The organism is Shewanella putrefaciens (genome assembly GCF_016406305.1).
GTDB classification, from domain to species: Bacteria; Pseudomonadota; Gammaproteobacteria; order Enterobacterales; family Shewanellaceae; genus Shewanella; species Shewanella putrefaciens_C.
Genome location: NZ_CP066369.1, coordinates 4,374,004 through 4,575,397, shown reverse-complemented (window position 1 = coordinate 4,575,397; position 201,394 = coordinate 4,374,004). Strand labels below are relative to the sequence as shown.

The 201,394-nt window shown below is 47.4% G+C and carries 163 protein-coding genes, 3 tRNA genes, 3 rRNA genes, 2 pseudogenes and 1 riboswitch (1 of these 172 cut by a window edge); of the genes and pseudogenes, 109 read left to right on the top strand and 62 right to left on the bottom strand.

What is annotated here, in order from left to right; translation table 11 throughout:
* The first annotated feature begins 446 nt into the window (after positions 1–446).
* From rpmH to mnmE, 5 genes are all read left to right on the top strand, one after another.
* Entirely contained in the window at positions 447–584 is a 138-nt protein-coding gene (rpmH, locus tag JFT56_RS19845) for a 50S ribosomal protein L34 (protein ID WP_006083827.1), read from the top strand.
* A gap of 15 nt (positions 585–599) precedes the next feature.
* Entirely contained in the window at positions 600–956 is a 357-nt protein-coding gene (rnpA, locus tag JFT56_RS19840) for a ribonuclease P protein component (RefSeq protein ID WP_198781716.1), read from the top strand.
* Positions 923–1,177 carry a membrane protein insertion efficiency factor YidD gene (gene yidD, locus JFT56_RS19835; protein WP_011070421.1) on the top strand — a complete coding sequence of 85 codons (255 nt, stop codon included), beginning with the start codon at positions 923–925 and terminating at the stop codon, positions 1,175–1,177. Before rnpA ends, yidD begins: the two co-directional genes overlap by 34 nt.
* 3 nt (positions 1,178–1,180) lie before the next feature.
* Positions 1,181–2,806, top strand: a complete 1,626-nt coding sequence (gene yidC, locus JFT56_RS19830) for a membrane protein insertase YidC (RefSeq protein WP_198781714.1) — start codon at positions 1,181–1,183, stop codon at positions 2,804–2,806.
* Between the two features lie 106 nt (positions 2,807–2,912).
* Entirely contained in the window at positions 2,913–4,274 is a 1,362-nt protein-coding gene (mnmE, locus tag JFT56_RS19825; RefSeq protein WP_198781712.1) for a tRNA uridine-5-carboxymethylaminomethyl(34) synthesis GTPase MnmE, read from the top strand.
* An 86-nt stretch (positions 4,275–4,360) separates the two neighbouring features.
* Here mnmE and JFT56_RS19820 read toward each other — a convergent pair whose 3' ends face one another.
* A complete protein-coding gene (locus JFT56_RS19820; protein WP_198781710.1) occupies positions 4,361–5,908 on the bottom strand; it encodes an oligopeptide:H+ symporter in 1,548 nt (515 codons plus the stop codon).
* 181 nt (positions 5,909–6,089) lie between these two features.
* On the opposite strand from JFT56_RS19820, the gene mioC reads away from it, so the two are divergent.
* From mioC to glmS, 18 genes are all read left to right on the top strand, one after another.
* Positions 6,090–6,530, top strand: coding sequence for an FMN-binding protein MioC (mioC, locus tag JFT56_RS19815; protein ID WP_198781708.1), 441 nt, complete (start codon positions 6,090–6,092; stop codon positions 6,528–6,530).
* Positions 6,531–6,970: 440 nt separating this feature from the next.
* Positions 6,971–8,860: a tRNA uridine-5-carboxymethylaminomethyl(34) synthesis enzyme MnmG gene (gene mnmG / locus JFT56_RS19810; protein WP_198781706.1), complete on the top strand. Its 1,890-nt coding sequence runs from the start codon at positions 6,971–6,973 to the stop codon at positions 8,858–8,860.
* A 117-nt stretch (positions 8,861–8,977) separates the two neighbouring features.
* A complete protein-coding gene (gene rsmG / locus JFT56_RS19805; RefSeq protein WP_198781705.1) occupies positions 8,978–9,598 on the top strand; it encodes a 16S rRNA (guanine(527)-N(7))-methyltransferase RsmG in 621 nt (206 codons plus the stop codon).
* A 74-nt stretch (positions 9,599–9,672) separates the two neighbouring features.
* A complete protein-coding gene (locus JFT56_RS19800) occupies positions 9,673–10,461 on the top strand; it encodes a ParA family protein (RefSeq protein WP_198781703.1) in 789 nt (262 codons plus the stop codon).
* Between the two features lie 9 nt (positions 10,462–10,470).
* Positions 10,471–11,349 (top strand): ParB/RepB/Spo0J family partition protein, encoded by an 879-nt coding sequence (locus tag JFT56_RS19795; protein ID WP_198781701.1) that lies wholly within the window; start codon positions 10,471–10,473, stop codon positions 11,347–11,349.
* 225 nt (positions 11,350–11,574) lie between these two features.
* Entirely contained in the window at positions 11,575–11,958 is a 384-nt protein-coding gene (locus JFT56_RS19790; RefSeq protein WP_198781700.1) for an ATP synthase subunit I, read from the top strand.
* Between the two features lie 12 nt (positions 11,959–11,970).
* Entirely contained in the window at positions 11,971–12,765 is a 795-nt protein-coding gene (gene atpB / locus JFT56_RS19785) for a F0F1 ATP synthase subunit A (protein ID WP_198781698.1), read from the top strand.
* Between the two features lie 63 nt (positions 12,766–12,828).
* Positions 12,829–13,080 (top strand): F0F1 ATP synthase subunit C, encoded by a 252-nt coding sequence (gene atpE, locus JFT56_RS19780; RefSeq protein ID WP_006083840.1) that lies wholly within the window; start codon positions 12,829–12,831, stop codon positions 13,078–13,080.
* Between the two features lie 37 nt (positions 13,081–13,117).
* Entirely contained in the window at positions 13,118–13,588 is a 471-nt protein-coding gene (gene atpF, locus JFT56_RS19775; protein ID WP_006083841.1) for a F0F1 ATP synthase subunit B, read from the top strand.
* A 15-nt stretch (positions 13,589–13,603) separates the two neighbouring features.
* The gene (atpH, locus tag JFT56_RS19770; RefSeq protein ID WP_198781696.1) at positions 13,604–14,137 is read left to right on the top strand and encodes a F0F1 ATP synthase subunit delta; all 534 of its coding nucleotides are present in this window, start codon (positions 13,604–13,606) and stop codon (positions 14,135–14,137) included.
* Positions 14,138–14,151: 14 nt separating this feature from the next.
* Positions 14,152–15,693: a F0F1 ATP synthase subunit alpha gene (atpA, locus tag JFT56_RS19765; protein ID WP_198781694.1), complete on the top strand. Its 1,542-nt coding sequence runs from the start codon at positions 14,152–14,154 to the stop codon at positions 15,691–15,693.
* Positions 15,694–15,743: 50 nt separating this feature from the next.
* The gene (gene atpG / locus JFT56_RS19760; RefSeq protein WP_198781692.1) at positions 15,744–16,604 is read left to right on the top strand and encodes a F0F1 ATP synthase subunit gamma; all 861 of its coding nucleotides are present in this window, start codon (positions 15,744–15,746) and stop codon (positions 16,602–16,604) included.
* Between the two features lie 35 nt (positions 16,605–16,639).
* Positions 16,640–18,031, top strand: coding sequence for a F0F1 ATP synthase subunit beta (gene atpD / locus JFT56_RS19755; RefSeq protein ID WP_198781690.1), 1,392 nt, complete (start codon positions 16,640–16,642; stop codon positions 18,029–18,031).
* Positions 18,032–18,067: 36 nt separating this feature from the next.
* The gene (locus tag JFT56_RS19750; RefSeq protein ID WP_198781688.1) at positions 18,068–18,496 is read left to right on the top strand and encodes a F0F1 ATP synthase subunit epsilon; all 429 of its coding nucleotides are present in this window, start codon (positions 18,068–18,070) and stop codon (positions 18,494–18,496) included.
* 196 nt (positions 18,497–18,692) lie between these two features.
* On the top strand, positions 18,693–20,075 hold the full coding sequence (gene glmU, locus JFT56_RS19745) for a bifunctional UDP-N-acetylglucosamine diphosphorylase/glucosamine-1-phosphate N-acetyltransferase GlmU (protein ID WP_198781686.1): 1,383 nt from the start codon (positions 18,693–18,695) through the stop codon (positions 20,073–20,075).
* 224 nt (positions 20,076–20,299) lie between these two features.
* The gene (locus tag JFT56_RS19740; RefSeq protein ID WP_198781685.1) at positions 20,300–22,408 is read left to right on the top strand and encodes a TonB-dependent receptor; all 2,109 of its coding nucleotides are present in this window, start codon (positions 20,300–20,302) and stop codon (positions 22,406–22,408) included.
* Positions 22,409–22,609: 201 nt separating this feature from the next.
* Complete coding sequence (locus JFT56_RS19735) at positions 22,610–23,380, top strand: DeoR/GlpR family DNA-binding transcription regulator (RefSeq protein WP_007652285.1); 771 nt, start codon at positions 22,610–22,612, stop codon at positions 23,378–23,380.
* 44 nt (positions 23,381–23,424) lie between these two features.
* Positions 23,425–25,254: a glutamine--fructose-6-phosphate transaminase (isomerizing) gene (gene glmS / locus JFT56_RS19730; RefSeq protein ID WP_198781683.1), complete on the top strand. Its 1,830-nt coding sequence runs from the start codon at positions 23,425–23,427 to the stop codon at positions 25,252–25,254.
* 109 nt (positions 25,255–25,363) lie between these two features.
* Here glmS and JFT56_RS19725 read toward each other — a convergent pair whose 3' ends face one another.
* From JFT56_RS19725 to JFT56_RS19715, 3 genes are all read right to left on the bottom strand, one after another.
* Entirely contained in the window at positions 25,364–25,567 is a 204-nt protein-coding gene (locus JFT56_RS19725; RefSeq protein WP_198781682.1) for a DUF2061 domain-containing protein, read from the bottom strand.
* A gap of 183 nt (positions 25,568–25,750) precedes the next feature.
* Entirely contained in the window at positions 25,751–26,653 is a 903-nt protein-coding gene (locus tag JFT56_RS19720; RefSeq protein ID WP_007652282.1) for a 1,4-dihydroxy-2-naphthoyl-CoA synthase, read from the bottom strand.
* A gap of 120 nt (positions 26,654–26,773) precedes the next feature.
* Entirely contained in the window at positions 26,774–27,124 is a 351-nt protein-coding gene (locus JFT56_RS19715) for a hypothetical protein (RefSeq protein ID WP_198781680.1), read from the bottom strand.
* A 91-nt stretch (positions 27,125–27,215) separates the two neighbouring features.
* Between JFT56_RS19715 and ccoG the strand changes: the two genes are divergently transcribed.
* From ccoG to JFT56_RS19675, 8 genes are all read left to right on the top strand, one after another.
* Complete coding sequence (gene ccoG, locus JFT56_RS19710; RefSeq protein WP_198781678.1) at positions 27,216–28,643, top strand: cytochrome c oxidase accessory protein CcoG; 1,428 nt, start codon at positions 27,216–27,218, stop codon at positions 28,641–28,643.
* Positions 28,644–29,254: 611 nt separating this feature from the next.
* Positions 29,255–30,797, top strand: a 16S ribosomal RNA gene (locus tag JFT56_RS19705).
* Positions 30,798–31,166: 369 nt separating this feature from the next.
* Positions 31,167–34,060 (top strand): 23S ribosomal RNA (locus JFT56_RS19700).
* Between the two features lie 173 nt (positions 34,061–34,233).
* Positions 34,234–34,349, top strand: a 5S ribosomal RNA gene (gene rrf / locus JFT56_RS19695).
* The 16S, 23S and 5S rRNA genes sit together here with 2 tRNA genes alongside, the layout of an rRNA operon.
* Before the next feature lie 36 nt (positions 34,350–34,385).
* Positions 34,386–34,462: transfer RNA gene (locus tag JFT56_RS19690), tRNA-Asp, on the top strand.
* Between the two features lie 69 nt (positions 34,463–34,531).
* Positions 34,532–34,617 (top strand) — tRNA-OTHER (locus JFT56_RS19685).
* Between the two features lie 313 nt (positions 34,618–34,930).
* Complete coding sequence (locus JFT56_RS19680) at positions 34,931–35,185, top strand: YkgJ family cysteine cluster protein (protein ID WP_198781676.1); 255 nt, start codon at positions 34,931–34,933, stop codon at positions 35,183–35,185.
* 22 nt (positions 35,186–35,207) lie between these two features.
* Positions 35,208–35,663: an Rrf2 family transcriptional regulator gene (locus JFT56_RS19675; protein WP_198781674.1), complete on the top strand. Its 456-nt coding sequence runs from the start codon at positions 35,208–35,210 to the stop codon at positions 35,661–35,663.
* Here the strand turns inward: JFT56_RS19675 and JFT56_RS19670 are convergent.
* Genes JFT56_RS19670 through gpmM form a run of 4 tightly spaced genes read right to left on the bottom strand, consistent with a single transcriptional unit; the run spans position 35,638 to position 40,348 of the window.
* Complete coding sequence (locus JFT56_RS19670) at positions 35,638–36,393, bottom strand: divergent polysaccharide deacetylase family protein (RefSeq protein ID WP_198781672.1); 756 nt, start codon at positions 36,391–36,393, stop codon at positions 35,638–35,640. The genes JFT56_RS19675 and JFT56_RS19670 overlap by 26 nt on opposite strands.
* 12 nt (positions 36,394–36,405) lie before the next feature.
* Positions 36,406–37,611: a S41 family peptidase gene (locus tag JFT56_RS19665; RefSeq protein ID WP_198781670.1), complete on the bottom strand. Its 1,206-nt coding sequence runs from the start codon at positions 37,609–37,611 to the stop codon at positions 36,406–36,408.
* A 48-nt stretch (positions 37,612–37,659) separates the two neighbouring features.
* Complete coding sequence (locus JFT56_RS19660) at positions 37,660–38,793, bottom strand: murein hydrolase activator EnvC family protein (protein ID WP_198781668.1); 1,134 nt, start codon at positions 38,791–38,793, stop codon at positions 37,660–37,662.
* Positions 38,794–38,803: 10 nt separating this feature from the next.
* Entirely contained in the window at positions 38,804–40,348 is a 1,545-nt protein-coding gene (gpmM, locus tag JFT56_RS19655) for a 2,3-bisphosphoglycerate-independent phosphoglycerate mutase (RefSeq protein WP_198781666.1), read from the bottom strand.
* Positions 40,349–40,612: 264 nt separating this feature from the next.
* Between gpmM and JFT56_RS19650 the strand changes: the two genes are divergently transcribed.
* The 6 genes from JFT56_RS19650 (at position 40,613) to JFT56_RS19625 (ending at position 46,105) form a co-directional block, all read left to right on the top strand.
* Complete coding sequence (locus tag JFT56_RS19650; RefSeq protein ID WP_198783656.1) at positions 40,613–41,047, top strand: rhodanese-like domain-containing protein; 435 nt, start codon at positions 40,613–40,615, stop codon at positions 41,045–41,047.
* Between the two features lie 266 nt (positions 41,048–41,313).
* Positions 41,314–41,799 (top strand): protein-export chaperone SecB, encoded by a 486-nt coding sequence (gene secB, locus JFT56_RS19645; RefSeq protein WP_198781664.1) that lies wholly within the window; start codon positions 41,314–41,316, stop codon positions 41,797–41,799.
* Positions 41,800–41,803: 4 nt separating this feature from the next.
* Positions 41,804–42,820: an NAD(P)H-dependent glycerol-3-phosphate dehydrogenase gene (gene gpsA, locus JFT56_RS19640; RefSeq protein ID WP_007644009.1), complete on the top strand. Its 1,017-nt coding sequence runs from the start codon at positions 41,804–41,806 to the stop codon at positions 42,818–42,820.
* Between the two features lie 183 nt (positions 42,821–43,003).
* Positions 43,004–44,188, top strand: a complete 1,185-nt coding sequence (locus tag JFT56_RS19635; RefSeq protein WP_198781662.1) for an NAD(P)/FAD-dependent oxidoreductase — start codon at positions 43,004–43,006, stop codon at positions 44,186–44,188.
* 201 nt (positions 44,189–44,389) lie between these two features.
* Positions 44,390–45,325 (top strand): HipA domain-containing protein, encoded by a 936-nt coding sequence (locus JFT56_RS19630; RefSeq protein WP_198781660.1) that lies wholly within the window; start codon positions 44,390–44,392, stop codon positions 45,323–45,325.
* Between the two features lie 30 nt (positions 45,326–45,355).
* A complete protein-coding gene (locus tag JFT56_RS19625) occupies positions 45,356–46,105 on the top strand; it encodes an HIRAN domain-containing protein (protein WP_168826829.1) in 750 nt (249 codons plus the stop codon).
* Positions 46,106–46,335: 230 nt separating this feature from the next.
* Here JFT56_RS19625 and JFT56_RS19620 read toward each other — a convergent pair whose 3' ends face one another.
* From JFT56_RS19620 to JFT56_RS19600, 5 genes are all read right to left on the bottom strand, one after another.
* The gene (locus tag JFT56_RS19620; RefSeq protein WP_198783655.1) at positions 46,336–47,700 is read right to left on the bottom strand and encodes a TrkH family potassium uptake protein; all 1,365 of its coding nucleotides are present in this window, start codon (positions 47,698–47,700) and stop codon (positions 46,336–46,338) included.
* 1 nt (position 47,701) lies between these two features.
* Positions 47,702–48,400: a potassium channel family protein gene (locus JFT56_RS19615; RefSeq protein WP_198781658.1), complete on the bottom strand. Its 699-nt coding sequence runs from the start codon at positions 48,398–48,400 to the stop codon at positions 47,702–47,704.
* Positions 48,401–48,439: 39 nt separating this feature from the next.
* On the bottom strand, positions 48,440–49,129 hold the full coding sequence (locus tag JFT56_RS19610) for a response regulator transcription factor (protein WP_198781657.1): 690 nt from the start codon (positions 49,127–49,129) through the stop codon (positions 48,440–48,442).
* Positions 49,130–50,152: a sensor histidine kinase gene (locus JFT56_RS19605; protein WP_420136007.1), complete on the bottom strand. Its 1,023-nt coding sequence runs from the start codon at positions 50,150–50,152 to the stop codon at positions 49,130–49,132.
* A gap of 106 nt (positions 50,153–50,258) precedes the next feature.
* Positions 50,259–51,182 (bottom strand): pirin family protein, encoded by a 924-nt coding sequence (locus JFT56_RS19600; RefSeq protein WP_198781653.1) that lies wholly within the window; start codon positions 51,180–51,182, stop codon positions 50,259–50,261.
* Positions 51,183–51,562: 380 nt separating this feature from the next.
* Here JFT56_RS19600 and JFT56_RS19595 point away from each other — a divergent pair, with 380 nt between their 5' ends.
* The 5 genes from JFT56_RS19595 to JFT56_RS19575 all read left to right on the top strand — a co-directional run bounded on the left by JFT56_RS19595 (position 51,563) and on the right by JFT56_RS19575 (position 57,199).
* Complete coding sequence (locus JFT56_RS19595) at positions 51,563–53,236, top strand: sensor histidine kinase (RefSeq protein ID WP_269819996.1); 1,674 nt, start codon at positions 51,563–51,565, stop codon at positions 53,234–53,236.
* On the top strand, positions 53,230–53,961 hold the full coding sequence (locus tag JFT56_RS19590) for a LytR/AlgR family response regulator transcription factor (RefSeq protein WP_198781652.1): 732 nt from the start codon (positions 53,230–53,232) through the stop codon (positions 53,959–53,961). Before JFT56_RS19595 ends, JFT56_RS19590 begins: the two co-directional genes overlap by 7 nt.
* Positions 53,962–54,068: 107 nt before the next feature.
* Positions 54,069–55,313, top strand: coding sequence for an MFS transporter (locus JFT56_RS19585; protein ID WP_198781650.1), 1,245 nt, complete (start codon positions 54,069–54,071; stop codon positions 55,311–55,313).
* A 328-nt stretch (positions 55,314–55,641) separates the two neighbouring features.
* Positions 55,642–56,106, top strand: coding sequence for an NlpC/P60 family protein (locus JFT56_RS19580; protein ID WP_198781648.1), 465 nt, complete (start codon positions 55,642–55,644; stop codon positions 56,104–56,106).
* Positions 56,107–56,167: 61 nt separating this feature from the next.
* Positions 56,168–57,199 (top strand): LacI family DNA-binding transcriptional regulator, encoded by a 1,032-nt coding sequence (locus JFT56_RS19575; protein WP_198781646.1) that lies wholly within the window; start codon positions 56,168–56,170, stop codon positions 57,197–57,199.
* Positions 57,200–57,307: 108 nt separating this feature from the next.
* Here JFT56_RS19575 and gtfA read toward each other — a convergent pair whose 3' ends face one another.
* The gene (gene gtfA / locus JFT56_RS19570; protein ID WP_198781644.1) at positions 57,308–58,789 is read right to left on the bottom strand and encodes a sucrose phosphorylase; all 1,482 of its coding nucleotides are present in this window, start codon (positions 58,787–58,789) and stop codon (positions 57,308–57,310) included.
* 261 nt (positions 58,790–59,050) lie between these two features.
* Here gtfA and JFT56_RS19565 point away from each other — a divergent pair, with 261 nt between their 5' ends.
* The 6 genes from JFT56_RS19565 (at position 59,051) to mog (ending at position 66,761) form a co-directional block, all read left to right on the top strand.
* On the top strand, positions 59,051–60,271 hold the full coding sequence (locus JFT56_RS19565) for an MFS transporter (protein WP_198781642.1): 1,221 nt from the start codon (positions 59,051–59,053) through the stop codon (positions 60,269–60,271).
* 277 nt (positions 60,272–60,548) lie between these two features.
* Positions 60,549–62,960: a TonB-dependent siderophore receptor gene (locus tag JFT56_RS19560; protein WP_198781640.1), complete on the top strand. Its 2,412-nt coding sequence runs from the start codon at positions 60,549–60,551 to the stop codon at positions 62,958–62,960.
* A 112-nt stretch (positions 62,961–63,072) separates the two neighbouring features.
* Positions 63,073–64,056 carry a carbohydrate kinase family protein gene (locus JFT56_RS19555; RefSeq protein ID WP_198781638.1) on the top strand — a complete coding sequence of 328 codons (984 nt, stop codon included), beginning with the start codon at positions 63,073–63,075 and terminating at the stop codon, positions 64,054–64,056.
* 239 nt (positions 64,057–64,295) lie between these two features.
* Positions 64,296–64,682: a hypothetical protein gene (locus JFT56_RS19550; protein ID WP_198781636.1), complete on the top strand. Its 387-nt coding sequence runs from the start codon at positions 64,296–64,298 to the stop codon at positions 64,680–64,682.
* A complete protein-coding gene (locus JFT56_RS19545) occupies positions 64,679–65,983 on the top strand; it encodes a type II toxin-antitoxin system HipA family toxin (protein WP_198781635.1) in 1,305 nt (434 codons plus the stop codon). Before JFT56_RS19550 ends, JFT56_RS19545 begins: the two co-directional genes overlap by 4 nt.
* 244 nt (positions 65,984–66,227) lie before the next feature.
* A complete protein-coding gene (mog, locus tag JFT56_RS19540; RefSeq protein ID WP_006083754.1) occupies positions 66,228–66,761 on the top strand; it encodes a molybdopterin adenylyltransferase in 534 nt (177 codons plus the stop codon).
* Positions 66,762–66,811: 50 nt separating this feature from the next.
* Here the strand turns inward: mog and JFT56_RS19535 are convergent, their stop codons facing one another.
* Positions 66,812–67,024: a hypothetical protein gene (locus JFT56_RS19535; RefSeq protein ID WP_233095554.1), complete on the bottom strand. Its 213-nt coding sequence runs from the start codon at positions 67,022–67,024 to the stop codon at positions 66,812–66,814.
* Positions 67,025–67,216: 192 nt separating this feature from the next.
* Here JFT56_RS19535 and JFT56_RS19530 point away from each other — a divergent pair, with 192 nt between their 5' ends.
* Entirely contained in the window at positions 67,217–68,251 is a 1,035-nt protein-coding gene (locus tag JFT56_RS19530) for a GlxA family transcriptional regulator (RefSeq protein WP_198781633.1), read from the top strand.
* Between the two features lie 13 nt (positions 68,252–68,264).
* Here the strand turns inward: JFT56_RS19530 and JFT56_RS19525 are convergent, their stop codons facing one another.
* The 4 genes from JFT56_RS19525 to JFT56_RS19510 form a co-directional block, all read right to left on the bottom strand.
* On the bottom strand, positions 68,265–68,531 hold the full coding sequence (locus tag JFT56_RS19525; RefSeq protein ID WP_198783652.1) for a hypothetical protein: 267 nt from the start codon (positions 68,529–68,531) through the stop codon (positions 68,265–68,267).
* Positions 68,532–68,636: 105 nt separating this feature from the next.
* Complete coding sequence (locus tag JFT56_RS19520) at positions 68,637–69,776, bottom strand: ABC transporter permease (protein ID WP_198781631.1); 1,140 nt, start codon at positions 69,774–69,776, stop codon at positions 68,637–68,639.
* 94 nt (positions 69,777–69,870) lie between these two features.
* Positions 69,871–70,605 carry an ATP-binding cassette domain-containing protein gene (locus tag JFT56_RS19515; protein ID WP_198781630.1) on the bottom strand — a complete coding sequence of 245 codons (735 nt, stop codon included), beginning with the start codon at positions 70,603–70,605 and terminating at the stop codon, positions 69,871–69,873.
* A 3-nt stretch (positions 70,606–70,608) separates the two neighbouring features.
* Positions 70,609–72,249, bottom strand: a complete 1,641-nt coding sequence (locus tag JFT56_RS19510) for an alpha/beta hydrolase (protein WP_198781629.1) — start codon at positions 72,247–72,249, stop codon at positions 70,609–70,611.
* A 93-nt stretch (positions 72,250–72,342) separates the two neighbouring features.
* On the opposite strand from JFT56_RS19510, the gene JFT56_RS19505 reads away from it, so the two are divergent.
* From JFT56_RS19505 to JFT56_RS19475, 7 genes are all read left to right on the top strand, one after another.
* Positions 72,343–72,714 (top strand): GntR family transcriptional regulator, encoded by a 372-nt coding sequence (locus JFT56_RS19505; RefSeq protein WP_198781627.1) that lies wholly within the window; start codon positions 72,343–72,345, stop codon positions 72,712–72,714.
* A 52-nt stretch (positions 72,715–72,766) separates the two neighbouring features.
* Complete coding sequence (locus tag JFT56_RS19500; RefSeq protein WP_198781626.1) at positions 72,767–73,630, top strand: ABC transporter ATP-binding protein; 864 nt, start codon at positions 72,767–72,769, stop codon at positions 73,628–73,630.
* On the top strand, positions 73,627–74,940 hold the full coding sequence (locus JFT56_RS19495; protein ID WP_198781624.1) for an ABC transporter permease: 1,314 nt from the start codon (positions 73,627–73,629) through the stop codon (positions 74,938–74,940). The genes JFT56_RS19500 and JFT56_RS19495 overlap by 4 nt, the downstream gene beginning before the upstream one ends.
* Positions 74,941–75,068: 128 nt before the next feature.
* On the top strand, positions 75,069–76,874 hold the full coding sequence (locus tag JFT56_RS19490) for an AMP-dependent synthetase/ligase (protein ID WP_198781623.1): 1,806 nt from the start codon (positions 75,069–75,071) through the stop codon (positions 76,872–76,874).
* A 140-nt stretch (positions 76,875–77,014) separates the two neighbouring features.
* Positions 77,015–79,510, top strand: coding sequence for a hypothetical protein (locus JFT56_RS19485; protein WP_198781621.1), 2,496 nt, complete (start codon positions 77,015–77,017; stop codon positions 79,508–79,510).
* Between the two features lie 173 nt (positions 79,511–79,683).
* Positions 79,684–80,094, top strand: a complete 411-nt coding sequence (locus JFT56_RS19480; protein WP_198781620.1) for an acyl-CoA thioesterase — start codon at positions 79,684–79,686, stop codon at positions 80,092–80,094.
* 122 nt (positions 80,095–80,216) lie between these two features.
* Positions 80,217–80,765, top strand: a complete 549-nt coding sequence (locus tag JFT56_RS19475) for an HPP family protein (protein WP_198781618.1) — start codon at positions 80,217–80,219, stop codon at positions 80,763–80,765.
* Here the strand turns inward: JFT56_RS19475 and JFT56_RS19470 are convergent.
* Positions 80,762–81,028 carry a GNAT family N-acetyltransferase gene (locus JFT56_RS19470; RefSeq protein WP_198781617.1) on the bottom strand — a complete coding sequence of 89 codons (267 nt, stop codon included), beginning with the start codon at positions 81,026–81,028 and terminating at the stop codon, positions 80,762–80,764. The genes JFT56_RS19475 and JFT56_RS19470 overlap by 4 nt on opposite strands.
* A 66-nt stretch (positions 81,029–81,094) precedes the next feature.
* A complete protein-coding gene (locus JFT56_RS19465) occupies positions 81,095–81,523 on the bottom strand; it encodes an acyl-CoA thioesterase (protein WP_198781616.1) in 429 nt (142 codons plus the stop codon).
* Between the two features lie 226 nt (positions 81,524–81,749).
* On the opposite strand from JFT56_RS19465, the gene JFT56_RS19460 reads away from it, so the two are divergent.
* The gene (locus tag JFT56_RS19460) at positions 81,750–82,838 is read left to right on the top strand and encodes a hypothetical protein (RefSeq protein ID WP_198781614.1); all 1,089 of its coding nucleotides are present in this window, start codon (positions 81,750–81,752) and stop codon (positions 82,836–82,838) included.
* A 67-nt stretch (positions 82,839–82,905) separates the two neighbouring features.
* Here the strand turns inward: JFT56_RS19460 and mtnC are convergent, their stop codons facing one another.
* Positions 82,906–83,586, bottom strand: coding sequence for an acireductone synthase (gene mtnC / locus JFT56_RS19455; protein WP_198781612.1), 681 nt, complete (start codon positions 83,584–83,586; stop codon positions 82,906–82,908).
* A 242-nt stretch (positions 83,587–83,828) separates the two neighbouring features.
* Here mtnC and JFT56_RS19450 point away from each other — a divergent pair, with 242 nt between their 5' ends.
* Both JFT56_RS19450 and JFT56_RS19445 read left to right on the top strand, forming a co-directional pair.
* Positions 83,829–84,986 carry an alpha/beta hydrolase-fold protein gene (locus JFT56_RS19450; RefSeq protein WP_198781610.1) on the top strand — a complete coding sequence of 386 codons (1,158 nt, stop codon included), beginning with the start codon at positions 83,829–83,831 and terminating at the stop codon, positions 84,984–84,986.
* Between the two features lie 201 nt (positions 84,987–85,187).
* Positions 85,188–85,613, top strand: coding sequence for a hypothetical protein (locus tag JFT56_RS19445; protein WP_233095553.1), 426 nt, complete (start codon positions 85,188–85,190; stop codon positions 85,611–85,613).
* A gap of 175 nt (positions 85,614–85,788) precedes the next feature.
* On the opposite strand, the gene JFT56_RS19440 is transcribed toward JFT56_RS19445, so the two are convergent.
* On the bottom strand, positions 85,789–87,672 hold the full coding sequence (locus tag JFT56_RS19440) for a DUF885 domain-containing protein (RefSeq protein ID WP_233095552.1): 1,884 nt from the start codon (positions 87,670–87,672) through the stop codon (positions 85,789–85,791).
* 321 nt (positions 87,673–87,993) lie between these two features.
* On the opposite strand from JFT56_RS19440, the gene JFT56_RS19435 reads away from it, so the two are divergent.
* Positions 87,994–88,575 carry a hypothetical protein gene (locus JFT56_RS19435; RefSeq protein ID WP_198781607.1) on the top strand — a complete coding sequence of 194 codons (582 nt, stop codon included), beginning with the start codon at positions 87,994–87,996 and terminating at the stop codon, positions 88,573–88,575.
* A gap of 290 nt (positions 88,576–88,865) precedes the next feature.
* Here JFT56_RS19435 and JFT56_RS19430 read toward each other — a convergent pair whose 3' ends face one another.
* The 5 genes from JFT56_RS19430 to hutI form a co-directional block, all read right to left on the bottom strand.
* Positions 88,866–89,492 carry an FMN-binding negative transcriptional regulator gene (locus tag JFT56_RS19430; protein WP_198781605.1) on the bottom strand — a complete coding sequence of 209 codons (627 nt, stop codon included), beginning with the start codon at positions 89,490–89,492 and terminating at the stop codon, positions 88,866–88,868.
* 1,544 nt (positions 89,493–91,036) lie between these two features.
* On the bottom strand, positions 91,037–92,698 hold the full coding sequence (locus JFT56_RS19425) for an endonuclease (RefSeq protein ID WP_198781603.1): 1,662 nt from the start codon (positions 92,696–92,698) through the stop codon (positions 91,037–91,039).
* A 712-nt stretch (positions 92,699–93,410) separates the two neighbouring features.
* Positions 93,411–96,284, bottom strand: a complete 2,874-nt coding sequence (locus tag JFT56_RS19420) for a prolyl oligopeptidase family serine peptidase (protein ID WP_198781601.1) — start codon at positions 96,282–96,284, stop codon at positions 93,411–93,413.
* Positions 96,281–96,832: a hypothetical protein gene (locus tag JFT56_RS19415; protein WP_198781599.1), complete on the bottom strand. Its 552-nt coding sequence runs from the start codon at positions 96,830–96,832 to the stop codon at positions 96,281–96,283. Before JFT56_RS19415 ends, JFT56_RS19420 begins: the two co-directional genes overlap by 4 nt.
* 349 nt (positions 96,833–97,181) lie before the next feature.
* Positions 97,182–98,408, bottom strand: a complete 1,227-nt coding sequence (gene hutI / locus JFT56_RS19410; protein WP_198781597.1) for an imidazolonepropionase — start codon at positions 98,406–98,408, stop codon at positions 97,182–97,184.
* Positions 98,409–98,573: 165 nt separating this feature from the next.
* Here hutI and hutC point away from each other — a divergent pair, with 165 nt between their 5' ends.
* From hutC to selB, 9 genes and pseudogenes are all read left to right on the top strand, one after another.
* Positions 98,574–99,281, top strand: a complete 708-nt coding sequence (gene hutC, locus JFT56_RS19405) for a histidine utilization repressor (protein ID WP_198781595.1) — start codon at positions 98,574–98,576, stop codon at positions 99,279–99,281.
* A 116-nt stretch (positions 99,282–99,397) separates the two neighbouring features.
* On the top strand, positions 99,398–101,068 hold the full coding sequence (gene hutU / locus JFT56_RS19400) for a urocanate hydratase (protein ID WP_198781593.1): 1,671 nt from the start codon (positions 99,398–99,400) through the stop codon (positions 101,066–101,068).
* 62 nt (positions 101,069–101,130) lie between these two features.
* Complete coding sequence (gene hutH / locus JFT56_RS19395; protein WP_198781591.1) at positions 101,131–102,672, top strand: histidine ammonia-lyase; 1,542 nt, start codon at positions 101,131–101,133, stop codon at positions 102,670–102,672.
* A gap of 645 nt (positions 102,673–103,317) precedes the next feature.
* Complete coding sequence (fdnG, locus tag JFT56_RS19390) at positions 103,318–106,332, top strand: formate dehydrogenase-N subunit alpha (protein WP_198781590.1); 3,015 nt, start codon at positions 103,318–103,320, stop codon at positions 106,330–106,332.
* A 2-nt stretch (positions 106,333–106,334) separates the two neighbouring features.
* Positions 106,335–107,249 (top strand): formate dehydrogenase subunit beta, encoded by a 915-nt coding sequence (fdxH, locus tag JFT56_RS19385; RefSeq protein ID WP_269819995.1) that lies wholly within the window; start codon positions 106,335–106,337, stop codon positions 107,247–107,249.
* Positions 107,246–107,887, top strand: coding sequence for a formate dehydrogenase subunit gamma (locus JFT56_RS19380; protein ID WP_198781588.1), 642 nt, complete (start codon positions 107,246–107,248; stop codon positions 107,885–107,887). The genes fdxH and JFT56_RS19380 overlap by 4 nt, the downstream gene beginning before the upstream one ends.
* Complete coding sequence (fdhE, locus tag JFT56_RS19375; protein ID WP_198781587.1) at positions 107,887–108,795, top strand: formate dehydrogenase accessory protein FdhE; 909 nt, start codon at positions 107,887–107,889, stop codon at positions 108,793–108,795. Before JFT56_RS19380 ends, fdhE begins: the two co-directional genes overlap by 1 nt.
* A gap of 57 nt (positions 108,796–108,852) precedes the next feature.
* Positions 108,853–110,274, top strand: coding sequence for an L-seryl-tRNA(Sec) selenium transferase (gene selA / locus JFT56_RS19370; protein WP_198781586.1), 1,422 nt, complete (start codon positions 108,853–108,855; stop codon positions 110,272–110,274).
* A pseudogene (gene selB, locus JFT56_RS20130) lies at positions 110,271–112,070 on the top strand (selenocysteine-specific translation elongation factor); the annotation flags it as partial. The gene selA and the pseudogene selB, both read left to right, overlap by 4 nt.
* A gap of 93 nt (positions 112,071–112,163) precedes the next feature.
* On the opposite strand, the gene JFT56_RS19360 reads toward selB, so the two are convergent.
* Positions 112,164–112,258 (bottom strand) — tRNA-Sec (locus JFT56_RS19360).
* A 141-nt stretch (positions 112,259–112,399) separates the two neighbouring features.
* Here JFT56_RS19360 and fdhD point away from each other — a divergent pair.
* The 3 genes from fdhD (at position 112,400) to yedF (ending at position 114,809) form a co-directional block, all read left to right on the top strand.
* Complete coding sequence (gene fdhD, locus JFT56_RS19355; RefSeq protein WP_198781585.1) at positions 112,400–113,236, top strand: formate dehydrogenase accessory sulfurtransferase FdhD; 837 nt, start codon at positions 112,400–112,402, stop codon at positions 113,234–113,236.
* 125 nt (positions 113,237–113,361) lie between these two features.
* Positions 113,362–114,576 (top strand): selenium metabolism membrane protein YedE/FdhT, encoded by a 1,215-nt coding sequence (gene yedE / locus JFT56_RS19350; protein WP_198781584.1) that lies wholly within the window; start codon positions 113,362–113,364, stop codon positions 114,574–114,576.
* Positions 114,576–114,809 (top strand): sulfurtransferase-like selenium metabolism protein YedF, encoded by a 234-nt coding sequence (gene yedF / locus JFT56_RS19345; RefSeq protein ID WP_198781583.1) that lies wholly within the window; start codon positions 114,576–114,578, stop codon positions 114,807–114,809. Before yedE ends, yedF begins: the two co-directional genes overlap by 1 nt.
* A 66-nt stretch (positions 114,810–114,875) precedes the next feature.
* Here the strand turns inward: yedF and JFT56_RS19340 are convergent, their stop codons facing one another.
* Together JFT56_RS19340 and JFT56_RS19335 are read right to left on the bottom strand one after the other, a co-directional pair.
* The gene (locus JFT56_RS19340) at positions 114,876–116,201 is read right to left on the bottom strand and encodes a M48 family metallopeptidase (RefSeq protein ID WP_198781582.1); all 1,326 of its coding nucleotides are present in this window, start codon (positions 116,199–116,201) and stop codon (positions 114,876–114,878) included.
* 116 nt (positions 116,202–116,317) lie between these two features.
* Positions 116,318–116,932, bottom strand: a complete 615-nt coding sequence (locus tag JFT56_RS19335; protein ID WP_198781581.1) for a hypothetical protein — start codon at positions 116,930–116,932, stop codon at positions 116,318–116,320.
* A gap of 443 nt (positions 116,933–117,375) precedes the next feature.
* Here JFT56_RS19335 and JFT56_RS19330 point away from each other — a divergent pair, with 443 nt between their 5' ends.
* Positions 117,376–117,939: an MliC family protein gene (locus tag JFT56_RS19330; protein ID WP_420136033.1), complete on the top strand. Its 564-nt coding sequence runs from the start codon at positions 117,376–117,378 to the stop codon at positions 117,937–117,939.
* Between the two features lie 13 nt (positions 117,940–117,952).
* Here JFT56_RS19330 and JFT56_RS19325 read toward each other — a convergent pair whose 3' ends face one another.
* The 3 genes from JFT56_RS19325 to JFT56_RS19315 form a co-directional block, all read right to left on the bottom strand.
* Positions 117,953–118,834 carry a DUF481 domain-containing protein gene (locus tag JFT56_RS19325; RefSeq protein WP_233095550.1) on the bottom strand — a complete coding sequence of 294 codons (882 nt, stop codon included), beginning with the start codon at positions 118,832–118,834 and terminating at the stop codon, positions 117,953–117,955.
* Positions 118,835–119,081: 247 nt separating this feature from the next.
* Positions 119,082–119,729 carry a DUF3157 family protein gene (locus JFT56_RS19320; RefSeq protein WP_198781578.1) on the bottom strand — a complete coding sequence of 216 codons (648 nt, stop codon included), beginning with the start codon at positions 119,727–119,729 and terminating at the stop codon, positions 119,082–119,084.
* Positions 119,730–119,843: 114 nt separating this feature from the next.
* Positions 119,844–120,770, bottom strand: coding sequence for a LysR family transcriptional regulator (locus JFT56_RS19315; protein ID WP_198781577.1), 927 nt, complete (start codon positions 120,768–120,770; stop codon positions 119,844–119,846).
* 184 nt (positions 120,771–120,954) lie between these two features.
* On the opposite strand from JFT56_RS19315, the gene JFT56_RS19310 reads away from it, so the two are divergent.
* Positions 120,955–121,704, top strand: coding sequence for a 3-oxoacyl-ACP reductase family protein (locus JFT56_RS19310; protein ID WP_198783649.1), 750 nt, complete (start codon positions 120,955–120,957; stop codon positions 121,702–121,704).
* 230 nt (positions 121,705–121,934) lie between these two features.
* Here JFT56_RS19310 and JFT56_RS20125 read toward each other — a convergent pair whose 3' ends face one another.
* A complete protein-coding gene (locus JFT56_RS20125) occupies positions 121,935–122,102 on the bottom strand; it encodes a hypothetical protein (RefSeq protein WP_198781576.1) in 168 nt (55 codons plus the stop codon).
* Between the two features lie 485 nt (positions 122,103–122,587).
* On the opposite strand from JFT56_RS20125, the gene JFT56_RS19300 reads away from it, so the two are divergent.
* The 4 genes from JFT56_RS19300 (at position 122,588) to JFT56_RS19285 (ending at position 126,784) form a co-directional block, all read left to right on the top strand.
* On the top strand, positions 122,588–124,699 hold the full coding sequence (locus tag JFT56_RS19300; protein WP_198781575.1) for a protein-disulfide reductase DsbD family protein: 2,112 nt from the start codon (positions 122,588–122,590) through the stop codon (positions 124,697–124,699).
* Between the two features lie 97 nt (positions 124,700–124,796).
* Positions 124,797–125,693, top strand: coding sequence for a thioredoxin domain-containing protein (locus tag JFT56_RS19295; RefSeq protein ID WP_198781574.1), 897 nt, complete (start codon positions 124,797–124,799; stop codon positions 125,691–125,693).
* Between the two features lie 25 nt (positions 125,694–125,718).
* Positions 125,719–126,243, top strand: a complete 525-nt coding sequence (locus JFT56_RS19290; RefSeq protein WP_198783648.1) for a protein disulfide oxidoreductase — start codon at positions 125,719–125,721, stop codon at positions 126,241–126,243.
* A 148-nt stretch (positions 126,244–126,391) separates the two neighbouring features.
* Positions 126,392–126,784 carry a DUF1090 domain-containing protein gene (locus JFT56_RS19285; RefSeq protein ID WP_198781573.1) on the top strand — a complete coding sequence of 131 codons (393 nt, stop codon included), beginning with the start codon at positions 126,392–126,394 and terminating at the stop codon, positions 126,782–126,784.
* A 15-nt stretch (positions 126,785–126,799) separates the two neighbouring features.
* Here the strand turns inward: JFT56_RS19285 and JFT56_RS19280 are convergent, their stop codons facing one another.
* Entirely contained in the window at positions 126,800–127,369 is a 570-nt protein-coding gene (locus JFT56_RS19280) for a TonB-dependent receptor (protein WP_198781572.1), read from the bottom strand.
* Positions 127,370–127,579: 210 nt separating this feature from the next.
* Between JFT56_RS19280 and JFT56_RS19275 the strand changes: the two genes are divergently transcribed.
* Positions 127,580–128,854, top strand: coding sequence for a mechanosensitive ion channel family protein (locus JFT56_RS19275; protein ID WP_198781571.1), 1,275 nt, complete (start codon positions 127,580–127,582; stop codon positions 128,852–128,854).
* Positions 128,855–128,928: 74 nt separating this feature from the next.
* Here the strand turns inward: JFT56_RS19275 and JFT56_RS19270 are convergent, their stop codons facing one another.
* Complete coding sequence (locus JFT56_RS19270; RefSeq protein ID WP_198781570.1) at positions 128,929–129,492, bottom strand: lysophospholipid acyltransferase family protein; 564 nt, start codon at positions 129,490–129,492, stop codon at positions 128,929–128,931.
* Between the two features lie 147 nt (positions 129,493–129,639).
* On the opposite strand from JFT56_RS19270, the gene JFT56_RS19265 reads away from it, so the two are divergent.
* Entirely contained in the window at positions 129,640–130,089 is a 450-nt protein-coding gene (locus JFT56_RS19265; protein WP_198781569.1) for a YybH family protein, read from the top strand.
* A gap of 24 nt (positions 130,090–130,113) precedes the next feature.
* Here JFT56_RS19265 and JFT56_RS19260 read toward each other — a convergent pair whose 3' ends face one another.
* Together JFT56_RS19260 and JFT56_RS19255 are read right to left on the bottom strand one after the other, a co-directional pair.
* Complete coding sequence (locus tag JFT56_RS19260; protein WP_198781568.1) at positions 130,114–130,893, bottom strand: NRDE family protein; 780 nt, start codon at positions 130,891–130,893, stop codon at positions 130,114–130,116.
* A gap of 62 nt (positions 130,894–130,955) precedes the next feature.
* Positions 130,956–132,587 (bottom strand): metal transporter, encoded by a 1,632-nt coding sequence (locus JFT56_RS19255; protein ID WP_198783647.1) that lies wholly within the window; start codon positions 132,585–132,587, stop codon positions 130,956–130,958.
* A gap of 218 nt (positions 132,588–132,805) precedes the next feature.
* On the opposite strand from JFT56_RS19255, the gene JFT56_RS19250 reads away from it, so the two are divergent.
* Entirely contained in the window at positions 132,806–133,399 is a 594-nt protein-coding gene (locus tag JFT56_RS19250; protein WP_198781567.1) for a YhgN family NAAT transporter, read from the top strand.
* 305 nt (positions 133,400–133,704) lie between these two features.
* Entirely contained in the window at positions 133,705–136,509 is a 2,805-nt protein-coding gene (locus JFT56_RS19245) for an immune inhibitor A domain-containing protein (RefSeq protein WP_198781566.1), read from the top strand.
* 60 nt (positions 136,510–136,569) lie between these two features.
* On the opposite strand, the gene JFT56_RS19240 is transcribed toward JFT56_RS19245, so the two are convergent.
* Entirely contained in the window at positions 136,570–137,142 is a 573-nt protein-coding gene (locus JFT56_RS19240) for a chorismate--pyruvate lyase family protein (RefSeq protein WP_198781565.1), read from the bottom strand.
* A 101-nt stretch (positions 137,143–137,243) separates the two neighbouring features.
* On the opposite strand from JFT56_RS19240, the gene JFT56_RS19235 reads away from it, so the two are divergent.
* Both JFT56_RS19235 and rlmF read left to right on the top strand, forming a co-directional pair.
* Positions 137,244–137,660 (top strand): flagellar basal body-associated protein FliL, encoded by a 417-nt coding sequence (locus JFT56_RS19235; protein WP_198781564.1) that lies wholly within the window; start codon positions 137,244–137,246, stop codon positions 137,658–137,660.
* Positions 137,661–137,839: 179 nt separating this feature from the next.
* On the top strand, positions 137,840–138,946 hold the full coding sequence (rlmF, locus tag JFT56_RS19230; RefSeq protein WP_198781563.1) for a 23S rRNA (adenine(1618)-N(6))-methyltransferase RlmF: 1,107 nt from the start codon (positions 137,840–137,842) through the stop codon (positions 138,944–138,946).
* A 42-nt stretch (positions 138,947–138,988) separates the two neighbouring features.
* On the opposite strand, the gene JFT56_RS19225 is transcribed toward rlmF, so the two are convergent.
* Genes JFT56_RS19225 through glp form a run of 3 tightly spaced genes read right to left on the bottom strand, consistent with a single transcriptional unit; the run spans position 138,989 to position 141,325 of the window.
* Positions 138,989–139,264 carry a DUF333 domain-containing protein gene (locus JFT56_RS19225; protein ID WP_198781562.1) on the bottom strand — a complete coding sequence of 92 codons (276 nt, stop codon included), beginning with the start codon at positions 139,262–139,264 and terminating at the stop codon, positions 138,989–138,991.
* A gap of 36 nt (positions 139,265–139,300) precedes the next feature.
* Positions 139,301–140,062: a molybdopterin-synthase adenylyltransferase MoeB gene (gene moeB / locus JFT56_RS19220; protein WP_198781561.1), complete on the bottom strand. Its 762-nt coding sequence runs from the start codon at positions 140,060–140,062 to the stop codon at positions 139,301–139,303.
* 9 nt (positions 140,063–140,071) lie between these two features.
* Entirely contained in the window at positions 140,072–141,325 is a 1,254-nt protein-coding gene (glp, locus tag JFT56_RS19215) for a gephyrin-like molybdotransferase Glp (RefSeq protein WP_198781560.1), read from the bottom strand.
* Between the two features lie 326 nt (positions 141,326–141,651).
* On the opposite strand from glp, the gene ftnA reads away from it, so the two are divergent.
* Positions 141,652–142,188 (top strand): non-heme ferritin, encoded by a 537-nt coding sequence (gene ftnA / locus JFT56_RS19210; protein WP_007652174.1) that lies wholly within the window; start codon positions 141,652–141,654, stop codon positions 142,186–142,188.
* Between the two features lie 69 nt (positions 142,189–142,257).
* Here the strand turns inward: ftnA and JFT56_RS19205 are convergent, their stop codons facing one another.
* Both JFT56_RS19205 and ribB read right to left on the bottom strand, forming a co-directional pair.
* Complete coding sequence (locus tag JFT56_RS19205) at positions 142,258–145,482, bottom strand: EAL domain-containing protein (RefSeq protein ID WP_198781559.1); 3,225 nt, start codon at positions 145,480–145,482, stop codon at positions 142,258–142,260.
* Between the two features lie 494 nt (positions 145,483–145,976).
* Entirely contained in the window at positions 145,977–146,630 is a 654-nt protein-coding gene (ribB, locus tag JFT56_RS19200; RefSeq protein ID WP_198781558.1) for a 3,4-dihydroxy-2-butanone-4-phosphate synthase, read from the bottom strand.
* A 204-nt stretch (positions 146,631–146,834) separates the two neighbouring features.
* Positions 146,835–147,061, bottom strand: a riboswitch (FMN riboswitch).
* 244 nt (positions 147,062–147,305) lie between these two features.
* On the opposite strand from ribB, the gene JFT56_RS19195 reads away from it, so the two are divergent.
* From JFT56_RS19195 to JFT56_RS19165, 7 genes and pseudogenes are all read left to right on the top strand, one after another.
* Positions 147,306–149,441 carry a S9 family peptidase gene (locus tag JFT56_RS19195; RefSeq protein WP_198781557.1) on the top strand — a complete coding sequence of 712 codons (2,136 nt, stop codon included), beginning with the start codon at positions 147,306–147,308 and terminating at the stop codon, positions 149,439–149,441.
* Positions 149,442–149,451: 10 nt separating this feature from the next.
* On the top strand, positions 149,452–149,907 hold the full coding sequence (locus tag JFT56_RS19190) for a GIY-YIG nuclease family protein (RefSeq protein WP_198781556.1): 456 nt from the start codon (positions 149,452–149,454) through the stop codon (positions 149,905–149,907).
* A gap of 146 nt (positions 149,908–150,053) precedes the next feature.
* Positions 150,054–150,134, top strand: a pseudogene (locus JFT56_RS19185) (mannose-1-phosphate guanylyltransferase); the annotation flags it as partial.
* 363 nt (positions 150,135–150,497) lie between these two features.
* Positions 150,498–155,771 carry an Ig-like domain-containing protein gene (locus tag JFT56_RS19180; RefSeq protein ID WP_198781555.1) on the top strand — a complete coding sequence of 1,758 codons (5,274 nt, stop codon included), beginning with the start codon at positions 150,498–150,500 and terminating at the stop codon, positions 155,769–155,771.
* Positions 155,772–156,253: 482 nt separating this feature from the next.
* A complete protein-coding gene (locus tag JFT56_RS19175) occupies positions 156,254–156,523 on the top strand; it encodes a DUF1778 domain-containing protein (protein WP_198781554.1) in 270 nt (89 codons plus the stop codon).
* Positions 156,520–157,050 (top strand): GNAT family N-acetyltransferase, encoded by a 531-nt coding sequence (locus JFT56_RS19170; protein ID WP_198781553.1) that lies wholly within the window; start codon positions 156,520–156,522, stop codon positions 157,048–157,050. Before JFT56_RS19175 ends, JFT56_RS19170 begins: the two co-directional genes overlap by 4 nt.
* Before the next feature lie 213 nt (positions 157,051–157,263).
* On the top strand, positions 157,264–158,469 hold the full coding sequence (locus tag JFT56_RS19165; protein WP_198781552.1) for a HEPN domain-containing protein: 1,206 nt from the start codon (positions 157,264–157,266) through the stop codon (positions 158,467–158,469).
* An 865-nt stretch (positions 158,470–159,334) separates the two neighbouring features.
* Here JFT56_RS19165 and JFT56_RS19160 read toward each other — a convergent pair.
* A complete protein-coding gene (locus tag JFT56_RS19160) occupies positions 159,335–160,120 on the bottom strand; it encodes a hypothetical protein (protein WP_198781551.1) in 786 nt (261 codons plus the stop codon).
* 269 nt (positions 160,121–160,389) lie between these two features.
* On the opposite strand from JFT56_RS19160, the gene JFT56_RS19155 reads away from it, so the two are divergent.
* A complete protein-coding gene (locus JFT56_RS19155) occupies positions 160,390–161,157 on the top strand; it encodes a class I SAM-dependent methyltransferase (RefSeq protein ID WP_198781550.1) in 768 nt (255 codons plus the stop codon).
* A 25-nt stretch (positions 161,158–161,182) separates the two neighbouring features.
* Here JFT56_RS19155 and JFT56_RS19150 read toward each other — a convergent pair whose 3' ends face one another.
* The 3 genes from JFT56_RS19150 to JFT56_RS19140 all read right to left on the bottom strand — a co-directional run bounded on the left by JFT56_RS19150 (position 161,183) and on the right by JFT56_RS19140 (position 165,938).
* Positions 161,183–163,204 (bottom strand): M14 family metallopeptidase, encoded by a 2,022-nt coding sequence (locus JFT56_RS19150; RefSeq protein WP_198781549.1) that lies wholly within the window; start codon positions 163,202–163,204, stop codon positions 161,183–161,185.
* A gap of 133 nt (positions 163,205–163,337) precedes the next feature.
* Positions 163,338–164,456, bottom strand: coding sequence for an FUSC family protein (locus JFT56_RS19145; protein ID WP_198781548.1), 1,119 nt, complete (start codon positions 164,454–164,456; stop codon positions 163,338–163,340).
* A gap of 252 nt (positions 164,457–164,708) precedes the next feature.
* Positions 164,709–165,938, bottom strand: coding sequence for a dicarboxylate/amino acid:cation symporter (locus JFT56_RS19140; protein ID WP_198781547.1), 1,230 nt, complete (start codon positions 165,936–165,938; stop codon positions 164,709–164,711).
* Positions 165,939–166,353: 415 nt separating this feature from the next.
* Here JFT56_RS19140 and JFT56_RS19135 point away from each other — a divergent pair, with 415 nt between their 5' ends.
* The 3 genes from JFT56_RS19135 (at position 166,354) to JFT56_RS19125 (ending at position 169,048) form a co-directional block, all read left to right on the top strand.
* Positions 166,354–167,535, top strand: coding sequence for a porin (locus JFT56_RS19135; RefSeq protein ID WP_198781546.1), 1,182 nt, complete (start codon positions 166,354–166,356; stop codon positions 167,533–167,535).
* Positions 167,536–167,608: 73 nt separating this feature from the next.
* A complete protein-coding gene (locus tag JFT56_RS19130; RefSeq protein ID WP_198781545.1) occupies positions 167,609–168,214 on the top strand; it encodes an FMN-binding protein in 606 nt (201 codons plus the stop codon).
* A gap of 30 nt (positions 168,215–168,244) precedes the next feature.
* A complete protein-coding gene (locus tag JFT56_RS19125; RefSeq protein ID WP_198781544.1) occupies positions 168,245–169,048 on the top strand; it encodes a PepSY-associated TM helix domain-containing protein in 804 nt (267 codons plus the stop codon).
* Positions 169,049–169,608: 560 nt separating this feature from the next.
* On the opposite strand, the gene JFT56_RS19120 is transcribed toward JFT56_RS19125, so the two are convergent.
* Positions 169,609–170,481 (bottom strand): LysR family transcriptional regulator, encoded by an 873-nt coding sequence (locus JFT56_RS19120; protein WP_198781543.1) that lies wholly within the window; start codon positions 170,479–170,481, stop codon positions 169,609–169,611.
* Between the two features lie 99 nt (positions 170,482–170,580).
* Here JFT56_RS19120 and JFT56_RS19115 point away from each other — a divergent pair, with 99 nt between their 5' ends.
* Positions 170,581–171,192 (top strand): LysE family translocator, encoded by a 612-nt coding sequence (locus tag JFT56_RS19115; protein WP_198781542.1) that lies wholly within the window; start codon positions 170,581–170,583, stop codon positions 171,190–171,192.
* Positions 171,193–172,231: 1,039 nt separating this feature from the next.
* Here JFT56_RS19115 and gorA read toward each other — a convergent pair.
* The 3 genes from gorA to JFT56_RS19100 form a co-directional block, all read right to left on the bottom strand.
* Positions 172,232–173,590: a glutathione-disulfide reductase gene (gorA, locus tag JFT56_RS19110; RefSeq protein ID WP_198781541.1), complete on the bottom strand. Its 1,359-nt coding sequence runs from the start codon at positions 173,588–173,590 to the stop codon at positions 172,232–172,234.
* A gap of 114 nt (positions 173,591–173,704) precedes the next feature.
* A complete protein-coding gene (locus JFT56_RS19105; RefSeq protein ID WP_198781540.1) occupies positions 173,705–174,250 on the bottom strand; it encodes a hypothetical protein in 546 nt (181 codons plus the stop codon).
* A 126-nt stretch (positions 174,251–174,376) separates the two neighbouring features.
* Positions 174,377–175,168: a hypothetical protein gene (locus JFT56_RS19100; RefSeq protein WP_198781539.1), complete on the bottom strand. Its 792-nt coding sequence runs from the start codon at positions 175,166–175,168 to the stop codon at positions 174,377–174,379.
* Between the two features lie 268 nt (positions 175,169–175,436).
* Here JFT56_RS19100 and prlC point away from each other — a divergent pair, with 268 nt between their 5' ends.
* Together prlC and JFT56_RS19090 are read left to right on the top strand one after the other, a co-directional pair.
* Complete coding sequence (gene prlC, locus JFT56_RS19095; RefSeq protein ID WP_198781538.1) at positions 175,437–177,476, top strand: oligopeptidase A; 2,040 nt, start codon at positions 175,437–175,439, stop codon at positions 177,474–177,476.
* A gap of 188 nt (positions 177,477–177,664) precedes the next feature.
* Positions 177,665–178,195, top strand: a complete 531-nt coding sequence (locus JFT56_RS19090) for a thioesterase family protein (protein ID WP_198781537.1) — start codon at positions 177,665–177,667, stop codon at positions 178,193–178,195.
* A 22-nt stretch (positions 178,196–178,217) separates the two neighbouring features.
* Here JFT56_RS19090 and JFT56_RS19085 read toward each other — a convergent pair whose 3' ends face one another.
* The gene (locus JFT56_RS19085) at positions 178,218–178,865 is read right to left on the bottom strand and encodes a glutathione S-transferase family protein (protein WP_198781536.1); all 648 of its coding nucleotides are present in this window, start codon (positions 178,863–178,865) and stop codon (positions 178,218–178,220) included.
* 207 nt (positions 178,866–179,072) lie between these two features.
* On the opposite strand from JFT56_RS19085, the gene JFT56_RS19080 reads away from it, so the two are divergent.
* From JFT56_RS19080 to JFT56_RS19050, 7 genes are all read left to right on the top strand, one after another.
* Positions 179,073–179,762 (top strand): DNA-3-methyladenine glycosylase I, encoded by a 690-nt coding sequence (locus tag JFT56_RS19080; protein WP_198781535.1) that lies wholly within the window; start codon positions 179,073–179,075, stop codon positions 179,760–179,762.
* Positions 179,763–180,613: 851 nt separating this feature from the next.
* Complete coding sequence (locus JFT56_RS19075) at positions 180,614–181,759, top strand: efflux RND transporter periplasmic adaptor subunit (RefSeq protein ID WP_198781534.1); 1,146 nt, start codon at positions 180,614–180,616, stop codon at positions 181,757–181,759.
* Positions 181,760–181,768: 9 nt separating this feature from the next.
* A complete protein-coding gene (locus tag JFT56_RS19070) occupies positions 181,769–184,903 on the top strand; it encodes an efflux RND transporter permease subunit (protein WP_198781533.1) in 3,135 nt (1,044 codons plus the stop codon).
* A 216-nt stretch (positions 184,904–185,119) separates the two neighbouring features.
* The gene (locus tag JFT56_RS19065; protein ID WP_198781532.1) at positions 185,120–185,443 is read left to right on the top strand and encodes a hypothetical protein; all 324 of its coding nucleotides are present in this window, start codon (positions 185,120–185,122) and stop codon (positions 185,441–185,443) included.
* Positions 185,444–185,739: 296 nt separating this feature from the next.
* Positions 185,740–186,306: a LemA family protein gene (locus tag JFT56_RS19060; RefSeq protein ID WP_198781531.1), complete on the top strand. Its 567-nt coding sequence runs from the start codon at positions 185,740–185,742 to the stop codon at positions 186,304–186,306.
* A 49-nt stretch (positions 186,307–186,355) separates the two neighbouring features.
* Positions 186,356–187,390: a DUF3137 domain-containing protein gene (locus tag JFT56_RS19055; RefSeq protein ID WP_198781530.1), complete on the top strand. Its 1,035-nt coding sequence runs from the start codon at positions 186,356–186,358 to the stop codon at positions 187,388–187,390.
* The gene (locus JFT56_RS19050) at positions 187,390–188,127 is read left to right on the top strand and encodes a lytic transglycosylase domain-containing protein (RefSeq protein ID WP_198781529.1); all 738 of its coding nucleotides are present in this window, start codon (positions 187,390–187,392) and stop codon (positions 188,125–188,127) included. The genes JFT56_RS19055 and JFT56_RS19050 overlap by 1 nt, the downstream gene beginning before the upstream one ends.
* Positions 188,128–188,229: 102 nt before the next feature.
* Here JFT56_RS19050 and JFT56_RS19045 read toward each other — a convergent pair whose 3' ends face one another.
* A complete protein-coding gene (locus JFT56_RS19045) occupies positions 188,230–189,075 on the bottom strand; it encodes a 23S rRNA (adenine(2030)-N(6))-methyltransferase RlmJ (protein WP_198781528.1) in 846 nt (281 codons plus the stop codon).
* 92 nt (positions 189,076–189,167) lie between these two features.
* Positions 189,168–191,432, bottom strand: a complete 2,265-nt coding sequence (locus tag JFT56_RS19040) for an EAL domain-containing protein (protein WP_198781527.1) — start codon at positions 191,430–191,432, stop codon at positions 189,168–189,170.
* Between the two features lie 260 nt (positions 191,433–191,692).
* Here JFT56_RS19040 and JFT56_RS19035 point away from each other — a divergent pair, with 260 nt between their 5' ends.
* Complete coding sequence (locus JFT56_RS19035) at positions 191,693–192,451, top strand: class I SAM-dependent methyltransferase (protein ID WP_198781526.1); 759 nt, start codon at positions 191,693–191,695, stop codon at positions 192,449–192,451.
* A 119-nt stretch (positions 192,452–192,570) separates the two neighbouring features.
* The gene (locus JFT56_RS19030; RefSeq protein WP_198781525.1) at positions 192,571–193,143 is read left to right on the top strand and encodes a hypothetical protein; all 573 of its coding nucleotides are present in this window, start codon (positions 192,571–192,573) and stop codon (positions 193,141–193,143) included.
* 150 nt (positions 193,144–193,293) lie between these two features.
* Here the strand turns inward: JFT56_RS19030 and cyoE are convergent, their stop codons facing one another.
* The 6 genes from cyoE to JFT56_RS19000 all read right to left on the bottom strand — a co-directional run bounded on the left by cyoE (position 193,294) and on the right by JFT56_RS19000 (position 198,757).
* Positions 193,294–194,226: a heme o synthase gene (gene cyoE, locus JFT56_RS19025; protein WP_198781524.1), complete on the bottom strand. Its 933-nt coding sequence runs from the start codon at positions 194,224–194,226 to the stop codon at positions 193,294–193,296.
* A 13-nt stretch (positions 194,227–194,239) separates the two neighbouring features.
* Positions 194,240–194,581, bottom strand: a complete 342-nt coding sequence (cyoD, locus tag JFT56_RS19020) for a cytochrome o ubiquinol oxidase subunit IV (RefSeq protein ID WP_198781523.1) — start codon at positions 194,579–194,581, stop codon at positions 194,240–194,242.
* Positions 194,581–195,201 carry a cytochrome o ubiquinol oxidase subunit III gene (gene cyoC / locus JFT56_RS19015; protein WP_198781522.1) on the bottom strand — a complete coding sequence of 207 codons (621 nt, stop codon included), beginning with the start codon at positions 195,199–195,201 and terminating at the stop codon, positions 194,581–194,583. The genes cyoD and cyoC overlap by 1 nt, the downstream gene beginning before the upstream one ends.
* A gap of 1 nt (position 195,202) precedes the next feature.
* A complete protein-coding gene (cyoB, locus tag JFT56_RS19010; protein ID WP_198781521.1) occupies positions 195,203–197,182 on the bottom strand; it encodes a cytochrome o ubiquinol oxidase subunit I in 1,980 nt (659 codons plus the stop codon).
* Between the two features lie 2 nt (positions 197,183–197,184).
* A complete protein-coding gene (gene cyoA, locus JFT56_RS19005) occupies positions 197,185–198,249 on the bottom strand; it encodes a ubiquinol oxidase subunit II (protein WP_198781520.1) in 1,065 nt (354 codons plus the stop codon).
* Between the two features lie 187 nt (positions 198,250–198,436).
* Entirely contained in the window at positions 198,437–198,757 is a 321-nt protein-coding gene (locus tag JFT56_RS19000) for a hypothetical protein (RefSeq protein ID WP_198783646.1), read from the bottom strand.
* Between the two features lie 437 nt (positions 198,758–199,194).
* On the opposite strand from JFT56_RS19000, the gene JFT56_RS18995 reads away from it, so the two are divergent.
* On the top strand, positions 199,195–201,394 hold the 5' portion of the coding sequence (locus JFT56_RS18995) for an EAL domain-containing protein (RefSeq protein WP_198781519.1). 1,469 nt of this gene lie beyond the right edge of the window; only the first 2,200 of its 3,669 coding nucleotides appear in the window; it begins with the start codon at positions 199,195–199,197; the stop codon falls past the right edge of the window.

Below are 201,394 nucleotides of genomic sequence, written 5' to 3'. Positions count from 1 at the left end.
TAAGTTATCCCCAAAAGATCATCAAAAAAGAGGTGTATTCTATAGCGAGATCTCAATGATCGCTATCCTTAAAAAATATTTATCCCCAGCGGGATCATTCTATGTGGATATCCTCGATCATCAAAGATCAAAATCGATCCTTTTATTAAACAATTAGCGCAAATCCCGCTTTATTAAGCGATCCACATTGATCTATAATGGCGGCCCTTTGATCGAGTCAAAGATCCCCTTTACTACTAGATGTAGTAGCCGTACACAGAGTTATCCACATCTTATGGTGTATTGCGGGGATGGATCTTAGGACACGCTGGCAGAAATAAACCACTTACCGACTTTCGTTGTTGACGGGAACAAGTAAAGTGATTACAATTCGGCCTCTTTTTTGCCCTTACCTCTAATAACTAGAGATAAGGAATGTTCACTAATAACAAAGACGGATTGCCATCATGAGTAAACGTACTTTTCAACCTAGCAACCTGAAGCGCAAGCGTTCTCACGGCTTCCGCGCTCGTATGGCTACTGTAGGCGGCCGTAAGGTGCTTGCACGTCGTCGTGCGAAAGGTCGCGCTCGTTTATCTGCTTAATAAGTGGATAACTAGTTGACTAGCTATACCTTTACGCGGGAGTTACGTTTGCTAACTCCCGCGCAATTTAAATCTGTATTCTCCAATCCCATCAAAGCATCTTCTGCTGAAATTACCTTGCTCGCTATTCCTAACTCGGAACAACATCCGCGTCTGGGCCTTACTGTTGCTAAACGCTATGTAAAACGCGCCAATCAACGTAATCGCATTAAGCGCGTCATCAGAGATAGTTTTCGTTTAAATCAACACGACATCCCTCACCTCGATATCGTTGTGCTGGTCAGAAATGGCGTGATGGAAATGGAAAACACAGAAATCAACAAATTGATAGAAAAGCTATGGCGCAAACTCAGTCGCCGCTACAATGGCTAGCGACCACGTTAATTCGTGGCTATCAAATCTTCATTAGCCCTATACTGGGCCCTCGTTGTCGTTTCAATCCCACTTGCTCTCATTACGCCATTGAAGCAATAAAAGTGCACGGAACCGCGAAAGGTTGTTGGTTTGCATTGAAACGCATATTAAAATGTCACCCTTTACATCCCGGCGGTAGCGATCCCGTCCCCCCTAAAAATGACAGGTGTAATAAATAGGCTATGGAATCTCAACGCAATATATTGCTCATAGGACTACTGTTTGTCAGCTTTTTGCTGTGGCAACAGTGGCAGGCAGACAAAGCTCCTAAACCCGTTGCAACCGAATCGTCCCTAGTGGCGAATGCGGCTAGCACTCACAGCGCCGATGTTCCAGAAGCAGATACAGGTGTGCCAGCAGCCGTCGCTGCAACTCAAAATATTATTACGGTAAAAACCGATCAACTCGATGTACAGATCAACCCAGTGGGTGGCGACATCGTTTTTGCAGCGCTAGTTTCACACAAGATGGAACAGGGTAAAGACCAACCTTTCGTATTGCTTGAGCAAACAAAGGATTACACTTATATTGCCCAGAGTGGCCTTATTGGCCGTGATGGTATCGATAGCAGTGCCAAAGGTCGTGCAGCATTCACCACCTCGGCAACTGAATTTACCTTAGCCGAAGGTCAAGATACCTTAGAAGTGCCATTAACCTATGTGGCAGATAACGGTGTAACTTACACTAAAGTCTTCGTATTCCACCGCGGCAAGTTTAACGTCGATATCGATTACAAGATCAACAACACCTCGGCAACACCACTGCAAGTTCAGATGTACGGTCAGATTAAACAAACGATTAAACCATCTGAAAGCAGCATGATGATGCCAACCTACCGCGGTGGCGCATTCTCAACACAAGATGTGCGTTATGAGAAGTACAACTTCGAAGACATGGCCAAAGGCAACCTGAACCAAGCCACGTTAGGCGGTTGGGCTGCAATGCTACAGCATTACTTTGTTTCAGCTTGGATCCCACCGGCAACCGATAGCAACACCATTTTCTCGAGTGTGAGCGCAGGCGGTTTAGCTAATATTGGTTTCCGCGGCGCGGTATACGATATAGCACCTAGTGCGACTCAAGAAATTAGCTCGCAATTCTATGTTGGTCCTAAGGATCAAGCGGCATTATCAGCGATTTCAGAAACCTTAAACCTAGTGGTTGATTACGGTTTCCTCTGGTGGTTAGCTGTGCCTATTCACTGGCTATTGATGTTCTATCAATCATTCGTCGGTAACTGGGGCGTGGCAATTATCCTGATCACCTTAACCGTTCGTGGTTTACTGTTCCCGCTGACTAAAGCGCAGTACACCTCAATGGCTAAGATGCGTAACCTACAGCCAAAACTGCAGGATTTGAAAGAACGCTTCGGCGATGACCGTCAAAAGATGGGTCAAGCCATGATGGAACTGTATAAGAAGGAAAAAGTTAACCCCATGGGTGGCTGTTTGCCGATCATTTTACAGATGCCAATCTTCATTGCCTTGTACTGGGTATTGTTAGAAAGCTTCGAACTGCGCCATGCGCCATTTATGTTATGGATCCACGACTTATCGGTACAAGATCCTTACTACATTCTGCCGCTGCTGATGGGCGCGTCGATGTTTGTGATGCAAAAAATGCAACCTATCGCACCGACTATGGATCCAATGCAAGTCAAGATGATGCAGTGGATGCCAATGATCTTTACCGTATTCTTCCTATGGTTCCCATCGGGTCTAGTGCTGTACTGGTTAGTGGGTAACATAGTTGCCATCATCCAGCAGAAGATTATTTATGCAGGTCTAGAGAAAAAAGGCTTAAAATAAGCCCTAGCTTTAGCAACGCATAAAGTGAAAACAACACTAAAGGCGGCTTAATTAGCCGCCTTTTCCTTTACATCATTTGGTAGATATTAGTTTGGTGGGTATTTCCGTGACAACTGACACTATCGTGGCTCAAGCCACCGCGCCCGGACGTGGCGGCGTTGGCATAATTCGAATTTCAGGTGACAAAGCAACGGATGTTGCCATGGCAGTTTTAGGTCATCTACCTAAGACCCGCTACGCCGACTATTGCGATTTTAAAAGTGCCTCAGGCCAAGTGATAGACCAAGGCATAGCGTTGTTTTTTAAAGGTCCTAATTCCTTTACCGGTGAAGATGTATTAGAACTTCAAGGCCACGGCGGGCAAATCGTTCTCGATATGCTGATCAAACGTGTATTGGAAGTCGAGGGCATTCGTATCGCTAAACCGGGTGAATTTAGCGAACAAGCCTTTATGAATGACAAGCTGGACTTGACCCAAGCCGAAGCCATTGCCGATCTTATCGATGCAACCAGTGAACAAGCTGCCAAAAGCGCGCTGCAATCGCTGCAGGGTGAGTTTTCAAAGGAAGTCCACGAGCTGGTGGACCAAGTCACTAACCTGCGTTTATACGTTGAAGCCGCGATTGATTTCCCCGATGAAGAAGTCGACTTTTTAAGCGATGGCAAAATTGCCAACGCTCTCTATAAAATCATCGACAAACTTGACCTAGTACAAGCCAGTGCTAAACAAGGTTCTATCATCCGCGAAGGCATGAAAGTCGTAATTGCTGGCCGCCCGAATGCCGGAAAATCCAGTCTATTAAATGCCTTAGCAGGTAAAGAATCGGCGATTGTCACCGAAATAGCTGGTACCACCCGGGATGTGTTACGCGAACATATCCATTTAGATGGCATGCCGCTGCATATTATCGACACCGCTGGTTTGCGAGATACTACAGATACGGTCGAACAAATTGGTATCGAGCGCGCCTGGAACGAAATTAATAGCGCCGATCGCGTGCTATTTATGGTCGATGGCACTACTACAGCCGCTGTCGATCCCCATGATATTTGGCCGGATTTTATCGATCGCCTGCCCGCCAATTTGGGCGTGACCGTCATTCGCAATAAAGCCGATCTCACCGGTGAAGACTTAATGATGACCGAAGAGCAAGGTTATAGCGTCTATCGGATTTCAGCCAAAACAGGACTAGGTGTTGAAGATCTAAAACAGCATTTAAAGTCACTCATGGGCTATCAAAGTAATCTCGAAGGCGGCTTTATCGCCCGTCGCCGTCATCTCGAAGCACTCGAGATAGCCGCAAGTCATTTGCAACTAGGCAAAGAACAATTAGAAATTTACCTCGCTGGTGAACTTTTAGCGGAAGAACTCAGAATGGCGCAGCTCGCCCTATCTGAAGTTACCGGCCGTTTTACCTCAGACGATCTACTCGGCAAAATTTTCAGCTCATTCTGTATCGGTAAATAATATTGTTTTAAAAGTGAGATAACCCGATAAAAAATCAGCCCGTTTAGGGCTGATTTTTTTTATATCTTTACTCTTTATCTAAAGCATCATACCTGTCGATAATGATCCTGCATTTGATATGAGCGGGCGTAAAGTGCAAATATCAGTGCCGCAAAGATGGCAAAACCCGCAAAGAAAAACATTTGGAACGCCGTAACGCTCATACCGGTTTGCACTATTTGTTCGGTAACCGCAGGGCTCTTGACGCTCACATTGGCGAGTAATACCCAAAGGTTGCCCACTGTCACCGAAAGAGTCCAAAAACTCATAATTGTGCCTTTCATCGCTTTAGGTGCTTGGCTATAAGCAAATTCTAGCCCAGTAGCCGAAACCAATACTTCACCAAATGTCAGCAAGGCATAGGGTAAAATCTGCCAAAAGATAGAAAGGGCCGAACCACCATCCATCATCAATTGGATACTGCCGACCACAATCCAACTTAAACCTGTGATAGCAATCCCCGCCCCCATTTTACGTAGCGCTGTTAGCTTTATCCCCATGCGTTCAATCGCAGGATATAAAACAAAATTATTAAATGGGATCAATAGCATGACTAATAATGGATTCAAGGCCTGCATCATTGCAGGCTCAAACCATTCAGGCTTAGTCATATCGTTAGCCTGTAAAATCCAGGTCGATGCCTTTTGATCGAATAAAGACCAAAACGGGGTAACTAAGGCAAATAACACTAAAATACGCAATACAGATCGAACACCATCTACAGCGTGATCAGGGTGGATCCCTCTAGCCCTTTCAAGCTGCAATGAAGCCCCTACACCGATAAAGCCCATAATGAGTACCAGTGCACAGCATAAACCCGCCACAATACCTAAAGTAGGAATATTCACTAAGGCATAGGCTGCTGACACTAAGCCAATTAAAGCGAGTACCAAACCCACGTTGGCTTGGCCAGCGACTTTAGTCAGTAAAGCTGTTCGGATCACAGGTAAAAAACCATGGGGATCTTTAGGTTCGGGTGGCATATGTACATAACGCTTGCGGCCTAACCAAAAAAATACGGTTGCAATAAACATCAGTACGCCAGGGATCCCAAATGCGACCGCAGCGCCAAAATTCTTCAACAACAATGGCATAGATAAAGAAGCGAAGAAAGAACCAAAATTGATCGTAAAATAAAACATATCAAAGGCCTTCTGGGCCAAAGATTTGTTTGTTTGATCAAATTGATCTCCCATAAAGGAAGAAACCAAGGGCTTAATGCCACCGGAGCCAAGGGCGATCAAAAATAGTCCAGTATAGAAGCCTTGAATACTGTGCTCAAAAATGGCGAGAAAAGCATGACCAACACAATAAATTAAGCTAAGCCACAGAATTGTATTGTATTTTCCAAAGAAACGGTCAGCAATCCAACCACCTAGTAATGGGAAAAAATACACCCCAATGACAAAGGAATGGAACACATCCTTTGCCATAGCACCACGGAGATGTTCAGGCACAGATAGCAAGAGTGCCGTCATCAAGAAGGGCGTTAAAATGTTGCGCATTCCATAAAAGCTAAAACGCTCACAAGCTTCACTGGCAATGATATAAGGGATTTGGCGTGGCCACTTTGGCGACTGAACAGGAGCTGTCATCGATTATCCTATTATAATTTTTATAAAAACCTTCCGGTCATGATGTATAAAGCACATATGGGCGCCAAAGACACTAACAGACTGCGGAGCATATTTGCCTAAATTTATACAAAAAACGTGGCAAATCCGATGTAAACACCACCAAATAGCAAAAATTTAACGACCACAGAGAGCAGTAATAATGACAAAAATCGCTATTTTAGTAGGAACAACCTTAGGCAGTAGTGAATATATAGCCGATGAAATGATGGGTCAATTAAAGGCCTTAGGCCATGAAGTCAGTAGTTATCTTAGTCCTACCGTAAGCGAATTAACCTCGTACACATATTGGATTGTTGTTTGTTCAACCCACGGAGCAGGCGATCTACCCGACAATATTCAACCCTTCTGCAATGAAATCACCCTAAAAAACCCCGATCTCTCCCATGTAAATTTAGCCCTGTGTGCCATTGGAGATTCCAGTTACGACACTTTCTGCCAAGGTCCAGAAAAGTTAATTGATGCCCTAAAATACTGCGGTGCAAAAGTGTTTGTGGATAAGATCCAGATCGATGTACAACAGGATCCAGTGCCAGAAGACCCAGCCCTCGCATGGTTAGCGCAATGGCAAGATCGTATTTGAGATCACAATCAGGCTTAATCAAGGAACAACCCACAGTTTAGATCCTATTTATCCACAATTTACTTATTTTCGGTATAAATATGTGGATAAACTATTATTTAGATCTGATCAACCTCTGTGCTATTCACACTCAGATCCGCTCAATGATCCACCTTGTGGATAAGTAGCGGATCTATCCCCACCTTATATCCCATTAGATCGCGATCAGATCACAGGATCAAAAACGCGTTATCTATTGATTTAAATGAGTAAATAACCTTATACACAGAAAACAGCGATCCTAATAGTAAACATAATAAGAAGATCTATATAAAGATCTTAAGATCTATTAGTCCGGATCAACCCGATCGAACAAGGTAAAATGATCATTCACCTAGCTCAAAGCAAATGCTAAAATGATCGGCTCGTGTTGAGTCTCTTAAGTTATTAAAGGTAGTGTCATGCATTTTCATGAACGGTTTGATGTTATTGTTGTTGGTGGTGGTCATGCCGGAACTGAAGCCGCATTGGCAGCTGCAAGAATGGGTTCTAAAACATTATTACTAACGCACAATATCGATACGTTAGGACAAATGTCATGCAACCCAGCAATTGGGGGTATTGGTAAAGGCCATTTAGTCAAAGAAATTGACGCCCTAGGCGGTGCTATGGCGATTGCAACCGATTATGCAGGGATCCAATTTCGTACTTTAAACTCGAGTAAAGGCCCAGCCGTTCGTGCAACACGTGCTCAAGCTGACCGCGCTTTATACCGCCACAAAATCCAAAATATGCTGCAAAATCAGGCTAATTTGCGGATATTCCAACAAGCTGTAGACGATCTTATTGTTGAAAACGATCGAGTGATCGGCGTAGTGACTCAAATGGGATTAGCCTTTGAATCGCCAGCGATCGTATTAACGACAGGCACATTTTTAAGCGGAAAGATCCACATAGGCTTAGAAAACTACAGCGGTGGCCGTGCAGGTGATCCACCAGCCATTGCACTTGCACATCGTTTACGCGAGTTACCCATACGTGTTGGCCGTTTGAAAACGGGTACACCACCGCGTATCGATGCAAACACAATCGATTTTTCTCAAATGGCTGAACAAAAAGGCGATTCTCCATTGCCTGTCATGTCATTTATGGGGGATGTAAGCCATCACCCTAAACAAATTTCCTGTTGGATCACCCACACCAATGAAAAAACCCATGACATTATTCGTGGTGGTTTAGACAGAAGTCCTATGTATTCAGGGGTGATTGAAGGGATTGGTCCACGTTACTGCCCTTCTATCGAAGACAAGATCCATCGTTTTTCAGACAAATCCTCGCACCAGATCTTTATCGAACCCGAGGGATTAAATACCACTGAAATTTATCCAAACGGGATATCCACTAGCTTGCCATTCGATGTGCAGTTAAATCTCGTACGTTCGATCAAAGGTATGGAACACGCGGAAATAGTTCGTCCAGGTTATGCGATCGAATACGATTACTTTGATCCACGGGATCTTAAAAATTCATTAGAGACCAAAACGATCAATGGTTTATTCTTCGCAGGCCAAATCAATGGCACTACCGGTTATGAAGAAGCGGCTGCCCAAGGTTTACTCGCAGGCATGAATGCTTCACTGCAAGTTCAAGGTAAAGAGGCCTGGTGTCCACGTCGCGACGAAGCTTACTTAGGCGTATTGGTTGACGATCTATCGACCCTAGGGACAAAAGAACCCTACCGCATGTTCACTAGCCGCGCTGAATACCGTTTGTTATTGCGCGAAGACAATGCCGATTTACGTTTAACCGCTAAGGGTCGTGAACTCGGATTAGTGGATGATGCTCGTTGGGCAGCATTCAGTCAGAAATTAGAATCCATTGAACTTGAGTTACAACGCTTACGTGCTCAATGGGTGCATCCAAATTCACCTTTAATCCATGCGTTAAACCCGCACTTAAATACGCCGATCTCCCGCGAGGCCTCCTTTGAGGAATTGTTGCGCCGTCCGGAAATGGATTACAGCAAGTTGATGCAGATCGATGGTTTTGGGCCCGGACTTGAAGATCCACAAGCCGCCGAGCAAGTGCAGATCCAAGTTAAATACTCTGGCTATATTCAACGTCAGCAAGAAGAGATCAACAAAGCTGTTCGTAATGAAAACACAGGGTTACCCTTAAATCTCGATTATAAAGAGGTTCCAGGTTTATCAAATGAGGTGATCGCAAAACTGAATAACCACAAGCCGGAAACCATAGGTCAAGCATCACGGATCTCTGGTATTACCCCTGCGGCGATTTCAATTTTACTGGTTCACCTTAAAAAGCGTGGCTTATTACGCAAGAGTGCGTAAATGCTAGCTTAATCGGCAGTTTGGTCGCAGAAGGGAAGCATTCATGCTTCCCTTCGACGTTTCAGGGCTTCATAATAGCCTTCGCGTTCATAATCGTATCTTTGTTGAGGTTGCTCAGTGTTATCAGCCCAGTTAGAGGCTTATTTAGCCGCAATTAATTTGCCCGCAACAGCGGAGCAGAAAAAACAACTAATTGATTTTGTTGGCATGCTCAACAAGTGGAATAAAGCCTATAACCTGACGTCGGTGAGAGATCCCGAGGCCATGTTGATCCGTCATATTATGGATAGCTTAGTCGTATCAAAGCATTTACAAGGTGAGCGTTTTATCGATGTAGGTACAGGCCCTGGTTTACCCGGCATTCCGCTGGCGATCATGAACCCAGATAAAACCTTTGTGCTGCTCGATAGCTTAGGTAAACGCATCCGTTTTCAAAAACAAGTCGCTTTTGAGCTGGGCATTCACAATATCAGTTCGGTGGAAAGCCGTGTCGAGGCCTATCAGCCCGAGCAAAAATTCGATGGGGTGCTTAGCCGTGCCTTTGCATCGATTCAAGATATGTTGACTTGGTGCCATCATTTACCCACCGAAAATGGGCAATATTATGCCCTTAAGGGCCAGTTAAATGATGAGGAAATGCAGCAAATCCCCGCTGGATTTGTGGTTAAAGATATCATCGAGCTCAAAGTGCCAAAACTCGATGAGCAGCGACATTTATTAAAAATAATCAAAGAATAACAGGCTTAAAGCTCCTTCTATTGTGTGGATTTTTAAGTAGGCAATAAACCAGAATTTACATACAGGGTGATATTGTGGGTAAAGTAATTGCCGTGGCTAACCAGAAAGGTGGCGTAGGAAAAACAACTACTTGCGTTAACTTAGCTGCTTCGTTAGCCGCAACAAAACGCAAAGTGCTACTGATAGATCTCGATCCACAGGGCAATGCCACTATGGGCAGTGGTGTCGATAAATACGACGTCGAAAATACGGCTTACGAATTGCTGGTTGAAGATAAACCCTTCGATGAGATCGTCGTTAAAAATACCGCGGGTAAATATGATCTTATTGCCAGTAATGGCGATGTGACGGCTGCTGAAATCAAGCTGATGGAGTTTTTTGCCCGTGAGATCCGTTTGCGTAATGCCCTCGCACCGATAAAAGATCAATACGATTATATCTTTATCGACTGCCCTCCTTCGCTCAACATGCTGACGGTCAATGCGATGTCCGCCGCCGATTCTGTATTGGTGCCTATGCAATGCGAGTATTTTGCCCTTGAAGGCTTAACGGCGCTTATCGATACCATTACCAAGTTAGCGGCTTTTGTGAATCCAGGACTTGGTATCGAAGGGATTCTACGCACTATGTACGATCCCCGTAACCGTCTCTCAAATGATGTGTCCGATCAGCTAAAACAACATTTTGGCGATAAGGTCTATCGAACTGTGATCCCGCGTAATGTCCGATTAGCGGAAGCGCCCAGTTTTGGGGCTCCTGCTATGTATTACGATAAGTCGAGCGCGGGTGCTAAAGCCTATTTGGCGCTCGCAGGGGAAATGATCCGCCGTTCAGAACAGAAAACTCAGGCTAAGCAAGCGTAAAGGATCACCATGACGTTAAAGAAAAGAGGATTAGGCAAAGGGTTAGATGCCTTGCTGAGTAACAGTCACGCTGCCAGTAAAAAGCATTCTGAGGAAGTGACTGTTACCGATAAAAAAGAAGAACTTATCCATCTTGATCTGGATCTTCTGCAACCGGGTAAGTATCAACCGCGTAAAGACATGTCTCCCGAAGCCTTGGAAGAACTGGCGCACTCTATCCGCAATCAAGGCATTATTCAGCCTATCGTTGTAAGACAAGTCGCAAACGATATGTATGAAATTATTGCGGGTGAACGCCGTTGGCGCGCCTCGCAACTGGCGGGTATCAGTAAAATTCCTTGTATTGTCAAACAAGTACCCGATGAAGCCGCCGTCGCTATCGCTTTGATTGAAAACATTCAGCGTGAAGATTTAAATGCCATGGAAGAAGCCATTGCATTGCAACGTTTAATGCAAGAGTTTGAGCTGACTCACCAACAGGTTGCCGATGTTGTGGGAAAATCCCGAGCGAGTGTATCTAACTTGCTACGATTAAACGGCTTGAATGAGCCTGTTAAGCGTTTACTCGAATATGGCGATATCGATATGGGCCATGCTCGTGCTTTGTTAGCAATTGAAGGTGAAGAACAGACAAATCTAGCGAGATTAGTGGCTGCCAAGGAATTAACCGTTCGCGAAACTGAACGATTGATTAACCAAACCTTAAATCCGCCCAAACCTGCCGAAACTACGACTAAAGATCAAGATGTTTGTCGTTTAGAGCAGCAGTTAATTGAAAGATTAGGTGCAAAGGTTTCTATCGCTCATGGCAGTAAGGGCAAAGGTAAAATTGTAATTAACTATCAGAATCTGGCTGAATTAGACGGAATTCTTAGCAAAATTCATTAATGTCTGTAGATTAACAGTTTTTAATGTAAATTTGTGACAGATGTTAATTTTACATTTTGACTGTTTTGACGCTATATCACGTTAAAAGTGTTGTTTTTCCTTATCTCAAAGTTGCAATGAAGGCGTGAAAAGGTATACTTTCGCAAGCTTTTTGTGCATCGACAAAAATACGGATATTTGTCATCCGGTCATCGAAACAAAAAGTATGAATGCGGAGAGGATGAGTTGAGTAAGGTTTTAGCGCGTCGTGGCCGGTGGTCAGCCTATAAATTGGTGTTGATGCAGGCGGCGGTCGCTGGGGGTGCTTCAATTCTCTTTTTCGCCGTGTGGGGAGTTCAGTTTGGCTATTCTGCATTAGCAGGTGGTTCAATCGCTGTGCTCCCTAATTTTGTATTCGCGACCCTCGCTTTCTCCCATACGGGAGCAAGTTCAGCTGCAAAAGTCATTAAGACTTTTTACTGGGGGGAAGCGGTAAAGTTGCTGTTAACCATCGCTATGTTTTCGTTTGTGTTTATCAATCTTAAGGTCGCTTTTATGCCACTTTTTGTTTGTTACGTGCTGACGTTAATCGTGCATTGGACAGCTCCTTTATACTTCAAGCAAAGTTAAGTGGGATGAATCATGGCTGCAACTGGTGAAGCGTTAACACCGCAGGGCTATATCCAACATCACCTTACCAACTTAAGTGTTGGTGAAGGTTTTTGGACATGGCACATTGATTCGTTGTTCTTTTCGGTTGGTCTTGGTGTTCTGTTCCTGTGGATTTTCCGCAGCGTTGGTAAAAAAGCGACTTCCGGTGTTCCTGGTAAGCTTCAATGCTTTATCGAGATGATCGTTGAGTTCGTAAATAACAGCGTGAAAGAAAGTTTTCATGGTCGCAATGCCCTGATCGCGCCTTTAGCTCTGACCATTTTTGTATGGGTATTCATGATGAACTTCATGGATATGATCCCTGTCGATTGGCTGCCTCACGCAGCTGCTTTAGCAGGTATCCCTTATCTTAAAGCGGTTCCGACAACTGACGTAAACATCACCTTCAGCTTAGCTATCGGTGTGTTTGTGCTGATTATTTACTACAGCATTAAGGTCAAAGGCGTGTCTGGGTTTGTTAAAGAACTGACGCTACAGCCCTTTAACCATAAGGCAATGATACCCGTCAACCTCCTATTAGAGACTGTTACTTTAATTGCTAAGCCAATTTCATTGGCATTGCGACTTTTTGGTAACTTGTACGCAGGTGAGTTGATCTTCATCCTTATTGCGCTGATGTATGGTACCAACTTGTTATTATCTTCCCTGGGTGTGACTCTGCAGCTAGGTTGGTTAATTTTCCACATTTTGGTTATCACGCTGCAGGCGTTTATCTTCATGATGTTGACCATTGTTTATTTAAGCATGGCCCATGAAGATCATTAAGGATTGCTGAAGAAATTTTAAACTAAATCATCAACTAATTAGATTTAGATACTGGAGATACAGATGGAAACGATTTTAGGCATGACAGCTATCGCTGTTGCTCTGCTGATTGGTATGGGTGCTCTTGGTACTGCAATCGGTTTCGGCTTATTAGGTGGCAAGTTCCTGGAAGGCGCTGCGCGTCAACCAGAAATGGCTCCTATGCTGCAAGTTAAAATGTTCATCGTAGCGGGTCTACTCGACGCCGTAACTATGATCGGTGTTGGTATCGCATTATTTATGCTGTTTACCAACCCGCTGGGTGCAATGCTGTAAAAAACGCTTCTGTCTTAACTCTAAATAGGAGGCTGTTGTGAATTTCAACGCTACCCTAATCGGTCAGACGGTCGCCTTTATCATCTTCGTGTGGTTCTGCATGAAGTTTGTATGGCCCCCTTTGATGAATGCCATCGAAGAGCGCCAAAAAAGGATTGCTGACGGTCTAGCTGATGCTGATCGTGCGGTAAAAGACCTGGAGTTGGCACAAGCGAAAGCGACTGACCAACTAAAAGAAGCCAAGGTAACTGCTAACGAAATTATTGAGCAAGCGAACAAACGCAAAGCGCAAATAGTTGAAGAAGCAAAAACCGAAGCAGACGCTGAGCGTGCAAAAATCATCGCTCAGGGTAAAGCAGAAATTGAAGCTGAACGTAATCGCGTGAAAGAGGATCTGCGTAAGCAGGTTGCTACTCTTGCCATCATGGGTGCTGAGAAGATCCTTGAGCGTTCTATTGATCCAGCCGCCCACAGTGACATAGTTAATAAACTAGTCGCTGAAATTTGATAAGGGAGTTGAGTTATGGCTGAATTAACCACCATCGCTCGCCCTTACGCAAAGGCAGCTTTTGACGTTGCTGTTGAACATAACGCAGTGGATAACTGGGCCGAAATGCTCACGTTTGCCGCGCTGGTCAGTGAAAACGAAACCATGCAGCCGCTGCTAGCTGGCTCTTTAGCCAGTACAAAACTCGCCGCACTCTTTATTAGTGTCTGTGGTGAGCAAATCAATGAGCAAGGTCAAAACTTGATAAAGGTAATGGCTGAAAACGGTCGCTTAAAGGTACTACCTGCTGTATCTCAGTTATTTACTGAATACCGTAATGAGTGGGCAAAAGAAGTGGAAGCCGACGTGGTTTCTGCAACTGAGCTGAGCTCTGAACAACAACAGCAGATTGGTATTTCTTTAGAGAAACGTCTCGCACGCAAAGTTAAGCTGAATTGCAGCACTGACGCCGCGCTCATCGCCGGTGTAATTATTAAGGCAGGTGATCTAGTCATTGATGGCTCGGTCCGCGGTAAATTATCGCGTCTGTCTGATAAGCTGCAGTCGTAATTGGGAGTTTGAGCATGCAACTGAATTCCACTGAAATCAGCGATCTGATTAAGCAGCGGATCGAGCAGTTCGAAGTCGTTAGCGAATCTCGTAACGAAGGTACTATCGTTGCGGTAAGTGACGGCATCATCCGCATCCACGGCCTAGCCGACGTGATGCAAGGTGAAATGATCGAACTGCCTGGTAACCGTTTTGCAATCGCGTTGAACCTTGAACGTGATTCTGTCGGTGCCGTAGTAATGGGTCCTTATGCTGGTTTAGCAGAGGGCGTAAAAGTTAAAACTACAGGCCGTATTCTGGAAGTTCCAGTCGGTCGTGGTCTACTGGGTCGCGTAGTTAACACTCTGGGTGAACCTATTGACGGTAAAGGACCTATCGATAACGATGGTTTCTCTCCTGTTGAAGTGATTGCTCCTGGTGTTATTGAACGCCAATCAGTATCACAACCAGTACAAACTGGTTATAAAGCCGTTGACTCTATGATCCCAATCGGTCGTGGTCAGCGTGAATTGATCATTGGCGACCGTCAAACTGGTAAAACAGCGATGGCGATCGACGCAATTATCAACCAGAAAGATTCTGGCATTAAATGTGTGTATGTAGCGGTTGGCCAAAAGGCTTCTACTATCGCTAACGTAGTACGCAAGCTAGAAGAACATGGTGCTTTAGCTAACACTATCGTTGTAGTTGCAACTGCTTCTGAAGCTGCTGCTCTGCAATTCTTAGCGCCATACTCTGGTTGTTCTATGGGTGAATACTTCCGCGACCGCGGTGAAGACTCTTTGATTGTATACGATGACCTGTCTAAGCAAGCAGTTGCTTACCGTCAGATTTCGTTACTGCTAAAGCGTCCACCAGGCCGTGAAGCTTACCCAGGTGACGTATTCTATCTACACTCTCGTTTACTTGAGCGTGCTTCACGCGTAAACGAAATCTATGTAGAAAAGTTCACTAAGGGTGCAGTAACTGGCAAAACCGGTTCTTTAACCGCATTGCCTATTATTGAAACTCAAGCGGGTGACGTATCTGCATTCGTACCGACCAACGTAATTTCTATTACTGACGGTCAGATCTTCCTTGAGACCGATCTGTTTAACTCAGGCCTACGTCCTGCGGTTAACCCAGGTATTTCTGTTTCTCGTGTTGGTGGTGCGGCTCAGACTAAGATCATCAAGAAACTGTCTGGTGGTATTCGTACCGCACTAGCACAGTATCGTGAACTTGCTGCGTTCTCACAGTTTGCATCTGATCTTGACGATGCAACTCGTGCTCAGCTAGAGCATGGTGTGCGTGTTACCGAACTGATGAAGCAAAAGCAATATGCTCCTATGAGCGTAGCGGCTCAGTCTGTGTCTATTTTCGCAGCTGAGAAAGGTTACCTGAAGAGTGTTGAGCTGAAGAAGATCGGTGATTTCGAAGCCGCTCTGCTCTCGTTCATGAACAGCGAGCATGCTGCTTTAATGAAGCTTATTAACGAAACTGGCGATTATAACGCTGAGATCGAAGCTGAATTAAAAGCTGGCCTCGACAAGTTCGTAGCAACCCAAACCTGGTAACAATGATAGAGGTGTCTTAAGACACCTCAGGTCCAGATTGGAGAGTAGAGATGGCCGGCGCTAAAGAGATTAAAACCAAGATCGCGAGTGTGAAAAACACTCAGAAGATCACGTCCGCCATGGAAATGGTGGCAGCCAGCAAAATGCGCAGAGCGCAGGAACGCATGGCTGCGAGCCGTCCATATGCGGAAAGCATGCGTAAGGTGATCGGTCACGTAGCGCAAGGTTCTCTCGAATACAAACACCCCTATTTAGAGGTGAGAGAGGCTAAGCGGGTTGGTTACATAGTTGTAGCAACCGACCGTGGCCTTTGTGGTGGTCTGAACGTTAACCTTTTCAAGAAGGTTGTCGCAGACGTGAAAAGCTGGAAAGCCCAAGGTGCAGAATTTGAATTTTGCCCAATTGGTGCCCGTAGTGTGCAGTTTTTCAAAAGCTTCGGCGGACAAGTATCGGCACAAGCATCGGGTTTAGGTGATGCACCTAAATTGAATGACTTGATTGGTACTGTGCAGGTCATGCTTGAAGCTTACAACGAAGGCAAGCTGGATCGTCTGTATGTAGTGTTTAACAAGTTTGTGAACACTATGACGCAGACTCCTGTGATCGAGCAGCTGCTACCTTTGCCTAAATCGGAAGATGATGAGGTTGCTCATCGTTGGGACTATATCTACGAGCCTGATCCAAAAGAACTTTTGGATACCTTATTGGTTCGTTATGTAGAATCTCAAGTTTACCAAGGTGTTGTTGAAAACATTGCTTCTGAACAAGCTGCCCGTATGGTGGCGATGAAGGCGGCAACGGACAACGCTGGTGAGCTTATCAACGACTTGCAACTGGTCTATAACAAGGCCCGTCAGGCTGCGATTACGCAGGAACTGTCGGAAATTGTTTCTGGTGCCTCTGCGGTTTAGGTTAGGTAACGAATACAAGTTTTAGAGGATTAATCATGAGCACAGGTACTGTTGTCCAAGTGATTGGCGCGGTTGTGGACGTAGAGTTTCCACAAGATGCCGTACCTCAGGTATATGACGCTCTGAAGATCACAGGTGAAGGCGCCTGTAATGGTTTGGTGCTGGAAGTTCAGCAACAACTAGGTGGTGGTGTAGTTCGTACCATCGCTATGGGTTCTTCTGATGGTCTGCGTCGTGGTCTTGAGGTAGTAAACTCAGGTTCACCTATTTCTGTTCCGGTAGGGGCTGCGACCCTTGGCCGTATTATGAACGTTTTAGGCGAGCCTATTGATGAAGCGGGTCCAATCGGTGAAGAAGAGCGTTATGTTATTCACCGTAGTGCGCCTTCATATGAAGATCAATCGAACACTACTGAACTGTTAGAGACGGGTATCAAGGTTATCGACCTTGTATGTCCATTCGCTAAGGGTGGTAAAGTAGGTCTGTTCGGTGGTGCGGGTGTTGGTAAAACAGTTAACATGATGGAACTGATTAACAACATCGCTAAAGCTCACTCGGGTCTTTCTGTATTCGCCGGTGTAGGTGAACGTACTCGTGAAGGTAACGACTTCTACTACGAGATGAAAGATTCTGGCGTTCTCGACAAAGTGGCCATGGTTTATGGTCAGATGAACGAGCCACCAGGAAACCGTTTACGTGTAGCACTGTCTGGTCTGACAATGGCTGAGAAGTTCCGTGACGAAGGTCGTGACGTACTGTTGTTCGTTGACAACATTTACCGTTATACCTTAGCCGGTACAGAAGTATCTGCACTGTTAGGTCGTATGCCTTCTGCGGTAGGTTATCAACCGACTCTGGCTGAAGAAATGGGCGTTCTGCAAGAACGTATTACTTCAACTAAGACTGGTTCTATTACCTCTGTACAAGCGGTATACGTACCTGCGGACGACTTGACTGACCCGTCACCAGCAACAACCTTCGCTCACTTAGATGCGACTGTTGTACTGTCACGTCAAATTGCTTCTCTGGGTATTTACCCAGCGGTTGACCCATTGGATTCGACTTCTCGTCAATTAGATCCATTGGTTGTTGGCCAAGAGCATTATGACGTCGCTAACGGCGTGCAAACTGTACTGCAACGTTATAAAGAGCTGAAAGACATTATTGCGATTCTGGGTATGGACGAATTGTCAGATGATGACAAGACCACTGTATTCCGTGCTCGTAAGATTGAGCGTTTCTTATCTCAGCCTTTCTTCGTAGCAGAAGTCTTTACTGGATCTCCTGGTAAGTACGTTTCTCTGAAAGACACTATCCGTGGCTTTAAGGGTATTCTGAATGGTGAGTTCGATCACCTACCAGAACAAGCGTTCTACATGGTTGGCTCAATCGATGAAGTTATCGAGAAAGCTAACAAAAAGAAATAACTAAGTAGTCATACTTAGTTTTTTAAGGAGAACGGGATGGCAGCCATGACAGTACAACTTGATATAGTCAGCGCAGAGAGCAACATCTTCTCTGGTCGCGTAGCTAGCCTACAAGTGACCGGTTCTGAAGGTGAGTTGGGCATCATGCATGGCCACGCTCCACTGTTAAGCTATATCAAACCTGGCATGGCGCGCATCGTCAAGCAAGACGGCAGTGAAGAAGTGTTCTACCTTTCAGGTGGTTTACTGGAAGTACAACCTTCTTCTGTTTCCGTATTGGCTGATGTGGTTATGCGTGCCAAAGATATTGATGAGCAAGCGGCATTAGAAGCTAAGCGTCGTGCAGAAGCCCATATGGCAACTGCAGGTGCTGACTTCAATTATGACGCGGCTATGGTTGAGTTAGCGAAAGCAATGGCTCAATTACGTGTTGTTGAAACCATCAAGAAAAACATTGCCAGATAAGGTTATTGTTTGAGAAAAAAGGCGACCATAGGGTCGCCTTTTTTGTGCCTAAAAATGAGGTGATTGGCATTCTTGCATGTCTTTAATGGATTAGCATCGCTATCCACTTCGCTTTTCGATGGGCTTTCCGTTAAAATTGCGCCACAAAATCGACCTCAGTTTTTAATCCTCTTGGGATTTGTTCAAGGATATGGCAATGGCATTAAATGTAGTGATCTTAGCGGCTGGCAAGGGAACACGGATGCGCTCTGATCTTCCTAAGGTATTACATCCTATCGCCCATAAAAGCATGGTGCAGCATGTCATCGATACCGCCCATAGCATTGGCAGTGATGCGATTCAATTAGTCTACGGTTATGGCGCCGACAAGTTACAAACCAGTTTAGGTGAGCAACAACTTAATTGGGTATTGCAAGCCGAGCAATTAGGCACGGGTCATGCGGTCGCACAGGCGATTCCAAATATTGCTGATAGTGATACTGTGCTTATTCTGTATGGTGATGTGCCGTTGATCCAAGCATCGACCCTAGAATCCTTACTCGCCGCCCGCCCTGAAAATGGTGTGGCTATCTTAACGGTGAATTTAGCCAATCCTATGGGTTATGGCCGTATCGTCCGTACTCCTTGCGAAGGTCAACAACAGGGGAAAGTCGTCGGCATTGTTGAACAGAAAGATGCTAATGCAGAGCAGTTGCTGATCAACGAAATTAACACCGGCATTATGGCGGTTCCGGGCAAACAACTTAAAACTTGGCTGAGTCGTTTATCCAATAACAATGCCCAAGGCGAATATTATCTAACGGATATTATTGCCATGGCGCATGCTGATGGTGTAGCCATTGATACTGCCCAGCCACAATCGGCGATTGAAGTGGAAGGCGCCAATAATCGCGTGCAACTTGCGCAACTTGAACGTGCTTACCAAGCCCGTGAAGCTGAAAAACTGATGTTGGCAGGGGCTAACCTTCGCGACCCACATCGCATCGATATCCGCGGTGAAGTCACTGTCGGTATGGATGTGATGATCGATATTAATGTGATATTCGAAGGTAAAGTGGTACTGGGTAATAATGTCACGGTTGGTGCTGGCGCGATTTTAATCGATTGCGAGATTGCCGATAATGCCGAAATCAAGCCTTACTCTATTATCGAAGGCGCTAAACTTGGGGTCGCTGCCAGCGCAGGCCCATTTGCCCGTCTACGCCCTGGGGCTGAACTTAAGCAAGATGCGCACATAGGTAACTTTGTCGAAGTGAAAAAAGCAGTCATAGGTGTGGGTTCTAAAGCCGGACACTTAGCTTATTTAGGCGATGCCATTATTGGTGATGGGGTTAACATTGGTGCGGGTACTATTACCTGTAACTATGATGGTGCAAATAAACATCTTACTGTTATCGAAGATAATGTGTTTGTCGGCTCAGATACTCAGCTGGTGGCGCCTGTGACTATTGGTAAAGGGGCAACTTTAGGGGCCGGTTCAACCATTACCCGTGATGTGGGCGAAGATGAATTAGTTATCACTCGAGTAAAGCAAAAACACCTGACGGGTTGGCAACGCCCAGTTAAGCTTAAGAAGTAAAATATCCTGCTAAACCTAAAATATAAAAGCGGCTCTGAGCCGCTTTTAGCTTTTATAGGAGGTTAAATTAAGGTTGAATTGATCATGTATGATTTGTTGATTTTTCAGCTTTTTGATGTATATCACACTCAATTGTAAATTCATGTAAAGAAGCTTAAATAAAAACACTTCTCATTTATATTGCCTGCAATTCTAAGACTAAAGGTCTATTTGAGGTGTTGGCAATGGTATTTAATTATTCAGTTGTGGGTTTGGCCGTAGGTGCGGCATTGATGGCTATGCCTGTTATGGCAGAGGCGCCAAACGATGCAAATATTGAGCGCATTAATGTCACTGGCCGTACTTTTAACGATTATAAAGTGGGCACTGCATCCGGCGCTATGCGCGGGGATATCGACTTAATGGATACTCCACAATCCGTTAATGTGATCCCCGATTTTGTTACCGATGAACAGTTGGCCACTAACCTTGCCGAGGTTTTAGTTAACGACTCGAGTGTGACGGCGGGAACCACGCGCTGGAACCGCCAAGTCTTTAGTATCCGCGGTTTTGAGATTGATTCGGGTAATGGTTATCTTATCAATGGCCATCAGCAGTGGTCCCACTATGTACAACCCATTGAAACCCTGCAGCAGGTCGAAGTGTTAAAAGGCCCTTCGAGCATGTTGTACGGCCAATCTGGCCCAGGTGGTTTAGTGAATATGGTCACTAAGAAACCGACCTATGATTCAATGTTAGATCTTGGTTTTGATACGGATGGCTACGGTTCAACCCGTGCTCAGCTTGATGCGGGCGGCAGTTTAAACGACGCACAAAGCATTCGTTACCGCGGAGTTTTAGTTAAGCAAGATACTAAATACTGGCGTGAATATTCGACCACAGAGGAAAACCAAGAGCGTGATCGCTGGTTGGGTTACTTAAACTTAGAATTTGATGTCAGTGATGATGTTCTGTTATCGGTTAAGTACGATCATACCCAAGATAAAGCAGGCATAGATGCGGGTGGCTGGTTAGATAAACAAGGTAATGTTATCGGCGCACGTAAAACCGTTTGGGATGCGCCTTGGGCCTTTACCGATAATACAGTGTCTAACTTAGGTGCCGATCTGACTTGGCAGATGAGTGACGACTGGAAAGTTAAAGTCGGCTATAACGATCAACAATTTAATCGTCAACGTTTTGATTCGGCTCCCCAATACTCTGAAGATCCGTTTACTAATGGTTATAAAATCAAGCCATTCGATCGTTACGACGATTGGCAGCATAAAACCGCTTTCGTGGATTTTACGGGTGAATTTGCCTTAGCTGGCATGGATCATCAATTCCTTCTTGGGGCTAACTACTTAGACTATTTCTACCAGCAGCAAATTCAACGTGGGGCAACTCAAACCGTTATTCCTGGGCAAGCGGTAATTGAGCCGGATCTTGATTACCACAATGGTAATAAAAGTACCCCAAGTGAATACAAGTATTACGGTTTCTATCTGCAGGATTTAATGACCTTAAACGAACAATGGAAATTACTCGCTGGCGTACGCTACGATGAACAGAAAAAAGATGGCTATGGTGAAAATAGCTATGCCGTATCACCTAAGTTTGGGGTGATCTACTCGCCAATGAGTAATGGCAATATTTACGTTAACTATTCAAAAAGCTTTACACCACAGGGTGGTATTATCGACCCCCTAAATGTTAATCATGACACTAACCTAAAACCAGAATACGGCATTCAATATGAACTGGGTACTAAATGGGAATTGTTTGATGACAGCTTGCTATTAACAGCCGCAGTATTTGATATCACGCTGGAAAATATATCTGTAACTGAGCAACTAATACCAAGTGACCCACGAAGTGAAGATGGAAAATACACTTCGATTACTACTCAAGGCGGTGAGCAAAAACACCGCGGTTTTGAAATGGGAGCACAGGGTCAAATCGGTGATAGCTGGTTTGTGACTTCTTCCATGATGTATTTAGATGCAGAGTATCAAACGGGAGATGCCCGTGAAGGTAAAACGCCGGTTGATGCCCCTGAGTGGTCGGCCAATATCTGGACCCGTTACGAAGTGACTGATAATTTTGCGATGAATTTCGGTGCTATTTATGTGGGTGAGCGTTTTGCCGACCTCGATAACACTATTACCAAAGATGGTTATGTGCGTTTCGATATAGGTGCAGCCTACACTATGGCTATCATGGGTAAAGACGTGAGCCTTCGCGTCAACGTGAGAAACCTTTTCGATACCGATTATATCGATGGTGGTCAGTACAATATGGTCACTATCGGCCAAGACCGTAACTTCAGTGTTGCCGTTGAAGCTAAGTTCTAATATTTCCTCAAGTTTTATCTTTAATAAAGCAGTTTATCTCTAGGGGTAAGCTGCTTTTTTATTGGCTGATTTATAAAATCACTATTACAGAAGGATAAAAAATTACGCAGGATCATGCAAAAGTGTGTTTAGTATGACTAGCAAAAAAGTTTCGTTTCACTATAATGCATCTTTCGAAACGAAACTTATCTGAAAGGTTTTATGAACAAACGAAACACACAGCAGCGTCGCCACAGCATAATCACCATATTGAACGAGCAGGGTGAAGTGAGCGTTGATGAACTGTCGTTACGTTTTGAAACCTCAGAAGTGACTATTCGCAAGGATCTCGCCGCGCTTGAGAAAACGGGCCTGCTATTGCGCCGTTACGGTGGCGCCGTGGCGATCCCCGATGAAGTGACCCAACAGTTTTCTGCCAAAATAGCCCCCAATAAATTGTCGATTGCCAAAACTGCGGCCCAGCTGATTAAAGATCACAATCGCATCATTATTGATAGCGGCACGACGACCTCAGGCTTGATTGAACAGCTAAACGATAAGCGTGGGCTGGTGGTGATGACCAATGCCCTGCACCTTGCCAATGCCATCCATGAACTCGAAAACGAGCCAACCTTATTGATGACCGGTGGCACTTGGGATCCGCATTCTGAATCCTTTCAAGGCCAAGTCGCCGAGCAAGTGTTGCGCTCCTATAACTTCGACCAACTGTTTATCGGTGCCGATGGTATCGATCTCGAACGTGGCACCACGACTTTTAACGAGTTAACCGGCCTAAGCAAAGTGATGGCCGAAGTGTCCCGCGAAGTGATCGTTATGGTCGATTCAGACAAAATTGGTAAGCGGATCCCTAACTTAGAGTTACCGTGGGCCAAGGTCAGTGTGCTGGTTACCGACTCACGTATCGACGAGAGTGCGCTCAAACAAATTTCAGATCAGGGCGTGCGAGTCATGCTAGCGCCCTATGCTCATTAGACAAAATAGCTTAACAACTTCATTTTAATTTATAGGTAAAGACTATGTGTGGAATCGTAGGCGCCGTGGCGCAAAGGGATGTGGCTGAAATTCTGGTAGAAGGCTTACGCCGCTTAGAATATCGCGGATATGACTCCGCAGGCGTTGCCGTTATTCACAATGGTGAACTGAGTCGCACGCGCCGCGTGGGTAAAGTACAAGAATTAACCACAGCATTAAATGAATCGCCATTAGCGGGCGGAACCGGTATTGCGCACACTCGTTGGGCAACCCACGGTGAACCGAGTGAACGTAATGCTCACCCGCATTTATCGGAAGGCGATATTGCGGTAGTGCACAACGGTATTATCGAAAACCACCATAAACTGCGCGAAATGCTTAAAGGTTTGGGCTATCAGTTTAATTCTGATACCGACACTGAAGTGATTTGTCACTTAGTGCACCATGAGCTGAAAAGCCACAACACTTTGCTTGGTGCCGTTCAAGCGACAGTGAAACAACTCGAAGGTGCCTATGGCACAGTGGTTATCGACCGTCGTGATAGTGAACGTATGGTAGTGGCTCGCTCAGGTAGTCCCTTGGTGATTGGTTATGGCCTAGGTGAAAACTTTGTCGCCTCAGACCAACTGGCACTCTTACCTGTGACTCGCTCATTCGCCTTCTTAGAAGAAGGTGATGTAGCCGAAGTAACTCGTCGCAGCGTCAGCATTTTCGACTTAAACGGTAATGCCGTTGAGCGTGAAATTAAAGAATCTGAAATCACCCACGATGCCGGTGACAAAGGCGAATATCGCCACTATATGCTGAAAGAGATTTACGAGCAGCCATTGGCACTGACGCGCACCATCGAAGGTCGTATCGCCAATAAGCAAGTGTTAGACACGGCTTTTGGTGAAAAAGCAGCTGATTTCTTAAAAGATATCAAACACGTACAAATCATCGCCTGTGGTACTAGTTACCATGCGGGCATGGCGGCGCGTTATTGGTTAGAAGATTGGGCGGGCGTGTCTTGTAACGTCGAAATCGCCTCTGAATTCCGTTATCGCAAGTCGCACTTATTCCCAAATAGTCTGCTAGTCACTATTTCACAGTCTGGTGAAACCGCCGATACCTTAGCGGCCATGCGCTTAGCGAAGGAAATGGGTTACAAAGCCACATTGACGATTTGTAATGCGCCAGGTTCATCACTGGTACGCGAATCAGACATGGCTTACATGATGAAAGCGGGCGCCGAAATTGGCGTGGCATCCACTAAAGCCTTCACAGTACAGCTTGCTGGCTTGCTAATGCTGACTGCGGTGATCGGTCGTCACAATGGCATGTCTGATCAAATGCAGGCCCAAATCACTCAAAGCCTACAATCTATGCCAGCTAAAGTGGAACAAGCTTTAGGCTTAGATGCTGCGATTGCCGAACTGGCGGAAGATTTTGCCGATAAACACCATGCGTTATTCCTTGGCCGTGGCGATCAATACCCGATTGCGATGGAAGGTGCGTTAAAGCTGAAAGAGATTTCTTATATTCATGCCGAAGCCTATGCCTCTGGCGAATTAAAACACGGCCCACTGGCGCTTATTGATGCCGATATGCCAGTGATCGTCGTTGCGCCAAACAATGAATTGCTCGAAAAACTCAAATCGAATGTTGAAGAAGTGCGTGCCCGTGGCGGTCTAATGTATGTGTTTGCCGATGTGGATGCCGAGTTTGAGTCGGATGACACCATGAAGGTAATCCCAGTGCCACACTGTGACATCTTTATGGCGCCACTGATCTACACTATTCCTTTACAGCTATTGTCGTACCATGTTGCATTAATCAAAGGCACCGACGTGGATCAACCACGGAACTTGGCAAAGTCTGTAACTGTAGAATAAATAAGAGTATTTAAATAAGAAACCGCCTTTGTTGGCGGTTTTTTTATATAGAGTTCACCATAAACGACGACTAACTTACTGCAAAGTAGAATGCTGGTGGCTTAGCTTGTTATGCTGGAACGGCCTCTAGCTCGTGCTGCTTTTTTGTCTCAATGCGTTTCCATACTTTATCGTGGAAGTAAAACACCACAGTGTTGATGGCGGGTTCAACTAAGGCCACAGCGCCACCGACGAGAACACTGCCGGTTAATAAATAGGTAACGGTAAAAGCGACGCTAAAGTGTAATACGGCAAAAGTCAGTGTCTTGGTCATGATCTTGTCCTCTAAATGGGCTCCCAGCGGGAATACTCAGATGATAACAATTCTCATTAAAATTAAAAGCCATGTTTTCAGATTAGTTTAAACGCTTTTATCTATTTATCCGTGGTAAAAAACATAAAGCCCTCACGATGGAGGGCTTTGAGCATTTAAACGTAAATTAATGCGATTCTAAAACTAGTAATGCCAAGGGAAGGCTGAAAAATCTTGATCGCGCTTTTCGAGGAAGGCATCGCGCCCTTCCTGTGCTTCGGCGCTGGCATAGGCTAAACGCGTCGCTTCCCCGGCAAAAAGTTGCTGGCCGACCATGCCATCGTCGGTCATGTTAAAGCCGTATTTAAGCATCCGCATAGCCGTAGGTGATTTAGAGTTAATCTCTTTGGCCCACATTAATGCTTCAGTTTCTAGCTCAGCATGGGGGACGGACTTATTGACCATTCCCATGGCAAATGCTTCATCGGCGCTGTAGTTAAAACCGCAGAAGAAGATTTCGCGGGCGCGTTTTTGGCCGATCATCTTGGCTAAATATGCGCTGCCATAACCTGAGTCGAAGCTCGCAACATCGGGATCGGTCTGCTTAAATATGGCGTGTTCTTTCGAGGCTAAGGTCAAATCGCACACTACGTGTAGACTATGGCCGCCGCCAACGGCCCAGCCAGGCACAACGGCGATAACGACTTTAGGCATAAAGCGGATCAGACGTTGCACTTCTAATATGTGTAGGCGTCCCATTCTCGCGAGATCGGCTTTACCTTCTTCGGCGCCTTCGTATTTATAGCCATCTTTGCCGCGGATACGTTGATCGCCACCGGAGGAAAAGGAATATTGACCTTTAGCCGAGGGGCCATTGCCTGTGAGTAATACACAACCTACATCGGACCATTGGCGTGCATGGTCGAGTGCAATGTAAAGCTCATCGACGGTTTTGGGCCTAAAGGCGTTAAGACATTCGGGGCGATTGATGGCAATACGCACTGTGCCGTGGGCTTTGGCTCTGTGGTAGGTGATGTCGTCAAAATTAAATCCACTGACTTCATCCCATAAAGTGGGATCAAAAATGTCTGATACTTGTTGGGTCATGGTACTCGGCCTATGTCTGTCGGGTCTCAAAGGCTAGGTGGAATCATATATAAGGTCAATCACCTAAGTACAAAGCTTAGTGTTATATGGCAAAATTCCCTTTTACCCCGAGGAAAGTGATTAGAGGTTATCGCAAATATAAAGCCGATTGTCCCGGCTGAAAACTGGGTGTTCCGGTGATTTAGCGCCGCAATAGATTTCTTTAAAGTCAGCGATAGCGTCTGGCGTTAACGGAAGTTTGTTAAATTCTTCAAGTTCGGGGGCGGATAGGCGTTCAACGATATCTTTTCTAGCCTTTGCTAATTTTTGATCAATTTTAATGATGTTAGTGCCCGTCATAGAGTCGAGCTTGTTCTCTACTTTTTTGATTACCTCTTCAGTCTTGGCTATAGGTGCATCCAGTTTGTCGGTTTCTGTATATAAGTAATATAATGCACCACAAAGTAGCGCTAATATGATCCAACCTTTCATCTTTTAGTCCAACATAAGTGAATAACCATTAATTATATGGGTATAATAAGCCAGTTTTCGTCCAATATTAAAGCAGTAAAAGGCTGTAACGATGAACGCAGAATCTAATAACAAGGACTATTCGAAGACCAATCGAATTAAGATTCACCAACCCGATGCGAGTAAAGCCGATCGCTTTAACCCTCGCAACCGGATTTATGTTCGAGCCATCGACGGATTATGGAGCACTTTACGCCGCCGCATGGGGTGGGTCGCAATGTTGTTCTTTCTTATACTGCCTTGGATCCCATGGGGAAACCGACAAGCCGTATGGTTTAATTTAGGTGAACAGAAGTTTCACGTTTTTGGTTTAACTATCTGGCCACAAGATCTTACCTTACTCGCAGCACTCTTTATGATAGCTGCTTTTGCTCTATTTTTTGTGACAACCTATCTTGGCCGTGTTTGGTGTGGTTACACATGCCCTCAAACAGTATGGACCTTTATGTTCATTTGGTTCGAGGAAAAACTCGAAGGTGCCCGCAATAAACGCATTAAGTTAGATCAAATGCCCTGGAGCTTCGATAAAATTTGGCGAAAAGCGGCAAAGCATACAGCATGGATTTTGCTCTCACTCCTCACGGCTATGACCTTTGTGTCGTATTTTGTGCCAAGCAGAGAAGTCTATGTTGATGTATTTACATTAAATGCTTCGGGTGGGATCTACTTCTGGGTGGTGTTCTTTACCTTCGCTACTTACGGTAATGCGGGATGGATGCGTGAAATTATGTGCATCCATATGTGCCCCTATGCTCGTTTCCAAGCGGCAATGTTTGATAAAAACACCTATATTGTGGGCTATGACACTAAGCGCGGTGAGACTCGGGGCCCACGTTCCCGCAAAGCCGACCCTAAAGAAATGGGTTTAGGTGATTGTATTGATTGTGATCTCTGTGTTCAGGTATGCCCGACCGGAATCGATATTCGTAATGGTTTGCAGTATGAATGTATCAACTGCGGCGCCTGTATCGATGCCTGTGACCAAACGATGGAGCGTATGGGATATCCATTAGGCCTTATCAGTTACACCACAGAAAATAAACTTGAAGGTGTTAAAGAGAAAGTACTCCGACCCAAACTAGTGGGATACGGTGTGGTATTGGTCGCTATGATATTGGTCTTCATCTATGCCAGCGCGACGATAGCGCCAGTTCGGATGGATATTATTCGTGATCGTAACCAGCTATATAGAGAAAACAATCAAGGGATGATTGAAAACACATTTACCTTGAAGATTCTTAATAAAACTGAAGAAGCCCATGAATACACTATGAGTGTCGAAGGCCTAAACAACTATAAGTGGTATGGCCCTACTTCAGTGACCATTGCTGGTGGCGAAGTCCTGACATTACCAATCAGCGTTGGGGTTGATCCGGTAGAGCTTAGTCGCTCAGTGACAAATATTGAGATAAAAGTGAAAACCCATATAGATGGTGAAGAAATAGAAGTTGAGCAAGAATCACGTTTCTTCAGCCCATAATAAGCAGGATTTACTGATCTGCTAAGTGATAGCGAGTCACTGATGTGGGGATTTAAGATGATAAAGGGGCTATTTAGTCCCTTTTTTATTCGTATTGTTTGATAAGTAAGCGTCTGAATCACAAATCGCAAGTTTCCAATAAAAAGCCCTTGCGGACTTTCTCAATCTCCCTATAATGCGCATCCACTGACACGGTAGACAGCGTTAAGCAGCTGATGTGACAGTTCATCGATGAGTTTACTGATTGATGAGCGAAAAGAAAGTTTGCAAAAACTCCTTGACGCGAAACGGGAAATGCGTAAAATGCACGACCCTGAGTTGACGAGAAGTCAGCCCTAGCCAACTGGAAGCGTTCGGCGCTCAGTGTGGTACTCAAGTTCTCTTACGAATATTGAGTTGCTCTTTAACAAGATAAAACAAGAAATCTGTGTGGACACTCACAGGTGTTGAGTTAATCGAAACTGCTTAGCCTTAGGGTTGGCAGTCAAAGAATTAAATCAATGATGAAGAGTGTTCATAGCAATATGTACAGTTTGTTGCTGTGAAAGCAGTAACAAAAAAATCAGAATTCATTGAGCCGCTGAAGTCGCAAGACGGAAGCAACAAAACTTTAATTGAAGAGTTTGATCATGGCTCAGATTGAACGCTGGCGGCAGGCCTAACACATGCAAGTCGAGCGGCAGCACAAGGGAGTTTACTCCTGAGGTGGCGAGCGGCGGACGGGTGAGTAATGCCTAGGGATCTGCCCAGTCGAGGGGGATAACAGTTGGAAACGACTGCTAATACCGCATACGCCCTACGGGGGAAAGGAGGGGACCTTCGGGCCTTCCGCGATTGGATGAACCTAGGTGGGATTAGCTAGTTGGTGAGGTAATGGCTCACCAAGGCGACGATCCCTAGCTGTTCTGAGAGGATGATCAGCCACACTGGGACTGAGACACGGCCCAGACTCCTACGGGAGGCAGCAGTGGGGAATATTGCACAATGGGGGAAACCCTGATGCAGCCATGCCGCGTGTGTGAAGAAGGCCTTCGGGTTGTAAAGCACTTTCAGTAGGGAGGAAAGGTTGCAGTTTAATAAACTGTAGCTGTGACGTTACCTACAGAAGAAGGACCGGCTAACTCCGTGCCAGCAGCCGCGGTAATACGGAGGGTCCGAGCGTTAATCGGAATTACTGGGCGTAAAGCGTGCGCAGGCGGTTTGTTAAGCGAGATGTGAAAGCCCTGGGCTCAACCTAGGAATAGCATTTCGAACTGGCGAACTAGAGTCTTGTAGAGGGGGGTAGAATTCCAGGTGTAGCGGTGAAATGCGTAGAGATCTGGAGGAATACCGGTGGCGAAGGCGGCCCCCTGGACAAAGACTGACGCTCATGCACGAAAGCGTGGGGAGCAAACAGGATTAGATACCCTGGTAGTCCACGCCGTAAACGATGTCTACTCGGAGTTTGGTGTCTTGAACACTGGGCTCTCAAGCTAACGCATTAAGTAGACCGCCTGGGGAGTACGGCCGCAAGGTTAAAACTCAAATGAATTGACGGGGGCCCGCACAAGCGGTGGAGCATGTGGTTTAATTCGATGCAACGCGAAGAACCTTACCTACTCTTGACATCCACGGAAGACTGCAGAGATGCGGTTGTGCCTTCGGGAACCGTGAGACAGGTGCTGCATGGCTGTCGTCAGCTCGTGTTGTGAAATGTTGGGTTAAGTCCCGCAACGAGCGCAACCCCTATCCTTATTTGCCAGCACGTAATGGTGGGAACTCTAGGGAGACTGCCGGTGATAAACCGGAGGAAGGTGGGGACGACGTCAAGTCATCATGGCCCTTACGAGTAGGGCTACACACGTGCTACAATGGCGAGTACAGAGGGTTGCAAAGCCGCGAGGTGGAGCTAATCTCACAAAGCTCGTCGTAGTCCGGATTGGAGTCTGCAACTCGACTCCATGAAGTCGGAATCGCTAGTAATCGTGGATCAGAATGCCACGGTGAATACGTTCCCGGGCCTTGTACACACCGCCCGTCACACCATGGGAGTGGGCTGCAAAAGAAGTGGGTAGCTTAACCTTCGGGGGGGCGCTCACCACTTTGTGGTTCATGACTGGGGTGAAGTCGTAACAAGGTAGCCCTAGGGGAACCTGGGGCTGGATCACCTCCTTACCTATACGACTAACTTACGCTTGTTGGGTCGACAACATGGCATCCGTGCCGAGTCGACACAAAAACATCCGTGTTTTTGAGTGTTCACACAGATAACTTGTTCTTGTAGAGCGAGTGGCACGTCTTAACGACGATGCTTGTTCTTTAACAATTTGGAAAGCTGATAGTATTAAACACAATGATGTCTGTCGTTGTGTTGATACGAAAAAAGTTTAATGCGAAAGCATTGAACATTGAGTTCTCAAACACTTTATTAAGTGTCTTGAATATTCAAGTCTAAGGCGCGTCCACTTCTTTGGTCAGAAGTGAGACAAGTAAAACCAGCTGGTCGCAACGACTCAAGTGATGTGAAACTCATTTGGGTTGTATGGTTAAGCGACTAAGCGTATACGGTGGATGCCTTGGCAGTCAGAGGCGATGAAGGACGTAGTAACTTGCGAAAAGCGTTGGCGAGCTAGTAACAAGCATTTGAGCTAACGATGTCCGAATGGGGGAACCCGGCCGCATAAGCGGTCATCATGTGGTGAATACATAGCTACATGAGGCGAACGAGGGGAACTGAAACATCTAAGTACCCTTAGGAAAAGAAATCAACCGAGATTCCCCTAGTAGCGGCGAGCGAACGGGGATTAGCCCTTAAGTCAGTGGGGTGTTAGTGGAATGCGTTGGGAAGCGCAGCGGCACAGGGTGATAGCCCCGTACACGAAAACTAACCATTGATGAAAACGAGTAAGGCGGGACACGTGACATCCTGTTTGAATATGGGGGGACCATCCTCCAAGGCTAAATACTCCTGACTGACCGATAGTGAACCAGTACCGTGAGGGAAAGGCGAAAAGAACCCCTGTGAGGGGAGTGAAATAGAACCTGAAACCGTATACGTACAAGCAGTGGGAGCGGTTCTTGAGACCGTGACTGCGTACCTTTTGTATAATGGGTCAGCGACTTACATTTTGTAGCAAGGTTAAGCGAATAGCGGAGCCGTAGGGAAACCGAGTGTTAACTGCGCGTTGAGTTGCAAGGTGTAGACCCGAAACCCGGTGATCTAGCCATGGGCAGGTTGAAGGTTGAGTAACATCAACTGGAGGACCGAACCGACTAATGTTGAAAAATTAGCGGATGACTTGTGGCTGGGGGTGAAAGGCCAATCAAACCGGGAGATATCTGGTTCTCCTCGAAAGCTATTTAGGTAGCGCCTCGAGCGAATACCATTGGGGGTAGAGCACTGTTAAGGCTAGGGGGTCATCCCGACTTACCAACCCTTTGCAAACTCCGAATACCAATGAGTACTACTCGGGAGACAGACGGCGGGTGCTAACGTCCGTCGTCAAAAGGGAAACAACCCAGACCGTCAGCTAAGGTCCCAAAGTGTATGTTAAGTGGGAAACGATGTGGGAAGGCTTAGACAGCTAGGATGTTGGCTTAGAAGCAGCCATCATTTAAAGAAAGCGTAATAGCTCACTAGTCGAGTCGGCCTGCGCGGAAGATGTAACGGGGCTAAACATACCACCGAAGCTACGGGTGCAGCCCATTAGGGTTGCGCGGTAGAGGAGCGTTCTGTAAGCCGATGAAGGTGAAGGGGTAACCCACGCTGGAGGTATCAGAAGTGCGAATGCTGACATGAGTAACGATAAAGGGGGTGAAAAACCCCCTCGCCGAAAGACCAAGGGTTCCTGTCCAACGTTAATCGGGGCAGGGTGAGTCGACCCCTAAGGTGAGGCCGAAAGGCGTAATCGATGGGAAACAGATTAATATTTCTGTACTTCCGCTAACTGCGATGGAGAGACGGAGAAGGCTAGGCTAGCGCGGCGTTGGTAGTCCGCGTTTAAGGTGGTAGGCTGATTTCTTAGGCAAATCCGGGAAATCTTAAGGCCGAGAGCTGATGACGAGGTCCTACGGGACTGAAGTAGTTGATGCCATGCTTCCAGGAAAATCTTCTAAGCTTCAGGTTAGCGGGAATCGTACCCCAAACCGACACAGGTGGTCGGGTAGAGAATACCAAGGCGCTTGAGAGAACTCGGCTGAAGGAACTAGGCAAAATGGTACCGTAACTTCGGGAGAAGGTACGCTCTTGTTGGTGATGAGACTTGCTCTCTAAGCTGACGGGAGTCGCAGATACCAGGTGGCTGCAACTGTTTATCAAAAACACAGCACTGTGCAAACTCGCAAGAGGAAGTATACGGTGTGACGCCTGCCCGGTGCCGGAAGGTTAATTGATTGGGTTATCGCAAGAGAAGCTCATGATCGAAGCCCCGGTAAACGGCGGCCGTAACTATAACGGTCCTAAGGTAGCGAAATTCCTTGTCGGGTAAGTTCCGACCTGCACGAATGGCGTAATGATGGCCACGCTGTCTCCAGCCGAGACTCAGTGAAGTTGAAATTGCGGTGAAGATGCCGTATACCCGCGGCTAGACGGAAAGACCCCGTGAACCTTTACTATAGCTTGGCACTGAACATTGAACCTACATGTGTAGGATAGGTGGGAGACTTTGAAGCGGGAACGCTAGTTCTCGTGGAGTCGTCCTTGAAATACCACCCTTGTAGTTTTGATGTTCTAACCTAGACCCCTAATCGGGGTTAGGGACAGTGCCTGGTGGGTAGTTTGACTGGGGCGGTCTCCTCCCAAAGAGTAACGGAGGAGCACGAAGGTTGGCTAAGTACGGTCGGACATCGTACGGTTAGTGCAATGGCATAAGCCAGCTTAACTGCGAGACAGACACGTCGAGCAGGTACGAAAGTAGGTCATAGTGATCCGGTGGTTCTGAATGGAAGGGCCATCGCTCAACGGATAAAAGGTACTCCGGGGATAACAGGCTGATACCGCCCAAGAGTTCATATCGACGGCGGTGTTTGGCACCTCGATGTCGGCTCATCACATCCTGGGGCTGAAGTCGGTCCCAAGGGTATGGCTGTTCGCCATTTAAAGTGGTACGCGAGCTGGGTTCAGAACGTCGTGAGACAGTTCGGTCCCTATCTGCCGTGGGCGTTGGATGATTGAGGGGAGTTGCTCCTAGTACGAGAGGACCGGAGTGAACGAACCGCTGGTGTTCGGGTTGTCATGCCAATGGCATTGCCCGGTAGCTACGTTCGGAATCGATAACCGCTGAAAGCATCTAAGCGGGAAGCGAGCCCCAAGATGAGTCATCCCTAGGTCTATAAGACCTCTAAAGAGCCGTTCGAGACTAGGACGTTGATAGGCATGGTGTGTAAGCGTTGTGAGGCGTTGAGCTAACATGTACTAATGACTCGAGAGGCTTAACCATACAACCCAGATGGGTTTTGCTAAGCGAACTTAGACAGAATATATGCACTTAATGAAGTGTTGACTCAAAAAACAAACAGCTTTCCGAATTATTAAATAAGATAAGAGCAGATTTTAGTTCCTAGAATCTAGCAGCACGCAGTGCGCTCTCGAGTCTTGTTTAAAACGAATTTGCTTGGTGACAATAGCATTGTGGTCCCACCTGATCCCATCCCGAACTCAGAAGTGAAACGCAATCGCGCCGATGGTAGTGTGGGGTCTCCCCATGTGAGAGTAGGTCATCGCCAAGCGCCTAATTTAGGTTAACGTGTAAACGTTATTCTAAAGGAGCGGTAGTTCAGTTGGTTAGAATACCGGCCTGTCACGCCGGGGGTCGCGGGTTCGAGTCCCGTCCGCTCCGCCAACATTAAGACGAAAGCCTCTGCAGCAATGCAGAGGCTTTTTTCGTTGTACCAAACAAAGCTGAAGGAGCGGTAGTTCAGTTGGTTAGACTCTTTATAAACAGAAAGCGGCCTATCACGCGTGCCGAAGGCACACGGGTTCGAGTCCCGTCCAACAGCATCCCTGCTTAATAGCCCAGCTCGGCATCCATGCCTCTCGTTCATGAGCTCATCGCTGCGCGATATTTCACCCGCCAACATTTCGATAAGCCCTAACAGTAATGTTAGGGCTTTTTCGTATCTGGAATTTAGCTATTTCAATCGTCGCGGCCGTCCCGTCCAACTTTTGAAAAGTTTGTCCATATCCATTGATGCTATTTCTTTGATCCATTCAAGAGCACTTGTGCGCGACTTGGCAGTATTGACCCTTGGCGCTGATTTTGGATGGATTAAACTGTATAATCCCCATAGTATTTTTTTGAGCAATAAAAATGAATTGTCGTCTTGGGTGTGGTGCTTGCTGTATCGCACCATCAATTAGCAGCGAAATACCTGGAATGCCAAAGGGCAAAGCCGCGGGTGAACGCTGTGTACAGTTGAGCGACGATAATTTGTGTTTGATTTTTGGCTCGCCGGATCGTCCCGCTGTTTGTAGTGATTTTGATGCATCTGAGGATGTATGTGGTCATTCAAATGAAGAGGCGCTTTGGTTGATTAGCAATCTGGAATCTCAAACGTCTCATTGAGTTTTTCGCTGACAGGTGAACTATGCAGTTAACACGCTATACCGATTTTGGTGTTCGCACGCTCATGTATTTGGCTGTTCAGCCGGATAGAACAACATTATTTCGGATTGCTGAAATAACCCAGGTATTTGATTTGTCGCCAAATCATGTGTCTAAAATTGTGCACCATTTAGGAAAGCTGGGTTATCTCGAAACCATTCGCGGTAAGATGGGCGGTTTTCGCTTAGGTAAGCCTGCGAGTGAGATTAACCTTGGTCTATTGGTGAGAGCACTAGAAAACTCTTTGGCACCGATAGATTGCAGTAAACCTTACTGTCGATTTAGTCCTGCGTGTCAGTTGAAGGGCGTATTAGCCCAGGCGGTTGCCGCTTATTTAAATGTGCTCGATCAATATAGCCTGCAGGATATAGTCAGTAATCGCAATGAACTGTTGGCTTTGCTGCCGGATATGTCTATTTCAGTCTTACAGTTGGATTAGTAGGTTCCCTATGGACTAAGTCGATAGGGAGTAGCTTCGATGTAGGTACCAACTCGATTCCTTCAGCCTTGAGACGCGCTAGATTAGCCCTTAAGAAACTGATCGTTTCAGGATGCGGATGGGCGATTGCAACAAGATTTCCTTGAATGTGCGCTTGTTCTACCATGAGATTAAATTGTTTTTCTAGGGCCGATTCACTCAGATTATTATCGAGAAAGAGTTGGCGTTTTAATGTTGGGACGCCAAGCAGCTCCGCTTTATCCCTCGCCCGTGTAAACTGGGTTGTCATGCTGTCGACAAAATACAGTTGCTTCTGTTTTAAACTCTCCATGACCCAGAGCATAGGCTCATCCAGTTGAGTCAGTAAACTCCCCATATGATTATTCATGCCCTTAGCAAAGGGAACACTCGCGATTGCATCTAGCACTTTGGTGCGGATTTGCGCTTCATTCATCGTGCTTGTTAAACCACCTGGGCCTAATGCTTTACCGTTTAGCGCCTCCATGGGGAGATGAAGCATGATCTCATGGCCTTTTGCATGCCCCGCTTTTGCTAGTTGTTTGCTAAGTGGTGTGTGCGGCAAAACGGATAAGGTCACAGTGCTAGGCAGGGTGAGCACTGCTTCATCGGTGTGACGGTAACCTATGTCATCAATAATCAGCGCAAGTTGTGCTGCATAACACGGGGTAATGTAGAGGGCTAAGAAGGCCAAAGAGTAGAATAGGCGCACTGTTTCTGCTTATTAGTCATGGTGTTGTATCCAAGCAATTGCCGAAGTGACTATATGGTCTTGGGTTACATCTTCACGTGCTGATAGGGCATCGATTATAGCCATATTCTCTTCATTGGAGCCAGTTGGATTGGTAATTTTAATATCGGGCTCGATACCAATATCGTGGATGTTTTCTCCTTTGGGGGTGTTGTATTGAGCTATGGTCAGCTTAATCGCGTTACCGTCGTTGAGGATGGGGATTAGGCTTTGGACTGTGCCTTTACCAAAGCTGGTTTCACCTAAGAGTTTTGCGCGGCCGTTATCCTGCAATGCGGCGGCGAGCACTTCGGACGCCGAAGCCGAGCCTTTGTTGATTAGCACTAACATAGGCACATTGGTGAGTATGGTTTGTGGTGAAGCGTAATAGTCTGAATTGGCATCGAAAAACCGCCCACTAGTCGAAACAATGCGTCCCTTGGCGAGGAAGAGATCGGCAATTTTGATGGCTTGATCGAGTAACCCACCGGGATTATTCCGTAGGTCGAGAATAAGCCCACTTAGGGGGATGGTTTGCCATTGGTTAAGCGAGCGGATCATCTCTGCGGTGGAGTTTTCTTGAAAACTGCTGAGTCTGATATAGCCGATATTACCTTGCAGTAAATTACTCGAAACCGAGTGGATCGTGATGGTGCTTGGGGTGAGTGACACCTCAAACTCGGCGCTGTCATTGTGGTGTTTTAGTGTGAGGCTGATGCTCTGTTTTTTCAAACTATACTGTTTGATTTCATTGAGAATATCCGCAAGGTTGGTTTTTGTGGCAGGCTTATTATTCAGCTTGATAATAGTGTCACCGGCTTGGATGCCAGCCTGTTCTGCGGGGGAGTTTGCAAAGGGAGCGATAACGCTGATCCGATCTTTATCGCTGGCGACCTCAAAGCCAAAACCAAAATATTCCCCTCGATTGGCGTCTTTTAGATCAAGCAAATCTTGATGGTTTAAAAAGCTAGAGTAGGGGTCTAAATGTTCAAAAATCCCCTTGATGGCGGCTTGGACTAACTCATCCTTAGAGACGGTTTTAACATAGTAGGTTTCGACCGTTTCAAGCACATCCTGTAATAGTGGGTAATCGAAGTCGCTTTGATATGACTTGGCGTGTTCTTGACTGGAGAGGCTAATGGACAGGCCTAAGCTTAGGCCGAGTCCAAGGCAGACGATATTGCGTATTAGATGTTTCATGGCCGTCCCCTGTTGCTGCGGGGACGGCCATGTTAGCGACAGTACTGATTAGCGACAGTACTTGGCTGGATCGACGGCTTGCCCCTTATACCTTATTTCAAAGTATAGGCCAGGCTCGGTCTGTCCACCCGAACGTCCGACTAAAGCAATCGCTTCACCGCTTTTTACCATATCACCAGGGCTTTTTAGTAGGGTTTGAGCGTGACCGTAAAGACTCATATAACCTTTGCCGTGATCTATGACCATCACAAGACCAAAACCGCGTAACCAGTCGGCATAAATGACTTTACCACCTGAAACGGCTCGAATATTTTGCCCTTCAGGTGCAGACAACATAGTGCCTTTCCACACTACTTGACCGGAACGTTGGCTACCAAAGCTAGTACTCACACGACCCTTAGTCGGCCATTTAAGCTTGCCGCTTTGCTTACCAAAACCTTCCATTGAAGGATTGTCTTTCATTGCCCGTAGAGCCTGTTCGACAACCCGTTTTAAGCTCGCCTCCTCAATTTGCAGTTGTTCGAGTTCAGCACCTTTAGTGTTGAGTGTGCGCTGCAGTTCTTTAAGGGTCTGTTGACGTTGGTTTTGTTCTTGGCTTAAGCGCTTAGATTGCACTTGTTGCTCGGCAATCAGCTTAGTGAGTTGTTGTTGCTTGCTGGTTTGTGAGGCTTTAATTTCATCAAGCTCGGTAAGCGTCTGTTTTAATTCATTGATTGATTTCATCCGGGCTTTGTTTAGATATTGATAATAAGCCAGCATGCGCTCAATGGTGGCGGGGCTTTGCTGGTTGAGCATCATCTTAGTGTAATCGTGATTACCCGCTAAATAGGCGCTAGAAAGTTGTTTTGAGAGCGTTTTTTGCTGGCTTACCTTAAGTACTTCCAACTCTTCTTGCCGCTGTTTAAGCTCGGCAAGTTTAGTGTCTATTTGCCCTAGGCTGTTTTTGGTGGTGTTGACTTTTTTGGCGGCAGCCGCAATCGCCTCTTCATCGCTTCGCAGCAATGAGAGTAATTTTTCCCGTTGCTTACTGGTGTTTTTAAGCGCGCTTTGTTGTTTATTTATTTGCGCTTGGATTGATTTCAACTCGGACTGACGCTTCTGCAGATCAGAAGCGTTAGCCGAAAAAGATAACATCATAAAGCCAGCAAGAATGCTGGCTTTAACAAGGAGTCGAGTGCTCACTAGGTAACAATTACTCTTTAATGTGGATTAATGGCTTACCCGTCATCTCTGCGGGAATGGCTTCGCCCAGTAGATGCAGAATGGTTGGCGCGATATCGCTCAGTTTGCCACCGGCATCTATGTTTGCATCTCGGCCTACAAACAAAAAGGGCACGAGTTCACTGGTGTGGGCCGTATGGGCTTGGCCTGTGGTTTCGTCGGTCATTTGTTCTGCGTTGCCGTGGTCAGCGGTAATAATACATTCACCACCGACTTTAGCCAGCGCTTCAACCACGCGGCCGATACAGGCATCGACAGCCTCACAGGCTTTAACGGCGGCATCGAAATTACCCGTGTGGCCAACCATATCGCCATTGGGGTAGTTACAGATGATCACATCGTACTTGGTGGATTCAATCGCGGCCACGAGTTTGTCGGTCAGTTCGGTTGAACTCATCTCAGGTTGTAGATCGTAAGTCGCCACTTTAGGTGATTGAATTAAAATTCGGTCTTCGCCCTCGAATGGCTCTTCCTTACCGCCGTTGAAGAAGAAAGTCACATGGGCGTACTTTTCAGTTTCAGAGATCCGCAGTTGAGTGCGACCTTGTTTCTGCAGTACTTCACCTAGAGTATTCACTAAATTTTCAGATGGATAGGCAATAGGTGCCTTAATATCTGCCGCATATTCTGTCAGGGTGACAAAGTGCATTTTCGGCACGACAGCACGTTCGAAACCGTCAAAGTCAGGGTTGATAAAGCTGCGGGTGATCTGGCGGGCGCGGTCAGCGCGGAAGTTCATAAATATCAGTGCATCGCCATCCTGCAAGGTCGCAACTTGACCGTCTGCATCTGTGATTGCCGATGAAGACACAAACTCGTCGTTCTCATCGCGGGCATAGGCGGCTTCTAGTGCGGTTACCGCATTGTCATATTGGAACTTAGCCTTGCCCTGGGTGATAAGGTCGTAGGCTTGCGATACGCGGTCCCAACGATTATCCCTGTCCATCGCGAAGTAACGGCCGATAATCGAAGCGACGCGGCCATGGCCTAATGTAGTAAACAGATCATCAAAATGGCTTAAGCTGCCTTTAGCACTACGGGGTGGAGTATCGCGGCCGTCTAAAAAGGCGTGTAAATATACTTTGGTTGCACCGCGAGCCACGGCCATACGGCACATTGCTTCGATATGCTCTTCATGGCTGTGAACACCGCCGGGAGAAAGCAGGCCCATAATGTGCACTGCGCCATTGGCTTTAATCGCCGAGTCTACTGCATCACATAGGGCTGGGTTTTTCTCAAACTCATGGTCGCTAATCGCTTTACTGATACGAGTGAGTTCTTGATACACGATACGGCCGGAGCCTAGATTGATGTGGCCTACTTCAGAGTTACCCATCTGGCCATCGGGCAAACCTACATCTAAACCAGAACCTGAAATCAAACCGTGGGCGTATTGGTCATTGAGGCGGTCGAGTACTGGAGTCTTAGCGTGGAAAATGGCATTCATATGCGTATTTTCACGGTAGCCCCAGCCATCGAGGATCAACAACGCGATTGGACGTTTAGTTGTCGTCATGGTGTTACCTTTAAGTTTTAAAGAAGCGATAGAAATCTGAAATTGGTCAAATATTACTACGTAAGCGGGGTACGAAAAAGCGCTTTACCTAGATTAAGGTTATCGAATCACTAATTCAGCGGATTATGTGAGTGTAGAGAGAACGTCCATACGGCTGGGCTTAAACTGTGTTCTCGAACTGTGACTAAACTGCTGCAATCTGCCAAGGCAATGGGTATACTCTGTGCCCTTATCGAATTTTCGCCATTTATACGGGCTGTAATTATGCAAGAATATATCGAATTTTTTAAAGCTCACTCTATGTTAAGTCTGGCTTGGGTGGGATTATTTATTGTGCTTGTGATCAGCGTGATCAAATCGAGCCTCTCTAAAATCAAAAATATTACTCACCAAGAATTAACCATTATGGTGAACAGACAGGACGCAAAAGTGGTTGATGTGCGTTCGAGCGACGAGTTCCGTAAGGGTCACATTGTTGATGCGCTTAACGTTACACTCGCGGATATCAAAAATAATCAGACTTCAGCCCTTGAAAAGTTTAAAGCCAGTCCCATTATACTTGTATGCAATGCTGGCATGACCTCGTCTCAAGCGGCTCAGCTTTTAAGCAAACAGGGTTTTGAGAATCTGTATAACTTAAAAGGTGGTATGGGTGAATGGCAGGCAGCGAATATGCCTGTTTCAAAAAGCAAAAGATAAGTTGTCGGCGGCAGTTATGATTTGTACTGCAACAGTCTTCTTGACGATGCAGCAATAGAGTCATCATTGTTTGGCATACTGATCCTGCGGTCGCTAAGGGCTTAGATTAAGTTTTTAGACTCGTTAGAAAGAAACACTCTAGGGTTAAATATTGGGATGGCACTGGGTTGATACAGGCCTCTAACCCCAAAGCCCGAGCTAAATAGACATATAAGTCAGCCTTCAACGAAAAGCTGGCACAACATTGATAGGATAGGTAGGAAATTATGGCTGAAGTAGCAAACAACGAACAACAAGCCCCACAATTCAACATTCAACGTGTTTACACTAAAGATGTTTCTTTTGAAACGCCTAACAGCCCAGCGGTATTCCAAAAAGAATGGAATCCAGAAGTGAAGTTAGATTTAGACACGCGCAGCGCTAAATTAGCCGATGACGTATACGAAGTCGTACTGTCTCTGACTGTGACTGCACAAAACGGTGGCGATACCGCTTTCCTATGTGAAGTACAACAAGCGGGTATCTTCTCTATCGCTGGTTTAACTGAGCCACAACTGGCACATTCATTAGGCGCATATTGCCCTAACATCCTGTTCCCATATGCCCGTGAAGCAGTGGGTAGCTTAGTTGGTCGTGGTACTTTCCCACAACTGAACCTCGCTCCAGTGAACTTCGATGCGCTGTTTGCCCAATACGTGCAACAACGTCAAGCCGCTGCAACTGCACCCGCAGCCGAAGAAGCAAACGCTTAATTACATGAAAAACTCTGCCGACATCACGGTATTAGGGGCGGGCTCATATGGCACCGCCCTTGCCATCTCTTTAGCCAGCAATGGTCATAAGACCTTGTTATGGGGACACGATCCTGTCCACATGCAAACGCTTGCGCAAGATAAGTGCAACCAAGCATTTTTGCCTGGTATTGCGTTCCCGGATTGTTTACAGATCGAAGCCGATTTAGCCAAAGCCTTAGCCGCCAGTAACAATGTGTTAGTGGTGGTGCCAAGCCATGTGTTTGGTACTGTGCTTGAGCAAGCTAAACCTTTGCTGCGTAGCGATGCGCGCATCGTCTGGGCAACCAAGGGGCTCGAGCCTGAAACAGGGCGTCTACTGCAAGATGTCGCCCGTGATGTATTAGGTGAGCAATATCCGCTGGCGGTGTTATCTGGGCCGACCTTCGCGAAAGAATTAGCCATGGGTTTACCTACGGCCATTTCGGTCGCGGGCACTTGTCCACAGTTCACCAACGATCTTGTCGAGCTGTTACACAGCCCTAAACGTCTACGGGTTTACGCCAATGACGACTTTACGGGTTTGCAACTGGGCGGCGCGGTAAAGAACGTCATCGCCATTGGCGCGGGCATGTCCGACGGTATCGGCTTTGGTGCCAATGCCAGAACGGCCTTAATCACCCGTGGTTTAGTCGAATTGACGCGTTTAGGCGAAGCCTTAGGTGCCAATGCTGCTACCTTTATGGGAATGGCGGGGTTAGGCGACCTAGTGTTGACTTGCACCGACAACCAATCCCGTAATCGCCGTTTCGGTTTAGCCTTAGGTAAAGGTTGCGATGTAGATACCGCACAGGCCGAAATCGGCCAAGTGGTTGAAGGTTATCGCAATACTAAAGAAGTCTTTACCCTTGCGAAACGCCTTGGGGTGGAAATGCCAATCACTGAGCAAATCTACCAAGTCTTGTATCAAGGTAAAGCGCCGGTCGATGCCGCTAAAGAGTTGCTCAGCAGAGAAAAGAAATCAGAAACGCCAGCGCAATAAACTGCGCGCCGTGCTGCTGAATAAAACAAAGGGTGCTAAAATAGCGCCCTTTTTTATGCCTAGCGTTTGAGCTTATCCTTGCTCCGTTTAGCTGTTGTATGACTTGCTTGCTAAAGGTTCGCGAGTCATCAAATTGCCCGTTGGCAGCCAATACCAATCAATTTATCTGTGTGGAGTAAGAGCGTGAAACATCATGATGTCATTATTATCGGAGCCGGCGCCGCGGGATTGATGTGTGCAGCGACCGCAGGTTACCGAGGTCGTGATGTGCTGGTACTCGATAATGCCAAGCAAGCCGGGCGTAAAATCCTCATCAGTGGCGGCGGGCGTTGTAACTTTACTAACCTCAAAGTCGAGCCCGCTAACTTCCTCTGTGGTAATCCCCACTTTGTTAAGTCGGCACTCGCGCGTTATCCGTCGCAGCAGTTTATTGAGCTGGTCGAGCGCCACGGTATTGAATACCACGAGCGCGACCATGGCCAACTGTTCTGTAATGATTCGGCCAAAGAAATAGTCACTATGCTGCTGACCGAATGTGAATGGGCGGGCGTGACGATTAAGCTGCGCACCGATATTCTGGCCGTTAAAAAGACCGAAGCTGGGCGTTTTGAGCTCAATACTTCTAACGGTGAGTTAAGTTGTGATTCCTTGGTTATCGCTACCGGCGGCTTATCTATGCCCAAGCTGGGCGCCACACCTTACGGCTATCAACTGGCCGAGCAGTTTGGCCTCAAAGTATTGCCAACCCACGCAGGGCTAGTGCCGTTTACATGGCACAGCGAAGATAAAATTCGATTCGAGCCTTTGTCGGGCATCGCAGTGCCGAGCCGCATTACCGCCAAAGATGGCACCACTTTTAGCGAAGCGTTGCTATTCACTCACAGAGGTTTATCCGGCCCCGCCATTTTGCAGATTTCCAACTATTGGAAAGCGGGCGAAACCATAGAAATCAATCTATTGCCGAATATGGATTTGGCGCAGGCACTAGAGCAACAACTGGCCGCACATCCCAAACAGAGCCTGCGTAACACCTTAAGCCAGTGGTTACCTAAGCGGCTGGTGGAAGTATTATTTGATGAAGCCCTGTTGAATAAAGCGTTAAATCAGCTAGTTCACGCCGAGCGCGCCAAGCTGGCCGACGATCTCCACCGCTGGACAGTATTAATGAATGGCACCGAAGGCTATCGCACCGCCGAAGTGACCCTCGGCGGTGTGGATACTAATGAACTGTCCTCCAAAACCATGGAAGCCAGCAAAGTCGCAGGACTTTACTTTATCGGTGAAGTCATGGACGTAAGTGGTTGGTTAGGCGGGTTTAATTTTCAATGGGCCTGGGCATCCGGTGTCGCCGCAGGAAGAGCGGTTTAGAGACTCTGGTTTATTATCTTTACGTTTGTAGTTGGATCAACTTTGAGCAACTAGATTATGTTAAAGTAACTATTCTAAAGTGGTATTTGTCTTTTTTGGCTCTTGAAGTGTAAATATTTGCTTGGAAACTTAAATGGTATTCGAAATTCTGAGTAATGCTATATTTCATCATGGCTAGAACTTATTCAGGGACGTATAAAGTTGGCAAATTACTCAATTATTGATATTTCTGATCAAGATATTGATGGTTTTGAGCAGATGGGGACCAAATCAAAATTTTGGTATACCGACTCACAAACGGGAGAAGAGTTTCTCTTTAAGTCCATTCATACCGAAGATCGTCAAGGAAACCCCATAGAAAGAAAAGGTGAGGACTGGGCTGAAAAAATTGCTTGTGGTATTGCTGAAGCTTTAGGTATTCCACATGCTCATTATGATCTAGCAAACTATCAAGGTAAAAGAGGAATTCGAAGTAAGAAATTCACCGATACCGGAGATAATATGTTTTTTGGTAATCAGCTGATTGAGCATGTAGCGAATAGAATTAATATCCCTTTAGAGATTGGACAGCGTTCACAAAAAATTGATCGTGTAGCGGTAATTTTGGCTCGACTAGTTGTAAACCCTCCCAAAGAGTGGGTCCCTACCGATAATATAAAGTCGGCTTTTGACGTATTTATTGGTTACTTGCTATTAGACACTTTGATTTCTAATCAAGATCGCCATAACGAGAACTGGGCGATGATTACAGATGGTAGCAAGAGTTTCCTTGCACCGTCCTTTGACCATGCCGCTAGTCTTGGAAGAAATGAATCTATTGAAAAAATGCGCGAAATTTTGGCTAGTAAGGATGAGGGCCGACAGATTTCAGCTTATGTCAGCAGAAGTAAGTCTCACTTTTATAGTGGAAATGAGCGGCTAAAAACTCTTGCAGCCTTTTTGAGCTTTGGGCAATACAGGAAAAAGGCAACTATGGAGTGGTTAACAAGGCTTGAAACATTCGATCAGGATTCAATGTTTTTAATTGTAAATGGCGTTCCAGAGGCAATGATGGGAAGCATTGAAAAAGAGTTTTGTATGGGTATATTAATTGCTAATAAAAACCGTATATTGCAGAATAAAGAATTGTTTATATAGAAAAATTTAAGAGGATAAGGGAACTATTTCATGAAAAGTGTGTTTGTCATTTGGAAAGATAGCGAGGATGGAATGTGGCATCCTGTAGCTAAGCTTACTCGTTCAGAAGATGGGTATCGTTTCTATTACACCAAAGGCGCAAACAATAAAAATTTTATAGCATTCCCTCGAATGGATGATTTAGCAAAAGTCTATCATTCAGCGTCAATGTTTTCTTTCTTCACCAACCGTCTCATTCCTACAAATAGACCAGAATTTAAAATGATGTTGGAATGGTCAGATATTCATGCTCAAGGCTATGATGAACTTGATTTACTTGGTGTTTCTGGTGGCGCAAGAAAAACGGATGAGTTTCGTATTATTCCCGAACCAGAGGTTACTCTAAGTGGTCTATACAAAATTCGTTTTTTCATTAGTGGCGTAAGATACTTGACTGCAGAAGGTGCGGATCGTGTTAAAAAGTTAGAAGAAGGAGAAGAGCTAACGTTAGTTTATGAGGATACAAACTTACATGATTGCAAAGCTATTTTAGTCGCTACTAAAGATAATGTTCCCGTTGGCTACTGCCCTAAATATTTCAATTGCGATATCCGAGCTCTTCTCGAAGATCCGAAGCTGAGCTCCCACTCTTTGAGAGTTGTGAAAGTAAATCAGGATGCGCCAAGTCAATTTAGAGTGTTATGTGAGTTCGTTACTAGATGGCCTAAGGGATTTAGCCCATTAGTTTCTGAAGAGTATTTAACATATACAAGCCTAAGTAACGTCAAAGCGTGTGACTAGCTGCAACTGTCTGATTGTGATGGTTTTTAAGTCTTCCTATAGATCTTGTACTAAGGTTGATTAACATATTTAAATGTCGAAATAAGCCACTAGTCAAGTGGCTTTTTATTTCCTTTTTTTCAAAAAACAGCGGTTTTATTCTAACAACGCGATATGTCCTATGACTTAGGATCTCTTGGACTCTTCACCCATTTTTGGCTTTCTAGGTCCTTGATGTCAAGAATACTAACTTAACCAATCGCCAGTTTGGTTTCTGCGTAACGCAGTTTTTTCACCCTTGGGTTGGCGAGGAAGTAGGCCAGCATCAGTGGGCCTAGTCGTCCCATAAACATCATAAAGATGATGATGGCTTGGCCTGCACTCGATAAATTGCCGGTTAAACCGCGGGATAAGCCAACTGTGCCCAGTGCCGATACGGCCTCAAAGACTATATCGATTAGCGGTGCTTTTTCACTTAATACCAGTGCGAAGATGGCCAGCCAAGTGACGCCGATGGAGATCATGGTGAGCGCTAGGGCCTTGCTAATGGTCTCTTTGGGGATCTCACGCTTAAACACATAAACGGCTTCATCGCGGCGTAAGTAGCCATAGGTTGCCAAAATCAGCACCATAAAAGTGACGACTTTAATACCGCTGGCGGTGCTTAATGAGCCGCCACCGATAAACATCAATACCAGCATAAGTGGCGTTGTGCCGTCTTCGAGTTTGTCTATGGCTAGTGTATTAAAGCCAGCGGTGCGCGGCGTAACGGCTTGAAACCATGAGGCTAGCCATTTGCCGAGTTCGCTTAAGGGCGCCAAGGTGTTGGGGTTGTTGTACTCAATCAGATATATCGCAATCACGGCCACGGTGTTGATTATGATAGTGCCTGTGATCATCATGCGGCTGTAAACGCTGAGTTTTGACCAACGTTTGTTGCGCTTGAGATCTATCCACACCGAAAACCCTAAACCGCCAATGATAAATAAAGCTGTGATGGTGAGGTTAATGACGGGATCGGCCACATAGGGCATTAGGCTGTCGGCACTGAGGGCAAAACCTGCGTTATTAAAGGCGCTAATGGTATAGAAAAAACCGTGGAATATACTGGTTTGCCAACCCAGTTCACCGCTCCAATAGACAGATAAAATCAGCATGCCCACGGCTTCTACCAGCAATGAAAACAGCAATACGGCTTTGGCGGTCGAGACTAATGTTGAAGTATCGGTTTGATTAAAAGCCTCTTTTGCAACGGTTTGCTGTAGAAAGCCAATCCTACCGCCAAGGGCAATAAGAGTGACTATGGCAAAGGTCATCAACCCAAGCCCGCCGAGTTGGATTAACAGGGCGATGACGATTTGCCCGAAGGAGGTAAATACCGTCCCAGTGTCGACAACGACCAGCCCTGTCACTGTGACCGCTGAGGTAGCCGTGAACAGGCTTTGTAGCCAAGTGATAGGGGATTCGGTCGCTATCGGCAGCATAAGTAAGCCAGTGCCGAGCAGGATCAGCAATGCAAAGCTCACACTTAAAATAAACGGTGGGGCGCCTAACAGCTTTCTATCGGATCTGGGGTTATGCTCGATTGCCATGATGGAAGGATGCCACTGAACCACCTTACACCAACCTTGGGGCGAGATATTTAAGCTCGCTGCGGCTGCCACAAAGTAGCAAAGCATCATTAGTCTGTAGCACAAAGCTGCCATCGATTCGGCTAAATACTGCCAAATCACGTTTAACCATCACGGCGGCGACTTTGCCCTTAGGGTTGCGTTTTATATTGGTTAAGTCATCTTGCGCACCATCCTGCACCGAACCCAGTAGTTGGGATACCGAGGTTTGATCTAGGTGGGGTTTAATATGAATTTCAACAATATAGAGTCCATCACCAATGGCGAGAAAGTTATTTACCATGGGATAGTTAAGCGACTGGGCGACGCGAATACCCATCTCTTCTTCCGGATGAATGATGCGGGCGACGCCGAGTTTAGAGACGATAGTATGGTGTGCCTTAGTGCTGGCCTTGACCCAAATGGTCTGCACGCCGAGATTTTTAAGCGCCAAGGTGCACAGCAAACTCGACTGCATATCTTCGCCAATGGCGACCAGAACGGCTTCACTGTTCGCTAGGTCAAGCTCCCGCAGTGCGGTTTCGTCTGAGCAGTCGCAAATCACGGCCTCGGTTAGGCTTTCAACGTACTTTTCAACCATTTTGGGGTCGCTATCGACACCTGTTACTGTGTGGCCTAGGTGGATCAATTCAAGGCTGGCGGCAACGCCAAATCGCCCTAAACCAATGACCGTAAAATGCGCCATATCCATATCCTTTGTGTGTGTTGGTGGTGATAAAAATGCTTAGTCGTGACGTATGTCCGTTAAGCGGTAGCCTAAACCAGCCTCTGTTTTAATCAGTTGCTGCTCGTTGCTATCATTGAGTTTTTTACGTAATTGGCTCACTAAAATCCGCAGATAATGGCTATCTTCCTGATGGGTTTCACCCCAGATATTGCGCAGTAATTCGGTTTGTGTGACTAATTTGCCCGGGTGGGACATTAAGGTTTCCATCAAGGCGAATTCTTTTTTGGTTAGGGCAATTTCTTGCTGTTCTAGCCATAGCTGGTGGGTACTTTTTTGCAGTTTAAGTGGGCCGAAGTGGAGTAAATCCGTTGCCGTGGGCTCGTCCACGAGATCGCGAAGCAGTACCTTAATGCGGGCAATTAATTCTCTGATCCCAAAGGGCTTACTGAGATAGTCATTGGCGCCAGCTTCCAACAGGCGGATTTTTTCTTCCTCTTGATCGCGGGCGGTCAAGACTAATACGGGGATTTTGTCCTGCGGACGCAGGGTTTGCAGTAGCTCAATGCCATCGCCATCGGGGAGGCCAAGGTCGAGTACGAGTAAGTGTGGCAGCTGTGCTTTATATTGCGTTAACGCCGCTGCAATTGATAATGCACCAATATATTCAAATCCTTCCGCTTCTAGGGAGATCCGCATAAAAGTATGGATTTGGGCCTCATCATCCACGACCAAGATTTTGTATGGCATTTATTTCTCGCCCCTGTTAATCGGTAGAGCAATGCGGATAAGGCTACCCTTTGCCACAGGTTCGGCACTGATCTGGCCACCATGGGCGGTAATGATGCCTTTCGCGACGGCGAGCCCTAGGCCAGCTCCGCCATCCGTGGAGGGATGTTGGCGATAAAAGAGATCGAAAACGGCTTCCCTATCTGCGGCTGCTATGCCACAACCTTGATCTTGGATATCCAGCCGCAGCATTTTTTCGTGTCGATACGCGTTAACTGTGACTTTTTTATCTTGGGGTGAGTAACGCAGTGCATTGTCCAGCACATTAAAAATAGCCTGTTCAATCAATGAACTGCTTATCATCACCGTGGGGAGATTAGGTTGGCTCTCGACGACAATCCGTGGTTGAGTGGTGGGGAAGCGAGCAATTGCCTGATGTAAAACATGGGTGATGGAGTTTTCATTCAAACTGAATTTCAAGGCGCCGTGCTGTAACTTAGTGGCCTGCAATAGGTTTTCAATATACTGGTGTAGGCGGTGGCTTTCGGCGGCTGCACTGTCAATCAGCTCATCTTTTTGCGATTCACTGAGCTTGGGCATGTATTCTTTCAGGGTGGTCAGGGTGCCAATAATGGTGGCGAGCGGTGTGCGTAAATCATGGGAGACCGAGAGCAAAATGCTGTTTCTTAAATTTGCCTGTTTAAGCTCATCTTGCTGACGGCGATAGTGTTCGGCCAATTTGCTGGTGGTGAGGGCCACGATAAGAAACACGACTAAGTTCAGAATATCCTCAAGATTGAACATCTGTAGTGAATAGCGTGGCGTAGTGAATAAAAAGTTGTAACTGGCGGCCTCGTACACGGCGGAAAAATAGGCAAAGTTAGCATTACATTGCAACGCTATGAGTACCACGGCCAGTTGTAAAATCAGCAGTACGGCAATCGTTGAGCCTAAAAAGTGATCAATGAAAAAACTGCTGAAAATGGCTGCCGCCAATACTGTGCCAGTGAACAAAGTGGGCTGCGAGCGCCAGTATTGGGTCATGGAAACTGTCTTTGCAAATGTCATGGGGTAAAGATAGCCTTGCCGAAATTAGCGTTACTCTAACAAGGACATAGTTAGATAGCGCGTAAAAAATCCGTAAAATTTATCACCAAGGGATTGGTGGCGGCACTAATCGTTTACCAACATAACCGGGGACAGTATCAAAGCGCTTATCTTCGGTTTCCCAATCGGCTTGGGCTTGGGCAATTTCTGCTTTGCTATGGCCGACAAAGTTCCACCAAATACTGACAGGATCGGCCAGTGGCGCGCCGCCAATCAGCAGTATGCGACAAGCGGCTGTGAGTTTTACCGTCACGGTTTCACGCAACATACCCAGATAAGCGAGATCGTTATTTTCGAAGTTTTCGTCCTCGATTTTGAATCTTCCCTCCAGCGGCATAAGCCCATATTCGAAGCTAGGGTTGAGGTGTAGGGTTAGCTCAGTGTCTTTGGCGGCAAATAAATCCATGGCAACTATGGGTGAAAAGTGCAAAGTGGGCGCTTGCTTATGTTGCCAACTGCCAATCAGTAGGGTGAAGTCGACGCCCGCATCGTGCCATGTCGGGAGTGTGGGATAGTGATCGAATCTCGGCGCTGTGTCTTTATGCTCAAGCGGCAGTGCAATCCATAGCTGCGCCGCGTGCATAGTCGGATGACTTTCGACGGACTCTTCGGTGTGGGCGATACCGTGTCCGGCCGTCATCAAGTTAACTTGTTTTGGGCGGATAACTTGGGCACTGCCTAGGCTGTCCCTGTGCATGATTTCGCCTTCGAGCATCCAGGTAAAGGTTTGTAGCCCAATGTGCGGATGTGGGCCGACATTCATCAAGGGGCCGTCGGTGACTGGGCCAATATGGTCGAGGAAACACCAAGGGCCGATAAGACGACGCGCTTTTTGTGGAATTGCCCGCGCCACAGGAATACCGCCGACATCACTGATTTTAGGGGCAAGGCGCCCGACCTGAATGCGGCCATTTTCAATAGGGCATTCCTTTGGACCACCATAAAACTGTGCTTGTTGTTCACTCATGTTCGCTCCTTATTCCTTTGCGTGGACACTCAGAATGTTAGTCTGGGATGCAAAAAGGGTTTAGATCCTCTTGCATTCGCGTCGAAGGTTTTAGCTTCGGGTATTCCGGTGGATTTTGCAAATTGGTGCAGGGCATGGCCACAGCAACAGTGCGGTTTGACTTGCCCTTGGGTAGACTTTGTTAATCCAATCCAAAGGTGAATATGTGACTGAGCCCGCGTGAATGGGACTTTTATCTGTCCTTTACTTTAGCAAGCCTGTATTTATGTGGGCATTAGCGTTTGATGTTTTACTCGAGCCTAAATACGAGTGTTTGACCAGTTTGGGGCTCGGTGATTTTTATCGTTTATGTCTTACGTCGGATCTGCAAAGGGGAAAGCGTGCTCGAAAATCAAATGATGTTATTGGCGGTATTTGAACGGGCGGCCTTGATGCTGATGACCTTGTTCTTTTTAACCCGCACTCGGCCGTTTCAGCGTTTATTTCAAAAGCGTAATCATACCCCCGCAGAGCTGGTCTCTGTGGCGGCGATTTTTTGCCTATTTGCGGTATTTAGTACTTATACCGGTATTGAGGTCGAAGGCGCGCTGGTCAACGTGCGGATTATCGCCATTATTTCTGGCGGGATTCTATTTGGCCCTTGGGTTGGTATTCCTGCGGGCGTGCTGTCGGGGCTGCATAGATATCTGATTGATATGGATGGCGATACCTCAATTCCATGTTTAATCGCCAGCATTATTGCCGGCCTTATGGCGACGTGGATTTATTACAAATGCCCCAAATCTAAGTTGTGGATTTATGGCATTGTGGCGGGCATGTTGTGCGAAACACTGACCATGTTGTTGATTTTATTGCTGACAGAGCCACACGAGGTGGGCGTCGATATTGTGAATCACATTGCCTATCCCATGATTGCGGGCACTGTGTGTATCGGGCTAATCATCAAGCTAGTGCAGGACCTCGACGATGAGAAAGAGTTGATTGCCGCCAAGCAGGCCAAGCTCGCGCTGGATATTGCCAATAAAACCTTACCCTTTTTCCGCAAAATTGACCGCCACGCCCTAGAGCAAGTGTGCTCAGTGATCCGTAATGAAATCAACGCCGATGCCGTGGCGATTACCGACACTCGCGATGTATTAGCCTATATGGGCGTTGGCAAAGATTACTACGAGGTCGATGGTCATCAAGCGATAAGTGAGATGACTCAAAGGGCGATAGAGCAAGATCAAAACATTATTAACAACGACTTACGCCAATATCATTTATCGGATTTTCATTCGGTCATCATAATTCCGCTGCGTGAAAACGGCACGGTAAGCGGCACGCTGAAGATTTATTTTCGCAATAACTATCGCATCACCAGCTCGCTGCGGGAGATGGCCGTGGGTTTGTCGCAGCTGATTTCGACCCAGATGGAAGTGTCGCGTATCGAGCAACTGCAAGAGATGACCCGCAAGGCCGAATTCACTGCGCTGCAGAGCAAGATTAATCCGCATTTTCTGTTTAATGCCCTCAATGCGATTTCTTCTTTGATCCGCATCCGGCCACAGCAGGCGCGGGAGTTGATTGCTAATCTGGCCGATTATCTGCGCTATAACTTAGCTAAGGGCGATGAGCTGATTGATATTCAAGAAGAAGTCAAACAAGTCCGCGATTATGTGGCCATTGAGCAGGCGCGCTTTGGCGATAAGCTTGAAGTCGTGTTCGATATCGACGATGTGCATTTTTGCGTGCCTTGTCTCCTGTTGCAGCCGCTGGTGGAAAACGCCATTTTGCACGGCATTCAGCCGCGCAGTGCGCCGGGCAGAGTGACGATAGAAGTGAAAAAACTCGATGCAGGCATTCGTGTTGCCGTGCGCGATACGGGTTATGGCATCAGCCAAGAGGTGATAGATGGCGTAGCCGCTGGTCGTATAGAAAGCAGCAGTATCGGGCTGATGAATGTGCACCAAAGGGTGAAGTTATTGTACGGCGAAGGGCTGCAGCTTAAACGGCTCGAGCCGGGGACTGAAGTCAGTTTTTACTTACCGGAAAATGAGGCGCAAGTATGTTAAAAGCCATCATAGTTGAAGATGAATATCTCGCCCGTGAGGAGCTAGAGTATTTAGTGAAGAGCCACAGTGAGATAGACATAGTGGCCAGCTTTGAGGATGGCTTGGAGGCCTTTAAATATCTGCAGGATCACGAGGTGGATGTCGTGTTTTTGGATATCCAAATCCCGTCCATTGATGGCCTATTGCTGGCGAAGAATCTGCATAAATCGACCCATCCTCCCCATGTGGTGTTTGTTACTGCCTATAAAGAATTTGCAGTAGAAGCGTTTGAGCTCGAAGCCTTCGATTATATTCTCAAGCCCTATAATGAATCGCGGATTATCAGTCTATTACAGAAGATTGAACTGGCAGGACGGCAGGCGCCCAAGCTGCAACAAGAGGCCGCGACTAACGCCAGTCGAACCGTGAATTTAGTCAAGGGTGAGCGGATTATCGTCACGCCCTGCGAGCAAATTTATTATGCCGAGGCCGATGAAAAACTCACCTATGTGTACACCCGCACCGACCGTTATGTGATGCAGATGACCATCAGCGAGTTTGTGAGTCGCTTGCCCGCCGAAGGCTTTTTCCGCTGCCACCGTTCCTATTGCGTCAATATCGACAAGATCCGCGAAATTGTGCCTTGGTTTAATAGCACTTACCTTATCCGCTTGCATGATTTGTCGTTCGAGGTGCCCGTTAGCCGTAGTAATATTAAGGCTTTTCGACAGCTGATGAGGCTGTAATTGTCATTCATTCCTGCAGATCTGCATTTCATGCCTTAATTGATCGGCGCGAATGGCATCTCTCTTATAGTGGGCTCAATTCCAGATCCCCTAAAGCGAGATGCATCATGACTAAAGAGATGAACCGTACTCGGTACTTGACCTTAGTTGGTACTATTATCACCCAGTTCGCACTCGGCTCAGTCTACACTTGGAGCCTGTTCAATGCGCAGTTGGCCGCTAAACTCGACGAACCCGTCAGCCAAGTGGCATTTGTATTTGGTTTGCTGAGTTTGTCTTTGGCCGTGGCATCTTCCATGGCGGGCAAATTACAGGAGCGCTTTGGCGTACGTAATGTCACCTTAGGCGCAGGCCTGTTACTCGGCGCGGGATTTTTACTCACTGCCCAAGCCAGTAACTTGATGATGCTTTACCTGTGCGCCGGGATTTTAGTGGGCTTTGCCGATGGCACGGGCTACTTGATGACCTTGTCTAACTGCGTGAAGTGGTTCCCCGAACGCAAAGGGCTGATTTCGGCGTTAGCGATTGGCGCTTATGGCTTAGGTAGCCTTGGGTTTAAGTACATTAACGTGCTGTTACTCGAAAACACTGGCCTTGAAACCACTTTCCAACTGTGGGGCCTGATCGCCATGGCGCTGGTGTTATGTGGCGGTATGTTGATGAAAGATGCGCCTGCACAATCAGCCGCAAGTCAGCAAGCCGAAAGCCGCGACTTCACCCTCGCAGAAGCCATGCGTAAGCCGCAATACTGGATGCTGGCGCTGATGTTCCTGTCGGCCTGTATGAGTGGTTTGTATGTGATTGGTGTAGCGAAAGATATCGGCGAGAAGATGGTCGACTTACCTGTTCTAGTCGCCGCCAATGCGGTTGCGGTAATCGCTATGGCAAACCTCGCAGGGCGATTGGTGCTGGGCATTCTGTCGGACAAAATTCCCCGCATTCGTGTTATTTCGCTGGCGCAGATTATCACTCTAGTCGGTATGGTGTTACTGCTGTTCATCCCTTTGAATGCTAACCTGTTCTTCGTCGCGGTCGCCTGCGTCGCCTTTAGCTTTGGTGGCACTATTACTGTTTATCCATCACTGGTGAGCGATTTCTTCGGCCTGAATAATCTGACTAAAAACTATGGGGTTATCTACTTAGGTTTCGGTATCGGCAGCATAATCGGCTCGATTGTCGCCTCGTTATTTGGTGGCTTTATTGCAACTTTCAACGTGATTTTAGTGCTGCTGGTGGTGGCGTTAGTGATGTCATTAACCATACGTCTGCCAGAGCCTAAAACTCCTGCATCAGCCAAGAGAGCGGCAAAGAGTACGCCTCGCTTAGTGAATATGACGGCAGAATCGGCATAGGCGCAAACGACTCGTTGCTTTTTAGCCAACCGCTAAAACAAAAAATCCGCAGCCAAATAGCTGCGGATTTTTTGTTTTTCTATCAAGTGGGTGATTGCCATCTATTGCTCAATCTACTTAATCATTCCACAACTGATTGATATGGTTTTGAATGGTGCTGGTGGCTGTGTGATTATTGTGGACGGCGTTATAGTTTTAAGCTTTGGGTTACATTAGTCTGCTAGAGTGCGCTGTATTGAGGCGTTTTGCCCCTGAGCCGCCCAGAATTTACCTGATAAAAACTCAAAATTACGTTACTGTGAAATCTGCCTGCAATGAGTTTGAAGCGATGAAACGATTATTAATAGTTATCTTAGCCTTAGGTCTTGGCGCTTGTGCTAGCGCGCCAGAACCTAAGCCTGTGGTAAAGCAAGTTGAACCCGTCTCTGTGTGGAACGATAGCAATATCGCCGAGCTGCATTCCGAGTGGCGCGGCGTGCCCTATCGTTTGGGCGGTGGCACTAAAAAAGGCATTGATTGCTCGGCCTTTGTATCGGTCGCCTATCAAAAAATGTTGGGTATGACGCTGCCGCGCACGGTTGAGGAGCAGCAGGCCCTAGGTAAACCCGTGCCCCGCAATCAATTGCGCAAGGGCGACTTGGTCTTTTTCAAGACGGGGTGGAGTACGCACCATGTCGGCATTTATGTGGGAGACGATAATTTCCTCCATGTTTCCACTAGCCAAGGGGTAAAAATTTCCAGCTTGCTCAATAGTTATTGGGCGTCTAAGTATTGGAATGCGCGGCGAATTTAAGCCGTGTATTATTTGCGCCAAGCCGTATTTTTGTGGCCCTATTCGATTCCAGGACATAAGCATGACAACAACAAAACACTGGACCCTAAAGAGCATAGCCAACGAGTTGGGTGTCTCTAATGCCACGGTTTCTAACGCGTTTAATCGCCCCGATCAATTGTCGGAAAAACGTCGCAATGAAATTTTAGCGGCTTGCACTAAGCTCGGTTATTTCGGGCCAAATAAAGCGGCTCAATCCCTACGCAAGGGCAAGTTCGATACCGTCGCCTTGGTGCTGTCTGACAGCGTGGAATATATGGTGTCCGATCCCGTCGCCAGTAAATTTATGAAGGGTGTCGCCTCTGTCTTGGAGCAAGAAAAACTCAATTTGCTGCTGTTTTCGGGCAGTTCGGACAGTGTGAATGCGGTGGCCGATTTTGTGGATGGTTTTATCTGTTATGGTCGCCCGCGTAATGCCCTGTTAGCCGAGCAATTAAAGCAGGTCAAGAAAAAGGTCGTCACGGTCGATTTTGATATCCACCGTAATGCATCTGTGAGCATAGACAATAAGTTAGCGGCCTATGAAGTGGCGAAACTGGCATTGCAGTCACCCACAGACAATGTGGCGGTTTTGGGGCTACGTTTGCTTGATACCCACTTAACGTGCCGCGTGTATGATTTGAATTTGCTAGAAATCGACACCTCTGTCGCCCATCAAAGATTGCAGGGGTACTTGCAAGCGATTGCAGAAGCGGGCGTTGTTCTGGGGCAGGACCGCATTTGGAATATCCCCGAGAGCAATGCCGACTATGCGGCGATAGCGGCAAAAGAAGCATTGAATTCGACTCCGCGGCCGAATGTGTTTTTATGCATGAGTGACTTAATCGCCTTGAGTGTGCTCGGTGAGGCGCAGGCCATGGGGCTGCGCGTTCCCGAAGACGTGCGGGTGGTGGGTTTTGATGGTATAGATGAGGCCACGCGTTCAAATCCGCCGTTAACGACCGTCTATCAATACTCTGAGCAGAAGGGCCGAACGGCGGCGCAGATGTTTGTTAGTGATGCCGTGCATGCACAGGTCTTAGGCTATGAATTACGCCTCGGTAAGAGCTGCTAGTCCCTAAACGTCAGCAAGTGATAGATTTCTAAATAGAAAAGGCGCATTCAATGCGCCTTTTTGCTATTTAAATTTGGCTTGAGCCTAAACTCAAGCCTGAACTAAAACTTATGCTTGAGCCAGTAGGCTAAACAAGGTCATTTGTGTCTCTTTACCTTGCTTATCTAAAAGGATGATTTTACCGTCTTTATTGGCAAAATCGAGGGTGAGGCTTGCCTGCGAATCGGCCGCTGTCCAAGATAAGGTTAACGCCTCTGTTTCATTTAGCGTCATAGTAAAACGGCCATTAAACGCTGGGCTGCTATTACGCAGTTTAATCAGCTGAGTCAGTGCCTTAACGACAGGTTTCTGCATTGCTTGCTGCACTTTTTCACGGTTCAAATAAGGGCGATTAATATCGCGTCCGACATGGGTTCTGTTGAGCAGTTCCATATCGTTTGGGATTGCCAGCAGACCCGCGTAATACACCTGCGGAATGCCCGGTGCGAAAAACTGAATCGCCCGCGCCATCAAATAATCTAAGTCATTCTGGCCGAGGGCATCGTAATAGGTGCAGTTGATTTGATACAAGTCGACGTTGCTGGCGGCCGCGCCTGTGGCTTGCAGACTCTCGCCCTTACTGTTGCCATGTATGGTTTCGACTAGGTTATCGATTTGATTTTCGGTCAATAATCCGCGCAAGCCATCCATAGGGCCGACGTCGATAATGCCGATGCCGTCGTGGGTGTCGAGTACGGTAATGCAGTTGCGCGGCGCCATTTCGAGCCAATGGATCAAGGCTTGGCAATCTTGGCTAAATAGCGTGTGCAGGATGAGTGGTGGCAGGGCGAAGTCGTACACCATGTCGACCCGCTTGGCGATTTCGACTTGAGTCATATGGTGCGAATGGATTTCGGCCAGCGTTGTCATACCTAACTCATTGGCCTGCTTGGCTAACTTATCCACAAACTCGAAGGATTCTTCGATCATAAAGCAGCTAGTGCCGGGCTTTTTAATTGCATAGCCCGCCGCATCTAAGCGGATAAGATTTACTTTACTGTGATCGAAACGCGCCAGAACTCGGTTTAAATAATCTTTACCCGCGGCAGAATGAACGTCGATATCGATTTGATTGCGGGTAAAGGTGGTCCAAAACTCTTCGGTCGAGCCATCGGCCAAGGTGTAAGTGCTGAAGCAACTGCCCGGACGTGGACGATAGATAGCGGCTTGATCTTGTTCGCTTAATCCCTCAGGGAATACCTTGTCTTTGGTTAAAAATAAATCCCAGTAAGCCGATTGCTTGCCGTGCTTGAGCACGTCTTTAAATTCGGGTGACTCGGCGGACATATGATTAACGATAAGGTCGGCCATGATGTCGTAGTCATCACCTATCGCCTTAACATCATCCCAATTGCCTAAGCGTGAATCGACTTGCACATGGTCTATTGGATCGAAGCCCGCATCACTGCCGTCAATGGGGAAATAGAAAGGCAAAAGATGTACGCCGCCGAATAGTCCTTGCAACTCGTCATTGAGCAGCGCTTTGAGCTCCTTGAGCCCAGCATTGGTAATCCTGTCGACATAGGTGATCAGTTGCACTTGGTTTTTCATACTTTGCCCACGCTTGAGTTGTCTTTTTAGAGTAAAGGTTTATGGCAATTCTTTAATTGATTGCACAATTAAACTTAATCGATTAAGTTGTATATTTAACCAATATGAAACATTATTCAAGTGGTTTGTTGGATTTTTGAGTTAGTCTCACGTTTTGGGGGAGGCTAGCTCACTGCTGTACACAAAAGCCGAAACCCTTTCAGCGTGCCGTCACTGAGCAGCTGAGAGCGAGTAGGTATAATAACGATAAGGTGAAATGGTATGGTAAGTGATTCAAAAGGTTGCGATAACCGCAATCATACCCGTATTCGGGTACTCACATATTTAATGTTTTTCATGTTCGCTATGACCTCAGATGCCGTGGGCGTCATTATTCCTGAGTTAATATCCCAGTTTGGTTTGTCCATGTCGCAGGCCAGTGCCTTTCACTATATGCCGATGATTTTTATCGCTATTAGTGGACTTTTTTTAGGCTTCTTGGCGGATAAGATTGGGCGTAAGTTAACCATTTTATTGGGGCTGTTATTATTCGCGCTCGCCTGCTTTATGTTCGCGCTGGGGGAATCGTTTTACTATTTCCTACTCCTGCTCGCCCTTGTGGGTTTGGCGATTGGCGTGTTTAAAACCGGCGCGCTTGGGCTTATCGGCGATATATCAACCTCCTCAAAACAGCATTCGAGCACTATGAATACGGTGGAGGGCTTTTTTGGTGTCGGTGCCATGATAGGGCCAGCCATCGTTAGTTATTTACTGATCAGCGGCGTCTCTTGGAAGTATCTGTATTTTGGCGCGGGTTGCTTCTGTTTAGTGCTGTGTTGGTTAGCTTATCGGGCTGATTATCCGCAAATCAAACGTTCCTCGACGGATGCCATTAACCTTGCCAGCACTTTTACGATGATGAAAAACCCTTATGCATTAGGGTTTTCACTCGCGATAGGTTTATACGTTGCCACCGAAGTGGCGATTTATGTGTGGATGCCGACCTTGCTGCAAAGCTATCAAGGCGATTACACCACCTTGGCCGCTTATGCCCTAACGATCTTTTTTACCCTGCGTGCGGGTGGGCGTTTTTTAGGTGGCTGGGTGCTCGAACGCTTCCCGTGGCAGCAAGTAATGTTCTGGTTTAGCTTCGCGATAAGTGCTTGTTATCTTGGGTCTATGATCTACGGCATTGAAGCGGCTGTTGTCTTGCTGCCCTTGTCTGGGCTGTTTATGTCGATGATGTATCCCACGCTCAATTCTAAGGGGATTAGCTGTTTTCCCGTAGATCAGCATGGCTCTGTGGCTGGGGTGATTTTGTTTTTTACTGCCGTGTCCGCCGCCGTTGGCCCCTTGTTGATGGGGTTCGTGGGCGATATTTTCGGCCATGTTAAATATGGCTTCTACCTCGCCACTGGTTTTGCCATTTTGTTATGCCTCCTCAGCGGATTTAATCTCGTTAAAGATCCTGCCCGCCATTTGTTAACGGTTGAAGCGCACTAATTTGGGCTGTGACAGGAAATATTTTTCTGTCACATTTCTTTAATTAATCAATCTCTTGACCTAATGCACCCCGATTGTGAACCAAAACTGTGCAAAAAACGCACTTGCTTTTTGTTGTTAAGTTGCTAATTTGTTATCTTAATCGATTAAGTTGATTTTGGATGAAGCTCAATGCGTCCTTTAGCAATCACTAAGATGGCTTTCGATTAACAACAATTCGGTAGAGGCAGTCATGGGGAGAGCGGACTGCATCTCAAATATGGGTGGGGACATAAAAATGATAAAAAGCACATCACAGAAATTCCTATTAAGTACATTGGCCGTGTTGGTGAGTTCTCACCTTTGGGCGGCCGAGGCACCACAACAGGAAGCACCACAACAGGAAGAAGCCAAACAAGACGCCTTAGGCTTAGAACGAATTACCGTGACTGGGGTTGCCCGCGGCACTCGGGTGATGGACTCGAGTGTGTCTGTTAGCAGCGTGTCATTGGCTGAGCTTGAAGTGAGCTCGCCACGTTCATCGGCCGAGGCATTTCGTATTATTCCGGGGATGAAGGTTGAGTCTACTGGCGGTGAAGGTAACGCTAACATTGCTGTTCGTGGTTTACCTGTGGCGTCTGGTGGTGCTAAGTTCCTGCAAATTCAAGAAGATGGTCTGCCAATCCTGCAGTTTGGCGATATTGCCTTCGGTAACGCAGACATCTTTTTACGTTTAGACTCAACAGTGCAAACCATTGAATCTATCCGTGGCGGCTCGGCATCGACCGCAACGAGTAATGCACCCGGCGGCATTATCAACGTGATCAGTAAAACCGGTACTTCGGATGCGGGCAGTGTTGCTACCACCTTAGGGTTGGATTACGACACTTTCCGTACCGACTTTGAATATGGCACTAGCATCAACGACAGCCTGCGTTTCCATGTGGGTGGTTTTGTGCGCACCGGTGAAGGCCCTCGCGATGCAGGCTATAACGCCAACAAAGGCGGCCAGATCAAAGCTAACTTAACCAAAGAATTTGATCAGGGTTATGTTCGTCTGTATTTCAAACATTTAGACGACAAAAGCATAGGTTACTTACCTATGCCTATGTACTCGGATGGCAGTTCAATCCCAGGTTTTGATGCTAAATCCGATGCGATTCAATCCGCTTATTTCCAATCAACCTTGAGCTTAGGTGCCGATGGCGAACGTCGCCGTGGCGATATGCGCGATGGTATGAATCCTGTGGTCGATTCTGTCGGCTTAGAGGCATCCTTCGATTTAGGTAACGATTGGCAGGTCGAAAACCGTTTCCGTTTCTCCGATGTGAGCGGCAACTTTATCGCGCCATTCCCCGCCGAAGTGGCCAACGGGAGCGATATCGCGACCAGTATTGCGGGCACTGGCGCTAAGTTGATTTACGCCAATGGACCAAATGCGGGCAATCCGATGGACGGTTTAGCTATGCGTATCAATACCTTCGATGTGAAGATGAATGATTTTGGCTCAATCGTAAACGATTTGAAATTAACTAAAACCTTCGACGATACCAGTGTGACCTTAGGTTATTACAATGCGGTGCAAAACATCAGCATGACCTGGATGTGGAACTCTTATCTAATGGAAGTAAAAGGCGATAATGCCGCGCTATTAGATGTGGTTGCCGCCGATGGTACTGCGTATTCTGACAACGGCCTCTATGCTTATGGCGTGCCTTATTGGGGAAATTGTTGCCAACGCAATTACGATACTGACTACAGCATTAAAGCGCCTTACCTCGCGTTAGCTTCGAGTTTTGGTGACTTGTCCCTCGATGCCAGTGTGCGTTATGACAGTGGTGATGCGAGCGGTAACTACGCGGGTAGCGTGCAATCGCAGGTGGATATGAATCTCGATGGAATGATTTCCATCCCTGAGCAGAGCGTGTCTTCTATCGACAATGCGAACCCTCAGCCAGTGAATTACGATTGGAGCTATACGTCTTACTCATTAGGCGCTAACTATCAATTTGCCAGTGACTTAGCCGCCTTTGGCCGCTTAAGTCACGGTGGCCGCGCCAATGCCGACCGTCTGCTGTTTGGTAAAGTGCGTGCCGATGGTTCGGTGGCGAAGGAAGATGCGGTTGATATCGTTGACCAGTACGAGTTAGGTGTTAAGTACCGTTATGATGATTTGTCGGTGTTTGCGACGGCGTTCTACTCAGAAACCGAAGAGCAAAACTTTGAAGCCACCAGTCAACGTTTCTTCGACCGTAAGTACAAAGCGAAAGGTATCGAAATCGAGTCGGCCTATTTTATCGGTGACTTCGACTTTAGAGGCAACCTGACCTGGACCGATGCCGAGATTGCTAAAGATGCATTGACGCCAGAAGTGGTGGGTAATACTCCAAGAAGACAGGCTGAGTTTATTTACTCTTTGATGGGCAGTTACAACTTTGACCAAGGTTCGGTGGGCGTTAACTTAATCGGTACTACGGATGCTTATGCTCAAGATAATAACGACTTAAGTTTCGATGGCTACAACCAAGTGAATGCCTTTGCGACGTACAATCTGACCGAAGCTATGAGTGTGTCTTTAAACGTCAACAACTTGTTTGATGTCACGGGTATTACCGAGGCGGAAGAAGGCTCGATCCCTGATAACAATATCATCCGTGCCCGTACTATTAATGGCCGCACCACGAGTGCGACGCTGAAATACGAGTTCTAAGCGGCTCTTGTTACAGCAACTGTTTTTACAGAAAAAATGCTAAGCCAAAACAGCCCATGAAAGTGGGCTTTTTTGCCTGATACAGAATATAGAATACAAAGTTGGAGTGGAAATGACGGTATTACTCAGTTTCGGTGAGGTGTTAGTGGACTTGCTGCCAACCGATGCCACGGGCAAGCATCATCAGCCGATTGCGGGTGGCGCGCCTGCCAATGTGGCCGTAGGTTACGCGAAACTCGGCGGTAAGAGTTACTTTGCCGGCGGCATCAGCGCCGACCATTATGGCGTCATGTTAAAGCAAGCCTTAGCGGAGCAGGGTGTGGCGATCGATTATCTTGCCGAAGTGCCGGGCGCCGCTACCGCCACTGTGTTGGTCAATTTAGATGAACAGGGTGAGCGCACCTTTGAATTCAACCGCAATGGCACCGCCGATATGCGCTACAGCAATCAGCATTTTGACAATATTCCATGGCAGGGGATTAATATTTTTCACCTTTGCTCGAATACCTTTACCGAAACCGCCATCTTTAACACTAGCCTTTATGGCGCACGTTGTGCCAATGCGTTCGCGACTTTAGTGAGTTTCGATGTGAACCTGCGTTTATCCCTGTGGCAGGACACGTCTTTGCTGACCGAGCGGGTTGAGCAGTGTTTCCGTTACACCCAAGTGCTGAAAATGAGCCGTGAAGAAGCGGACTATTTAGCGTTAGCGCGGGATAAGAGTTTAGCTCTGACGCGGGAAAGGAGTTTCGAAGATTATCTGCAGTTCTGCCTTGCCCAAGGGGTTGAGGTGATTTTGGTCACCGATGGCGCTAATCCAGTGCAATGCATCACAGCGCAGCACAGGTTTAGCGTCCCAGTCCCAAACATCTCTGCCGTCGATACCACGGCTGCGGGGGACAGTTTTATCTCAGGTTTTCTGTTCGCCTTAGGTTTAGATCTGCAATACGATTTAGGCAATTTAACCTTGAAACAAAGGCTAGCCAGCAAAGAGTACTTAGAGGTGGCGGTAGTATTTGCCACTCGCTGCGGCGCCATTACCTGCGGGCAAAAGGGCGCGTTTCCCTCTTTACCTACGTTGGCGCAGGTGAGCTAAATTTTGCTTTAGGTCTGAGTCGATGTTTTTCCCTTCTCCTTGGCATAAATTACACATATATTTCACTATAATGTACTAAATTAATTTTTAATGGTGAAAATATCGCTATAGCAGCTAAAAAATGAAAATATGCTGCTATAGTGTAATTATTCATTGTTTACGCCATAAAAATTATGCGTTAGTGATAATAATTGCTACAGAATACCTGTGGTGAAACTTAACTATGTGAGGTGGTACTGATGTCTGATATTAAAAATATAGAAGGTGATACTCAGATTAATCAGATGCTTAACATGAGAAACCAGCTAGCTGTGCAGATGGCAGCGTTAGATAGTGAATTGCAAAGACTGCTTCTTAAACAAAAACGTGATGGATTTCAGCCGCTAACGCAACAGACGCTACAGGATATGGTGGCGGAACATATGGGGCAGCTGAAAGTGAAGGAGTTAACCTTATTTGCCGATATTGCGCCAGCCACCTACTACAAAATTATGAGCAAGCTTGAGTCGGTAAAAGTTGGCTCGCTAAAAGCGTTGCTCAATACTATTGGGCTCGATTTATTTATAGGGAAGAAAGCATCGGACGTTAGTGTACAAATTAGCGCTTCGAATGAGTCTAAGTCATGAGATCTAATCGAATTGGTTATGTCTACAGTAACAACCGGTTTGCCGGCGAACTGTTAGAGTACGACACGCCAGCGGGGTATGAATACAGCTTCACCTATGCGGCCTCGTACATTGCGTCAGGTCTGCCGCAGATTGGCTATAGGCTGCCAATCATCCATGAGCCATACCGCCGAAATCATCTACCGCCATTCTTTGCTAACCTGATGAGCGAAGGTTGGGTGAGGCGTCATCAAGCGAGAATCGCCAGATTAGATCAAGATGACAAGTTTGGCTTATTACTGGGAAATGGTGCCGAGCTTATTGGCCCCGTCAGTGTGCTGACTGAGTATCGAGGAGACGATATTTCGTCGGCGATAGAATTGAGCCCTGTTCCGATGAAAAGCCTTAAAGGTTACCAGATTGATTTTCCCCGTAGCGAGTTTAACGACGTGGCCATGGAATCCTTAGGTGGCGTGTCTATCTCTGGTGTTCAACCTAAAATGTTTCTGACCTATGCCAAAGGCAAAACTAAAACCCTGACCAACGCCGTTGGCATGGGGCCATACATAGTCAAACCTTCCCCCAACGACTTTCCAGAGTTGGCGGAGAACGAATTTATGATCATGCAGTTGTGTAAAGCTGTCGGTTTCAATGTCGCGGAACATTACTTAGTCCCCTTTAGTTGCGGGCAATTGGCCTATGTGACTGCACGGTTTGATCTGGACAGAGAGACTGGCAGAAGGCGTGAATTTATCGAAGATCTGGCATCTGCACTAAACGTTGCGCCGGGGAATAAGAGTAGCGATGCATTGTCCTATGAAAGGGCAATTAAAGAAGCGTATCAATTGAGTGGTGGCCATGTGCAATTACTCAAAGATGGCTTTCTGCAGGTCTTAATGGCTTATATCGTTGGCAACAATGATTTGCATTTGAAAAATATTTCCTTGAGCCGTGCCAGTGACAGTAACAGGGCCTCTGGGTACACACCTATCTATGACATGGTTTCTGTTGCTCCCTACAAGCAATACGATAATTCGGGTGAGTTAAGTATTTGGTTGCTTGAGTCTGAGGTGGAAAGAGGGTTCAGTACATCATCATATGAGCACTATGGTTACTATACAGGCCATGATTTTATTGCCTTTGCCGAAGCGATAGGGCTGGGTGAACGAGCAGGAAAAGTGTTGATGAATGACCTTGGCAAAAAAGTGGCAAAAGCTTGGGAAAAGGTTATTGCGAATGCCCCCGGTAGTGAGCTGCTTAAACAAATAATTAGTGAGAGGATAACGGCCAGATTAAGCACTCTGACCCGGCCTGTGCTTTGATAATAACTGGCGCTTGTTGGTTAAGTCGAAAATGTTCATTTTTTTGTGCTCACAGCATCTTCCCCATAGATACAAATGCTACGCATAGCGCGAGCCACGTCACGTTTTAGTCGCCCCCTTTTCCGAGCATTTATGCTATTTTAGCTGCGGCTTAAGGTCGAAGCTGTAGCGGCTGCTGCCATGTTTTATGTCGACATAATGCTATTTCGGCAGGGTTTTATTTCAACACCATTGGGGATTTCCTATGAGCAAAGCAAAAATCGGTATTGTGACGGTAAGCGATCGCGCCAGCGCGGGGATTTATGAAGATATCTCAGGCAAGGCAATTATCGACACGCTCAACGATTACCTCACCAGTGAGTGGGAGCCGATTTATCAAGTGATCCCCGATGAGCAGGATGTGATTGAAGCGACGCTGATCAAGATGGCCGACGAGCAGGATTGCTGTTTGATTGTTACCACAGGTGGCACAGGACCTGCGAAACGCGATGTCACCCCAGAAGCCACCGAAGCCGTCTGCGATCGTATGATGCCAGGCTTTGGCGAGTTGATGCGTGCTGAGTCATTAAAATTTGTACCGACGGCGATTTTATCCCGCCAAACCGCAGGTTTACGTGGCGATTCTTTGATCGTGAACTTGCCCGGCAAGCCAAAATCGATTCGCGAATGTTTAGATGCCGTGTTCCCCGCGATTCCTTACTGCATCGACTTAATGGAAGGCCCGTATTTAGAGTGCAATGAAGCTGTGATTAAACCATTCAGGCCTAAGGCAAAATAGTTTTTACCCTAGTTCACCCATTAAACCCAAGCCTAGCTTGGGTTTTTTATTCACCGAGTGATCTTGCCATTGGGTTTACCTGTTGTTATCAGCAGCGTAGACACGCCGGAGGCGATAAATAGCGCTGGGATGGCGACAAAATGGGCGAAGAAATCCGGGGCAATGGTAAAGTTTAGCCAGAGCAGGAGCGTCCAAGTGATGCTTAGAAGCCCAAAACCTATCAGTTGATTCAGTGCTAATCCTTTTAAATCTGTTCGCATCATATCGCTACCCATTCCTGTAAGAACCAATGAGCACAGTCTAAGAACTTGCAAACTGAGATTGAAGTGTCATTATTGACAATTTAATGGTGATTAGTGACATTTTGAGTCGATAGGCTAAGCTGTTATTGCAGTGCCCTTAACCTGCAAATTGGCAGCCGAACGATGCGAGCGATAAATAATAGGGTGAGAGCCATGAAAAAAATTACGATATTGGCCACCGATAATACGGTTGCTAGCGGGATTGTGGGGTTTCTCGATGTGTTTAGCTTCTGCAATACCTATTGGCGCAGGGTCAACCCGCAGGCGACGGAGGATCTGTTTGAATGCCGAGTGATATCGAGTCATGGTGGCGATATCATTACAAATCAAGGCATTAAGGTGCCCGCATCCGGGCTTAGTCGGGCTGAGGATATTTTACATGCGGATGCGGTGATCCTCGCCTCTGCCTTAGTCACCAATAAGGCCGAGTTTCAAAATTATCTTAATGATTTTGAGCCCTTATTTGCGCCGCTACATTTGTATGCCGCAACGGGAAAACCTGTGATGGCCTATTGCTCGGGCACTTTGATCTTGGCGGCGTCGGGTTTGCTCGATGGGCGCGAGGCCACCACGGTTTGGTGGCTGAATGAAATGTTTCAGCGCCACTTTGCCAAGGTACACCTGCGCATGGATAAGCTGGTGGTCTCCGACGGTTCGATTCACACGGCTGGGGCGACTACCTCCAATATGAGCCTCGCCTTGCATTTAGTGCACATTCTAGCGGGGGAGAAATTGGCGACTCAGATGGCAAAGATCCTGCTGATCGATCCAAATCGGCAATCACAACAACCCTTTATGACTATGGACTTGATGGCACTAAGCCACAGGGATGAAGTGATCTGGAACGTGCAGCAGTGGATGCAACATCATCTTACCGAGCCGCTATTGCTTGAAGACATAGCGGCAAGATTTGCATTGGGCAAACGCACCTTGATCCGGCGCTTCAAGAAGGCGCTAAACGAAACCCCCGCCAGCTATGTGCAACGCCTTCGCGTCGATGAGGCAAAGCGCTTACTCGAGACCACGAGTTTAGCCCTAGAGGAGATCGTGACTCGTGTGGGTTACGAGGATACTAGCTCGTTCCGTAAGCTGTTTATGCAGCTGACGAGTCTGTCGCCTAAGGCCTATAGGCAAAGGTTTAATACCCAACAATATGAGTTCGATATTGAAGCCTGTTGTGAGCCTTAAGCCAAGTTAGTCCTTACCTTAAGGCTTCAATTTGCTGCGCTAACTGGCTATTGGTTTCTGTGATATCGGCTTCAGTCACTATTTTTTCCAGCACTTGCACTCGCTCAATTAAGGCTTGGTTTTGTAGGCTGAGTTGAGTCACTTTATCCTCGAGTTGCCCATTGTCCGTGGCACCTAATCCGAGTTGGCGTGCCTTGAGATAATGTTTAAACATCTCAGTGGCACTCACACCTATGATGAAGGTGACCATAATGATCATAATGATATATTCGTTTTCCATCATACACTCCCGTCGCTATTGAGGTTGTTAACTTGGGGCGAGAGGCTTATCGCCCCAAGTTTGTCGATTCAAGTTCATTGGTCCAAGTTGATCAATCGCAGCACCCTATAAACCGAAGATCACTTTTTCGCTCTTGAGTGACCTTTCCATGCCAAAGGCGAGTAAGACCGCAATGGCCAGCGTGCCTAAGGTCGAAACCAGTAACTGCAACATGGGCAAATCTTTACCTTTGATAAAGTCCATTAATGCCTGCTGCTGACCCGAAACGGGCAACCATTGCAGCATATCTGGGGCTATGTTGTAGCTGGCCGCCATCGACAGGGCCAAGGGCACAAATAACACTATGGTCAGGTAGGATTGGGCTTCCTTAAAGGTTTTCGCCATAAAAGACACAAACAATTGCAGGCAAGCGGCCATTAAAGCGACGGGGATGCCGACGATTAACATCAAGGCGATAAATTCGCTGGTGATATTGACGCTAAAGCCCAGCTCTTGCCAAGGTACAAAGGTGTAGGCGATTTTCGATACCAGCAAGATCAACACTAATCCTAGGAGGGCAAATAGGCTCACGGCGATAATTTTCGACAGCACTAATTGGCGAGTGGTCAGTGGGTGGCTCAGCAATAGGGCTAAGGAGTTACGCTCACGCTCGCCGGCGCTGGTATCTATGGCAAGGTTCATACCCGAGATAAATACCGAGTAAATCATAGTGAAAATCGCGATACCTAAGATCATCCCGCCCTTAGAGTCAGTGGTCGCTTGGTCGTGAATATTGACCTTTAGCGGCTGCATCACGCGGGGATCGATACCGCGGGCAATTAAGCGTAGGCTGCCCATTTCGGCGCTATAGGCTTGCAACTGTTTCTCTAAGCGACGAATTGAGTTTTGCAGTTTTTCATCGGAGTTATCCGCAACGATAGTGATCTCGGCGCCTTTGCCTTGGTTCATCTGCTCGGCATAGTCGGTGCTGATGATAAGCTCTATGGCTTTAAGATCAGTGTCCTTCGCTTCGCCACTGCTAATGCCTTTATTCGATAAAAAGCGGACGAGATCCGGCGCTTTATCGGGATGGGTGATAGTGATTTTCAAATCATCTGGGCTAGTTAGCTGGCCAATTAACACCATAAACAGGCCGCACATGATCAGCGGCGTGCCAATGGCGTAGTAGAGCCCTGCCATTACCGAGCGCTTATCGCGGGCGGCATCGATGAGTTCCTTGCGGATCATAGCGATTATTTTATTCATACTGTTATTCCTTTAACTGTGTTCTTAAACTTCACGCCTTTACATATCAATCTGTTAATCGTTAAAGCCCGTAGGCGTAATTTTTGCGAAGTCATCATGCTGCTATCCCTTCATCCGTGCCGATCAGTTGAATAAAGGCATCTTCGAGTGAGGCTTTGCCAGTTTGGGCGCAGAGTTCTGCTGGGCTACCAATGGCAACAACGCTACCCTGTGCCATGACGATCACTTGGTCACACAGTGCGGCGACTTCCTGCATCACATGGCTGGAGAACAGTACGCAATGTCCTTGATTTTTAAGGTCGATGAGAATGTCACGCAGCAGGCGAGTGCTCATCACATCCAGCCCGCGGGTAGGCTCGTCGAGGATAATATTGCTCGGGCTGTGGACAATCGCCTGTGCGAGGGCGGTTTTCATTCTTTGACCCTGGGAGAAGCCTTTGCAGCGGCGGTCGCTAATGTCTTCGAGGCGCAATTTAGCGATCACTTGGCTGGTGGCTTCCTTTGCGTCGCGGGATGATAAGCCGCTTAACTCGGCAAAATAGCGAATGTATTCCCGCGGTGTTAGGCGCTCATACAGACCGAAAGGATCGGGGAATAGCCCGAGTTGCTGCTTAGCGCCGATAGGGTCGATGGCAACATCTATACCTTCGATTTCAGCCTTACCCGAATCGGGTTTCAGCAAGCCAAAAATCGTGCGTAAACAGGTGGTTTTACCCGCGCCGTTAGGGCCGAGCAAGCCAGTGATTTGGCCGTTTTGTGCGCTAAAACTTAAATCCTTGAGCGCCTGCACTTCACCTATGCGTTTGGAAAGATTGGATACTTTGATCATGGCTTACTCCTTGGCCCCAGTGCTGGCGTTATTCTCTGTTGTTGTCGTTTTTATGCTGGTCGCATCGAGCGGCTCTACCGAGCTAGCATTTAAATAGAAGCTGCGGCGCACATCTTTCTTTAAGCACTCGCCGTCGAGATCTTTGACTGAGCCCGAACGGACAAGATCGGCGATAAGATTATTCGCGCAGGATTGATAGGCCACGCCGTGGGTCGCATAGGGGGCGATAAAGTGTTTGGCATTGGTGAGTTTTTCCATCGCTAACTCACCCCAGCTTGGCGGTGTGGCTGGGTCGATTTCACCGGATAAGAGTAAGGTCGGAATATCGCTGCTAATGGGCTCGCTAAAACTGGCATCCACCGCGGGGACTTTCCAAGCTGTACAAGTCGCCTCTAAGCCTTCGAGCATAGTTCTGCCCATAAAGGAGTTTTTAGCCTGCTCGCGCATCGCGGGGGTGATACGGTGCATATCTTCACCACAGACCACCGAGGCGTGCATGCCCATTGCCATGCCAGCGTTATCGATAGTGAGGGCATATAGCCCCAGAAGCGGTTGGAAGTTATTTTTAGCCGCTTGATGAATAGCATGGGGCACAAGGGCGCGCACATTGGTTTGATACAGCGCCATGCGGATAGAACCGTAGAATTTACCCCGCGTCATAGTCAAGAGGGTCTTTTCGCCAGTCACAGGGTCGGAAACCTTGTCCGTTATTGGCGCGTTGGCTAGGGTGGCAGCCACTTGTTCAAACTCGGCCTTAAGCTCTGGGAACTGGGCATGGCAAGCCGCGTTTTCTTGGCAATCCTTAAATAATAACTCGAAGCCACGGTCAATCGCCGAGCCAATTTCTAACACGCTTTGTTGCATTGGCACTATGCCGTCTAAGGTCACTGTGGCTAAGTGTTCTGGGTAGAGGCGCATATAAAGCTGGGCCATGCGGGTGCCGTAGGAGATGCCGTACACATGCAGTTTTTTGTAGCCTAAGTGTGCCCGTACGGCTTCGAAATCTGTGATTGCATTGAGGCTGCCGTATTGGCTGACGTCGGCATCTATGCTTGCGAGGCATTTTTGTGCTTCGGCTAAGCTATCGATATTCTCGTCATCGAAGGACAGGGCAGATTGCGCCTCTTGATCGCATTGCAATAGATTCGAACGGCCTGTGCCCCTTTGGTCGATAAGCAGGATATCCCTTTGCTGACGCACTTTACTTAACATAGTGTTGAAGCTTGCGGCATTGTCTATGGCCGATTGTCCTGGGCCGCCGGCAATGGCGAGTAAGGCTTCTTCATGGTTGGCATTTTTCACCGCGGGCAGAACGACGTAATGCACTTGGATCTGTTTGCCATCGGGTTTGTTGGGGTTTTCAGGCACAGTCACAAAACCGCAGTTTAGGCGATCCGATACGCCTTCCACATAGCAAGTGTCGGTCTTGTTTGCGGTGTTTATCTGTTGGCTTTTTACATCACTCGCCCAAGTTGTTGTACTTACCATAGCTAGCATGAGTGCGCTTATGCTTAACATGCGTGTACGTAAGATACGAGTGTGCCATGTAGCAACTGTGGCATTAGTTGCGCCATGCCGTGGCCAAGTCAGCCTTGGGCGTTGAACGGCGTTGCTGAACTTCCTGTGTATCATGCTATCTCTCATGCGCGCTTTCCTTTTTGCATTTCAGGGCGAATGTGTTAATTTAAATACCAGTGTATCGGTGTATCAATGTATTAATACAGTGTGTAAAGGCTAATGTTAGAACTTTTAAATGTCAACCCCAGTAGTGGTGAACCCATTTATAAACAATTACACGAGCAAGTCGTGCGCTTAATTGTGGGTGGCCAACTGCAGGTGGAAGATGTGTTGCCCTCTGTACGCCAGATTGCCGAGCATCTTGCGGTCAATCCCATGACTGTCTCCCGCGCGATTCAGCAGCTTGTCGACCAAGGTTGGCTCGAACGCCGCCGTGGTCAAGCGACTCGGGTTGCACCGCGAACCGAGGCGATGACCTCGGGCGTGAGCCTACTCGAACCCCAGCTCGATGCGTTGTTGTCACAGGCTAAACAGTTAGGCGTTAGTCAAGTTGAGTTGCTGAAATTGATCAACGACCGCTGGCAAGATTAGCGAGCAACGTTAAGTAACATATCGATAAATAGCATAAAAAGGATGACATTCGATGGACCAAGCCCATAACCCAATACTTGAATTTAACCGAGTCAGTAAAGTCTTTCGCGGCAAAGGAGCGGGTGAAAAATGGGCGCTTAAGGATTTATCGTTAACTCTGACGGCGGGCATGGTTGTCGGGCTGCTAGGACAAAATGGAGCCGGTAAGTCGACCCTGATGCGCTGCGCCTTGGGCATTTTGGCACCGGATGCTGGCAGTATTACTACCTTAGGCGAAACACCCGAAAATCTAACGTCACAACTGAAGGAACGAATTGGCTATGTTCCACAGCAACCCTTTGGTTATGAAGGTTTTACCATTGAACGCGCCCTCGATTTACACCGCAGTTTTTACCCCGATTGGGACAGGCAATTAGAGCTGGATTGGCTAGTAAGGTTTGAGTTAGAGGCGACCCAACAGGTGCAAAGATTATCTGTGGGTCAAAGGCAATCCTTAGCCTTGATTATGGCGATGGCCTATCGGCCAGCGCTATTGATCCTCGATGAGCCCGTCGCCAGCCTCGACCCGATTGTGCGGCGCAAATTTATGGTCGATTTATTCGATCTCGCCCTAGAATCTGGCTCTGCTGTGCTGTTTTCATCCCATATCACCTCAGATCTCGAGCGGGTTGCCAGCCATGTGGCGCTGATTAAACAGGGCGAGTTAGTGCTGTTTAAGGAAATCGATGCCCTGCGGGAAGAAGTACGCTTACTCACGCTCGCCCCCGAAACGGTATTGCCCGAGTCGATCACTGTGCTGAGCCGTGTGGGTGATTCAGTGCTGGCTGATTTGGCTGAACACGGCGCGCCAATCGCGGGCGTGTTAAAGAATGAAGCCTTAAACCTTGAACAGCTGTTTATGGAGCTACACAGATGAGTGCGCCTGAGCTTAACCTTGTGCCCGCCGCGACAACAAAAAGGGCGCAACAGAGGTTAAACCCTTTTAGGGGCATGCTGCGCCTTTGGTGTTTTGATATCGGCAGTGTGAGCTTTTTAGGTGTGGGGTTACTGGGAGTGATCTTAGCTTGTCTTGCCGCGGTCAATGGTAAAAACGACAGTGCTGAATTGTTGTTTTCTATGGGAATAGTCTCAAGCTCGGCGGCGGTGGCCTGGCAACTTATACGTTTGATGGCGAGCGAATGTTCCCAGTTAATTCCCCATTATCGTCGCCATATTTACATTCAAAGTATCACTGTTTTAGCCAGCGTGTTTGCCATAGGCGTGTTGTGCTGTTTGGTGTTGGGGTTAACCTCGAGCCTAGCCAGTTTAGTCTTGGCTTTGGTGATGAGTTTTGCCTTTATTTGGCTTTGTTTACTCAGCACTCAGTGGTTTTACGCGTCGTTTTTACTGTTTGTGTTAGTGCCATTTATCTCCTTGATGACGGTCCATATTCCCCTGTGGTTAAGCGTGATTGCGCTGGTGGTGTTAGGCGGGTTGATAATTCGTGTCTGCCGCGCTTTACCTTGGCGAGCTGAGGCGAGAACGGTTTATCTCAACGGCCTCGAAATGGGCTGGTTTTGGCTGCCCAATCTGCAATCTATGCGTATCTTGAGTCGCTTCGAGCGTTATCTGCATCCAACCAATTTTTTTATCGGCCCTATGCTGACAGCTTTACTGTTGCTCTTACCCGTAGCCTGTTTAACGCTTGGGGTGTTATCGCATCAATTCCATTGGAATATCCCAGTGTTACTTTTGTTGGCACAGTTCAGCGTGATCATGTGTTCTATGGTGCATTGGAGCCGGGTGCAGCGTTCACGCTCGACCGAAACCCTATTATTGATGCCTGGGTTTGATGGTCGAACAGGACTCATTGCGGCATTTTGCCGTGGGCAGCAACGACTGCTGAATGTGGTGGTCGGCATTATGTTGGCTTGTACTCTGCTGCTGGGTTGGCTCGATGGGGAGCTGAATATGCAGTTAGTGGGTCATCTGGTGCTCAGCACTTACTGGGCCTGCGCCCTGATATTAGGTTTTGGCTGTATGTGCCGCCGAGTTTGGCATGTCACTCTTACTATGATGATAGTCGCGGCGCATTCCCTGTGGGTGTCTATTAGCCTTGCATCTTTACGGGATGGCGGTAATTTAGATGATTGGTTTATTTGGGATTTTGTATTAATGCTGCTGGGGAATCTAGTACTGATTTGGGGCAAGAAAATCCTCTGGAAAGGTGATGTTATTCACGGTTGAAACGGACTTTTCCGCGTGATTTGGGCGACATTTGCATAACATTAGAGCAAAAACTCTTAGTTTTTATTTAGTCATCGGGTAGAATGCTGCAAAAGCGGTACACTTGTAAGCTAAAAGGTGAGTCACTTATGTCTCTCGAACAATATCATGTAATTCGACTCTTACAGCAGCAGAGTCAGTCCCTAAAGGATGCAATAGCGCTGGAAGGTTTTGAAATGGCTGCACCTTGGCATAGGGTCAGCTGGCAAGCATTCGATCAGATCAGCAGCAAGATTGCACAGCTGTTGATTGAGTTTGGCGTACAAGTGCAAGACCGTTGCGTCATCCTAGCGCAAAATTGCCCCCAGTGGACTTGTGCCGATGTCGGCACGCTCAAAAGTCGCGCCATTGTGGTGCCGATTTATCCCACTAGCACCCTCGAGCAGGCGAGCTTTATCGTGAATGATGCGGCGGCGAAGGTGATTTTTGTCGACGACTCTAAGCAATACGCTATGGCCTGCGAGCTGCAAAAGTTGTGTCCTAGCCTAGAGCAGATCATTGTATTCGATGCGAGTGTGACTCTGGCTGCCGATAATGCCGAGCGTCATTGGCATTTAGATGCATTGTTAGCGGGCGCAGCGAAAGAGATTCAGCAAGAAGCCGAGTTTAATCAGCGTTTACAAGCAGCCAATCTCGATGATTTACTGACCTTAATTTATACCTCAGGCACCACGGGCGACCCTAAGGGTGTGATGCTGGATTACCGCAATATGGCGTCAACCGTGCGTCAACATGATCAAAAACTGGCCTTCAGCACGGGCGATGTGTCCTTGGCTTTTTTACCCCTGAGCCATGTGTTTGAGCGGGGTTGGAGTTTCTATGTGCTGTGCCGTGGTGGACATAACGTCTATCTGCAAAACACCCAAAGAGTGAAAGAGGCTATCAGTGCCGTGCGTCCACATACCTTGTGTGTGGTGCCGCGTTTCCTCGAAAAAGTGTATAGCGCTGTGCAAGACAAAGTGGCTAAGTCCAGTGACGGTCGTAAAAAGCTGTTTGCTTGGGCGATGCGTGTGGGTGAACGTCAGTTCGAGGTCGGTCAGGGCCGTGCTAAGGGCAGTTTATGGTTATCGTTGCAATGGCAACTTGCCAATAAACTTGTCTACAGCAAGCTGCAAGCTGTGCTCGGTGGCCGTTTGAAGTTTATGCCCTGCGGTGGTGCGGCGTTAGACGTTAATGTGGGCGCCTTCTTCCACGGGATTGGTATTCCGGTACTTTGCGGTTATGGCATGACGGAAACCAACGCGACAGTGACCTGCAATACCTTAGATAATCGGGTGCCGGGCTCGAATGGTCAGCCGTTATTGGAAACCGAAATCAAGCTTGGTAAAGATGATGAGATCTTAGTCCGTGGCGCGACTGTGATGCGTGGTTATTACAATCGCCCAGAAGACACCGCCGCTGCTTTTGAGGACGGTTGGTTAAAAACCGGCGATGCGGGGCGGATTGACGCTAATGGTAATTTATTTATCACTGACCGCATTAAAGAACTGATGAAAACCTCCAACGGTAAATATATCGCGCCGCAAAGGGTCGAAGGCACTGTGGGCCGTTGTCCTTTTATCGAGCAAGTGGCGATTATTGCCGATGCCCGCAACTATGTGACCGCTTTGATCGTACCCGCGTTTGAGTCACTGGAGGCGTGGGCGAAGGAGAAAGGCCTTAAATACGAGTCACCTTTAGAACTGCTGCGCCATAGCCATGTGGTGGAACATTTTGAGCAACGTTTAAAGCAGTTACAGCACGAGTTGGCGGGGTTTGAGCAAATTAAAAAGTTCACCCTACTGCCTGAAGCCTTCTCAATGGAAGCGGGATTAATCACCCCAACGCTAAAACTGCGCCGTAAGATGATTTACCATAAATACGCCCATGAAATTAATGCTATGTACAATAATTAATTGTTAAATTTTTGATCTTAAAAGGCCGCCATCGCGGCCTTTTTTGTCTCTACTACTTCCTGAAGTGCTTGTCTTGGCTTAAAATTTGCGCGCTTGCTGGTGCGCACGAGGCGCAAGGTGTCGGTATAAAGGATAGTTAAATGGAACTTTCGATTCGTAATTTATGCGCTGCTGTGAAGTTGGCGTTGTTGTCTTCTTTTGTCGTCATGCCTGCGGCCATCGCGGCAGATTACGACAAAATCGTCCACGGTCCCGTGGATTTGCCTAATGGCCAATGGCTGGATTTCTACCAAAAAGATCATCAAGTATGGAGCGAAATGCTCTATGGCGATGCACCCGGTGTGCGTATCGATGATTATGGTCCTGCAGAAATCGTGGCGGTTTTTTATCTCGACTTTGATAAAGGCGGCACCAAAGAAGTGATCGTCATGCTCAAGGATGCCGATGGTCAGCATCTGCGTGGCTATGGTTTTGAGGGGGAGGAGCTCACAAAACTCCCCCGTCTACAGGCTGTGCTCGATGAAGTGGCGCCAACTTTAACCTCGTTTACCGTGGGTGGGGTTCGTAAAGTGTTGAGCCAAATTCCACCGCAACAATATCGTATGACCTATGATGTTGATGCGATTGAAGATCCCGCCATTAAAGCGATTGTCGATGGCTCAACCAAGCTCAAGCCGACCTTAGTGGGTTATCGTAATTCCGAAGGTTCACCCGTCGATGTGAAGACCGCAGTCGAATATAAATTGCGTTATCCACTCACCCGTAAAGATAAAGATGCCCAAGGCAATGAGCGCCAATATAGCCTAGTGACCACCTTCGACCGCAGTGGCTACAGCGAAGAAGATGGTAGTTTTGTATTGGTGAGCGTGGCCTTTGAGGCCGATGATTTTGATTGGCTTAAAAGCGGTGGTGCCGCGATCCCTAAAACAGGTCCATCCTACGATTTTATGAGCATGGGCATGGGTAGCACTTGGGCAGGGCTTGCCAGTGAAAGTCATTATGCCCAAGGTGTGCTCGATGGCCCCTATGCCGCCTACGATGGCCGCAATGGTAGCGTGATATACTCTGGTCAATACAAACAAGGCAAAAAAGTCGGTAAGTGGATGGAGAGTGAGAACCAAGCCATGTATTGGGAAGGCGAGTATCTTGACGGTAAAAAGCAAGGTAAATGGATCGCACAGTCAGTGTTCGATGAGGCCGATAACTTTGGTTTTGCCCACTACAATCAGGATGTGCTCGACGGCCCAACTGAAATCTATACGCTAGATTACGATTCCAGCACCGAAGGTGCGAAGAAGCTGTCTGAAAAAGGCATTTATCGCAATGGCGTGAAAGATGGCGAGTGGCTTGAATCTGATGGCAGCAAAGGCCAATACCAAAAGGGCGTTAAACAAGGCCCTTGGACGGAAAAGGTCACCCAGGGGGATTATCGCTTTCAAACTGGTGAAGGCAACTACCTCGATGGAAAACGCTCAGGCCCTTGGGTATATATCCGAACGCCAGATGCCAACGATGCTTTTACCACTAAGCAATCAGTGACTTACCTCTACAAGACCGAAGTCAACTATGAGAACGGCCTACGCCAAGGTGAGGCTAAGTTATTCAATAAAGATAATTTTATGTTCTCCCTTAAACATTACGATAAGGGCCGGCTCCATGGCGAAAGTTTATGGTATTCGGGCCCAAATGCCGTCAGCAATGTAGCTAACTATCGTCAAGGCGAGTTAGATGGTCCACAAATGTGGCTCGAGCCAAATGGTGATCTCAATGAGTTGAGTCAGTATAAGTTCAATGACGCCGTAAAACTTAAACCCTCGCAGGATGAATGCATGATGCGAAAAGAGCCCTACGCCGGCGATTGTGAGGGCGTGTTAAACACAAACAATGCCGAGACTAGCTCGATTAAAGATGGTGAGCAGCGAGTGTATCGCGGCGGCCGACTATCCGAATTAAGCTATTACACTAATGGGTCAGTCGATAAAGAATATCGATTTGATTCCAACGGTCGCTTAACGTCCTTCCAAGCCTATAAAGCGGGTAAGGAATACGGCCCAAGTATCAGTTATTCCACCGATGGTGGTTACTCCCTCGCTCGATATGGTCACCAAGTGAATAACCGTCTCTCTGGCTCCCATTACACTTTCTATCCTAACGGCCAGTTAAAGAGTTTGTGGAACTATTGTCAGCAAGAAGGTGAAACTTGGAACGGTGAACCCTATTTCTGGGATAACGCCATTGCGCGCTGCGGCATACAGCGGGAGTATTTTGATAATGGCGCCGTGAGTTGTATCGAGGATCTCGACAGCAATTATGCGGTGGATAAAGTGTGTTACGACCGCAATGGTAAGTTAGCCAGCGAAATGCTGCGAATCGATGAGCAACATGTAGTCCATAAACGCTATATCAACGGAGTGATCTATCAGGAAGAACCCGGGTTCTCGGATTTTTCCCATGTGACTAAGGGGCGCAAAATCTATCACTTAGAAAACCCTAAAAGCCATGGGGTTTTTAAGTCCTACGACAGCAGTGGCAAGCTCAAATACGAAACAATTTACGATATGGGTAAGGCGGGCTGTATGAAAAAGTACGACGCCAATGGCAAGCAAACCCCAGAGACCGCGAGCTGCCAGTTCTAGATTTTAGATTCTAGATTCTAGATTCTAGGTGCTAGGTGCTAGCCTAGTTCATCAGTTTTGGGCTGGTGGTAAGATCCTGTTAGTCTTGTCACAAAGGATGGGCCTGCTTAATGGTGGCGCTCATCCACTATTACTCATCCATTATTCATCGTAATGATAAAAGGGAAGCGCGTATGTCTGCCACCGAATACAGCCTAGAAATTCAGCCAAGATTTACCGAAATAGATGGTCTAGGACACATTAACAACACAGTGATCCCCGTATGGTGCGAGACGGCTCGCGCGCCGATTTTCGAGATTTTCAATCCAGAACTGGATTTACACCAATGGAATCTTATCGTTGCGGGTTTTACCGTGGCATTTATCGCCCCAACTTACTACGGCAAGAATGTGACGATAAAAACCTACGTGAGTCGCATAGGCAATAGTAGCTTCGAGCTGACCCAAAGCTGTTGGCAAGCGGGCAATAAGACCGCAGAAGTGAAAACCACACTCGTGCATTACGACTACAGCTGCGAAAAAAGCCGCCCTATCCCCGAAGATATCCGCGAAATACTCGCTAATTTAAGTGGTGAAAGCGCTTAATCTGCCCACTCTAAGCCAGCGCAATTGCAATTGCGCTGCTAAAGCGTTAATTTGTCGACCCGCTAACTGTGATGCAGATCACCTAATCTGTATCGTTTTATTTTTATCGGCTCGGATTAACCATGAGATTCTATTTTACCCGCATGCGCTCGAAGGATATTTGTCCGCCAAGACAACCACTTAAAAAGATAGTGTGGTCGTGGATTGGCGCTTTCTGTGGCATCTATTTAGTTGCCAGCCTAGCGACTTATATGAATGCCAATTTTATGGGGACCATGTTTGTCATCGGCTCTTTTGGTGCTTCGGCTGTACTGGTGTACGGTGCACCGCTGGCTGAGTTTTCTCAACCCAGAAACTTGATTGGTGGCAGTGTGTTATCGGCTTTAATTGGGGTCGCCGTTTACCAAATATTTGCCGATTATATGGTACTTGCCTGTGCCTTAGCCGTATCTCTATCTATTGCATTAATGTACCTGACTCGCACCCTTCATCCCCCCGGTGGTGCAACGGCATTGATCGCCGTGATTGGTGGTGAAAATGTGCATCAACTCGGCTTCCTCTACGCCCTAATGCCAGTATTTTTAGGTTCAGTCTTGCTTCTGCTGGTCGCGCTGGTAGTTAATAATCTTTCCACCGATCCCAAGCGTCACTACCCTGTTTATTGGATTTAGCTTTTCAGAAACTTCTGCACATACCAGCAGCTGGCTTGGATTTCAAAGTTTTGGGCTTTTGCCCATTTGAGGCCATGGCGAACTAAGCGTTCGGCAAGGCCTTTACCGCGCAGTTCGTCGGGGACAAAGGTGCGGTTAAAATCGATGTGCTTGCCATCGAGTCGATATTCAAGCACAGCCTCATAGGCATCGATAGGGATAATAAAGCGTTGCTTATCCTGTTGATGTTCAATGGCTATCTCACTATTTTTTTGATCTGACATACATGCTTCCCTCAAGTGGCCTAAAGTGTGCTGGCCATTTTTCCATGGACTCGGATAGCTTAAAGCTTAAGCGACTTCGTGCTGTTTGAGAATCGCCAGTAGCGCTTCTGGCAGTTCGGCTTTCTTACCCGTTTTAAAATTAAACATTACCGCGACCGAAGTGCCTAGGGTTGTTACTGCCTGTTGCTGTTTACTAAAGGCTTGATAATGCATGGTAAATCTATCGCTGTGAATATCGCTGATGCTGACACTGACCAATAAAGTATCGGGGAAGGTCACTGGGCGTTTATAGCGGGCTTGATTCTCGCTGATCACTGGACCGATACCTGACTTGTATAGGGCATCTAGCGGGAAGAGGCGGTTAAAGAAGTCGATACGCGCCGTTTCAAAATAACGGAAATAGACGACATTATTCACATGCTGCAGGGCATCCATTTCGCCCCAGGCGACGGGGATTTCTGTGACTATGGGATGCTGTGCGAGAAATTTTTCCATTGTACTTTCCGATGTATTTTGCATTGAATTGCCCATATAAAAATCCGAGTTGAAACGATCGTTTAAGATGGCCAGACTAGCAGCATAAAGAATGAGCGACAAGTCTAGGATGCTTGTCAGTGGCGCTTTCATCGCCAAACTTATTTCATTGATTAAATTGCTTGTCTTTTTTATCAATGAACGGCTAACTTAGTGTTAGCGTTTATTAAGGGATTATAAAATAATAATGAATTTAGATGGTTACATTGAGTCTGCTCGTCAGCATCTGCGACACATTTCCCTGCCTTCTGTGGGGCATATTAACTCAGGAACGGGTAAGTTATGGCGCCATTTTAGCCAAGGGCTCGCTAAGTTATCCTTTGCGCAAAAGTTGTATCTTATCGCCTTGATACTCGCCTTCAGCTCCAATGGAATGGGCATAGTTGCCTCGGTTGCCGTGATCGCTATGGCCATCGAGTTCTGGCCTGTGTTCGAGCGGGTCTGGCACAGCCTCGCGGGCAAAGCTGTGTTACTGCTGTTTTATGCCATTATTGCCAACTTTGCCTTAGGATGGTCCGGCGCCATAGTGAACGAAGTGGTTGGCGTCTCGGCGAGTCATCTGAGTTACACCCATAACTTGGCGATTTTACTCTATATGCCCGCTTGGTTTTTGATGGTGAGTGCCATTGTACTGCTGGCATTGCAGCTGATTATTCCCATTTATTTAGTGTTGATTTTTTTACTTAAACCTTTAGGTGTCAAATCGTTACGGCTTACCTCGCATACCTCATTTCGTAAAACGACCTTTGTGACCCGTATCGTGCTAGCGTCTGTGGTGCTGTACCACTTGAGTCTGCTGATCGATTTAGAGGGCAGTATTGAAACATCGTTTACCGAGTTAATCACGGCAAGCCAACAAACCTCTGAACAGCGTGCCATTGAACCAGTATTAGGACTGACACCGGATGCAACAGGGGAGACTAAGGCTCCAGCCCTGGATTTGGTCCTGATTAAGCCACCCCTTGAAAATGACCAAGGTGCTAATGCACGGGAGCTAAGCAGCGAAGAACGCGAGGAGGAAGAACGCAAGCAAACCTATGCATCGGTGCGGGCTCAATATCAGCACTTAGTGCGACAATTGCTAGCGAGTTTTGCCTTTACCTTCGAGGCCAATGGTCGTTCACGGTGTGAGAAACCCGCCGAGTCTAATGTGATTGAATTGAATGATTACGAGATATTACAGATCACGCCGGATAAACAAGCGCATTACGGTTATCGCTTCGAAGTGAAAAAGTGTATTTCGGCGGCGTTTCCGTTAGCGGTGAAGAGTAGTTAAACCGCGGAATAAAAAAGCGACCTTCTGGTCGCTTTCGTTTTATCGGCTAAGTCAGTTAGCGGAGGCGTTATTCGATCACTAGCTCATCGAAGCTGCTGATTTTGCGAAACTCACCCGTGCGCTGTTTGCTGTCGCGTACCATTTGATAGGTCATCATGCCTGCGGCTTCGGCGGCTTTTAATTCTTCAATCACATCAGACACAAACAGCACTTGCTTAGGGCTTAAGCTGATAGTGTTGAGGATATTCGCATAGGCCTGTTTATCTAATTTGTTGCCTGTACGGGTATCAAAATGACCGTTGAACATCTCGGTTAAATCGCCGCCATCGCTGTGGCTAAATAACAGTTTTTGCGCATCGACAGAGCCCGATGAAAAGCTATAAATACGCAGTTTTTGCGCACTAAAGCGTTTCACCGCTTCGATAAAATCGGGGAAGATATGGCCCTTAAATTCGCCTTGGGCGTAGCCTTGCTTCCAAATCAAACCCTGTAGGGTCTTGAGCGGGGTCGCCTTACGGTCTTCGCTAACCCACTGCTGCAAAATTTCAGTCACACGCGCTAGGTCCGCATCGGGTTCTAGGGCGATATCTTTAGTGTCACAGATACAGTTTTCAACCAATACATTGTGTTGGTTCTGTTCTAAAAAGTCTGGCAAGGCTTTGACAGAATAGGGGAATAGTACATCTTGGATAAAGTTTAGGTCTGTCGTGGTGCCCGCTGTGTCTACGACTATGGCTCTGATACCCATAATGTTTTGATACTCCACAATATGTTGGCTTAAAAATGCAACCCCGATCCTAAGCGTTATTGGCACAATTGGCTAGTGTATTTCGCGAGTCTTACCTGAGGTATCACAGCCTAAATGGGATTACTTAGGATTTGCGAACTGCTTGGGGGAAGGGTTAGGTCGTGGTATCGAATTTACTTTCAATAATAGGGGTGTTAACTTTGGTATATGCCCATCTAGTTGATTTTCAAGGAATGAAATTTATGCGTACGCTATTGATACTGCTGGTGACTTACGGCTTTGCATTCGTTAATGTCCACGCACATGCTGATGATACCCTCCCCGCTCAGCCACAGGTTTTAAAGGTCAGTTCGAGTCTGTTAACTGAACCCGCTGACTTTAAGGTGACACTACCGGCGAGTTACCAATCGAAAGCTGATAAACGCTACGTGGTATTGGTGGATTTACATCCTCGTAGCCATGGCTATCTCGCTGGAATGGAAGATTGGATGAGTCATAACGGCGGCTGGCCTTGGCTAGAAACCATTATTGTGACGGCGCCAAATGGTCATGCAGGCTTAGGTGAGTTAAAAAGCTTAGCCATTAAGCAGCAAGAAAATCAGCAGTTTTTAGATTTTATGGAGCGAGATCTACTGCCCGCCATCGATAAACAATATCGCACAAATGGTTTTCGGATCCTCAATGGCTTCACTGGCAATGCCACTTTTAGCCTCTACACGCTTTTGAATCGCCCAAGCCTATTTAATGCCTATATCGCCGCAAGTCCAGTACTGGATGATAATTACGCCTTTGTGATGGCTGATGCTGCTAAGAAACTCGCAGGTATGAAAGGCAAGCCAAGATTCCTTTTTATGAGCACTAGCGACAGTGATTTCGAACAAAATCAATTAGCTGACTTTGCCAAGCTTGAAGCCATTATCAAGGCGAACGCCACGGATTTACTCGACTACCGCATTAAACGTTTCGATGGCACTTACTATATGACGCAACCTATTTTGGCGACGGCTTATGGTATTGAAGCGATTTTTAACGATGTACACCAAGTGCTTAAGCCTGACTCGGCCATATCACGCCAGGGCGCAACAGCAATTTTGGCACATTATAAAACCCTGTCGAATGACAAATATGGATTTGATGTGCCCGCGACTGACTCGCTGATTGCGTTGGCAAGTTCTTTCGAGACGACCAAACCCACCAAAGCCATAGATATTTATCTGCAAACCTTAAAAGCGATTCCAACGGCTTTCGAAGCCTGCCATGCATTGGCAAGTGTCTATGCAAGTCAAGGTCAACTGGTCGAGGCCATTAAGTATGAAAAGCAAGCGCTTGAATTAACAGATCATCCATTCTTCCAAAATAAATACAGTAAACAGTTAGCTGAGTATCAGGCGTCTCAATAAGTGTATTAACCGTGGACGGAACATTTTTGCCTGGTTGCCCGCTGTATATTGCGCATAAGTATGTGCTAGCCATAAGACTATGGTCTTAATAGCTAAGGGAAATTGGGGCTGTTATTGTAGCTTTACTCTCTTTCGACTTAATTTATTCAACTTTATGGTTTTATAGATGAAGTCGAGCGCCCTGTAATGATGAGGCAATTTATGAAATATTTACCCGCATTCGGTTTAGGTATTCTCTTGGCGGTATTGAGTTTTGTGAGTTTTACACTGGTTGCAACGGTGGGCTATATGTACGCCTTGCTGGGGAGTGTCGATAACCTTAGCCACACTAGCCCGGTTTATCTGGGGTTAGGTGTCCATGACGCCGGGCTGTTAATTTTGCTCTCGGGGTTAATGCTTTTTGCGTATCAACGGCTTTTTCCTCGATCGCCATTTGATTGGTTTGCTGCAGTAGCAATGCAAATGCCACTGGGTTTACTGGTACTTTGGTCCGATGGGGTGTCCTTTAATCTGACGAATTTTTACGGTGTGGCCAGAGCATTAACTCTGTTTGCCGCAACCTTTGGTGTTTTAATGATTTTTTGGCTATTACAGCGCCGTAGTCGTCGGTTTTCACAAGCAGTGTGAGCCGTTTAGAAGCTGTTGAATTGGTTGTGGTATAAACATCGCGGCATTTGTTGGGGTTGGGCCTAACACAGACTGGCGCTGGGCTTGATATTTGGGTGTATCAAGGTCGATTGGTGCATAATTTCAGGGGCAGTATTTGACTGCCCCTGATTTATCACGCTGGTTTTACAATGCCCTAAGCCGGTGTTGCGGGAGCCGTTGCCGCCTCGAGCCACTGATCAATCTTTTGCTCTAATAAATCCAAGGGCAGGGCGCCATTTTCGAGTAAGCGGTCGTGGAAGACTTTGATATCAAACTTATCACCCAGCACTTTTTTGGCTTTTTCACGTAGTTCGATAATTTTAAGCTCGCCTAATTTATAGCCTAAGGCTTGCCCCGGCCAAACCACATAACGCTCGATTTCACCCGTTGCCTCTGAACGATGGATTCCTTCTGTTTTTATCGCATAATCAATTGCTTGTTCACGACTCCAACCTTTAGCGTGCATACCAGTATCGACCACTAGACGCACGGCGCGGTGTAGTTCTGACTGTAAGCGGCCAATGTTGTTGATGGGGTTATCCTGGTAAATCCCCATCTCAGCCGCAAGACGCTCGGCGTAAAGGGCCCAGCCCTCGCCAGCGGCATTAGAGTAAAAAATGGTGCTCAGCAGCGGTAAGCTGTCCGACAAACCGATAATGGTTTGCAGATGATGGCCAGGATTGGTCTCGTGATAGGTTAAGGTTTGCAGCGAGTAAGATGGCAGCGCCGCCATATCATACAGACTTATCCAAAATGTCCCCTTACGCGTGCCATCCTGTGACGGTGCATCATAAAATGCCCCACTGGTGGCTGCGGCGCGGCTATCGGGCACGGCTTCAACGGCGACTTGTTGATCGGGTAAACGGCCAAACCATAGGGGTAATTTTGTATTGACTAGTGCAAGATTAGCTTGAATATCAGCCATTAACTGCTGTTTACCTGCGGCGGTATCTGGGTAGAGATATTTAGGATCCCGCAGCAGTGTTTGCATGCGCTCGCCCACAGTCCCTTTGCGATAGCCGACTTGTTTCAGTAAGGCGTCCATTTCAGTTGTGATACGGGCGACTTCCGTTAGACCGAGTTGATGAATTTCCTCGGCGGTTTTATCCGAGTTGGCAAGATGCTTAATCATCGCCTGATACAACTTAGCCCCTTGAGGTAAATGTCCTATGCCCGCAATGTGGGACGCCTTTAACCGCACGCTTTGCAGCGCAGAGATCAGTTGGCGAGTCGCGGGGTAATACTTAGTTTCAACCAGTTCGGCGGCCGAATGGGCTAAAGCTTCGCTTTCTGGCACTTTGGCGGCGGCTAACTTAGCGTTAAAACTGCTGACTAAGGGATGTTCGCTGGCCTTGCCAACCAGTTGTTGCTGTAAGTTGGCTATGGTCTTATTGATAATAAAATCCGGTGGGATGACTCCCATCTGTACATCTTGGGCGAGTTTGTCGATTAAGGTGCCCATCGCCGCGGGATACAGGCTTAAGCGGCTAAGGTAGGCCTGAGCTTCGGCGGTATTGGTGACTGCAAATTTGTCTTCCATATAACCAGGAAACTCAACATGTAATCCAGATAAGTGGTTGACCGAATAAGGTAAAAACCATACGCCATACTCGCCAAGCATAGTGCCATAGGCCACGGTTTCGGCGGGAAGTAGCGCACCTTTCACCTCGGATGTTATCGACTTGAGGCTGACTCGCTCGGAGGCGCTAAGGGTGCTGCTATCGATAGCATTAAGTTCATTCAATATGGTTTTAAGGGCTTCACGGCGATGATGTTCAGCGGATGGGCTGTAGTCGGTGAGTTTCGACATCACCTCTTTCCCTGCTTGCGCATCGGGCACGCCATAATAGGTGGCAATCTCGGGTCTTAGGGCGAAGTAACGCTGGGTAATGCCCGATAGTTGCTGCTTAAGGCTCACAGCTTGAGTGGCATTTTGCGCCGAAGCTTGCGCTGTTGTTTGAGTCGCGGGCGTATCGTTTGGATCGCTACAACCTGTGACTAACAGACCTATTATTAAGCTATTTATTATTCTTTTCATCGAATTACTCATAAGGTGGGTATCAGGTTAAGCCGTGGTTTGGCTGGGAAACCTAAAGCGTTAAACCATGCGTAAATGTGATCAACCTCAAAGTTGAGCGGTTATCCTAGCAGTTTATTGCCACCAAACTGCAAGAATTTTGTAGCTAGTGTTGAATGGGATTTTTGACGTTGCTTAAGCCTTGCATGTTTTTAGTGCTCAACTTCTTTGGGTATTGCGGTACTATCAACTGAATCAAAATGTTGCTAATTTGTTGACTCAAAAGCCGATAAGTTGTTTAAATATCATTGTTTTGGATGAATGAGTGATAAAGGATAAAAAATGGAAGTAATACAAAAAAAGGGAAAAAACAAACACACCTTTAGTATGGGGCAAGAGCAGTTTCAATACGCCTATGAAGATGCCTCTGGCAAAGGGGATGTTGAAGTTTATTACGGTGATTTACCCCTTAAGCGCTCCGAGCAAATCGAACAAAATGATTGGCTTAGAAATGTTGGGGTGTTGTGGATAATGCTTGGCCTTTTTCAAAGTGGCTACGGCAGTTTTACGCGAGGTGTCTTTTACTTTGACCCCATGTGGATATTTATTGGGGCTGCTTGTCTAACATGGGCATTAATGACTAAGGTGACCTATACGGTATTTAAAGCTGAAGGCGCCAACATTTTTATCATTAAAGACAAACACCATGATGCTTTGATTGCAGAATTAATGGCGCGTCGCAAAGTGCAACTTGCCCATTGGTATGCAGATATCAACCCAGAGAATGAATTGGGCAATGAGATCAACAAATTCAAATGGCTAGTCAAACAAGAAGTGTTAACCGAAGAAGAGTCAGAGCAAAAAATTAAAGAAGTGAAGTTCTATCATCAAGTGGATGACCATGAAGAAAGAGTTTTAAACTAACTTCATCTTCTTGGAGATTTTACTATGTCCCATGTGCAGTTAGGATTGCAGTGAAGGCATGGATTGACTCACTGTGTAAAAGAGATGATAGCCAGATCGACGAAGAGAAGGCTATCTTTTACCACAATCCCATTCCAAACTGGCTGAGGTTATTGATCGGCTGCGTAGGTATCTTAAGTTCTCTGCCTCTGGCGTATTTTCTATCAAATTGGCCGTTAATTGATTGGTTGGCCTATTTTTAGAGTCTATATGCAGAGACGTTAACCGACAGGAAACTGAGTAAAGCGAGGTTAGTTATCTGATTTATTGCCTCTACCAATATCGCGTTGCAGCATATATTGAGCTAGCTGTTTAGCATCGGGATGGGGGCTGGCACTTAAGCTGCTAAATACGCCCTGTTGATCGCCACTGGATCTATGTTGGCCGAGTTTCTCCTTCGCTTGTATTTCATCAATCACAATCTTAAAACCGACTATGGCTTGTCGTAGTTTTTGCTGGTACTCATCGGGCATAAGCTGCTTATCTTGCAGTAGTTTTGGTTCATACTGCACCACTAGTTTATCTAAAACGGCTTGGGTTTCGTCATCATTAAGTAAGTGTGCTATCCCATAACAATGTACCGCCGCATAATTCCATGTCGGCACCGCAGGTTTAGCATCATACCAAGTGGGGGAAATATAAGAGTGTGCCCCACTAAAAACGACTAATATCCGCTGGTTTGCTATTTCCTGCCAGTGCGAATTAGCCCTTGAGACATGACCATATAACACGCCGTTTTCGCCCGCTGTCGCATCGAGCACAAAGGGAATATGGGTCGCATTAAGTGAGCCTGAAACCATCAACCCAAAGCTGTTCTGGGCAATAAAATTTGTGATGGCCTCATTGCCTGACATGACCATTTTCTTGGGAATATACATTGTCTTTCTTGGCTCTTAACAATAGTAAAGGCTTTATATTACAAGGAAAAAGTAGAGAGTCGATAGGGCATTTATGGCATTATTTTTACCCATTAACACTGATATGGCCGTGGTCATATTTAAGATCGAGTGAACAATTACTTTTCCTGCATCAATTGCGGCCAAATCATCAGCCTAGATGCTGAAACTTACCATGATAGCGGTGGCCAGAATTTAGATAATAACTGCGGCAGTGGCGTCGGTACCGGGAGAATGGGGTAATGATGTCTATAAATGGTCTCTCTGAGGCTGTTATCACATTTAATTTTAAGGATTTTTCAGCATCTGATTAATACGCTTTTGCTCCAGCGCGAGCAACTGATATAGCGCGCCAAAACGCTTTTCGGTATGCAAAATTTCGCTTTTTTCGGTGGGGAAAATTGTTGAACATTCATTGTGATGAGTGGTAAGTTTCTGTGATTATTAAATAATTTTATCTAGGTAATCAGGATGATTACCTTTGATAAACGGGGTTTAATAAGAGGTTCGGATAAAACTCAATGTCTAAAGGGAATATGTGTACTTGTATTGAACAACCAACATTAATTGATATCAGCAATAGTCACTCTGATTTCAAATCAAATCTGAACCAGCTAGATGTCGGAAGTTGGGTTTTGCTAATGCAGTGCCCTGAGTGTGGTCAGCATTATAAAGTAGACGAATGGGACAAATATCAGACTTGTTATGCGGTAAAAATTCCGTCGCGAGATAACTGGGAATCATGTGATAGCAAGCCACAGATTAAAGCTCAAATGGTAGAGAATCGGGGTGGTTATACCCATGATCTATGTATTTGGTCAGGCTGTAGTCTCAAACAAGTAAAAGGTAGTGCTTACTGTGTTAATCATCTGTATTCAACTGGTACTCGTGAGTAAGCATTTTATAATCGCTCTGGCGGAGTTTTGGACCTCGCAGTGCTCGGCTGCTGTTTTGAGCGTTTACTAAAATGCAGCTCAAACACCCCCATAGCTCAGTTGAGTTCAGGCCAAATCCAGGGTGGTTTCTTGGATGCTTTGATATATACGATAGAGAAGAAACGCTTGGAGAGTGATTGGGGGCTTTCAACCCTCTTGAACCAGCTGGAATTTTCCGAGGCCACGTTACGTTTGCGGGCAGGCATATTTGGCATCCGCGAGGCATTGGAAAATGGAGCTAAACGCATGCGGCTTCTTATTCCCAAGCAGCCACGTGCTAGGGATTCAGCAAGAGAGTTAACAAGTACTATCTGGGCTAGGGTTATTACACCGCCACGCCTGTGATAGGGTTAACCATATATTTCCTAATAGCCAAACTTCCATTGTCTAAATGCTGGATTCCCGTTTATAAGCATTGCGGGAATGACGGTGCGGGCGGCCCGCGTTCAAGATGGCAAATTTTAACAACCGGCTCAGAAGTGTTGTGGGAAAACGCATTGGGCGACCGCGTTTAATATGGCTGCTTGGGAATAGCTGCGAATAATTAGCCCGACCTAGGTCGGGCTAATATTTGATGGCTAAGTAACGGGATTAGTTACATGAGGCACTGTAGATATCTGCAGCCCATTGTGGGTTATCGATAAACGGGTTGCGATTGTGTTGTTGCTCGTAAACGCGATTATTGCGGCGGCGTTCCCAATCGCTTACGGGATCTTGGATATGCCAGCCCAACAAGGTACAGAGATCGCCGAGTAAGGGCTCACCTTCACCCGTCATGCCCTTCGCTACGCTCAGATCCGGCGTTCCACTGTTATCCCCACCTTGATAACGCACATCCATATAGAAGACCATACGTGCGACATCACCTTTAACCATATCGGCAGGTTCAAAACTATCGCTGTCGGTCTTGTTTGCTGGCGCCTCACTCAGCGGTGTGCCTCCTAAGGCGAAGTCCTTGTTACCACGAGTGCTGTTGACTGTCACATCCGCCGGGCGTAAGTGATGAAGGTCGGTATAAGCGTGTTGGCTGCTATTGGGGAAGCCATGGCTCTTGGCCCAAACATGTTCCCGATTCCAAGCATCTAAGGAACTGCTCATGCCCGCACGGTTGGTTTTCGGTTCTGAGCGGCCCGTATACAGCAGAATCACATTGTTGCTGTTATTGGGATCCTCATCGGTATAGTTGAGCCCATCCCAAACCTGCGCATAGCTGAATTGGGTCTGATCTCGAATAATCAGATTTAAACTGGTTTTTAGCGTGCTACCACTTTTTCCTATCGCATTCGCGTAATAGCTATTGAAGCTATAGCCATCGGGATCTGGTGTCGTGCCGCCAGTATTTCCGCCCGAACCGTTATCGGGATCTGTGGGGGTGGGTATAGTGTAATTAACCGTTAAGCTAATACCGCTAAAGCTCTGATAAGCGACTAGATTGACGTAATAACGTCCCGCCGCTGCGCTTGCGATAGGGCAGGATTCATTGTTACCAGAAAGGTAAGGTGCGCAGTCATATTGGCTGGTCGTGGGCTCGTTACCGTAACGGACATACATATCGGCATCACCGCTGCCACCGTTCATGGTAAAGCTAAGTTCAGTGGCATTTTCTGGCACATCGGCTACAAATTTAAGCACTTGGCCCTGGGCTGCACTGAGGTTGAGTTGGCTCTCACCTGGTTCAAGCAGATTGTCAGTGGTGGTTGGGGGTGTAGAGCCGCCATCACCACTGGTATCGCATAGTGAGGCTAAGTTGCCGCTGCCCGGCGTCCCGGCATTGTTAGCGGCGGCCCAATCCGCTTGAGACTTAGTGTTGAGGCTAGTCGTTCGAACGAGGGACACATCACGAACATTGAGACTCCAGCCTGAAATTCCGCCTTCCCAAGCGACCAGATCAATTTCATCCGCGCCCTTGGTGAGGCGAACATAGTCCCCAGAGTTGCCTAAGGTGAGTGGCATGGGGGCGATATCGGCGGTTATGCCAAAGAGGCTGTTAAAACCCGCGGCATTGATTGCAACGGTCAAATAGTGCCCCGCCGCTAAGGTGCCCGTGAGATTTAAACTGGCACCATTGTCATTTAATTGGTACTGGCTTAAATCGATAGCATCACAGCTTGGATTAAAGAGTTCGATATATTCTTCGGTACTGTCATTATTGGGTGTGTCATATAGCACTTCACTAATTAACAGTTCGGCATTGGCATTTAATGCCAAGCCCGCTATCAACATAGATATTGCGATTTTGGATTTATTTATCATCAACATTACTCATTATTATTTTATTTTCAGTTTGGCCTTATATCGGCCAATACTGGACCCCAGAATTATGTTGTTCCAATCGATTAAAGCGTGATAATCGAGAAAAACCGCCGCATTATGCCACAATCAAAATGTCATGAAAGTGTAATCGCTGTTAATTTTTTGTGTCCGATATCGGCTTTAAAGGGCGATTTTAATGACTTATCTTGCTAATATCGGGCGTATTAAATCGAAATGAATGATCTTTTTCGGCTCAATATTTATTTAGGGTTTATGCAGACACTAATCAGTTTGCCGTTCTATAAATTGATATTTATATGTGCTGTAACTAGCGTTATGAATAGTTAATTGAATGCTGTGTTGTTTATTTATTTTATTCTGTTGATTATTTAAAGGTGCAGATTTTTTGGGGTGCCAGCGAAATAGTGAGTTCGAGGAATAAAATGCAGTTTAGGGCTGAAACTGCATTGATTTGAGTCTCGCTTGGTTGGTGAAAAGGGCAAAATATTTAAATGGCAGCTCCGAATTTTAGCTTACTTTGTTGGAAGGATGAGGCCTAAGCTGTCCCTCTGTACCTGAGTGGTTCAGAGGGACTTTTCAGAGCGACTTGTTGCGAGATAAGCTCAAGCGCAGTAACACCACTCCTAGAAGCTATACTCCGTGGAACATCATACGGTCATCATTAAGTGTTGCCTGGACGCGTCATTGTCAATTATTGAACCATGGTAAATTCTTTTACTAACAAGACACTATCCGACAGATCACGTAAGGTGACTATATACGTCCCTGTTGACTGATCCTCAGGAAGTATTTTGTGAGTGCAGCTCCACTCCTGATTATCGCTATTGCCCCATAGCAAATGATTATGGAGTGATTTGCTATTTCCTTCGGCGTCTAGGTAACTCCAGTTGCACGTTAAACCAACATTGTCTTGCTTGGATGCCATATCAACTGCAAATACAGTCCCAATAACATCTCCGGGATTAAACTTTATGTTTTTAGCAACTTGGATCTCACTCTTACCCTTGCTTCCCGTGGAATCAATGATAATGCCTGCCGCTACATCATCGAGAGACAAAGGGTTTAGCTTAATTTTCAGCTCGCTATTTATCATATTCTGCAATAGCTGCAACTCACTCGAATTAAAGTCAGTCTCAGCAAAAATCTCAGCAATTACCTGTGATTGCAAAGACAAACTCGCTTTAGTGACTTCATTTTTTTGTAAGTAAGTGGGCTTAGCTTTCAAGTCAGACAAGGCAAGGAGTTCTGCACAGCGACTTACGTCTTTGCTAACACCAGCGCCAGTGCATAACGCTTTGGCCATCATTAGCCTTGCCCTAGCGTCGGCACCTTGCTCATTGGCTAATTCAAAATAGTGAAAGGATTTGGCCAGATCTATGGCCATGCCATCTTCACCAGTGAACATCAGTCCTAGCATATAGTTAGCTGGCGCAAAATCTGCTTCAGCTGCTTTTTCGAACCAAGAAATGGAAGCGAGCTTTTCTTCATTATCATAATGCTTAATGCCAACGAGAAAGCTTGCTCGGCCACTGCCCATTTTTGCTGCCCTGAGGTAATACTCCATGGCTAGCCCTTTATTGAGTTCTATCTTAGTCTCCCAGTTACGGGCATCACCAAGGGTCACATAATCTTCGGCGAGTGCGGCTAACTTCTTTTTATCCGTGACTGTAGATTCGTACTCAGGCAGCTCTAATGTGCGCTGTAAAAAATCTGCCGTGCTAATAGTTTCATGCTGCAGCCAATAGAGACTAGTGTGTCCGTGTCCTGTTTTCTTGTAATACAAGGTTTCTGGTGCTCGCCCCCTCGCTTTTAAGACATATTCAAGTCTGTGGCTATGTTCTAGCTCGGCGGTCATATCCTCAGTGCCAGCAATTAATAGTAGGGGAACATCAATTTTATCGGACAAATAAACCGGTGATGTTGCCTTTAATTCAGCGCTGTATTTACCGACGGTATTTGCCGTCATTTGACGAAATTCTTCGGTTGCTGTGATATTGCTGGAATTAAAGAGTAAAGGTAGATCGTAAACACCGTATGCGCCGACAACACATTGATATTGATCTGGATGTTTAATGGCGAGCATCACAGATGAGTAGCCACCATAACTGGCACCTATAGCGCAGCTACGCTTAAATTGGTGTTTCGCTCGAACATGTTCCACCGCTGCAGTGATATCTTTTTCTATGTCTAATCCAAATTGACCTACACCACCTTCAAGAAAGGCTTTGCCATATCCAGCTGAGCCGCGGAAATTCACCCTTAATACCGCAAATCCTCTGCTAGTGAAGTATTGGCTCTCGGGATTAAAGCCATCGTAATCGCGGATACCAACTGGGCCGCCGTGAGGCATAACTAACAGCACGCCATTTGCATTATCCGATTGGGGCAGTGTGAGGTATGACTCGACGGATACGCCAGTATCGGATTCAACCGTAAAGGCTTCGGTTTTACTTAAGGTGTAGCCTTCGAGATTGGGTAGCACTTTAGAGAGTAAAAACGCTTTTTTCGTCTCGTTGTTATAGACGTAGCGAGTGCCAGGATCATCAGAAGCATAAACATATAATGCACTGAATTTGCCACTTGGTGAGGTCGCTGTCACTACAGTATGCTTATTTGGAAATGAATGCTTAAATACTGCCTGTTGGAGATTAGCTTCTTGATCAAAATATTGTGTATTTAACTGGCCATTTTCATAAAATGATACGGATTGCAATTGATTGTTTTCATCAAAAGTACTGTCTATTAAATCAAATTTTTGGTTTTCATAAACGAGTTCGGTCACTTTTTGCTGTTTTATATCGAATTTATGCAATGCGACTTTATCTGTGCTCTTATTACTAAGCACATACATGGTGTTATTGTCGATAATATGTTGCGGGATAAAGGTTTCTTTACCCGATGTCAAACTAAATAAATGTTGCCAGTTTTTATTCGCAAGGGGTCTATAATGGAAATTAACTTTTTTGGCATCTTTATCCAGCGTTAATGCAAACAGCATTTCTTTATTTTCATCAAAGAAATAGCCAAAAACATTCCGAAGATCATCATCAACTAAGTTTTTTGATGAAAATGCCTTATTCTTTAATTCATTTACTGTGACTTCGTATAATTTTTGGTATTCACTATTACGGCTGGCATAACCATATAATAGGGTTCCTGAATTAGGTTTTATCCTAACTAGGGAGCCTTCAAACATTAATCGGTTGGTTTTTGAACGGACAACGCCATCCTTGTGGATTATGTCTAGCACGGCTTGAAAACTGTTCCGACCTTGCAAATATTTTACGTAGATACTGTTATTATCGAGCCAAGCATACTCTGTAATGCTTTCATCGGCATCTAGCTGAATAATATTAGTATATTCATTGGTTGCTACATCAATTAATGATAAAAACTTACCTTTGTCCTCGATGACTTCGCCAGAAATATATTTTTCATCGGGTGAAAATTGCAGGTTGCTTAATGCTGAGTTGGCAAATAATTTATTTGCAGGAATGGGCGATGCAATGGAATGAATTGCACTTAATCCAAATATGAAAGTAAAGAGTAAAAATATATTTTTCATTGTACAGTCCCTTCTTTAACTTTACGGGCGTACTCAAAGAAATGATCTTCTCCAGGGCCTGCGTAATTGAGTCCTCTTGCTTGATAAATCTTAGGGAAATGACGTTCTAAATACTCGAGTGCGTTGGTTGATTGGTTTTCTAAAATAGCTCTAACGCCATCAAATGAATAATAACTCCAGATTGCATCAACACTTAAGTGGCCAATATAGTTTATTTTTCCAGGTTCAACATGGAAATTCCATATGTCATCGGTTAGTTCTATTACTAGATAGCGATTTAATTTAATATCGCTAATTTCATAGTCGCCGGCAGGCACATCAACCATAATATAATTAGAACCAAATTTTAAATCTTGTGCAGTCAGTTGCAGGTATTTAGTGCCGCTAAGCATTATGCTGTGTAAGTCTACATTGGTATCCACCGACATCAGTAAATAGCCTGTGTTGCTATCGAGCGGCCTGTCTTGATCGTTTTTTAACTTTGAGATGGGTTGTATGCAACCGCTTAACAGCCAGCCGACACAGATTAGTAGCAAAAATTGCTTCATGAAGAGTGTATCCTTACGACAAATGTCCTTTAAAAATGATTTATAGATGAATCAATCAACAACTATGTAAGCTAGTCGCTTATATTGTGAGCTACATACATTACACGTAATTATTACATTATTGCAATAAGTGCGATAGGGAATAAATTTGTTGGGATGAGCCCTAATTTAGTGCCGAATGTAGGGGAGAGGTATACGTGGGATCTCGGAAGATACTTACCTTGTCTGCCATCGTTAAGTGGTAATTCAAATGGGGATTTTAGTTATCCCCGCTTGGCTTACAGTTAAAAGACTTTATTTAAGCAAGCGTTAATTCAGCAAAACATAATTCATCTTACGCTTTAGCCGTTTATTGATGAATAAGCTTGCCGTTTTTCACTACATCCTTACAGGGGTTTACGCCGTAGGAATAGGCTAGCTGTGCTGGGGTTGAAATATCCCATAGGCAGAAATCCGCCTGTTTGCCGACCATTAAACTGCCGACCTTATTTTCAATCCCTAGTGCTTTGGCGGCGTTTAATGTTAAGCCAGCTAAGGCTTCCTCTGGGGTTAAGCGGAATAGGGTGCAACCCATATTGAGCATTAACAGGGTCGAGCAAATGGGCGATGAGCCGGGGTTAAAGTCGCTTGCCAGCACCATAGGCACGCCATATTGGCGCAGTAAATCTATGGGTGGCTTTTGGGTTTCCCGTAAAAAGTAAAACGCGCCCGGCAGTAGCACGGCGCAGGTGCCGCTTTCACTCAAGGCTTTTACGCCAGCTTCATCTAAATATTCGATATGATCCACCGACTTAGCGCCAAGACGTGCGGCCAGTGCGCTGCCGCCCATATTGGTTAACTGCTCGGCATGGAGCTTAATTTCTAAGCCTGCGGCTTTAGCGGCGCTCAGTACTCGCTCGGTTTGCTCAAGATTGAAGGCGATATTTTCGCAGAACACATCCACCGCATCGGCGAGGTTTTCTTTGAGCACTGCGGGCAGCATCTTATTGATAATTAAGTCGACATAGCCGTCGCTATTGTCTTTATATTCCGGCGGGATGGCGTGGGCACCGAGGAAGGTGGTTTTAACATCCACATGGTGATGTTTACCGAGTTCGCGGGCGACACGCAGAATTTTTAATTCAGTTTCAGTATCTAAGCCATAGCCAGACTTAATTTCAACCGTGGTGACCCCTTCTTTGGCAAGGGCGTTTAAGCGTTGGCGACCCAATTCAAAAAGTTCTGCTTCATCCGCCTCACGGCAGGCCTTGACGGTGGAAATAATCCCACCGCCGGCGCGGGCAATTTCCTCATAGGTGGCGCCCTTTAGGCGTAGCTCAAATTCATTGGCGCGATTGCCCGCAAAAACCAAGTGAGTATGGGCGTCGATCAATCCTGGAGTGATCCAGCCGCCTTTACCCCTGTAAACAGGAATTGCCAATACATCGAAGGCGGGCAGTTCGCTGCGTGGCCCAAGCCAGGCAATTTTACCGTCTTTTACGGCAATGGCTGCATCGGTAATCGCACCATAAGGTGCTGATATTGAAGGGTCCATTGTCGCTAAGTTAACGTCTATCCAAACTTGATCCCAAGACATTTTTATCCCTCGTTGCGTTGGCATTTTCGCCCTGCAAATTCTTTATTATCGAAAGTTATGTGAGCTAGCTTGTATTTACTTGTATATACAAGCTAGGATTGTAGCCGCAATTTTGAACGTTTGAAAGAGTGACGAGCACCTAGATTTTTATTCCGAGGAAATGTTTTGGCTATTCCTAAGTTTGCAGAAATTAAGCAATACATTATCAGCTGTATCGAGTCCGGTGAGTGGGAAGAAAGCGCTCGCGTGCCTTCCGAGAATCAGCTTGCCGAGCTATTTACCTGCAGCAGGATGACGGCGCGCCGCGCATTAACCGAACTCACAGATAACGGTGTGCTCGAACGCTCCCAAGGTTTAGGGACTTTTGTGGCGGGGCGGAAGTCGCAATCCTCCATGCTCGCCATTCGCAATATTGCCGACGAGATAAAAGATCGCGGCCACGGTTACAGTGTTAAACAGTTAGCGCTGCAGCAAGTCAATGCCACTGCGCCTATCGCCATCGCCCTAGGGCTTGAGCTAGGCAGTGCGGTTTTTCATTCGGTATTAGTGCATTGCGAGCAGGGCTTACCACTGCAGGTGGAGGAACGTTATGTGAATCCCGCTTTTGCCCCCGACTACCTAGTGCAGGATTTTAGCTTGCAAACACCCCATGAATACTTGTCCCAGGTGGCGCCGCTAACCGAGGCGCACCACACCATAGAGGCGATTATTGCCAGTAGTGAGCTCCAGCAGAGGTTAGCCATCAGTGCGAGCGAGCCCTGTTTACAGATTTCACGCCGCACTTGGTCACGCCAAGGGGTAGTGAGTTTTGCCAAATTAGTACACCCCGGCAGCCGTTTTAAACTCGGCGGCCATTTAACGTTTAGCAAGTAAACGCGAGTCAATCACCACTAAAGGCTAATCCCTTTAGACGATTATAAAACACAATAAAAACAAGAGCTCTTGCCCGCAAAGCGTGCGAGTTCAACAGGTTGAAAGAGGACATCTCAATGGATAAGCGACACGACCCAAGCCGCCGTATTATTGCTCCGCACGGCAGCACATTAAGCTGTAAAAGCTGGCTGACCGAAGCGCCAATGCGCATGTTAATGAACAACTTACATCCCGATGTGGCCGAGCGCCCCGAGGACCTAGTGGTCTACGGCGGTATTGGCCGCGCGGCCCGCGACTGGGACTGCTACGACAAAATCATCGAAGTCTTACAACGCCTCGAAGATGACGAAACCCTATTAGTGCAATCGGGCAAGCCTGTGGGCGTATTTCGCACCCACGCGGATGCACCGCGGGTGTTAATCGCTAACTCAAACCTAGTGCCCCATTGGGCTAACTGGGAGCATTTCAACGAGTTAGATAAATTAGGTTTGGCCATGTATGGCCAGATGACCGCGGGTTCTTGGATTTATATCGGTACCCAAGGTATTGTCCAGGGCACCTACGAGACCTTTGTTTCGGTGGCAAAGCAGCATTTTGATGGTGTCGCTGCGGGCAAATGGATCCTCACCGGCGGCTTAGGCGGCATGGGCGGCGCGCAAACGCTGGCGGGGACTATGGCTGGCTTCTCAGTGCTCGCCTGTGAAGTCGACGAAACCCGTATCGATTTTCGTCTGCGTACCCGTTATGTCGATAAAAAAGCGACTTCGTTAGACGAAGCCATCGCCATGATCGAAGAGGCGAATAGCTCTGGTAAGCCAGTGTCAGTGGGTTTATTAGCCAACGCCGCCGATGTGTTTGCCGAGCTAGTTAAACGTGGCATTACTCCAGATGTCGTCACCGACCAAACCTCGGCCCACGATCCGCTGAACGGCTATTTGCCACAGGGCTGGACTATGGCGCAAGCAGCCGACATGCGTAAAACCGATGAAGCGGCCGTCGTGAAAGCGGCTAAAGCCTCGATGGCGGTACAGGTGCAAGCCATGCTGGAGCTGCAAGCGGCGGGCGCTGCGACCTTAGACTATGGCAACAATATTCGTCAGATGGCCTTCGAAACCGGCGTTAAAAATGCCTTTGATTTCCCGGGCTTTGTGCCCGCTTATATTCGTCCGCTGTTCTGTGAAGGCATAGGCCCATTCCGCTGGGTCGCGTTATCTGGCGATCCTGAGGATATCTACAAGACCGACGCCAAAGTGAAAGAGTTGATCCCCGACAATCCACACCTGCACAACTGGTTAGATATGGCCCGTGAGCGTATCGCCTTCCAAGGTCTGCCGGCGCGTATTTGCTGGGTGGGCTTAAAGGATCGTGCTCGCTTGGCGCTCGCCTTTAACGAAATGGTGAAAAACGGCGAACTGTCGGCGCCCGTGGTGATTGGTCGTGACCACTTAGACTCAGGCTCAGTCGCCAGCCCTAACCGTGAAACCGAATCTATGCTGGACGGCTCGGACGCTGTATCTGACTGGCCATTACTGAACGCGCTATTGAATACGGCAAGCGGCGCGACTTGGGTGTCTTTGCACCACGGCGGCGGCGTCGGCATGGGCTTTAGCCAACATTCGGGAGTGGTGATTGTGTGTGACGGCACAGATGCTGCGGCAAAACGTGTTGGCCGCGTGCTGTGGAACGACCCTGCGACTGGCGTAATGCGCCACGCCGATGCGGGCTACGAGATCGCTAAAAATTGCGCCAAAGAGCAGGGCTTAGATCTGCCCATGCTTAAAGACTAATAGTTTAAGACTCACTGTTTAAACAGCCCGTTAAAAACAACCAGAACAATACGGATATAAAAATGAAATCAGTCAATCATTTAGTATTAACGCCCGGCAGCTTAAGCTTGGCGCAACTGCGTGAAATCAGCCGCCATAAACTCACGTTAGAATTAGCGCCAGAGGCGATTAACGACATCAACACCAGCGCGCAAATCGTGCAAAAGGTATTGGATGAAGGCCGCACGGTTTATGGTATCAACACAGGTTTTGGTCTGCTGGCCAACACTAAAATCGCGCCCGAAGATCTGCAATTACTGCAACGCTCTATCGTGTTATCCCACGCGGCGGGCACGGGCCAATATATGCAGGACGCCACAGTGCGCCTGATGATGGTGTTAAAGATCAACTCCTTAAGCCGTGGTTTCTCTGGCATTCGTTTAGAGGTGGTTAACTTCCTTATCAGCCTTGTAAATGCCGAGGTTTATCCTTGCGTGCCTGAAAAGGGTTCTGTGGGTGCCTCTGGCGACTTAGCGCCACTGGCACATATGTGTCTGCCATTATTAGGCGAAGGCGAAATGAGCTATCAAGGGCAGATTATTTCCGCCGCCGAAGGCTTAGAAATCGCGGGCCTTAAGCCACTCGATTTAGCGGCCAAAGAAGGTTTAGCTTTATTAAACGGCACTCAGGCTTCTACCGCACTGGCACTTGAAGGCTTGTTCCACGCCGAAGACTTATTTGCCGCTAGCTCTGTGATTGGCGCTATGAGCGTCGAGGCCGCTATGGGGAGCCGCAGCCCGTTCGACCCACGCATCCACGCCGCCCGTGGTCAAAAAGGTCAAATCGATTCGGCCATGGTGTTCCGCCATCTATTGGGCGACGAGTCTGAAATCAGCTTAAGCCACGTGAATTGTGAAAAGGTGCAAGATCCTTATTCACTGCGCTGCCAACCACAGGTTTTAGGCGCTTGCTTAACTCAAATTCGCCACGCGGCCGAAGTGTTAGGCACTGAGGCCAATGGCGTGACCGACAATCCGTTAGTGTTCCAAGATACCGGCGATATTATCTCCGGCGGCAACTTCCACGCCGAGCCTGTGGCGATGGCGGCGGATAATCTGGCGATTGCGATTGCCGAGTTAGGCTCCATTGCCGAGCGTCGTATCGCGCTGCTGATCGATTCTAGTCTGTCAAAATTGCCACCATTCCTCGTGAAAAACGGCGGCGTAAACTCGGGCTTTATGATCGCCCAAGTGACGGCGGCGGCATTAGCCTCTGAAAACAAAACCTACGCCCATCCTGCATCGGTAGATAGCTTACCGACCTCGGCCAACCAAGAGGATCATGTGTCTATGGCCACCTTCGCGGCCCGTCGTTTGCGGGATATGAGCGAAAACACCCGTGGCGTATTGGCGATTGAGTTATTGGCGGCGGCCCAAGGTTTGGATTTCCGTGCGCCATTAATGCCGAGTGCGGCTGTGGCTAAGGCTAAGGCTGAGTTACGTGAAGTCGTCGCCTATTATGATAAGGACAGATATTTCGCCCCCGATATCGAAGCGGCAACCGATCTGCTGTACACAGCCAGCTTTAATACTTACCTGCCAAAGGGCACTCTGCCGAGTTTTTAAGGGCAGGACGCTAAGCTTTGGCTGAGTGATAAGGTACATTTTGGCCATAGGTTTGGATATGAGCCCCAAAAGTCGCTCCTAATTGGGGTGTTTAGGGTAAAAAATTAGGCACAGATCTATTATCTGTGCCTTTTTTTATGGGTTTTCCACGACGCTGTGGTTTTTAGCTTTGTACTTTAGGTGCGTTTTACACCTTCAATTTAAGACATTTTCCTTATTTCTTTACAATGTCAGTTTTTGTGGACGTCTATCCATCTATAACCTTTGATTTTTAACGCTTTAGGTGAATCTTTTATAACCTTTGTCGTTAATTTCGTCTTTTTTATAACCACAACCCTATTTTGTGAGACAAAATGCGCCAGCATGATTGGACAAAATGTCTTTTCGGTTATTTTGGTGTTTAATTCTTTTTATATGCATTTTTTTGATATTTTTAGATATAAACTCTGTAAATTTTAATTATATGGTGATTTAATTTTTTGATTGTCTGTTTGAGATCTAGATCTCGTGTCATTATTTGTTATCTATTTGCCCTTTGAGGATAATCCTAGCTTAAGTGTGGTCTTTGATTTGACCCGCTCAATCGGTTGCAGCTTTACCACTGCAATCATCTAACTCATAACGACAAAAGTGTGAGAGAACGCTATGAACAGACGCCAGTTTTTTAAACTGTGTGCGGCCGGAGCAGCAACCTCAGCGATTTCAGCGCTGGGATTGATGTCCGAAAAGGCCTATGCAGCAGTGCGAGAGTTTAAGCTGATCGGAGCAAAAGAAACCCGTAACAACTGTCCGTATTGCTCGGTCGGTTGTGGCCTGCTGATGTACAGCCAAGGCAGCGGGGGTAAAAACTCTGAACATGCTATTTTCCATATAGAGGGTGATGCCGATCATCCAGTAAACCGAGGTGCATTGTGCTCTAAGGGTGTAGGCCTTGTGGATTATGTTAACAGTCCACATCGTTTACAGTATCCAGAATATCGCGCTCCAGGAAGTAACAAATGGGAACGGATCAGCTGGCAAGATGCCTTTAAGCGTATTGCACGTTTGATGAAAGATGACCGTGATGCGAACCTGATTGAAAAGAACGCCGATGGCGTGACGGTTAACCGTTGGTTAACCACAGGTATGATGACGTCATCCGGTATGGCCAATGAGAGCGGCTTAGCAACACAAAAATTTGCTCGCGCTTTAGGCCTAGTGGCTATCGATACTATTGCACGTAACTGACACTCTCCAACGGTAGCAAGTCTTGCTCCGACATTTGGACGTGGTGCCATGACCAACCACTGGATCGATATCAAAAATTCTAACGTAGTGATTATTATGGGCGGTAATGCCGCAGAAGCTCACCCTGTCGGATTCGGCTGGGTTACGGAAGCTATGCAGCATAACAATGCTAAGTTGATTGTGGTTGACCCACGTTTCAACCGCAGTGCGTCATTGGCAGATCACTATGCCCCAATCCGCTCAGGAACTGACATAGCATTCCTTCTGGGTGTGATTCGCTATTTGATTTCGACCAATCAAGTTAACTTCGATTATGTGAAAGCCTATACCAACGCCAGTTATTTGGTACGGGATGATTTTGACTTCCATGACGGCCTATTCTCAGGCTTTGATGAAGCCAAAGGCGAATACAACAAAGAATCCTGGTTCTACCAACTCGACGAAGATGGCTATGCCAAAGTGGATGAAACACTTGAGCACCCACGTTGTGTGTGGAACTTACTCAAACAACACGTAGAACGTTATGATTTTGCAACGGTAAGTAATATCACTGGTACGCCAACAGAAGATTACCAAGTGGTATGTGATGCCATTGCGAGCACTCATACTAAAGATCGCGTGGCGACTTTTATGTATGCGCTGGGCTGGACCCACCATAGTAAAGGTGCACAGAACATCCGTTCTATGGCGATGATCCAGTTATTACTGGGCAACATAGGTCAGTTAGGCGGTGGTGTTAACGCATTGCGCGGTCACGCCAACGTTCAAGGCTCAACCGACATGGGGCTATTGGCCCAAAGTTTACCCGGTTACCTAAAACTGCCAAACGATAAAGAACCTACCTTAGCAGCTCACTTGGCGGCGAACACACCTAAGCCATTGCGCCCAGGTCAAACCAACTACTGGCAAAACTATCCGAAGTTTTATGTGTCCCTGCTCAAAGCCTTCTGGGGCGAAAAGGCGACACCTGAAAACGAATTCGGTTATCAGTGGTTGCCTAAGTGGGATCAGATGTATGACTTCGGTAAGCATCTGGACATGATGTACCGTGGCAAAGTGAACGGTTGTATTGTGCAAGGGGTTAATGCGATTAACTCAATGCCTAACCGAAACAAGAACATCAAAGCGCTGAGTAACCTTAAGTTCCTCGTGGTGCTTGATAACTTGTCAACGGAAACGGCAACCTTCTGGCAAAACGAACCCGGTTTTAACGAGGTCGATACCGCCAATATTCAAACCGAAGTATTCCGTCTACCTGCGACCGTGTTTGCAGAGGAAGAAGGTTCAATCGTTAACTCTGGTCGCTGGATGCAATGGCACTATAAAGGCGCTAACCCACCAGGCGAGGCGATGTCAGATTCAGAGATTGTGTCTGGCTTGCTGCTGGAGCTGAGAAAGTTATATCGCGAAGAGGGCGGCAAACTGCCTGAGCCGATTGAAGCGATTAACTGGAACTATACCGATCCGCACAACCCAAGCGCTATCGAACTGACGAAAGAGTTGAATGGTTACGATGTTGCTACCAAGCGTCAGATCAGCAGTTTTGCTGAATTGAAGGCCGATGGTACTACCGCGAGTGCCTGTTGGATTTACGCGGGTTCTTGGACCGAAGCCGGTAACCAAATGGCTCGCCGCGATAACCATGATCCATCGGGTAAAGGTATCACGCCGGGCTGGGCCTTCGCATGGCCTCTTAACCGCCGCGTCCTCTACAACCGTGCATCCTGTGATGTGAACGGTAAACCTTGGGATGAGCACCGTAAGATTGTTGAATGGAAAGACGGCAAGTGGGAAGGGATAGATGTGCCCGACTTCAATGCCAAGTTGACTCCACTGGAAAGTGCACATCCTTTCATTATGCAGGCTGAAGGCGTAGGTCGTTTCTTCGCGCTCAAACTGCTTAAGGAAGGGCCGTTCCCAGAACATTACGAGCCGGTTGAGTCGCCCATCGGTACCAACCCTCTGCATCCCAATGTGGTGCACAGCCCTGTGCTGCGTTGGTTCGAAGGCGTGAAAGACACCATAGGTACTAAAGAGGAATATCCCTACGCCTGTACCACTTACTCACTCACAGAACACTTTAACTTCTGGACGACACATTGCCATTTAGCGGCGATTGCCATGCCAGAGACCTTTGTCGAAATGAATGAGCAATTGGCGGCAGAAAAAGGCATCAAGAATGGTGATTGGGTGAAAGTGAGCTCGAAACGTGGCCACATTCTGACCAAAGCCTTGGTGACTAAGCGTATGCGCCCACTGCAGGTCAATGGACAAACGGTACACACGCTGGGCATTCCTCGTCACGGTAGCCATAACGCTCTCACACGTAAGGCCTATAGCTGTAACGTCCTTACCACTGAGATGGGAGATGCCAACACGGGTGTTCCTGAGTACAAAGCGTTCCTCGTGAATGTTGAGAAGGCGGAGGTCTGATAATGGCGACTCAAGATATCATTCAACGTTCCGGCACTTCGCAAGCCACGCCTCCCGCACAGGCGAGAGTGGGTGGTGTAAAGCAAATTGCGAAGTTGTTTGACGCGACTAAGTGTAATGGTTGTAAAGCATGTCAGGTGGCTTGCTCAGAATGGAATGACCTGCGTGAAGAGGTGGGTTCGTTCCAAGGGACTTATCAAAACCCAGCATCTCTGTCTCCAGAGTGCTGGACCTTGATGAAGTTCAACGAGATCGAAGACCAAGGCAAATTGCGCTGGCAGTTTACCCACAGTGCATGTATGCACTGTGCGGATCCTGCCTGTTTGAAGGCCTGTTCTACCTCTGGCGCTATTATTCAGCATGCTAATGGCACAGTGGATTTCGATTCGGACAAATGTATTGGCTGTGGTTATTGTGCCAGTGCATGTCCATTCGACATCCCGAAAATCAGCGCCGTCGACAACAAGGCCTACAAGTGCACTATGTGTTCTGACCGCTTGGCTGTTGGTCTGGAGCCTTCCTGCGTTAAGTCCTGTACCACGGGTGCGCTGCGTTTTGGCACGCGCGAAGACATGCTGTTCTCTGCCGAAAAGCGTGTTAACGAGCTGAAAGAACGTGGTTTCCCTAAGGCGGGACTCTATAACCCAGAGGGTGTCGGTGGCACAGGCATGCTGATGATATTGCACGATGTCACTCAGCCTGAAACCTACAACATGCCTACCAATCCTCAGATCCCATTATCTGTCACCCTGTGGCAGGACTGGGTGAAACCACTGGGTACAGTCGGACTTCTGGCTACGGCGGCTGTGGCTTGCCTGCATAAGATCACCGTCGGTCGGAACATAGTGGAAGAGGACCAACCGGGCTATCAACCGCCTGAGGAAGAGGTTAAGCAGGAAGAGGAGGCCAAGAAATGAGCGAGCATAACAAGCAAGAAATGGTAGTGCGTCACAAGCTGTTCGACCGCATCTGTCATTGGTTCATTGTGGCCGTGGGCTTAGTCACGTTTCTGACTGGCTTTTCCTTCTTCTATCCCTCCTTCCAATGGTTGGGTGCGATAGCGGGCACACCGCAATTGGCGAAGTTTATTCATCCGATTGCCGGCCTGTTGATGTGTTTACCACTGATGTTGATGTTGGTGCGTTATTACCACCACAACAAATGGGAAAAACACGATCTGGCTTGGATGCTCGCCATCAAGGATGTGATGTTCGAGAACGAGGAAAAAATCCCGCCTATCGGCCATTACAACCCTGGTCAAAAAGTGCTGTTCCGCGCCTTCGTGCTGACTTCTATCACTTTAACCGTGACGGGATTCATCATGTGGCAACCCTACTTTGCGCCGTACTTCTCCGCCACTGTGGTGGGCTGGGCGATAGTGCTGCACGCCATTAGTGCCTTGATCATGCTGATGTTTGTGATGGTGCACTTTTGGATGGCGACCTGGGTGGAAGGGTCTATTACAGGCATGCTTTACGGCAAGGTCTCTAAGGCATGGTGCCGTAAACATCATCCGCTGATGTTGGATAAACATTCGGACGTGGAGAAACATTAATGAGTCATACAGCCGAGATACCTATGGTCCCCGGCAGCGAATCGCCGCTGGAGCTAAAAACCTTAAAGGCGGTGGACCCCGTAGCTGTGTACCACAGACGGGCGCAGCGTTTGCTGTCGTTGGCTAAGGACTCGCCGCTGGCCGACTACTTTGAGCTATGCCGTCGTCTGGTTGCTATTCAGGCCAGCTTGGCGGCGGAGGCTGACTTCGGTCAGCTTCTCGCTTGGGGGAAAGATGAGGCGACTCCGCTTTCCCAGTTGGGCTCAGAGGCAGATAGCTATTGGCAAGGATTGCTGCAACAGCTGTTAAGCAATCTGCTGCCGCAGGTGGATGAAGATCTGGCTCGAGTGCTGCGGTTGCTGATGCAGCAATCCCCAGAGCAGCTAAGTCTGTGGGGGAGTGCGTTACGCCAAGGGCGGGTGAGTGACGTGCCCGCGCGCTTTAGTTTGTTTATCTGGGCAGCGATGGGGGTCTATTGGTCCCATTGGGCGCCTATGGTGATCAAACGGATTGATCAACGCAAAGTAGCACAGCAGAACCTGTGTCCGATTTGCGGTAGTCATCCCGTGGCGAGCGTGATCGTCGACCAGCCGAGGGCGGGTCTGCGTTATCTGCATTGCAGTTTGTGCGAGAGCGAATGGCATTACATTCGCGCCCATTGCACCTGCTGTGGTCAGGATAAAGGGACGACACTGTGGTCATTCGATGATACTAAGGCGCAGGTGCGCATCGAGAGCTGTGATGAATGCCATGGTTATACCAAGATGCTGTTCATCGAAAAGTCACCTTCTATGGATGTGGCGGCCGACGATTTAGCGACCTTGATGCTCGACAGTGAGCTCAATGCCAAGGGCTTTGGGGCGACTACGGTCAACCCTCTGCTGCTGGCCCATGAAACCAAGCAATAAGCAAAGCCGGGAAGGGCTCGCTGAGTCCTTCCCATTTTATAAATCAAGATGATACAAATGATGACCCAAGTACCCGACACACCACAAGCCCTGTACCGCGCACTGCCATCGATGGACAGCCTGCTGGCCGATGCTATGTTGGCGCCCCTGCTGCAAAACTATGGCAAAGCGGCGGTAAAGACGGCACTGGATAGCCAGTTGCGCACGGCCCGTGAGCTGATTGCTGCGGAGCGCCGTTTACCCGCTTGGTGTGCTAACCCGTCGCTACTGAACGGATATTTGGTTGATCAATTGTCTAAGGACTATAGCCATAGTCTAAAACCCGTCTGGAATTTGACGGGCACGATTCTGCATACCAACTTGGGTCGCGCCCAACAGTCTGAGGCGGCTATTCGTGCGGTTACTTCTGTAATGCGTTATCCCACGCCGCTGGAATTTGAGTTGGCGGCGGGCGAACGTGGTCACAGAGATAATGCGATCAGTGCGTTAATCCAGCGCCTGACGGGGGCTGAGGCCTGCTGCATAGTGAATAACAACGCCGCCGCTGTGTTGCTGATGTTGTCGGCGGTGGCGGCGGGTAAAGAAGTCATCGTCTCCCGCGGTGAGCTGGTGGAAATTGGCGGCGCCTTTCGCATTCCTGATATTATGCGCCAAGCGGGCTGCACGCTAGTTGAAGTCGGCAGCACTAATCGTACGCACCTTAAGGACTATGAGCAGGCGATAACGGAAAATACCGCCGCCATCATGAAGGTGCACACCAGCAACTACCATATCAGTGGTTTTACTGCGTCGGTGGATGAGGCCAGATTAGGCCAACTCTGCCGCGAGCGTGGGGTTGCACTCATCTCGGATCTTGGCAGTGGTTCACTCACGGATTTACGTCGTTTCGGCCTTAAACAAGAGCCAACGCCCCAAGCTATGTTGGCGGATGGTGTCGATCTGGTCAGTTTCTCCGGTGATAAACTCCTCGGCGGCCCGCAATCGGGCTTGATTGTTGGTAAACAGGCGCTGATCAACAAACTCCAAAGCCATCCGTTAAAGCGTGCATTGCGCTGCGACAAACTGATTCTAGCGGCGCTCGAGGCGACGCTGATCCATTACCTCAATCCTGAAACCTTAGACAAAGAATTGCCGATCATGGCCAAGTTTGCCCGCAGCCAAGCTGAGTTACGCCAGATTGGTGAGCGTTTGCAGCAGGCCTTAGCGCCGCGGTTTGCCCCTTGCTATGGCCTTGAGTTAATCGAGTGTCAGACCCAAGTCGGCAGCGGCTCGCAGCCGGATACCTTTTTACCCTCAATCGCCCTGTGCTTTAACGCCCAAGATGGCGGCAGTTTAACTTTGCTCGAGCAGCATTTTAAGCAGGCGCAGCGCCCTGTGATTGGCCGCATGACTCAAGATCAACTTCGTCTCGATCTGCGTGGCATAGATGATGAGGCCGAATTATTGGCCGAACTCAGCACCTTAGGTGTGCAGCTATGATTATGGTGACCGCGGGTCATGTCGACCACGGTAAGAGCACGCTGATCCGTGCCTTAACGGGCATGAATACCGACAGGCTCCCCGAAGAAAAACGCCGTGGCATGACTATCGATCTCGGCTACGCCTTTATGCCGCTTAAAGATGGCTCGCGGCTAGCCTTTATCGATGTGCCCGGCCATGAAAAATTTATCAATAACATGCTGGTGGGTGTAAGCCATGTGCGCCACGCGCTGCTGGTGTTGGCCTGTGACGACGGCGTGATGCCGCAAACCCGCGAACATCTGCAAATTCTCGCCCTTTTACCGCTAAATAGTTTGACCTTAGTGCTGACCAAGCGGGATGTGGTCGACGACCACAGTGCCGCTAAGGTGGCCTTCGATGGTATGGCGCTACTGGCAGAATTCGGTATCGAGGCCAGCGGCGTGTTTGAGGTCTGTGCTAATGATGTTGACGATGCGGGGATTTACGCCCTCAAACAGCACATTTTAGACCTCGCCGAACAGCAATCGAATCAAGCGGAAGATGCCAGCAGTTTTCGGATGACGCTCGATCGCGCCTTTAGCGTCAAAGGTGCGGGTTGTGTGGTTACGGGGACCGTGATTAGCGGCAGCGTCTGTGTTGGCGACAGCCTCTACAGCTCAGGGCAAAAGGCGAAATTGCGGGTTCGTGGTATTCATTGCCAAGGAATGGAAGCCCATAGAGCACTCAGTGGCACTCGGGTCGCCTTGAATCTGACCGGTGTTGATAACCACAGGGCGCCCGCCCGCGGCGATTGGTTAAGCAGCCTGCCACAAGCTGAATTATGCGTTCGGCCCGTAGTACAAATCCGCAGTTTTGAACCCATCAGCCATTGGCAAAATGTCCACTGTCACCATGGCGCCGACCATACCCTAGGGCGGATTTCGCTGCTCGATGAGGTCGATGAACGGGGGCGTTATCTGGCGGAAATTGTGCTCGATAAACCGCTGCTGTTGTGCCAGGACGACCCCATAGTAATTAGGCATATTGGCGGTAAGCAAACCCTAGGTGCAGGGCGGGTGCTGGCCTTAAAAGTCCCCAATCGTAAGAAGCGCACGCCTGAGCGTGTCAGTAAATTGCAACAGCTGGCTCAGTTTACTAATCCCGTGAATGTGCTGGCACTACTCGGCCAGAGTGAGGCGCAGAGTATTGATGAAATCCGTTGGCGCTGGCAGTTAACCGATGAAGGGCTTGCCGCCATGTTGGCGCAGGCGGGGCTTACTCGAATTGGTGACTATGGGATGGGGACCCAGCTACTTGAGAAAGAAAAACAGCAATTTATTGAGCTGTTAAGTGAGTATCACCAACAGCACCCAGACCAATTGGGGCTTGGGCGTAATCGTCTGCAACGCATGAGCCACAGTGTATTGCCTAACGAGTTAGCCAACAAAGTGCTCGACAGTCTCTGCCAAGAGGGGCGGATGGTGCTACGCGGTGCCTTGTTACAGTTGGCCGACCACAGAATAGTCCTCGATAGCGAGGCGCAGCAATGTTGGCAACGCCTAGCGCCTTGGCTGGCGCTGCAAACGTCCCCCGTGTGGGTGACTGAGATGGGGGAATATCTGGATCTTGAGCCCACCAAACTCAGATTGCTGTGTTTTCAACTGGTGCAGCAGGGCTTTATTACCGCTGTGGTGAAGGACAGATATTTGCTGAGCGAGCAGCTGTGCCACTACGCCAATTTGGTGCGTGAGCATGTGGACACCCACGGCAAGCTCGAAACCGCAGAGTTTAAGGACATGATTGGCCTAGGGCGTAAGGTCAGCATTCAATTGCTGGAGTTTTTTGATCGCAGTGGTTTTACCCGTAGGAAGTATCGCAGTAACAGTCGGGAAATTCGGGATGGGGAACTGTTTTATTCCCACGAGAATTGGCGGAAGAACATAGGAGTCGAACCTACCCAGGACTGCTGGCAGCCCTACCCGGATTTGAAATCCGGACGCCTCACCGGAGACGACGTTCTTCCAATAGAAGACCAAGCGATAGTAGAAAATGCGTAAACATGAATCAAGCGTATTTGCATTTCATTAATCGGTTTGTGACTTGAGTCGTATTTTGCAAGCAAACTAATTGTTTTTATTTGAATTTATGAGTTTTGAGGGTCGCTATGGAATATCATTCACACACAGTAGTCACAGAAAAACAGGTGACCCTTTTAGAGCAGGGACAGGCATCGGAACTCACGGATTATTTAGCCAATGAGGTGCGAGTGGCGCTGGTTTACAACGGCATTGCCCACACTGTGATGTTAGCCAGCCCAGAGAACCTTGAAGAGTTTGCTATTGGTTTTACCTTGTCCGAGCGAATTGTTTCCCATGTGAATGAAATCAAAGGGGTGGAGCTTGAATTCACCCCGGAAGGTGTACTCATTCAAGTGGAGATCACCCAAAGGTGTTTTATGGAACTCAAGCAGCAGCGCCGCAATATGGCGGGGCGTACTGGCTGCGGTCTCTGTGGTGTCGCTCAACTTGAAGAAGCGGTAAAGCCTGTGATCCGCGTGGACTCGGACGCCAGATTTAATATCGATCACCTACAACTCGCCCTTGGACAGATTAAAGATAATCAACATCATTTTAAGCTCTCGGGCGCGACCCATGCCGCCATAGGTTTAGACCAAGAAGGACAAATCATCGCCGCCTATGAAGATATAGGCCGGCACATTGCACTGGATAAATTGATCGGCGCATTTTCGATGCGCCATGCTAAGCGCCCACTGGCCGTGCTGCTCACCAGCCGCGCTAGCTTTGAAATGGTGCAAAAGGCCGCCAGTGCCAATATCCAAATTCTGTTTGCTATGTCCGCCGTGACTTCACTGGCGTTGGAATTAGCAGAGAAAAGCAATATCACGCTTATCGGTTTTTGCCGCAATGGCAGAGCGACGCTCTATACCCACGGCTATCGGCTTGTGGGACAGAACCGTGCCTGTTTAGCGAAAGCAATCTAAGCGTGCCGCCACTCGAGGCTGATATTGTGCCGTAAGGCGTCAACCTCAATCTCAACCTCTGTGGTACACAGGTTATAGGTGCTTCGCGCTTATTTTTTTATAGTCTCGTTCATTAGGGTAATGACATGACATGGCAACAATTTAAACAACAATATCTGGTCCGTTTTTGGGCACCAATGCCTGCGGTAATCGCCGCCGGTATCCTTTCTACTTACTACTTTGGCTTAACTGGCACCTTCTGGGCCGTCACCGGGGAATTTACTCGCTGGGGTGGGCATTTGCTGCAATTGATGGGCGCAAATCCTGAAACCTGGGGTTATTTCAAGGTGATAGGTTTGCAGGGCTCTCCCTTAGACCGTATCGACGGCATGATGATCATCGGCATGTTTGGGGGCTGTATTGCGGCGGCGCTGTGGGCGAATAACGTCAAATTGCGTATGCCACAGAGCCGTATCCGCATCGCTCAGGCGTTAATTGGCGGCATTATTGCCGGCTTTGGCGCTCGCCTAGCGATGGGCTGTAACTTAGCGGCTTTCTTTACTGGTATTCCGCAGTTTTCCTTACATGCTTGGTTTTTTGCCCTCGCGACGGCGGCGGGGTCGTACTTTGGCGCGCGTTTTACGCTACTGCCCATGTTCCGTATTCCGGTGAAATTGAAGAAAGTCGATAAGGCGACTTCGGTTAAGCAGGATGAGAATCAAGCGAGAAGGCGGTTTCGCATCGGCATGTTAGTGTTTGCGGCGATTATCGGCTGGGGGTTATTGACCATGTTCAATGCGCCTAAGCTGGGTATTGCTATGCTCTGTGGCGTGGGCTTTGGTCTTTTAATCGAGCGGGCACAAATCTGCTTTACCTCGGCATTTCGCGATATGTGGATCACCGGCCGCACCCATATGGCTAAGGCGATTATTCTCGGCATGGCGGTGAGTGCTATTGGGATTTATAGCTATGTGCAGTTGGGCGTGCCGCCCAAAATCATGTGGGCTGGCCCGAATGCGGTGATCGGTGGCCTGCTGTTTGGTTTTGGCATTGTGCTGGCGGGTGGTTGTGAGACAGGTTGGATGTACCGCGCCGTCGAAGGGCAAGTGCATTTCTGGTGGGTCGGTTTAGGTAATGTACTTGGCTCAACACTGTTGGCCTATTACTGGGATGATATAGCCCAGCCATTAGCGACTAATTGGGACAAGGTAAATCTGCTCACCAGCTTTGGCGATAAGGGCGGTTTATTGGTGACCTATTTGCTGCTGGCATTATCCTTTGTGGCCATGTTGCTGTGGGAAAAACGTTTCTTTGCCCGTAAGGCGAAGCGGGATGAACAACTGATCGCGGAGGCGGCGTAATGAGTCAATATATTCCAGATTATCAACTCGATATGGTAGGCGAGCCTTGCCCTTATCCCGCCGTTGCGACCCTTGAGGCCATGCCAACGTTGAAACCGGGGCAGATATTAGAAGTGATCAGCGACTGCCCACAGTCAATCAATAACATTCCCCTTGATGCCAAAAATCATGGCTACAAGGTGTTAGAGATTGAGCAAAATGGCCCAACGATTCGCTATCTGATCCAGCGTTGATAGTGGTTATGCAAATAACTTAACCACGATTAATGAAAAGCGCTGCATTTGCAGCGCTTTTTGATCTTAGCCTTGGCAATCGGCGGGTAAATATTCGTCGGGAATGCCGTTACTGCTACACACCCAAGTGACATTGTCTTGCTCGTCGACTTGGGGCGACAGATACACCTCATAGTCTTGGTAATCCCCTAGGGTTTCGCCGCCCACAAACCCGACTATGCCATCGGTGTAGAGATTGAAGGTGGTCAGTTGCGCATCCGTGAGCCCTAGGACTTCCAATTCTGTCGGCCAGGCTTTATGGGCTTGGTAGTAGGCCGTTAAAGTATCTGTAATTGGCGTTAATGATAGATGTAACTGATCTATATGCTTAACCGCAGCATCGGTGTCGGGAACGGTCAACGTTAAAGCCTGAGTTTGATCAGCTGGCGCCTCATAACTTACCCCTGCGCCCATTTTTTCTTGGTAGTCCTTATAGGCGGGAATCGCAATCGCAGCGGCGATACCGATAATGGCCGCGAGGATAATAATACCGCCACCCGCAGTGCCCATGCGTGGCATAAACAGGCTGAAAACATAAGCCCAAGCACTGCGAGAAGGCGCCGCATAATCTTTACCTTGCGCTTTGGCTTGCACCCTTGCCATACGTTTAGTTAACCATGGATAGCTGCCATTAAGCTCGTGCAATGACATCCAAAATCCGCTTGATTCTTGGGTTTGGCGAATATATTGGTCCACATTCATACGTTTCCACTGCTCAACCCCGGCCGTCAGTACGGCAACGGCATTAGTGGCCGAACGCAAACTGTTACAGCAGCGCAGCCCGTGGAGATCGCAGGTGTATTCACAGGCGCGGGAATAGGCTGCGCCCACTAGGGGTAACCAAGTGGCAAACACTAACAAGGGGGCTTTACCTATATGATTGCGGCGAATGTGGCCTAACTCATGGCCAATATAGAAATTGAGCGCATCTTTATCTGACTCAAGTGCGTCCACAATCGATGAGTACAGCACTATATAGTGGCGGCCGAGGAAGCGGGTGGCTAACGCATTAAGCATGCCGTCGGCGGCGAGTAGGTAAGCGCGTGGCGGTTCTTTTATTGCTAAACGTTCGCAGCAGGCTAAATATTGTTTATGTAAATCAGGGAATTGCTCTGCATTGATTTCAACAGCTGTGCCTTTTAAGTAACTGATAAAGGCGGAATGGCTAAAGAGATAGATAATGAAAAACGCCAACACGTAAATCAGTGCGACACCTAAGGTGCCTATGATCAATCCTGCCCAGACGAGTCCTGAAATAATGGCTAACAGGGTGAACAGTGACTTTTCCTTCGAATAGACAATATCCGTCAGCTGAATAGGGTTGTCGTTCCCTGTGGTAATAACTTGTTCCATGTTGATCCTTTTCCTAGTGAAGTGACAAGCGGCGTGAAAATAGTCAATTTCACTAGGAAATTCAATCTCTATCACTGGGGGAGCCGATAATTTCCTCTTTAAGTGCTAAAAATGGCTTAAGGTGCCAATACGGCGGTGCCATTTTTTATCGCGTTTTGTACCAGCTCATAAACCTGTTTCTCGGCCACATTGACTAACTTTTGGTGCTCATCGCCGAGTTGTTCCATCTCTTCACCCATCACTTCCATCGACTCGCCTAAGCTTTCAATTTGTTCGTTAACCTCGGTATCTTTTTCACCCGAGGCGAGATTGACTAAGAGCTTGTTGGTTTCGGCACTGATGGCATCACCCTTTACCTGCATTTGCTCACCCAAGCGCTGCATTTTTTCACCTTGCAGCTGCATTGGGCGCACTGCCTCTTTCACTTGATTCACAAGGGCTGGGTCAGTAACCACATAACGGTTTCCGGCGGTCTTAACCCAAAGATAATCCGTTTGATAAGGATTCTTTTGGCCTTTGAGTTTATTCCAATCTTGGCTCTCACCCGCGCCTATAGTCAGCTCGCCATCTTGGCGTACATAAATCCACGAAAAGTCAGGATAATTACGACTATTGATCGAAATATTGGTTTCGGTAGATGACTGAGAGCTTATCTGTTGTGCGGCCCAAATCCCACAGGGGATCAGCGCGAGGATAAATAAACCGCCGAATACTTTAGTGCGTGTGTTCATAATGCTTCCTTGTATGAATAAGTATTTGTGATTAACTCGCCTGTATAAGCAGAGTCTATGCCAACAAAATAATCCTTATTTATCATTGCGATAAAAATAGTGTCCGCCTGGCGAGCTCAAATGTGTCCGCACATTAGTCTAAAAGTGTCCGTGCAATTGTCCGTTCAGTGGACACTCTGGGATAACCCATAAGGTGCACTACACTTATTCGAGTTTGCTAAACACCGCTTGATTGTGGGGTTGGTATTGAGTGGTATTTGTGGATTAGTGCTAATTTTTGCCAATTCGATAAGCGTATTTTGCTTAAGTCAGCTTAGGTTAAGCCGAGATGGCGTTAGCTATGGCAATTGATAGCGATTGGTCGTTGATATAAAGGAACCAAGAGTATGAAGTTAACTAAGATAATCAATACGCAAACCACAGGAGTAGTGGGTTTTTTAGCCATGGCCTTGAGTATTCCTGCTATGGCTGCAGAAAAGCCTTCCTTTGACTGTGGCAAAGTGCAGGCTGGTAGTATTGAGGATATGGTCTGTCAGGATGCGGGATTGATCAAATTAGATCAGCAGTTGGCCGAGGTTTATAGTCAAGCGACTGATAAAGCTAAAAATGAACAACCTCCAGTATTAAAAGCCATGCAGCGAGGCTGGGTGAAAGGCCGCAACGAATGCTGGAAAAGTGACGATAAACGTACCTGTGTCGAGTCTAGTTACCAAACTCGAATTGCAGAATTGCAAGCACAGTATCGGCTAGTCGAGATGACGGGCCCGGTGATCTATGCCTGCGATGGTAATCCCGCTAACGAAGTGGTGGTCAGTTATTTTAAAACCGAGCCCGCTACCCTGATTGCCGAACGCGGCGATCAAACCTCGCTGATGTTTGTACAACCCAGTGGCAGTGGCACAAAGTATCAGGGCAGAAATGAGAGTCTATGGGAGCACCAAGGTGAGGCAAAAGTAGTTTGGGGCTACGACACGCCAGAAATGACCTGTAAACTGGTAACCAAATAGCGTTAATTGAAGATTAAAAATTAACCCCTAATCCTAGGGTGTAGCTATTGTCCTTTGTATTGCCATTGGCTGATTCAGTTTCATTGAAGTCATATTTAAATGAGAGATAAAGATACTCGGTAAGTAGGTACTTAAGCCCTAGGGTTGAGTTTGAGATGTAATCAACCGTAGGGATATCGGGAAAGGCGATTTGCAGATCGGCATAGGTTTCTAAATCGCCTCCAAACCAATACTGTTTATAGTTGAGTGTGGCGGCCCAAGCATTGAGTTGATAGGTAAATATTTGGCTATCAAGCCAAAAATGATTGTAGGTGACAACAAAATCTAGCTTGTCGCGACCAATACCCCAAAAGCGATAACCAGGACCTAAGGCGGCATAATAATTGCGGATATGGTAACCAAGCCTATCTTCCTGAAAAAAATCCTCTTGGCGCAATAACCAATGCTCACTGATCAAATAGTCTAGGTTGTAGTGTCCCTCGATGGTATTACGCTTGGTGACATCCCCTTCGGTTTCATAACGCCATTCGCTTTTAAAGTTATGCCGCCACTGCAAGGTTTCGGCGGTGATATCGCCTTTGGCGTGGAGCTTTTGGGTATCCTTAGTGTTATTGCTAACATCTATCGCGGCTTCCACACTGCCGCTAAAGCGCCAATCCGATTCACTTTGAATATCTGAAAACATCAATTCACTGATGGGCGTTTGTTGATTGTTGATCATCACAAAACCCTCTAAGCCAGAGGATTGAATGTTAATATTTTGCAGGGTTCGATTGACACTCCAGTGGCGATTTTCTGAGGTCTCAAAGCTTAGGATGGCGTTGCGATTGATGGAGATTTTTGGAGCATAACTGGGTTTAATCACTAAATTTTCGTCATCGAAGCTTTTAATCACTCCCGTGATCCTATCACCATTTTTGAGTAAAACTGAGTCGGCGAACGCTTGCCAACTTAAGCCGCCAAGTAACACTGCTATGGATAATATCGAATAGCGATTTCGCATTAATTGCGGGCTCAAGAAGTAGATTTAGTGAGATATTTGGGCATTCTAGCCTATGTGGTGGGTAACAAGGCAATAACATCCATGAGAGTGGGTAAGAAATTGAAAGCCAGCTTCCAATTCCTTACCTTGGCAGGTTAACTCAGCGAGAATTGATCTCAGTAATTTTGAGATTGATAAGCTGTTTCTGCCATTGGTTTTTATCTATTCCTTCTACCCAAACTACCGGGCTCTTACGTTGCTCGCCTTTACGCAAATAAGTCTCTGGCATGCGGAAAATGGCTTCCCAGACTTCGAGTTTCTCGGTTTTGAGCAAAGTGCCATCGTCGGCAAAGAAGCTGGCTTCGACCTCAACTAAGGTCACATGCTCACCGCTAGTGCTGGCAAGCTCGAAGCTAAGGCCGAGTTTGTCACCCTTCCACTGGCTGTCGGTAAAGCTGACTTTAATGCCATCTTTGGCGGTAGAACCTAAGAGTTCGGGTCTGGCTATGGCGTTGGCGGTCAGCGTTGTGACAGGTGCGGCCGTTGCTACTGGGGCTGCAGTAACGGCGGCGCTAGTGGCGACCGCAGGGGCATTTACCGCTGGCGCTACGGCTTGGGTAGTTAATACCGCCGCGGCCGTTTTGGTTTCTGTCACTATATATTCCCAGGTAAAGTCGTCTTTAAGCCTGACTTGGGCACCGTTTTCAAGGGTGACTCTTGCGACTTCAGGTGCCACATCGGCGGCCATCACTGAGGATGAGAGCAACAAGAGTGAACTAAGTGCACTAAGGCGAAATGGGGTTTGCATTGATTTTCTGGCTCCGGTATCCATCTGAGTCAATATTCTGCCCTAACATAAACAATTTACTGCGCATTAGTCACTGCCTAAGTCGCATTTGGGTAAATAAAAGGGTTTGAACCTTTAACTTATCGCCGCTTTGAACCTGCTGTGTGGCGCTTTGGCTAATTCGAGCAGTTCTTCGATAATCACTCGTAGCTTGGGTTGGAGGTAAGGCGTTTTTAGCCAAATCAGGTGGATGGGCGTGTCGTCACTGGCGAGGTCGTCCAGTACCGAAACAAGCTCACCGGTTTTAAGATGGTCTTCAACCAGCCATATCGGCACTTGCGCTAAACCGACTCCCGCCAGTGTGGCCGCTAAAATGGCTTCACAATCGGCGATTTCGTGGCGCACTGGAATGTCATGGGCCTCGATGATCCCATCCTCATTTTTAAGTGACCAGCGATGTTGCTGCCCGAGCGGCCAACCGACAATGCATTGGTGCTGGCTGAGATCTTCTTTGCTTTGTGGCGTGCCGAGTAGAGCGAAATAGGCGGGAGACGCGCAGATCACTCGGCGTTGTTCCCCTAATCTACGGGCGACTAAATCCACAGTGTCGCCGAGTTGCCCGACACGCACGGCTAAATCAATTCCATCATTGAAGAGATCTGTCGCCCTATCGTTGAAGGTGATGGATAACTCGAGTTTGGGATATTTTTGCGATAGCGATAATAGGCTAGGCAGTATATATCGCCGCCCAAAGGTGACGGGTAAATCGACTCGTACTCGACCCGAGGGAATTTGTTGTTCACTGCCGAGTCGGCTCTGGGCATTTTCTAGGATTGCGATGGCATTTTGGCAATCAGTGAGATACGAATCGCCATCATTGGTTAAGCTCACGCGCCGTGTGGTGCGATGCAGCAGTTTAGTGCCTAAGCGGGTTTCTAAGCGCACTATGCTTTTACTGAGCGCCGAACCAGTCATGCCTAACGCCTGCGCCGCTAAGGTAAAACTGCCGAGCTGGGCAACTGTGACGAAATGGCGTATCTCAACAAATTGATTATTTATCACGGCAATTAATTCCTCTATGGACTTAGTGAAGGTCATTTTAGTGACTTAATCAGCATAAGTGAATCGCGTAAGCTACTACCAGAGTATGAAAATGAGCGTTAACACCGGACGGCAGCCATATTGTGATGGATTATCAATGCTGTTCTATATAGCCAATTTAAAATCCCTATTGAGTGAGCAAACTATGAAATCGTCGAATAATCTGCAAGGTAAAGTGGCTTTTGTACAAGGTGGTAGCCGAGGTATCGGCGCTGCCATCGTTAAGCGTTTAGCGAGTGAGGGCGCCGCGGTTGCCTTTACCTATGTGTCATCTGAGGCCCAATCACAATTGCTAGTTGACGACGTTATCACCCATGGCGGTCAAGCCATTGCCATTAAGGCCGACAGCACAGAGCCGGAAGCGATTCGCCGCGCCATCCGCGAGACCAAAGCGCATTTCGGTGGCTTAGATATAGTGGTTAATAATGCGGGCACGCTGATTTGGGATAGCATCGAAAATCTGACGCTAGAAGACTGGGAACGAACTGTTAACACTAATGTGCGCAGTGTGTTTGTGGCCAGTCAAGAAGCTGCGCTGCATATGAATGACGGCGGCCGCATCATCAATATTGGTAGCACTAACGCTGAGCGTATTCCGTTTGTAGGTGGTGCGATTTACGGCATGAGTAAATCGGCCTTAGTCGGTTTGGCCAAAGGGTTAGCGCGGGATTTAGGGCCACGTGCGATTACGGTGAACAACATTCAACCAGGCCCTGTGGATACTGATATGAACCCTGATAACGGCGATTCATCTGAGCCAATCAAGGCGATGGGTGCTCTGGGTCGCTTTGGTAAAGCCGAAGAGATTGCCAGTTTTGTCGCCTTTATCGCGGGTCCTGAAGCGGGCTACATTACAGGTGCGAGTTTGATGATTGATGGCGGGTTTTCAGCATAAGCTTTGGCTGTATCTATTTTTCAGGTAAGGCAAATTAATTTGCTTGTTGATGAACTATTGTTACAATCCGCCGGTCTTATCTGCAGCTAGCTGTGAATAGACTTTTATTTTTATCTTTATAATCAAAGAATAAGGCGAAGGGAAATCCAAATTTCTAAGTTATCGACTAAGCAAACAGGCAACCTATGGGGCGTGATGGTGTTTACCATTCTGACCTTGTTCTGTTTGACTCAAAATAGTGGAATACTTAATTTGCTGCTCAAGGAGTCGAGCGTGCAGGCGATGTCGGCTGCGCCTTTTTCGGGTGCAGCTAGCGCCAACTCAGCCGTTAACACTGGTTCAGCTCCCAGCAATATGGCGAGCAATGTTGACGCCCAATCGATAGGTTCTGAGCTCATTAAAGGCGGGCCTAAAAAATGTGAATTGTCTGAGAAGTCGATCCGAACCTGTATCGATGCCCCGAGCACTATTCCATTACTTATCTTGTTGTTCCTACTTCCGTTACTTCCCCGCGTTTCCCGTGTGATAACACAGTTACCAATATTGAGTTATCAGGCGAAGCCTAGGCGAATACATCTCACACTCTGCCGCTTTCAAGAATAGAAATAACTTATTTATCAAATTGATAGGTGAGTTTGTTTTGGCATGCTTTCTCTCGCTCGGTAGTTGACTTTTCTCGCCAGTTTGCTGGTAGAAAGAGCATGAAGTGGCTGCAAAACATCCGGTTTTACACCTCCTATCTCCGATCAAATGTCTTGAATTAAGCCTGATATCACGCTGATTTTTCTTATGCTGTTACTTTCTCTGTAACGAGACCGAGTTAAGAAGAAAAGTAAGCATTTACAAGGCATAACCAACAGTTAATGCCTATTTTGGGGACAAAATGAGTACATTAAAATCCATATTAACCAGATTCTGGATGCTCGCCTTGATAGTGATGAGTCCGTCGCTCATGGCCGCATCGACGGGCTGGTTGATTAATGATAATCACCCGCCAGCCAAAGTACGTTTTATGCTAACGGGGGAGGTTGATCCTGTAACTAATACTTTGCCCGCTGTGCTTGAAGTACAACTCGAAGGCGATTGGAAAACCTATTGGCGCAGTCCTGGTGAAGGCGGTATCGCGCCGAGTATCAAGTGGGATGACTCACGCAATCTACAGCAAGTGGATTGGAGATGGCCTGCGCCAGAGGAATTCTCATTATTGGGGTTACAAACCTTTGGTTACAAAGGTAATACCACCTTTCCCTTAACCTTGAAAGTCGATGATATCGCCGCCCCGACTCAGTTGCGTGGCAAGGTGACCTTGTCGACCTGTACCACTATCTGTGTGCTGACGGATTATCAGATTAGTCTCGACTTCACGCCTAATGCCCTGCAAGCAGATACCGATGCCATGTTGGCTTACAACAAGGCCGTGTCGCTGGTGCCACAAAAAGTGTTGACCCAAGAAGGTCAAAATCCTGCCATGACAATGGGTTGGGATGCCACCAAAGGTCAACTTGAAGTCAGACTCAATGATGCCAACTGGCAGAGTCCAACCGTGATTATCGATGGCGAGCCGGATACCACATTCAAGCTAGTGAGCTTAACGCCAAGCGAAAGTGAGGCAAATGGCCAGCAATTGATTGGTATTTTTACTGGTCAAAGCTGGCTGGGCGAGCCCGAAGTCTTAGGTAAGTCGCTGAATGTTACCGTCGTCGATAGCGAACGAGCCCTAGAATATAGCGCCGAAGTTAAGCCTGTGGTGATTACCCAAGAAAGCACCTCGGTATTTGGCATGATTTTGCTGGCACTTATCGGTGGTTTGATCTTAAACGTCATGCCCTGCGTGTTACCAGTACTCGGCATGAAGCTCAGTTCAGTGGTGGCTGCGCCCGATCTTAAGCGTAATCAAATCCGCCAGCAGTTTATCGCATCGGCGCTGGGGATATTGGCCTCATTCTGGTTGCTGGCTGGTTTTATCCTAATGCTTAAGCTCACGGGGCAAGCGATTGGCTGGGGTGTGCAGTTCCAAAACCCTTGGTTCATTGGCTTTATGGCGCTGGTGACCACAGTGTTTGCCTTCAATATGTTAGGTGTGTTTGAGATTAACTTACCCTCTAACGTGCAAACCAAGCTGGCGACGACGGGCGGCAATAATAACAGCGGTCACTTTTTACAGGGCATGTTTGCGACTCTGCTCGCGACACCGTGCAGCGCGCCTTTCTTGGGTACTGCGGTCGCCTTCGCTTTAGGTGCCGATGTACTGAGCCTGTTTGCCATCTTCACCGCGCTGGCCGTGGGTATGGCGTTCCCTTGGTTGATTGTGGCGGCATTTCCGCAGGTGGCGGGTTATTTCCCTAAACCCGGCCGCTGGATGAACACGGTGAAAGTGTTTTTCTCCGGCATGTTGCTGATCACTAGTTTATGGCTGATTAGTCTGTTGGCTAGCTTTATTGATGTGCTCTACCTCTGGCCGCTAGCGGGTATCATTGCACTGATATTCATGGTGTTTATGGCCCAAAAATACGGTGCGATTGCCCTGGTGAGTTGCTTAGGTGTCGGGGTTTTACTGTCGGCTATTATCGCCTTTATGACGGCGAATCAGTGGGCTAAACCTTTACCTGCCGACCTTGCTTGGACGCCATTGGATCAAGCATTGATTAATCAGCAGGTCACCCAGGGCAAGACAGTGTTTGTCGATGTGACGGCCGATTGGTGTATTACCTGTAAGGCCAATAAAGTTGGCGTGATCTTGCAAGATCCCGTCTACAGCCTGTTGCAACAGCCGCATATTTTGCCGATGAAGGGCGATTGGACCACGCCTTCTGAGCCCATTACTCACTACCTGCAAAGCCATAATCGTTTCGGAGTGCCATTCAACGTGGTTTACGGCCCGGGTGCACCACAGGGGATTGAATTACCTGAAATTCTATCGACCGAGCTTGTGCTTGCTGCGATAGAACAGGCTTCAGCATCGACAGGAAAACCATCCGCAGTGGCAGGGAAATAACGCCAACGAACAGCCATTCATTTGGACGCTAATCGAGTGAGGCTAAACCAATATTCCGGTCAGGTTGAGTCCTGACCTAAGGCAATAAAAACGCATTATGAAACAGACAATTGAAGCGAAAGACGCAAATAAATTAATGCAGGACAATCGAGTCATTGGAGCCACAGCTATGTCGAAATTTAACTGTTTATTCAGCCCTTTATTAAAGAATCGTAAGTTGCAGATGTTTGCAGTCTCGGGTGTCGCCATAGCCATGCTAGTGGTTGCCTTACCTTCGCTGACGACCTCTGCCCATGCCAAGGACAGCAGTTTATCGGCGGCGCAGCAGCAAGAAGTGCGAGCCATCATTAAAGATGCCTTGATTAATGATCCAGAGCTTATGAGGGAAGCGATTCTTGCGTGGCAAACAAGGGAGCAAGAGGTTGCAAATACCGCTATGCAGGCGAGTCTAGTGACCCATCATCAAGCCATGTATGAGACCAAAAGTGATCCATGGAAGGGAGCTGCAACGCCTGAAATATCTATGGTGTATTTCACCGATTTTAACTGCCCATACTGCAAAAAAATCGAGCCTTCATTAAACAAGCTGATTGAAGAATTTCCGCAGTTAAAGATCATAGTAAAAATGGTGCCACTGCAGGGCGAAGGCTCCAAAATGGCGGTCGATTTTGCTCAAACCGTTTGGTTAAACGAGCCAGAAAAATATCTCAAGGTGAAGGATATGTTGATGTCGAGCCCGCGTGGGCTCGATGCCGCCGCCATCGCTAAGGTCGCTAAACTGACGGCAACCGAGCGTTGGGTGGGTAACACGGATGAACGCGTCACTAAAATGGTCCATGACAATATTAATTTAATGAATGAGTTAGGCATAGGCGGCACCCCAAGTATGATAGTGGCCGATACGCTTATTCCTGGATTAGTGTCCTATGAAGTATTAAAAGAGCAGCTCGAAGCCGCGATAGCCGCCCAAGATAAGACGCAGAAGAGCAGTTAAGATGCAGCCAAAGGAAACTGAAAATATGAGCGCCGAACAGGTTTCGATCTCTTTGCCTAAACGTATGTGGGGCTGGACTAAACAACTACTGCTCTGGTTATTGTTAGCCCTAGTGGTAACCAGCGTGATGGACATCTGGCGCGGCAGGGATATCCCGCGGGATAATTTGCCGCCGCTACAGGGGACGACCTTAGCAGGGGATTCCTTTGATATTGCCACGCTCAGCCAAGATCAGGCGGTATTGGTGTACTTTTGGGGCACTTGGTGCCCTGTGTGTAATTTTGTCAGCCCGGCGGTCAATCAAATGTCGGCCTATTACCCCGTGGTGACGGTTGCCATGGGTTCGGGTGAAGATGAAAAACTGAGAAAATATCTTCAACATCAGGAATATGGCTTTGATACTATTAACGATAATGACAGCAAAATAGCCCGAGATTGGTCATTGCAGGCGACGCCAACCATTATGATCTTTAAAGATGGCGAGTTAAAACACTACACGACGGGCTTTACGAGTCTGCCCGGCATGTGGTGGCGCATGCTCTTTAGTTAAATGAAACCTGCAAACTGATGCAACTTGCTAGAGGTGCTTGGCCATTTGCTTAAGTACATTGGCTCCAAAGCCACATCCGGTAGTTGCATCAGTTGAGTTTGCCCATATCTTTGAGCAATAGTCGCATTGAGTGAAAGGGGGATTAAGTATGCAAATGAAGCCAGTGATTTTGGGATTAATGATAGCTGTAGCATTTAGCTTACCAGTCTTTGCTGATGATGTACCCCAACGCGGCTGCGCCGCAAAGTTAGACGCTATTAGCCAGCAAATGGAGCAGGCTAAAACTACGGGTAATACATATAAAGTTGCAGGGCTTGAAAAAGCCTATCAAGAAGTCATAGCCCATTGTAACGACGATAAGCTATATGCTGAGCGGTTGGCAAAAGTACAGGCTTTGGAAGATAAGTTAATCGAACGTCAAAATGAGCTGGCTCAAGCGGTAAAAGAAGGTAAGCCGATGGATAAAGTCAGTAAGAAACAAGCTAAGGTTGCTGAAGTCGAATCAGAGCTGACTAAGGCGCGAGCAGAACTCGCGCAATAAGTTCAGGTTCTTTCTTTAACCCGCATAACCTATGCTCAAAACGGTAGATTCAGTGCTGGAGTTATAGCCAGCACTGAGTATGAGATGCTCTGTGAGCCGGTATCTAAGGCCGGCTTCAGCGCCCCATTGAGTAGTTTTATCTTCTTCCCACGTAGGTTTACCGCCAGCAATTCTGGGGGAAATATTGTTGGTATAAGCTGTGGTGCTGATATAGGCACTGCCGCCCGCATAAAAGCTTAAGTCGGTCGTTAAACTGTAGCTTAAACCTAAACGCCAGAGGCTTTCTTGGCGGTGGGACTGCGCGGGTTCTGGTACGGTAATATCGGTTTCGCGGCTGCGGGCATAACCTAAGTAATAACCCCATCGCTGATAATTATCATCGAAATGATAGGGGGCTATCGTAATGCCGTAGAGATTGTCTGCGGCGGGAACGTAGTCGAGCATCAGCGCGATATAAGGGGTATTCTCAGTGACATCCGGCATAACAGATGGCTGCAAAGTGTTATACTCGGCCGCTTGAAGCGGTTGGCATAGACTCATTAGCCCAATGCTCAGGCAGGCTAGCGGAGATGAATAGCGACACATGGGATAAGTTCCTTAGGACCAGATTGAAGATTGTTCATTTTCCTTTGTGGTTGGTCAATTCAAAAATGCTAAAATCTCTTTTAAAATAAGTGTTTGTAAACTCTTTGTGGCTCGTTTTGTATGAGTCATGGGGTGAGGTTTAACCTAGGGCAACTCTGGCATTACCTTTGTATGGATTTGTTGCGCTAGCGCCTAAATTGGAGTGGTATTGTGGATCAGGAAATGCGCCTCGAAATATCGAGCTGGTTAGCGAGTCTAGGAATAGATAGCCAGCCGTCGGACGGCATATCGACCAGTGTGATGCTGCTGGCATGTGTACTGTTAGCGGCAATCGCGTACTTTATTATGCGTCGCGGGGTGATTCGCGCGGTGAATATGGTGATCCAGCGTTCTAAGGTGACTTGGGACGATGTGTTTATGCGCTATAAAGTGCTCGAAAAGCTCGCCATGTTAGTCCCGGCTATCGTGCTGAATTTATTGGTTCCTATCGCATTAACTGAGCACCCAGTGCTGAGTAGTCTCGTCGACCGCCTACTGAGTATTTGGCTAGTGGTGCTGATGATCCGCGCCATTTACGCCGGCCTAGATGCGGTAAATGAAATTTCAGATATAAATTTAGTCAGCCGGCGTTTACCGGTGAAAAGCTTTGTGCAGCTGACTAAGTTATTCCTGTTCTTCGTGGGGCTTATCGTCTCGATTTCAGTGCTGGCCGATCAATCTCCCGTGTATTTCCTCAGTGGTTTAGGGGTGGCAACGGGTTTTGTGATGTTGGTGTTTCGCGACACTATTTTAGGCTTTGTGGCGGGCATTCAGTTGGCGGCAAACCGTATGGTGAGCAAGGGCGACTGGATCCAGATGGACAAATACGGCGCCGATGGGGCCGTGGAAGAAGTGTCATTAACCACAGTTAAAGTGCGTAACTGGGATAAAACCATCACTATGATCCCCGCCTATGCCTTAGTATCGGATGCGTTCCGTAACTGGCGTGGCATGTCGGAGTCGGGGGGCCGCAGGATTAAACGTGCGGTGAATATCGATATCAACAGCATTAAGTTTTTAACCGAGGAAGAACGGAATCGTCTCAGTAAAATCAATTGTTTAAAAGAGTATTTCCCCGCCAAGATTAGCGAGATCCAAGCGTCGAACGCCAAAGTGTCAGATTTGGATATGAGGGTTAACGGTCGTCATCTAACCAACGTGGGGACTTTTCGCGCTTACCTGCAGGAATATCTACAACGTCACGATAAGGTGCATAAGGACATGACCTTAATGGTGCGTCAGCTCGCGCCAACGACCGAGGGGTTACCGATAGAGATTTATATCTTTACTAACGATACCCGCTGGGCATTTTATGAGGCTATTCAAGCCGATATCTTCGACCATATCTTTGCGGTATTGCCAGAGTTTGGCTTGCAGGCCTTTCAAGCGCCGACGGGCAATGATATTCGCAGCTTAAAATCGGTGAAGGTTGAGGAGCTCGACTGACTAAGCTCGACTGACTAAAATAGCGGCGAGGCGCTGATCATCGCGCCTAAACGCCGCCGAAGCTTCCATCATCACTAATGTTTCGCGCCCGCCACAAAATCAGGTATCAGCTTAGGATGGCGGCCTTTAATGGTGCGGTAGAAGCTCAAAATGTCATGCATATCGGTTGCGATATCGCCACTGGGTTGCAGTGGCGTGTGGATCACCACAGTGCGGCGGCTAAAGTCTAGGCCCACGGGAACAATGGGCACCCCAGCTTTGCTGGCAATATGGTAGAAACCGCATTTCCAGCGTTTAACGGGGCTGCGGGTTCCCTCGGGGGCTAACGCTAGCTTGTAATCGGGTTGAGATTCAAAAAGCTGTACGGCACTATCGACTAAATTATTATTTTTACGCCTATCTACCGGACTGCCACCGATGGCGCGAAAGAACCATCCCCAAGGCGGAATAAATAACTGATGCTTACCGAGAAAGTGAATTCGCGTATTTAAAGCGCCGCGGGCGAGTACGCCAAGAATAAAATCCCAGTTGCTGGTGTGGGGCGCCACTATCACAATGTATTTCTTCAATTCGGGTAGTTGCCCTTCAATCTGCCACCCCAAAATCTTCAGTAGCCAGCAACATAATCTTGTAAACATAGTTCAGTGCTCAGAGTCGAAAAATTAATAATATCATCAGCTTTTTTGAATTATAAATCGGCTTAGGCAGGATAGTCTGTGCCGAATTCGCTATAGTACAGTCTAACCTGATTCTAGGGGAGTGCTACTATGTTGCAGGAAGGATGGATGTTACGGAAAGGATGGATACAAAAATGCATGTTGCAGGGGACCACTCTGTTATTACTGCTGCTGAGCTGTTATGCCAGTGCGGTACCTACGGATGAGATCGCCCAAATGCTGAAGGGGCAGGAAGAGGCGTGGAACCGCGGCGACCTCGATGCTTATATGCAAGGTTACTGGAAGAGTAGCCAACTGCGATTTGTTTCTAATGGTAAATTTCGTTACGGCTGGGATGAAACCCTCGCCGCCTATAAGAAAAATTATCCGAATAAAGAGGCGCTGGGTGAGCTGAAGTTCACTATCAAAGAAATAAAAATGCTCAGCAATTATGCGGCCATGGTGGTTGGGCGATGGGATTTACACCGTCCAAAGGATGCCCCGACAGGCGTGTTTACCCTCTTGGTGGAAAAGATTGATGACCGCTGGGTGATCACTATGGATCACAGTTCGGATTAATGGGCTGGATCAGGGCCGCGAACTTTAGGGTTCAACGGGCGTTGTTGGCAGGCTAAAGTGAAAATCCTGCTGCCCGAGCCGTCTGCCTTTGCCATCGTATCTCACCTCGGTAAAGTGGATCGCGCCCAATGTATCTTCGAGCAAAATACTGGTGGAGCGGGTGCCATAGTCGGGGTGGCGAATATAAATCGCCGCTAAACGTCGCTCCCATTCGAGCCCCACGCCTGTGTTAGGGAGTTCACTATCCTGGGGCTGGGAGTCGTCTTGCATCAGTTGAATAAGTGCCTGCACGTCTAATGGGCTCGCCTGCTTGATCAGGGCTTCTAATGCCTGTTGCCCCTTGGCCATTTTAGGCCAAATATCATCGAGGGCACCATTGCTAATCGCATGGAAACCGTCGGCTAATTTAACCGTCTCCCGCTTGACGCTGTTAAAACAATACAGATCGGTGCCTTGGCCAAAAACCAAATTAAAGGGTTGATAATCATCGCAATGTTCACTGAGCCAGTTTGGGCAAATCAATGAGCCCGAACTCAATGCTTTAGTGATAAGTTCACCGCGGCTGCGCATCGCCTCTTGCTGTTTTTGTGGCATGCGTAAGTTGGTGACGCCCGCAACTTGGCCTTGCTTATTCACTCCAAACCAAGTGCCACCTGCCTGTAAATCCTTACCCGCAAGTATATTTTGCTCCGGCGGCCAAATATGCGCCGGCGCCGTTGGCCTGTGGTGGAATTCATCACGATTGGCGCAGATGATCAGGGGATACTTAGGGTGAGCATTAAGGGCGATGAAAAGTATGCACATGGTAGGCTAAATTAATCCAACGATAGGATTAACTTAGCCTGTCTACCCACAAATGAACAGTATTAGTGGTGGCTGTGTTTATCGGCAGGGGAATGTTGCTTCTGTGCCGATGCCCCGTGGTGGGCGTGTTTGTGGGCCTGTTCATGGGCCTGTTCATGGGTGTGATGCCCGTGTGAATGGCCGTGGGAATGTCCATGGGGTGTGGGTTTTACCAACATCAGGCGACGTAAAAATTTACGGGGGCCTAAGCGCAATAAACTTGCGGCAAAGAGGCCTGAGAGCATGAGTAATGCCACTAGATTGAGAGTTTCCGGCAATGTGATCAATGAGAACCACATCGGCAAACGCAGCGCCGCGACTAAAGCGACGCTAATGATCGCCAGTAAAATGCCTCTCTGTGTCCATGTCATCAATTTAAGCTGGGCAATATTGAGCACAGGCGCGGCTATCAAAGGCAGCATTATGGCCAGTGGGCTCCAACCGCTATAAGCGAGGGCGAGGGCGAGTATGGCTGCACCTAAGTTACAGAAACGCATAGGTAAAAAGACTAACAATAACACTATGACCTGAAACATTGGATTGCTTAAGGGGACGGATGGGTGGCCGATAAGATTGACCAGCACTAGGCTGAGTAGGATCCACGGCGCACTTCGGTCAACTAAATGGGCAAAACCAAAACGTAGGGCATGGCTGGGTAATTTAGTGTGGGGATCTGTAATTTCAACCTGAGTGTGGCTCAAATAAGCACTCAGGATAAAAACTACCAGTAGCTGAAATAGTGCCAACCAAGGGCCGAGTAATAGCACTGTGATCACCAGCGCCTCTGGGCCCGCTAAGCGTTGGAACCAGCGGCGGAATAGGCTGCTGTCCTGTGGTGTTAACCCCAATTTAAAACGCAGTGTGGCGACGGCATAACTGAGCAAGAGTACGGGGGCTATGGTCATGAGCCAGGTCATTAACTGCTCTGTGCTATGGTCGTGGTGGGCATGTTCGTGACCACCAGAATCCATCAATAGCAGCGCCATTAATAGCCCAATTCCCAATAAGCTGCCAATGCCGGCCTGATATTCGTACTGGCCTTGCTTATCGGTATCCTGTTGACCGTGGGGTTGATGCAGCACGACATGCAGAATCGAGCCAGTGACAAAGGCCTGTAAATAGACTGTGTTATCTAGGCTGAGTTGCGATAACAATTGTTCGCCCGTAAAGTAACCTACACCAGTGAGTAGCATCATGGCGGTAAGCACTACACTTGCCCAACGGGTGCCAACTTGGGGTTTGAGTAACCACCAAATGGCTAGGCCAACGGGAAGACGATGCAAAATCACCCCAAGGGCCAGTAAGCTTGAGTTACCGTCCTGCTGGGCTAACACCATGGCCCCACCGTCGGTGATGGTATGTAGTAATAGTCCACCAATACCAAGGGAAAGGGTGAGGTTATGGGTGATTTCAGAATAGCGATGGAATAAGCGTTCGCTGGCTGTCGGCCCCCATAAACCCAGCACCACAAAGACAATTGCGAGCAGGCCGCCATGTTCCAGTAGTTCCGGCAAAATATGGATCAGCACTAATCCGCCTAAGGAGACGAATATAAAGCCATCGAGTCCCTTTTGTAGTCCGCTGCCCGATGAAAAGTAGCGGTAAAACAAGGGTCCGATCAAGAGTGCAATACAACTAGCAAGAAGATAGAGCATGAATTCCACGGAAATTTACTGAAAAAACGCCATAGTATACCAGTTGTAATGCAAATGAGCAGCGACTTGGCGGCAATTTACCAAACTGACATTTTTACATCGAATTGGAGGAGGACATTTTATTTACTTTCGTCATTTAACGGATAAATTTTCAGACCTACGGCGAGAAAAGGTTATACAATATGGGCTTATGTTGGCTTAGGCGTTGATAAAGTTAAATGGATATATTTTCTGCTGCGGTTATGTTGTTTCTGATTATGGATCCCCTCGGAAATTTGCCAATTTTTGCGGCAATTCTTCGGCATATCGATCCGAAAAAACGTCGTAAGGTGCTGATCCGCGAGTTGCTTTTTGCATTAGTGATCATGCTCGCCTTCCTTTATGCGGGTGAGGCTATCTTAAGTTTCTTAAATCTTCGTTCCGAATCCGTGAGCATTGCGGGCGGCATCATTTTATTCCTGATTGCGATTCGGATGATTTTCCCGCAACCTGGCGGTGTAGTCGGCCTAGCCGCAGGTGAAGAGCCTTTTATCGTCCCTATGGCGATCCCGCTAATGGCGGGCCCATCGATCCTCGCGGCATTGATCCTACTGGCACACACTGACAGTTCACGCATGGGAGACTGGACCATAGCCTTAGTCTCGGCCTGGGGAGCGAGTGCAGTTATCCTAATGTTCTATAAGCTCTTTACCCGTATGTTGGGTGAAAAGGGGTTAACCGCCGTTGAACGTCTTATGGGGATGGTACTGGTGATGATATCGGTACAAATGTTCCTCGATGGTGTTTCAAATTATATGAAAACCGCGGGATAAACTGCTCCACTGTAAAAAAACCGTATTAACTTAGCGTTAATACGGTTTTTTTATGGCCGAAGACTTAAATTGACGGCTAGCTGAATGAATGCTGACAAAATATAAAATCAACTCTGTAAAATAATATATCGAGTTGTTACTCAGATGTGGTGCTGATAATGTTGGCGCTTCTCTTCCTGTCTAGGCTGGAAGAATTAACTCTATCTTGCCGTATATAAGGCGCACTTGTCTTATTAGCAATGGGCGCTAGCCTTAATAAGTTGCTTGGCCGAGGCGCATAAGTCGTTATGGAAGGAAAACTGAAGATGCAAACAACAAAAGCCATGACGGCATTGGGATTAATGCTGGCATTGATCAGCGGCGCGAGCATGGCTGCGCCCCAGCAAACGCCCGCGGATGCGGGGGTTATCAATAAAGATCGTATTTTATATTGGTTGATTAAGCGGGGCGAAGTGTCTGCCGATGCGAGTGAGAGCATCAAGCAGGCCGCAGTTCAGGCTTATATTCAGCGAGCCATGGTCGCACAACCTAAGTTACCTCGTATCGAAGTTGAAGCCGAACATGTCCGCCAGCAAAAAGCCCAATCATCCCAGATGCTGCGTTCTCCAACGCAGCGTGTATTGGCCGATGCCGATGTGACCAAAACCGTTAAAGTTTTAACAGTACTGATTGATTTTCCTGACTTAAAATTTAATAACAATGGCTTAACCGCGAGTGATACCGCCATGTATTACTCTAGCTATCCGACTTCCCACTATAAGAATTTACTCTTCTCAACGACGGGGTTTGCTGGCCCACAGGGGCAGACACTGACGTCGGGATATCAGTATTATCAGGAGGTGTCGGGTAAGAGTTTCTTTTTCACTGGGGACGTAAAGGGTTGGTATAGCGCCAGTCAAAATGCCACATATTATGGCGCCAATGATCCTGACACTGGCAGTGATACGCAAGTGACTGAACTGGTCAAGGAAGCCGTTTCCCAGGCCGCAGCCAGTATGTCGGCGGCTGAGCTAGCAAGCTATGATGTTGAAGATCCGTATGATTTAAACGATAACGGTAATTACGACGAGCCCGATGGCATTATCGATCATGTGATGATCTTTCACTCCAGCATAGGTGAAGAGGCCGGGGGCGGAAAATTAGGGGATAACGCCATTTGGTCCCATCGTTATTACGTTGACCAGAGCACTCAGGGCTACAGTATTCCGGGGTCGACCAAAAAAGTCTTTGGTTACACTATTCAACCTATAGATGCGGCAACTGGGGTTTGTACCCATGAGTTTGGCCATGATCTAGGGCTACCCGACGAGTACGATACTTCTGATGCTGAGGATCAAGATGGCTCGCCAGTGGGGCTGTGGTCATTAATGTCCGGCGGCAGTTGGGCTGGGACTATACCCGGTGCGCAGCCCAGTGGTTTTAGCCCCTATGCTCGTTCATACCTACAGACAAAATACAAAGGTAAGTGGCTCAATGAGCGTGAAATTGCCCTAGAGAGCATTCCTAAGGCAGGGATGGAAATCACTCTGAATGAGGCGGTTAATCAAGAGGTTATTAACCAGGTTTCGATTCCATTACCCGTAGCCCCGATTCCCTTTAAAGCACCCTATCAGGGCAGCTATCAGTACTATTCTGGCCAAGGGGATATGCTGAATAACAGCATGAGCTTTACGATTAATTTGCCGAGTACAACGGATAAACTTACGCTCTCCATGCAGGCGAGTTGGGAAATTGAAACCGACTACGACTATATGCAGGTCAAAGTGAATGGTACGGCGATTGCGGGTAATTACACTAAGTCCAGCAACACGATTAACAGCGCCCGGCACATTATTACCGATAAATCATCGACTATTCCTGTCGCTGAGGGTAGCGATGCTTGGGTGAATTTAGAATATGACTTATCGAGTTATGCGGGTAAGGCGGCCACCATTGAATTTAACTATGTGACCGATGAGGCGGTAAAAGAGTCGGGGATCACCATAGATAATATCAGCATTAAACAAGGTTCGAGTGAGCTTTATGCTGATAATGCCGAGGTCGCGAATAAAGCCACGCTGGCGGGTTATAGCCGGATCACTAATACTCGCCCTGGTGCCGCATCTCGCTATCTTATTCAGCTGCGCAGCCACAATGGTATAGACGCGGGTTTAAGGGGTGAAGGTTATGATCCCGGTGTATTGCTGTGGCTAGAAGACTATGGCTACAGTGACAATAATGTGTCTAGCCATGCTGGCCATAGTTTGATTGGGGTGATTGATGCCGACCAAAATATGATAGGCACTCGTTCGACCGATGAGCAGATCCGCGATGCCGCCTTTAGCACGGTAAGGCAAACCGCCTATGATGGTGATAATCAGCTGAGTGCGGTTACCTTATTCGATGACAGCTTAGATTACAGTGCGCCGCTGCAACCTCAATCGGGGATGGTGTTACAAAAACTGGGGGTGACTATGGAAGTGTTATCCCAGGCGAGTAACAACAGCACGGCGGTGATCCGCTTAGCAAATGCCAATGCCGATCCTGGGTTAACCCCATTAACTGCCGCGATTACCTTAGTTCAAACGGGTCAAACCGTGGCTGTCTCGGCGGTTGCCCAAGGGGGAGAAGGTAGTTATAGCTATGGGTGGGACTTTGGGGTTGCGGGGGCTTCAAGCACGCTTGCCTCAACGACTTACACTTATACCAATGGGGGCAATTACACTATCACGCTGACGGTGACCGATGCTAAGGGTAACCAGGCCACGGCCACTCAAGCCCTAGTGATCACTTTGCCTCTCTCGGTTAACTTTTCTCACACGGCTAACCAGTTGACTGTGAGTTTCACTAATACGTCCGCGGGCGGTTCAGGCAACTTAACCTATGCATGGGATTTTGGTGATGGTTTAACTAGCACCGCTGTCGCACCCAGCCATACTTATGCGAAAGCGGGGACTTATACAGTGACATTGAAGGTCAGTGATGAACAGAATAGTCAGGCTAGCAGCAGTAAGACTATCACTGTGACCGCCCCCGTCTCTCCGCCAGCCAAGGAAAGTTCAGGTGGCGGCAGTTTAGGATGGTTAAGTCTCGCATTCCTTGGATTATTTGCTTGGCGTCGCCAGCATTAATGCGATTAAGTTGAGCCGATAAATATAAAATGCCTCTGATATTAGAGGCATTTTTGTTTATTAGCGTTGGTTGAGGGCTTCGATGGCTTGTACTGCCGCGGGCAGAAAAATCTCACTGACGATCATCTCATCCTGGCCGTGGTGAAAATAACGCCGCCGTCCCCAAAGTTCATGCTCGACGCGCTGATCTAAACTCTCGGACAGTTGGGCTAGGCGGCTACAGGTTTCGAAGCGGGCAACTTCAATTCTGCCGGGAATAAAGTTATCTTGGCTGAACAGGAGTTCTCCCAGTGGGCGAGTGCCAAGACCAAGGAAATCTGCTTGTCGTTCAACCAGTAAGGTTTGTGGAATTAAGGTTCTGGCGAATACCCAAGGAATAGTGTCAAGGCAGAGCAGCACTTCACGGATCCACACTAAACCCTGCTGGGGATATTCACCTTCGAGTGGGGTAAGCTGGCCTTCTCCTAACACTTTAACTTCAAACTGGATGCAACAGGTTTTTAGTTTTTGCGTCAGGCTGCCCGGCGCGAGCAACCAATCTTTCAAGGGGGATTGGGGAAGTTTGTCGGCACTCTCGGCGCAAAACCACTGAATAGATTCACCATAGGGGAAGCTTAAGCTGGTCACATTCATCAAATACTCGTTACAATATAAGCAAACGTCGGCAGTCTACCAGATAGATTGGGAAGTTTCTTCCATCGACCATTATTGTTTTTAGGGAGCCGTAAGCCGCTATGAAAAAAATATTATCAGCCTGCCTGATTTTGCTCAATTTAGCCTTCAATGCTTATGCGGCCGATGAAAAGGAAGCGCCGCCCGCAACACAGAGTGAATATGCTTATTACGGCTTTGAGCCTGAGATAGTGACAAACTACATTTCGAACCGTAAAAAGCTTGGCTTTGTGAAGATCAGCGTCGAATTAATGGTTAAAGATCCAGAGGACCTCATCATTATTGAGCGCCACGATCCGCTACTGCGCGCCGCGATCATTGAGGTGTTGGGCAATCAATCGGAAGAAAAGATTAAGTCGCTCACTGGCCGTGAAGAAATTCGACGCGAGTGTTTCGATATGGTCAATAATCTAATCACCGCCGAGGCGGGTAAACCATTGATCGTAAATCTACTCTTTACCTCTTATCTGTACGATTAATTCGCACAACGATTTTACCTGAGGCCGACGTATGTTGGCCCGTTGCACCGCCCGAGCCCTTATATAAGAGCACTTATAAGAGCACTTATAAGAGTCATAGCCCTTGGATAAGTGCTCCAATGTGCCAAACAATGTACCAGAATCTCAATGTACCAGATTCTCCATGTACCAGAGTCGCTATGTCAAAATCTGCCGTCAAATCTACCCTTAAATCCAATGCCCCAGCTCAGGGTAAAGCACAGCCGAGGCCAAATGTTGCCCGGGTCGATTCGAAGTCCCGAGCCGTGGGGAAGCATAAAGCGACATCCGCGACTACCAGGAGTGACAAGCCGTTACAAAAAGCCCTTCACCCGCGCAATATTCACCTTAATGGCTATGATTTTTCGGCGCTTACCCGTGCATTTCCGCCGCTAAAAGCCTTTGTTCGCCCAACGCCCTACGGCGCCTTATCGATCGATTTTGCCGATCCCTTGGCGGTTAAGACGCTCAATGCCGCACTCCTAAAACATCACTATGGGATTGGATCTTGGGATATTCCTAAGGGGGCGCTTTGTCCACCCATCCCCGGTCGCGTCGATTATTTGCATTACTTGGCAGATCTTTTGGCCGAAGGCGATAAGTCATTGGCTCTGGATAACGCTAGGGTATTAGATATAGGCACAGGCGCGAACGGCATCTATCCCATATTGGGCAGCCAAGTGTACGGTTGGCAATTTGTCGCCTCGGATATCAATGCCCATTCACTCGCCAATGTGCAGGGCATTATTGAGCGAAACCCAGCGCTGCAAGGGCGATTAAGTTTAAGATTACAACCGGATGAAAAGGCAGTGTTTAAGGGGATCATCGAGGCCGATGATCGCTTCGAGCTTACCCTGTGCAATCCTCCTTTTCACGCCTCGCTTGCCGAGGCCAGTGAAGGTTCTTTGCGTAAGGTGCGCAATCTTGCTGCAAACCGAGGGGGAAAGGCGCAGCTTGCAAGTGCTAAGCTCAATTTCGGTGGTCAGGCGGCGGAGCTTTGGTGCCAAGGCGGCGAGCAGCAATTTTTAGCGACCATGATCCACGAAAGCCAACTTTTTGCCGAGCAGTGCCTGTGGTTCACTAGCCTAGTGTCGAAAAAGGATAACCTCAAACCCTGTTATCAGGCGTTGGCAAAGCTTGGGGTCGATACAGTGAAAACGATTGAGATGCAGCAGGGGAATAAAATCACCCGCGTGCTGGCGTGGAGTTTCCATTCAGCGGCCAAACGGTTGCAGTGGCGCACTGCGATCTTGAAATCGTCTAAATAAAACAGGAGCATAACGCGCCTGTTTGCTCAATAATTAACATGGTTACTGCGCTTTATCTTGGGGATGGTCGCGGCGAAATAGCGCCCATTCTTCGATTTTTTCACCATTGGGCAGGTTACACATGCCTTGCTCACCTTCTACATTTTTCTGTATTTCCAAGGTGCCGCCAAGGGACACACAATATTCGGATGCAGGATTAGCAAGTTGCACTTTTGCCTCGGTTTGAGTGTTTGCTGTCTGTTCGGTTTTATCCTCACAGCCTGCTAATAAGCTGCTGCAAATGAATAGACTAAGTAGAATGGGGGAAGCTAATTTCATGCTATTTCCTATGGATTAATGTGCTTATTCATGCCCTTACTGACCACAAATCGAGCAATTGGGCTGCTTAGGTAATTTCATCTCGCGAAATTCCATCGTCATTGCATCGATCATCAAAATGCGCCCTGCGAGGGTTTTGCCCATGCCAGTGATGACTTTGATCGCTTCCACCGCCTGTAAACAACCTATCATGCCGACAACGGGGGCAAGAATTCCCGACTCGACACAGCTGAGCTGCTGCTCGCCAAATAATGAACTAAAGCAATGATAACAAGGGGTTTGCTCTTGGTAGTCAAATACTGTGACCATGCCTTCCATACGGATGGCGGCGGCGGAAACTAAGGGGACTCTATGCCTAAAACAGCTGAGATTGAGCTGCTCACGTACGCTAACATTATCGGTGCAATCGAGCACCAGATGGTGGTCAGCGACTAAGGCATCGATTTCATGGTCGTCCAATACGGCATTGATAGTATTGATTTTTATATTGGGATTGAGCTGGCTTAGGCTCTGTTTAGCCGACTCGACCTTAGCTTGGCCAATATTCGTATCCTGATGCAGCACTTGGCGCTGTAGATTGGAGAGTTCGACCGTATCGAAATCCACTAATGTGAGTTCGCCTATACCTGCGACCGTAAGATATTGACTGGCGGCGCAGCCTAAGCCGCCGGCACCGATCATCAAGACTTTGGCGAGTTTTAAGCGTTCCTGACCGTCGATATCCATGGCTTTGATGGATATCTGGCGGCTGTAGCGGGTGAGCTCGCTATCGCTAAGGATGTCTACTTGTTCGTTCATAAAGAGACCTTAGCAAAGCACGCTGTTAAAGGGTTCAACCGTGACTTTAGTGCCCGCCGGCGTGTCACCTTGGAACTGTTCTAACAACACAAAACAGTTGGCGAGGCTCATAGAGGTCAACATGCCCGAACCTTGGCTGCCGGTGATCGCCACTTCGAGTTCACCCTGGGAATTACGGCTTAAAATGCCCCTTTGATACTCGACGCGCCCCGGCTGTTTGCGCACGGGTGTGGTGAGTGTGGCGGCTAACATCAGCGGTGGCACTGGGGTTAACCCCTGCATCTTGTTCAATATTGGCCAAACAAGTTTATAAAAAGTCACCATGGACGAAACAGGATTACCCGGTAAACCACAGAATATCGCTTTGCCTATGCGCCCCATAGCAAAGGGTTTGCCCGGTTTAATCGCGAGCTTCCAGAAGGTGATTTGGCCTTCTTCATCGAGAATTTGCTTAGTAAAATCCGCTTCGCCGACCGAAACACCGCCCGAGGTTAATACCATATCCGCTATGCTGGCGGCATGGCGAAATGCGTGGCGAATGGCCTCGGGATCATCGGCTATTACGCCTAAATCCAGCCATTCCACATTGGCGCGGCTGAGTAAGCCTTGGATTGAATAACGGTTAGAATCATAAATTTGCCCCGGCGCTAATTCGCTGCCGACCGGGCGTAGCTCATCCCCGGTTGAGAAGAAGGCCACTTTAAGTTGGCGGTAAACCCTGACTTGGCTAACGCCTATGGTGGCGAGTACACCCAGTTCGGCGGCACCGATTTCGATCCCCGCATTGAGCACTTGGGTACCTTGGGTGAGTTCTTCACCACGGCAACGCACATTGGCGCCTTTGCCCTTGGGGTGCTTGATAAGAATAAACTCCCTTTGGACTTGGGTTTCTTCCTGCATTTGCACTGTGTCATAACCCGCAGGAACTGGGGCCCCCGTCATGATCCGTATGCAGGTATTCGCTTGGGCTTCACCTTGAAAGCCATGCCCCGCGAATGAACTGCCGATAAGGCGTAGAGCCGTTTGCTCTGTCTGCTGCTGTAAGTCGGCAAAACGGAAGGCATAGCCGTCCATCGATGAGTTATCGAAGGGTGGCAGATCGATGCAGGACGCTAAATTTTCGGCGAGCACTCGACCTAAGGCTTGGGGCAATAATACGACTTCGGTGTCTGACACTGGGCTAACTTGTTCGAGCAAAAGGGGAATAGCTTGATCGGGATGCATTAGGCTAGGTTGCGAACAAGGATCGGCTTTTACGGACATCGGGTCTTCCTTATATGCTGTGAGTTGTGTGGCAACATTGGGCTTATTATGCCACGGTGATCGGCGATGGCCATGATCTGCATGCGAGTTTCTGTGATGGGCAATCGGTTTTTGGCTGCCAGAGTTTAAGAAAGCGGGGGCCTTGTGTTGAATAGCCTTAACATAAAATCTCAAACTTAAACGCGAGTCGATGAACAAATGAAAATCATTTTTATCAAATAATCATTAAGTTAGCTAAAGGTTCAAAGGTAAATTTTATTGCTTTTATTGTCCCCCTTAATGACAATGGGCCAAGATTTCAGTTCGAATGCCAAAGAGGATTTACTATGCTGTCAGCAGCCATGATCGAAAAGTTGAATGAGCAAATTAATATGGAGTTCTTCTCCTCCAATTTATACCTGCAAATGAGCGCATGGTGTGAAGATCAAGGGTTTGAAGGCGCAGCTAAGTTTATGCGTGAGCATGCGGACGAAGAAATGGGCCATATGCGTCGCCTGTTTACTTATGTGAGTGAAACCGGTGGCTTGCCATTATTAGGCGCGATTGAGGCGCCGCAGTCACAGTTTTCATCCTTACTCGCCTTGTTCGAGTTGACCTATGAGCACGAGCAGTTAATCACTCGCCAAATTAATGCGTTAGCCCATGCCGCATTTTCTAATCAAGATTATTCCACCTTCAACTTCCTGCAATGGTATGTGGCCGAGCAGCATGAAGAAGAAAAGCTGTTTAAATCGATTGTCGATAAGATCCGTTTAGTGGGTGAAGACGGTAAGGCGTTATTCTTTATCGATAAAGATCTGGCTAAATTGGCCTCTAAGGGCGGCGAAAGCATTATGAATGGCCAAAGTCAGCCACAGGCTTAGTTTTTACCTACCCGATAAAAAAGCAGCCTAGGCTGCTTTTTTGCTATGAGTGCTTCGCTTTCTATCATCTTAGATATTCACACAACTATCCTGATAATCATGGTGGATATGCTTGATATGCAGCAGCGGCGTTACCTCATCGAATGGCAGCGGTTTTGAGATTAAATAGCCCTGGGCGAAATGACAGCCTAATTCCTGCAGGAAATGCCACTGGGCTTCGGTTTCTATGCCTTCGGCAACGAGTTCCATTTCAAGGCTTTGGCCCATCATGACAATGGCTTTCACCAGATTGGCGTTAGAGTTGTTATCTAGTGCGTTTTCCACAAAACTGCGGTCGATTTTGATCACTGAAATAGGGAATTTTTTCAAGTAACTCAATGAGGAATAACCTGTCCCAAAATCATCGATATAGATTTGCGAGCCTAAGTGGCGAATGGATTCTAGGGTACTTAAGCAGTGGCTCGCATCGCCCATCAACATGCTTTCGGTGATCTCAATATGCACATTGCGCGGGTTCACATGGTGGCGGTTAAAGCATTCCTGCAGCACTTGGTCAAAGCCCATGCCGCGGGTGTTGATACATTGGCGGCTGGAGACATTAATGGCGACATTGATATTTAAGCCGCTTTTCTGCCACTGCCTGAGGTCGTGCATCGCTTGGTTGAGGACCCACTCGCCCATAGGTTCGATAAGCCCAGTCTCTTCGGCGATAGTGATAAATTGATCCGGCGGTATCAGGCCAAAATCGGGGTCTTGCCAACGGATAAGCGCCTCAACACTGCACACTTGGCCGGTTTTCATATCGACTATGGGTTGATAATGCAGGGTAAATTCATTTTGCGCTACGGCGCGTCGCAGGCGTTGTTCCAGCTCCATGCGAGCATACATGGTTTGATTCATACCTGCGGTAAAGTATTTGAAGGTGTTTCGCCCGGCATCTTTGGCTTGATACATGGCCATTTCGGTATTGCGGGTGAGGGAGCTTACGTCGAGGCCATCTTCGGGGTACACACCAATACCGAAACTGGCGGAGATCTGGATCTCCCGTTCGTTCAGTATAAAAGGTGCGGATAGGGTTTCAATGATGCGGCTGGCCATATGTTCGATGGCGAGTTCGTTCGTTAGGCGTGGCAATATGAGGACAAATTCATCCCCACCGATACGGGCGATAAAATCGGTTTTACCCGTAATTTCCTCTAGGCGCTTAGCCACATCGAGTAGCAATAGGTCGCCAGTGGCATGGCCCTGTACATCATTAATGTATTTAAATTGATCTAAGTCGATCAGTAGAATCGCCAGCTTACGAGAGTCGTGCTGCGCTACATGGATTTCGTGCTGCAGGCGTTCATTAAAAAGTTTGCGGTTAGGTAGGCCGGTGAGGCTATCGAAGTTAGCCTGATACCAAAGATCCTGTTCATATTGTTTACGTTTACTGATATCCATAAATAAACCAATATGTTGGATTATCTGACCCTGCTCGTTTCGCACCACAGTGATCGCCAGATACTCGGGGTACACTTGGCCATCCTTGCGCTTATTCCAGATTTCTCCCTCCCACTTACCTTCCCGTTGCAGCGCCTCCCACAGGGTGGTGTAAAAATGCTGGGAATGGCGTTTAGAGCTTAGGAGTGAGGGGCTGCGTCCCTTCACGTCCTCTAAGGTGTAACCTGTTATTTGGCTAAATGCGGGATTGACCATTTCGATATGGTTATCCGCATCCGTCACCATTATGCCTTCGGCGGAATAATTGAATACGGCGGCGGCACGATTGAGCGCATGGTTAGCCTTTTGGCGCTCGCTAATCATCAGATTCATGGCGCGGGCCATGCGGCCGAGTTCATCCGAACCTGAAACATTGATATTGATGTTGAGCTGGGGATCGGCCGCCATCTGCTGCATGTTATTGGCAATTTTAGTGATTTTGTCGATAAAGCTGCGAATAATCTTACGCCCAAGCCAGAGTGTGATAGTGGCGGTAAACAAGGCGGAAAAGAGGTATAAACCGAGAAGCGTCAGGGCTTGGTTTTGCTGGGTTTCGCTCTGCTGCGCCATGGACTCAGTGATCTCATCACCGATAGCGTGCAGTTTATTGATGCGCTCCGTTGTCAGTGACCACCAATCTTTGCTACTGACCGGATGGGGTGGCATTAACAGTTTGCCTATGGCCCCACTCAGATCCGAGTCGTTCACATGGGCGAGGGCGGCGATCTCATCGCGGGAAAGCCGTTGATCTTGCAGTTGTTGTAGCTTAGACATGCCAAATTGGTATTGACTAATGCTGTCTTCGATAACATTGACCGCGGGGATTATGCTTGGCTGGTTGCGGGTCTCATGCTTTAGCTCATCCAGATTAAGTTGAATGATAGCCAAGGCCCGATTGAATTTATCCAGTGAGTTAGCATCGCCCTTGAGCAAATAGTTCTGATAACTATCGATCAAACCGCCATAGCCTAAATGGGCATTGATGTTTTGCACTAAAGTGCTGACACGGATCTGCTGTTCAATTTGTTGATTAATATTGAGTATTTGTAAGTTTTCTGGCGAAGCTTGTATTTGACGGATCAGGGATTGTCTATCTGAAATCGAGGCATTGCTGGCGTGCAAAATGGCTTGGCCATATTCGTACATTATCGTGCTTATGCTGCGGTAATCATCGATGCTCAATGAGCTTGATAACAGCATACTGTTAATGGCGCTGCGCTCTTTGACGGCAAGCTCCTGCACCATAAGGAGATTTAATAAATCGGCATAGGCGCGGGATTGGTTAATGTCGTTGATTTGCAGTTGTAGCTGCTGGATCAGTTGCAGGAGCTGGGCATTAAGCTGATTGTATAAGTTGCTGAAAACCTGAGGATACTGTTTCAATACATCCTGGCGGGCCGGTACGAGTTTGTGGCTCGATAGCCGTAGCGCGTCGAGCCGCTCCTGCAGTTGCGCTGAACTCAGTTGGTTGTTATCTAAGGCGGCAATTAAGCCGATTAAAGAAGGCCCATTGAGCAATTCATCCATTGCCTTAGCCGTGCTCTTTTGCTGTTGCAATAACTCTGTTTGATTTTGGGATCTGGCCGTTTGATTAGGCGCGACACTTAGGCCGTATTCTTTATGTAGTTGATAGAGGAGTTCAGTAATCTGTGCCGTTGTTTGTATTGCGAGATGACTATGAGTGGCGGCGCGGTATTCCTTCGCAAGAACATACATATGTGTTAGCACAAACAAGCTCATCATCAGTAAGGGCAATAGTGAAAACAGTATGAGTTTCTGCTTCAGACTGAGGTGATGTAGCGTGGATGGCATGCAAACTTACTCCTACTCCATTTGCCTGGCGGGAGACATAAAAAAATCAAGGCGTTCGCCTTGATACTGTATCGAGCTGTAAAAAACCTGATGCTGATTGTGGATATTTAACATAGACAAAGACGTGCCGCGACCCCTAGTTTATGGATATCTAATCTAGGTCACGAAATTAAGCGATTTGTTATATATATGTCTAAGATATTATTTTTACTTATGTATTTTTCTCCTATCAAACAAAATGACAATTTGTCTGTGATATTGAGCGGCATTTGAACATTATTTGCGCATTGCCTAGGTTCATATCGTTGTTGGTTTTCTAACAGGGTGATACCGCCTAAGTTGCAGTGCTAAAGCTGATTTTATCGACTGAGCCGCGTATTGCATCGATGCGGGATCTTTGGTGACTTGGATGGCAAAGCAATAAAAAAGACGCTGGCGGTTGCAAGCGTCTTTGGGGATAACGGACGTATAGTACAGCCTCTGGCTACGGAGGGTTAGCCTACCTTCGCCAGTAATGCTTTACGATAAATAACAATATCTTCGATCGTCAGCACAGGCATATTATGCAGTGCGCCAAAGGCAATGATCTCTGGCAGACGCGCCATAGTGCCGTCGGGATTAGTGACTTCACATAACACTCCGGCAGGCTTGAGTCCGGCCAGTTGCATCAGATCGATAGTACCTTCGGTATGACCGCGGCGAGTTAACACGCCACCGGGCTGGGCACGTAGCGGGTACACATGGCCTGGGCGGGCTAAATCGCTGGGTTTTGCATTATCGGCAATGGCGGTTTTAATGGTGGTGACGCGGTCGGCCGCTGAAACGCCGGTAGTTACGCCTACTTTGGCTTCAATACTCACAGTAAAGGCGGTGCCGTATTGGCTCGAGTTGATTTCCACCATAGGCGGCAGTTCGAGGGCTTTGACTTTATCATCGGGTAAACACAGGCACACGATACCGCTGCATTCGCGGATTAACATGGCCATTTGGGCATTGGTCAGTGACTCGGCGGCAAAAATTAAGTCGCCTTCGTTTTCTCTATCTTCGTCATCGACAACCAACACACCTTGGCCTTGGCGCAGGGCATTAAGACCCGCTTCAACGCGTTCGATAGCAGTACCAAAAGGAGCAAGTAAAGACTGATTCATGGTTAATATCCTTAAAAATACGACATTGGAATATCCAGAATCAGGGCGTGCAGAAATACAGCTCAGGCGCATTAAATATGGCTTTGCTGTAGCAATAGCACCGCACCCAAGGGGCGACGTTATTGCAAAATATGAGGCTAACACGGCGCGATAGTTAAAAACGCTATGGTTAAGAAGGCATTCTTAGTTTCACTGCGTGTTGTCTTACATTCTCTTCCATCCGGACTCAGCACTGTTGCCATAAAAGCAAACAATCCATTACCGTCGGCTCTGGAATATTGGGTGTTTAGTCAAGCCCAAGTCACCAGATCTGCTGACCCCGAAAGTGTTTTCGGGCGCTCGCGGGCTTTTGATAAGGCTCAGTAGTATCATCACTTAACCTGTACCAATTTACCGCCGGTGGGGAGTTTCACCCCGCCCTGAGAATTTGTTTTAAGGCTGTTTAGGCCCAAAAACGCCGTTATGTTGCGCTTATTTAGGGGGGATGGCAATAAAATCGCGTCTTAAATTGGGTAATGTTTGCGCAAGCGCACAACTGGTAAAGATCCTTAAGCGAGCGCAACCTTTAGGAGACTCGCAACTATAGGTAGCTTGGGTATATCATACTCAGCATATTCACTTATTGGCTTGCCATCGTCACTTACGATGGTTTTTGGATGTCACAAGGACGTATCAATGCGCTCTCTGTTGTTAACTTTAGGAATCACCATGCTGTTATCCGGTTGTTCGGCTCAAAAAGGGCAAGTTCCCGCCCCGGTTGCGGAAAAAATTCCCCATGTGATGACCTTGCATGGCGTGACCCGTACCGACGATTATTATTGGATGCGTGACGATAAGCGCCAAGATCCCAAAGTGTTAGCGCACCTTAACGCCGAAAATCGCTACACTGAGGCCTATTTTAAACCGCTCAAACCACTGCAGGATGGACTGTTTAAAGAGCTGACCGAGCGTTTGGTCGCCGATGAATCCAGCGTGCCATACCAATGGCATCAGCACAGTTATTACCACAGATATCAAGAGGGTAGCGAATATCCACTGATCAGCCGTAAGGGCGCCGATGGGGTTGAGCAAGTCATGCTCGATGTGAACGAGCGCGCTAAGGGCCATGAGTTTTATGGTTTAGGCGGCGCCAGTGTCAGCCCGGATGAAACTATGTTGGCCTTTGGTGAGGATCTGTTAAGTCGCCGGGTGTATCAGATCTATTTTAAAGACTTAGCCTCTGGCGACATGATCACCGATGTGCTTGAAAACACTGAGGGCCGAGTGGTTTGGGCTAACGATAATCGCCATGTGTTTTATATCGCCAAAGATCTGCAAACGCTGCTGGGCTATCAAGTGTACCGCCACGAGTTAGGCACGCCACAGTCCCGTGATGTGCTGGTATATGAGGAGCAGGACGACTCGTTTTATATTGCCCTTGGCAAAACCTTAGATGAATCGCAAATTGTGCTATTCCACGAGAACACCACCACCAGTGAAGTGTCAGTGCTCGATGCCAATGATGCGTTAAGTCTGTTTAAACCCGTATTACCACGGGAAGAAGGCCACGAATACAGCATCTCTAAACTGGGCGACAGCTATTACATTTTGACCAACTGGCAGGCGACTAACTTCCGTTTGATGAAAGTGGCGGTAAAAGATGCCGCCGATAAATCCAAATGGCAGGAAGTGGTTGCCCATAATCCCAATGCGCGGATTGAAGACAAATTAGTGCTTAAGGATCATTTGATCATTCAGACCCGTGAAAATGGGCTAAGTCGGATTAAAGTGATGCCGCTCAATGGCCAAAAGCCCTTTGAGCTGAGTTTTGACGAACCCGCCTATGTGCTCGGTTTAGATGTTAATTCCCAGCAAGATAGTGACAAGTTACGCATTTTTTACTCTAGCCTCACCACGCCAGAGGCTGTGTACGAGTACCATTTAAATAATCCCGATAGACGGGATTTGCTCAAACAGGATCAAGTGTTAGGCGGCTTCGATGCTAGTGCGTACAAAGCAGAACGCTTATTTATCACCGCCCGCGATGGTGCCAAGGTGCCCGTGTCTCTCGTTTATCGTAAGGATAAATTTAACAAAGATGGCACGAATCCACTGTATCAATATGGTTATGGATCATATGGTTACACGGTAGAGCCCGACTTTTCTTCATCTGTGATTAGCCTGCTCGACCGCGGCTTTGTTTATGCCATCGCCCATGTGCGCGGCAGCGAAATGTTAGGCCGCCCTTGGTACGATGCGGGTAAGTTATTAAATAAAAACAATACCTTTAATGACTTTATCGATGTCACCATGGCGTTAACCGAGCAAGGTTATGGTGATAAAAATAAAGTGGTCGCCGCGGGCGGCAGTGCGGGTGGCCTATTAATGGGCGCGATTGCCAATATGGCACCGGAGAAGTATTTTGCCATCGCGGCCCATGTGCCCTTTGTGGATGTAGTAACGACTATGCTCGATGAGTCGATTCCGCTCACCACCAATGAGTACGACGAGTGGGGTAATCCCAACGAGAAGACCTATTTCGACTATATGCTCGGCTACTCGCCCTACGACAATGTCGCCGACCATGAGTATCCTCATCTGTTAGTGACCACAGGTCTACATGATTCGCAGGTGCAGTATTTCGAACCCGCTAAATGGGTGGCGAAACTGCGCGAAGTGCAGAATAAGTGGTACAAGCTGGACGATAAGGTGTTGTTATTTGACGTCGATATGGATGCCGGCCACGGTGGTAAGAGCGGCCGTTATCGCCAGTACCAAGACACGGCGCAGGAATATGCCTTCTTCTTAAGTCTGCTCGGCATAACTAAGTAGGCGCCAACGGGTGACCAATTTAGTCATTGAGACTGCAAATCCACATCACTTAGCTAGCCCCAAACAAGGGGCTAGCCAAGCTCAGACTTCCAATAAGCCCGAAGCGGTACCCATTGAGCAAGCACTAGATTCAGAACAAGCGGTTACTTCTGGCCAAGCGTTTCCTTTAGACCAAGCAGTGACTGCAGATATAGTGCAAGCATCGGTGTGGTATCTATACCTTATCCGCTGCGCCAATGGTCACTTGTATACTGGCATTACTACAGATGTGACGCGGCGGTTTAACGAGCATCAATCAAGCAGCCCCAAAGCAGCAAAGTACCTGCGCGGCAAAGGGCCATTAACCCTGATGTATCAAGAACAAGTCGGCACCCGCAGCGATGCCCTAAAGCGTGAAATCGCAGTTAAAAAGCTAAGTCGCTCTCAGAAATTGGCGTTGATTGAAAGTTGGCGTGAAACAGCTTAACAGTCTGTTTTTCCGTCATTCCCGCAATGCTTTTGAGCGGGAATCCAGATCTTTATATATGCCGATGAAATGATTAAGCACTGCCATTCCAGTGACACGCCGCCTTTTTATTTAATAAGAACTACCGCGATTCTGTTGTTTTGCCGCAGATGATCGAAGTGCAATCCGCTAGTTATCTTGGGGAAGATGACATAGTGAGATTTTCCGATCTGTATGGGCGAATTTAAGTAAAGCCTTGAGCATCAATCGAAACTAAAATAGCTGATGTGCTGTTTAAATCGCAGCATATTTCTGTCGCCGGATCACTAAAAAATCATTTCAAGTGATTCATTGGGTTGTTAAAGAATAAAGAATATTTGAAAAAATTATAACTTTAGATATCCTGAATATATAAGAATCAGAAGGCAGACAAGATGCAGTTAGTGCAGATGGTTCCGCTAAGACGACAGAAAAAGGACAGAGTTTTAATGATAACTTCCCCATGTACACCGCTTCAAAGATCCAGTCAGGCTTTCAAGTCACTGGTTTTGATACTGCTCGCGTTAAGTTTTTGGTCTTTGCCGGCAGTGGCAGCTGTCTGTCCGGGAGGGGTGTCTGAACAAACGACAGTATCCAGCCATACCATCATCTGCAGTGCGGCAGATTTTTCAATTTCTTCAGCTGCGACAGTAACGAAAAACGGTAGCCTCTATCAGCTCACGGACTTGTCGAATGCGACGGCGGCCGATGCAATGGGTACTCCGGTCAACCTGAACGATGTTTTGACAGAGGGCACCTGCTATACATTTACCAGCACAGATGTTGGCAGTATAGGAGCTGAATATCAGGGTACCATCATTAATGCTGTGGGTTTTACCAATGTTGGCTCTGGCGCCTGTAGCGGCAGCGGTGGCGGTGGCGGACCCACCCCTCCAGCCGAACCAGAGGTCACCTCAGCCATCAGCACAACCAGCAGCGACTATGTAGTTTCTGGTACCCATCAGGTGGATGGCACTATTATTTCTGTGATTATTGATGCCAATTTAAACAACCTGATCGATATAGATGAACCACCTGCTACCGGTGCTGTTGTGGTCTCTGCAGGTAGCTGGGCGACAGCACCTATCAGCATTTCGGGTAATACCAGATTTTTAGTGGTGGCGAATGACCCAATCAGCGGTTTGCCATCTTCGGTTGTGATACATGAGGTCAGTTACAACCCGACTCCGACCAATACGGCACCGACCATCACTGGCACCCCAGTCACTTCGGTGAACGAAGACAGTCCTTACAGTTTTACCCCAACAGCCTCAGATCCGGATGTAGGGACTACGCTAACCTTCAGCATTAGCAATAAACCGGCCTGGGCCAGTTTTAATACGGCCACAGGAGCTTTGACAGGAACACCAGCCAACGCTGATGTAGGTAGCACGACTGGCATTGTGATTAGTGTGTCCGATGGTACCGCCAGTGCAGCTTTATCTGCATTTAGCCTGACAGTAGTGAATGTGAATGATACCCCGATCATCACTGGTAACCCAGTCACTTCGGTGAACGAAGACAGTCCTTACAGTTTTACCCCAACAGCCTCAGATGTGGATGCGGGCGCAACGCTCACCTTCAGCATTACCAATAAACCGGCCTGGGCCAGTTTTAATACCAGCACAGGAGCTTTAACAGGCACGCCTGGCAATGAGCATGTTGGCACCACTGCAGGTATTGTGATTAGTGTGTCCGATGGTACCGCCAGTGCAGCTTTATCTGCATTTAGCCTGACTGTAGTTAATACAAATGATACCCCGACCATCACTGGCAACCCAGTCACTTCGGTGAACGAAGACAGTCCTTACAGTTTTACCCCAACTGCCTCGGATCCGGATGTAGGGACTACGCTCACCTTCAGTATTAGCAATAAACCGACCTGGGCCAGTTTTAATACCAGCACAGGAGCTTTAACAGGCACGCCTGGCAATGAGCATGTAGGTACAACTCAGGGCATTGTGATTAGCGTGAGCGATGGCACCGCCAGTACAGCGTTATCAGCATTTAACCTGACGGTAGTGAATGTGAATGATGCCCCAACCATCACTGGCAGCCCGACAATTACAGTGAACGAAGGCAGTACGTACAGTTTTAACCCAACAGCATCGGATCCGGATGAAGGGACTACGCTAACTTTCAGCATTAGCAATAAACCAGCCTGGGCCAGTTTTAATACAGCCACAGGAGCACTGATAGGCACGCCGGGCAATGAGCATGTAGGTACAACCCAGGGCATTGTGATTAGCGTGAGCGATGGCACCGCCAGTACAGCGTTATCAGCATTTAACCTGACTGTAGTGAATGTGAATGTGGCACCTGTGATCATGTCCACCGCATCGACATCTGCATCTCAGGGAGAGAATTACAGTTACACCCTGAGTGCAACCGACGAAGATGTGGGCGATAGTCTGAGCTTTAGTGCGCCGACTAAACCGGCTTGGCTGAACTTTAATGCCGCAAGCGGAGAGTTAAGTGGTACACCGATGCGTGCGGATGTGGGTAGTCATGCTGTGAGTCTAGTGGTAACGGACAGTGGCGGACTGACAGCCACACAGAGTTTCAGCATTGAGGTAGTCAGCACCAACGAAGCGCCTGTGGCTACAGACAGTACCGCAACGCTGGACGAGGATTCGCCATTGAGTCTGACGTTAACGGCCCAGGATCCGGATCAGGACGAGCTGACCTTTGAGATTGTCACGCAGCCAGAGCATGGTACTGTCACCTTGCAGGGGGCGCTTTTGGTCTACACGCCAAAGCTGGACTTTAATGGCACTGACAGCCTTGAGTACAGGGCCAGCGATGCAGAGTTTAGTTCGAACGTGGCTACCCTCAGCCTGACGGTGAATGCAGTAAACGATAATCCTGTGGTGGTGGACGATAACTTCAGTTTGCAGCACACCACAACGAATCAATACCAGCTGAATGTACTCGCCAACGATTCGGATGTGGATGGCGATACGCTGACCATTGATGGCGCATCAACCAGTGTCGGCACAGTGACCTTTGTTGCAGGAAGTTTAACTGTGACGACACCGGACAGATATGTCGGCCCGGTTAGCCTGCGTTATACCACGACAGATGGCAACGGCGGTCGTGCCAGTGCCAATGTGGGGCTGAAAGTGGAAGGTGAGTCTGCTTCAGATTTGCCAGTGATTACGGTGCCTGCGGACATTGAAGTGAATGCAACGGCCTTGTTTACCAGAGTACCGATTGGCACGGCGACCGCAGTCGACCGCAATGGCCGTCGTCTGCGGGTGTCGTTAATTAACGGCAGTCTGTTCTTCGCACCAGGCGAGCACATTGTGTACTGGCAAGCGACGGATGCCGATGGCAATACGGCAACCAAAGCACAAACGATCAAAGTGAACCCACTGGTTTCAGTCAGTAAAGACCAGCTTGTCACGGAAGGTAGCGAGGTGGTGGTTGAGGTGATACTCAATGGCTCCTCTCCTGTCTATCCGGTGTTAGTACCTTACACTGTCAGTGGCAGTGCAGATGCAAATGACCATACGCTGGTGTCAGGTGTGGCTGAAATCAGCTCGGGGCTTAGTACCAGTATCCGCTTTACTGCGCTGGACGATGGACAGAATGAAGGCACAGAGGACATTCGCATTACGCTGGATGCCAGTGTGAATCGGGGTAGTCAGCGCAGCAGTCGTATTGTGGTGACTGAAGCGAACATTGCGCCTGTGGTGACGTTGGACGTCAATCAGAACAACGAGAGTCGCCTGACGGTGAGCAAAGATGAAGGCACTGTCCGGGTGACGGCCACGGTATCGGATGCCAATCCGCAAGATCAACTGAGTGGCGTGTGGGACTTTGGTCGCCTGACCAATGTTACCTCAGACCAGACTCAGCTGAGTTTTGAAGCGGCAGAGCAGGGACCAGGCTTGTATCAGGTCAGCTATACAGCAACAGACAATGGCAGTCCGAATTTATCGGCTACAACCCGGGCCTTTATTGTGGTGCGGCTTGTGTTGCCAACGTTAGGCATTGAAGATACAGACGGTGACTTAGTGCCGGATGATCAGGAAGGTTTTGCGGACTCTGACGGTGATGGTATTCCGGATTATCAGGATGCAATCAACGAATGTAACGTGATGCCCACTGAGCTGTTAGGGCAAACCAAATTTGTGGCGGAAGGTGAACCTGGTGTGTGCTTACGTCTGGGAACCGTAGCGGCAGAAACGGATGCCGGTGGTTTGCAAATCGACCAGAATTCGGTTGAAACGGATGATGTGGCGGTGAATATAGGCGGTATCTTTGACTTTATTGCGTATGGTTTACCTGAGCAGGGCAACAGCCACAGCCTAGTCATTCCGCAACGTTTACCTGTGCCAGCCAATGCGGTGTACCGCAAGTTTAATGATGTCACGGGCTGGGTGGATTTTGTCAGTAATGAGCGTAACTCAGTGTCCAGTACAGCGGGTGAACGTGGTTTCTGTCCACCGCCCGGTGGCACAGAATGGACTGAAGGGTTAACGGAAGGCCATTGGTGTGTGCAGGTGACGGTGGAAGATGGTGGTCCAAACGATGCCGATGGTATCGCCAACAGCGCCATTGTGGACCCGGGTGGTGTTGCAGTGGAACTGAATGGAAATAACCTGCCTGTTGCTGTTGCGGATGTCGCCTCAACAAATGTGGATATGGCAGTGACTGTGAATGTGCTGGCCAATGACAGCGATGTGGATGGTGATGCCTTAACTGTTAATCAGGCAGTTAGTAACTTCGGTACAGTGGTTATTTTGGATGATCAGCAACTGAGTTATACCCCCAATGCAGATTTTATTGGCACGGATACTGTGATTTACAGTGTCGCAGATGGTAAAGGCGGTACGGCGAGTAGTGAACTTATCGTCACCGTGGTCAGCAACAGTGCGCCTGTGGCTGTGAATGATGTGGCGTCTACTGATGACAGAACGCCAATACTGATTGCCGTATTGGTCAATGATGCCGACGAAGAAGGGGATGCGCTGGCGGTGACTGCAGCCAGTGCGGTGCAGGGCAGCGTCAGTATTGAGCCAGACCAGCGCTTACGTTATACACCAAAAGTGGGCTTTGATGGTGTGGATACCATTAACTACAGCATTACAGATGGCGAGGGTGGAATTTCATCTGCGGCGGTGACGGTGACAGTGCGTGCTTATCAGGATGTCGTGGTGGATAACAAATCAAGTGGGGGCAGTATGGCAGGATCGATGATGATGATACTAGCGGGTGCTGTGATGCTTCGTCGTCGTTCTGTCTTCGGTTTAGCTGCAGTGATGCTGCTATCTTTTAGCCCGTTGAGTCAAAGCGCGGACTGGTATCTGCAAGGAAGTGTGGGTTATAGCAAAGCGGACCAGCAACAAAGCCGCCTTGCGGATGAATTACCTAGTGGCACCATCATCGCCATCGATGACAGTGACAGCTCTTATGGTTTGACGCTGGGTTATCAGGTACACCCTTACTTTGGATTGGAAGTGGGCTATCTGGATTTAGGCGAAGCCAGCAGTCAAATCAGGGCAGAAGTCCTGACCCCGGAGCAGTACCATGAAGTCGTCAAAGCCGTCAGCCCTGTGTTGGTGGATGGTCTTACTGCGGCAGTGCGTTTTACCTTATGGCAAAACGAGCAGTGGAGTGTGGCTGTGCCACTGGGGGTGCTGCTGTGGGACTCTGAAATAGAAAGCAGGATGAATGGCGACACGCTCACCACAAAAAGCGATGGCACAGATTTGTACCTTGGCGTGCAACTGAACTACGAGCTGGCAGAGGCATGGGAGGTGGGGCTGGGTTACCAGCAATTCAACCTGAAACCCAATGACGTAAACAGCGTTATGCTGAGTGCAAGCTATAGCTTTTAACTTGGTTCGTTTGAAGATGACAAAGGGCGGAGATAACCGCCCTTTGTTTTGGTATGAATTGCAATTCAACTCAGACATCTTTCAAAGAGAACATGGACACAAACTCTAAATGATGCTTAATCCCGTTAACCACTGAGTATCCTGTTAGCCTGCACATATCCGAATTCTGTTGTTACGTTGCAAAATTTAACAGTGGGTTTTTCGATAAACTCTTTTCCGTCATTCCCGCAATGCTTTTGAGCGGGAATCCAGATCTATTAAAGGCGATGAAATGATTAAGCACTGTCATTTCGTTGCAAAACAAAAAGTCAACGTCGTGGGGCTTCATCCCACACCCGATGTCTGTCTTTCTGCGTATTCGAAGCGTTATTCCCACAAATCTAAAAATAGAATCCGTACTATATCCGTACAAGTTGCGATTTGGTTGTTTAAACTTTATACTCCAATTCATTACGGATTCACTCCGTACGATAGGAGGTTTTATGGCGACTGCAAGACTCGATATCCGTTTGGATGAAGAAATCAAAGCTAGGGCTGAGAAAGCATCAGCTTTGCTTGGGTTAAAAAGCTTAACTGAATACGTTGTTCGCTTAATGGACGAAGATGCAACTCAGGTGATAGCTGAGCATGAAAGCGTTACGGTTAAAGCAGATGTATTCGATCAATTCATACTGGCTTGTGATGAGGCTAAGGCCCCGAACAAGGCATTGCGTGAAGCGGCAGCATTTACTAAAAGTGGTGAGTTTAAGTGAGTTATTCCAAGACTTTTAAAGAATTGGATAAATCACAACACGATAGAGCATCATTTGACTGTGGCGAAGCAGAGTTAAACGATTTTATCCAAACTCAAGCAGCGAAACACATGCAAGCAGGTATTAGCCGTACAATGGTTTTGCCTGCTGCTACGCCATTACCCAATCAAAAATTTCCAATTTGCTCATTTTATACTATCGCACCAAGTTCAATTTGCCGTGATACCTTGCCGCAAGCTATTGGCAAAAAGTTACCACGCTATCCCATTCCGGTCTTTCTGCTTGCTCAACTTGCTGTTCATAAAGAGTTTCATGGTAGTGGGTTAGGTAAAGCTAGCCTAATCAAAGCACTAGAATATCTGTGGGAAATTAACGCTCACATGAGAGCTTATGCCATTGTTGTCGATTGCTTAACTGGCCAAGCTGAATCATTTTACGCTAAGTATGGTTTCGAGGTGCTTTGTGAAATCAACGGCCGTGTAAGAATGTTTATTCCAATGAAAACAGTCGGTCAGTTATTTACTTAGGTGCTTCATACAGTCTCCTTGCCCTTCGGGATGAGGAACAGCGCTTACGTAATTGGTGTGAAAGTAGCCGGTAAGCTAGCAACAACTTAACCGGTGCGACTTGGCTACAAAGCTTAGCTTAAGAAATTGCGGTGGTAGCGCAACAGGCCGACACGGAGCCAGCTATCGATTGATAGGCAGATTTTGAAATATTTATATAGTAAGGGCTTGAGTATGTCTGATTATAGGGAAGTTGTTTTTGGCATAAATGATATTTTAGACGATAAATCTTTAGAGAGAATAAATAATTTCTCAGCAGAAGATCCAATTCAATGGGCGAAAAAATTAGGTGCAAGTGTTCAATCTATAAATTTTATGGAACTGCTTGCAAGAAAACACCCTTCTTTTTGCAGGAAGTTTATTAGGTTTGGTTACTCAAGTGGTGAAATAAATCCATTTTTATTGGCGAAGTGGTTGATGCTTAGAGCGAGAGTTGTTGGTGCCGAAGAAGCTTATAAATCTGTTCTGTTACTAGAATCTAATGATGTTGTTTATGGTTTTAATGTATCTTTAATTAGAGGTTTGGATTTTACAGGAAGCATTGATTTTATTGATGGAATAAAGTTGGTTGATTACAAAAACTTACCAAAAACAATATTAAAAAGTTTAGAAGTGAAGATGAATCTTGATAATGGAAGTTTGCATCCTCCTTATACATTTCTAATACAGCCACTTTGTGACAACCTTTTTGATTCCAACAGACCATTAGTTGATGATTCATTGCATTTTTATGTTGACCATGAGTTGCTTGTAGTGAATTTTTTATCATTATTTTCTGAGCATTATGCTCCAACAGTTGATAGGCGCTGGTGTATTTTAAATGATGATGTGCCTATGTCAGGTATTTGTGATAACCAATATTCTTATTATTTGGAGATTGAACCGCCGAAAATACATTCTGACTTTAAAAATGTCAAAATAAAAGAAGTTGAATTATTGTTTCAAAAATATATGGCAATGCCACATAAGTTAAGATTGCAAATTGATATTTCACTCTCTAGAAGGGTAAAGTCAATGAATACATGGAACTATGTTAATAAAGCGATCGACTTAGGTATTGCCCTCGAGTCAGTGCTTACTGCTCCTAGAACAAGTGATCAATTATCTTTACAGGTAAGGCTTCTTGGTTCAAAACTTGCCAGAACTGAATTTGAACAAAGGCGTAAGGTGTATTCAATATTAAAAGCTGTTTATACACTGAGGTCATTAGCTGTCCATAATGGAGAAGTGACTGATCAAAAAATAAAGGGTGAAGATGGAAAGAAACCTGCTCGAGAAATTTTAGACCTTGGTTTAAATATTCTAAGTGATTGCCTTAAAGAAATAATTAATCGAAATGGTTTGTCAGAGGATGATATTGAAAGGTTGTTGATAGAATAAGCCCTATATAAAGAATAGGACTAAATGGATAGGTTGAAATTTATATTCTTTAATCTTTAACCTGTCTTAAATATCCTTCGTTTTCATCTTCAACCCACTCACCAGAGTCGAGCAGTTGCTTGGCGCACTCACCAAGTTTATCGAGACACCCATTGTTAAATTTTGCTATGTAAAGATTGAATAGGCATATATACAAGCTATTGGTTCGTGCCAAACTTGCTCAAAGATATATACCTGAAGAGTTTGTTCGTTCAGTTTTCACGTCACACTTATGCGCTGTTTCAGGCTAACAGAATACGATTTAGCTCGCGGAATTAAGCACTGTCATGGAAGTGACCGTTGGCGGCATGGCCGCTCTTTCACATCTAACCCATAGGGATATGGGAAATGTCACAATGATGTCGGGAACATCATTGACCATGTGATCGCTGCATTCGCACTTCCGTATGTAGCAGATGCCGCCGTCGAGCCTATAGGGACACTTCTTGTTAAACGAAAGGGCGGCGTGTCACTGTAATGGCGGTGCTTAATTGTAGAACGATTTATTTTCTTAACAAATCAATTGGTTAATCTTTCGTTCCAATTCACTACATCGCAAAGATAATTTTTCCCTAAGTTAAATGCCCACTTAAAATCATTACAGTCATGATGCTGATTCGTCGCCACTAAAGACTGGTCTGCATTGAGGTTGGATAAGTAAGAATCGAGAGCCAAAAAAAATGCCACTACAAGGGGTTAGTGGCATAAAGTGCATAAGCATGTCCATGGAACGGTAACGCTAAAAAGGGTGGGTAGAAGACTGATATTAGGGTTGGGAACCTTGGTTATATCAGTCTCTACGCCGGGAAGAAGGTCAATACTCGGGTTATTTCATGCTCACAGGACCGTCGATTTTATCGAATGTCACATCGCCGGAGCCCGCTGCTAAGATACTCAAACCTTTAGTGTTAATAACATTAATATCACCTGAACCATCTGTGATACTGACGGTATTTTGTACATTGGCGACTGCAATTTCGCCCGAACCATCGTCGATAGTGATATTGCCTTTGATATCCGTCACTGTGATGGCGCCTGAACCGTCGGTAATCGCTAAATTGCCATTGAGTTGAGTGACTTCAATCGCACCCGAACCATCATCGATGCTGACATCATTACCACCGTGAATAATCAGTTCGCCGGAACCATCTTTGACTTTGATGCTGGCAGTCATCCCCTCGATTAATATGGCGCCAGAGCCGTCATCTACATCTAAGGCGAGAGCCATTGGCACTTGCAGCTTAAGATCAATATAGGGCGAGTAGTTATTGAAGCTTTCCTGCTCAAAATCGGCCTTAAGCTTGGCTTTATTGGCCTTTTTCTCAAGGGTGAGGATCAGTTTGCTATCGTCAGTGCTGGCCTTATTACTATAGATATCAGCGACCAGCTTAATTTGGGTAAGGCCCTCAACACCGATAATTTCAAGGCTGCCTGCACCCGTTTCGGCAATCAGCTCCTCTATATCTTGACTCTCGAGCGCTAACTCGCGTTGCTGGTGATCTAACTCCAGCATGCCGGCGGCGTTAACATTAATAATGCAACCCGTGAGGGAAACACCAACAGTAAAGACGGCGATAAATCCGAGGGTGAAGATAAAGGGGCGTAGTGACATTGTATTCTTCCTTGTTATCGGCACTCGATGACCGACTGAGTGCAGAACTGATTGCGATTAACTTTATGTGAGTAGAGATTGCACATCCTATGCCAATTTTAAAATGCAATAATAATCAGTATGTTACTTTTAATGTGTCCGATTCAGCTTAAGCGGACATGTCCGCCGAATGAGTGATTTACCCACAGATTAGTGAAATTGCTTATTTATTAGGTTAGTGTGAGCCCCATCAATCCCGCTGGACTCAAAGCATAAAAGAAAGGCTGCCAATGGATTATTTAACGACCAATAAGATTGCTTGGGATGCACGCACTCGGGTGCATTTAACCTCTGATTTTTATGATGTTGCAGGCTTTCTGGGCGGCAAAACATCATTAAAGGCAATAGAGCTTAACGAGCTTGAGGTGGCGGGCAAAAATTTACTGCATCTGCAATGTCATTTTGGCCTAGATACCCTGTCGTGGGCGCGAATGGGCGCTAACGTGGTCGGCATCGACTTATCTGAGGTGGCGATTGCTGAAGCGCAAAAGCTGACGCAGCAGGCGCAGTTATCCGCGGAGTTTATCTGTAGCGATGTGTACAGTGTTGCGGACAAGGTTGAGCCACAAGATATTGTTTTTACATCCTATGGTGCCATTGTTTGGCTGCCGGATTTAACGCTTTGGGCGCAGACGATTGCGCGCTGCTTAAAGCCTGGCGGACAGTTTTACATGGCCGAGTTTCATCCGGCGCAGCAGTTGTGCGATGGCTATAGCTATTTTAATCGGGGTGAGCCAGACATAGAGCAGGAAGGCACTTATACCGAAAATGCCGGTGATGACCAGCAAACCTTAATGTGCTGGTCGCACAGTTTGTCTGAAGTGATCAATGCATTATTGCAGGCGGGTTTAGTGTTGGAGTTTTTCAACGAATTTGATTTCAGCCCTTATAACTGCTTCGAAGGGCTTGAGGCGCAAGCCGATGGCCGTTATGTGTTAACACACCAAGGGCAGCATGTGCCCTTGGTGTATAGCATCAGCGCGCGTAAGCCTGCTTAATCCTTGCCGTTTTTGATGGCTAAGATTAGCGGCTACGGTAAACCGGATATTTAAGATATTGATAATCGTAGTAAGGGCTGCGCTCATAGAACCAGCGTAAGCGCGCCTCGGGATCGGCGGCAAACTCTGGGTTTTCCAGCGCCTTATTAAACTCGACCTGCAATTTAGGGTCGTCGCTAAGCATCTTGGCGGCCAGCGGCTCTATCGCATAGTCCTCAATATATTCGGTGCGGGTAAAGATAGGGTTGAAGAAACCCCATTGCAGCAAGGAATCTGGCGATTGTGGCTCAAGCAGTAAAATCGCCAGATCGCCTAAGGGTTGATCTGTGCTGACTTTCACTGTGCCCGCGGGCAAGGTAGTGATCACTTTGGCCAGTGTCGAGTCGGCCTTCACCGTGAGTCGCCCTTCGAATGCCTTAGTGTTAAACACCGGATTGCTTAAGGCGTATTGTTGCAGTTTAAGCTCTGTGGGTTTGCTTAAACGCGTCATACGAATGCCGTGCAGATTGAGACGCTCGATGGCCTGTGTCCACTCTGCAGGAATATAGTAGGCACTCGGGCGAGTGACTTTAATATCCGGCACAGTTTCGGCCATCACAGGCAGGTTAGGGTACAGCTTCGGTTCGCCCGTCCAACGTACAACGTCGGTGCCGCTAATTGGACTTTTCTCAAGCGTGTAGTCTATGCCTTTAAAATCCCAACCCTTAGCCAGTGGCGCCGATTTCCACGTTAATGTGATCAGCGGCGAGGCGCGGTATTTATCCTCTTGAATCGCACTCTTTAACTTAGTGGCTTGAGTGCCAACGGTTTTTAGAGTTTGCTCTAGCATCACATAGGTGCCGAGTACCCGTTGCTTAAAGGGCTTTAAGCTGTGGTTTTCAATCAAAATAGTGGGCAGATGACGGGCATCGCCATAACCATTAGAGAAGCGCGGGCTTGGGTTCCACAGCGACATGCCCTTAGTGATATCGGTATTGTCGACGGCGAAGATCAGCGGGCCGGGAATATGGCCCTGCTCGGTTAATGCCGCTTCTACTGCGGGGCGATAGCTGTTTTCGAGCCAGCGGAAACTGGCGGGACTCAAGCCTTGGGCGAGGTTGTAGCCGAAGGTGATATCGTATTGGTAATCTATGCCGTCGGTCACATGCACATCGATATACAGATCCGGCTGCCATACGTTGATGGCCCGCAGCATATGCTGCATTTCTAGGGTGTCGGCCTTGGCATAGTCGCGGTTAAGGTTGAGATTATTGGCATTGGTGCGCCAGCCCATATTCACCGGGCCGCGTTGGTTTACGCGATTAAATTCGCCGCTGCGCTCATGGGCATCCACACTAAATATGGGCACAAACAACAGGTTGGCTTTTTCGAGTAGATCGCTTTTCTCGCCTTTAACTATATCCCGCAGCAACATCATGCCGGCATCTTTACCGTCGATTTCCCCTGAGTGGATCCCCGCCTGCACAAGAATTGTCGGCTTAGTGTTTTGCTTGAGGCGCGCCGATTCGTTTATGCCTTCGCTACTGGCGACATACATCCAAATATCGCGGCCTTGAGGGCTCTTGCCGAGGCTCACTTTCTGTAATTTAGTGGTTTCGGCCGCCAGTCTATCGAGCCAGGCGATGGTATCGTCATAGCTTGGGCTTTCTAGGCCATTGCTTTGCTCGAAGGGCGTTGCCCATTCGTGATCTGCGCTGAGTAATAGGGCTTCGCTGCCGCCATGCCAAGTGATGCTCGGCGGTAAAATGGCATCATTTACAAAGGTATTAGCACGAGTCGGCGTTGCGACCACATTGACTGCTGCTTCGGGAGCGGCTTCGGCTGTCGGTTCTGTGGCGCTGTTATCTACACTGGCTTCAACCACAGGGGTTGGCACGGCTTCGGTTTTCGTAACCTCGGCGCTAGCAACTTCAGTTTTTGTAGTCTCAGTTTTAGTTGCCTTGGTTTGAGTCGCTTCGGTATTTGCGGATAAGGCTAAATGGGGAGTCAATAATGATCCTGCCGATAAGCAGGCGATTGCGACAACGGAAGGGGAAAACAAGCGCATGAAAAGAGTCCATATATCGAATTTTTATTAGGGCGGTATCTTTTCATTAAACCCCCAGCAAGCGCAAGGGCTGCCAAGGGTTTATCTTGGGTCGCGAGAGTGGTTTTTAGCCGTAATTCCCCGTGGTAACGGCTTATGAACGCTTGGCAGTTTTGTGTAACACGGTTTGTCCGCTATAGGCGACTTCGATAATGGCTATATCGGCATAAAGCGCCTCGACGGCGATGGCGAGTTGATAGATAAGCCAGCCATATCCTGTGAGTGCAAATCCCTGTGCCACCTCGTTTGCGACAGTGGCTGAGGCCTGCATTGGAGTTGCCAAGGTGAGTTGTAATCTCTGTTGCAGCTCCTGCTCTAACGCTGGTGGCAAGGTGGGTAAAGAAGCATTTTTACCCGCCACAAATTCGCCAAGTCGCTGCAGATACGCCGTAAGCTCGGCGGCGACGTTATTGATTTGATGGTAGGCCTCTTTATCGGCCTCCTGCCAGCGGCTTAAGGGCAAGAGTTCGAGCAGGGTGATCAGCCGAACCTGTTTATTGACTAATTCCGCGAGCAGCACTTTGTGCTTTTTCAGGGTTTGGCTTTCCCACTCGAGGGAGAAAAACAGTTTCTTTTGGGTTAATACCGCCTTCATGGCCGCTTCGAGGTCGGCGCGAAAATCTAAGTCATGGTTGGCGGGCGCCTGTAAATGCTGAGTGAGTACCTTAGCCATGCTGTTGATGGCATTGGCGAGCTGACTGCGCCAATCGTGTTTGGCCTTAATTGGGAAAATAAACAGGGAAACTAGAATAGCGATAATGCAGCCGAGCAGAATATTAGCCGTGCGCCACAGCGCCTCAGAGGTATCATGGTTGGCATCGCCAACAACGATAATGATGGTAAATCCCGCGACTAAATAGGCGTAGCTATAACGCCCAGCCGAGATAAAGCAAATCAGCGTCACCCCTAAAATCAGCAGCCCCATCATCAGCCAATAACTGTCGATGGTCGCCACTAACATCACGCCATAAGCCGAGCCTAAACAAGTGCCTACCGCCCGTTGCAGGGACTTTTCAATCGCGCCGCCCACCTGGGGCAGACTCATCATAATGATCACGATAGTCACCATGCTCCAAATAAAATGCGGTGGCGACCAAATGGCATTGATGGTCACGGCAATCAGTAGGGCAAGGCCGAGTTTGAGGGCATGGATGGCGCGAAAGTGGCGATAGATATAGTCGGCAAAGGGGCTTGCGGGGGCAAAAACAGACATAGTGCAAAACTCCTTTGGATATTAGCGCTAAGTGATTATCGCAGAAACACGGCGCCTCTGAGTGGCTCGTGGGATAAAGAAATGCGAATTGCGAGGCCAAGCCGTTCGAGCTTAGCCTAAGGTGACGCCAAGATCACATTAAGGTTTTGGACGTCGAGTAAATGGGCACAATAAGGGCAAACGTAGCGCATAAAAAAGGCTTGAATAAGCAAGCCTATTCAAGCCTAGGGATATACCTTCGTATTCAATCAGTTAGTGCGAGGTTTGCTCGGCGGTATATTTATCCATAATCGCGGCGCAGGCCGCATCGCCCGTGATATTAAGCGCGGTGCGGATCATGTCAAATACCCTGTCTAAGGCGAATAATAGTGGTAAACCATCGATAGGAATGCCCGCCGCGAGTAGCACGGCGACCACTAAAAATGATGGGCCAGGCACGCCCGCTTGACCAATGGCGCCTAAGGTGGAGGTAAAGATAATCGCCGCATAGGCCGTCATTGAGAGGTCAACGTTGTACATTTGCGCGAAGAACATGGCGACTAAACCATAATAAATCGCGTTGCCGCTCATATTAATGGTTGCGCCTAGGGGCAGTACAAAGGCGGTGGTTGCCTTAGAGATCTTAAGATCTTCTTCACAGGTTTCCATATTCACCGGCAGAGTCGCCATGGAGGATGCGGTCGATAATGCCATTACCTGCGGTTTCTTCATCGCCGAAATAAATTGCCGTGCCGACACTTTAGAGAATAACTGCACCACCAATGGGAAGAACAGAAAGCCGTAGATCAGAATCGCGGCCACAAACACGGCAAATAACTTAAACACGACTTCTAGCGCGTCGAAACCAAAGGTGCCGACGGAATCGGCCATTAAACCAAACACACCAATTGGCGCGATGATCATCACGCAGTTGATCATCCACACAAAGGCGTCAACAACGGTATTGAGTGCGGCCAAGATAGGCTTAGCGCCATCGCCCTTAACCTTAGTCAGCGCGATACCGAAGAAGATGCTAAAGACTAAGATTTGTAAGATGTTACCGCCGTTCAGTGACTCAAACACATTGGTTGGGATCATACCGATAAAGGTATCCATCACCCCGGGTAGTGCGCCATGATCCTTAGTCACTTCCATTAAATCTGCGCCACTGTGGGCGGTAAAATCGACCCCAGCCCCCGGCTGAAATAGATTACCCATCACCAAGGCAAGCACCACGGCAAAGCCTGAGGTCACAATAAAGAAACCAAAAGTGCCGACGCCAATCTTACCCGCCGACGGGCTATCGCCTAAACTCGCTGCGCCGCTGATGATAGAAACCAAGACGAGAGGTATCACTAGCATCTTGATTAAATGAATAAAAATGGTGCCAAGTGGCGCGAAGATACTCGCACTTTCTCCCATGATAAAACCCACCAGTGCACCAATAATCATGGCTATAACCACTTGCACACCAATGTTGCCTAATAAATTCTTGCTTTTCATGTTTGCGTAACTCCCCCGACACGCTTTTTTGGGCGCCTAAGGTATCACAGTTGCATCGACTGTATTTGTGAAACATCACTAACCTTGGCTTGAAAATAATCAAAATCTAAATCAGGTTAGGGTTAAATGATTGATTGTCAAAAAATTGCTATAAAAAATATCGATAATTCATTTTTGGCGGGTTTTTTAGTGTGCAATTTGTTGAATTATGATTTTTGTCGGGTGCAAGGGCCTTTAAACAATCACTAAAAGTGCGTTGCGGTTATCAAGTGTTGCATTAGTTGTATTTTAGTAAATACGAATTGATCTAGATCATAAATCCAAATGCGAATTGTTTGCATTATTTAAACCAATGTGTAAAATCGTCACAATTTTTTACATATGTTTACAAATAATGACCATTTTGGGGAAGGTAATGAAAAAAACACTACTCGCTAGCGCGCTATTGGGCCTCTTTACTAGCCATCAAGCGCTCGCCACGGATGAAACACAAGAACTGCGTAAAGTGATTGAGCAGCAACAACAAGTGCTGCAGGATCTTGAAAAACGCTTAGAAGAAACTGAAAAGCGAGTAGAAAAAACCGCCGATGCAGTTGAAGAAACAGGCCCAAGCAAGAGTGCAACGACCATTGGTGGTTATGGCGAACTGCACTACAACAATATTTCAGACAACATTAAAGACACTGACAAAAAAGAGTTCGATTTTCATCGTTTTGTGTTGTTCTTTGGCCATGAATTTACTGAGAAAACCCGTTTTTTCTCTGAGCTAGAAGTGGAACACGCATTGGCTGGCGAAGGTAAAAAGGGTGAAGTTGAGATAGAGCAAGCCTATATCGAACACGATTTTAACCAGAGCTTCACGGGTAAAGCGGGTCTGTTCCTGATGCCAGTTGGTATCATCAACGAAACCCACGAGCCACCAGCATTTTACGGTGTTGAGCGTAATCCCGTTGAAGCAAACATCATCCCTGCGACGTGGTGGGAAGCGGGTTTAGCGTTAAATATTAAAGCGGCACCGGGCCTCGCATTTGATACCGCAGTGACGAGTGGTCTTGCCGTTGCTACAACGGGCGACAAAGCATTTGATATTCGTAGCGGTCGCCAAAAAGTGTCTAACGCTAATGGTGAAGATTTAGCCTATACCGCCCGAGTGAAATACACCGCAGTGCCAGGTTTAGAGCTGGCCGCTTCTGCACAATATCAAGCGGATTTAACCCAAGGCGCTGCGGGTGTCGATACGGCATCGGCCACCTTGTTAACTGCGCACGCTATCTACAGCATTCAAAACTTCACCATTAAAGCACTTTATGCTCAATGGGATATCGATGGTGAAGAGGCAGAGGTTCTGGGGAAAGATAAGCAACAAGGCTATTACATTGAGCCTTCGTATCGTTTCAACGAAAGCTTTGGGGTCTTCGCCCGCTACAATGCGTGGGATAACAAGGCTGGCAATGATGCTGACACCGAAATCACCCAAACCAACATTGGTGTGAATTATTGGTTACATGAAAACGTGGTGTTTAAAGCCGATTATGAAACCCAAGGTGGCGCTAAAGACGCCGACGGTTTCAACTTAGGTGTGGGTTACCAGTTCTAAGCTTTGTTTCTTACTCGAATCGAGTCACACATCTGCAGGTGTGTGACTTTATTCATTATCTTTGAAGGTGATTATGGGCACATTTTTCGCGGCACTGACCAAGGCGGGCCAGCGCCTTGGCAGATCATTGATGAGCAGCCTAGGGATATTATTACTCGCGGTATGCCCTCTGCGGCTGAGCGCCGTCGAATACCAAAGTGCCGATGCCTTTATTCAACAGGCATTTAATGGCAATAAAGGTACAACTAAGGTCTTTTGGGTTGACGAGCATGCCAAACAGGTTATCGAATCGATACTTGCCCATAGTTTCAATAAGATGCGCATTCGTTATTGGCAGCAAGACAATGAAACCGTGTGGATTTTAGATGAAATAGGCAAAGAAGCGCCAATCACAGTCGGGATCCATATTAAAGACCAAGCCATAGTCAGGACTAAGGTATTGGTTTACCGTGAAAGCCGCGGCGATGAAGTTCGCCATGATTTCTTTACGGATCAATTCAAATCAGCCAAACTCGACGACCAAACTCAACTCGATCAGCATATTGACGGTATTACTGGCGCCACCCTGTCGGTTAGAGCCTTGACGAAACTGTCTCGTATTGCTTTGTGGCTCGATAACTATGTTACAAAAGCCGAAGCTACAAAAGCCAAAGTGACCAAGGTCGAAAAGAGTCAATAATAGTCAACTAGCCAGACGTAAAATGTAACTATGACTCGAAAGCATAAATCACAATCAATACAGACTATTAGCTACAAATTTGCCCGCGCGCTTCGCCCTTGGCACCGTAGATTAGGTATCTTAAGCTGCCTATTTATCCTATTGCTCGTGGTGACGGGTGTTGCCATCAACCACAGCCAGGCACTGCAGCTTAATCAATCCCCTGTGCAACAAGCTTGGCTGTTGGATTATTACGGGATTGCGACCCCTCAGCATATTGCCCAATTTGGCAGTGAAGCCCAGCCGCTATTTATCACAGATAACCGACTTTGGTTGGGGCGTGAACCAATACTCGAGGCTCAAAGCCAATTAATTAGTGCGGTGTTTTTACCTAATCTGTTGATCGCTATTGATAATAATCAACTTTATCTATTTGATAGCCAAGGGCACTTACAGGAAACTCAAAATAGCAGCACGGGTTTACCTAAGGGGTTAGAGGCCTTAGCCATAGAGTCGTTACCCCTTGATGCAACCCACACCGAAACAGTCAATCGCGTTTGGCTTAAAACCACTTCAGGCTATTATCGAGCCGATGAAAATCTTATCGATTGGATACCAGAACAGCCATTAGCGCCGCTGCGCTGGATCATCTCGGCAGATCCTGTGGACGCCGATATGATTCAATACGCCCGCAGCGCAAACCTCAACTGGGAAAGGGTGATGCTAGATTTGCACAGCGGCCGCTTATTTGGCGCCTACGCCGTGTGGCTATGGGATATTTTCGGATTAGCGTTATTGCTGGTATCCCTAAGCGGCCTTTGGCTGTGGATAAAGCAAACTAAATCTAAGCGATAACTTATTTACTCAGTCAAACCGCCGTAGGCCAACAGTGGTGGCCGTTGGTCTATTCTGTCTGCTACCGCTATCGAGATCCAAAGGTCTGCAATGTACCAATTTGGGCAGTTTGAGCGCTTTCAGTGGATAGTAAACGTTGTTAGCAGTTTCACATGTGAAAGTTATTTGGAATATTTGTAGGAAAGAAATATAGATTCATACTGACCGCAGCAACCCGATCCCAGCCACAACTGAGCATTAAAGTATCATGCTAGCTTTAACTTAGATTTGGACAGAAGCGATTAATCTTTTTATCTATTTATGGAGTTTATTGTCATTGTTTCCCCAGTGACTCGCCGTGAATATATCCATATAGGCTCGACGGCGACATCCATGTCGCCAACGGTCACTGGTGCCCCAATGCCAATTTTAACTACCAATTTACTATATGTTCGTAAAAAGCTAATGGACATTTCCGTGTTACTACGAGATGGAGAGCCTTCTCTTTCAGATAACTTTTTCTACTCCAAACCACGCTAGTCGCATACAAATAGCAGATTAAATTCACTAACCCACTACAATTACGAACCTAGAGTTTCAGGCTGGCATAAGGACATTGTCTTTTCTAACCAGTTTAAGAACTCCAATTCATTGCTTCCCAGTCTTTCTGTGTGGCTGAGCAGTACATAACGATGTCCAGATTGAGTAAATCCAAATGGAGCCACCAGTCTTCCGTTTTTCAAGTCATCGATTATCAGAGGATATGACCCTATAGCAGCCCCTAAACCGTCAACTGCCGCCTGTAAGCAGAAATAAAAATGCTCAAAGGATTTAGACTTATTGATATTAAAGGCATGTGTTGAACGTGATGACCAATCTGACCATGCAGAAGGTCTCGTTTCACTATGAAGCAAAACGATATCATCTAAGTTGTGCTGAGCTTTGTTCCAATATTCAGGGGAAAAAACAGGGCCAACCCACTCATTGACTAAGTTGTGTGTCGTATATTCTGGGCTAATATCGAAGTCATCACGCCGGATGGCTAAAGATAATCCTGTTTCACATAAATCCACAGGCCCTCCTGCTGTTGATAGTCGAACATCAATACCCGTAAGCTGGAAAAAACTGGCCAGCCTAGGCATCAGCCAGCGCATAGTTAATGTGGGCTCACAGGAAACTTCAAGATGCTTATTGCTTTCCCTCGTTAGCTTCTTAACTCCATTATCTAGAGCATTAAACGCAATATCAGTGTACAGCTTGAGTAGCTCACCTTCTTGCGTGAGACACATTCCTCTACCTTGTTTGTAAAACAGTAACTGCGACAAATGGCTCTCTAGCAATTTAATTTGCTTACTCACTGCTCCGTGAGTGATATGAAGTCTTTCTGCTGCCTTACTGTAACTCGATGACTCTGCCGTAATATGAAATACATAGAATGCTTTTAAATGTCTCATCTGTGACTTTTTCTCACATTTAGGGTGCCTTTTTTTCGATTATAACTTACCAATAAATCTATACAATTATTTTAAAATCATGAACAGTTAGGATAGAAAATGGAGTTATTAAGTTTTGCAGTATTTGGGCTTTTAATCGTAGTAAGCCCTGGTGCTGACTTTGTTTTAGTATTTAAAAACAGTGCAATTTTTGGCAGAAAAGCGGGCATATTAACGGCTCTTGGGATAGGGATTGGTGTTTGTGTGCATATTACCTATTCAGTAATTGGGATTAGTCACTTAGTTTCTCAGAATGCGGTTTTATTTAGCATAGTAAAGTACATTGGTGCGGCGTATTTAATTTATCTCGGAGTAACAGGGTTAGTCAGTTCTAAGTTGAAATTAGACTATGAAAACTCAACTGACCAACCCACACATACTCGAAAGTTTATATTTCAAGGTTTTTTGTGTAATGTATTGAATCCTAAAACTATGCTTTTCTTTCTAAGCGTCTTTAGCCAACTAATCTCAGCCAATAATGAAGGTATGCCTTTCGTCATTAGCTATGGCGTTTACATTGCACTTCTACATATAGCTTGGTTTTGTATAGTCGCTTACCTAGTCACATCTGTACACGCGAGTCATATAATTCAAAAGTTTGGTCATAGAATTAATCAGGCGTGTGGTTTGGGTCTAATTGCTTTTGGTGCAACATTATCAATAAAAGCCTAAATTCCAACTATCACATAATAAGGAAGTATTGTACTGGTACGCTAAATTTGGTCACTTAGATAGAGGTGTAATCTGACTTTACTTCCATATTTTTGGAATGACTAAATGTAAGTCAAATTATCCTCTGTGCACTGAGTGATTAATCGGTCGTTGCTCACAATGGGGCATAAACGTGCTAGAACTGATAGGCATAACACGAGTTTGGACCAAAGCGCGTTAGCCCAAAGCCTAAGTAAAATGGCAGGATTGCATGCGTGAATCAGTCTAGGCAAGACTGTTTTACTGCAACGATGTTTGCAATCCCTCATAGTCAGGTCTTACTTTCGGGTATCTATTACTTTTTGTATCTCTAGTTATCAGACAACAAAGGGCTAATCTTTGAGCCGTTGAGGTAATAGCTTTTTAGCTGAACGAGCAGCCAGAGGGGTAGTTAGGATTGGCATTGTTGCAACAGTGACCGTTGGCGACATGGCCGCTCTTTCACATCCATGTGAACGCGGCATTCGTACATCCATGCACAGCAGATGTCGCCGTCGAGCCTATATGGATATATTCACGGCGTGTCACTGTGGAAACAATGGCAATGAATAACAGTGTTAACTGGCTTTGGCGCAATAGCTTTTTGCTAAACGAACAGTGTGAGAGATAGTTAAGATTGGCATTGTTGCATCAGTGACCGTTGGCGACATGGTTTCTCAGTCACATCTGACCCATAGGGATATGGGGAATGTCACTATGATGTCTGGAACATTATTGACCATGTAATCGCAACATTCGATTCTTGTAATCAAGAGCCATATACAGCAGATGCCGCCGTCGAGCCTATAAGGACACTTCTTGTGAAATAAATAGGCGTCGTGTCACTGGGGAAATAATGACAATAAGTGCAGCACACAACTGACGACAAAATTTGTCTTGCTTTGGGGCAAACGTTGTAGAAAAGGCAGTGTATCGATGAGTCAATCAATAAAGGCCAGAGAACGATGCTCTGGCCTCTCCGTTTTTCTAAGTACGAACGGGTGTAGGTGGGTTTTCTACATTAACCCCTCATAGTAACAAATTCCTCGGCACCCGTTGGGTGAATGGCGACAACGGCATCGAAGTCGGCCTTGGTCGCGCCCATTTTAAGCGCCACACCAAAGCCTTGGAGGATTTCATCCATTCCAAAACCAATACCATGAATACCGACGACTTTTTCGTCCTTGCCAGCGCAAACTAACTTCATCTTACAGGCTTGGCGATGGCTGGTGACGGCCGTGTACATAGAGGTAAAGGTCGAGGTATAAACTTTGACGTTATCATCGCCGTATTGGCTACGGGCCTCGGGTTCGGTCAGGCCCATAGTGCCGATAGGTGGATGACTAAACACTACGGTTGGGATCAAGCTGTAATCCATTTTGGCATTTGTCATGCCGTTGAATAAACGCTCGGATAACAGACGGCCCGCTTTAACTGCCACAGGGGTGAGCTCTACGCCGCCCGCCATAATGTCGCCGACACAGTAAATCCCTTTGTGAGTGGTATTTTGCTGCTCGTCCGTGATGACATAACCTTTGCTATCTAATTGAACGTCAGTGTTTTCTAAGCCGATATTGCCAGTGGCGGGTGAGCGGCCAATTGCCCAAATCAGGCAATCGACAGTGACGCTCTCACCATTCTCTAGGCTTAAAGTCAGGCTGTTATCGGCATTTTTGACCACAGCTTTTGGCACGCTATGGGTGTGCAGCGTTGGGCCTTCGGTGGCCATGGCATCGACTAGGGCGTCGATAAGCATAGGGTCGAAGTTACGTAGCGGCGCATGCTTACGCACAAATAAGTGGGTTTCACTACCAAGGGCGTGTAACACACCGGCGACTTCGACCGCGATATAGCCAGCACCTACCACGGCAACACGTTTAGGTTGTTCGTGCAGGGCGAAGAAACCATCGGAGTCGATACCATATTCGGCACCGGGAATGTTCGGAATAGTTGGCGCGCCGCCAGTAGCGATCAGTATATGATCGGCGGTGTAGTGCTCGCCGTCCACTTCAATGGTATTGCCATCCACAAAGCGGCCATAACCATTGAGCAGAGTCACTTTATTGTTCGTAAAACCTCGGCCGTAGGCATCGTGAATACGACCAATATAGGCTTCGCGGCTGTTGACTAATGTATTCCAATCGAACTTACTGACAGTAACGTCGAAGCCATAATCCTTAGCGTAAAGGTGCATAGCTTCGGCGATATGGGCGCCATACCACATGACTTTTTTCGGTACACAGCCTACGTTTACGCAGGTGCCACCTACGTGTTTAGCTTCGATAAGCAGCACCTTAGCGCCACGCATTGCGGCGCGGTTGGCCGAGGCGATACCACCGCTGCCTGCGCCTAGGCAGATATAGTCAAAATGTTGAGCCATGAGTTTCTCCGTCTTACTTCAAGGATGAGATGCTGTAACTGCAGAAAGCCATTGTAGGGTGGATTGTGCTCACAGACCAGCCTATTGCATGGGTTATCGTTTGGGTTAAATCATTTAGCGGCGATACTGGCAGCGGGAGTGATCGTCTCGATTTGGCCCTTCGGCACCACACTTTAAGCATTGCCATTCCTGTTGGCGGGCGCTGAGCTCATCGGCGTGATATTGGCTGGCGTTATCCTGCTTGCTACGCATTTGGGCTTCTAACTGAGACATACGTTGGTCGAGCCAGCGGCAGTTAGGGTTATTTGCGACATGTTCACGGCTGGCAAGCTGTTGTTTGCGAGTGAGTTTTTTCGTTTTAGCTGGTTTAGTCGTTTTTTTAGTCGCTTTGGTCGCTTGGGTTTTGGAGGGGTCTGCCGGGGTAATAGTGGGCGCCGAATACTCGAACGCGCTCTGCGGCTCGCTGGGAATTGCAATCGGCTGACCATTGCTGTCCCGCAGTGTACCTAAGGGCAAAGGTTCGGCCTGTGCCGGTTGTGGCAAAGATACTAAACCGGGGTCGGGTGTCTGACGCGCATTGGCTGACTCTGTTAACAATATAAAAAATATGGCAAAAACCATAAATGCAGTGCGGGTGAAGTATAAATGATGCGCTAACATTCCCTGTTCCTCGGCATAAAAGGGGTGAAGATGAACGTCGCTCCGTCGACGTTTTCAGTGTAGTTAGCGGGTTGGATTTTGCCAAATTCAGCCTAATCCCAATATTGGGATCATGTTGAGCCGGACTTAAAAAGTCATCGAAAAGTGAATACCCGCATAGGTTTGGTCCTGCGAGCCTAAATCGCCGTTGGCCGCGGCTTCTTGTTCAATATCACCCTGGGCAATGCTATGGCTAATATGCCCGCTGACACTCATATTGGGCAGCAGTTGGTAGGCGGCCTCTAGGCCAAATTGTAGGTTGTTTCGACCGTTATGCGCTTCTGTTCGATATTTAAAATCAAATCCTTGGGTGATATATGGGGTAAGAGTGAATTGCTCAGTGATATTCCAATAACTGTGTAAACTCGCCTCGATTAAGTAACCCGCAGCCTCGGTGGAATAGACATAACTCACTGAGGGTACAAGCCATGGTGTGGCCGTGTACACAAGCTCGGTAAAAAATTCGTTATCTTGGCAGCGGTTGCTGCTGTAACCTTCAATGCGTTGATATCCCAGATTGGCTTCTAGGTTGTCAGTCAAATTCAAGCGATATTCGAGGCCGATATTCCACTCTGTGTAGGCTTGGCTATCGCCGCGGCCGACTAAGGCATAGGTGGTTAGATTGCCATATTGGACCGAGGCGTTTAGCCAATAGATGCCACCCTGTGATAAATTATTTCGCCCCTGGGAGATGTATTTACTGTCCCAGCCTAAATCCAAATTTACTGCCCAAGGCTCAATAGGTTGAGTCTGCAATGTGGCACTCGAAAGGCTCTCTGTTTGGGATAAGCTTTCATTCGCACTTGATGTTTGGCTAAGAAATAACAGACCTAAGGTACAGAGGGTGCGAGTGATGGAATTGACTGAGCTGGTGGTCATAGGTTTGCCAATCAGGCTAACGATGTGGATTTGGTGCCGATATTAACTTTGGTGAATCTAATTGTTAATGAGAATGGATCTAATTTGCGATCAACTCATCAAGATTCACTTAGTAAATTAACGGTAAAGATTAATTGCGATCTGGCTCACTTTTTTCGGAGATGATTCTGGATAGGTGACGAGCCGAAGGCGGCAATCGGTTTTCTCGCCTTGATAAATGCGTGATCAGCCCTTATTTATTAGCTACACAGATTGTAGAGGAATCACTATGAGCAACCCTTTGCTTAACGGCGCAACATTACCGCTTTTTTCACAGATAAAACCTGAACATATTCAAGTTGCCGTTGAGCATGCCCTTGCTCAGTGCCGCGCTAAGATTGATGAAGTGCTGCAACACCAAGGTCCCTACACTTGGGAAAATTTAGTCGCGCCACTCGAACAGGTCGACGACGAACTGAGCCAAATTTGGTCGCCTGTTTCCCATATGAATTCAGTGACTAGCACCGATGAATGGCGTGCCGCCCACGATGCTTGTTTGCCGCTATTATCGGAATACGGCACTTACGTAGGTCAACATCAAGGTTTATACCAAGCCTATAAGGCCCTGCGTGCATCGGATGAGTTTGCACACTTGAGCCAAGCCCAGCAGAAGGTGATTGAACACAGCCTGCGCGATTTTGAACTCTCGGGCATTGGCTTAGACGATGCGCAAAAAATGCGTTACGGCGAAATCGTCAAACGACTATCAGAACTCACCAGTGGCTTTTCGAACCAATTACTCGATGCGACCCAAGCTTGGACTAAGTTGATCACCGATGAAGCCGAGCTTGCGGGTCTGCCCGATTCCGCTAAGGCCGCCGCTAAGGCGATGGCCGAGGCCCGTGAGTTAGACGGTTGGTTGTTTACCTTAGACTTCCCCTCTTATTTACCCGTGATGACCTACAGTGAAAACCGTAAGTTAAGAGAAGAGTGCTATCGTGCATTTGTGACCCGCGCCTCGGATCAAGGCCCCAATGCTGGCGAGTTTGATAACAGCCCGCTGATGGACGAGATTCTCGCACTGCGCCATGAATTAGCACAGTTATTAGGTTTTGATAGCTTTGCCGAAAAATCCCTCGCCACCAAAATGGCCGAAACGCCGGCGCAGGTGATGGCTTTTTTAAATGAGTTAGCGCTGCGATCTAAGGATCAAGCTAAGGCAGAACTGGCTGAATTAAGGGCCTTTGCCGAGGCGCATTACGGTGTAACTGAAATGGCCTCTTGGGACTTAAGTTTCTACGCCGAGAAGTTACAGCATCATAAGTATGAGATTTCGCAGGAAATTTTGCGCCCCTACTTCCCCGAAGATAAAGTGCTCTCGGGCTTGTTCTACACAGTATCGCGTTTGTTTGGCCTTAAGATTGTCGAGCAAAAAGACTTTGACCGTTGGCACAAGGATGTTCGCTTCTTCGATATTTTCGACGAAACCGGTGAACACAGAGGCAGTTTCTACCTCGATTTATATGCCCGCACGGGTAAACGTGGCGGAGCTTGGATGGATGACTGCCGTGTGCGCCGTCAAACCTCCCATGGATTACAAAAGCCAGTGGCCTATTTGACCTGTAACTTTAATGGCCCTGTCGATGGCAAGCCTGCGCTGTTCACCCACGATGAAGTGACGACTCTGTTCCACGAGTTTGGCCATGGCATTCATCACATGCTGACCAAAATCGATGTTGCAGGTGTGTCGGGGATCAATGGTGTGCCCTGGGATGCGGTCGAATTACCCAGTCAATTTATGGAAAACTGGTGCTGGCAGGAAGAAGCCTTGGCCGAAATTTCAGGCCACTTCGAAACCGGCGAACCATTGCCTAAAGCCCTGTTAGATAAAATGTTAGCGGCGAAAAACTTCCAATCTGGGATGATGATGCTGCGCCAACTCGAGTTTTCGTTGTTCGATTTTAGAATGCACCATGAATACGACCCCGCTAAAGGCGCACGCATTCAAGAAACCTTAGACGAAGTGCGTCGTCAGGTGGCCGTATTAACGCCGCCGGACTTTAACCGTTTCCAACATGGGTTTGCCCATATTTTTGCGGGCGGATATGCCGCGGGTTATTACAGCTATAAATGGGCTGAAGTGCTGTCGGCGGATGCGTTTTCCCGCTTCGAGGAGGAAGGGATTTTCAACCCAGAAACGGGTCGCCGCTTCCTGCATAATATCCTCGAAATGGGCGGCTCGGCCGAACCTATGGACTTGTTTAAACAGTTTATGGGACGCGAACCGAATATCGATGCACTGCTAAGACATTCAGGCATCGCAGCCTAAACTGGTTAGATAAGTTATTGTTAGTCATGATAAACCAGCCCAGCATATTGGACTGATTATCTCGGGTTAGTGAGCTTAACCAAACGATATAAAGGCGCCATCCGGCGCCTTTTTTGTGACCCAGATCCCGCTTGTTATCTGGTATGACCTCTGTTAGCCTGTGGCTCTTATTTTAAGGGCGACTGGTTATGAATCTGTATTTTCGTTTGTTTTGGTTATTATTTTGGCGCACGCGCCACTGCCGTAAAATTGATTTTCTCGGAACAAGCCGTATTACCTATCGGGCGTTACCGAGCGATTGTGATATCAATTTCCATCTGACTAATTCCCGCTATCCCGCATTTATGGATCTGGCGCGGACCTATATGTTGGCCGAGATGGGTCTGCTAAAACGTTTCTTAAAGTTGAAGTGGATGCCGATAGTTAACGCCGCCGAATTTACCTATATTCGCGATATCAAGCCGTTAAAAACCTTTGAGATTGAAACCAAAGTAGTCGGTTGGGATGAAAAATATTTCTATATTGAACAGCGCTTTGTGAGCGAGCGTGGCCTGCATTGTATTGTGCATGTGCGCGGTGTGTTTGTGTGCCAAGGTAAGCAAGTACCGCTCGATGTGTTAGTGAAAGAAGCGGGTTATACCGATCCTGCCCCCGAATTGCCGCCAGAAGTGCTGAAGTGGAAAGCGTTTTTGCAGTTGAAGAAAGAGCGCAATATGTGATGCCAGTGGAGCATAGCTTAGGCTAAGGTATGCTCCTCAAGCCTGTATCTTCCTCCATCTCTGCGAGTAGCACTTCCTCAAGCACTAACATCCAAGCGCCACGCAGTTGCGCTTGTTGCCAGTAACGGACTAATTCATCTAATTCCAATAGATTCAAGTGTTTAAAGCTATAGCTTAAACAAGGAATGAGCGCGCAGTCGGCTAAGGTAAAACTATCGCCACAAACCCAATGGTTTTGAGCTAAATGGGTATCTAAGCGTTTAAATTGTATGAGTATTTGCTTTTCAATTTGTTTGATTTCAAACTCCCGTTTTTCGTCGGCATGTTTTAATTTTTCCAATTGAAACAATTGATTGCTTATATCGCTATCGATAATTCTATCGAATAGTCTCACCTGCAGATTGCGCTGTGATTCCCGTGGGAGAAGCTGAGTGCCGTGAGTAAAATGCCTGTCTAAATACTCGATAATAATGCTGGATTCGGGAATTAATGCGCCATCTTGTGTTTTAAGCAGGGGCAATTTAGCCGGTGGATAAAAATGCTGAAATGCTTTTCTCGGCAACGGGTCGCGTAAGTCAGTGATACGTGGATAGAAATTCGCTTGTTTTTCATAGAGTGCGATCAGCACTTTCTGTGAATAACGCGATAATGGATGATAAAAAAGCTCCATAGACACTAACTCCAACCCCAGAATTTTACTGACTTTACGCCTTAACTTTAGTCGCAATTACCACGCTTGCTGTAAGAGTTTTCCTAAAAAATGCAGGAATAAACACAATTTTTCGCGGTAAAGCCAAATGATCCATCAAGGGTAAAAATCGGTATTATTAACAACAGATCAAAAGTGTCGGGATTAAATCATTTTAAAGGTAATAATATGAGCCAGTTAGAGCGTTTTTCATCCATTTATGCCAGAGCCAGTGAGCGTAAAGGTGGGCCTGTGGGACTCGAAGCCTTGTTATCTGGTTGCCTGTCCGATGATGAAATTCGCCAGTATCGGGATGCTGAATTATTGTCAGCGATGAGTCGGCAGGTGTTTCAAAGTGGCTTTGTATGGCGGGTGGTTGTTAACAAATGGCCTGAGTATGAAAAATCATTCTTTGGGTTCGAACCGCATAAAGTGTTGATGTTATCCCCTGAACAAATTCAAGCGCGGGCGAGTGATGCGAAACTGATCCGTCATTTAAAAAAGACCCAAGCCATTTATGATAATGCTTTAATGATCCACGATGTTGCTCAGGAACATGGCAGCTTGGCGCAACTGATAGCCGCTTGGCCGACACAGGATATTATCGGTTTATGGGCACTGTTAAAGAAACGCGGCACCCGACTGGGCGGCAACACTGGTCCTTATTTTCTGCGGACTATTGGTAAAGATACCTTCTTATTAACCGATGATGTGCAAGGTTATTTTAAAGCGCACAAGTTAGTCGATGCGGGCTTTACGTCGCAGACCGCGCTTAAACAAGTGCAAGCCGTTTTTAATCAGTGGCAACAGGAATCGGGTCGCTGCTTGGCCGACATCAGTCGTATTTTGGCTTGCAGCGTGGGGGATAATCGCATTTAGGATTTCAGTTTGAGTGCCATAGACTTTATGGTCGGTATCGACTTTGCTGCCGTGGTAACGGAAATCAAAATTCAGCCCGTAGAATACGTTACTCAGACCTAAGTTCCAGTGTCCCCAACCTTCGGCACCTTCACCGCTTAAGTCTTGATAATCATCATCTCAACATTATTTCAAATTATTGGGAGTTGTTAGCGCACCATCATCGTAAAAATAACGTGTGAATAGCCGTGGTACTTGGAATGAACCATTCACGAAAATATGTGAATGAATATGAACAAATGCCTTTAAGCGAGGAATGATTCGCTTTGTAAGCAATATTTGTCATTAAAGAAGTGTTATTTGTGGGAATATGGGTTTCATTTAATGGGGCATAAAAGTTAGATTCAAGTTTGCCCTAAATTGGGCTTACCACTAAAATGGCGGGTTCGAAGGTTTTAGTGCAAATTATATGCGTGATTACTTATGAAACCCTTATCGAAACAGGTAAATAGACTAACTTTTGTCGTCGTTTGCAGGTTATCGATAAGCATTTTTACCGGGTCACGAGCTAAATGGAACAAATTTGCAACATTATCACTATAGAGTCGGCAGTTAATATGCTTTAGATTCTATATTTCTAACAACCTTTGCCATTGTTTACATACTGTTTAAATGGAATAACAACTGATTGAATTTAGTATGACTCCAAGGGTAAATCTTTTCATTAGTTTACACTTTAGTTGGCTAATCTTCCTTGTTGATCCTAATAGGGTATGCGATAAATAAGGGATTTGATTTTAGTTATTATTACGGCCATATCTGCACAAATAAGTGTGTTGATATGTAGGTCGTTCATCTTTGAAGGAGTTCTCATGCGGCAGACAATTAAACTTGCCTCAGTTATAAGCGTGGCGTTATGGATGGCAGCTTGCAGTCCCCAAGAGGAAAAAGCCCATGCAGGCGCTGGGTCGCAGAGCATGGAAGTGGGAATTCTGAATGTTGTCGCTAAGCCACAGGTGATCCAAGTGGAGTTACCGGGGCGGAGTAAGGCTTTCCTCGAGGCAGAGGTTCGCCCACAGGTGAGCGGTATTATCACTAAGCGTAGCTTCGTTGAAGGCGGTACTGTCAAACAGGGCGAGTCATTGTATCAAATTGATTCTGCCACCTATAAGGCCGCGCTCGTGAGTGCGAATGCGGATTTAGCCAGAGCGAATGCGAGTTTAGCATCGGCAAAAGCTAAGGCGTCCCGTTACCAGCAACTGGTTAAAACCAACGCTATCAGTCAGCAGGACTTCGATGAAGCCGAAGCGGCTTATAAAGAAGCGCTGGCGAGCGTGACTGTGGCGGAAGCGGCAATCAATACAGCGAAAATCAATCTGCAATATACCGAAGTATTGGCACCTATTTCTGGTCGTATTGGAAAGTCTAGTGTGACAGCCGGTGCATTGGTCACGGCAAACCAGAGCCAAACCTTGGCCACTATCCAACAACTTGACCCCATCAATGTGGATATCGCGCAATCGAGCGTCCAATTATTACGCCTTAAAGCCAAGCTAAAGCAGGGCAAGTTGCTGGCAGGGGATAACGCCGATGTGCAGTTATTACTCGAGGACGGTTCTATTTATGCTTACCCAGGCAAGTTGCAATTTGCGGAGGTGAGCGTCGATGAAAATACCGGTTCGGTGATCCTGCGTGCCGAGTTCCCTAACCCCGAAGGTATCCTATTACCGGGTATGTATGTCCGCGCTATGTTAAATGCGGGGACAGATCCCCAGGCCATTATGATCCCGCAAAAAGCGGTTACCCGTAACTCTAAGGGTGAAGCTGTGGCTATGGTTGTTAATGATCAGGGTCTAGTGGAAGCGAGAACTGTGACTACTGCGGAAGTGATCAATAATCAGTGGCGCATTACCGCGGGTCTTGCTGAGGGGGATAAGTTGATTGTGGAAGGATTGCAAAAAATCCGTCCAGGTGCGCCTGTAACCCCAAAAGTTATTTCTGAAACGCAAGCACAATAGGGTATAGCTATGGCACGTTTTTTTATTGATCGCCCCATCTTTGCGTGGGTGATCGCCTTAATTATTATGCTGGCAGGGGTGTTATCTATCCTTGGGTTACCAGTATCCCAGTATCCTAGTATTGCGCCACCGACAGTGGTGATCAGTGCTAACTACCCTGGTGCATCCGCTAAGATTGTTGAAGACTCAGTGACACAGGTGATTGAGCAGCGCATGAAGGGGATTGACCATTTACGTTATATCGCCTCTACCAGTGATAGTTTTGGTAATGCTGAAATCACTTTGACCTTCAATGCCGAAGCCGATCCAGATATTGCTCAGGTACAAGTACAGAACAAATTGCAGGGTGCAATGACCCTGTTACCCCAGGAAGTTCAGGCTCAAGGGGTGAACGTTAACAAATCCAGTTCTGGCTTCTTAATGGTATTAGGCTTTGTGTCTAGCGATGGTTCATTGGATAAAAACGATATTGCGGATTACGTTGGTTCTAACGTTCAAGATCCAATGAGTCGTGTGCCTGGTGTGGGTGAAATCCAATTATTTGGTGCGCAGTACGCGATGCGCATATGGTTAGATCCGTTAAAACTCACCCAATACAACCTGACTAGCATAGATGTTATCTCTGCCATTCGTTCGCAAAACGCGCAAGTATCGGCGGGACAATTAGGCGGCACTCCATCGATTCAAGGCCAGGAACTGAATGCGACGGTATCGGCGCAGAGTCGCTTACAAACACCGGAAGAGTTTCGCAAGATCATCCTTAAATCGGATACATCGGGCGCAAACGTATTCTTAGGTGATGTAGCACGTGTCGAATTAGGTTCTGAAAGTTATGCCGTGGTCTCTCTGTACAACGGAAAGCCTGCCACTGGTTTAGCCATCAAGCTGGCAACGGGGGCAAACGCTCTCGATACTGCCGCCGCCGTACGGGAAAAAATTGCTGAGATGCAACCCTTCTTCCCCCAGGGCTTAGAAGTTGTTTACCCCTACGATACAACCCCCTTCGTGGAGCAATCGATTGAAGGTGTGGTGCACACTCTGCTTGAGGCTATCGTACTGGTGTTTGTCATCATGTACCTCTTCCTGCAGAACTTCCGTGCAACCTTGATCCCGACTATCGCCGTACCTGTGGTACTGCTGGGGACGTTTGCGATTCTGTCCTTGGCGGGTTTCTCGATTAACACCTTAACCATGTTCGCTATGGTACTCGCCATCGGCTTGTTGGTGGACGATGCGATTGTGGTGGTGGAAAACGTTGAGCGGGTCATGTCCGAGGAGGGCTTGAGTCCACTCGAAGCGACGCGTAAGTCGATGGATCAAATTACCGGCGCCTTAGTGGGTATCGGTCTGACTTTGTCTGCCGTATTCGTGCCTATGGCCTTTATGTCGGGTTCAACCGGGGTGATTTACCGTCAGTTCTCTATCACTATCGTGTCTGCGATGGCGTTATCGGTACTGGTGGCCTTGATTTTAACTCCAGCACTTTGTGCGACTATGTTAAAACCCCTCAAGAAGGGCCATGGCCATATTGAAACGGGTTTCTTTGGTTGGTTTAACCGTAGTTTTGATAGGCTGACCAGCCGTTATGAGGCTAGCGTTGCAGGGATCATTAAGCGCGGCTTTAGGGTGATGATGATTTATGTTGTGCTTGTCATTGCCGTGGGTTGGATCTTTGTGCGTATGCCGACCGCATTCTTACCCGATGAAGACCAAGGTATTTTATTTACTCAGGCCATTTTACCGACCAACTCAACCCAAGAAAGCACATTGAAAGTGTTAGGGAAAGTCTCTGATCACTTTATGGCTGAGGAAGGCGTGAGATCGGTATTTAGCGTGGCGGGCTTCAGTTTTGCGGGTCAAGGGCAAAACATGGGTATCGCGTTCGTGGGCTTAAAGGACTGGTCGGAGCGTGAAGCGCCAGGCATGGACGTGCAGTCCATTGCCGGCCGTGCTATGGGCGTATTTAGCCAGATGAAGGAAGCCTTTGTGTTTGCCTTCGTACCGCCAGCGGTGATCGAGTTAGGTACGGCGAACGGTTTCGACATGTACCTACAGGATAAAAACGGCCAAGGTCACGACAAGTTACTCGCGGCACGTAATCAAATGCTCGGCATGGCGGCACAAAATCCCAACCTAGTGGGTGTTCGCCCTAACGGTCAGGAAGACGCGCCAATTTATCAATTACATGTTGATCATGCGAAGTTAAGCGCACTCGGTGTTGAAATTGCTAACGTGAACAGCGTACTAGCAACGGCTTGGGGTGGTTCCTATGTGAACGACTTTATCGACCGTGGCCGTGTGAAGAAAGTGTACGTGCAAGGTGATGCCCAGTATCGTATGCAACCTGGGGACTTAGACTCTTGGTATGTGCGTAATAACAAGGGTGATATGGTGCCTTTCTCTGCCTTCGCGACGGGGGCGTGGGAATATGGATCTCCCCGTTTAGAGCGTTTCAACGGCTTGCCTGCCATGAATATTCAAGGGGCAACTGCGCCAGGGTTCAGTACCGGTGCGGCCATGACCATTATGGAAGACTTAGCTAAGCAGCTTCCTCCTGGTTTTGGCGTCGAGTGGAACGGCCTATCGTACGAAGAGCGCCTATCGGGTAACCAAGCTCCAGCCTTGTATGCCCTGTCGATCTTAGTGGTCTTCTTAGTACTGGCAGCACTGTATGAGAGTTGGTCTGTGCCATTTGCGGTTGTGCTCGTGGTTCCGCTCGGGATTATCGGTGCCTTAATTGCTATGAATGGACGCGGCCTGCCTAACGACGTGTTCTTCCAAGTGGGTCTATTAACCACTGTCGGCTTAGCGACTAAGAATGCCATCTTGATCGTGGAATTTGCCAAAGAGTACTACGAGAAAGGTTCGGGCTTAATTGAGGCGACTCTGCATGCGGTGCGTGTGCGTTTACGCCCTATTTTGATGACGTCCCTCGCCTTTGGTTTAGGGGTTGTTCCCTTAGCCATCAGTACGGGCGTGGGCTCAGGTAGCCAAAACGCCATAGGTACAGGCGTGCTCGGCGGCATGATGAGTTCGACGTTCTTAGGTATTTTCTTCGTACCGCTGTTCTTCGTGATCGTAGAGCGCATCTTTAGTAAGCGAGAGCGCAAAGCGAAAGGACAAAAGCCAACATCGGCGGAATAAGCTAAATCCTATTAAATCTAAGCCCTACAAATGTAGGGCTTTTTTTATGTCTATTATCGTTACAAGGATGGATAGCCTGCCTAAGTTAAGTTGGGCATATTGATAAGCGGCGTGCTATTTGGTTGGACTCTTTGGATGCAGTTAAATTATAGAAGAGATAAACTGCGCGCCAAATATCAATCATAATCAGTGTTGTACTATCAGTATTGGAGTGAAATGGTGTCATCGATGGCCAGCCTTGCGACCAAGCAACTTATCGTGGGAATGATATGCCACACCATAGCGCTGGGAATACTGGCCTATGGCGTATATGCATTTTATTGGCAAACCTTAGTGCCGCCCGAATTAACCCGCAGCGTTGCCGTAGCCGTATTTTTTATGGGGATGGGACTCGAACCTAAGATGTTTTTTACGCCGCTCAACCAAGTCCTATTGCAAACCGAGGAGAAGACGATAAGGGCAAAAGTGCAGGCCTTAGTATTTAATCTCGGCGTTTTTCTGTTCATCTGCAGCTTTTTAATGGAATGGTTATATGACTGAGGCTAGCAATCAGTAAAAAAATGGACTCTCGAGGAGTCCAGTATTCACGAGCAAAATTCGGTTGCTCTAATGTTGTGCGAGCTAACAATAAACGACCTTTGCTGTATCGGAGCTGAATATCGAGGGATTTCTATCCCTTAGCTGCTTATTTAGCTTAATCCTTAGACTGTTAATGCTCTGACCAGCGTTGGGAATGTCATTATTTCATTGCCTTACTTCCCGCTTTAGATGAAATTTTTGCCTATTTATGATTAGCTGTAGCCATTAAAAACAACAATAAGCACTAAGGATGGAAGATGGACAAACTGTTATTGGGATTAGCGCTGATTTTTATCGTGACCTACCTTTGGTACGTCAGCCTAGTCAAAAAGCGCAATACCGCCCTTGAGGCGTTATCGGGTATCGATGTGCAGCTCGCTAAGCGTGCCGATCTGGTGCCTAATATCCTTAAAATCGCCAAACGATTTATGGATCATGAAAAGTCATTACTCACAGAGATCACTGAGTTGCGCGCGCAATTCACCCGCAGTTACAACAAAACTGACCCTAGCGCCGTCAAAGAGCATATTGCCCAAGCCGAGCAACTGAACAGTAAAATGGGCGCGCTGATGGTCAGTGTGGAAAATTACCCCGAACTTAAATCCGACAATACTATGTTAGAGGCGATGCAAACCTACAACGAGGTTGAAGCCCATATTTCCGCCGCGAGACGTTTTTACAACTCGGCCGTTGCCGAGCTGAATACGGCGGTTGAAATTTTTCCTGGGTCGATAATTGCTTCTATGGCGAGCATTAAAGTGATGCCATTTTATGAGGTGGATGAGGCTTCCAAGGCGCCTATCGATGCCGCTGATTATCTCTAAATCCCCAACTTTTTGTGGTGGGGTCATGCCCTCAAAAAGGGCAATATAGATGAATATATTGTCCTTTCTCCTAGGTCGTCCGATTAAAGCTCAGCGGCAGTCTTCTGCATTGTCTGCTGATCCCGCCGAGTTACCGCAATTACAAGCCTATTATCAGACGCACCTCGCCCCCATAGCCATGGGATATGAGACAAAGCGGGTCGCTTGCCTCAAGGCTACCCGTAAACGCTTATATTTGAGTTTGTTGATTGTCTTAGGCCTAGTGTTATTGGCTGTGGTGGGGTGGAGTCGCGGCCTTGTTCTGTTTCCTCTGCCGCTGCTGGCGTTATTGGGCCTAAGTCTATGGAGCTTTGGTCCCACTCGACAATTTAAACGTCAGGTGCAGCAGGAAATTTACCCCATCATGTTTAAGTATTTTGGCGATGACTTTATCTATAACCGCGAGATGCGTGTCGATATGAATCGGCTCGCGGCGGCGAAAGTCTTACCCAATTACGACAAAGCGAGTTTTGGTGACTATATTCACGGCCAATATAAAGGGGTAGAACTGATCGTCAATGAGCTTACTTTGACTAAGGATGTGAAGGTCGAAGAGCTGGATATCAGTACCAATAGGCGAAGAACCGTGACGCGGACGGAAACTCGATTCCGTGGGCTCGTTGTGGAGTTAAGCAGCCATAAGACCTTTATGGGTCATACTGTTGTGCTTAGGGATCGTGGCGGGTTAGCCAATTTTTTCTCCGACAGCCATGCTGGGCTTGAGCGCGTAAAACTCGAAGATCCCCTGTTTGAAAAGGAGTTTGATGTCTTTTCTACGGATCAAATAGAGTCACGCTATTTGCTCAACACAGCATTTATGGCGCGTTTACTGGAACTTTCGACACATTTTAACGGCGAGATCCAATGCGCTTTCTTCAGAAGTAAGTTGATTATGTTCCTGCCAAATCGCCGAAGCCATTTTCATATGCAGTCTATTTTCCATGGCGCGAGTTTTTCAGCAGAATTTAGCCAGTTAAACCGTGAGATGAAGCAACTCTTTGCTATTATTGAAGTACTTAAACTTAATCAATACACGGGGCTTTAATGTCGTTCACTCGTCCACAGCATACTCGTGCGTCACTCACACTCACTCGTCAACTCGGGTTTAGCCTGTGGGTGATCTTGTTTTCGATGATGCCCAGTGTCAACGCAGAGGAAAGTGCGGCTAAACCTAAGCCTCGTATCGTGGCGCGTTATTCTGATACTGGTATCGTCAGCAGTGAAGGTCAGGAAAAAGTTAAAGTTTATCAATATCAACAGGCCAATGGGGTCACAGTATTTACCGATAAAGCCCCAAGTACCAGCCAATATCAAATCTTACTGTTCGACTGCTTTGCCTGTCGCCCAGACTCCACTATCGATTGGAATCGCATCCGGCTATTTACCCGGAATTATGACGCTTTGATCTCCAATGCGGCCCATAAACATCAACTTGAACCCGCCTTAATTCGCGCTGTGATCCATGCCGAGTCGGCCTTCAATGCCAGGGCCTTGTCCCGCAGCGGTGCTATGGGGTTGATGCAATTGATGCCTGAAACGGCCAAAGAAATGGGCGTGACTAATGCGTTTATTCCCGAGGAAAACATTTTTGGTGGCAGTAAGTATTTGGCGCAAATGCTAAAACAGTTTAATGGTGATATCACATTAGCCTGCGCCGCCTATAATGCTGGGCCAACGACCGTTACCCAATACAATGGAGTTCCACCCTATCCTGAAACCCAGGCCTATGTTGAGCGGGTGAAAATCCTGTTGAAGCGTTATCGAGGCTTGAAGGGGGCTTAGAACTGTATTTAGCTTCGCTCGCTCAGTGCGCTCAGTATGCCTAGTGCACTTAGTCCCGTAGCAGCGAGCATAACGTCTACTCGCTGCCCTGTTTACCTGATATTACTCGCCTACTTCCCATTTGACTGTGACGTTACCGCCCGCTTGTCCTAGGGTTTTTCCGAGATAGTCGATTAATTCGGTTGCGATTTCATCTAATTGCCAAGGCGGATTGATGATCCACAATCCCGCCGCTGTCATGCCAAATTCGTCGGAGTCGGGTTTAATGGCCTGCTCAATTCTCAGTTGACGCTTAATCCCACTGCTGGCGAGGCGCGATAACATGCCCTCGGTCTGGGCGCGGTTTACCACCGGATACCACAAGATAAACACCCCAGTAGCGAAACGTTTGTGCGCTTTAATCAGGGTTTCGGCGACATCTTGATAATCGGTTTTCATCTCATAGCTAGGATCGACTAGCACTAAGGCGCGGCGCTCTAGTGGCGGTACTGCGGCAATCAGCCCTTTTAAACCATCGCCCTTGATGACTTTAACTTGCCTGTCTTCACAGAAATAATCGTCTAATAACACATAATCAGTGCTGTGCAGTTCGTGCAGCAGCATGCGATCCTTAGGACCCAGCTCCATATCGATAATGGCCGGAGAACCTGGGTAGAAGTTGAGTTCCTCTGGATTTTCTTCATTAAAGTGACGCACCGCCGCGACATAATCCTGCAGCGATTGCGGCAGGTCAGTTTTATCCAAAAGTTTAGCCACACCTTCGAGATACTCGCCCGTCTTCTGAGCAAACTCATCCGTTAAGGCATAACCACCCGCACCCGCATGGGTATCGATATACACGAGTGGTTTGTCTTTCTTATGCATTAACTGCAGGGTTTGCAGCAAAATGGCGTGTTTCAGCACATCGGCATAATTGCCGGCGTGGTAACCGTGGCGGTAACTTAACATGGAGGATCCTAGTTATTGGCAAACAAAGCAAAGGGAGGCAAATGCATGTCGCCAATTATACCTAGGATGCGCTAATGCGTAAAATTAATGCCTCAGTTAGCATTCTTTTTATGGGTGAGCCAGTGTGCAGGGGTTTGCAGTTGAAACGTTTTTAGCCAAAGCGCGGCGGGCGCCGGTTTACCAAATAAATAGCCTTGAAATTGTTCACATCCCAGTGCTGTGAGCTGTAATAATTGGGCTTCGGTTTCGATCCCCTCTGCAATAACATTCAGTTTTAAACTTTTTGCTAACAGAATTGCGGCGTTAACAATTTGAGTGTGACGTTCGCTAATGCCCAGTTGGCTAACGAAGTAGCGGTCGATTTTAATCGTGTCGGCGCTGATATCAATCAACTGACTCAATGACGCATGACCAGTGCCAAAATCGTCAATCGCAATCGAAACGCCCATTCGAGCAAGGGTGTTTAAGCGTCGACCAGTTTCTTTATGAGTTGAAAATACAGAGGTTTCAGTAATTTCAATTTCAAGTAATGGGATGAGTTCGGGATGATTCATATAGGTTTGAATCAACACCTTAAAGAAGCGATCCGACAGAATATCTTGCCCTGATAGGTTGAAGGCAATCTTAGTCATAGGGACATTTTTCGGCCAAGAACGGATCAGTTGCAGTAACTGCCTAAACACTTTTATCGCAAAAATTGCCTGTAATTGCGATGACTCTATGATGGGAATAAAAGTGCTGGGCATGATCATGCTGCCGTCTTTATCGAACATTCTGGCGAGCGCTTCAAAGCTGACAATATGACCATCGGCCATGACTTTGGGCTGTAGCCACATTTCCAGTCTGTTGTGTTTCAGTGCATCGCGAATTTTGCTTTCTTGCGAGGACGCCTCAAGTAAATTGTTAATTAAACCAATGTAATACACTATAACTGGGTTAGCTTGGGTGGTTTGTTTGATGGCAATCAAGCATTGCTCGGCGGCTTGCTGCGGTGCGGATTTATGGCCCGAGCAACAACCAACTCGACACTCTAAATGGTACTCAATCTGTTGTTCTTGCTTTAGTTTTAAGCGTGTGGGGATGCGCTGACGCAGTTGTTGTGCCAGCATCTCTGGGGAAACTAACGGCAGGTCGGTTATTTCCAGTGCAAATGATGCGCCCCTAAAGCGATATATTTTGGCGTGATTGCCGAAGCGCTCTTTAAGCTCTAAGGCAAAGGCTTTTAGGATGGCATCTCCAACGCCTATCCCAAAGGCGGCGTTGATTTGGCTCAGATTATCAATCTTAACCAAGGCCACTGTCATTTCTTGATGAATTGCACTGGGGGCGGGGTTGTACCAATGGTTCTCGTTGGGTAGACCCGTGACTAAATCATAAAAATGCGTGCTGATATGGTGTTTTTTGAGTCGATTGAGTTCGAGCGCATGGTTGGTTTGTGCCGTGATATCGTGGCAGTGAAACAACAGGGTATCGTGGTGCTCCAATGAAGCTTTCTGCAGTAGGTATCGGTTGCCGTTATTGTGTCTTAAGCGGGTATGGAATGAGGCGGCCAGCAAATTAGTGCTGGTATCTTGGTCCAGTTCAAAAATGTCACACAGGCGAGTGCTATTGAGTGTAACGTCTCCAGCGATTTGTTTCGCCGCATTATTCAAGTTGAGGATCACACCATCTTCATTGCAGAAGAAAGAGGCTGTGCCATTATTGTCAAAGATTTCAGCATATTGATCTAAGGAGCGTTGCAGCGCGTTTTGATGCCTAATCATCTGCCGTGCGTGGACTTTCTGGGTTTTTAGCAGACGCATGGCCGACAAAGGAATGCAAATATTAAAAAACATAAACAACAGCCCGTTGAGATAAGCGTGGGTTGCGGGCAGGCTAATATCCACATCCACAATGGGCGGGAGATTGTGGTTACGTAGCAGCAATAAAAAAGGCAGCACATTGAAGCACATCATCCAGAAGGCGACTTTTCTCCCAAACAGGAAAAGCGCCATCAGCGGCAGCGTATACAGGAAGGTAATTCCCGCCTGCGACAAGGTAAAATCAGGAATAAACAACAGCATCGCCAAGCAGGCTGCCACCACCATGGCCAGCAAGCTGATAGAGCTCGCCAGTAAATATCGACGGGTAAACCATAACGCGAGGAACAGGACGGTTAAAAAACTGACCGTAATGCCAATAATAAAGCTGAGGTTGAGTTCATATGCGATCAATGAGCTGTGCAGCACTATACTGGTGGTCAGAATGGCGCCACTCAGCAAAATAATCCGCAATAAACTGGTTTTTAATATGGTTCTATCGGGGCTTAAAAAGTCTTGCTCCCTGATAAACAAAAAACCTTTCAGCCAGTTAAGCAAAAAATGTCCTTATTCCGTATGGAAGTTACAAGGTCAACTCGGAATAAGACATATAACACAAATCGAACAACTGTTACATAAATAGATTTTTGCCGTTATCAATCAGTGGATTACATTGTGATTTGTGTTTGAGTTTGCCTAGAATAACTTAGACAAATTGACCCATAAAATAATGAACATTAACAAGATGATTGACCGAGTTACATATTCACGAAGAAGATTTTTAGGCATAATGGCCATTATTCTCCATCATCTAAGCAGTGATCCCTTTGCCTATTCCAGTCTTTTTCAATCAGCAATACCCAACACTTGTGGATATTTGTGCCCGTTGGCAGCTTGTGTTTGATGCGAATGCAGCATTTGAATTGCGTTTTGAATCAGACACTTTGACTCTGCATAAGCGGGATGAACCTAAGCTCGATGGTATTATGGTGGACTTTGTGACTGGCGCCGTTGCCCATAGGCGCAAGTTTGGCGGTGGTCGTGGTCAATCCATTGCCAAAGCTGTTGGGTTAAAGCAAGGCGTTACGCCAAAAGTGGTCGATGGCACTGCGGGTTTGGGGCGTGATGCCTTTGTGCTCGCAAGCCTTGGCTGCACTGTCACTATGGTGGAGCGCCATCCTGTGGTGGCCGCATTATTAGAAGATGGCCTGCGCCGCGCCTATCAGGATGCCGAAATCGGCGACTGGATGCGTGAACGGATGCAGCTTTTCCATGGTTCCAGCCTCGAAGCACTCGCCAAACTGGAGCAAGAGGTCGATGTCGTTTACCTCGATCCTATGTACCCTCACCGTGATAAATCCGCATTGGTGAAGAAGGAAATGCGGGTATTCCAAACCTTAGTCGGTGCCGATCTCGATGCCGATGGATTGCTCGCCCCCGCCATGGCTCTAGCCAGTAAGCGTGTTGTGGTTAAACGCCCCGATTATGCCGAAGACCTCGCTGGCGTTAAGCCCAGTATGGTAATCGAAACTAAGAAAAACCGCTTCGATGTCTATATTAAATCGGCAATGAAGTAGTGAATTTCATTCGTTTTTCATTCGACTGAAATTACTTAACCATTTGATATAATTATTTTTGTTGTGCTTTCTTGGCGGATTGCACAACCTTATCTGTGCTTTATATAAAAGGAAATATTATGAAGTTAAAGACAATATCTGTCTTATTAATGTCTTCAGTTTTAACGGCTTGTGCAACTAGCGGTTATAAAGTTGCTTCAGGAAAAGAAACCGCCTCGCTTCGTGTGTTATCGACTGACAGTGCTAATACCTCGGTATGGATTGATAACACTGAAGGTTGTATCAAGCATAATTTCATTCCAGGTGGTGAAATTGCTGTATTAGGTATGAAAGCGAATTTATTGGCAAATCGCCAAGCAGGCCGGAAAATCGGGATGCCGTTGTATCGTTCAGATGTCCATGAAAAGCAACAAACTGAGTTAAAAGTAGAGGCGGGAGTACCACTTTCATTCTATTTTGCAGGTGTATGGGTTGACGGCGCTAACACGCGAATTGATGGTTATACCTATTGTGTGAAAAAAGTTAGTTTTACGCCTAAAGCGGGAGCAAATTACGAAGCTCAGTATTTTGTGGATAAGATTAACGGAAAAAATCAGTGCACAATTAAACTGTTTGATATTGTTGAGGATAAAGGTGATTTTGTTAAGACCGAAGATCCAAACTATCAACTGATCACTGAGATCTGCAAATAGACATCATAAAGTCAGTGTATAAGGAAGGCCAGCGACTCTACTTTTTCCTTGAGACGGCATGGTGCTTTCCAAAGTGTTTTGCGTTTAAATGCATAAAATAAAAAAGCGCTAACCTAGGTTAGCGCTTTTGTTTTTGAATAAAGGTTATGTTTATCGCACTAAGGTAAACAGTGGGGTTTGACTGACCGCTTGAAAATCCAGCGCCATGGTTACACTGAGTGCTGTGATGGTAATGATTGAAAAACCAAACACTTGTCTGGCCCAACGTGGCATATCCACATCTTGACGATAACCTTTGAGGGCCATAGTTAACCACCAGAGGCTGGTGGCACAGGTCACGGCCATAAAGGCGGTGCCTGTGTAACCTGCGAGTGGCAGCATAGTGCTGACCAAGGCGAACACTGCGATATAGAGCACTATATGGTGCTTCGCCTTGGCCATCCCTTCGGCGACGGGCAGCACGGGGATCTTCGCGGCTGCATAGTCATTAAAGCGGAAAATCGCGATGGCGTAGGAGTGTGGCATCTGCCAGAGACTGAACATTAGCAATAAAATCACTGCGCCCATATCCATTTGACCTGTCACGCTGCAATAGCCCACCACGGGCGGTACTGCGCCCGAAAAGCTGCCGACTAAGGTGCCGTAAACCGAGTTTCGCTTCATATAGAGGCTATAAATCCCGACATAAACGACGTAGCCAATCGCGGCAAACAGCAGGGCTAAGACATTGGTGAACAAGGCTAAGATGCCAAATCCAAGCACGCCTAAGGCGATGCCAAACAGCAAAACATGACTTAGGGGGATTTCGCCCGTGACGGTGACGCGTTTGCAGGTGCGCTGCATTTTGGCGTCAATGTCACGGTCAATACAGTTATTAATCGCACAACCTGAGGCGACGACTAAGGATAATCCCACTAAGCTTGCCAGCATCAAGACCAGATCCACATCGCCCTTCGCGGCCAATAGGAAGCCGCCAGCAACGGAAATCAGATTCCCGAAAATGATGCCAGGCTTAGTCACCTGTACATACCCTTTGAAGCGTGCTTTCCATTGCGTCGATGTCAATCTAGCTTGTGTGTTCATTTGCTGTGTCTCGTTACATCATCAAAGCGTTAGCTTCGAGAATGATCCATACCGACAAGCCCACCACCATAACTATGATCAGCGCGGTAAATAGGAAGGAGAAGGTGTTGATCTTGCCTTCCTTAGAGAAGTCCAAGTGCAGGAAGTACTTAAGGTGTACCAAAATCTGCACCAGTGCCGTGACAATAACGATGGCAAGCGTTGTCGATTGCTCGAAGTGATGGGTCATTACCGCCCAGAATGGGATGGCCGTTAACACCACTGACAGCACAAAACCGACTAAGTAAGACTTGATGCTGGCGGCCAGATCGTCTGCGCCATGGCTATTATGCTGGGATTGAGTATGTGCGCCCATTACAGTGCTCCCAATAAGTACACAACGGTGAATACGCAAATCCACACGATGTCGAGGAAATGCCAGAACAAGCTTAAGCAGCTCAGGCGAGTGATGCTGCGGTTACCTAAGCCCGTTTTGGCGACTTCAATCATCATGATCGCCATCCAAATTAACCCAGCGGTCACGTGCAAGCCGTGCATGCCCACTAAGGTGAAGAAAGATGACAGGAAGGCGCTGCGTTGTGGGCCGTTGCCATGTTCGATCAGGTGATGGAACTCATAGACTTCCATGCCGATAAACACACAGCCCAGTGTAAAGGTAATGGCTAACCAAGTGAGGGTCGCCGCTTTGTTGTGGCGCTTAGCGAAAATCAACGCGAAGCCATAGGTAATACTACTGAGCAGCAGGGCTGCGGTTTCGATCAGCACAAAGTCCAGTTCGAAAATGTCTTTACCCGATACACCGCCGTCGGTGTTCATATAGAGCACGGCGTAGGTGGCGAATACCGATGCAAACAGGATGCAGTCGGTCATCAAATAGAGCCAAAAACCAAACAGGGTGTTGCCACCCGTGCCATGGTGCTCGTGGTGCTCATCGGCGTGAGCAACTTCTAAATCAGCTGGGATTGCAACACTCATATCAGCCCCTTACTACATTGTTTAAGTGAGCATTTTCAATGCGTGCCACTTCATCGGGTTGAACGTAATAGTCGACATCGTTGTTATAAGCACGGAATAAGAACACGATAAATGCGCCCACCATGCCCACAATCGCGAGCCACAGAATGTGCCAAATCGCAGCAAAGCCCGCGGCGGTAATGCCCAGCGCCATCAAGATACCGCTTGGGGTATTCTTCGGCATATGGATTGGTTGATACTGTTTTTGGCGTTGATATGCTGTGCCTTTTTCTTTGGCATCGGTAAAGGCATCGATATCAGATACTTGTGGCAATTTAGCAAAGTTGTAGAACTGTGGTGGTGATGCGGTTGACCATTCCAACGTGTGGCCATTCCAAGGGTCGCCCGTGGTGTCACGATTTTGGTCGCGGTCACGGATACTCACGTACAGTTGCACGAATTGCAGAATGATACCGACCATGATGATGCAGGCACCCACGGCAGCGATATAGATCCACAGGTTCCATGCTGGGTTATCGATGTGGTTGATACGGCGAGTCATACCCATAAAACCGAGCACATACAGCGGCATAAAGGCCACATAGAAACCAATTTGCCAGCACCAGAATGAGGCTTTACCTAAACGTTCATTTAAGTGGAAACCCGTCGCTTTCGGGAACCAGTAAGCAAAACCGGCTAAGTAACCGAACACGGCACCACCGATAATAGTGTTATGGAAGTGAGCGATCAGGAACAAGCTGTTGTGCAGTACGTAGTCGGCGCCCGGTACAGCCAATAACACGCCCGTCATACCACCGATGGTGAAAGTCACCATAAAACCTAAGGTCCACAGCACTGGCACAGTTAAGCGCAGACGGCCGCGGTAAATGGTGAATAACCAGTTAAACAGTTTTACCCCAGTCGGGACCGCAATCACCATGGTCATCACACCGAAGAAAGCGTTGACGTTGGCGCTCGAGCCCATGGTAAAGAAGTGGTGTAACCACACGATAAAACCGAGGATCGAAATCGCGCCGCTGGCCCATACCATGGAGGAATAGCCGAACAGACGCTTAGAGGTAAAGGTTGAAATCACATCCGAGAAGATACCGAACGCAGGTAAAATCAGGATGTACACTTCAGGGTGACCCCAAGCCCAGAACAGGTTGATATACATCATGGCATTACCACCACCATCATTGGTGAAGAAGTGGAAATCCATGTAGCGATCGAGTGTTAACAGCGCTAAAACCGCGGTCAGGATCGGGAACGAAGCCACGATCAGGATGTTGGCCCAAGTACAAGTCCAAGTGAAGATGGGCATTTGCATCAGCTTCATGCCAGGAGCGCGCATCTTAAGCACTGTCGCGATAAAGTTGACCCCGGTTAAGGTTGTCCCTATTCCCGAGATCTGCAGCGCCCAGATATAGTAATCGACCCCAACCCCCGGACTGTAAGCAAGCTCAGATAGAGGCGGGTAAGCCACCCAACCCGTCTTAGCAAACTCACCTAAACCTAATGAAATATTGATCAGCACGGCACCAGAGGCGGTTAACCAGAAGCTGAGGTTGTTCAAGAAGGGGAAGGCAACGTCGCGGGCACCGATTTGCAGTGGCAGCACTAAGTTCATTAGACCGATCATAAATGGCATTGCCATAAAGATAATCATGATCACGCCGTGGGCGGTGAAGATTTGGTCGTAATGTTCAGGCGGCAGATAACCTGCTGCGCCATTGGTGGCCAGTGCCTGTTGGGTGCGCATCATGATGGCGTCGGAGAAACCGCGGATCAACATGATGAAGGCAAGCACTATGTACATGATACCGAGGCGTTTATGGTCAACCGAGGTTAACCAGTTATGCCAGAGCACGCCCCATTTTTTGTGTTTAGTGATCAAAGCTGCGACGTACAAGCCTATCAGGGCAACAACCGCAAGGGTCACCATGATGATAGGCTCATGATACGGGATCGCATCTAAGCTTAATTTACCGAGAAAAGACATGATTACTCCGCCTCCACTGGGTGAGTGGATGAGTGTTCTGTAGATGAAGTGTCAGAATGGGTTGAGCCTTCCATGTCGGCCATCTTCTGTGGGTTTGGCATGTTCTGCATATTTGGCATCGCCTGTTCGCTCGCCATATGCGCCATATCGTGGTGCATGCCAGCCATATTGTGGTCGGCACTCATGTGTTCCATACCTTCATGGCCTGCCATGTGCTCGTTTGAGTCCATGTGCATGTATTGCATAACGATTTGATCGAACATGCCGTGACTAACTGAGCCAAAGTATTCAACAGGATTGTTTTCACTCTGCTGTGCTAAGGCTTGGTAAGTCGCAGAGTCTAAGGTCTTAGTCGCCTGTTGTTTTGCCTTGGCTACCCAAGCATCGAAGTCGGCCGCCGTTGGCGTGGCAATGGCTTTAAACTTCATGCCCGCAAAACCTGCGCCGCTATAGTTAGCGGAAATACCGTCATAGCTGCCGGGTTCGTTGGCAATCAGGTGCAACTTAGTCGTCATCCCGGCCATTGAGTAAATTTGGCTACCTAACTGCGGGATAAAGAAAGAGTTCATGGCGGTATCAGAGGTGATCTTAAAGTTCACTGGCACATTAGTTGGGAAGGCCAGCTCATTTACCGATGCGACACCTTGTTCTGGATAGATAAACAACCATTTCCAGTCCATAGAAACCACTTCAACCGTAATTGGCTTGGCTTCGTGTTCCAGCGGTTTATAGGGGTCGAGATCATGGGTTGAACCCCAAGTGATCACGCCTAGAATCACGACGATCACTATCGGCACAATCCAAACCACGGTTTCAATCGCGCTCGAATGGGACCATTTAGGCGCGTAAACTTCCTGATCTCGACCATCGCGGTACTTCCAAGCGAAGAACAAGGTCATAAAGATCACGGGAATAACCACAATCAGCATGAGTAGGGTAGCGATGATGATCAGGTGCTTTTCATCGGCACCGATCTGGCCCTTGGGGTCCAATACGCCGCCATCACAGCCTGCGAGCATCAAGGCAATTGCCGCGAATGCGACTTTACTTAAATTTCGAATTAACAAAGGAAGATTCCTCTAACCCTAAGGTTTACAACTCTGCCCAGAGAGATTGGCAGTAGCATTAAGCGGCGTTATCCGAAGGAAAATCCGAAGTGGCTCGAGCGCGGCACAAAAATGCCTGCCACCCCAATGCAAGATCGAGGATCGACTTTCAGCGCTTAATGCTAAATTTGAATTTTAAAACAGAGGGTTACAATGGTGGGGCGCGACAACCGTGCGCGAGGTGCTCGAGGGATTTTAGCCTTGGGGGTGCTAAAAGCGGGTTAGCGTTTGCTAAATTTAAGTTGTTGGAAAACTTAAAGCCATTGTCGAACAGATTCCACAATTGCTTAATAATCTGGGGGTTGAGTAGTAAAACGCTCAGCAGGGTAGCGCCGAAGAACTCAATTAAAAAACTATCGCTTAGGGTGATTAACTCACCAATATCGATGCAGCCGCCGACCATCACCGACACTAAGTCGGCCGCGGGCAGCACAAACAGTAACCCAAAAAGTAGGGCTAAGTTTGGCATACTGAAGTTGGAAAATCGAACCGCTTGGTTCAATCCTTCAGCGCTGAGTTGGCTAAGGACAAATTTCAATTAATAGATCCGGTTGAACGAGAACATGGGTCAACTAACTGAATAAAAAATATTCAGCATGAAACTTTTTTATGCGGCCGGAGGATAACAAGAAGCGAGTATTGAATGAAAGCGGATCCCCTGCTAAAAAGGGGATAAATATTAAAAAAACCTTAATTAAAACCGAATAAGTGGTATTTTTTTACAGATTTAACCATTTTGAAACCATCTGGTATCTCAAAAAATGTAAAAGTGTGAGTTTGTACGTGAATTGGCCCGGCGGCAAAGTGATCCGCTTTCGTTAAGATCTATTTTGGTTAAAATTCACTTTCATTAAATCGACTGAGTCCTATCACTGGGCTTGAGATTGATTCGGTGAATAGGGCATTATGCCTATTCGTAACACTGTATGTATCAGCGCGAAGGGATTGTATATTAAATCATTTAGCCACTACCTTAGGGTTAATTTCTGCATTGCCTTAGCCTATTTTGTTGTGGGTAAAATGGGCTTGATGATTGCGCTGCCCCCTGGTTACTCGGCGGCAATTTGGCCTGCGGCAGGGATTGCCATCGCGGCTTGCATTCTATGGAAAGAATACGCTCCTTGGATTGGAGTGGTGGTGGGTTCAGTGCTGCTTAATATCAATGTGGGCGGGCTGACACACTGGGGATGGTTGCCCATGGCCATCGCATTCGGTTCTGCTCTGCAGGCGGTTGTCTCGGCCCATGTTCTTCGCCGTATCGACCATCTGGTGACCTTAGATAGACCCAATACCGTTATAAAATCCTGCCTGAGCTTAAGCTTCACTTGCTTGATAGCCACGCTATTTGGGAATTTAGCCTTAGTCGCTAATGGCACTATTCCCCGTGCCGATTTACTTGGCAGTCTGCTCAATTGGTGGATGGGGGATTTGCTCGGGGCAGTGATCTTTATTCCTTTGATTATGTTGGTGTTCGATCCTAGAGCTATCTGGCGGTCTCGACGTATTCAAACGGGGGTTCCACTGTTGGTCGGGTTTTTATTGTGTGTGGGGATTTATTACTACTCAGATATCAACCAACGCCAGCAGTTGCAGGATAAGTTTCAAATTCAATCTAACGCTATCATTAGTGATATCAAGAGCTTTCAAGGAGCTAACCTACAGCAAATCGTCGCCCTAGCGAGCCTATTCGATAATAGCGAACGGGTTTCTGAGGCTGAGTTTATCCAGTTTGGTAAGCGCAATCAGCTGCAGGCGGAGGGCTTTCGTGCCTGGTCTTGGTCGCCCTTAGTTCCAGTGGAAGATAAAGAGAGTTTTGAAGCGGCGGCCCGCGATGCCCTTGCTGGCCCCTATCAAATTAAGCGCCCAGCGGATTGGCATATCAATGCCGATGGCTGGTTAGTGCCAGTAATGTATATACAGCCGCTGCGTGGGAATGAAGCCGCCCTCGGGCTCGATCTTAATAGCGAGCCCACCCGCGCCGCTGCGATTGCCAAAGTCCGTGCCACGCTAACGCCGGTAATGACGGAAAAAATCCAATTAACTCAGGATCCTAATGGCCCAGGCGCTTCGTTGCTTATCGCCCCTGTCTTTGACAGATTAGGAAATATTTCGGGATTTTGTTCGGCCGTCATAGATCTACGGGAAATTATTAATGGGGTGGAAAGAGTGCAAGGTTTGCACTGGAAACTGACCGATACCAGTGCGGGCGGTACCTTGCTCTACGCCAATAGCCAAAAAGATTTCCCCGAGTTTTCCGGCAGGGTTTATAGCGACAGAATGGGGCAATATTTTCAAACTAATCTGATGTTAGCCGACCGCAATTGGCACATAGTGATCTACCAATCCTATGCCACGCTGATGGGGGATACCTTTAGCCTATCGTTACTCATGTTGCTTCTGGCCTTTATCACCTGCGCCGTTGTGGGGGGCATGACCCTAGTTTCTTCCGGTGAACGCCATCGTATTGCCGAAAAAGTGACCGAAAAAACCATGGCGTTATCGAAAGAAATCGCCCGTAGCCAAGCTTTTCAGGCCACTTTGAGTGAAAGCGAGCAAAAATACCGCAGTTTATTCGACAAGGCGCCCGTTGGGCACGTCCTTAAGCGCCTTGAGGATGGGCAATTTGTTGCGGTAAACCCAGCCTTTGTTGATATTACGGGTTACACCCTCGAAGAGTTAAATCGACTCGAACCCTGGGAGTTAACGCCAATACGCTATCAGTCGAGCGAAGCCGAGCAATTAGATCGTTTAAAAAGCACCCGCCGTTACGGCCCTTATCAAAAGCATTATCGCCATAAGAATGGCCAGTTAATCGCGGTGCGCCTCAATGGCGCTTTAGTGACGGCGGCAAATGGTGAACCGTTAATCCTGTTTATCGTCGAAGATATTACCGAACAAGAACGCACTACTGCGCGGGTCAATCTGTTGGCGCAGGTGTTTCAGCAGAGTGGCGAGGGCATCACTATTACCGATGCCAACGATATTATTGTGGATGTGAATACCGCCTTCACCCGTATAACGGGTTACTCTAGGGATGAAATTATTGGTAAAAACTGCCGATTCTTAGAGGCGGAGCGTACCGATAAAAGCCTAGATACCCAAGTGC

What these genes read in the sequence shown, in the direction of transcription:
- hutH (WP_198781591.1), top strand. Translation starts at nt 101,131, where the DNA reads ATGAAATCAGTCAATCATTTAGTATTAACGCCCGGCAGCTTAAGCTTG.
- atpB (WP_198781698.1), top strand. Translation starts at nt 11,971, where the DNA reads ATGGCTGCAACTGGTGAAGCGTTAACACCGCAGGGCTATATCCAACAT.
- JFT56_RS19545 (WP_198781635.1), top strand. Translation starts at nt 64,679, where the DNA reads ATGAGATCTAATCGAATTGGTTATGTCTACAGTAACAACCGGTTTGCC.
- JFT56_RS19290 (WP_198783648.1), top strand. Translation starts at nt 125,719, where the DNA reads ATGAGCGCCGAACAGGTTTCGATCTCTTTGCCTAAACGTATGTGGGGC.
- cyoC (WP_198781522.1), bottom strand. Translation starts at nt 195,201, where the DNA reads ATGAGTGTTGCAATCCCAGCTGATTTAGAAGTTGCTCACGCCGATGAG.
- JFT56_RS19430 (WP_198781605.1), bottom strand. Translation starts at nt 89,492, where the DNA reads ATGTATATTCCCAAGAAAATGGTCATGTCAGGCAATGAGGCCATCACA.
- JFT56_RS19050 (WP_198781529.1), top strand. Translation starts at nt 187,390, where the DNA reads ATGTCGTTCACTCGTCCACAGCATACTCGTGCGTCACTCACACTCACT.
- atpE (WP_006083840.1), top strand. Translation starts at nt 12,829, where the DNA reads ATGGAAACGATTTTAGGCATGACAGCTATCGCTGTTGCTCTGCTGATT.
- JFT56_RS19285 (WP_198781573.1), top strand. Translation starts at nt 126,392, where the DNA reads ATGCAAATGAAGCCAGTGATTTTGGGATTAATGATAGCTGTAGCATTT.
- JFT56_RS19475 (WP_198781618.1), top strand. Translation starts at nt 80,217, where the DNA reads ATGAGATTCTATTTTACCCGCATGCGCTCGAAGGATATTTGTCCGCCA.
- JFT56_RS19000 (WP_198783646.1), bottom strand. Translation starts at nt 198,757, where the DNA reads ATGCCAAACTTAGCCCTACTTTTTGGGTTACTGTTTGTGCTGCCCGCG.
- JFT56_RS19240 (WP_198781565.1), bottom strand. Translation starts at nt 137,142, where the DNA reads ATGAATGTGACCAGCTTAAGCTTCCCCTATGGTGAATCTATTCAGTGG.
- JFT56_RS19420 (WP_198781601.1), bottom strand. Translation starts at nt 96,284, where the DNA reads ATGAAAAATATATTTTTACTCTTTACTTTCATATTTGGATTAAGTGCA.
- JFT56_RS19470 (WP_198781617.1), bottom strand. Translation starts at nt 81,028, where the DNA reads ATGTCAGATCAAAAAAATAGTGAGATAGCCATTGAACATCAACAGGAT.
- JFT56_RS19550 (WP_198781636.1), top strand. Translation starts at nt 64,296, where the DNA reads ATGTCTGATATTAAAAATATAGAAGGTGATACTCAGATTAATCAGATG.
- secB (WP_198781664.1), top strand. Translation starts at nt 41,314, where the DNA reads ATGGCTGAAGTAGCAAACAACGAACAACAAGCCCCACAATTCAACATT.
- JFT56_RS19445 (WP_233095553.1), top strand. Translation starts at nt 85,188, where the DNA reads ATGAAATATTTACCCGCATTCGGTTTAGGTATTCTCTTGGCGGTATTG.
- JFT56_RS19675 (WP_198781674.1), top strand. Translation starts at nt 35,208, where the DNA reads ATGCAGTTAACACGCTATACCGATTTTGGTGTTCGCACGCTCATGTAT.
- JFT56_RS19250 (WP_198781567.1), top strand. Translation starts at nt 132,806, where the DNA reads ATGGATATATTTTCTGCTGCGGTTATGTTGTTTCTGATTATGGATCCC.
- JFT56_RS19435 (WP_198781607.1), top strand. Translation starts at nt 87,994, where the DNA reads ATGGAAGTAATACAAAAAAAGGGAAAAAACAAACACACCTTTAGTATG.
- JFT56_RS19555 (WP_198781638.1), top strand. Translation starts at nt 63,073, where the DNA reads ATGACGGTATTACTCAGTTTCGGTGAGGTGTTAGTGGACTTGCTGCCA.
- JFT56_RS19135 (WP_198781546.1), top strand. Translation starts at nt 166,354, where the DNA reads ATGAAAAAAACACTACTCGCTAGCGCGCTATTGGGCCTCTTTACTAGC.
- fdhE (WP_198781587.1), top strand. Translation starts at nt 107,887, where the DNA reads ATGAGTCATACAGCCGAGATACCTATGGTCCCCGGCAGCGAATCGCCG.
- JFT56_RS19425 (WP_198781603.1), bottom strand. Translation starts at nt 92,698, where the DNA reads ATGATAAATAAATCCAAAATCGCAATATCTATGTTGATAGCGGGCTTG.
- yedF (WP_198781583.1), top strand. Translation starts at nt 114,576, where the DNA reads ATGAGTCAATATATTCCAGATTATCAACTCGATATGGTAGGCGAGCCT.
- JFT56_RS19535 (WP_233095554.1), bottom strand. Translation starts at nt 67,024, where the DNA reads ATGATGCGAACAGATTTAAAAGGATTAGCACTGAATCAACTGATAGGT.
- JFT56_RS19565 (WP_198781642.1), top strand. Translation starts at nt 59,051, where the DNA reads ATGGTAAGTGATTCAAAAGGTTGCGATAACCGCAATCATACCCGTATT.
- JFT56_RS19330 (WP_420136033.1), top strand. Translation starts at nt 117,376, where the DNA reads ATGGCCTTGAGTATTCCTGCTATGGCTGCAGAAAAGCCTTCCTTTGAC.
- JFT56_RS19750 (WP_198781688.1), top strand. Translation starts at nt 18,068, where the DNA reads ATGGCAGCCATGACAGTACAACTTGATATAGTCAGCGCAGAGAGCAAC.
- JFT56_RS19490 (WP_198781623.1), top strand. Translation starts at nt 75,069, where the DNA reads ATGTCTCTCGAACAATATCATGTAATTCGACTCTTACAGCAGCAGAGT.
- JFT56_RS19460 (WP_198781614.1), top strand. Translation starts at nt 81,750, where the DNA reads ATGAATTTAGATGGTTACATTGAGTCTGCTCGTCAGCATCTGCGACAC.
- atpD (WP_198781690.1), top strand. Translation starts at nt 16,640, where the DNA reads ATGAGCACAGGTACTGTTGTCCAAGTGATTGGCGCGGTTGTGGACGTA.
- rlmF (WP_198781563.1), top strand. Translation starts at nt 137,840, where the DNA reads ATGTCAAAATCTGCCGTCAAATCTACCCTTAAATCCAATGCCCCAGCT.
- JFT56_RS19495 (WP_198781624.1), top strand. Translation starts at nt 73,627, where the DNA reads ATGAGTGCGCCTGAGCTTAACCTTGTGCCCGCCGCGACAACAAAAAGG.
- JFT56_RS19605 (WP_420136007.1), bottom strand. Translation starts at nt 50,152, where the DNA reads ATGACCCAATACTGGCGCTCGCAGCCCACTTTGTTCACTGGCACAGTA.
- JFT56_RS19055 (WP_198781530.1), top strand. Translation starts at nt 186,356, where the DNA reads ATGAATATATTGTCCTTTCTCCTAGGTCGTCCGATTAAAGCTCAGCGG.
- moeB (WP_198781561.1), bottom strand. Translation starts at nt 140,062, where the DNA reads ATGAACGAACAAGTAGACATCCTTAGCGATAGCGAGCTCACCCGCTAC.
- JFT56_RS19560 (WP_198781640.1), top strand. Translation starts at nt 60,549, where the DNA reads ATGATAAAAAGCACATCACAGAAATTCCTATTAAGTACATTGGCCGTG.
- ribB (WP_198781558.1), bottom strand. Translation starts at nt 146,630, where the DNA reads ATGAATCAGTCTTTACTTGCTCCTTTTGGTACTGCTATCGAACGCGTT.
- ccoG (WP_198781678.1), top strand. Translation starts at nt 27,216, where the DNA reads ATGAACGCAGAATCTAATAACAAGGACTATTCGAAGACCAATCGAATT.
- gtfA (WP_198781644.1), bottom strand. Translation starts at nt 58,789, where the DNA reads ATGAAAAACCAAGTGCAACTGATCACCTATGTCGACAGGATTACCAAT.
- JFT56_RS19340 (WP_198781582.1), bottom strand. Translation starts at nt 116,201, where the DNA reads ATGGAACAAGTTATTACCACAGGGAACGACAACCCTATTCAGCTGACG.
- JFT56_RS19085 (WP_198781536.1), bottom strand. Translation starts at nt 178,865, where the DNA reads ATGGAGCTTTTTTATCATCCATTATCGCGTTATTCACAGAAAGTGCTG.
- JFT56_RS19120 (WP_198781543.1), bottom strand. Translation starts at nt 170,481, where the DNA reads ATGAGACATTTAAAAGCATTCTATGTATTTCATATTACGGCAGAGTCA.
- JFT56_RS19160 (WP_198781551.1), bottom strand. Translation starts at nt 160,120, where the DNA reads ATGTCACTACGCCCCTTTATCTTCACCCTCGGATTTATCGCCGTCTTT.
- JFT56_RS19165 (WP_198781552.1), top strand. Translation starts at nt 157,264, where the DNA reads ATGTCTGATTATAGGGAAGTTGTTTTTGGCATAAATGATATTTTAGAC.
- JFT56_RS19590 (WP_198781652.1), top strand. Translation starts at nt 53,230, where the DNA reads ATGTTAAAAGCCATCATAGTTGAAGATGAATATCTCGCCCGTGAGGAG.
- JFT56_RS19450 (WP_198781610.1), top strand. Translation starts at nt 83,829, where the DNA reads ATGCGTACGCTATTGATACTGCTGGTGACTTACGGCTTTGCATTCGTT.
- JFT56_RS19520 (WP_198781631.1), bottom strand. Translation starts at nt 69,776, where the DNA reads ATGAATAAAATAATCGCTATGATCCGCAAGGAACTCATCGATGCCGCC.
- JFT56_RS19485 (WP_198781621.1), top strand. Translation starts at nt 77,015, where the DNA reads ATGGAACTTTCGATTCGTAATTTATGCGCTGCTGTGAAGTTGGCGTTG.
- selA (WP_198781586.1), top strand. Translation starts at nt 108,853, where the DNA reads ATGATGACCCAAGTACCCGACACACCACAAGCCCTGTACCGCGCACTG.
- JFT56_RS19065 (WP_198781532.1), top strand. Translation starts at nt 185,120, where the DNA reads ATGGTGTCATCGATGGCCAGCCTTGCGACCAAGCAACTTATCGTGGGA.
- mioC (WP_198781708.1), top strand. Translation starts at nt 6,090, where the DNA reads ATGACAAAAATCGCTATTTTAGTAGGAACAACCTTAGGCAGTAGTGAA.
- mnmG (WP_198781706.1), top strand. Translation starts at nt 6,971, where the DNA reads ATGCATTTTCATGAACGGTTTGATGTTATTGTTGTTGGTGGTGGTCAT.
- JFT56_RS19105 (WP_198781540.1), bottom strand. Translation starts at nt 174,250, where the DNA reads ATGTTAGCGCATCATTTATACTTCACCCGCACTGCATTTATGGTTTTT.
- gorA (WP_198781541.1), bottom strand. Translation starts at nt 173,590, where the DNA reads ATGGCTCAACATTTTGACTATATCTGCCTAGGCGCAGGCAGCGGTGGT.
- fdxH (WP_269819995.1), top strand. Translation starts at nt 106,335, where the DNA reads ATGGCGACTCAAGATATCATTCAACGTTCCGGCACTTCGCAAGCCACG.
- JFT56_RS19045 (WP_198781528.1), bottom strand. Translation starts at nt 189,075, where the DNA reads ATGTTAAGTTACCGCCACGGTTACCACGCCGGCAATTATGCCGATGTG.
- JFT56_RS19510 (WP_198781629.1), bottom strand. Translation starts at nt 72,249, where the DNA reads ATGAGAGATAGCATGATACACAGGAAGTTCAGCAACGCCGTTCAACGC.
- JFT56_RS19530 (WP_198781633.1), top strand. Translation starts at nt 67,217, where the DNA reads ATGAAAAAAATTACGATATTGGCCACCGATAATACGGTTGCTAGCGGG.
- JFT56_RS19820 (WP_198781710.1), bottom strand. Translation starts at nt 5,908, where the DNA reads ATGACAGCTCCTGTTCAGTCGCCAAAGTGGCCACGCCAAATCCCTTAT.
- JFT56_RS19300 (WP_198781575.1), top strand. Translation starts at nt 122,588, where the DNA reads ATGAGTACATTAAAATCCATATTAACCAGATTCTGGATGCTCGCCTTG.
- JFT56_RS19030 (WP_198781525.1), top strand. Translation starts at nt 192,571, where the DNA reads ATGAAGTTAAAGACAATATCTGTCTTATTAATGTCTTCAGTTTTAACG.
- JFT56_RS19625 (WP_168826829.1), top strand. Translation starts at nt 45,356, where the DNA reads ATGAAAAGTGTGTTTGTCATTTGGAAAGATAGCGAGGATGGAATGTGG.
- JFT56_RS19145 (WP_198781548.1), bottom strand. Translation starts at nt 164,456, where the DNA reads ATGTCTGTTTTTGCCCCCGCAAGCCCCTTTGCCGACTATATCTATCGC.
- JFT56_RS19150 (WP_198781549.1), bottom strand. Translation starts at nt 163,204, where the DNA reads ATGCGCTTGTTTTCCCCTTCCGTTGTCGCAATCGCCTGCTTATCGGCA.
- JFT56_RS19480 (WP_198781620.1), top strand. Translation starts at nt 79,684, where the DNA reads ATGTCTGCCACCGAATACAGCCTAGAAATTCAGCCAAGATTTACCGAA.
- JFT56_RS19225 (WP_198781562.1), bottom strand. Translation starts at nt 139,264, where the DNA reads ATGAAATTAGCTTCCCCCATTCTACTTAGTCTATTCATTTGCAGCAGC.
- cyoE (WP_198781524.1), bottom strand. Translation starts at nt 194,226, where the DNA reads ATGAACACACAAGCTAGATTGACATCGACGCAATGGAAAGCACGCTTC.
- glmU (WP_198781686.1), top strand. Translation starts at nt 18,693, where the DNA reads ATGGCATTAAATGTAGTGATCTTAGCGGCTGGCAAGGGAACACGGATG.
- JFT56_RS19600 (WP_198781653.1), bottom strand. Translation starts at nt 51,182, where the DNA reads ATGAGTGAACAACAAGCACAGTTTTATGGTGGTCCAAAGGAATGCCCT.
- JFT56_RS19585 (WP_198781650.1), top strand. Translation starts at nt 54,069, where the DNA reads ATGACTAAAGAGATGAACCGTACTCGGTACTTGACCTTAGTTGGTACT.
- JFT56_RS19255 (WP_198783647.1), bottom strand. Translation starts at nt 132,587, where the DNA reads ATGCTCTATCTTCTTGCTAGTTGTATTGCACTCTTGATCGGACCCTTG.
- JFT56_RS19415 (WP_198781599.1), bottom strand. Translation starts at nt 96,832, where the DNA reads ATGAAGCAATTTTTGCTACTAATCTGTGTCGGCTGGCTGTTAAGCGGT.
- JFT56_RS19515 (WP_198781630.1), bottom strand. Translation starts at nt 70,605, where the DNA reads ATGATCAAAGTATCCAATCTTTCCAAACGCATAGGTGAAGTGCAGGCG.
- JFT56_RS19130 (WP_198781545.1), top strand. Translation starts at nt 167,609, where the DNA reads ATGGGCACATTTTTCGCGGCACTGACCAAGGCGGGCCAGCGCCTTGGC.
- cyoD (WP_198781523.1), bottom strand. Translation starts at nt 194,581, where the DNA reads ATGGGCGCACATACTCAATCCCAGCATAATAGCCATGGCGCAGACGAT.
- atpA (WP_198781694.1), top strand. Translation starts at nt 14,152, where the DNA reads ATGCAACTGAATTCCACTGAAATCAGCGATCTGATTAAGCAGCGGATC.
- mtnC (WP_198781612.1), bottom strand. Translation starts at nt 83,586, where the DNA reads ATGGGTATCAGAGCCATAGTCGTAGACACAGCGGGCACCACGACAGAC.
- JFT56_RS19280 (WP_198781572.1), bottom strand. Translation starts at nt 127,369, where the DNA reads ATGTGTCGCTATTCATCTCCGCTAGCCTGCCTGAGCATTGGGCTAATG.
- JFT56_RS19715 (WP_198781680.1), bottom strand. Translation starts at nt 27,124, where the DNA reads ATGAAAGGTTGGATCATATTAGCGCTACTTTGTGGTGCATTATATTAC.
- JFT56_RS19260 (WP_198781568.1), bottom strand. Translation starts at nt 130,893, where the DNA reads ATGTGCATACTTTTCATCGCCCTTAATGCTCACCCTAAGTATCCCCTG.
- JFT56_RS19740 (WP_198781685.1), top strand. Translation starts at nt 20,300, where the DNA reads ATGGTATTTAATTATTCAGTTGTGGGTTTGGCCGTAGGTGCGGCATTG.
- cyoB (WP_198781521.1), bottom strand. Translation starts at nt 197,182, where the DNA reads ATGTCTTTTCTCGGTAAATTAAGCTTAGATGCGATCCCGTATCATGAG.
- JFT56_RS19580 (WP_198781648.1), top strand. Translation starts at nt 55,642, where the DNA reads ATGAAACGATTATTAATAGTTATCTTAGCCTTAGGTCTTGGCGCTTGT.
- JFT56_RS19610 (WP_198781657.1), bottom strand. Translation starts at nt 49,129, where the DNA reads ATGCCATACAAAATCTTGGTCGTGGATGATGAGGCCCAAATCCATACT.
- JFT56_RS19615 (WP_198781658.1), bottom strand. Translation starts at nt 48,400, where the DNA reads ATGGCGCATTTTACGGTCATTGGTTTAGGGCGATTTGGCGTTGCCGCC.
- JFT56_RS19235 (WP_198781564.1), top strand. Translation starts at nt 137,244, where the DNA reads ATGAAAAAAATATTATCAGCCTGCCTGATTTTGCTCAATTTAGCCTTC.
- JFT56_RS19310 (WP_198783649.1), top strand. Translation starts at nt 120,955, where the DNA reads ATGAAATCGTCGAATAATCTGCAAGGTAAAGTGGCTTTTGTACAAGGT.
- glmS (WP_198781683.1), top strand. Translation starts at nt 23,425, where the DNA reads ATGTGTGGAATCGTAGGCGCCGTGGCGCAAAGGGATGTGGCTGAAATT.
- JFT56_RS19265 (WP_198781569.1), top strand. Translation starts at nt 129,640, where the DNA reads ATGTTACGGAAAGGATGGATACAAAAATGCATGTTGCAGGGGACCACT.
- JFT56_RS19080 (WP_198781535.1), top strand. Translation starts at nt 179,073, where the DNA reads ATGAGCCAGTTAGAGCGTTTTTCATCCATTTATGCCAGAGCCAGTGAG.
- JFT56_RS19735 (WP_007652285.1), top strand. Translation starts at nt 22,610, where the DNA reads ATGAACAAACGAAACACACAGCAGCGTCGCCACAGCATAATCACCATA.
- JFT56_RS19575 (WP_198781646.1), top strand. Translation starts at nt 56,168, where the DNA reads ATGACAACAACAAAACACTGGACCCTAAAGAGCATAGCCAACGAGTTG.
- JFT56_RS19090 (WP_198781537.1), top strand. Translation starts at nt 177,665, where the DNA reads ATGAATCTGTATTTTCGTTTGTTTTGGTTATTATTTTGGCGCACGCGC.
- yedE (WP_198781584.1), top strand. Translation starts at nt 113,362, where the DNA reads ATGACATGGCAACAATTTAAACAACAATATCTGGTCCGTTTTTGGGCA.
- JFT56_RS19525 (WP_198783652.1), bottom strand. Translation starts at nt 68,531, where the DNA reads ATGGAAAACGAATATATCATTATGATCATTATGGTCACCTTCATCATA.
- fdhD (WP_198781585.1), top strand. Translation starts at nt 112,400, where the DNA reads ATGGAATATCATTCACACACAGTAGTCACAGAAAAACAGGTGACCCTT.
- JFT56_RS19270 (WP_198781570.1), bottom strand. Translation starts at nt 129,492, where the DNA reads ATGTTTACAAGATTATGTTGCTGGCTACTGAAGATTTTGGGGTGGCAG.
- JFT56_RS19320 (WP_198781578.1), bottom strand. Translation starts at nt 119,729, where the DNA reads ATGCAAACCCCATTTCGCCTTAGTGCACTTAGTTCACTCTTGTTGCTC.
- JFT56_RS19205 (WP_198781559.1), bottom strand. Translation starts at nt 145,482, where the DNA reads ATGCCATCCACGCTACATCACCTCAGTCTGAAGCAGAAACTCATACTG.
- mog (WP_006083754.1), top strand. Translation starts at nt 66,228, where the DNA reads ATGAGCAAAGCAAAAATCGGTATTGTGACGGTAAGCGATCGCGCCAGC.
- JFT56_RS19465 (WP_198781616.1), bottom strand. Translation starts at nt 81,523, where the DNA reads ATGGAAAAATTTCTCGCACAGCATCCCATAGTCACAGAAATCCCCGTC.
- JFT56_RS19380 (WP_198781588.1), top strand. Translation starts at nt 107,246, where the DNA reads ATGAGCGAGCATAACAAGCAAGAAATGGTAGTGCGTCACAAGCTGTTC.
- gpmM (WP_198781666.1), bottom strand. Translation starts at nt 40,348, where the DNA reads ATGACGACAACTAAACGTCCAATCGCGTTGTTGATCCTCGATGGCTGG.
- JFT56_RS19500 (WP_198781626.1), top strand. Translation starts at nt 72,767, where the DNA reads ATGGACCAAGCCCATAACCCAATACTTGAATTTAACCGAGTCAGTAAA.
- JFT56_RS19335 (WP_198781581.1), bottom strand. Translation starts at nt 116,932, where the DNA reads ATGAACACACGCACTAAAGTATTCGGCGGTTTATTTATCCTCGCGCTG.
- JFT56_RS19060 (WP_198781531.1), top strand. Translation starts at nt 185,740, where the DNA reads ATGGACAAACTGTTATTGGGATTAGCGCTGATTTTTATCGTGACCTAC.
- yidC (WP_198781714.1), top strand. Translation starts at nt 1,181, where the DNA reads ATGGAATCTCAACGCAATATATTGCTCATAGGACTACTGTTTGTCAGC.
- JFT56_RS19665 (WP_198781670.1), bottom strand. Translation starts at nt 37,611, where the DNA reads ATGAAACATCTAATACGCAATATCGTCTGCCTTGGACTCGGCCTAAGC.
- JFT56_RS19075 (WP_198781534.1), top strand. Translation starts at nt 180,614, where the DNA reads ATGCGGCAGACAATTAAACTTGCCTCAGTTATAAGCGTGGCGTTATGG.
- glp (WP_198781560.1), bottom strand. Translation starts at nt 141,325, where the DNA reads ATGTCCGTAAAAGCCGATCCTTGTTCGCAACCTAGCCTAATGCATCCC.
- JFT56_RS19295 (WP_198781574.1), top strand. Translation starts at nt 124,797, where the DNA reads ATGAAACAGACAATTGAAGCGAAAGACGCAAATAAATTAATGCAGGAC.
- ftnA (WP_007652174.1), top strand. Translation starts at nt 141,652, where the DNA reads ATGCTGTCAGCAGCCATGATCGAAAAGTTGAATGAGCAAATTAATATG.
- JFT56_RS19125 (WP_198781544.1), top strand. Translation starts at nt 168,245, where the DNA reads ATGACTCGAAAGCATAAATCACAATCAATACAGACTATTAGCTACAAA.
- atpG (WP_198781692.1), top strand. Translation starts at nt 15,744, where the DNA reads ATGGCCGGCGCTAAAGAGATTAAAACCAAGATCGCGAGTGTGAAAAAC.
- JFT56_RS19070 (WP_198781533.1), top strand. Translation starts at nt 181,769, where the DNA reads ATGGCACGTTTTTTTATTGATCGCCCCATCTTTGCGTGGGTGATCGCC.
- gpsA (WP_007644009.1), top strand. Translation starts at nt 41,804, where the DNA reads ATGAAAAACTCTGCCGACATCACGGTATTAGGGGCGGGCTCATATGGC.
- JFT56_RS19115 (WP_198781542.1), top strand. Translation starts at nt 170,581, where the DNA reads ATGGAGTTATTAAGTTTTGCAGTATTTGGGCTTTTAATCGTAGTAAGC.
- JFT56_RS19505 (WP_198781627.1), top strand. Translation starts at nt 72,343, where the DNA reads ATGTTAGAACTTTTAAATGTCAACCCCAGTAGTGGTGAACCCATTTAT.
- atpH (WP_198781696.1), top strand. Translation starts at nt 13,604, where the DNA reads ATGGCTGAATTAACCACCATCGCTCGCCCTTACGCAAAGGCAGCTTTT.
- rpmH (WP_006083827.1), top strand. Translation starts at nt 447, where the DNA reads ATGAGTAAACGTACTTTTCAACCTAGCAACCTGAAGCGCAAGCGTTCT.
- JFT56_RS19720 (WP_007652282.1), bottom strand. Translation starts at nt 26,653, where the DNA reads ATGACCCAACAAGTATCAGACATTTTTGATCCCACTTTATGGGATGAA.
- JFT56_RS19440 (WP_233095552.1), bottom strand. Translation starts at nt 87,672, where the DNA reads ATGAAAAGAATAATAAATAGCTTAATAATAGGTCTGTTAGTCACAGGT.
- JFT56_RS19795 (WP_198781701.1), top strand. Translation starts at nt 10,471, where the DNA reads ATGACGTTAAAGAAAAGAGGATTAGGCAAAGGGTTAGATGCCTTGCTG.
- hutU (WP_198781593.1), top strand. Translation starts at nt 99,398, where the DNA reads ATGGATAAGCGACACGACCCAAGCCGCCGTATTATTGCTCCGCACGGC.
- yidD (WP_011070421.1), top strand. Translation starts at nt 923, where the DNA reads ATGGCGCAAACTCAGTCGCCGCTACAATGGCTAGCGACCACGTTAATT.
- prlC (WP_198781538.1), top strand. Translation starts at nt 175,437, where the DNA reads ATGAGCAACCCTTTGCTTAACGGCGCAACATTACCGCTTTTTTCACAG.
- JFT56_RS19140 (WP_198781547.1), bottom strand. Translation starts at nt 165,938, where the DNA reads ATGAAAAGCAAGAATTTATTAGGCAACATTGGTGTGCAAGTGGTTATA.
- JFT56_RS19680 (WP_198781676.1), top strand. Translation starts at nt 34,931, where the DNA reads ATGAATTGTCGTCTTGGGTGTGGTGCTTGCTGTATCGCACCATCAATT.
- hutI (WP_198781597.1), bottom strand. Translation starts at nt 98,408, where the DNA reads ATGTCTTGGGATCAAGTTTGGATAGACGTTAACTTAGCGACAATGGAC.
- JFT56_RS20125 (WP_198781576.1), bottom strand. Translation starts at nt 122,102, where the DNA reads ATGAGCTCAGAACCTATCGATTGGGCGTCAACATTGCTCGCCATATTG.
- JFT56_RS19155 (WP_198781550.1), top strand. Translation starts at nt 160,390, where the DNA reads ATGGATTATTTAACGACCAATAAGATTGCTTGGGATGCACGCACTCGG.
- JFT56_RS19650 (WP_198783656.1), top strand. Translation starts at nt 40,613, where the DNA reads ATGCAAGAATATATCGAATTTTTTAAAGCTCACTCTATGTTAAGTCTG.
- JFT56_RS19245 (WP_198781566.1), top strand. Translation starts at nt 133,705, where the DNA reads ATGCAAACAACAAAAGCCATGACGGCATTGGGATTAATGCTGGCATTG.
- JFT56_RS19100 (WP_198781539.1), bottom strand. Translation starts at nt 175,168, where the DNA reads ATGACCACCAGCTCAGTCAATTCCATCACTCGCACCCTCTGTACCTTA.
- JFT56_RS19175 (WP_198781554.1), top strand. Translation starts at nt 156,254, where the DNA reads ATGGCGACTGCAAGACTCGATATCCGTTTGGATGAAGAAATCAAAGCT.
- JFT56_RS19725 (WP_198781682.1), bottom strand. Translation starts at nt 25,567, where the DNA reads ATGACCAAGACACTGACTTTTGCCGTATTACACTTTAGCGTCGCTTTT.
- JFT56_RS19195 (WP_198781557.1), top strand. Translation starts at nt 147,306, where the DNA reads ATGCGCTCTCTGTTGTTAACTTTAGGAATCACCATGCTGTTATCCGGT.